This window comes from Nonomuraea antimicrobica, assembly GCF_039536965.1.
GTDB lineage: Bacteria > Actinomycetota > Actinomycetes > Streptosporangiales > Streptosporangiaceae > Nonomuraea > Nonomuraea antimicrobica.
This window is the reverse complement of record NZ_BAAAZP010000090.1, coordinates 1-211,415: the sequence shown is the minus strand read 5'-3', so window position 1 is coordinate 211,415 and position 211,415 is coordinate 1. Positions and strand designations below refer to the sequence as shown.

192 protein-coding genes, 3 tRNA genes, 3 pseudogenes and 1 riboswitch are annotated in these 211,415 nt (G+C 70.8%); of the genes and pseudogenes, 75 read left to right on the top strand and 123 right to left on the bottom strand.

Annotated elements, in window-relative coordinates:
* The 4 genes from ABD844_RS25000 to ABD844_RS24985 form a co-directional block, all read right to left on the bottom strand.
* On the bottom strand, positions 1-1,495 hold a 1,495-nt coding region (locus ABD844_RS25000), incomplete at its 3' end, for a chromosome segregation SMC family protein (protein WP_344882553.1).
* A 170-nt stretch (positions 1,496-1,665) separates the two neighbouring features.
* Complete coding sequence (locus ABD844_RS24995; protein WP_090938435.1) at positions 1,666-1,860, bottom strand: hypothetical protein; 195 nt, start codon at positions 1,858-1,860, stop codon at positions 1,666-1,668.
* Positions 1,861-2,051: 191 nt separating this feature from the next.
* The gene (locus ABD844_RS24990; protein WP_344882550.1) at positions 2,052-2,339 is read right to left on the bottom strand and encodes an acylphosphatase; all 288 of its coding nucleotides are present in this window, start codon (positions 2,337-2,339) and stop codon (positions 2,052-2,054) included.
* Positions 2,340-2,348: 9 nt separating this feature from the next.
* Positions 2,349-3,251 carry a LysR family transcriptional regulator gene (locus tag ABD844_RS24985; protein WP_344882547.1) on the bottom strand — a complete coding sequence of 301 codons (903 nt, stop codon included), beginning with the start codon at positions 3,249-3,251 and terminating at the stop codon, positions 2,349-2,351.
* 93 nt (positions 3,252-3,344) lie between these two features.
* Between ABD844_RS24985 and ABD844_RS24980 the strand changes: the two genes are divergently transcribed.
* Positions 3,345-4,520 (top strand): MFS transporter, encoded by a 1,176-nt coding sequence (locus ABD844_RS24980; RefSeq protein ID WP_344882544.1) that lies wholly within the window; start codon positions 3,345-3,347, stop codon positions 4,518-4,520.
* Here ABD844_RS24980 and mutM read toward each other — a convergent pair.
* From mutM to ABD844_RS24935, 9 genes and pseudogenes are all read right to left on the bottom strand, one after another.
* Entirely contained in the window at positions 4,468-5,313 is an 846-nt protein-coding gene (mutM, locus tag ABD844_RS24975) for a bifunctional DNA-formamidopyrimidine glycosylase/DNA-(apurinic or apyrimidinic site) lyase (protein WP_344882541.1), read from the bottom strand. The genes ABD844_RS24980 and mutM overlap by 53 nt on opposite strands.
* A gap of 159 nt (positions 5,314-5,472) precedes the next feature.
* On the bottom strand, positions 5,473-6,213 hold the full coding sequence (gene rnc / locus ABD844_RS24970) for a ribonuclease III (RefSeq protein ID WP_425568642.1): 741 nt from the start codon (positions 6,211-6,213) through the stop codon (positions 5,473-5,475).
* Positions 6,214-6,460: 247 nt separating this feature from the next.
* Positions 6,461-6,640: a 50S ribosomal protein L32 gene (gene rpmF, locus ABD844_RS24965; protein WP_033409409.1), complete on the bottom strand. Its 180-nt coding sequence runs from the start codon at positions 6,638-6,640 to the stop codon at positions 6,461-6,463.
* A gap of 1 nt (position 6,641) precedes the next feature.
* Positions 6,642-7,211, bottom strand: coding sequence for a YceD family protein (locus tag ABD844_RS24960; protein ID WP_425568641.1), 570 nt, complete (start codon positions 7,209-7,211; stop codon positions 6,642-6,644).
* 53 nt (positions 7,212-7,264) lie between these two features.
* Positions 7,265-7,741, bottom strand: coding sequence for a pantetheine-phosphate adenylyltransferase (gene coaD, locus ABD844_RS24955; protein WP_344882534.1), 477 nt, complete (start codon positions 7,739-7,741; stop codon positions 7,265-7,267).
* A 14-nt stretch (positions 7,742-7,755) separates the two neighbouring features.
* Positions 7,756-8,322, bottom strand: a complete 567-nt coding sequence (gene rsmD / locus ABD844_RS24950; RefSeq protein WP_344882532.1) for a 16S rRNA (guanine(966)-N(2))-methyltransferase RsmD — start codon at positions 8,320-8,322, stop codon at positions 7,756-7,758.
* Positions 8,323-8,653: 331 nt separating this feature from the next.
* A complete protein-coding gene (gene recG, locus ABD844_RS24945; RefSeq protein WP_344882529.1) occupies positions 8,654-10,828 on the bottom strand; it encodes an ATP-dependent DNA helicase RecG in 2,175 nt (724 codons plus the stop codon).
* A 60-nt stretch (positions 10,829-10,888) separates the two neighbouring features.
* Positions 10,889-11,533 (bottom strand): hypothetical protein, encoded by a 645-nt coding sequence (locus ABD844_RS24940; RefSeq protein ID WP_344882526.1) that lies wholly within the window; start codon positions 11,531-11,533, stop codon positions 10,889-10,891.
* A gap of 88 nt (positions 11,534-11,621) precedes the next feature.
* A pseudogene (locus tag ABD844_RS24935) lies at positions 11,622-12,260 on the bottom strand (DAK2 domain-containing protein); the annotation flags it as partial.
* A 394-nt stretch (positions 12,261-12,654) separates the two neighbouring features.
* Between ABD844_RS24935 and rpmB the strand changes: the two are divergent.
* The gene (rpmB, locus tag ABD844_RS24930; protein WP_344882523.1) at positions 12,655-12,840 is read left to right on the top strand and encodes a 50S ribosomal protein L28; all 186 of its coding nucleotides are present in this window, start codon (positions 12,655-12,657) and stop codon (positions 12,838-12,840) included.
* Positions 12,841-13,033: 193 nt separating this feature from the next.
* On the opposite strand, the gene thiD is transcribed toward rpmB, so the two are convergent.
* The 3 genes from thiD to ABD844_RS24915 all read right to left on the bottom strand — a co-directional run bounded on the left by thiD (position 13,034) and on the right by ABD844_RS24915 (position 16,559).
* A complete protein-coding gene (gene thiD / locus ABD844_RS24925; RefSeq protein WP_344882520.1) occupies positions 13,034-13,837 on the bottom strand; it encodes a bifunctional hydroxymethylpyrimidine kinase/phosphomethylpyrimidine kinase in 804 nt (267 codons plus the stop codon).
* Between the two features lie 8 nt (positions 13,838-13,845).
* Positions 13,846-15,486: a hypothetical protein gene (locus ABD844_RS24920; protein WP_344882517.1), complete on the bottom strand. Its 1,641-nt coding sequence runs from the start codon at positions 15,484-15,486 to the stop codon at positions 13,846-13,848.
* A 125-nt stretch (positions 15,487-15,611) separates the two neighbouring features.
* Positions 15,612-16,559 carry a thiamine-phosphate kinase gene (locus ABD844_RS24915; protein WP_425568644.1) on the bottom strand — a complete coding sequence of 316 codons (948 nt, stop codon included), beginning with the start codon at positions 16,557-16,559 and terminating at the stop codon, positions 15,612-15,614.
* Between the two features lie 68 nt (positions 16,560-16,627).
* Between ABD844_RS24915 and ABD844_RS24910 the strand changes: the two genes are divergently transcribed.
* Positions 16,628-16,861 (top strand): Lrp/AsnC family transcriptional regulator, encoded by a 234-nt coding sequence (locus ABD844_RS24910; RefSeq protein ID WP_106249262.1) that lies wholly within the window; start codon positions 16,628-16,630, stop codon positions 16,859-16,861.
* 13 nt (positions 16,862-16,874) lie between these two features.
* Positions 16,875-17,306 (top strand): DUF3515 family protein, encoded by a 432-nt coding sequence (locus ABD844_RS24905; protein ID WP_344882507.1) that lies wholly within the window; start codon positions 16,875-16,877, stop codon positions 17,304-17,306.
* A gap of 4 nt (positions 17,307-17,310) precedes the next feature.
* On the opposite strand, the gene ABD844_RS24900 is transcribed toward ABD844_RS24905, so the two are convergent.
* The 3 genes from ABD844_RS24900 to ABD844_RS24890 form a co-directional block, all read right to left on the bottom strand.
* The gene (locus ABD844_RS24900) at positions 17,311-18,405 is read right to left on the bottom strand and encodes a D-alanine--D-alanine ligase family protein (protein ID WP_344882504.1); all 1,095 of its coding nucleotides are present in this window, start codon (positions 18,403-18,405) and stop codon (positions 17,311-17,313) included.
* Between the two features lie 64 nt (positions 18,406-18,469).
* Positions 18,470-19,480: an NAD(P)H-dependent glycerol-3-phosphate dehydrogenase gene (locus ABD844_RS24895; RefSeq protein ID WP_344882501.1), complete on the bottom strand. Its 1,011-nt coding sequence runs from the start codon at positions 19,478-19,480 to the stop codon at positions 18,470-18,472.
* Positions 19,481-19,484: 4 nt separating this feature from the next.
* Positions 19,485-20,195 carry a lysophospholipid acyltransferase family protein gene (locus ABD844_RS24890; RefSeq protein ID WP_344882498.1) on the bottom strand — a complete coding sequence of 237 codons (711 nt, stop codon included), beginning with the start codon at positions 20,193-20,195 and terminating at the stop codon, positions 19,485-19,487.
* A gap of 80 nt (positions 20,196-20,275) precedes the next feature.
* Between ABD844_RS24890 and cofC the strand changes: the two genes are divergently transcribed.
* On the top strand, positions 20,276-20,935 hold the full coding sequence (gene cofC / locus ABD844_RS24885) for a 2-phospho-L-lactate guanylyltransferase (RefSeq protein ID WP_344882495.1): 660 nt from the start codon (positions 20,276-20,278) through the stop codon (positions 20,933-20,935).
* Positions 20,936-20,972: 37 nt separating this feature from the next.
* On the opposite strand, the gene ABD844_RS24880 is transcribed toward cofC, so the two are convergent.
* Positions 20,973-22,181 carry an MFS transporter gene (locus tag ABD844_RS24880; RefSeq protein ID WP_344882492.1) on the bottom strand — a complete coding sequence of 403 codons (1,209 nt, stop codon included), beginning with the start codon at positions 22,179-22,181 and terminating at the stop codon, positions 20,973-20,975.
* A gap of 52 nt (positions 22,182-22,233) precedes the next feature.
* Between ABD844_RS24880 and ABD844_RS24875 the strand changes: the two genes are divergently transcribed.
* Positions 22,234-22,461, top strand: a complete 228-nt coding sequence (locus ABD844_RS24875) for a hypothetical protein (RefSeq protein ID WP_344882490.1) — start codon at positions 22,234-22,236, stop codon at positions 22,459-22,461.
* 230 nt (positions 22,462-22,691) lie between these two features.
* On the opposite strand, the gene ABD844_RS24870 is transcribed toward ABD844_RS24875, so the two are convergent.
* The 4 genes from ABD844_RS24870 to leuC form a co-directional block, all read right to left on the bottom strand.
* On the bottom strand, positions 22,692-22,991 hold the full coding sequence (locus ABD844_RS24870) for an HU family DNA-binding protein (RefSeq protein WP_344882488.1): 300 nt from the start codon (positions 22,989-22,991) through the stop codon (positions 22,692-22,694).
* Between the two features lie 99 nt (positions 22,992-23,090).
* Positions 23,091-23,330 carry an SCO5555 family protein gene (locus ABD844_RS24865; RefSeq protein WP_344882485.1) on the bottom strand — a complete coding sequence of 80 codons (240 nt, stop codon included), beginning with the start codon at positions 23,328-23,330 and terminating at the stop codon, positions 23,091-23,093.
* Complete coding sequence (gene leuD / locus ABD844_RS24860) at positions 23,309-23,896, bottom strand: 3-isopropylmalate dehydratase small subunit (protein WP_344882482.1); 588 nt, start codon at positions 23,894-23,896, stop codon at positions 23,309-23,311. Before leuD ends, ABD844_RS24865 begins: the two co-directional genes overlap by 22 nt.
* Positions 23,897-23,910: 14 nt before the next feature.
* Complete coding sequence (gene leuC, locus ABD844_RS24855; RefSeq protein WP_344882479.1) at positions 23,911-25,296, bottom strand: 3-isopropylmalate dehydratase large subunit; 1,386 nt, start codon at positions 25,294-25,296, stop codon at positions 23,911-23,913.
* A gap of 62 nt (positions 25,297-25,358) precedes the next feature.
* Here leuC and ABD844_RS24850 point away from each other — a divergent pair, with 62 nt between their 5' ends.
* The 3 genes from ABD844_RS24850 (at position 25,359) to ABD844_RS24840 (ending at position 29,098) form a co-directional block, all read left to right on the top strand.
* Positions 25,359-26,075 (top strand): IclR family transcriptional regulator, encoded by a 717-nt coding sequence (locus tag ABD844_RS24850; protein WP_344882476.1) that lies wholly within the window; start codon positions 25,359-25,361, stop codon positions 26,073-26,075.
* Between the two features lie 58 nt (positions 26,076-26,133).
* Complete coding sequence (locus ABD844_RS24845) at positions 26,134-27,843, top strand: hypothetical protein (RefSeq protein ID WP_344882474.1); 1,710 nt, start codon at positions 26,134-26,136, stop codon at positions 27,841-27,843.
* A gap of 241 nt (positions 27,844-28,084) precedes the next feature.
* Complete coding sequence (locus ABD844_RS24840; protein WP_344882471.1) at positions 28,085-29,098, top strand: NAD-dependent epimerase/dehydratase family protein; 1,014 nt, start codon at positions 28,085-28,087, stop codon at positions 29,096-29,098.
* On the opposite strand, the gene ABD844_RS24835 is transcribed toward ABD844_RS24840, so the two are convergent.
* Positions 29,095-30,255, bottom strand: a complete 1,161-nt coding sequence (locus tag ABD844_RS24835) for a hypothetical protein (protein WP_344882468.1) — start codon at positions 30,253-30,255, stop codon at positions 29,095-29,097. The genes ABD844_RS24840 and ABD844_RS24835 overlap by 4 nt on opposite strands.
* A gap of 441 nt (positions 30,256-30,696) precedes the next feature.
* Here ABD844_RS24835 and ABD844_RS24830 point away from each other — a divergent pair, with 441 nt between their 5' ends.
* The 5 genes from ABD844_RS24830 (at position 30,697) to ABD844_RS24810 (ending at position 34,571) form a co-directional block, all read left to right on the top strand.
* Positions 30,697-31,023 carry a hypothetical protein gene (locus ABD844_RS24830; RefSeq protein ID WP_344882466.1) on the top strand — a complete coding sequence of 109 codons (327 nt, stop codon included), beginning with the start codon at positions 30,697-30,699 and terminating at the stop codon, positions 31,021-31,023.
* A 196-nt stretch (positions 31,024-31,219) separates the two neighbouring features.
* On the top strand, positions 31,220-31,495 hold the full coding sequence (locus ABD844_RS24825; protein WP_344882463.1) for a hypothetical protein: 276 nt from the start codon (positions 31,220-31,222) through the stop codon (positions 31,493-31,495).
* 540 nt (positions 31,496-32,035) lie between these two features.
* Positions 32,036-33,145 (top strand): radical SAM protein, encoded by a 1,110-nt coding sequence (locus ABD844_RS24820; RefSeq protein WP_344882460.1) that lies wholly within the window; start codon positions 32,036-32,038, stop codon positions 33,143-33,145.
* Between the two features lie 8 nt (positions 33,146-33,153).
* Entirely contained in the window at positions 33,154-33,777 is a 624-nt protein-coding gene (gene tmk / locus ABD844_RS24815; protein ID WP_344882457.1) for a dTMP kinase, read from the top strand.
* The gene (locus tag ABD844_RS24810; protein ID WP_344882453.1) at positions 33,774-34,571 is read left to right on the top strand and encodes an endonuclease/exonuclease/phosphatase family protein; all 798 of its coding nucleotides are present in this window, start codon (positions 33,774-33,776) and stop codon (positions 34,569-34,571) included. The genes tmk and ABD844_RS24810 overlap by 4 nt, the downstream gene beginning before the upstream one ends.
* Here the strand turns inward: ABD844_RS24810 and cyaB are convergent.
* From cyaB to ABD844_RS24785, 5 genes are all read right to left on the bottom strand, one after another.
* On the bottom strand, positions 34,568-35,122 hold the full coding sequence (gene cyaB, locus ABD844_RS24805) for a class IV adenylate cyclase (RefSeq protein ID WP_344882450.1): 555 nt from the start codon (positions 35,120-35,122) through the stop codon (positions 34,568-34,570). The genes ABD844_RS24810 and cyaB overlap by 4 nt on opposite strands.
* Positions 35,123-35,570: 448 nt before the next feature.
* Positions 35,571-35,643, bottom strand: a tRNA-Glu gene (locus ABD844_RS24800).
* Positions 35,644-35,661: 18 nt separating this feature from the next.
* Positions 35,662-35,737 (bottom strand) — tRNA-Glu (locus ABD844_RS24795).
* A gap of 378 nt (positions 35,738-36,115) precedes the next feature.
* Positions 36,116-36,814, bottom strand: a complete 699-nt coding sequence (locus ABD844_RS24790) for a response regulator (protein ID WP_425568639.1) — start codon at positions 36,812-36,814, stop codon at positions 36,116-36,118.
* A 28-nt stretch (positions 36,815-36,842) separates the two neighbouring features.
* Entirely contained in the window at positions 36,843-38,018 is a 1,176-nt protein-coding gene (locus ABD844_RS24785) for a sensor histidine kinase (protein WP_344882447.1), read from the bottom strand.
* A gap of 347 nt (positions 38,019-38,365) precedes the next feature.
* Between ABD844_RS24785 and ABD844_RS24780 the strand changes: the two genes are divergently transcribed.
* A complete protein-coding gene (locus ABD844_RS24780; RefSeq protein ID WP_344882444.1) occupies positions 38,366-39,310 on the top strand; it encodes an alpha/beta hydrolase in 945 nt (314 codons plus the stop codon).
* A gap of 37 nt (positions 39,311-39,347) precedes the next feature.
* Here the strand turns inward: ABD844_RS24780 and ABD844_RS24775 are convergent.
* Positions 39,348-39,419, bottom strand: a tRNA-Gln gene (locus tag ABD844_RS24775).
* 165 nt (positions 39,420-39,584) lie between these two features.
* Here ABD844_RS24775 and ABD844_RS24770 point away from each other — a divergent pair.
* Complete coding sequence (locus tag ABD844_RS24770) at positions 39,585-41,555, top strand: M3 family metallopeptidase (RefSeq protein WP_344882441.1); 1,971 nt, start codon at positions 39,585-39,587, stop codon at positions 41,553-41,555.
* On the opposite strand, the gene ABD844_RS24765 is transcribed toward ABD844_RS24770, so the two are convergent.
* From ABD844_RS24765 to ABD844_RS24755, 3 genes are all read right to left on the bottom strand, one after another.
* Positions 41,548-42,366 (bottom strand): NAD(P)H-binding protein, encoded by an 819-nt coding sequence (locus tag ABD844_RS24765; RefSeq protein WP_344882437.1) that lies wholly within the window; start codon positions 42,364-42,366, stop codon positions 41,548-41,550. The two genes, ABD844_RS24770 and ABD844_RS24765, sit on opposite strands and share 8 nt — an antisense overlap.
* A gap of 63 nt (positions 42,367-42,429) precedes the next feature.
* Positions 42,430-43,803: a glutamate--tRNA ligase gene (gltX, locus tag ABD844_RS24760; RefSeq protein ID WP_344882434.1), complete on the bottom strand. Its 1,374-nt coding sequence runs from the start codon at positions 43,801-43,803 to the stop codon at positions 42,430-42,432.
* Positions 43,796-44,572 (bottom strand): fumarylacetoacetate hydrolase family protein, encoded by a 777-nt coding sequence (locus tag ABD844_RS24755; protein WP_344882432.1) that lies wholly within the window; start codon positions 44,570-44,572, stop codon positions 43,796-43,798. Before ABD844_RS24755 ends, gltX begins: the two co-directional genes overlap by 8 nt.
* Before the next feature lie 260 nt (positions 44,573-44,832).
* On the opposite strand from ABD844_RS24755, the gene ABD844_RS24750 reads away from it, so the two are divergent.
* Positions 44,833-45,201: an antibiotic biosynthesis monooxygenase family protein gene (locus ABD844_RS24750; protein WP_344882430.1), complete on the top strand. Its 369-nt coding sequence runs from the start codon at positions 44,833-44,835 to the stop codon at positions 45,199-45,201.
* A gap of 15 nt (positions 45,202-45,216) precedes the next feature.
* Here ABD844_RS24750 and ABD844_RS24745 read toward each other — a convergent pair whose 3' ends face one another.
* Positions 45,217-45,813 carry an HD domain-containing protein gene (locus tag ABD844_RS24745; protein WP_344882427.1) on the bottom strand — a complete coding sequence of 199 codons (597 nt, stop codon included), beginning with the start codon at positions 45,811-45,813 and terminating at the stop codon, positions 45,217-45,219.
* Positions 45,814-45,962: 149 nt separating this feature from the next.
* Here ABD844_RS24745 and ABD844_RS24740 point away from each other — a divergent pair, with 149 nt between their 5' ends.
* Positions 45,963-47,594 (top strand): heparinase II/III family protein, encoded by a 1,632-nt coding sequence (locus tag ABD844_RS24740; RefSeq protein WP_344882423.1) that lies wholly within the window; start codon positions 45,963-45,965, stop codon positions 47,592-47,594.
* A 15-nt stretch (positions 47,595-47,609) separates the two neighbouring features.
* Here ABD844_RS24740 and cimA read toward each other — a convergent pair whose 3' ends face one another.
* Positions 47,610-49,187, bottom strand: a complete 1,578-nt coding sequence (gene cimA / locus ABD844_RS24735) for a citramalate synthase (RefSeq protein WP_344882420.1) — start codon at positions 49,185-49,187, stop codon at positions 47,610-47,612.
* A gap of 262 nt (positions 49,188-49,449) precedes the next feature.
* Entirely contained in the window at positions 49,450-50,094 is a 645-nt protein-coding gene (locus ABD844_RS24730; protein ID WP_344882417.1) for a DsbA family protein, read from the bottom strand.
* 59 nt (positions 50,095-50,153) lie between these two features.
* Between ABD844_RS24730 and ABD844_RS24725 the strand changes: the two genes are divergently transcribed.
* Entirely contained in the window at positions 50,154-50,798 is a 645-nt protein-coding gene (locus ABD844_RS24725) for an O-methyltransferase (RefSeq protein WP_344882415.1), read from the top strand.
* A gap of 84 nt (positions 50,799-50,882) precedes the next feature.
* Positions 50,883-51,422, top strand: coding sequence for a Uma2 family endonuclease (locus tag ABD844_RS24720; RefSeq protein WP_344882412.1), 540 nt, complete (start codon positions 50,883-50,885; stop codon positions 51,420-51,422).
* A gap of 57 nt (positions 51,423-51,479) precedes the next feature.
* Here the strand turns inward: ABD844_RS24720 and ABD844_RS24715 are convergent, their stop codons facing one another.
* Positions 51,480-52,577: a branched-chain amino acid aminotransferase gene (locus ABD844_RS24715; protein WP_344882409.1), complete on the bottom strand. Its 1,098-nt coding sequence runs from the start codon at positions 52,575-52,577 to the stop codon at positions 51,480-51,482.
* A 259-nt stretch (positions 52,578-52,836) separates the two neighbouring features.
* Positions 52,837-53,883: a 3-isopropylmalate dehydrogenase gene (locus ABD844_RS24710; protein WP_344882406.1), complete on the bottom strand. Its 1,047-nt coding sequence runs from the start codon at positions 53,881-53,883 to the stop codon at positions 52,837-52,839.
* Positions 53,884-53,981: 98 nt separating this feature from the next.
* Positions 53,982-54,123: riboswitch (cyclic di-AMP (ydaO/yuaA leader) on the top strand.
* Positions 54,124-54,432: 309 nt separating this feature from the next.
* Between ABD844_RS24710 and ABD844_RS24705 the strand changes: the two genes are divergently transcribed.
* The gene (locus ABD844_RS24705; protein ID WP_344882403.1) at positions 54,433-54,837 is read left to right on the top strand and encodes a C40 family peptidase; all 405 of its coding nucleotides are present in this window, start codon (positions 54,433-54,435) and stop codon (positions 54,835-54,837) included.
* A gap of 118 nt (positions 54,838-54,955) precedes the next feature.
* Here the strand turns inward: ABD844_RS24705 and ABD844_RS24700 are convergent, their stop codons facing one another.
* Complete coding sequence (locus tag ABD844_RS24700; protein ID WP_344882400.1) at positions 54,956-55,345, bottom strand: SSI family serine proteinase inhibitor; 390 nt, start codon at positions 55,343-55,345, stop codon at positions 54,956-54,958.
* 608 nt (positions 55,346-55,953) lie between these two features.
* The gene (serA, locus tag ABD844_RS24695; protein WP_344882397.1) at positions 55,954-57,543 is read right to left on the bottom strand and encodes a phosphoglycerate dehydrogenase; all 1,590 of its coding nucleotides are present in this window, start codon (positions 57,541-57,543) and stop codon (positions 55,954-55,956) included.
* A gap of 241 nt (positions 57,544-57,784) precedes the next feature.
* Here serA and ABD844_RS24690 point away from each other — a divergent pair, with 241 nt between their 5' ends.
* Both ABD844_RS24690 and ABD844_RS24685 read left to right on the top strand, forming a co-directional pair.
* On the top strand, positions 57,785-58,639 hold the full coding sequence (locus ABD844_RS24690; protein ID WP_344882394.1) for a hypothetical protein: 855 nt from the start codon (positions 57,785-57,787) through the stop codon (positions 58,637-58,639).
* A gap of 175 nt (positions 58,640-58,814) precedes the next feature.
* Positions 58,815-60,176, top strand: coding sequence for an MFS transporter (locus ABD844_RS24685; protein ID WP_344882392.1), 1,362 nt, complete (start codon positions 58,815-58,817; stop codon positions 60,174-60,176).
* On the opposite strand, the gene ABD844_RS24680 is transcribed toward ABD844_RS24685, so the two are convergent.
* Both ABD844_RS24680 and ABD844_RS24675 read right to left on the bottom strand, forming a co-directional pair.
* Positions 60,136-62,694 (bottom strand): FtsX-like permease family protein, encoded by a 2,559-nt coding sequence (locus ABD844_RS24680; RefSeq protein ID WP_344882390.1) that lies wholly within the window; start codon positions 62,692-62,694, stop codon positions 60,136-60,138. The two genes, ABD844_RS24685 and ABD844_RS24680, sit on opposite strands and share 41 nt — an antisense overlap.
* Positions 62,691-63,371: an ABC transporter ATP-binding protein gene (locus ABD844_RS24675; protein ID WP_344882388.1), complete on the bottom strand. Its 681-nt coding sequence runs from the start codon at positions 63,369-63,371 to the stop codon at positions 62,691-62,693. The genes ABD844_RS24680 and ABD844_RS24675 overlap by 4 nt, the downstream gene beginning before the upstream one ends.
* Positions 63,372-63,542: 171 nt before the next feature.
* Between ABD844_RS24675 and ABD844_RS24670 the strand changes: the two genes are divergently transcribed.
* From ABD844_RS24670 to ABD844_RS24660, 3 genes are all read left to right on the top strand, one after another.
* Positions 63,543-64,094 (top strand): FHA domain-containing protein, encoded by a 552-nt coding sequence (locus ABD844_RS24670; protein ID WP_344882386.1) that lies wholly within the window; start codon positions 63,543-63,545, stop codon positions 64,092-64,094.
* A 99-nt stretch (positions 64,095-64,193) separates the two neighbouring features.
* The gene (gene dacB, locus ABD844_RS24665; RefSeq protein WP_344882383.1) at positions 64,194-65,741 is read left to right on the top strand and encodes a D-alanyl-D-alanine carboxypeptidase/D-alanyl-D-alanine endopeptidase; all 1,548 of its coding nucleotides are present in this window, start codon (positions 64,194-64,196) and stop codon (positions 65,739-65,741) included.
* Between the two features lie 1,037 nt (positions 65,742-66,778).
* Complete coding sequence (locus ABD844_RS24660) at positions 66,779-67,618, top strand: CAP domain-containing protein (protein WP_344882380.1); 840 nt, start codon at positions 66,779-66,781, stop codon at positions 67,616-67,618.
* 105 nt (positions 67,619-67,723) lie between these two features.
* On the opposite strand, the gene ABD844_RS24655 is transcribed toward ABD844_RS24660, so the two are convergent.
* The 12 genes from ABD844_RS24655 to ABD844_RS24600 form a co-directional block, all read right to left on the bottom strand.
* Entirely contained in the window at positions 67,724-68,626 is a 903-nt protein-coding gene (locus ABD844_RS24655) for a cysteine peptidase family C39 domain-containing protein (protein ID WP_344882377.1), read from the bottom strand.
* Positions 68,627-68,738: 112 nt separating this feature from the next.
* Complete coding sequence (locus ABD844_RS24650) at positions 68,739-68,987, bottom strand: hypothetical protein (protein ID WP_344882374.1); 249 nt, start codon at positions 68,985-68,987, stop codon at positions 68,739-68,741.
* Positions 68,988-69,266: 279 nt separating this feature from the next.
* On the bottom strand, positions 69,267-70,034 hold the full coding sequence (gene map / locus ABD844_RS24645; RefSeq protein WP_344882371.1) for a type I methionyl aminopeptidase: 768 nt from the start codon (positions 70,032-70,034) through the stop codon (positions 69,267-69,269).
* An 86-nt stretch (positions 70,035-70,120) separates the two neighbouring features.
* The gene (locus tag ABD844_RS24640) at positions 70,121-71,104 is read right to left on the bottom strand and encodes an NAD(P)-dependent alcohol dehydrogenase (protein ID WP_344882368.1); all 984 of its coding nucleotides are present in this window, start codon (positions 71,102-71,104) and stop codon (positions 70,121-70,123) included.
* Positions 71,105-71,325: 221 nt separating this feature from the next.
* Entirely contained in the window at positions 71,326-71,907 is a 582-nt protein-coding gene (locus tag ABD844_RS24635; RefSeq protein WP_344882365.1) for a PadR family transcriptional regulator, read from the bottom strand.
* Between the two features lie 101 nt (positions 71,908-72,008).
* Positions 72,009-72,335, bottom strand: a complete 327-nt coding sequence (locus tag ABD844_RS24630) for a hypothetical protein (RefSeq protein WP_344882362.1) — start codon at positions 72,333-72,335, stop codon at positions 72,009-72,011.
* 15 nt (positions 72,336-72,350) lie between these two features.
* Positions 72,351-72,710, bottom strand: coding sequence for a hypothetical protein (locus ABD844_RS24625; protein ID WP_344882359.1), 360 nt, complete (start codon positions 72,708-72,710; stop codon positions 72,351-72,353).
* Positions 72,711-72,932: 222 nt separating this feature from the next.
* Positions 72,933-73,916 carry a ketol-acid reductoisomerase gene (ilvC, locus tag ABD844_RS24620; RefSeq protein ID WP_344882571.1) on the bottom strand — a complete coding sequence of 328 codons (984 nt, stop codon included), beginning with the start codon at positions 73,914-73,916 and terminating at the stop codon, positions 72,933-72,935.
* 22 nt (positions 73,917-73,938) lie between these two features.
* Complete coding sequence (gene ilvN, locus ABD844_RS24615) at positions 73,939-74,463, bottom strand: acetolactate synthase small subunit (RefSeq protein ID WP_344882356.1); 525 nt, start codon at positions 74,461-74,463, stop codon at positions 73,939-73,941.
* Positions 74,456-76,195: an acetolactate synthase large subunit gene (locus tag ABD844_RS24610; RefSeq protein ID WP_344882353.1), complete on the bottom strand. Its 1,740-nt coding sequence runs from the start codon at positions 76,193-76,195 to the stop codon at positions 74,456-74,458. The genes ilvN and ABD844_RS24610 overlap by 8 nt, the downstream gene beginning before the upstream one ends.
* A gap of 204 nt (positions 76,196-76,399) precedes the next feature.
* Complete coding sequence (locus ABD844_RS24605; protein WP_344882350.1) at positions 76,400-79,027, bottom strand: EAL domain-containing protein; 2,628 nt, start codon at positions 79,025-79,027, stop codon at positions 76,400-76,402.
* Between the two features lie 237 nt (positions 79,028-79,264).
* Positions 79,265-80,062: a 2-hydroxyacid dehydrogenase gene (locus ABD844_RS24600; protein WP_344882347.1), complete on the bottom strand. Its 798-nt coding sequence runs from the start codon at positions 80,060-80,062 to the stop codon at positions 79,265-79,267.
* A gap of 149 nt (positions 80,063-80,211) precedes the next feature.
* Between ABD844_RS24600 and ABD844_RS24595 the strand changes: the two genes are divergently transcribed.
* A complete protein-coding gene (locus ABD844_RS24595; protein WP_344882344.1) occupies positions 80,212-81,270 on the top strand; it encodes a PQQ-dependent sugar dehydrogenase in 1,059 nt (352 codons plus the stop codon).
* Positions 81,271-81,333: 63 nt separating this feature from the next.
* Here the strand turns inward: ABD844_RS24595 and ABD844_RS24590 are convergent, their stop codons facing one another.
* The 3 genes from ABD844_RS24590 to ABD844_RS24580 all read right to left on the bottom strand — a co-directional run bounded on the left by ABD844_RS24590 (position 81,334) and on the right by ABD844_RS24580 (position 85,696).
* Entirely contained in the window at positions 81,334-83,337 is a 2,004-nt protein-coding gene (locus ABD844_RS24590; RefSeq protein WP_344882341.1) for a VanW family protein, read from the bottom strand.
* A gap of 92 nt (positions 83,338-83,429) precedes the next feature.
* Entirely contained in the window at positions 83,430-84,086 is a 657-nt protein-coding gene (locus ABD844_RS24585; protein WP_344882338.1) for a response regulator, read from the bottom strand.
* Positions 84,083-85,696 carry an ATP-binding protein gene (locus ABD844_RS24580; protein ID WP_344882335.1) on the bottom strand — a complete coding sequence of 538 codons (1,614 nt, stop codon included), beginning with the start codon at positions 85,694-85,696 and terminating at the stop codon, positions 84,083-84,085. Before ABD844_RS24580 ends, ABD844_RS24585 begins: the two co-directional genes overlap by 4 nt.
* Positions 85,697-85,832: 136 nt before the next feature.
* Here ABD844_RS24580 and ABD844_RS24575 point away from each other — a divergent pair, with 136 nt between their 5' ends.
* Genes ABD844_RS24575 through ABD844_RS24565 form a run of 3 tightly spaced genes read left to right on the top strand, consistent with a single transcriptional unit; the run spans position 85,833 to position 88,796 of the window.
* On the top strand, positions 85,833-86,801 hold the full coding sequence (locus tag ABD844_RS24575; protein ID WP_344882331.1) for a Bug family tripartite tricarboxylate transporter substrate binding protein: 969 nt from the start codon (positions 85,833-85,835) through the stop codon (positions 86,799-86,801).
* Positions 86,801-87,286 (top strand): tripartite tricarboxylate transporter TctB family protein, encoded by a 486-nt coding sequence (locus ABD844_RS24570; protein ID WP_344882328.1) that lies wholly within the window; start codon positions 86,801-86,803, stop codon positions 87,284-87,286. The genes ABD844_RS24575 and ABD844_RS24570 overlap by 1 nt, the downstream gene beginning before the upstream one ends.
* A gap of 1 nt (position 87,287) precedes the next feature.
* On the top strand, positions 87,288-88,796 hold the full coding sequence (locus ABD844_RS24565; RefSeq protein ID WP_344882325.1) for a tripartite tricarboxylate transporter permease: 1,509 nt from the start codon (positions 87,288-87,290) through the stop codon (positions 88,794-88,796).
* On the opposite strand, the pseudogene ABD844_RS24560 reads toward ABD844_RS24565, so the two are convergent.
* The 7 genes and pseudogenes from ABD844_RS24560 to ABD844_RS24530 form a co-directional block, all read right to left on the bottom strand.
* Positions 88,780-89,859 (bottom strand): annotated as a pseudogene (locus tag ABD844_RS24560) (MFS transporter). The gene ABD844_RS24565 and the pseudogene ABD844_RS24560 overlap by 17 nt on opposite strands.
* A 310-nt stretch (positions 89,860-90,169) precedes the next feature.
* Positions 90,170-91,675 carry an Asp-tRNA(Asn)/Glu-tRNA(Gln) amidotransferase subunit GatB gene (gatB, locus tag ABD844_RS24555; RefSeq protein WP_344882321.1) on the bottom strand — a complete coding sequence of 502 codons (1,506 nt, stop codon included), beginning with the start codon at positions 91,673-91,675 and terminating at the stop codon, positions 90,170-90,172.
* 61 nt (positions 91,676-91,736) lie between these two features.
* Positions 91,737-93,227 carry an Asp-tRNA(Asn)/Glu-tRNA(Gln) amidotransferase subunit GatA gene (gene gatA, locus ABD844_RS24550; RefSeq protein ID WP_344882318.1) on the bottom strand — a complete coding sequence of 497 codons (1,491 nt, stop codon included), beginning with the start codon at positions 93,225-93,227 and terminating at the stop codon, positions 91,737-91,739.
* Positions 93,224-93,523 carry an Asp-tRNA(Asn)/Glu-tRNA(Gln) amidotransferase subunit GatC gene (gene gatC, locus ABD844_RS24545; protein ID WP_344882316.1) on the bottom strand — a complete coding sequence of 100 codons (300 nt, stop codon included), beginning with the start codon at positions 93,521-93,523 and terminating at the stop codon, positions 93,224-93,226. Before gatC ends, gatA begins: the two co-directional genes overlap by 4 nt.
* 116 nt (positions 93,524-93,639) lie before the next feature.
* On the bottom strand, positions 93,640-95,706 hold the full coding sequence (locus ABD844_RS24540) for a putative bifunctional diguanylate cyclase/phosphodiesterase (protein WP_344882313.1): 2,067 nt from the start codon (positions 95,704-95,706) through the stop codon (positions 93,640-93,642).
* Positions 95,707-95,899: 193 nt separating this feature from the next.
* Positions 95,900-98,089, bottom strand: a complete 2,190-nt coding sequence (ligA, locus tag ABD844_RS24535; protein ID WP_344882310.1) for an NAD-dependent DNA ligase LigA — start codon at positions 98,087-98,089, stop codon at positions 95,900-95,902.
* Between the two features lie 71 nt (positions 98,090-98,160).
* Complete coding sequence (locus ABD844_RS24530) at positions 98,161-99,153, bottom strand: methionine synthase (protein ID WP_344882307.1); 993 nt, start codon at positions 99,151-99,153, stop codon at positions 98,161-98,163.
* Between the two features lie 24 nt (positions 99,154-99,177).
* On the opposite strand from ABD844_RS24530, the gene ABD844_RS24525 reads away from it, so the two are divergent.
* Positions 99,178-99,810 (top strand): MBL fold metallo-hydrolase, encoded by a 633-nt coding sequence (locus tag ABD844_RS24525; protein WP_344882304.1) that lies wholly within the window; start codon positions 99,178-99,180, stop codon positions 99,808-99,810.
* A gap of 42 nt (positions 99,811-99,852) precedes the next feature.
* Here the strand turns inward: ABD844_RS24525 and mnmA are convergent, their stop codons facing one another.
* Positions 99,853-100,911: a tRNA 2-thiouridine(34) synthase MnmA gene (gene mnmA, locus ABD844_RS24520; RefSeq protein ID WP_344882301.1), complete on the bottom strand. Its 1,059-nt coding sequence runs from the start codon at positions 100,909-100,911 to the stop codon at positions 99,853-99,855.
* 66 nt (positions 100,912-100,977) lie between these two features.
* Between mnmA and ABD844_RS24515 the strand changes: the two genes are divergently transcribed.
* Positions 100,978-102,030 carry a DUF695 domain-containing protein gene (locus ABD844_RS24515; protein WP_344882298.1) on the top strand — a complete coding sequence of 351 codons (1,053 nt, stop codon included), beginning with the start codon at positions 100,978-100,980 and terminating at the stop codon, positions 102,028-102,030.
* Between the two features lie 30 nt (positions 102,031-102,060).
* Here ABD844_RS24515 and ABD844_RS24510 read toward each other — a convergent pair whose 3' ends face one another.
* Positions 102,061-103,179, bottom strand: coding sequence for a cysteine desulfurase family protein (locus ABD844_RS24510; RefSeq protein ID WP_344882568.1), 1,119 nt, complete (start codon positions 103,177-103,179; stop codon positions 102,061-102,063).
* A gap of 99 nt (positions 103,180-103,278) precedes the next feature.
* On the opposite strand from ABD844_RS24510, the gene ABD844_RS24505 reads away from it, so the two are divergent.
* From ABD844_RS24505 to ABD844_RS24495, 3 genes are all read left to right on the top strand, one after another.
* Positions 103,279-103,788: a TetR/AcrR family transcriptional regulator gene (locus ABD844_RS24505; protein ID WP_344882295.1), complete on the top strand. Its 510-nt coding sequence runs from the start codon at positions 103,279-103,281 to the stop codon at positions 103,786-103,788.
* Between the two features lie 278 nt (positions 103,789-104,066).
* On the top strand, positions 104,067-105,257 hold the full coding sequence (locus ABD844_RS24500) for an MFS transporter (protein ID WP_344882292.1): 1,191 nt from the start codon (positions 104,067-104,069) through the stop codon (positions 105,255-105,257).
* A gap of 12 nt (positions 105,258-105,269) precedes the next feature.
* Complete coding sequence (locus tag ABD844_RS24495; protein ID WP_344882289.1) at positions 105,270-105,767, top strand: HIT family protein; 498 nt, start codon at positions 105,270-105,272, stop codon at positions 105,765-105,767.
* A gap of 211 nt (positions 105,768-105,978) precedes the next feature.
* Here ABD844_RS24495 and ABD844_RS24490 read toward each other — a convergent pair whose 3' ends face one another.
* Positions 105,979-106,209, bottom strand: coding sequence for a DUF397 domain-containing protein (locus tag ABD844_RS24490; protein WP_344882286.1), 231 nt, complete (start codon positions 106,207-106,209; stop codon positions 105,979-105,981).
* A complete protein-coding gene (locus ABD844_RS24485) occupies positions 106,202-107,026 on the bottom strand; it encodes a helix-turn-helix domain-containing protein (protein WP_344882284.1) in 825 nt (274 codons plus the stop codon). The genes ABD844_RS24490 and ABD844_RS24485 overlap by 8 nt, the downstream gene beginning before the upstream one ends.
* Positions 107,027-107,288: 262 nt before the next feature.
* On the opposite strand from ABD844_RS24485, the gene ABD844_RS24480 reads away from it, so the two are divergent.
* Entirely contained in the window at positions 107,289-107,663 is a 375-nt protein-coding gene (locus ABD844_RS24480; RefSeq protein WP_344882280.1) for an ATP-binding protein, read from the top strand.
* A gap of 309 nt (positions 107,664-107,972) precedes the next feature.
* On the top strand, positions 107,973-108,305 hold the full coding sequence (locus ABD844_RS24475) for a hypothetical protein (protein ID WP_344882277.1): 333 nt from the start codon (positions 107,973-107,975) through the stop codon (positions 108,303-108,305).
* A gap of 186 nt (positions 108,306-108,491) precedes the next feature.
* Here the strand turns inward: ABD844_RS24475 and ABD844_RS24470 are convergent, their stop codons facing one another.
* From ABD844_RS24470 to ABD844_RS24415, 12 genes are all read right to left on the bottom strand, one after another.
* Positions 108,492-109,445 carry an electron transfer flavoprotein subunit alpha/FixB family protein gene (locus ABD844_RS24470; RefSeq protein ID WP_344882274.1) on the bottom strand — a complete coding sequence of 318 codons (954 nt, stop codon included), beginning with the start codon at positions 109,443-109,445 and terminating at the stop codon, positions 108,492-108,494.
* 18 nt (positions 109,446-109,463) lie between these two features.
* Complete coding sequence (locus ABD844_RS24465; RefSeq protein WP_344882271.1) at positions 109,464-110,243, bottom strand: electron transfer flavoprotein subunit beta/FixA family protein; 780 nt, start codon at positions 110,241-110,243, stop codon at positions 109,464-109,466.
* Positions 110,244-110,463: 220 nt separating this feature from the next.
* Positions 110,464-111,678: a serine/threonine-protein kinase gene (locus tag ABD844_RS24460; protein WP_344882268.1), complete on the bottom strand. Its 1,215-nt coding sequence runs from the start codon at positions 111,676-111,678 to the stop codon at positions 110,464-110,466.
* 35 nt (positions 111,679-111,713) lie between these two features.
* A complete protein-coding gene (locus tag ABD844_RS24455) occupies positions 111,714-113,570 on the bottom strand; it encodes a serine/threonine-protein kinase (RefSeq protein WP_344882266.1) in 1,857 nt (618 codons plus the stop codon).
* Between the two features lie 16 nt (positions 113,571-113,586).
* The gene (locus ABD844_RS24450; RefSeq protein ID WP_344882263.1) at positions 113,587-115,620 is read right to left on the bottom strand and encodes a serine/threonine-protein kinase; all 2,034 of its coding nucleotides are present in this window, start codon (positions 115,618-115,620) and stop codon (positions 113,587-113,589) included.
* Positions 115,621-115,752: 132 nt separating this feature from the next.
* Positions 115,753-116,265, bottom strand: coding sequence for a YbaK/EbsC family protein (locus ABD844_RS24445; protein WP_344882260.1), 513 nt, complete (start codon positions 116,263-116,265; stop codon positions 115,753-115,755).
* A gap of 64 nt (positions 116,266-116,329) precedes the next feature.
* Entirely contained in the window at positions 116,330-117,889 is a 1,560-nt protein-coding gene (locus ABD844_RS24440; protein ID WP_344882257.1) for a flavin monoamine oxidase family protein, read from the bottom strand.
* 7 nt (positions 117,890-117,896) lie between these two features.
* Entirely contained in the window at positions 117,897-118,739 is an 843-nt protein-coding gene (locus tag ABD844_RS24435) for a M55 family metallopeptidase (protein WP_344882254.1), read from the bottom strand.
* A 31-nt stretch (positions 118,740-118,770) separates the two neighbouring features.
* A complete protein-coding gene (locus tag ABD844_RS24430) occupies positions 118,771-119,979 on the bottom strand; it encodes a DUF6395 domain-containing protein (RefSeq protein ID WP_344882251.1) in 1,209 nt (402 codons plus the stop codon).
* Positions 119,970-120,335: a hypothetical protein gene (locus ABD844_RS24425; protein ID WP_344882248.1), complete on the bottom strand. Its 366-nt coding sequence runs from the start codon at positions 120,333-120,335 to the stop codon at positions 119,970-119,972. Before ABD844_RS24425 ends, ABD844_RS24430 begins: the two co-directional genes overlap by 10 nt.
* Positions 120,336-120,469: 134 nt before the next feature.
* Positions 120,470-121,243, bottom strand: coding sequence for an enoyl-CoA hydratase/isomerase family protein (locus ABD844_RS24420; protein ID WP_344882245.1), 774 nt, complete (start codon positions 121,241-121,243; stop codon positions 120,470-120,472).
* Positions 121,244-121,293: 50 nt separating this feature from the next.
* Positions 121,294-121,950: an endonuclease gene (locus ABD844_RS24415; protein WP_344882242.1), complete on the bottom strand. Its 657-nt coding sequence runs from the start codon at positions 121,948-121,950 to the stop codon at positions 121,294-121,296.
* Positions 121,951-122,062: 112 nt separating this feature from the next.
* On the opposite strand from ABD844_RS24415, the gene ABD844_RS24410 reads away from it, so the two are divergent.
* The gene (locus ABD844_RS24410; RefSeq protein ID WP_344882239.1) at positions 122,063-122,347 is read left to right on the top strand and encodes a Fe-S cluster assembly protein HesB; all 285 of its coding nucleotides are present in this window, start codon (positions 122,063-122,065) and stop codon (positions 122,345-122,347) included.
* Positions 122,348-122,435: 88 nt separating this feature from the next.
* Here the strand turns inward: ABD844_RS24410 and ABD844_RS24405 are convergent, their stop codons facing one another.
* From ABD844_RS24405 to ABD844_RS24390, 4 genes are all read right to left on the bottom strand, one after another.
* Positions 122,436-123,128, bottom strand: coding sequence for a rhodanese-like domain-containing protein (locus ABD844_RS24405; RefSeq protein WP_344882236.1), 693 nt, complete (start codon positions 123,126-123,128; stop codon positions 122,436-122,438).
* Positions 123,129-123,210: 82 nt separating this feature from the next.
* Positions 123,211-123,441, bottom strand: coding sequence for a hypothetical protein (locus ABD844_RS24400; protein ID WP_344882233.1), 231 nt, complete (start codon positions 123,439-123,441; stop codon positions 123,211-123,213).
* Between the two features lie 106 nt (positions 123,442-123,547).
* On the bottom strand, positions 123,548-124,168 hold the full coding sequence (locus tag ABD844_RS24395; RefSeq protein ID WP_344882231.1) for an HNH endonuclease family protein: 621 nt from the start codon (positions 124,166-124,168) through the stop codon (positions 123,548-123,550).
* Positions 124,169-124,367: 199 nt separating this feature from the next.
* Complete coding sequence (locus ABD844_RS24390; protein WP_425568643.1) at positions 124,368-125,255, bottom strand: 2-hydroxy-3-oxopropionate reductase; 888 nt, start codon at positions 125,253-125,255, stop codon at positions 124,368-124,370.
* Positions 125,256-125,370: 115 nt separating this feature from the next.
* Here ABD844_RS24390 and ABD844_RS24385 point away from each other — a divergent pair, with 115 nt between their 5' ends.
* Entirely contained in the window at positions 125,371-126,126 is a 756-nt protein-coding gene (locus tag ABD844_RS24385) for a hypothetical protein (RefSeq protein ID WP_344882226.1), read from the top strand.
* Entirely contained in the window at positions 126,119-127,291 is a 1,173-nt protein-coding gene (locus ABD844_RS24380; protein ID WP_344882224.1) for a helix-turn-helix domain-containing protein, read from the top strand. Before ABD844_RS24385 ends, ABD844_RS24380 begins: the two co-directional genes overlap by 8 nt.
* 36 nt (positions 127,292-127,327) lie before the next feature.
* On the opposite strand, the gene ABD844_RS24375 is transcribed toward ABD844_RS24380, so the two are convergent.
* Positions 127,328-128,473, bottom strand: a complete 1,146-nt coding sequence (locus ABD844_RS24375) for a serine hydrolase domain-containing protein (RefSeq protein ID WP_344882221.1) — start codon at positions 128,471-128,473, stop codon at positions 127,328-127,330.
* A 237-nt stretch (positions 128,474-128,710) separates the two neighbouring features.
* Between ABD844_RS24375 and ABD844_RS24370 the strand changes: the two genes are divergently transcribed.
* From ABD844_RS24370 to ABD844_RS24360, 3 genes are all read left to right on the top strand, one after another.
* Positions 128,711-129,424 carry a helix-turn-helix domain-containing protein gene (locus ABD844_RS24370; RefSeq protein ID WP_344882218.1) on the top strand — a complete coding sequence of 238 codons (714 nt, stop codon included), beginning with the start codon at positions 128,711-128,713 and terminating at the stop codon, positions 129,422-129,424.
* Positions 129,425-129,552: 128 nt separating this feature from the next.
* Positions 129,553-130,530, top strand: coding sequence for a zinc-binding dehydrogenase (locus tag ABD844_RS24365; RefSeq protein ID WP_344882216.1), 978 nt, complete (start codon positions 129,553-129,555; stop codon positions 130,528-130,530).
* 238 nt (positions 130,531-130,768) lie between these two features.
* Positions 130,769-132,682 (top strand): N-acetylmuramoyl-L-alanine amidase, encoded by a 1,914-nt coding sequence (locus ABD844_RS24360; protein WP_344882213.1) that lies wholly within the window; start codon positions 130,769-130,771, stop codon positions 132,680-132,682.
* On the opposite strand, the gene ABD844_RS24355 is transcribed toward ABD844_RS24360, so the two are convergent.
* Both ABD844_RS24355 and glgP read right to left on the bottom strand, forming a co-directional pair.
* Positions 132,645-133,541, bottom strand: a complete 897-nt coding sequence (locus ABD844_RS24355; protein WP_344882210.1) for a MurR/RpiR family transcriptional regulator — start codon at positions 133,539-133,541, stop codon at positions 132,645-132,647. The two genes, ABD844_RS24360 and ABD844_RS24355, sit on opposite strands and share 38 nt — an antisense overlap.
* 20 nt (positions 133,542-133,561) lie before the next feature.
* A complete protein-coding gene (gene glgP / locus ABD844_RS24350) occupies positions 133,562-136,144 on the bottom strand; it encodes an alpha-glucan family phosphorylase (protein ID WP_344882207.1) in 2,583 nt (860 codons plus the stop codon).
* A gap of 244 nt (positions 136,145-136,388) precedes the next feature.
* On the opposite strand from glgP, the gene ABD844_RS24345 reads away from it, so the two are divergent.
* The 10 genes from ABD844_RS24345 to ABD844_RS24300 all read left to right on the top strand — a co-directional run bounded on the left by ABD844_RS24345 (position 136,389) and on the right by ABD844_RS24300 (position 152,945).
* Complete coding sequence (locus ABD844_RS24345) at positions 136,389-138,485, top strand: alpha-1,4-glucan--maltose-1-phosphate maltosyltransferase (RefSeq protein WP_344882204.1); 2,097 nt, start codon at positions 136,389-136,391, stop codon at positions 138,483-138,485.
* 73 nt (positions 138,486-138,558) lie between these two features.
* Complete coding sequence (treS, locus tag ABD844_RS24340) at positions 138,559-140,259, top strand: maltose alpha-D-glucosyltransferase (protein WP_344882201.1); 1,701 nt, start codon at positions 138,559-138,561, stop codon at positions 140,257-140,259.
* Positions 140,260-140,262: 3 nt separating this feature from the next.
* Entirely contained in the window at positions 140,263-141,594 is a 1,332-nt protein-coding gene (locus ABD844_RS24335; protein WP_344882198.1) for a maltokinase N-terminal cap-like domain-containing protein, read from the top strand.
* A gap of 73 nt (positions 141,595-141,667) precedes the next feature.
* Positions 141,668-143,494, top strand: a complete 1,827-nt coding sequence (locus ABD844_RS24330) for a PQQ-binding-like beta-propeller repeat protein (protein ID WP_344882195.1) — start codon at positions 141,668-141,670, stop codon at positions 143,492-143,494.
* Between the two features lie 105 nt (positions 143,495-143,599).
* Complete coding sequence (gene glgB / locus ABD844_RS24325) at positions 143,600-145,768, top strand: 1,4-alpha-glucan branching protein GlgB (protein WP_344882192.1); 2,169 nt, start codon at positions 143,600-143,602, stop codon at positions 145,766-145,768.
* 122 nt (positions 145,769-145,890) lie between these two features.
* Positions 145,891-147,858, top strand: coding sequence for a S8 family peptidase (locus tag ABD844_RS24320; protein ID WP_344882189.1), 1,968 nt, complete (start codon positions 145,891-145,893; stop codon positions 147,856-147,858).
* A 192-nt stretch (positions 147,859-148,050) separates the two neighbouring features.
* Complete coding sequence (locus tag ABD844_RS24315; RefSeq protein WP_344882186.1) at positions 148,051-149,442, top strand: S8 family peptidase; 1,392 nt, start codon at positions 148,051-148,053, stop codon at positions 149,440-149,442.
* A 171-nt stretch (positions 149,443-149,613) separates the two neighbouring features.
* On the top strand, positions 149,614-150,969 hold the full coding sequence (locus tag ABD844_RS24310; protein WP_344882183.1) for a S8 family peptidase: 1,356 nt from the start codon (positions 149,614-149,616) through the stop codon (positions 150,967-150,969).
* Between the two features lie 141 nt (positions 150,970-151,110).
* Positions 151,111-152,268: a sensor histidine kinase gene (locus ABD844_RS24305; protein WP_344882180.1), complete on the top strand. Its 1,158-nt coding sequence runs from the start codon at positions 151,111-151,113 to the stop codon at positions 152,266-152,268.
* Positions 152,269-152,288: 20 nt separating this feature from the next.
* On the top strand, positions 152,289-152,945 hold the full coding sequence (locus tag ABD844_RS24300; RefSeq protein ID WP_344882565.1) for a response regulator: 657 nt from the start codon (positions 152,289-152,291) through the stop codon (positions 152,943-152,945).
* Here the strand turns inward: ABD844_RS24300 and ABD844_RS24295 are convergent.
* Positions 152,835-153,617, bottom strand: coding sequence for a DUF2306 domain-containing protein (locus ABD844_RS24295; RefSeq protein WP_344882177.1), 783 nt, complete (start codon positions 153,615-153,617; stop codon positions 152,835-152,837). The genes ABD844_RS24300 and ABD844_RS24295 overlap by 111 nt on opposite strands.
* 169 nt (positions 153,618-153,786) lie before the next feature.
* On the opposite strand from ABD844_RS24295, the gene ABD844_RS24290 reads away from it, so the two are divergent.
* Both ABD844_RS24290 and sppA read left to right on the top strand, forming a co-directional pair.
* The gene (locus ABD844_RS24290; RefSeq protein ID WP_344882174.1) at positions 153,787-154,773 is read left to right on the top strand and encodes an NAD(P)-dependent alcohol dehydrogenase; all 987 of its coding nucleotides are present in this window, start codon (positions 153,787-153,789) and stop codon (positions 154,771-154,773) included.
* 55 nt (positions 154,774-154,828) lie between these two features.
* Positions 154,829-156,526 carry a signal peptide peptidase SppA gene (gene sppA / locus ABD844_RS24285; RefSeq protein WP_344882171.1) on the top strand — a complete coding sequence of 566 codons (1,698 nt, stop codon included), beginning with the start codon at positions 154,829-154,831 and terminating at the stop codon, positions 156,524-156,526.
* A 21-nt stretch (positions 156,527-156,547) separates the two neighbouring features.
* Here sppA and ABD844_RS24280 read toward each other — a convergent pair whose 3' ends face one another.
* The 5 genes from ABD844_RS24280 to ABD844_RS24260 all read right to left on the bottom strand — a co-directional run bounded on the left by ABD844_RS24280 (position 156,548) and on the right by ABD844_RS24260 (position 160,533).
* The gene (locus ABD844_RS24280) at positions 156,548-157,036 is read right to left on the bottom strand and encodes a flavin reductase family protein (protein WP_344882168.1); all 489 of its coding nucleotides are present in this window, start codon (positions 157,034-157,036) and stop codon (positions 156,548-156,550) included.
* Between the two features lie 100 nt (positions 157,037-157,136).
* Positions 157,137-158,063 (bottom strand): ABC transporter substrate-binding protein, encoded by a 927-nt coding sequence (locus tag ABD844_RS24275; protein ID WP_344882165.1) that lies wholly within the window; start codon positions 158,061-158,063, stop codon positions 157,137-157,139.
* Between the two features lie 37 nt (positions 158,064-158,100).
* Positions 158,101-158,793 (bottom strand): ABC transporter permease, encoded by a 693-nt coding sequence (locus tag ABD844_RS24270; RefSeq protein WP_344882162.1) that lies wholly within the window; start codon positions 158,791-158,793, stop codon positions 158,101-158,103.
* Positions 158,790-159,470: an ABC transporter permease gene (locus tag ABD844_RS24265; protein WP_344882159.1), complete on the bottom strand. Its 681-nt coding sequence runs from the start codon at positions 159,468-159,470 to the stop codon at positions 158,790-158,792. Before ABD844_RS24265 ends, ABD844_RS24270 begins: the two co-directional genes overlap by 4 nt.
* Positions 159,463-160,533, bottom strand: coding sequence for an ABC transporter ATP-binding protein (locus ABD844_RS24260; protein ID WP_344882156.1), 1,071 nt, complete (start codon positions 160,531-160,533; stop codon positions 159,463-159,465). The genes ABD844_RS24265 and ABD844_RS24260 overlap by 8 nt, the downstream gene beginning before the upstream one ends.
* A 300-nt stretch (positions 160,534-160,833) precedes the next feature.
* Between ABD844_RS24260 and ABD844_RS24255 the strand changes: the two genes are divergently transcribed.
* Together ABD844_RS24255 and ABD844_RS24250 are read left to right on the top strand one after the other, a co-directional pair.
* The gene (locus tag ABD844_RS24255; RefSeq protein ID WP_344882153.1) at positions 160,834-162,519 is read left to right on the top strand and encodes an RNA polymerase sigma factor; all 1,686 of its coding nucleotides are present in this window, start codon (positions 160,834-160,836) and stop codon (positions 162,517-162,519) included.
* 164 nt (positions 162,520-162,683) lie between these two features.
* Complete coding sequence (locus ABD844_RS24250; RefSeq protein WP_344882150.1) at positions 162,684-163,142, top strand: carboxymuconolactone decarboxylase family protein; 459 nt, start codon at positions 162,684-162,686, stop codon at positions 163,140-163,142.
* A gap of 3 nt (positions 163,143-163,145) precedes the next feature.
* On the opposite strand, the gene ABD844_RS24245 is transcribed toward ABD844_RS24250, so the two are convergent.
* From ABD844_RS24245 to ABD844_RS24220, 6 genes are read right to left on the bottom strand one after another with little or no spacing between them, the layout of a single operon-like run.
* Positions 163,146-164,303, bottom strand: a complete 1,158-nt coding sequence (locus ABD844_RS24245; protein ID WP_344882147.1) for a lipid-transfer protein — start codon at positions 164,301-164,303, stop codon at positions 163,146-163,148.
* Complete coding sequence (locus ABD844_RS24240) at positions 164,288-164,698, bottom strand: MaoC/PaaZ C-terminal domain-containing protein (protein ID WP_344882142.1); 411 nt, start codon at positions 164,696-164,698, stop codon at positions 164,288-164,290. Before ABD844_RS24240 ends, ABD844_RS24245 begins: the two co-directional genes overlap by 16 nt.
* On the bottom strand, positions 164,695-165,660 hold the full coding sequence (locus tag ABD844_RS24235; RefSeq protein WP_344882139.1) for a bifunctional MaoC family dehydratase N-terminal/OB-fold nucleic acid binding domain-containing protein: 966 nt from the start codon (positions 165,658-165,660) through the stop codon (positions 164,695-164,697). Before ABD844_RS24235 ends, ABD844_RS24240 begins: the two co-directional genes overlap by 4 nt.
* Positions 165,657-166,811: an acyl-CoA dehydrogenase family protein gene (locus ABD844_RS24230; protein ID WP_344882136.1), complete on the bottom strand. Its 1,155-nt coding sequence runs from the start codon at positions 166,809-166,811 to the stop codon at positions 165,657-165,659. The genes ABD844_RS24235 and ABD844_RS24230 overlap by 4 nt, the downstream gene beginning before the upstream one ends.
* Positions 166,811-167,932 (bottom strand): acyl-CoA dehydrogenase family protein, encoded by a 1,122-nt coding sequence (locus ABD844_RS24225; RefSeq protein ID WP_344882133.1) that lies wholly within the window; start codon positions 167,930-167,932, stop codon positions 166,811-166,813. The genes ABD844_RS24230 and ABD844_RS24225 overlap by 1 nt, the downstream gene beginning before the upstream one ends.
* A 16-nt stretch (positions 167,933-167,948) precedes the next feature.
* Positions 167,949-169,553, bottom strand: coding sequence for an AMP-binding protein (locus ABD844_RS24220; RefSeq protein ID WP_344882129.1), 1,605 nt, complete (start codon positions 169,551-169,553; stop codon positions 167,949-167,951).
* Between the two features lie 187 nt (positions 169,554-169,740).
* On the opposite strand from ABD844_RS24220, the gene ABD844_RS24215 reads away from it, so the two are divergent.
* The 7 genes from ABD844_RS24215 (at position 169,741) to ABD844_RS24185 (ending at position 176,671) form a co-directional block, all read left to right on the top strand.
* Positions 169,741-170,391 carry a TetR family transcriptional regulator gene (locus ABD844_RS24215; RefSeq protein WP_425568633.1) on the top strand — a complete coding sequence of 217 codons (651 nt, stop codon included), beginning with the start codon at positions 169,741-169,743 and terminating at the stop codon, positions 170,389-170,391.
* 107 nt (positions 170,392-170,498) lie between these two features.
* Positions 170,499-171,440 (top strand): NADP-dependent oxidoreductase, encoded by a 942-nt coding sequence (locus ABD844_RS24210; RefSeq protein ID WP_344882559.1) that lies wholly within the window; start codon positions 170,499-170,501, stop codon positions 171,438-171,440.
* Positions 171,441-171,555: 115 nt separating this feature from the next.
* Positions 171,556-172,554: a sigma-70 family RNA polymerase sigma factor gene (locus ABD844_RS24205; protein WP_344882126.1), complete on the top strand. Its 999-nt coding sequence runs from the start codon at positions 171,556-171,558 to the stop codon at positions 172,552-172,554.
* A 42-nt stretch (positions 172,555-172,596) separates the two neighbouring features.
* Positions 172,597-173,712, top strand: a complete 1,116-nt coding sequence (locus ABD844_RS24200; RefSeq protein ID WP_344882123.1) for a steroid 3-ketoacyl-CoA thiolase — start codon at positions 172,597-172,599, stop codon at positions 173,710-173,712.
* A 58-nt stretch (positions 173,713-173,770) separates the two neighbouring features.
* Positions 173,771-174,805, top strand: a complete 1,035-nt coding sequence (locus ABD844_RS24195; protein ID WP_344882120.1) for an MBL fold metallo-hydrolase — start codon at positions 173,771-173,773, stop codon at positions 174,803-174,805.
* A 25-nt stretch (positions 174,806-174,830) separates the two neighbouring features.
* Complete coding sequence (locus ABD844_RS24190) at positions 174,831-175,511, top strand: FadR/GntR family transcriptional regulator (RefSeq protein ID WP_344882118.1); 681 nt, start codon at positions 174,831-174,833, stop codon at positions 175,509-175,511.
* Between the two features lie 212 nt (positions 175,512-175,723).
* Positions 175,724-176,671: a DNA polymerase ligase N-terminal domain-containing protein gene (locus ABD844_RS24185; protein WP_344882116.1), complete on the top strand. Its 948-nt coding sequence runs from the start codon at positions 175,724-175,726 to the stop codon at positions 176,669-176,671.
* 191 nt (positions 176,672-176,862) lie between these two features.
* Here ABD844_RS24185 and ABD844_RS24180 read toward each other — a convergent pair whose 3' ends face one another.
* From ABD844_RS24180 to ABD844_RS24150, 7 genes are all read right to left on the bottom strand, one after another.
* The gene (locus ABD844_RS24180; RefSeq protein WP_344882113.1) at positions 176,863-177,801 is read right to left on the bottom strand and encodes an aldo/keto reductase; all 939 of its coding nucleotides are present in this window, start codon (positions 177,799-177,801) and stop codon (positions 176,863-176,865) included.
* Entirely contained in the window at positions 177,801-178,790 is a 990-nt protein-coding gene (locus ABD844_RS24175) for an ABC transporter permease (RefSeq protein WP_344882110.1), read from the bottom strand. The genes ABD844_RS24180 and ABD844_RS24175 overlap by 1 nt, the downstream gene beginning before the upstream one ends.
* Positions 178,787-180,265, bottom strand: coding sequence for a sugar ABC transporter ATP-binding protein (locus ABD844_RS24170; RefSeq protein ID WP_344882107.1), 1,479 nt, complete (start codon positions 180,263-180,265; stop codon positions 178,787-178,789). Before ABD844_RS24170 ends, ABD844_RS24175 begins: the two co-directional genes overlap by 4 nt.
* Positions 180,266-181,291 carry a sugar ABC transporter substrate-binding protein gene (locus ABD844_RS24165; protein WP_344882105.1) on the bottom strand — a complete coding sequence of 342 codons (1,026 nt, stop codon included), beginning with the start codon at positions 181,289-181,291 and terminating at the stop codon, positions 180,266-180,268.
* A gap of 521 nt (positions 181,292-181,812) precedes the next feature.
* Positions 181,813-182,562: an SDR family NAD(P)-dependent oxidoreductase gene (locus ABD844_RS24160; protein WP_344882102.1), complete on the bottom strand. Its 750-nt coding sequence runs from the start codon at positions 182,560-182,562 to the stop codon at positions 181,813-181,815.
* 343 nt (positions 182,563-182,905) lie between these two features.
* Positions 182,906-184,249: an L-fuconate dehydratase gene (locus tag ABD844_RS24155; RefSeq protein WP_344882099.1), complete on the bottom strand. Its 1,344-nt coding sequence runs from the start codon at positions 184,247-184,249 to the stop codon at positions 182,906-182,908.
* 323 nt (positions 184,250-184,572) lie between these two features.
* Positions 184,573-185,418 (bottom strand): fumarylacetoacetate hydrolase family protein, encoded by an 846-nt coding sequence (locus ABD844_RS24150; protein ID WP_344882095.1) that lies wholly within the window; start codon positions 185,416-185,418, stop codon positions 184,573-184,575.
* An 871-nt stretch (positions 185,419-186,289) separates the two neighbouring features.
* Here ABD844_RS24150 and ABD844_RS24145 point away from each other — a divergent pair.
* Positions 186,290-187,474, top strand: a complete 1,185-nt coding sequence (locus ABD844_RS24145) for a cytochrome P450 (protein WP_344882092.1) — start codon at positions 186,290-186,292, stop codon at positions 187,472-187,474.
* Between the two features lie 969 nt (positions 187,475-188,443).
* On the opposite strand, the pseudogene ABD844_RS53235 reads toward ABD844_RS24145, so the two are convergent.
* Positions 188,444-188,620: pseudogene (locus ABD844_RS53235) on the bottom strand (DUF559 domain-containing protein); the annotation flags it as partial.
* Between the two features lie 539 nt (positions 188,621-189,159).
* Between ABD844_RS53235 and ABD844_RS24140 the strand changes: the two are divergent.
* Entirely contained in the window at positions 189,160-189,390 is a 231-nt protein-coding gene (locus ABD844_RS24140; protein WP_344882089.1) for a hypothetical protein, read from the top strand.
* A gap of 164 nt (positions 189,391-189,554) precedes the next feature.
* Here ABD844_RS24140 and ABD844_RS24135 read toward each other — a convergent pair whose 3' ends face one another.
* The 4 genes from ABD844_RS24135 to ABD844_RS24120 form a co-directional block, all read right to left on the bottom strand.
* Positions 189,555-189,737, bottom strand: a complete 183-nt coding sequence (locus tag ABD844_RS24135; RefSeq protein WP_344882086.1) for a hypothetical protein — start codon at positions 189,735-189,737, stop codon at positions 189,555-189,557.
* Between the two features lie 515 nt (positions 189,738-190,252).
* A complete protein-coding gene (locus tag ABD844_RS24130) occupies positions 190,253-190,663 on the bottom strand; it encodes a DUF2000 family protein (RefSeq protein WP_344882083.1) in 411 nt (136 codons plus the stop codon).
* Between the two features lie 51 nt (positions 190,664-190,714).
* A complete protein-coding gene (locus ABD844_RS24125) occupies positions 190,715-191,551 on the bottom strand; it encodes an SRPBCC family protein (protein ID WP_344882080.1) in 837 nt (278 codons plus the stop codon).
* Positions 191,544-192,122 carry a helix-turn-helix domain-containing protein gene (locus tag ABD844_RS24120; protein WP_344882077.1) on the bottom strand — a complete coding sequence of 193 codons (579 nt, stop codon included), beginning with the start codon at positions 192,120-192,122 and terminating at the stop codon, positions 191,544-191,546. The genes ABD844_RS24125 and ABD844_RS24120 overlap by 8 nt, the downstream gene beginning before the upstream one ends.
* A gap of 60 nt (positions 192,123-192,182) precedes the next feature.
* Between ABD844_RS24120 and ABD844_RS24115 the strand changes: the two genes are divergently transcribed.
* Positions 192,183-193,010, top strand: coding sequence for an AraC family transcriptional regulator (locus ABD844_RS24115; RefSeq protein WP_344882074.1), 828 nt, complete (start codon positions 192,183-192,185; stop codon positions 193,008-193,010).
* A gap of 49 nt (positions 193,011-193,059) precedes the next feature.
* Here the strand turns inward: ABD844_RS24115 and ABD844_RS24110 are convergent, their stop codons facing one another.
* A complete protein-coding gene (locus tag ABD844_RS24110; RefSeq protein ID WP_344882071.1) occupies positions 193,060-194,082 on the bottom strand; it encodes a GDP-mannose 4,6-dehydratase in 1,023 nt (340 codons plus the stop codon).
* A 251-nt stretch (positions 194,083-194,333) separates the two neighbouring features.
* On the opposite strand from ABD844_RS24110, the gene ABD844_RS24105 reads away from it, so the two are divergent.
* The 4 genes from ABD844_RS24105 to ABD844_RS24090 all read left to right on the top strand — a co-directional run bounded on the left by ABD844_RS24105 (position 194,334) and on the right by ABD844_RS24090 (position 198,515).
* Positions 194,334-195,593: a glycosyltransferase family 4 protein gene (locus ABD844_RS24105; protein WP_344882068.1), complete on the top strand. Its 1,260-nt coding sequence runs from the start codon at positions 194,334-194,336 to the stop codon at positions 195,591-195,593.
* On the top strand, positions 195,587-196,297 hold the full coding sequence (locus tag ABD844_RS24100; protein WP_344882065.1) for a class I SAM-dependent methyltransferase: 711 nt from the start codon (positions 195,587-195,589) through the stop codon (positions 196,295-196,297). The genes ABD844_RS24105 and ABD844_RS24100 overlap by 7 nt, the downstream gene beginning before the upstream one ends.
* Positions 196,294-197,349 (top strand): prenyltransferase, encoded by a 1,056-nt coding sequence (locus tag ABD844_RS24095; protein ID WP_344882062.1) that lies wholly within the window; start codon positions 196,294-196,296, stop codon positions 197,347-197,349. Before ABD844_RS24100 ends, ABD844_RS24095 begins: the two co-directional genes overlap by 4 nt.
* A 161-nt stretch (positions 197,350-197,510) precedes the next feature.
* Positions 197,511-198,515 carry a DUF1702 family protein gene (locus ABD844_RS24090; RefSeq protein WP_344882059.1) on the top strand — a complete coding sequence of 335 codons (1,005 nt, stop codon included), beginning with the start codon at positions 197,511-197,513 and terminating at the stop codon, positions 198,513-198,515.
* A gap of 32 nt (positions 198,516-198,547) precedes the next feature.
* On the opposite strand, the gene ABD844_RS24085 is transcribed toward ABD844_RS24090, so the two are convergent.
* A complete protein-coding gene (locus tag ABD844_RS24085; protein WP_344882556.1) occupies positions 198,548-199,177 on the bottom strand; it encodes a class I SAM-dependent methyltransferase in 630 nt (209 codons plus the stop codon).
* A gap of 86 nt (positions 199,178-199,263) precedes the next feature.
* Between ABD844_RS24085 and ABD844_RS24080 the strand changes: the two genes are divergently transcribed.
* Genes ABD844_RS24080 through ABD844_RS24070 form a run of 3 tightly spaced genes read left to right on the top strand, consistent with a single transcriptional unit; the run spans position 199,264 to position 201,018 of the window.
* Entirely contained in the window at positions 199,264-199,716 is a 453-nt protein-coding gene (locus tag ABD844_RS24080; RefSeq protein WP_344882056.1) for a pyridoxamine 5'-phosphate oxidase family protein, read from the top strand.
* On the top strand, positions 199,713-199,904 hold the full coding sequence (locus tag ABD844_RS24075) for a ferredoxin (protein ID WP_344882053.1): 192 nt from the start codon (positions 199,713-199,715) through the stop codon (positions 199,902-199,904). Before ABD844_RS24080 ends, ABD844_RS24075 begins: the two co-directional genes overlap by 4 nt.
* 25 nt (positions 199,905-199,929) lie before the next feature.
* Entirely contained in the window at positions 199,930-201,018 is a 1,089-nt protein-coding gene (locus ABD844_RS24070) for a Zn-dependent alcohol dehydrogenase (RefSeq protein WP_344882050.1), read from the top strand.
* A gap of 54 nt (positions 201,019-201,072) precedes the next feature.
* On the opposite strand, the gene ABD844_RS24065 is transcribed toward ABD844_RS24070, so the two are convergent.
* The 8 genes from ABD844_RS24065 to ABD844_RS24030 form a co-directional block, all read right to left on the bottom strand.
* Positions 201,073-202,077 (bottom strand): sugar phosphate isomerase/epimerase family protein, encoded by a 1,005-nt coding sequence (locus ABD844_RS24065; RefSeq protein ID WP_344882047.1) that lies wholly within the window; start codon positions 202,075-202,077, stop codon positions 201,073-201,075.
* Entirely contained in the window at positions 202,074-203,228 is a 1,155-nt protein-coding gene (locus tag ABD844_RS24060) for a Gfo/Idh/MocA family protein (protein ID WP_344882044.1), read from the bottom strand. Before ABD844_RS24060 ends, ABD844_RS24065 begins: the two co-directional genes overlap by 4 nt.
* An 11-nt stretch (positions 203,229-203,239) precedes the next feature.
* Complete coding sequence (locus ABD844_RS24055; RefSeq protein ID WP_344882041.1) at positions 203,240-204,286, bottom strand: ABC transporter substrate-binding protein; 1,047 nt, start codon at positions 204,284-204,286, stop codon at positions 203,240-203,242.
* On the bottom strand, positions 204,283-205,290 hold the full coding sequence (locus ABD844_RS24050) for an ABC transporter permease (RefSeq protein WP_344882038.1): 1,008 nt from the start codon (positions 205,288-205,290) through the stop codon (positions 204,283-204,285). Before ABD844_RS24050 ends, ABD844_RS24055 begins: the two co-directional genes overlap by 4 nt.
* Entirely contained in the window at positions 205,290-206,774 is a 1,485-nt protein-coding gene (locus ABD844_RS24045) for a sugar ABC transporter ATP-binding protein (RefSeq protein WP_344882035.1), read from the bottom strand. Before ABD844_RS24045 ends, ABD844_RS24050 begins: the two co-directional genes overlap by 1 nt.
* 25 nt (positions 206,775-206,799) lie before the next feature.
* On the bottom strand, positions 206,800-207,957 hold the full coding sequence (locus tag ABD844_RS24040; protein WP_344882032.1) for an ROK family transcriptional regulator: 1,158 nt from the start codon (positions 207,955-207,957) through the stop codon (positions 206,800-206,802).
* A gap of 180 nt (positions 207,958-208,137) precedes the next feature.
* Positions 208,138-209,010 carry an SDR family NAD(P)-dependent oxidoreductase gene (locus tag ABD844_RS24035; protein ID WP_344882029.1) on the bottom strand — a complete coding sequence of 291 codons (873 nt, stop codon included), beginning with the start codon at positions 209,008-209,010 and terminating at the stop codon, positions 208,138-208,140.
* Between the two features lie 99 nt (positions 209,011-209,109).
* A complete protein-coding gene (locus ABD844_RS24030; RefSeq protein WP_344882026.1) occupies positions 209,110-210,171 on the bottom strand; it encodes an MBL fold metallo-hydrolase in 1,062 nt (353 codons plus the stop codon).
* Positions 210,172-210,217: 46 nt separating this feature from the next.
* Between ABD844_RS24030 and ABD844_RS24025 the strand changes: the two genes are divergently transcribed.
* Positions 210,218-211,105: a glutathione S-transferase family protein gene (locus ABD844_RS24025; RefSeq protein WP_344882023.1), complete on the top strand. Its 888-nt coding sequence runs from the start codon at positions 210,218-210,220 to the stop codon at positions 211,103-211,105.
* Here the strand turns inward: ABD844_RS24025 and ABD844_RS24020 are convergent.
* A partial coding sequence (locus ABD844_RS24020) for a hypothetical protein (protein ID WP_344882018.1) occupies positions 211,011-211,415 on the bottom strand: 405 nt, incomplete at its 5' end. The two genes, ABD844_RS24025 and ABD844_RS24020, sit on opposite strands and share 95 nt — an antisense overlap.

The following is a 211,415-nucleotide window of genomic DNA, read 5'->3' as shown; positions in this document are numbered from 1 at the left end:
CGGTGGCGCGGGCCGTGCCGACGCCCGCCTTGGCGGCCCGCAGGGCGGCGTGCGGCGCGTCGAGCCCCGACGCGGCCTCCTGCGCCACCGCCCGTGCCTCGTCGGCCGCCGCCCTGGCCTCCTCGACCGTGGCCTGCGCCGTGGCCAGCTCTTCCGCCAGCGCGGGATCGACGGCCGGCTCCTCCAGCCGCTGGGTCTCAAGGTCTTCCCTGGCCCGCCGCTCGCGATCGCCCGCGCCGGCCACGGCCTGCTGGATGCGCCCGATCTCCTCCTCGGCCGCCCTGGCCCGGCTGCGTACGGAGTCGACCTGGCCGCGCAGCCTGGCCAGCCCTTCCCTGCGGTCGGCGGCGGCCCTGGCGGCCAGCGCGAGCCGCCGTTCCTCGGCGTTCAGCTCGGCCTCGGCCTCGGCCCGCCGCTCGACGGACTCCTCCAGCAGCTCCTGCGCCTGCTCCAGCTCGGCCCTGAGGATCTGCTCCCGCTCACGGACCTCGGCCGCCTCGCGTTCGAGGTCTTCCGGGTCGCGCCCGCGGCGCTCGATGGCGGCGGCGTCGAGCGCGTGCCGGTGCCGCTCGGCGGCGAGCTGTTCCAGGCCGGTGATGCGCTCGCGCAGCGAGGAGAGCCGGAAGAAGGTCTCCTGGGCGGCCGCCAGGCGGGGCTGGGTCTCGGCCTCGGCGGCCTCCAGCGCCGTCTCGCGCTGCTGCGCCTCGGCCAGCTCGGTCTCGACCTGCTGCCGCCTGGCCGTGATCGCGGCCTCGTCGGCGGCCTCGCGTTCGAGGGTGGCGCGCAGGATGCACACGTCGTCGGCCAGCAGCCGGAGCCTGGCGTCACGCAGATCGGCCTGGATGACGGCGGCCTTGCGGGCGATCTCGGCCTGCCGGCCCAGCGGCTTGAGCTGGCGGCGCAGCTCGGTGGCGAGGTCTTGGACGCGGGTCAGGTTGGCCTGCATCGCGTCGAGCTTGCGCAGCGCCTTCTCCTTGCGCTTGCGGTGCTTGAGCACGCCCGCGGCCTCTTCGATGAACGCCCGCCGGTCTTCCGGCCCCGCGTGCAGCACGGCGTCGAGCTGGCCCTGACCGACGATCACGTGCATCTCGCGGCCGATGCCCGAGTCGGACAGCAGCTCCTGGATGTCGAGCAGGCGACAGGTGTCGCCGTTGATCGCGTATTCGCTCTGCCCCGACCGGAACATCAGCCGGCTGATCGTGACCTCGGTGTAGTCGATCGGCAGCGCGCCGTCGGTGTTGTCGATGGTCAGCGTGACCTCGGCGCGGCCGAGCGGGGGCCGGTTGGCCGTGCCCGCGAAGATCACGTCTTCCATCTTGCCGCCGCGCAGCGACTTGGCGCTGTGCTCACCCATCACCCAGGCCAGGGCGTCGACGACATTGGACTTGCCGGAGCCGTTGGGACCGACCACGCAGGTGATGCCCGGCTCGAAACGCAGGGCGGTCGCGGAGGCGAAGGACTTGAATCCGCGCAGGGTCAGGGTCTTCAAATACAAGCGCGACCCCTTTCTCTCCCTGAACGGCTTCGGAAAAGACTACTGGTCCGCACTGCCCCACGTGGGCATCTAACACGGGGACCACACTTGACCAGGTCTTTTGCCATTTCAGGGCAAATAACAAGGGACGCCTCGCCGAGACGTCCCTGGGTCTTGCGCTCCGATCACTCTCAGGTGAGTGCCGGCTCGCGCTCTTGCATGCGGCTTAGCGCCTCGTCGCGGGTTTGCGCCGCAAGAGCGTCATTGGTGGCCTGAAGTCGGATGAGTTCTGCCTCCAGATCCCGGATACGCTGCTGCAGGCGGCGCATCTCCGAGACCATTCGAGGGTCAGGACCGCCGACGTGGCCGAGTAGAGCCTTCGCCATGGTAAAGGGTCCTCCACGCTGAGTGACCAGACTGGTTCGCGCACTTCTTATTCCGCGGGAGGGGTGCGCGTGGTACTTAACAAGAGTCGCACCGGCAGTGTGGGCGGTCAAGTCGAACGAACCGCTGAGCCCTACTGATGGGCACTCCCGACATACAACTATACCCTATTTGGGCCGTTTAACGAAACCGGCTACCTCTCTACAAAACCACTCAAACTACCTCGGGCTTCGCTCCAGCGTTCCACTACTCCATCCACCCTGCCCGGCGTGTCGCAACCTCTGAGCAGTTCCAGCAGTTTGACGCACGCCTCACGCGAGCCCTCCGCGACCACTTCCACGCGGCCGTCGTCGGTGTTGCGCGCCCAACCCACCAGGCCGAGCTCCAGCGCGCGGACCCGCGTCCACCAGCGGAAACCTACCCCCTGCACGCGGCCACGCACCCATGCGGTCAATCGGGCGCCGGGTTCGTCGTCAGGCATCTCCCCTCCTCACGCCACCAGGGCCCGCGCCGCGGACGCCTGGGCGACCGCGGCCTCGTCGAACGCCCTGATCGCGGCGGTCTCCCGAGCCTTCACCCAGGTCAGGCCGAGGATCGAGGCGGGCAGCCCGGCCACGGGCACGAAGCTGACGTCGGGCCGGAGGTGCTGGTCCGCCGAGGGCGTACAGAAGAGCATGCCGCCCCGGTCGAGCGCCACCTGGGTCAGGCCCTCCTGGGTCGTGGCCACCTTACCGGCCTGGGGAATCGGATGTCCGGAAGGGGTCACGGAGGGTGCTATCCGCTCGTTCCAGGCGCGCGGGGCCGGGCCGTCCAGCCCGATCAGCGGTACGGAGGCCAGCTCCTCCACCCCGATGCCCGCCCGGCCCGCCAGCGGGTGGCGTACGGAGACGCCGAGCCGATAGGAGACGTGGTTCAGGCCAGGACCGGCGGCCAGGCCGGGCTCTTCCACCGGCAGCAGCGTGAACGCGATGTCGACCAGCCCGGCCCGCAGCTTGCCGAACGGATCGGAGAGCGCGATCTCCACCAGCTCGACCGCGCAGCCGGGGTGGCGGCGCTCGAAGGCGCGTACGCTGCCCGTCACGACATCGGTCGGCGTGGCCAGGAACCCGACCCTGATCACCCCCGTCACCTCCCGGGCCGCCGCCCTGGCCCGGCGTACGGCGTCGGCCATGCCGTCATACGACGGCCGCAGGTCGGCCAGGAAACGTTCGCCGAGGGGCGTGAGGCGCACCCGCCTGCTGCTGCGTTCGAACAGCCGCCCGCCGATCCGGTCCTCCAGCGCGCGCATGAGCTGGCTCACCCGGCCCGGCGACAGGTAGAGGCGCTCGGCCGTACGCGCGAAGTGCAGCTCCTCGCTGAGCACGAGGAAGCACTCCAGCTCCCTGAACTCCATCCCCGCCTCCGGCTCGATCGCTTAGTCCACCTAAAGCAAGCCTTCGGGCTTCGTCATTGTTCCCCCAACCGGCCCGGCAAGAGGCTGGGCGCCATGACCATGACTGACGTTCCCGGCGCCGTACGGGCGCGCTGGCTCGCCGTGACCTCGGTAGCGGTGGGCACCTTCACCATCGTGACCAGCGAGATGCTGCCCGTCAGCCTCCTGACCTCGATCGCCGCCGACCTCGGCGTCTCGGCGGGCACGGCCGGGCTGACCATGTCGGCCCCTGGCCTGGTCGCCGCGGTGTCCGCGCCCCTGCTTGCGGTGACCACCCGCCGCGTCGACCGGCGCATGATCCTGATCGGGCTGATGGCGCTGCTGGCGGTGGCCAACCTGGCGGGCGCGCTCGCGCCGAACCATCCGGTGATGCTGGCCGCCAGGGTGCTGACCGGGGTGAGCATCGGCGGGTTCTGGGCCTTCGCGGCGGGCCTCGGGCCCCGCCTGGTGCCCGAGCGCTCGGTCGGGCGGGCCACGTCGATCATCCTGGCCGGGGTGTCGGTGGCGTCGGTGCTGGGGGTGCCCGCGGCGACGTTCGTGTCGTCGTTCGCGGGGTGGCGCAGCGCCTTCGCCGCCGCGGGGGTGCTGGCGCTCGCCCTGCTGGCGTTGCTGGCCACGACGCTGCCGCCGTTGAGGCCGCCGGCCGAGCCTGGCACGCCCCGGACGCCCGACAAGCGCTCCTCGTGGCTCTCAGGGCCGCTCAAGCTCGTTCTCGTGCTGACCACCCTGACCATCTCCGGCCACTTCGCGGCCTACACCTACGTGCGCCCGTTCATGGAGCAGGTCTCGCACGCCGGCGCCGCGCTCGTCGGCACCGCCCTCCTGGTGTACGGCGCCGCGGGCGTGGTGGGCAACTTCACCGCCGGCGCGCAGGCGGCCAAGAGCCCGTGGCGCACGCTGGTCGTGCAGGTCGGGCTCATGACGGTGGCCATGGCGGCGCTGGTGCTGGTCGACCTGCCGCCCCTGGTCGCGCTCGTGGTGTGGGGGCTGGGCTACGGCGGCGTCGGGGTGACCCTGCAACTGTGGATCATGCGCGCGGGCGGCGGCGAACTGGGCACGGCGCTGTTCGTCGGCGCCTTCAACGTCTCCATCGCGCTCGGCGCGTTCGTCGGGGGCCGGATCACGGACGGCGTGTCGGTCTCCGCGGTGATGTGGGCGGGAGCCGGGCTCACGCTGGTCAGCGCGGCCGTCGCTGGCATCTGGGGCAGGAGTAGGACGACCGGTTCATGAACGCCTCCCGCCTGATCGCCGTGCCGCAGCGGGAGCAGGGCAGGTCGCGGCGGCCGTACACCTCCAGCGAGCGCTCGAAGTATCCGCTCTCGCCGTTGACGTCGACGTACAGGCTGTCGAACGACGTGCCGCCCTGCTCCAGCGCCGCGCCCATGACCGTGCGTACGGCGGTGAGCAGCTCGGCGACCTTGGGCCCGGTGAGCGTCTGGGTGGCGCGGGCCCAGTGGAGCCGGGCGATCCAGAGGGCCTCGTCGGCGTAGATGTTGCCGACGCCGCTGATCAGCGACTGGTCGAGGAGGGCCCGCTTGATCTCGGTGTGCCTGGCCCTGAGCCTGCGGGTGAACTCGGCCTCGTCGAACACCGCCTCGAACGGGTCGGGCGCGATGTGCGCGATCGGCTCGGGCACGCCCGCCACCAGCGGGCTGAGCATGACGTGGCCGAACGTGCGCTGGTCGACGAAGCGCAGGTCGGGGCCGCCGTCCTCGAAGCGCAGGCGTACCCGCAGGTGCTTTTCCAACGGCGAGTCGGGGGCGACCACGAGAAGCTGGCCGCTCATCCCCAGATGGGCCAGGAGCGCCTCGTCGCCGTCCGACAGCGGGAGCCACAGGTATTTGCCGCGGCGCTCGGCGGACAGCACGGCGCGGCCCTTCAGCCGGGCGGCGAACTCGTCGGCGCCGGGCGCGTGCCGCCTGGTCGCGCGGGGGTGCAGCACCTCCGCGGCGGCGATCTCGCGCCCGACCACCCACTGCGCGAGACCACGCCTGACGACCTCGACCTCCGGCAACTCAGGCACCTGGGACCTCGCCCTCCGAACGCTGGGGAAACCTCAATCTCACCCTCCGGACAACACCCGGCACCCTGCGGCCCCTTCCCTGACCGCGTCCTTGCGGGTGCGGGCCGTCCTCGCGGGCGCGGGCCGGGGAGCGGGGGTGGACCGGGGAGCGGGGGTGGGTCAGCCCGCGGGCTGGCTCTCGCGCTGCTCGCGGCGGGCGCGGATGCGGGTCCAGGCCGCCTCGGCCGCCTGCTGCTCGGCCTCTTTCTTGCTGCGCCCGGTGCCCGAGCCGTACGACTCGCCGCCGACCCGCACCACGGCCGTGAACGACTTGGCGTGGTCGGGCCCGCTCTCCTCGACGTGGTATTCGGGCACCCCGAGCGCCTCGGAGGCGGTCAGCTCCTGCAGCGAGGTCTTCCAGTCGAGCCCGGCGCCCAGCGAGGCCGAGCGCACGATCAGCGGGTCGAACAGCAGGTGCACCACCCGGAACGCCTCGTCGAGCCCCTTGTCGACGTAGACCGCGCCGATCAGCGCCTCTAGCGTGTCGGCCAGGATGGAGGACTTGTCGCGCCCCCCGGTGCCCTCCTCGCCCCGGCCGAGCCGCAGGAACCGGCCCAGCCCCAGGCCCCTGGCCACGTCGGCCAGGGCCCGCATGTTGACCACCGCGGCACGCAGCTTCGCGAGCTGGCCCTCGGGCAGGTCGGGGTGGTTGCGGTAGAGGGTGTCGGTGACGACGAGGCCCAGCACCGAGTCGCCCAGGAACTCCAGGCGCTCGTTGGTGGGCAGGCCGCCGTTCTCGTACGCGTAGGAGCGGTGCGTCAGCGCCCGCTCGAGAATGTCGGGGTCCAGGCCGACCGACAGGACCCGCTCCAACTCGTCTTTGGCGACCTCGACGGCCACCGGCTTGGGACCTGTGCCCACGTGCTTTCCTCCTCGGACATCTTCACAAGGCGCGTCGGCTGCGCTTGATGCCCGAAAACGTGGTGGGCGTCGGGGTAACGCGTTAGCCCCGGCGTCCACCACGGCCGCGGGCCAACCACCGCCGCACGTATCTGAGACGGTAACGCCGACCGAGGCACGATCGCACCCGGTCGGCATCACGTCAACTGCTGACGGGCAGACCCGCCGTGGCCACCGCGGAGCGGCCGAGCGGGCTCCCGCCAGAGGATCAGGCGGACGGCTCGATGACCTGTCGGCGGTTGTAGGTGCCGCAGGTCGGGCACGCGATGTGCGGCTGCTTGGGCGAACGGCACTGCGGGCAGCTCACCAGGGCGACAGCAGTCGTCTTCCACTGGGAGCGACGGGCGCGGGTGTTGCTCCGCGACATCTTTCGCTTCGGGACGGCCACGTCACTTCTCCTGATCGTTATCTTTGTCGGTAATCAGACCTTGCAACGACGCCCAGCGGGCGTCGATCTTCTCGTGCCGGTGATCGCCTCCGGCCTCGGCCAGCTTGATCCCGCACTCCGTGCAGAGCCCCGCGCAGTCTTCACGGCAGACGGGGCTCAGCGGCAGTGCGAGCACCACCGCGTCGCGGAACGTCGGCTCGAGGTCGAACAGCTCACCGTCGAGCAGTGAATCCTCCTCCGAGGCGTCCTCGTCGGAGTAGAAGAACAGCTCCTGCAGGTCGACCTCGATCTCCGAGGTGACCGGGTCGAGACACCGCGCGCACTCCCCGGCGAGCGGGGCCTGCGCCGTGCCTGACACGAGCACGCCTTCCATCACTGACTCGAGCCGGAGGTCCAGCTCGACTTCGGCGTCTTTGGGGACGCCGATCATGTCGACGCCGAGGTCTGCCGGTGCCGGGACGGTCAGGCTCATCTGCCGCATCGTGCCCGGCCGCCTTCCCAGGTCATGAGTGGAGATGACCCAAGGGGAGCGGGGGTCGAGGTGCTGAGTCATCCTGCTCTCGCTAGGCATGGCGAAACAAACGCCGTCGTACAAGGCCGAAATGAAAGGATAGCAGGTCGCGCTCAGCCCCTGAGCCGCTCGATGAGCAGCTTGTGCACAAGATCAGGTACGAGACCCGAGACGTCCCCACCATACCGGGCGATCTCCTTCACCCTGGAGGAGGACAGGAACGAATATTCCGGATTGGTGGGCATGAACAGCGTCTCGACCCCCGACAGGCGGTAGTTGAGCTGAGCCATCTGCAGCTCGTAGTCGAAGTCGCTGACGACCCTGATGCCCTTGACGATGGCGGGGATGTCGTTGTTCCTGCAGAAATCGACCAGCAACCCATGGAATTTCCGCACTTTGACGTTGGGAAGCTCCTTGGTCACGGTTTGCAGCATCTCGATTCGTTCGTCCACCGTGAACAGGCTGCTTTTCTCGACGTTGATGAGGACTGCCACGGTCACCTCGTCGTACAGCCGTGCGGAGCGGCCGATGATGTCGAGATGGCCATTGGTGATGGGGTCGAACGACCCCGGGCAGACTACGCGGCGCAAGACGCCTCCCAGGTCTACGGGTTCCCAGCGGCGCGACCGTACCAAACGGACGCTTCGCCATAACGACGGACCCTCTCCTCAACGTAACCTTCCGGCCACATCAACGGCTTTCCCCTGCTTTCCCTCTCGAACGCCACCAATCCCTCATCAACCAGCCAGCCGTTGTCGCGCAGCAGTTCCAGCACCACCCGCACCTCCTCGTCGGACACCGCGTAGGGCGGGTCGGCGAAGACGATGTCGTACGCCTCGCCGGGAGGTTTCCCGAGCCACCGCTCCACCTTGTCGGCCACCACGAGGGCGCCGTCGAGGCCGAGCGACTGCACGTTGGCCTTGATCGTGCGCACCGCCCTGGGGTCGGACTCGACCAGCACCGCCTCGGCCGCCCCGCGCGACAGCGCCTCCAGGCCGATCGCGCCGGAGCCCGCGTAGAGGTCGAGGAAGCGGGCGGCGCGCAGGCCGTACAGGGAGTCGAGGGTCAAGAAGATGCCTTCTCGGGCCCTGTCGCTGGTCGGCCTCGTCCCGCGCCCGGGCGGGACCGCCAGGCGCCGCCCACCCGCTGTGCCTGCGATGATCCGCGTCATGTGACCCATTCTTCCGCATGTTCATGCAGGTCAAGAGTGGACAAGTGTCTGCCTCGACTGCGCAAGGGTGATTCACATCGGCGGTGTGGGCCCGCATGATGAGTCTGCGGCCTTCGAGGTGACCCACACGAAGGCCGACCGGCGTGATCGTGAGCCCTTCCGCACGCCGGTTCCCTCGGCACCTGACCCGAGGGTGGGCCCAGCCGGGGACGGCATTCGGGGGGAGGCCGTCCCCGCGGCTGGGTTTTTTTCTCTTTCCCGGCCCCACCGCACACGCCGTGCGGGCGTACCGAAGCCCGGCAGGGCGCACCGGCCGATCGGGCCATGCGGGTCAGGTCTTCTCCAGGTATTCGGCTCGTTCGTCGGCCACCAGCCGGTCGATCTCCGCCCGCAGGCCCGAGTGGCCGGTCAGCTCGGGGTCCTGCGCGAGGAGCGCGGCGGCCTCGTCGCGGGCGACGGCGATCACGTCTTCGTCGCGCAGCAGTTGCAGCAGCTTCAGCGAGGAGCGCTTCCCCGACTGCGCCGCCCCCAGGACGTCGCCCTCCCGCCGCTGCTCCAGGTCGACCCGCGACAGCTCGAACCCGTCGAGCGTGGCGGCCACCGCGTCGAGGCGGGCCCGCGCCGGGGTGCCCTCGGGGAAGTCGGAGACCAGCAGGCACAGACCGGGCAGGCCGCCCCGGCCCACGCGGCCCCGGAGCTGGTGGAGCTGGGAGACGCCGAAGCGGTCGGCGTCCATGATGATCATGACGGAGGAGTTGGGCACGTCGACGCCCACCTCGATGACGGTCGTGGCGACCAGCACGTCGAGCTCGCCCCGCGTGAAGGAGCGCATGATCGCGTCTTTCTCCTCCGGGGGCAGCTTGCCGTGCAGCGTGGCCACCCGCAGGTCGTGGAAGGGCCCCTGGGTCAGCAGCTCGGCCACGTCGAGGACCGCGAGCGGCGGCCGGCGCTCGTCGTCGCCGCTCGCCGCCAGATCGCCCTCGTCGCCCTCCAGGTCGCCGATGCGGGGACACACGATGTACGCCTGCCGCCCCAGCGCCACCTCCTCCCGCACCCGCTGCCAGGTGCGCTCCAGGAAGTGGGGCTTCTCGGCGGCCGGCACCACGTGGGTGGTGATCGGGGCACGCCCCGAGGGAAGCTGCGAGAGCGTCGAGACCTCGAGGTCGCCGAAGACCGTCATGGCCACCGTACGGGGAATCGGGGTCGCGGTCATGACCAGGACGTGCGGACGCCCGCCACCCCCCTTCTCGCGCAGCGCGTCGCGCTGCTCCACCCCGAACCGGTGCTGCTCGTCGACCACCACCAGCCCCAGATCGGCGAACTGGACGTGCTCCTGCAACAGCGCGTGGGTGCCCACGACGATGCCCGCGGTGCCCGAGGCCGCGTCGAGCAGCGCCACGCGACGGGCGGCGGCGCCCATCGAGCCGGTCAGCAACGTGACCGCCGTGCCCCCGAACATGCCCCCCTGCGCCAGATCGCCCAGCATGCCGCTGATCGAACGGTGGTGCTGCTGGGCCAGCACCTCGGTGGGCGCCAGCAGCGCGGCCTGCCCCCCGGCGTCGACCACCTGGAGCATGGCCCGCAGCGCCACCACCGTCTTGCCCGCGCCGACCTCACCCTGGAGCAGCCGGTGCATGGGGTGCTCGCGCGCCAGGTCGGCGGCGATCTCCTCGCCCACCTCGGCCTGCCCCTCGGTCAGCGAGAACGGCAGCCGCGCGTCGAAGTCGGCCAGCATCCCCTCGGAGCGCCTGGGCCGCGCCTTGGCCGGCCAGGCGGTGGCCGCCTGGCGCCGCTGGAGCAGCACGGCCTGCAGCACGAACGCCTCGTCGAACTTCAGCCGCTTGCGCGCCCGCCCCACGTCGGCGAAGTCTTTCGGCCGGTGGATGGCCACCAGCGCCTCACCGAGATCCTGCAGCCCGTGGCGGGCCCGCAGCGCGGCGGGCAGCGAGTCGTCGAGCGGGCCGAGCGTGTCGAGCACGACGCCGACCGCTCGCCTGATCGCCCACGGGGTGAGGTCTTTGCCCGCCGGGTAGATCGGCACCGGCGCCGCCGCGAACTCCTCGGCGCTGGCCTCGCTCTCCTCGAACAGCTCGAACTCGGGGTGGGCGAGCTGCCAGCGCGGACTCGTGCGCGCCCCGAACAGCCCCACCTTCCCGGCGAACATCCCCCGCCGCCCCGGCTTGAGCCGCGACTCGGCCATGTGGGAGCCCTTGCCGAAGAACGACAGGTAGAGCTTGTTGCCGTTGCCGTCGACGACCTCGACCTCCAGCCAGGTGCCGCCCCGGTTGCGCATGGGTTTGCGCATGAGCCTGGTCACCTCGCCGGCCACGGTGACGTGCTCGTCGACCTCCAGCGCGTCGAGCGAGGTCAGCTCGCCGCGCTCGGCGTAGCGCCGTGGATAGTGGCGCAGCAGGTCGCCGACCGTCTCCAGGCCGAGCACGCTGTGCAGCAGCTTGGCGGTCTTCGGGTCGAGCGCCTTCGTCAGAGGCTCGTCGAAACGGCTCACGGCATTAAGTTCTACCGCTTGGGGCCGACAGGAATCCTCCGACGGGGCCGGGATCGCGGGTCACTCGACGCCGATGAGGAGCGGGTAGCCGCCCTGCTCGCCGTCGTACACGATCAGGTCCACGTCAGGACGCGTACGCGCGAGGTGCTCCGCCACCCGGCCCGGCAGCCCGTCCGGCGCGTGGGCGCCCGTGACCAGCGTGACCAGTTCGCCGCCGCCCGCCACCATCCGCTCCACCACCAGGACGGCCACCTCCTCGACCGAGCCGCCGATCACCGCCACGTCGCCGTCGATCATGCCGAGCACGTCGCCGGGACGGCACACCCCGGCGCTCGTGAACGCCTGCCTGTCAGCCACCGTCACGTGCCCGTAGCGCGTGTGCCCGGCCGCGTCGGTCATCGCCACCACGTCGTCGTCGAAGCGGCGCAGCGGATCGTGCACGGCCAGCGCGGACAGTCCCTGCACGGTCGCCTCGGTGGGCAGCACGCTGACCGTGACGCCGTCCTCACGGGCGATCTCCGCCGCCGCGGCGGCGACCGAGCGTACGCCCTCGTCGTTCGGCAGCACCGCGACCTCGCTGCCCGCCTGCCTGATCGCGGCCAGCAGGGCGGGGAGCGTGGGACGGGTGCCGGGCGCGCGCCGCACCACGACCGCGCCGCACTCCTCGAACAGCGCCGCGATGCCGTCGCCCGCCGCGACGGCCACGACGCCCCGTCCCGCGCTGCCACGGTGGGTGCGGGCGGCCCGCCCTCACCCCTGCCTCGACGGCGGGCCCCGCCTCGTCCACGTGCACGTGGACGTTCCACAGGCCGTCACCGCCGATCACGACCAGCGAGTCGCCCATGGCGTCGAGCTCCTCCCGCAGCCCGGCCACGGCGCGGTCGTCGGCGTCCAGCAGGTACATCACCTCGTAGCCCGCCCCGACCTCGGTCAGCGGCGACACCCGCGCGGTGGGCCCAGGCACCTCGTAACGGCCTGCGGAGGTGCCGCTGATCACGGTGGCCAGGGTCTCCAGCACGATCGCCGCTCCGGCGCCGCCCGCGTCCACGACGCCGCTGCGGGCCAGCACCTCGAGCTGGGCGGGCGTACGCCGTAACGCGGCCCGCGCCTCCCCCGCCGCCTGCCGCGCCACCTCGGGCAGGTCCGCGTCGACCCCCTGGACCGCCCGCGCCGCCGACTCCAGCACGCTCAGCACCGTGCCCTCGACCGGCCTGGCCACCGCCTCTCTGGCCAGCACCGCCGCCCTCAGCAGCCCGGCCCGCAGGTCGGGGCCGTCCTTCAGGACCTCGGCCAGGCCGCGCAGGGCCTGGCTGACGATCACCCCCGAGTTGCCGCGCGCCCCCACCAGCGCCCCGTACGAGAGCGTCTGCCACACCACGGACGCGTCCACGTCGTCGGGCAGCGACTCGACCGCCTCGGCCGCGGACAGCATGGTCAGGTGCAGGTTGGTGCCGGTGTCGCCGTCGGCGACCGGGAACACGTTGATCGCGTCGATCTCGGTCTTGGCCTCGCCCAACGCGTCGGCGGCCAGGCGGGCCCAGCGGCGTACCGCGGGCGGGTCGAGGATCTTCATCTGCGCCCTCCGGCTTTCGTCCCCGACCCGACGGCCCCGGCCGCGCTATCCAGGTCGACCTTCCGGCCGGTCCGGATGCGCTACCGTTGTGCGAGGAGAATATCGCCGCCCGAGGCCCGGTCCAGATGTTCTGGTTCGCGCCTATCGGCGTGGATCGGATATCCTCGTGTGGCTGGCCGGTTGTCCCGGCATGCCCTCCGCCCGGTAAGCATCAGCGGACAGGGCTACATCGACTGTTTTAAGGAGCGATACCGTGGCTTCCGTCTGCGATGTCTGCCGCAAGGGGCCGACCTTCGGCAACAACGTGTCCCACTCCCACCGCCGCACCCGCCGTCGTTGGAACCCCAACATCCAGACGGTTCGCGCGGTCGTCAACGGCACGCCGAAGAAGCTGAACGTGTGCACCTCGTGCATCAAGGCGGGCAAGGTCACCCGCTAGTCCGCGTCTTTCGCACGAAGGCCCGCCTCCTGTCGAGGGAGCAGCGGGCCTTTGTCGTGCCCGGAGGACGACTCCGGTCCCGGACGTCCCTCGGGGCACGACACTCCGGCGGAGGCCCCTTCGGGGATCGCGCCGGCCGCAGTGGTGGGCGGTCGGGTGGGTCAGCGCCAGCGCAAGGCGCGGTCGGGTGAGGTCAGCGCCAGCGCCAGGCGTGGTCGACAGGGCCGATGCCGTCGCCCAGCGGGAAGCCCCGTGCGATCGCGCCCGTCACGTACTCCTTGGCCCTGGCCACCGCCTCCGGCACGTCGTCGCCCAGCGCGAGGCGGGAGGCGATGGCCGAGGCCAGCGTGCAGCCGGTGCCGTGGGTGTGCCGGTTGTCGAGGCGCTCGGCGGCGAAGCGGTACTCGCTGACGCCGTCGGTGAGCAGGTCGACCGGCGGGCCTGGCAGATGGCCGCCCTTGATCAGCGCCCACCTCGGCCCCAGCGCCAGTACGGCGTCCGCGGCCCGCCGCAGGTCGTCCTCCCCCTCGACCTTCACGGAGGTGAGCTGCTCCACCTCCCACAGGTTGGGGGTCACCACGGTGGCCACGGGCAGCAGACGGGTGCGTACGGTCTCGACCGCCTCGGGCGCGAGCAGCGGGTCACCGTGCTTGGACACCCCGACCGGGTCCACGACCAGCGGCGCCGGGTACGAGCCCAGCACCTCGGCCACCGTCTCCACCAGTACGGGCGAGGCCAGCATGCCGGTCTTCACCGCCTGCGCCCCGATGTCGCCGAGCACCGAGTCGAGCTGGGCGCGTACGGCCTCGGGCGGCAGCTCCCAGTAGCCCTGGACGCCCAGCGAGTTCTGGGCCGTCACGGCGGCGACGACGCTCATGCCGTGGACGCCCATGGCCAGCATGGTCTTCAGGTCGGCCTGGATGCCCGCGCCGCCGCCCGAGTCGGAGCCGGCGACCGTCAGCACGCGTGGAGGGGTCGATTCCGTCATGTCCCCCATCCAACCACTCAGCTAACGGCGCACTCCCCGGCGACCAGCCCGCAGTTCTGGGCCTTGGAGCCCCGGCCCGTGGCCGTGAACGAGACCTTGACGGACTCCCCGGCCGCCAGCGACGCCGGCAGGTCGAGGATCAGCAGGTCGCCGTCCTGTGTCCAGCCGGCGCCGTCCACGTCCACGACCCTGCCGTCCACCGGGACGGAGATCGTGGGAGCCTGGAGGGTCTGCGCCGAGGTGTTGGACAGCGTCATATCGGCCTTGTACGTCGTCAGCCGCTGCTGGATCGACTGCCTGACGTTGACCGAGCCACCGCCGGAGCCGAACGTCCCCGCGCTCTCGGTGGGCACGGAGCTCGCGGAAGGCTGTCCGCCGGTGTCGGTGTCGTCCAGCGTCGAGGGCTCCGGCGTCGGCGTCGGCGTCGCGGTCTCGTCGACCGGCTCCTCCGTCGGCTCCTCGGTGGGCTCGGCGGACTTCTTCTCCTTGGTCCTGCTGGGCGTCGGCGTCGGCGAGGTCGTACGGCGCGGGGCGCGGGCGTTGTAGGAGACCGTGGGCGTCGGGGTCTCGGCGGGCTCGGTCTCCGCGACCTCCTCCGTCGGCTCCTCCTCGATCGGGGGCTCGGTCTCCTCCACGACGGGGTCGGGAGCCGCCGGGGCCCGCTGGCTGCCGGTGGCCTGTACGGCCGCGCAGGTCGCGCCCTCGCACTTGCCCGACTCGCCCGCGGTGCTCATGAACTTGACGCCCGCCACGGTGCCGCCGAGCACGACGGCCACGGCGGCGACGGAGAGCAGCGCAACCCGGGCCTTGCCTGGTCCGGCGGTGGCGCCGAGCAGGTCGTCGCCGCCGCGCCCTGACCTGCGCCGGCCGCGTCGGCCACGGGGCTCGTCCGGTTCCCCCATGCCTGAGCCGTCGGACCAGTCGGATCCGAGGAAGCTCGTCTCGGTGTTGGCCCAGGCGGGGGTCATCGCGGCGGTGGGCTCGCCGGCCACCTTGACGTCGCCCGGCTCGGGCGGGCCACCGTAGGCGCCGCCGGGGCCAGGGGGAGAGTCGAACCTCGCGGTACGCCCGGCGGGGTCGTCGTCGAACGAGTCGAAGAAGGCGGTCCGGTCGGCGGGCCCGTCAAACGGCCCGTCGAACGGCCCAGGACGGTCATGCGGCTGGTCATAGCCGCCCGGCCGGTCGAAGGGGCCCGGCTGCCCGGGGCCCGGCATCCCGCCCTGTCCGCCGAACACGGCCGTCTGCCCGGGGTCACCGTACGGGCCCGCGGGAGGCTGGTCCCACTCCGGCGGACGCGCGAAGGCCCCCGTCGTCTCGAACGGCCCGGCGTCCATGGGCTCAGGAGGGGGCGGGAAGGCGCCCGCGGGACCGTCGGCGGGCGGGAACCCTCTGGCGGGGTCGCCGGCCGGAGGAAAGCCGCCGGCAGGGTCGGCAGGCAACGCGAAGGCCCCGGTGGTCTCGAACGGCTCCGACTGCTGGGCGCGCGGAGGCTGCCCGTCGGCACGCTGCGGCATGGGGGCCCACTGGCCCGTCACCTCGGGCCGGTCCGGCAACGAGGGCCAGCCCGGCGGCTCGGCCTGCTCGTCAGGACCCCAGAATGCGCTGCTGTTCCCCCGTTCGTCCCCGTCGTCGGATCCACCTGTGCCGTGGCGGCCCATGGCTGCCCTTTCTGCCGGTTACAGTGGCCGCCAATCTTCATAACACCTTTACTACGCCGCTGTCACAGCAATCCCGCTAGTGATACCCCAAAACGGGAAAATTTCACGTAAATCGGGACATCTCATCACCGAAAGTGATCCCATCCGCGACGCCCGATTTCTCGCCCATACACCAGGACGCCCTCCCCCTCGACCACCCGGCCCACGACCTGCCACGACGCCGGCAGCCGTACGTCCGGAGGGAACGTCGCCGCCAAGGCGTGATCCTCGCCACCCGACAGCACCCACTCCAGCGGATCGGCCCCCAGCTCCTTGGCCGCCGCCGCCACCGGCTCCGCCACCGTGAACGCCCGGGGATCGAGCTCGACGCGTACGCCCGCGGCCTCGGCGATGTGGCCCACGTCCTGGAGGAAGCCGTCGCTGACGTCCAGCATCGCGCTCGCGCCCAGCTCGGCCGCCAGGGGCCCCATCGCGTACGGAGGACACGGCCTGCGGTGCCCGGCCACCGCCTCCCGCAGGGCGGGCGAGTCCACCGGCACGCCCGCCTCCAGCAGGGCCCATCCGGCGGCGGCGTAACCGAGCCGGCCTGTCACCGCCACCACGTGCCCCGGCCTGGCTCCCGACCTGGTCACGGGAGCCCGCCCACCCAGGTCGCCCAGCGCGGTCACGCCGATGACGACCAGGTCGCAGCGGGTGACGTCGCCGCCCGCCACGCTCGCCCCCACGGTCGCGCACTCGTCCACGAAGCCGTCGGTCAGCTCGTCGAGCCAGGTCAGGGGCAGGTCGGCGGGGATGCCGAGCCCGACCACGATGGACGTCGGCGTCGCGCCCATGGCGGCCACGTCGGACAGGTTCTGGGCGGCGGCCTTGCGGCCCACGTCGTAGCCGCTGGACCAGTCGCGGCGGAAGTGCCTGCCCTCGATCAGCACATCCGTCGAGACCACCACACGCCCGTCGGGCGCGCTGAGCACGGCGGCGTCGTCACCCGGGCCGAGCATTACCGCCGCGCCCTGGGGCAGACGTCCGGTAATACGAGTTACCACACCGAATTCGCCGAGATCTCCGACTGTGATGACGCACCTCCTGACGCACACAGGGTACGGTGGCCCTTCGGCGTGATCGAATCGCCCGGGAGGACGTGATGGTGCAGGCCTACATCCTTATCCAGACCGAGGTCGGCAAGGCCGCCGCGGTGGCTCGCGAGATCTCCGGGATTCCCGGGGTCACTCAGGCGGAAGACGTGACGGGGCCGTACGACGTGATCGTTCGCGCGGAGGCCAACAACGTCGATGAGCTGGGCAAGCTCGTCGTGGCGCAGATTCAGGCGGTGGAGGGAATCACGCGTACCCTTACGTGTCCGATTGTCCACATCTGAAGGTAGTCGTCGTATGCGTGCCGCCGCCGTCCTGCTCGTTCTCCTAGCACTCGCCGGTTGCGGCGGCACCGTACAGGTCGAGCCTCCCGTGCCGCAGGGCGAGGCGGTCACGGCCTGTGACCGACTGGCCACGCTGCTGCCGTCGATGCTCGACGGCGACGAGCGTGGCACGACCGCGCCCGAGTCGCCGTACGTGGCCGTCTGGGGGCCGGGCACCATCGCGCTGCGCTGCGGCGTGCCCCGGCCGGTCAGGATGGCGCCCACCGACCAGCTCCAGGAGATCGGCGGAGTGGGCTGGTTCGCCGACCCCGACAGGACCACGTTGTTCACGGCCGTGACCGACACCGCCTACGTGGAGGTCACGGTCGGCGGCGAGCACGTGGCCGCCGAAGTGCTGGCCGATCTGTCGAAGCCGATCGCCCAGATCTCGGCCGCGCCCCGCTGACCGCTCACCGCAGCCCCGGCGACCGCGACAGCGCGAGCTGGATCAGCCGCTCGACCAGCGCCGGGTACGACAGCCCCGAAGCCGCCCAGAGCTGCGGCGCGACCGACAGCGAGGTGAACCCCGGCATGGTGTTGATCTCGTTGAGCACCACCTTGCCGTCGGGCGTGTAGAAGAAGTCGACCCGCGCGAGCCCCTCGCAGTCGAGCGCCTCGAACGCGCGCACGGCCATCGCGCGCAGCTCCTCGGCCGTCTCCTGCGGGATTTCGGCGGGCACGGTGAGCGACATCTGGTCGGGGTAGTACTTCGCCTCGAAGTCGAAGAACTCCTGGCCGCCCTCCACCTTCACCTCACCGGGCAGCGACGCGGCGGCGGGCTCGTCGCCCAGCGACTCCAGCACCGCGCACTCGATCTCGCGGCCCACGATCTCGGCCTCGATGATCACCTTTGGGTCGTGCCGCCTGGCCAGCTCCACCGCCTCCACCAGCTCGGCCCGGTCGTGGGCCTTGGAGATGCCCTGCGAGGAGCCCGCCCTGGCCGGCTTGACGAAGACGGGGTAGCCGAGCTCCTCGGCCTCCTTGAGCACGCGTTCGTGGTCGAGCCGCCATTCGCGCTCGCGTACGACGACGTAGCGGCCGGTCGGCAACCCCGCGGCGGCCATGACCGTCTTCATGTGGGGCTTGTCCATGCCGACGGCGCTGGCCAGCACGCCGGAGCCGACGTAACGTACGCCGGCCATCTCCAGCAGGCCCTGGATGGTGCCGTCTTCGGCGAACGGGCCGTGCATCACCGGGAACACCACGTCGACCGTGCCAAGCTCGACGGGGATGCTGCCGGGGTCGTAGGCCACCAGCGCGCTGCCGCCGGAGGGCAGGGCCAGGGCCGCGCCCGTGCTGTCGACGACCGGCAGCTCGCCGTCCTCGATGGCGTACCGCTGGTCGGAAGCGGCCAGCACCCACCTGCCGTCCTGGGCGATCCCGATGGGGATCACCTCGTACTTGCTCCTGTCGATGGCATCGAGCACGCTGCCGGCCCCCATGAGGGATACGGCGTGCTCTGAATTGCGGCCTCCGAAAAGGACGGCGACGCGTGGCTTGCTCATGGTGTCCGAATCTACCGGGGTGTCCCTGTCACAGCGAGCCGAGCACGCCGTGTTCAGGTCATTCTCACAAGCCGTAGCGCTCGGGCTTGGGCGAGCGGGACATGAGCAGCATGCCCGCCTCCGCCGGCGACATGCCGTCGTGGACGACACCGACGACGACCTCGGTGATCGGCATCTCGACGTCGTGCTTCCTGGCGAGTTCGAGCACGGACTCGCAGGACTTCACGCCCTCGGCGGTCTGCTTGGTGGCCGCGACGGCCTCGGCCAGCGTCATGCCGCGGCCCAGGTTCTCCCCGAACGTACGGTTGCGCGACAGCGGGGACACGCACGTCGCCACGAGGTCGCCCATCCCGGCCAGACCGGCGAACGTGTGCGCGTCGGCCCCCAGAGCCGCCCCCAGGCGGGAGATCTCCGCCAGCCCCCGGGTGATCAGCATGGCGCTGACGTTGTCGCCCATGCCCATGCCCGCGGAGACGCCGACGGCCAGGGCGATCACGTTCTTCACCGCGCCGCCCAGCTCGACCCCGACCACGTCGGGGTTGGTGTACGGGCGGAACCACGGCGGCAGGTGGCAGATCGCCTGCAGCCGCTCGGCCACCGACTCGTCGGCGCAGGCCACGACCGTGGCGGCGGGCTGCCGCTGGGCGATCTCCTTGGCCAGATTGGGCCCGGACACGACGGCGACCCGCTCTTCCGGCACCTCGGCCACCTCGCGGATCACCTCGCTCATCCGCTTGGTCGTGCCCAGCTCGATGCCCTTCATCAGGCTCACCAGCACGGCCTCTGACGGGATGTACGGCCGCCAGACGGCCAGGTTGGGGCGCAGGCGCTGCGAGGGCACGGCGAGCACCACGAAGTCGGCCCCGGCCAGCGCCCGCTCGGGGTCGGTCGTCGCCCGCAGCGAGGCGGGCAGCGGCACGCCCGGCAGGTAGTCGGGGTTGACGTGGTCACGGTCGATGGACTCGACCAGCTCGGCCCTGCGGCCCCACAGCGTGACCTCGTTACCGGCCTCCGCCAGGATCATCGCGAACGTGGTGCCCCACGAGCCCGTGCCGAAAACGGCTGCCTTCGTCATGCCTTCACCGTCCGGCGGGGTCGTAGGGAGTCTCCGGGGCCTTCTCGCCCCGCAGCTCGGCGAGCTGCTCGGTGACCGCCGCCATGATGTCGGCCGTCGCCTCGCGCAGCACATCGGCGTGCGACGACCTGCCCGCGTATTTGGACAGGTCGACCGGCGGGCCCACGGTCACGTGGAACGTCTTGCGCGGGAACAGCCGGGGCTTCTTCTCACCGTACGGCAGCAGCTCCTGCGCTCCCCAATGCGCCACCGGGATGACCGGCGCCCCGCTCTCCAGCGCCAGCCGGGCCGCGCCCGTCTTGCCCACCATGGGCCACAGGTCGGGGTCGCGGGTGCAGGTGCCCTCCGGGTAGAACAGGATCGCGCAGCCGTCGGCCAGCCGCTCGGCCGAGAGGCGCAGCGACCTGGCCGCCTCGTTGCTGCCGCGATCGACCGGGATCGCCAGCAGGCCGCTGATGGCCCGCCCCAGGAACGGCACCCTGAACAGCCCCGACTTCGCCAGGATCACCGGCCAGCGGCCGTTGTTGTACAGGAAGTGCGACAGCAGCACGGGATCGGTCCACGACAGGTGGTTGGTCGCGATGATCACGCCGCCGGTCTTGGGGAGGCGGTCGCCGTTGCGCCAGTCACGCTTGACCAGGAGCCGCGACAGTGGTTTCACCATGGCGACGGCAAAGGTCTCCCAGAAGCGCGATGGTCGCGTGGGGCGGCTCATGGTCTCCTCCAACACCTACGGGATCGAGCCCCAAGTCTCCCGGTTGGCCGCGCGGGATGTCGAGGCGCGATGCTTACCCTATGAGCATCCGCTGGTCCTTGGTCATTCCGGTGAAGACGCTGGTCGCGGCGAAGACTCGGCTCGCGGCCGCGACGGGGCCGCACCGTACCCGGCTGGCCGTGGCCGTGGCGTGTGACACCTTGGCCGCCGCGCTCTCCTGCCCGCCGGTCGCGCGGGTAATCGTGGTGACGGCCGACCCCGCCGCCGCCGGGCCGCTCGCCGCGCTGGGGGCCGACGTGGTGCACGACCCCGACCGAGGGCTGAACACGGCCCTGCGTACGGGGGCCGCGCACGCCGTACGTGTCGCGCCCGGCGACGCGGTGGGCGCGCTCCAGGCCGACCTGCCCGCCCTGCGGCCGGCCGAGCTGGCGCTGGCGCTGGAGGCGGCGGCCGAGTTCGACCAGTCGTTCGTGCCCGACGCGCTCGACGTCGGCACGACCTTCTACGGGGTACGGCCGGGCACGCCGTTCGCGCCCAGGTTCGGCGGGGAGTCGCGGGCCAAGCACCTCGCCGGAGGGGCCAAGGAGCTGTGCGTGCCGGGGACCGACTCGGTCAGGCGCGACGTGGACACACCCGACGACCTGCGCGCGGCCCTCGCCCTGGGCCTCGGACCGCACACGGCGGCGGTCGTCGCCGACCTCTGGCCGACCTTCGAGATCACCACGCCGCCACCAGCCTGAGCCCTCCGGCAGGGCACCCGCGTCCATCGACCCCAGGTCACCGGGCCGCCACCCGTCTGATGCCGGGGGTCGTGACGACCGCGAGGTAGGACAGGCCGAGCAGGGCCACCCCGGCGGCGAACACCCCGTACCCGCCCAGCCACTCCCCCAGCGCGCCGCCCGCCAGCCCGCCCAGCGGCATCGCCCCCCACATGAGGAAACGCATGCTGGCGTTGACCCGGCCCAGCAGGCGTTCCGGGGTGATGCGCTGGCGGTAGCTGAGCTGGGCCACGTTGAAGACCACGGCGGCGGCGCCCGCCAGGGCCGAGGCGACCGGGAAGATCAGCAGCCGCCAGCCGGGGCCCGTGGCCAGCGCGGGCAGCCCCAGGGCCAGGGTGAGCGCGGCGGAGGCGTACAGGGTGGCGCCGATCCCGAGGCTGGCCGTCAGCCTGGCCGCCAGCGGCGCGCCGCACAGAGCGCCGACGGCCGGGGCCGACAGCAGCAGGCCGTACGTCACGGCGTCCAGGCGCAGGTCCACCACGAGGTAGAGCGGGTAGCCGACGGCGCAGATCCCGAGGGCCACCCGGGTGAGCGCGCCCCCGGCGGCCACCCGGCGCAGCACCGGCTCCCGCAGCACGAACGCGACCCCCTCACGCATCTCCGCCCGCAGCCGCCCCCGGGCGGGCGGCGGCTCCGGCCGTTCCGCCGCCCGGATCCCGGACAGCAGGCGGGCCGAGGCCAGATAGCCGACCGCGTCCGCCAGCAGCGCGAACGGCGCGGTCAACGCGCTCACCAGCCAGCCGCCCAGCCCCGGCCCCGCCAGCACGGACACCTGCCGGGTGACCTCGAGCCGCCCGTTGGCCCGTTCGAGCCGGTCCTTGGGCACGATCGCGGGCATGAAGCTCATCTGCGCCACGTCGAAGAAGACGGTGCCCGCGCCCAATACCAGCGCGACGGCGTACAGGTGCGGCAGCGTGAGCAGGCCCGCCCAGGCGGCGGCCGGGACGGTGAGCAGCGCCAGGCCCCTGACCAGGTCGGACCAGACGAGGACCGGGCGGCGCGGCCACCGGTCCACCCAGGCCCCGGCGGGCAGCCCGATCAGCAGGAAGGCGGCCATCTGGGCGGCCGACAGCAGGCCGAGTTCGAAGGCGCCGGCCTCCAGGGTGAGCACGGCGGTCAGCGGCAGGGCGACGACCGTGACCTGGGTGCCGAGATGGGTGACCCCGTTCGCCCAGACGAACCGCCAGAAGTCTTCCAGCGGGCGCATGAGCTGATCGTGCGCGCTCGTCCGGCGTCGGGCAACCGCCTAAGCTGGTCGCGTGCAGGCGACGGTACGCAGTTTCGACGAGGCCACGCGTTCCGGCACGGTGTTCCTCGACGACGGGGCCGTGCTGGAGTTCGGCGCGCCCGCCTTCGACGCGGGCCCGCTTCGGCTGCTCCGCACGGGCCAGCGGGTCAATCTCGGGGTGTCCGGCGGGAAAATCGCCTACATCACGCTGTCGACTTTCCCGGTCCCGGCCTCTTTCCAGGCCGCGGAAGGTCCCTAGCCCCCGGCCTCTTTCCAGGCCGTGGCGGGCTCCTGGCCCCCGGCCTCTTTCCGGGCTGTGCTGGGCTCCCGGCCCCTGCCCTCTTTCGAGGCCGTGGCGGGCTCCTGGCCCCCGCCCTCTCTCCGTGGACGCGGGCGGGCACGGATCGTGCGGGCCCGATCCCCTTTCCCGGGCGCGGGGGCGGGAATACGGACGCCCGGGCCGATGGCCCGGGCGCTGGTCCGCTGGATTTACTTCCTCTTGCCGATTTTCTTGCCGCCCTCGTTCACCAGCTCTTTGAAATCGGAGCCGGCACGGAACTTCGGCGCCCAGCTCTCGGCGACGTTGATTTCGGCGCCGGTCGACGGGTTACGCGCCGTGCGGGCGGGCTTGTTCACCATCTCGAACGCGCCGAAGCCCGTGATCGAGACCTTGTCGCCGCCGGCCACAGCCTTCTGAATGGCGTCGACGACCGCGTTGACGGCCTCGGTGGCCGTCTTCCTGTCGCCCACCCGATCCGCGATGGCCTCGACGAGTTCTCGCTTGTTCATGAAAGTCCTGCTCCCCCAGTTACGGCTCGGGGTTCCAGCTCACGAGTTCGACGTAGAAACCCCTTACGCGCTCGAAAGTAGGCGGGATCGGCAGGGAACTCAATCACCCAGCGTATTTTCTTCATTGCGTGGCGTGTCGAAGTCGACGTCAAGAGCGGTCAGAAACGCTTCGAGACGGGCCGCCGCTCTTTCCGGATCGCGCTTGGCGAGGTCGCAGATGGCCAGATATCGGCGGGCCACGCGTTCCTTCTCGGCGGCGGGGAGCACGCGGACGCGGCGGTGCGCCTCGCGCAACCGCCGCGCCAGTTCGTCGTCTTCTAGACGGTCGTCGGCAGCCATGGCTGCCGACCATTCTCGTACGCCGCCACCGCGCCGGCGTGACGCAGGGTCAGCCCGATGTCGTCGAGCCCCTCCATGAGCCGCCAGCGGGTGTAGTCGTCGATCTCGAACGGGACGACCTCGCCGGCCCAGCGCACCTGGCGCTCGGCCAGATCGACGGTGACGTCCAGCTTCGGGTCCGCCTCGACGGCCGCCTGCAGGGCCTCGACCCGGTCGCCGGGCAGGATGACCGGCAGCAGGCCCATCTTGGTGGAGTTGTTGCGGAAGATGTCGCCGAAGCGGGCGGCGATCACGACGCGGAACCCGTACTGCTGCAGCGCCCAGACGGCGTGCTCGCGGGAGGAGCCGGTGCCGAAGTCGGGGCCGGAGACCAGGATCGAGCCGCCCTCGTAGGAGGGGTCGTTGAGGACGAACGCCGGGTCCTCGCGCCAGGCCGCGAACAGGCCCTTCTCGAAGCCGGTGCGGCTGACCTGCTTGAGCCAGACGGCCGGGATGATCTGGTCGGTGTCGACGTTGCTGCGGCGCAGCGGCACCGCCGTACCGGTGTGGGTGGTGAAGGCTTCCATCTCGGTGTCTCTCCTTAGAGGTCGGCGGGGGCGGTGAGGCGGCCGGTGACGGCGGTCGCGGCGGCGACCTGCGGCGACACCAGGTGCGTACGGCCACCCTTGCCCTGGCGGCCCTCGAAGTTGCGGTTGGAGGTGGAGGCGCTGCGCTCGCCGGGCTGGAGCGTGTCGGGGTTCATGCCCAGGCACATCGAGCAGCCCGCCTCGCGCCACTCCGCGCCGGCGGCCTTGAACACCTCGTCCAGGCCCTCCTGCTCGGCCTGCTTCTTGACCATCATCGAGCCGGGCACGATGAGCGTGCGGGTCTTGACCTGGCGGCCGCGCAGGATCTCGGCGGCCGAGCGCAGGTCCTCGATGCGGCCGTTCGTGCAGGAGCCGACGAAGACGGTGTCGACCTCGATCTCCCGCAGCGGCGTGCCGGCGGTCAGGCCCATGTAGGCGAGCGCCCGCTCGGCAGCCGAGCGCTCGACCGGGTCGGCGAAGCTGCCGGGCGCGGGCACTGACCCGCCCAGCGGCAGGCCCTGGCCCGGGTTCGTGCCCCACGTGACGTAGGGGGTCAGCGTCGCGGCGTCGATCTCCACGACCTTGTCGAACACGGCGTCGTCGTCCGTGCGCAGCGACTTCCAGTATTCGACGGCCCGGTCCCACTGCTCGCCCTCCGGGGCGTGCGGGCGGCCCTTGAGGTAGGCGAACGTGGTCTCGTCCGGGGCGATCATGCCGGCCCGCGCGCCGGCCTCGATCGACATGTTGCAGACCGTCATGCGGCCCTCCATGGAGAGCTCGCGTACGGCCTCGCCCCGGTACTCGACGATGTAGCCCTGGCCGCCACCGGTGCCGATCTTGGCGATGATGGCCAGGATCAGGTCTTTGGCCGTGACGCCGACGGGCAGCTCGCCCGAGACCTCGATGGCCATCGTCTTGGGCCGGTAGGCGGGCAGCGTCTGCGTGGCCAGCACGTGCTCGACCTCGGAGGTGCCGATGCCGAACGCGATGCCGCCGAACGCGCCGTGCGTGGAGGTGTGGGAGTCGCCGCACACGATCGTCATGCCGGGCTGGGTCAGGCCGAACTGCGGGCCGATGATGTGCACCACGCCCTGCCCGGCGTCGCCCATCGGATGGAGCCGGACGCCGAACTCGGCGGCGTTCTTGCGCAGCGTCTCGACCTGGGTCTTGGACACCGGGTCGGAGATCGGGCCGAGGACGGTCGGCACGTTGTGGTCCTCGGTGGCGATGGTGAGATCGGGCCTTCGCACCTTCCGGCCGGCGAGACGGAGCCCGTCGAACGCCTGCGGGCTGGTCACCTCGTGAATGAGGTGCAGGTCGATGTAGAGCAGGTCCGGCTCACCCTCCGCGCGACGGACTACGTGCTGCTCCCAGACCTTCTCGGCCAGTGTGCGGCCCATGATCTCCTCCTCGAGAGTCCTCCGACTTGCTTTCTCATATGTCGAGACGGCAGTATCGGTGTATGGACAACTCTAGCGGAGTCGGAGTACTCGACAAGGCAGTTCTTGTACTCAATGCCCTGGAAGCGGGACCCGCTTCACTTGCCCAGCTCGTCCAGGCCACCGGCCTGGCCCGGCCCACGGCCCACCGGCTGGCCGTCGCACTGGAGCACCACCGCATTGTGAGTCGTGACACACAGGGCCGGTTCGTGCTCGGCCCCCGGCTCGCCGAGTTGTCCACCGCGGCCGGCGAGGACCGGCTGCTCGCGGTGGCCGCCCCCGTGCTGATGCAGCTCAGGGATCTGACCGGCGAGAGCGCGCAGCTCTATCGCCGCCAGGGTGACGAACGCGTGTGCGTGGCCGCGGCCGAACGGGCCAGCGGCCTGCGTGACACGGTTCCCGTGGGGTCGGCGCTGCCCATGACGGCGGGTTCGGCGGCGCAGATCCTGCTGGCCTGGGAGGAGCCCGACCGGCTGCACCGCGGGTTGCGCGGGGCCAAGTTCACCGCCGCCACGCTGGCGTCGGTACGCAGGCGCGGCTGGGCCCACAGCGTGGGCGAACGTGAGCAGGGTGTGGCCAGCGTGTCGGCGGCGATAAGGGGCAGCGGCGGCAAAGTGATCGCGGCGGTGTCGGTCTCTGGGCCCATCGAGCGGCTGACGAGGGCGCCGGGGCGACTCCACGCGGTTCCCGTCATGGCCGCCGCCGAACGTATCACCGAGGCCATGCGACGCACGTCATGATCCGCCAAAGCAGGTATTTGGGGAGCCGACAGCCTCGTGGGCACACTAGCCTGAGTGCGTGACCGATCGCATCGAGGTAGCCGCCACTGAGCTGCGACCCCTGCTCGAAGAGTTCATCATCTGGGCGCGTGCGAACGCCCCCGGAAGCGACCCCGAGCTCGTGGGGCCCGCCGCTCTGTGGCACCGTCTCGCCTTCTCGCAGGACCTGGGCACGTGGAAGCGCGCTGACCTGCGTAACCTGCTGCTCGACCGCATGCCGAAGGTCGTGGAGGATCCCGACGCCGCCGCCGACGGGATGCTCCCGGCCGTGGACGCGTACCTGACGTTCCTCTCGCAGACCGGCCGCCTGGCCAAGGGGTCCGACTCCCTCGCCGATCTGCAGGCCGAGCTCGACGACGTCGAAGACGAGTTCGTCGATCTCATGGAGGAGCTGCTCGACGACACCGAGGGCGACGAGGAGGACGACGAGACCGGCGACCTGGGCGACTTCGAGCCGTTCGCCGACGAGCTGGCCGAGCTCGACACGATCAGGCTGCGGCCCGACTCCGAGCTGGCCGCGGCGGCCCGTCAGGTGCCGCTGATCGCCAAGGCCCGCGATCTGGCCGTGTGGGTGGGCTCCGGCCGCCGGGTGGGCGAGGACACCCTGCTCACCGACGCCGAGGTGGAGGAGGCGCTGGCGGCCGTCGGGCTGCCCAGGCCCGAGACCGAGGGCCCCACCGCCGAGGCCGTACCCCAGCTCTGGAACATCTGGAACCTGGCCGTCGACCTCGAGTTCCTGGAGCCGGGCGAGGGCGGCACGGTGGCGGTGCAGGACGACACCGCGGAGTGGCCGTTCGACGAGGACGAAGACGTGCTCGACGCGTGGATGCTCGGGCTGCACTCGGTCGACTACGGCGACCCCGAGCTGGACGACGACGACCTCACCATGGCCCTGGCCGGCCTGACGCGGGGCACGCTGGTCCGGCTGCTGCTGGCCGGCGGCTCGCGCGACCTCGGCGAGCTGACCCAGGAGCTGGCCGAGGCCGCCGCCGACCTCGACGAGCTGGGCGCCGACGCGTGGGAAGCGGCGGGCGACCCGCTGGCCCCGGCGATCGAGTGGCTGTCCGGCTACGGCATGGTCGAGGTCGACGACGGCGTCCTGCGGCTGACGCCGCTGGGCACCGAGGGCGTCATCCACCTGGTCGACGACGCCGACATCGAGGTCGACGCCCGTCCGGCGATCGAGTCGATGAGCGCCCACGAGCTGCTGGCGCTGAGCGCCGAGCTGCCGGAGGACGAGGCCGACGCCGAGTTCGCGGCCTGGATGCGGCTGCGGGAGCCGGGCAGGGCGGCCGAGGAGCTGCTGGACGCGGCGGCGGAAGACGAGAGCGATGCGCTGATCAGGGTGCAGGCGGCCAGCGTGGTCGGCACGCTGGGCGAGGCCGCCGTCCCGGCCTGGCAGGCGGCGCTCAAACAGTCCTCGCTGCGACCTTACGCCGCCACGCACCTGAGCCAGCTCGAGGTGCCGGGCGCCCCCGAGCCGACGCAGGACGACACCCACTGGCTCATCCTCGACATGTGGACGATCTCGGCGGGGCTGGGACGTTCGGAGTTCGTGAGCAGCCTGCGCGACATCGGGCCGGAGATGGTCAACGAGCTGCTCGAGGTGATCTGGAAAATCCCGCACGCCCACGTGGAGGAGCTACTCGACCTGATCTCGCAGGTGCACCCCGACAAGCAGGTGGCCAAGGCGGCCCGCCGGGCCCTGTTCAAGGCCCGCTCGGTGTGACCTTCCCCCTCGATGCGACTCTCCAGGAGGCCCTCGCCATCGGCGGGGGCCTCCGCCCGTAGTCGGCAGGGCAAGCAGGAACGCCTTCCAGGCTCCTGACGAGACAGCCTTCCCTGGTCGGGTATCGGGTTGTACGGGACGGCCGCGCCCGTTTCGCCCTGGCCCGAACACACCGGCTTCGGGGAGGCCCCCGCCACCCGCCCCTTCCCCGGCCTTGGCCTCCTGCGTCAGGATCGTGGTCATGCGACTGCTGATCCTTGGAGGTACCTGGTTCCTCGGCCGTGCCCTGGCCGAGCAGGCCCTCCAGCGCGGCCACCAGGTGGTCACGTTCACCCGCGGCAAGTCCGGCCAGGACGTGCCCGGCGTCACCGCGATCCGCGGGGACCGAACAGAGCCCCGCGACCTTGGCGACCTCGCCCAGCACGGCCCGTATGACTCGGTGATCGACACGAGCGGCATGACCCCTGACCTGGTGGAGATCTCCACGAGTGCCCTCCGCCACCAGGCGGACCACTACGTGTACGTCAGCACCGTGAACGTCTACAAGGGATGGCCCACGGAGCCGTTGACCGATGGCTCGCCAGTACGCCGCTGGTCGTGGAGCGCCCCACCCGGCGAATCCGCCGCCGACCAGTACGGCCGGGAGAAGGCCGGGTGCGAGGAGTCGGCTGTCCACATCTTCGGCACCGATCGGACGCTGTTGCTCCGGCCAGGCGTCATCATCGGCCCCCACGAGTACGTCGGGCGCATCCCGTGGTGGCTGCGCCGGATCTCCGAGGGCGGCCTGGTGCTCGCCCCCGGGCGAGCCAATTGGCCGATCCAGCCGATCGACGTGCGGGACGTCGCCGCGTACGCCCTCGACTCGGCCGAACGGCAGCTCTCAGGCTCCTGCAACTTGGCGGCCCCGATCGGATCGGCCACTTTCGGCGACCTGCTGGAAGCCTGTCGGCAGGCGACTGGCGTTCCAGCCGCGCTGGAGTGGGTATCCCATGACTTCCTCATCGAACAGGGTGTACGAGAGTGGACGGAGCTGCCGCTCTGGCGGCCCTATATCGGGACATGGCGCGTGGACTCGGCTCGCGCCCGCGCGGCGGGGCTGACTTGTCGCCCGCTCGCCGACACCGTGGCGGACACGTGGGAGTGGCTCAACCACGCTGGGCCTGCGCTCAACAACGAGCGGGCAGCCGAACTCGGGATCACGCCGGAGCGGGAGGCAGCGATCCTGGCAGCGTGGATCACGCATAAGGCCAGTTAGGAGCCGGACGGCAGTGCCCGCACGGTGGAGCCTTGGATGAACGTGACGAGATCGTCGGCCAGGGCTCGCGTCTGCCGCGTGGGCTGCGCCTTTCCGAGTTGCTTGCTGAGCGCTCTGAACCGGTGCAGCACAGGGAAAGTTCTCAGGTTGGCCGGCAGTCTCAGCACCGCCTCCAGGGTCTGCCGGGCGTTGATCATGTCCCCGAGGATCACGGACGCCGTGGCCATCTCGGTCTGGATAGTGGCCACGACTGGCGCCGACCGCTGATCAGCGGGCAGGGCGAGGGCGTCGGCCAGCGCCTGCTGGGTGTAGGCGAGGATCTGACCCGTGAGGTCCCGGACGGCCCGCGGCTCGAAGGCGTTTCCGCTCACCTGGAGCAGTTGGAGCAGGGCCGAGGAGTAGCAGCGCTGTTCTCGCACCCCGTCCCAGTCGAAAACGCCTCCGATCGTCTGCAGTTCGTCCTCGCCCTGGGCGGCAGCGCGAGCGTGAATGGCGGCGTGAATGGCCGCCACGGTCCGGTCCTTGTCACCCATGTGCGACCAAGCACGAGCCTCGATGCTGTGCACGCGCGACGCGGCGATCCCAACCGGGTTGTGCCGCGCGGCCCGGCTGATGGCGTTGACGGCGTCGCGCGGGCGGCCCGCCCAGTAGGCGCTGGTGGCCATCATGCCGCGCGCCCACACCGCGAGCGGCACGTGATCGATCGAGTTCGCATACGACCAGGCGGCCCGCGCGTGCTCGGTGGCGTGTCTGGTCTCGCCCAAGTCGATGCACGCCTCAGCGAGCAGCGAACTGGCCACTCCGGCGAGGAAGTTCAGCTCGCCGAGCTGGGCAGGCTTACGCGTCTCCCCCATCATGGTGATGACCTGGTCACGCTTGGCGACCAGCCTGGGAAACTCCTCCATCGGAGACCGCAGGAGATAGGCGCGGGCCAGTTCAACGATGTCGTCCTGAATGGTCTCCATAGCTGCCTGACCGAGTTCGCGTTCCGCGTCGCCCGCGGCTTCCCTCGACTGGTCAGCCGCATCCATCATCATTTCGTACATCCCCCTGTGGGCTTCACCGAGTGACCGAGCCGACAAGGCTGCCGCTCCGCTGCTCGCGCCGTCCGTGGTGCTGAACGGCGTGAGGAGTTCTTCCACCGGCCGGCCGAACATGGTCTCCAGGACCCGGCATGACGTCGCGTACGGCCTGCTCGCCACCTCGCCCGCCAGCCACCGCTTCCACGTGCGGGCCCCAACGCAGTGGCCGACGCACCCCAGCTTGTCTGCGGTGGCCTGGTACGCGCGATCGAACTTGCGGTAGGGGACGAGCCCTTTGGCTTCAGCGAGTCGCCTCAGCACAGTGACGCCCATGCTGCTGGCCTTCCTGCCGGACACGACGACAGCTCTTGAGGACACGGTAGGGCCGACAACAGGCGGTGAGAAGAAGTCCGGCGACGGTCGCGGCCTAGAAGTCCAGACAAGTCCGGCGAAACGCTGCGAGAAGTCCTAGATGGCCCCCGCCACCTCGTAGTGATGTCCCCACGAGCGCAGCCACGATGTACAGGCCAGCGTGTGGTTGGAGTACCGCCACCAACATCCCCTCCGGAGGCTGTCATGAAGATCCACCTGGGCTGGGAAGTCCTTCCCGGCGCCATCCAGAAGGCCGTCCAGAGCCACTGCGGCCGCGTCAACGCCGTCACGTACGCGGAGGGTCGCCGTGCGGGCCTGGCCGTGCGGATCTACGGCAGCCACGACGACGTGTTCCTGAGGGGAATCCCGCTACGAACCGCGTCAACACTCCGCTACGCGGGAGGCGGTCAAGAACATGCCCCTCGATGCGCCCGTTCCACGCCTGCTGCGGGAGGAAATCAGGGCGGACTGCGCGAGCGGGAGCAGCGGCTCGCCGACGTTGGACGCGCCTGGCTGGCCTATCTGAACTAGCCGAAATTCATGATCGTGGCGTGGCACTCATCCACATGCCGCACGCCACGCCTGGTGCGAGACGGCCTGCTGTTCAAGCCGCCGTCACGCACCCGAAGAGGGGCGCAGGCCGGGAACGGCCGACTCAGATCGGCCTTGGGACTGTCTGGCCAGCGCCCCTCACCCGCAAACCCCTTGGACAGCACACGGAGGGACCATGCTCATGAGCGCCGCCGATGCCAACGCCGACGCTGCGGGCAGGGCCGCCGTCGCGTACTGGCAACCGCAGATCCGGGACTGGCTCCTGATGTACTCCCTGAGTAAACGCGCCCTTGTCGCGTTCTACCGCGGACACTGTCCGCCGCCTGGGCTCTACGTCGAAGCCGGCCACCCAGAGGAGTTGCGGGCGAAAATGAACGCCGAGGTCCTCGCCCTGTGGTGCTCGCCTGACCGCCACGCCTGGCAGCCGGCCACCACCACCGGACCACGCTGAGCGAGGCCGACATGCCAAGCGCCTCCATCAGTCCCCCGCTGCCTGCGCCAGGTACCGCCCCTGTCGCAGGCAGCGGGTTCCAAGCTCCCGCCGTCCACACCTGCCAAGGCGGTCGGAGACGGGGGAAGACGCGCCGTGAGGCGTGTGGGGGCACATCCCCACGGCCGCCTTCCCCCACCCATGCCATCACCGCTGCGAGCGCCCACACCCACCTTCGGGCCCGCAGCGCCTCCCCGCCCCGGACGGGCCCGACCGGGGCGATGCTGTGGAGCCGGGCGCGTCCTCCGACGCCCGGCCCCACAGCCCTGACGTACCGACACCGACACATGACGGTGATCTCATGGCACTGAACGCGATCTACCTGGCCATACGCGCACAAAGCCAGGGCGTCACACGCGCCGATCAGGACAGCCCTCCACCCCCCGACCGCCCGGACACCCGGCCGAACACCCGGCAGCCACCCGCATGTACCGATCAGCCGGGCCAACAAAGAACCTGCTCCCAGCTCACGTCCCGGCAAGCCAGCCACGAGGAGGACCCGTGAAACGACTCGTCATCGACACCCACGCCACCTCTTGCTACTTCCGCACCAGTGTGGAAGACGGCCAGCGCAAGGCACTGGTACAGGTCACCGAACGATGCAACCTCCACTGCGCGCACTGCTTCGTCTCCTCCGGCAACTGGGGCGAGCACATGCGCACCGAAGACATCATCGGCAAGGTGCTGCCTCGGCTTCGCAGCGCCCACGTCGAACGGCTCACCCTTACCGGGGGCGAGCCGTTCGTCCACCCCGACATCATGGACATCTGCCGCGCCGCCACCGAGTTGGGCATGCCGGTCGGCATCTGCACCAACGCCACCCAGACCAGCGACAGGCAGATCGCGGACCTGGCCGAGCTGGGCGGCATCCACATCAACGTCAGTTTCGACGGGTTCCGGCCCGAGAGCCACGGCAAGTTCCGGGGCAGCGTCTCTTCTTTCGACGTCACGGTGGAGACCACTCGCAAGTTCGCACAGGCCGGACTGCTGCAAGGGCTGCTGTCCACCCCCAACACGCTGACCGACGCCAAGGAATTCACAGCGTTGTGCGAGTTCGCCGTCGAGACCGGCGCCCAGTACGTGCTCATGAACCCCTTGAGCCTGTTCGGCCGAGGCGTCAGAAGCGCAGGCCGCATGGCGGCGACCAACGCCAAGATGCGCGCCATCGCCGAGGTCACCAGGCGCTTCCGGGCGCGCGGCGTCGACATCGTGCACATCCGCTTCCCCAACGACGACGGCAAACCCTTGTCCGGCTGCGACGCCGGAAAGCTCATCTACGTGTTCGCGGACGGCCAGGTCGCCGTCTGCCCATACCTGGTGTTCGCCGCCCGCACCCCACAGTCGCAGCACCCGGACACCGACTTCCTCGTCGGCAACATCCTCGACGACGAGGTGGCCGGCGCGCTGGACGGCTACGACCTGGAGGGCAAGCTCCGCATGGGCGCCAACTCCACCTGCGGCCCCTGCCACATGGGCAGTTCGTGCGGGAAGGGCTGCCCGGCCGCCGTCATCAGTCGCGGGGGCCGCGTCGGCGACCTCGACGAAGAGCAATGCCCGATCGTCGACCACGAAGGGCGTCCGCTGCTCCAGATCGGCCCGCGACGCTCGTGAACGGGCCGATGGCGAGGGGCGCCCTGTTCATCGCGATCGAGGGACCGAACGGCGTCGGCAAGTCCACCGCGTCCACCCTGCTGGCCGAGCGGCTACGCGCGGGCGGCATGCGCGTGCACGTAACGAGCGAACCGTCCGACACCCCGCTGGGGCGGCTTGTCCGCACCGGCGAGGCCGGTCTGGTCGGCCGGGCGCTGGCCCTGGCCGTGGCCGCGGACCGCTACCACCACATGGACACCGAGATCGTCCCTGCGCTCATGGACGGGCTGACCGTGATCAGCGACCGCTACGTCCAGTCGTCATTGGTACTGCAGCGCATCGATGGGCTGGAGATAGAGGAGATCTGGCAATACAACGCCCACGTGCTGCGCCCGTCCCTATCCTGCTACCTGCACCACACCGCTCAAGAACTGGCGCAGCGACTGGCCCAGCGGACACGGCGGTCGCGCCTGGAGCGGGTCGGCTCCCCGCAACGGGAGCTGGACCTCTACCAGGACGCCTACCAGTTCCTGCTCGCCCGCCACTGGCCGCAGGCACTAGTCAACTGCCAGGAGGTGAGCCCGGACAGAGTGGCGGCCGAACTGGCACTGCTGGTGGCGCGGACGGCACAACGACAGGAGGGCGCCCGATGATCAGGGCGGTAACAGTCAACATCGGCGCCGCCGCGCGGGAACGCGCCGAACGGATGCTGCGCTGGCTCGCCGACCGAGACGATGATGTCGTCATGCTCACCGAGACGAGCGCGGGGCCGGGCACCGCGTGGATCCTGGAGCAGTACCGGCGGGCCGGCTACGCAGTCATCAACACGCCCGACGACGGCGACCGGGGAGCGGCGCTGATCAGCCGCATCCCGGTGACCGCGCACCAACCCGACTTCGGCCAGGTCAGCATCCCCGCCCGGGTGGCCACTGCCCGGCTGGACACTCGCCCGGCCACATGGTGGGTCAGCGTGTACGTACCCAGCCGCGATCGGTCGGCGGACAAGACCACCCGCAAGGAACTGTTCATCACCAGCCTGCTCAAAGCCATTGCGCAACTCGGCCCCGACGAGCGCGGCCACCTGGTCATCGGCGGCGACTACAACGTGATCGCCGCCGACCACCGCCCCCTCCACCCGGGATTCCTGCCGTTCGAGTTCGGAATGCTCGACACCCTGACCGCAGAGGGCTTCACGGACACCCACGCCCACATGGCGCCCGAGGCCCAGCCGTATTCCTGGATCGGCCGGACCGGCGACGGCTACCGCTACGACTACGTCCACGTCGGCTCGGAGCTGACCGGGCGCATCCGGGACTGCGCCTACCTGCACGAGACCCGTACCGAGGCGCTGACCGACCACGCGGCCGTAGAGCTGCACCTTGACCTGGAGACGGCTCGCCTGCCAGTCGAAAGCCTGGCAAGGCCCACCTCGCTGGGTCTGTTCTAGGCGGGGAGGAGCGCAGAGCGCACCAGCGAGTCGTACGTCTCTGTGGTGCGCTCCAGCGCTACCCCCAGGTCGCGGGCGAACGCGTCCAGCTCGGCCTGCACGGCTGTGCCCGACTCCGTGCCGTGCACGGTCCGCTCGATCTCCACGAAGACGCCGGCATGCTCCACCTCGTCCACGCAGACCGTCATGTCGCCGTGCATCGCGGTGCGGCGGGTCTTCACGATCCGGACGGTCGGGCTGAACCCCATCGCCACGATCGCGTGGTGCATCTGCTCTCGATCCGCGACCCACGTCTCGTGCTCCAGGCACGCCATCTCGTTGGCCTGGGGCTTCTTCACAGTGAACAGGTGCCGGCCGTCCTGGGTACGCAGCCTCGCGAACGCGCGCCCAATCTTGCTCTGCCCGTACTGCCAGCCGGGTTCGGCGTACGCCTGATCGTCCTGCCGGACCGGGGCCGACAGGTGGACTCCGTACCGCGTGAGCGCGGCCTCCAGGGCCTCCAGGTCGCTCACACGGTACTTGACCTCGATCTCCTGTGTTTCACCGGCCACGTCAGCCTCCCCAGTTCCCTGCGTGACCCGGGGAGCCTATCGGTCGGCGAGCCCAAAGGGACTCGCTTCGAGCCTTGGCGGGCTCGACCCCGCGTACGGGCACCGACGACTCATCCTCGATGAACTCCCACGAGGCCCCGACCTCCACCAACTCCGGCAGAATGGGCCGTGCCCAACCGGCTATCTGATCGTCGAAAGCCGAGCCAGCCTGCGGCCACCCGCATCTGCCGCGATTCCGCCTGATATGGCCGGTCGCACGGCGCGCTGTGTAACGTCCATCGGATCATCTTCGTTGATCACGGGGTGACGCCGCCGACTTCGCCCGTAACCCGCGCGGCACCGAGTTCGGCGAGCACGGCCTCAGTAGTCTTGCGAGACAGGGGGATCGTGGGGTCGGGAAAAGCGAAATGCTCCGGGCGGAGACGCGCCGGAGCAGGAGCTGAAGACGTAGTCCCGACCGGATTCGAACCGGCGCTACCGCCTTGAGAGGGCGGCGTCCTGGGCCACTAGACGACGGGACCTTCGTGGGCTTGTGACAGTGGTAGTCCCGACCGGATTCGAACCGGCGCTACCGCCTTGAGAGGGCGGCGTCCTGGGCCACTAGACGACGGGACCCTGTCCACAAGCTGGCTTGCCGGGTCTCCCCCGGCAACGCAGGTAACTCTACCGCACCCACAAGACCACTCCAAACCGCTTATCCGCCCACCAGACCGGCCTTGCGAGTGCGGCGCCATGACCTCCAGCCCGCGAGATCGACCACCGGAACCGGCCCGCGAGACCGGCCATGGAGCAGCCATCGAGCGGCCATGGATCAGCCCACCCGACCGGCACGGAGTGCGCTCTCCACGTCAGCGCACACCATCCCGGCCCGCCGTCCTCGATCCGCCGTCCTCCACCCGCCGTCCTCCACCCGCCACTCTCGACCCGCCGCCTCGACCCGCGCCCTCGACCTGCCGTCCTCGACCCGCGCCCTCGACCTGCCGCCGGTGGACGTCAGTCGGTGAGAAGGCCGCGGCGGTACGCCTCGCCGACGGCGGCGGCGCGGTCGCGTACGTCGAGCTTGGCGTAGATGTGCAGCAGGTGCGTCTTGACGCTGGCCTCGCTGATGAACAGCCGGGCGGCCGCCTCCTTGTTGGTGGCGCCCTCGGCCACCAGGCGCAGCACCTCCAGCTCCCGCTTGCTCAGCCGCCCCCTGGACGGCCTGCGCAGGTGCTCGGCCAGGCGGCCGGCCACGGCGGGGGCCAACACGGTCTCGCCCCGGTGGGTGGCGCGCACAGCGCGTACCAGCTCCTCAGGCGAGGCGTCTTTGAGCAGGTAGCCGCTGGCGCCCGCCTCCAGCGCGGGAAGGACGTCGGTGTCGAACGTGGTGAGCACCAGCACGCGCGGCCCGGTGCCGCGCAGCCGGCGGATGGCGCTCACGCCGTCGAGGCCGGGCATGCGCAGGTCCATCAGGACGACGTCGGGAGACAGCTCGGCGGCCAGGCGCACGGCCTCCTCCCCGTCGCCCGCCTCGCCGACGACCTCGATCCGTGGCTCGCCACCGGGCTCGCCACCGGGCTCGATGCTGGGCTCGATGCTGGGCTCGGCACCGGGCTCGATGCTGGGCTCGATGCTGGGCTCGCCGCCGAGGGCGGTGCGCAGGCCGTCGCGCACGATCGGATGGTCGTCGGCGATCAGCACCCGCAGTGACATCGTTTCCTCCCCGGTGAACGCGATCGTCTCATTCGCCGCCTCCGGCCGGAATCACGGGCACGGCGGCGGCGACCGCCGTGCCCCGGCCTGGCTCCGACTCGACCTCAAGGGTGCCGCCCACGCTCCGGGCCCGCTGCCGCATACCGTCGAGCCCGAAGCCGTCAGCGGGCTCCTGCGGCTCGAACCCGCGCCCGTCGTCACGGATGTCGAGGAGCACGAGTTCGTCCGTGTACGTCAGGGTGAGGCCCGTCCTGGCGGCGCGGGCGTGCTTGGCCACGTTGGCCAGAGCCTCCTGGGCGACGCGGAACAGGGCCGTCTCCACCTCCGCGGACAGCGCGACGGGCGTGCCGGTGACCTCCAGCCGCAGGTCGACGCCGGACACGTCGGCCCACGACCTGGCCATGTGGCCGAGGGCCTCGGGCAGCCGGGCGTCTTCGAGCGGCTCGGGCCGCAGCGCGCGTACGGATCTGCGGGCCTCGGCCAGGCCGCGCCGGGCCAGCTCGGCGGCCCGGTCGAGGTGGTGGCCGCGGGCCTGGCCGCCGGTGGCCCGCCCGGCGGAGTCGAGCTGGCCGATCAGCGCGACGAGGTCTTGCGCGAGCGTGTCGTGGATCTCCCCGGCCACGCGGTGCCGCTCGTCGAGCACGCCCGCCCGCCTGGCCTGGTCGAGGAGCCTGGCGTTCAGCTCGGCGTTCTCCTCCATGGCGGCGCGCAGACGCTCGACCAGGCGGCGGCGTCTGTCGTGCTCGCCGGAGACGTACCAGCCGGCCAGGACTAGCGGCACGGCCACCCCGGCGATCACGGTGAGCAGGCTCTCCCGCGCGCCCGGCCCCGCCTGGGAGAGCACGTTGACGAGCGCGGTGAGCGTGACTCCGGCCATGACCAGGCGGCCGGGGAGCAGGGCGATGGCCAGCGGGTAACCGATCGTGACGAACACCACGAAGACCGCGCCCTTGAGCGCCAGCGCCCAGGTCAGGGCGACGAGGACGAGGTAGTGGGCCACGACGAGCACGCGGTGGGTGTCGCGGTGGCGGTGCAGCCAGGCGACGGGCGCCAGCCATCCGGCCGCGACCACCGCCAGCAGGGGCCACGACGGGAACGGCCCCGCGGGCGTGCCCGACACCGCCGCCGCGACCGAGGAGGCCGCGAGCAGCGCGTACGCGAGCCCCGCGTAGACCCAGCGCTCACGCACCTGGAGCCGGCTCATGGGACCCACCCCGGCATGGCGCCGCTGGCGTCAACCGATCGGCGGTCGGCCGCGCGCGGCCGACCGCATCCTCGGCCCGCACGGGCACCAACCGATCGACGGATGACCGCGCCAGGTCGGCCGCACGCTGCGCCCGCACGGGCGCCAACTGATCGATGGATGACCGCGCGCGGCCGACCACAGCCTTGGCCCGCACGGGCACCAACCGATCGGCGGATGACCGCGCGCGGCCGGCCGCGGCCTTGGCCCGTGCGGGTATCGACCGATCGGTGGATGCCCGCCATCCACCGCTTCTCGGCCCGGCCGGGCGATGTGCGCCGCCCCTGACCTCGGCGAACATCGGAGACATGAACACTCCGACGCGCAGAACAGCCCTCCAGCTCGGCGCCGCGGGCGCCACCGCCGCCGCCGTCGCAGGCACCACCGCGGCCTTCGCCGGGCCCTCCAGGAAGAAGGACGTCACCACGTTCGTCAACGTCTCCGGCTCCAACGGCGTGGCCGTGACCGACCCCTTGCTCGCCCTGCGCGGCCACCGCACCGTGGGCGTGACCCTGCCGGGGCACGGCCCCGAGGAGCAGCTTCACCCCGCCTACCAGGCCCCGCAGGACCTCGCGAAGCTGGCCGCGCTGCCCTCGCCGGTGGCCGCCGTGACGCTGGACGACTATGTCGAGGCCACGGTGGACGTCGTGCGCCGCGTCTCCCGCTACGGACCGGTCATCCTGGTGGGCGGCAGCCTCGGCGGGGCGACGATCACGAAGGTGGCCGACGCGGTGCCGGACCTGATCGACCGGCTGGTCTACGACGCCGCCTTCTGCTGCACGAAGCTGCGCTCGCCCAACGACTACATGACCAGCCCCGAGGGTCAGACGAGTCTCACCCCGGGCCTGCTGAACGGCATCGTCGGCGACCCGGCCAAGATCGGCGCGGTGCGGATCAACTGGCGCACCGCCGACCCGAAGTTCCTGGCCGCGGCCAAGGCGGCCTTCATGGCGGAGGCGAGCGAGGGTGAGTTTCTCGCCATGCTGAACACGCTGCTGCCGGATGAGAGCCTCCAGGTGTCGGCTGCCGACGCCCGCGGGCGCAAGGACGCGTGGGGACGGGTGCCCAGGGTCTACATCAGGCACTCGAAGGACCGTACGATCCCGATCGCGCTGCAGGACCGGATGATCAGGGAGGCGGACGCGGCCACGCCCGCCAACAAGTTCAAGGTCTTCACGGTGGAGACGTCGCACGCGCCAACGATCAAGGCTTACCAGGAGATCTCAGAAATTCTGTACCGGCTGGCGAAATGAAAAAACGGACATCCCTCTGCGAGACATCCGCTCAATGCTGGGGTACCAGGACTCGAACCTAGACTAACTGAACCAGAATCAGTCGTGCTGCCAATTACACCATACCCCACCGCTGCGGGCCCCTTGTGGAGCGCGCTTGGCGACGTCCGAAAGAATAGCCCAGCTCGGGGGGTAAGGCCAAAACGATTCACGGGTCCGCCTCCCGCAGCCCCCGGCACGAGCCCCGCCGTGCCAAGCTGAAGGGGACAAAACACCACGTGGAGGAGCCGAAGCGTTGGCCGAGAATCCGTTCTTCGCCCCAAGCGATCTGCCGTACGAGCTGCCGCCCTTCGCGGACATCCGCGAAGAGCACTACCTGCCGGCGTTCGAGCGCGGCATGGCCGAGCAGCTCGCCGAGGTCGACACGATCGCGAGCAGCACCGAGCCGCCGACGTTCGAGAACACGATCGCCGCGCTCGAACGGTCGGGCCGGATCCTCGACCGCACGGCGACGGCCTTCTTCAGCGTCGCCGCGTCCAACACGACCGACGGCCTCATGGAGATCGAGAAGCAGATCTCCCCCCAGCTCACCCGGCACAGCGACGCCATTCGCCTCGACCGGGCGCTGTGGGCCCGCATCAAGCAGGTGAGCACGGCGGATCCCGAGGAGTCGTGGCTGCTGGAGAAGTACCGCGACGACTTCATCCGGGCCGGGGCCGACCTGTCGGAGACCGACCAGCAGCGGCTGCGCGCGCTCAACGAGGAGCTGTCGAGGCTGTCGACGGAGTTCGCGCAGAGCCTGCTGCGGGCCTCCACGGAGTCGGCCCTGGTGGTGACCGACCCCAAGGAGCTCGACGGGTTCGACGAGGCCAAGATCGAGTCGCTGCGCAAGGACGACGGCACGTACGTCCTGCCGCTGCACAACTTCACCGTCCAGCCCGGCCTGGCCCAGCTCACCGACCGCGACGTGCGCCGCCGCCTGTACGAGCTGAGCGTCGGCCGGGTCCCGGGCAACTTCGAGATCGCGGCCAGGATGGCGGCGCTGCGGGCCGAGCGGGCGGCGTTGCTCGGCTTCCCCAGCCACGCCGCGTACACGGTGGCCGACCAGACCGCCAAGACCGTCGAGGCGGTCGAGGAGATGCTCGGCCAGCTCGTCGGCCCCGCCGTGCGCAACGCCAGGAAGGAGGCCGAGGCGCTGGCGGAGCAGGCCGGGTTCCCGATCGAGCCGTGGGACTGGGCCTACTACTCCGAGAAGGTGCGCCAGGCCCGCTACGAGTACGACGGCGGCGCGATGCGCCCGTACTTCGAGCTGAACCGGGTCTTCCGCGACGGCATATTCTTCGCCGCCGCGAAGCTGTACGGCCTCACCTTCGCCGAACGCCCCGACCTGGGCGGCTACCACCCCGACGTGACCGTGTTCGAGGTGTCCGACGAGGACGGCGGCCCGCTGGGGCTGTTCGTGCTCGACCCGTACGCCCGGCCGGGCAAGCGCGGCGGCGCGTGGATGAACAACCTGGTCGACCAGTCGTTCCTGTTCGGGCTGCGGCCGGTGGTGATCAACAACCTCAACATCACCAAGCCCGCCTCCGGGCCGACGCTGCTGACGTTCGACGAGGTCGAGACGGCCTTCCACGAGTTCGGCCACGCGCTGCACGGCCTGTTCTCGCAGGTGCGCTACCCGCGCGTGTCGGGCACCAACGTGCCGCGCGACTTCGTCGAGTACCCGTCGCAGGTCAACGAGATGTGGGTGACCTGGCCCGAGGTGCTGGCCAACTACGCCAGGCACCACGAGACGGGCGAGCCGATGCCCGGCGAGCTGGTGGCGAAGCTGAAGGCGGCCGAGACGTTCAACCAGGGCTTCAGGACCGTCGAATATCTGGCCGCCACGCTGCTCGACTGGGCCTGGCACCGGCTGGCGCCCGGGGAGGTCGTGGCCGACCCCGAGGCGTTCGAGTCGGCCGCCCTGGAGGCCGCCCAGATCGCCTTCCCACTGATCCGGCCGCGCTACCGGACCAACTTCTTCGCCCACATCTTCTCCGGCGGCTACAGCGCCGGCTACTACTCCTACATCTGGAGCGAGGTGCTCGACGCGGAGAGCGTGGAGTGGTTCAAGGAGAACGGCGGGCTCACCCGGGAGAACGGCGACCACTTCCGCCGCGAGCTGCTCTCCCGCGGCGGCAGCCTCGACCCGCTGACGGCGTTTCGCAACTTCAGAGGGCGCGAGCCCGGCATCCAGCCGCTGCTCGCCCGCCGCGGCCTCATCTGAACGATCCGGCGTGCTCGGCGGCCCACTGCGCGAACGTACGCGGTGGCCGCCGGGTCACCTCCTCGATCGTGTCGGTGACCTGGTACGCGTCGTCGGGCACGTTGCCGAAGATCTCGATCCGGAACTCGATCATCTCCTCGGGCATGCCCTGGGCCCGGTAGCGCTCGCGCAGCTCGTCCACGGTCAGCTCGACGAGGGTGATCTCGCGGCCGGCCGCCTCCGCCAGGATCCGCAGCTTGGCGGGCACGTCGAGGAGTTCGGGGCCGGTGAGGCCGTAGGAGCGGCCGTGGTGGCCGTCCTCGGTGAGGGCGGTGGCGATGACGGCGCCGATGTCGGCCTCGTGCACCATGGGGGTCCTGGTGGCCGGGAACGCCTCCTCGACGACGCCCCGCGTACGCACCGGCTCGGCCCAGGCCAGGGCGTTGGCCATGAACTCGGTCGGCTGCACGTACGTCCACTCCAGGTCGCTGGAGAGCACGGCGGGCTCCAGCGTGCCCGCCGACCAGCTACTGAGCAGGGTCGCCTTGCGCGCGCCGGCCTTCCTGACGGCCTCGACGATCTCGGGGCCGTTCGCGAGCGGGGTGTAGCCGGAGTCGGCCACGTCGATGAGGTGCACGCCCGTCACGCCTTCGAGGGCGGGCCACAGGGTCTCGACCTTGCCGAGATCGCCCTGGACGACCTCGACCGCCTCGGGCAGCCGGGCCCGGCCCGGGTCACGGGTGAGCGCGCGTACGCGGTGGCCCGCCTCCAGGAGGTGGGCCACGACGTGCCTGCCTACGGAGCCCGTGGCTCCGGTCACCAAATAGGTCATGCCGCAGACGCTAGGTGCTATTGCGGCAGGAACCGTTCCTCGTTGAGGCGTGGCGCCGGGAGATCAGCCGCGCAGGCGGGTCAGGGCGGTGCGCAGGCGCTCGCGCGCCCGCTCACGCCCGAGCACCTCGATCGACTCGAACAGCGGCAGGCCGACCGTACGGCCGGTGACCGCCACCCGCACCGGGGCCTGGGCCTTGCCCAGCTTGAGCCCGTGGACCGCGCCGACCTGCTCCAGCGTCTCCTTGAGCGACTCGGGGTCCCAGCTCACGGTCTCGAGGCGATCGAGGTAGCCGCCGAGGATCTCCTCGGGGGCGTTCTTCATCGCCTTGTCCCAGGACGCCTGGTCGAAGACCGGCTCCTCCAGGAAGAGGAAGTCGACGTTCTGCCGGATCTCCGACAGCACCGCGATGCGGGTCTGGGCCAGCGCCGCGACCTTGCTGAACAGCTCACGGTCCCAGGACGGGTCGAGGTAGGGGGCGCAGCGCTCCTCGAACGTCTCCAGCGGCAGCGCGCGGATGTACTCCCCGTTGAAGGCCCGCAGCTTCTTCTCGTCGAAGAAGGCGCTGGAGGAGTTGACGTCTTCCAGCCGGAACAGCGGCATCATCTCCGACCACGGCATGATCTCGCGGTCTTCGCCAGGACCCCAGCCGAGCAGCATGAGGTAGTTGACCATGGCCTCGGCGAGGTAGCCCTCGGCCCGGTAGTCCTCCAGCGCCACCTTGTCGCGCCGCTTGGACAGCTTTTTGCGCTGCTCGTTGACGATCACCGGCAGATGGGCCCACACCGGCGACGTGGCGCCCAGGGCGGGCCAGAGCAGCATCTGCTTGGCCGCGTTGCCGAGGTGCTCCTCACCGCGTACGACGTGGGTGATGTTCTGGGTGATGTCGTCGACCGCGTTGGCCAGCACGTAGAGGGGCGAGCCGTCGGTACGCGCGATGACGAAGTCTTCCTGGGCCTCGTTGGGGAACTCCACGTTGCCCCTGATGAGGTCGGGCACCACGGTCACGCCCTCGTCGGGGGTGCGGAAGCGCACCGCGCCCGCCGTCAGCCCTCGGTCGCGGCAGTGGCCGTCGTAGCCGCGGTGCTCGGAGCCGGTGCGCGCGACCAGCGCCTCGCGCGTGCAGTCGCAGTAGTAGGCGCGGCCGTCGGCCAGCAGCTTGGCCACGGCCTCGCGGTGCTGCGGCTCGTAGGCCGACTGGAAGTAGGGGCCCTCGAAGACCTGGTTGGTGCCGTTGATGCCGATCCAGTCGAGCGCGGAGATGATGCCCTCGGTCCACTCCGGGCGGTTCCTGGACGCGTCGGTGTCCTCGATGCGCAGCACGAAGCGGCCGCCGGACTGTTCGGCCAGCGCCCAGTTGAACAGCGCCGTACGGGCGCCGCCGACGTGGAACATGCCGGTTGGGGACGGGGCGAACCTGACGCGTACGTCAGTCACGGGAGACCACCTTGTTCGTGAGTGTGCCGATGCCTTCGATGCCGACGCTGACCTCGTCGCCGATCTCCAGCGGGCCGACGCCCGCCGGCGTGCCGGTCAGGATGACGTCGCCGGGGATCAGCGTCATGACCGCGCTGACGTAGGCCACCAGCGCCGGGATGTCGTTGATGAGCTGGTTGGTGCGCCCGCTCTGCCGGATCTCGCCGTTGACCGTGGTCGTCAGCGCCAGGTCGCTCGCGTCGAGATCGGTCTGGATCCACGGCCCCAGCGGGCAGAACGTGTCGAACCCCTTGGCCCGGGTGAACTGCACGTCTTTCTTCTGCAGGTCGCGGGCGGTGACGTCGTTGGCGCACGTGTAGCCGAAGATGACGTCTTTGACCCGCTCGACCGGCACCTCGCGGCAGAGCCTACCGATCACCACGGCCAGCTCGCCCTCGAAGTCGACACGGTCGGACAGCGACGTGGGATAGGCGATGTTCTCGCCGTGGCCGATCACCGTGGTGGACGGCTTCATGAAGATGAGCGGCTCTTCCGGCACCTCGTTGCCCAGCTCGGCCGCGTGCTCGGCGTAGTTTCTGCCGATGGCGACGACCTTGCTCGGCAGCATCGGGGCCAGCAGCTTCACCTGGGACAGCGGGAACCGCTCGCCGGTGAACTGGACCTGGGCGAACGGGTGGCCGGCGATCGCGGAGACGACCTCCTCGCCCGGACCGCCCTCGACCACGCCGAACGAGACGCCTTCGCCTGTGGAGAACCTCGCTATACGCACCCGACAAGGCTATCGCCGCCGCCGGAAAGGTCCGCCCACCTTCTCCGCCCCTGCCCCGGCCAGGTCAGGAACCGTCCGTCGAGCCGGTTTCGCCGATCTTCTGCGGCCGGTGGCGGAACGCGCGCGACGCGCCAGGACGGTGGATCGGGTACCGGCGACCGCCCGCGTTAGCCTGGAGCCCTCGCCGTTCCTGAGCGCAGGTTGTTCCTGAGCACCAGGCCGTGCGCTGAGGCGCGCGCCGATGAGAGGGGTACCCGAAAGTGTCCGTCGTGAAGATCAACGTGCTCACCGTGTCCACCGAGATGCGCGAGGAGCTCGAACGGCGCTTCGCCAACCGGGCCGGGATGGTGGAGTCGGCCGACGGGTTCGAGTGGTTCGAGCTGCTGCGGCCGGTGGAGGGCACGGATCGGTACCTCGTCTACACGCGCTGGCGCAGCGAGGACGACTTCCAGAAGTGGCAGCAGGGCGAGGCGTTCCGTCGCGGCCACGCCCAGGCCGCCGCCGAGGCCGCCGCCCAGGGACACGGGCCGGGTCATGGGCAGGGCCACGGGCACGGGCAGGGGCCCGCGGCGGCTGGCTCCGAGCTGTGGACGTTCGAGGTCGCCGAGAGCACCGGCCCCAAGGCGTAGCGGCCCGCCCGCCCGTCAGCCGTCGAGCGGGTTGTGCACGATGCGGTCGACGATCCCCCCGCGTACGGCCCGCGCGGCGACGCTGGACGGCTTGCGCGCCCCCTGGTCGGCGATGCACACGCTGAACTCCTTGGCGATCTCCAGCCGCGGATGGCGCTCCAGCACCTCCTCGCGCACGCCGGCGGGGATCTCGTCGGCGCGGCGGCCCGAGATGTCCATGCCGGTCGAGATCTCGAGCAGGTGTCCCTCGGGGTCCTCGTCGAGGGGCACCGCGTCCCACATGTGCCTGACGATGACCTCGCTCGCACGCAGCCGCCGCTCGGGCGACCAGCCGGCCCCTGCGCAGAAGGCCCAGGCCACGTGCCCGCCCGCCTCCTCGAACGGCACCGCGTAGCTGTCGAACTCGGCCACCAGCCCGATGTCATGCAACATGGCCGACACGTAGAGCAGCTCGGCGTCGAAGGCGATGCCGTTGCCCTGCGCGTACACCGCGGCCCACAGGTAGGCGCGGATCGAATGGTTGAGCATCGAGGGCGTGTGGTAGCGGGCGGCCACCTCGAGCGCGCCGCGGCACGCGGGTGTGTCGGGAATCACCAGATCGTCGAATCTCACGGTCCCAGCATGTCGCGGCGGGTACGGCCACGTCACCCGGGCACGGCGGGCGCACCGGCCGGTTAACGAATCGAACACGCGGCTTGACCGCTTGATCGTTCTTCCGAAAGCATGTCCCGCCCTCAACTTTTGTCCCGGAAGGAACTGGCGTGCGCCGCCTCGCGATTCCTCTTGCCCTCATGCTCACGCTCAACGCTCTCGTGAGCCCGGCGCAGGCGGCCGACAAGGTGACCCGCACCGCGGAGTGCCAGGGCGACTGGCTGCCCGGCACGCCGACCGCCGAGGACGTCATGAAGGGCGAGATCTCGCTGGTCGGGCTGCCGGCGTACAAGCTGGGCAAGAAGATCGACTGGGACGCGAGCCCGTACCGGAACAGGTCGTGGGAGTTCGTCTTCCAGTCGCTGCGCTGGATGGGCACGCTCGTCGTCGAGTACGAGAACACCGGCGAGCAGCGCTACCTCGACCGCGCCACCGAGATCACCAAGGACTGGGTGGCCGCGAACAAGTACGGCGCCCGCGGCACCCCCTCCTACGTCTGGACGGACCACCCGGTCTCCCTGCGTACCCAGCCGCTGCTCTGCCTGAGCCGGCACGTGAACGCGAGCTGGCTCAAGGAGAGCCTGAACACGCACGCCAAGCTCCTGTCGAACCCGAAGCTGTACAAGAAGGGCCACAACCACGGCATCGACCAGGACATCGCGCTCATGGGCATCGGCTGCCGCTACGGCCGCAAAGACTGGTCGGACCTGGCCTCCAGCCGTCTGACCGGCACGGTGAAGCTGGACGTCGACTCCCAGGGCGCGCTCATGGAGCAGGCGCCCCGCTACGCCGTCTACGTCTACGGACGCCTCCAGGTCGCGATGACCAACATGAAGGCGTGCGACCGCAAGGTGCCCGGCGAGATCTCCAAGCGGGCCGAGGCCATGAAGGCTTTCGTCGCCCACTCGACCATGCCCAACGGCTACATGGTGCCCATCGGCGACGGCAGCGCCGAGACCGAGCCGAAGATGGAGACGGGCACGCCGAAGCAGGAGGTCGAGACCTACCGGGCCGGCTACGTCTTCGGGCGCACCGCCTGGGGCAAGCCGGAGTCGGCGTACTACTCGATCAGGTTCGGGCCCGGGATGAAGTTCCACGGGCACGAGGACCACCTGGGCGTCACGTACTACGCGCAGGGGCGCGACATCCTGGTGGACGCCGGGTTCCACTCCTACGAGAAGAGCTCGTACCGGTACTGGACGCTCTCGCCGGAGGCGCACAACGTGCCGACCGTGGTGGGCTCCCGCTTCCAGCCGCGTACGGCCAGCAAGCTCGTCAAGACCGACTACGGCGACGACCGCCAGGCGTTCAAGCTGACGGACAAGGCGTACGGGGTGAGCCGTACCAGGTCGGTGCTGGTGAACCACGGCGACGACCTGATGGCCGTGCTGGACTCGGCCTCGGGCGGGAAAAAGGTCCGCAACATCTGGCGCTTCGCCCCGACGCTCAAGGTGGTCTCCAACAGCGGCGGCAAGGTGGTGCTGGGCGACGGCAAGTTCAAGGTCACGCTGCTGCAGTTCTCGTCGTGCAAGCAGGTCGGCGGGCAGAAGGTGGAGCGGGGCGGCGAGGTGGGCTGGGTGTCGCCCACGTACCTGTCGAAGCAGGCCACGAACGTGGTGGTGTCCCCGGCGGCGACGTCGCTGCTGACGGTGATCGTGCCGGGGACCGACTCGCCCAAGGTGTCGTGCTCCGGCGGGAAGGTCACGGTGGACGGCGTGTCCTTCTCCGCCGGTCTGCTCTGACCGCCGCGGCGGGCGCTACGGGTACTCGCGGCCCGCGCGCAGCAGGCCGTACGTGACCGCCTGCTCCAGGGCCTGCCAGGACGCGTCGATGATGTTCTCGGCCACCCCGACCGTGGCCCACTCGTTCGTGTCGTCGGTGGAGGTGATGAGGACGCGGGTGATGGCGTCGGTGCCGTGGGCGCCTTCGAGTATGCGGACCTTGTAGTCGACCAGCTCCAGCTTGGCCAGTTCGGGATAGAGCTGCTCGAGCGCCTGGCGTACGGCCTTGTCGAGGGCGTTGACGGGGCCGTTGCCCTCGCCGGTGGCCACGATGCGCTCGCCCTTGGCGTGCAGCTTGACCGTGGCCTCGCTGACCAGCTCCCCGCCCTTCGTGCGCTCCACGATGACGCGCCAGGACTCGACCTCGAAGTGGCGCCTGCGCTCCCCCGCGACGGTGTCGCGCAGGAGCAGCTCGAACGAGGCGTCGGCGGCCTCGAACGTGAAGCCCCTGGACTCCAGGTCCTTGACCCGCGCGACCAGCGTCTTGGTGTGCTCGGGGGTCAGCTCGTAGCCCAGCTCGCGGCCCTTGAGCTCGACCGAGGCGCGGCCGGCCATGTCGGAGACGAGCATGCGCATGTCGTTGCCCACCTGGGCGGGGTCGATGTGCTGGTAGAGGTTGGGGTCGACCTTGATGGCGCTGGCGTGCAGGCCGGCCTTGTGGGTGAAGGCCGAGGTGCCGACGTAGGGGGCGTGCGAGTTGGGAGTGACGTTGGTGACCTCGGTGATCGCGTGCGCGATGCGGGTCATTTCGGCCAGGGCGTCGGGGGGCACCAGGTCGAAGCCCCGCTTGAGCTGGAGGTTCGCCACGACCGTGAAGAGGTTGGCGTTGCCGGAGCGCTCGCCGTAGCCGTTGGCGCAGCCCTGTACGTGCGTGGCCCCCGCCTTGACCGCGGCCAGGGTGTTGGCCACGGCGCAGCCCGTGTCGTCGTGGCAGTGGATGCCGACCCTGGCGCTGGTGCGTACGGCGTCGAGGACGATCTCGGCCAGCTCGTCGGGGAGCATGCCGCCGTTCGTGTCGCACAGGGCGATGACGTCGGCGCCCGCTTCCGCGGCGGTCGTCAGCACCTCCAGCGCGTAGGCTGGGTTGGACTTGTAGCCGTCGAAGAAGTGCTCGGCGTCGAGGAAGACCCGCTGTCCCTCCGCACGCAGGTGAGAGACCGTGTCGCGGATCATCGCGAGGTTCTCCTGGAGAGTCGTGCGGAGGGCCAGCTCCACGTGCCGGTCGTGGCTCTTGGCGACAAGGGTCACGACCGGCGCGCCGGATTCGCGCAAAGCGGCCACCAATGGGTCGTCGGCTGCCTTCGCACCGGCCCGGCGGGTCGCGCCGAACGCGGCGAGTTGCGCGTGCTTCAGGTCGAGCTCTGTTCGAGCGAGCCTGAAGAACTCGGTGTCCTTGGGGTTGGCGCCCGGCCAGCCCCCCTCGATGAAGCCGACGCCGAGGCCGTCCAGGTGCCGCGCGACGGCGAGCTTGTCAGCGACGGTGAGGTTGAGCCCCTCCTGCTGAGCGCCGTCACGCAGCGTCGTGTCATATACGTGGAAGCGGTCGTCGGCCATCAGTCTCTTCTTTCCGGACAGTGTTGGGAAACGTCGTCTCTGAAGCTCTGTGGAAGCGTCTGTGGAAGCGCGTCTGCTTCGGGAAAACAAAAAGACCCCTCACGGACGTGAGAGGTCTGCGCGCCGGCGGTGTCCTGAATTTCAGCCGGCGCGCCTGCCGATAATGAGCAGACCGTAGAACATGGTGAAACCCAGTCTGCCACATGGATCCACCATCCGGCACACCGGTCTCAACCCCTGGGACACCACGGGAATACTCGCGTCACACCCGCACGCCGACGCCGCCCGTGATGGCCCGTTCCAGGGCCACCGGGTCGAACGCCTCGGGGCCCAGCATCTGCCCGTCGAGCAGCACGGTCGGCGTGCCCTCCAGCGGGATCTTGGCCGTCTCGGCCAGGTGGGCCTTCGCGTACGACTGTGACGTGACGCACGCGTCCACCGAGGCCCCCACCTTCCTGGCCGTCGCGGCCAGCTCCGCGACGGTGAACCCGGAGGCCACGCCGTGCGGGGCGGGCTGCATGGCGTACAGCTCGTCCCTGAAGGCCAGCCAGTTCGCCTCGGGGACACAGCGGGCTGCCGCGGCGGCGCGGATGGAGTTGGAGCGCATGGGCTCGTCCTCGAAGATCGTCACGGCGTGGAAGACGACCTTGACCTTGCCCTCCCTGGCCAGCCGCTGGATCGTGGTGTCCACCTTGGAGTGCATGTCCTTGCAGACGGGACAGTCGAAGTCCTCGAACACGTCGAGCACGGGCGCGTCGCCGCCCAGGTCGGCCAGGATCACCGAGCCGTCGGCCTGCCGGGTCAGTTGCACCCCGTCGGACGACGCGCCCGGCTCCGAGAACGCCAGCACCCCGAGTACGGCGATCGCCACGCACGCCGCGGCGACCGCCATCAACCGCTTCATCATCAGCCCACTCTCACCTCATCGACCGCGCAGACCCTACAGGAAACGGCGACAATGCCCCCATGAAGGCATACCTCCTCGACGCCGCCGTGGCGCGCTACGTGTTCGACCACACCACCCCGCCCGACGCCCTGCTGAAGGCGCTGGAGAAGGAGACCGCCGAGGTCGCGGGCGAGAGCGCGGCCATGCAGATCTCCTCCGACCAGGGCAGATTCCTCACCATGATCACACAACTGATGGCTCCGCGGGTCGTCGTGGAGGTGGGCACGTTCACCGGATACTCGTCCGTGTGCATCGCCCGCGGGTTGTCCGGCGGGCGGCTGCACTGCTTCGACGTGAGCGAGGAGTGGACGTCGATCGCCCGCCGCTACTGGCGCGAGGCGGGCGTGGCCGACCGGGTGACGCTCACCATCGGCCCGGCGGCCGAGACCCTACCCGCCTTCGACCAGCCGATCGACCTGGCCTTCGTGGACGCCGACAAGGGCAACTACCCCGTCTACTACGAGCTGCTGATGGAGCGCCTGCGGCCGGGCGGGCTGCTGGTGGCGGACAACACGCTGCGCAGGGGCTGGGTGGCCGACCCGGCCCACGACGAGCAGACGACGGTGGAGATCCGCCGGTTCAACGACCTGGTGATGGAGGATCCCAGGGTGAGCGTGCTCATGTTGCCGGTCGCCGACGGGATGACCCTGATCAGGAAGAACTGACGGCGTTTCACCCGCACGCCCTGTGTTCACACACCCGTGCGGGCATACGCTCGGTCCTTCCCGGACAGGAAAGGACCGACAGGCATGGCCGCGCCGCTCGAAGAGCGTTTTCGTACCGTGCGGGATTTGCTGCCCGAATATCGGGTGGAAATGCTGCGAGGTCGGATCGTGGTGAACGAGTCCGGCACCTGGCAGCACAATACGGTCGTCTTCGGGATCATGCGCAGGCTCATCGGCACAGTGCTCGATCGAGGCTGGGAGATCTGGCCGAACATCACCGTCCACCTGGGCGAACACACCGACCGCTACGTGCCCGACCTCGCCGTGGTGCCGGGCTCCCCGCGTATGCGCATGGACCACGCGGTGTGCGGCGACTCGACGACGCTCATCGTGGACGTCGTTTCCACCGACAGTTCCTACGACGACTACTACGTCAAGCCGCAGGGTTTCGCGGCGGCCGGGGTGCCGCTTTATCTGGTGCTCGATCCCGCTCCCCGCGCCGCGAAACTCTTCGCCGCCCCGGAGGGCGGGAAATACGGGCGGGAAATCGTCGCCGCGGGGAACGAGTCGCTTTTCCTGCCGCAGCCGTGGGGGTTCGCCGTGCAGGTCGGCGACCTGTGGTGAGCGAACCCCCGAGGCGCGGGGGCCGGTGACCGCGGTGAGCGAGCCTCCGGCGGGTCGTTAGGCGATCTTGTGGATCCAGTTGTGGGTGTCGGGGCGGGCGCCGTACTGGATGCCGACCAGTTCCTCGCGCACCCGCATCGTCACCGGGCCGGGCGTGCCGTCGCCGATCGTCCACGAGCGGTCGGCGCCCTTGACCGAGCCCACGGGCGTCACCACGGCCGCGGTGCCGCACGCGAACACCTCCGTCAGCTCGCCCGACGCGCACCCGGCCTGCCACTCGTCCACGCTGACCAGGCGCTCCTCGGTACGCAGGCCCAGGTCGCCGGCCAGTTCGAGGATCGACTCACGGGTGATGCCGGGCAGCAGCGTGCCGGTGAGCGCGGGCGTGACGAGCTTGTCGCCGAAGACGAAGAACAGGTTCATCCCGCCCATCTCCTCGACGTAGCGGTGCTCGTGGGCGTCCAGCCAGACCACCTGGTCACAGCCGTTCGCCACGGCCTGCCGCTGCGCGACGAACGCCGCGGCGTAGTTGCCGCCGCACTTGGCGAAGCCGGTGCCGCCCGGGGCGGCCCGCGTGTACTCGGTGGACAGCCAGACGGAGACGGGCTTGATCCCCCCGGTGAAGTACGAGGCCGCCGGCGAGGCGATGACCATGTACTTGTAGCTCTTCGACGGGTAGTTGACGCCCAGCCCCGCCTGGGTGGCGATCATGAAGGGCCGCAGGTAGAGGCTGTGCCCCTCGGTCGTCGGCACCCACTCCTTGTCCGTCGAGACGAGCACTTCGAGCGACTCGACGAACGTCTCCTCCGGCAGCTCCGGCATGGCCATGCGGAGGGCCGAGCGGTTGAAGCGGGCGGCGTTCGCGTACGGACGGAACGTCACGATCGAGCCGCTGAGCTGGCGATACGCCTTCAGGCCCTCGAACAGCTCCTGCGCATAGTGGAAGACCGACGTGGCGGGGTCGAGGGAGAGCGGCCCGTAGGGCATGAGCCGGGCGTCGTGCCACCCCCGGTCCTCGGTGTAGTCGATCGAGATCATGTGATCCGTGAAGGTCTGCCCGAAACCGGGGTCCGCCAGTACCTGCTCCCGCTCGGCCGCGGTGCGAGCGTTGGCGGATAGCTGCACGTCGATGCTGAGCTTCTGAGCGATGGTCATGACGGAGGTCCTTCTCTCTGCGATCTACCGAAATCTACCGGAATCTGCCCGCTGTCTGCGGATCTATGAACCTGCGGCGGCGGGCAGCCCACCCCGGAGGGCGGTCCGTACTTCCTATTGTCTCGCTATATGGGATGACAAGCGGCCGATGGGGAGGTCGCCCGCGAAAAGCCGACGAAAGGCCGCCCGAACTGGGAACACGCAAAAGCGCCCGGCAGTCCTCCTCGGACCGCCAGGCGCGTTTCGGGGCTAGGCGGTCCTAGCCGGATACTCGCGCGGTGATGTCATCGCCGATCTCGTTGGTGGCCCGACCGGCCCGGCCGGTGGGTCGCTCGGCGAGGTCGGTGGCGACCGCCTGCTCGACCCTGGCCGCCTCGGCGTGCAGGCCGAGGTGGTCGAGGAGCATGGCGACGGACAGGACGGCCGCGGTGGGGTCGGCCTTGCCCTGGCCGGCGATGTCGGGCGCGCTGCCGTGCACCGGCTCGAACATGCTGGGCGAGGTGCGCTCGGGGTTGACGTTGCCGCTGGCCGCCAGGCCGATGCCGCCCGCGATGGCCGCGCCGAGGTCGGTGATGATGTCGCCGAACAGGTTGTCGGTGACGACCACGTCGAAGCGCTCGGGCTGGGTGACGAAGAACATCGAGGCCGCGTCGACGTGGCAGTAGTCGGTGGTGACCTCGGGGTATTCGGCGGCCACCCGGTCGACCGTGCGCTGCCACAGGTCGCCGGCGAAGGTGAGCACGTTCGTCTTGTGGACGAGGGTCAGCTTTTTGCGCGGGCGCGACCGGGCCTTCTCGAAGGCGTAACGCACCACGCGCTCGACGCCGTAGGCGGTGTTGAGCGACTCCTGGGTGGCGATCTCGTGCGGCGTGCCGCGGCGCATCGCGCCGCCGGTGCCGGCGTAGAGACCCTCGGTGCCTTCACGGACGACGACCATGTCGATGTCGCCGGGCGTGGCGCCGGCCAGCGGGGTCCGCACCCCGGGGAAGAGCTTGACCGGCCGCAGATTGACGTAGTGGTCGAACGCGAACCGCAGCCGCAGCAGCAGGTCACGCTCGAGGACGCCCGGCGGCACGCTGGGGTCGCCCACGGCGCCGAGCAGGATCGCGTCGTAGCCGCGTAGCTCGTCGAGCACCGCGTCGGGGAGGGTCTCGCCGGTGCGGTGATAGCGTGCGGCCCCCAGGTCGTAGTGCGTGGCCTCGATCTTCGTGCCCACGGCTTCCAGGACCTTGAGCCCTTCGGCGACGACCTCGGCGCCGATGCCATCCCCGGGGATGACGGCCAGGCGGATGTTACGCGACTCCATGGCGGTACCTTACCGGCTCGTCTCGTCTGACGAACACTGCATCTCATTTTCTGGACGCCCGATTTTGGGGGGTTTACGACTGCTTGACCGTTTCGTTAGTGTTTGTCGGGCCTAATCCACGCAGCCGCTGCGTGGAGCCGGGGACCCACGTGAGCCCCAGGGGCGAATCGGCACCGCCGTAGGGCTGTCTTCCAGGCCCGAGCCCGTCAGCTAACCCGGCCGGCCTCATGGAAGGACAGTGCTCTGTCTCGCATCGCCATTGTCCTGGCGGCGGGAGCCGCCGGACTCATCCTGGCCACCCCCGCAGCACAGGCCGCCACCACGGCCCAGGACGACACCGCCACTCAGGCCGACCCCGCAGCTCAGGCCGACACAGCAGCTCAGGCCCGCACGGACAACACGGACAACACGGCCAACACTGCCGACACTGCCAACACGGCCAAAGCCGACACCGACGACGACCCCACCACCCTGACCGTCACGGACACCAAGCGCATCCGGGCGCAGAGCGCGCCGAAGCCCGCCTGGAAGACGGCACTCAAGTTCGCCATGAACAGGCGCGGCATCCCGTACGTGTGGGGTGGCACCAGCGACAGCGGCTACGACTGCTCGGGACTCATGCTCAGGGCCTACGAGGCGGCCGGCATCGAACTGCCGCGCACCACCACCGAGCAGTACGCGGCGTTCTCCAGGAAGATCTCCTGGGACCAGCTCAAGCCCGGCGACCTGGTGTTCTTCAGCGACCTTGGCCACGTCGGGATGATCTCCAAGCCCGGCTACATGGTGCACTCGCCGCACTCGGGCGACGTGGTGAAGGAGGAGAAGCTCTCGGACTGGCGCAGAACCGCCTTCGTGGGCGCCGTCCGGCCGGACCCCAAGGGGGTGCGCCAATGGGCGAAGGTGGTCGAAGAGCGCACTACCCCCGCCGACGCCATCGTCACGGCCACCCTCTGACCGGCCGCCGGCGCGGAAAGCCACGGGCGGCCCCGTGCGCGGACGGGGCCGCCCGTGCTCCCTCACCCCTGGTCAGGCCCGTCGATCAGGGCCCCGGCGCGGGTGCGATCGCTCCCGGTCAGGGCACGATCGGGCTCGCGATCTTCTCCACGAAGCACGGGTTGGGGTAATGCTCGTCGAAGTGCTTGTGCTGACCGTAGAACCAGCCGTTGATCTCGACGCGGACGGGGTCGAAGATCCGCGGGCAGGGCACGTCGGGCCGGAACCTGATCCGCTCCAGGTCACCGCCGATGCGGCGGAGCCGGTCGCAGGCGGCGAACGGGTCGGGATGCGTCCCGTCGTCGGGGTGGCACGTCAGGACCCAGCGCTCGGCGGTGCCCGCGGGCAGGTTGTGCTTGACGATGTGCAGCTCGGCCGCCTGCGCGTGGGCGGGGGTGACGAACAGGGCCGCGCCGGCCAGGACGGGCAGGGCGACTGCGGCGGCGCGCCGGATCAGGGCAGCGTACATGGGGGAACCTCCACCTCGAACGGATACGAAGCGCGACGCTATCAGCACTCTACGTATCCACGAGGGAAGGTGTCGGTACCCCTGTCACCGGCCTGACGTGCGGACATGCCGCCGCGTCACCAGGAGCGGCACGGACGGGGCAGGGCCCTACCGGCTGGAGTTCTGGGGGGCGCCGCCGTTGTCGCGACGGTCCAGCGCGATCTGCACGGCCTCGGCCGCCTCGTCGTCGTGGTCTTCGGCACGGTTCCAGGCATACATTTCGTACATGTGACTCATCTCTTCTCGCGGATGCGTTCCAAAGGAGGGGAAGCCGGACTCCGGTCGCGAATCCGACCGAGCCCGATCTCGCGGTCCGGGTCACGGACCGGACGGAGGGTCTAACTGAGGGACTTACTGGCCGACACCGGCGCCGATCTCCGCGGCGAGCCGTCGACCTGCCCTAACAGGCCCCGCCGCGGCAGGTAATGAGTACAAGAACCTGGCGCATCACAGCCACAATACCTGAGGCATCTCGTTGGATGTCCTAGTATCTCGCATGATGAGACACAGAAAGGGCCGCCACCCGGGATCGGGTGACGGCCCTGACAGGACGGAAGGACAGAAGGAGGTCAGTCCTCCAGGTCCACCGATCGGCCGCTCTCGGCGCCGATCTCGGTCACGATCTGCTCGACGATGTCGGCGGGGATCGCGGAGTCGACGGTCAGCGCGATGAGCGCCTTGCCGCCCTTGACGTCCCGGGCCACCTGCATCGACGCGATGTTGATGCCGTGCTCCCCGAGCAGCCGGCCGACCACGCCGACGATGCCGGGACGGTCGGTGTAGGTGAGGAAGCACAGGTGGGCCGTCGGCTCGATCTCCATCTCGTAGCCGTTGACCTCGACGATCTTCGTGATGTGGCGAGGCCCGGAGAGCGTGCCCGACACCGAGACCGTACGCCCGTCGGCGAGCACGCCGCGCACGGTCACCACGTTGCGCCAGTCGGGGCTCTCGGAGCTGGTCACCAGCTCGACCGTGATGCCGCGGTCCTTGGCCAGCAGCGGCGCGTTGACGTAGGTGACCTGCTCCTCCACCACGTCGGCGAACACGCCCTTGAGCGCGGCCAACTCGATCACCCGTACGTCCTGGGCGGCGATCTCACCGCGCACCTCGACGTCGAGCTTGGTGGCCACCTCGCCGGCCAGCGCGGTGAAGACCCGGCCGAGCTTCTCGGCCAGCGGCAGGCCCGGCTTGACGTCCTCGGCCACGGCGCCGCCCTCGACGTTGACCGCGTCGGGCACGAACTCGCCCGCCAGCGCCAGCTTCACGCTCCGCGCGACCTGGGTGCCGGCCTTCTCCTGGGCCTCGTGCGTGGAGGCGCCCAGGTGCGGCGTGACGACGACCTGGTCCAGCTCGAACAGCGGGCTGTCGGTGCACGGCTCCTTGGAGAACACGTCCAGGCCGGCTCCCGCGACCCGGCCCTCCTTGATCGCCGCATACAGGGCGCCCTCGTCGACGATGCCGCCGCGGGCGACGTTGACGATGCGCACGCTCGGCTTGACCTGGTGCAGCTCCCTGTCGCCGATGAGCCCGACGGTCTCCTTGGACTTGGGCAGGTGCACGGTGATGAAGTCGGCCTGCTTGAGCACCTCTTCGAGAGGGAGCAGCTTGACGCCCATCTGCGCGGCGCGGGCCGGCGGCAGGTAGGGGTCGTACGCGATCAGCTCGACGCCGAACGGCGCCAGCCGCTGGGCCACGAGCTGGCCGATCTTGCCCAGGCCGAGGATGCCGATGACCTTCTCGTCCAGCTCGACGCCGGTGTACTTGGAACGCTTCCACTCGCCGTTCTTCAGTGCGGCGTGCGCCTGGGCCGTGTTGCGCGCGCTGGCCAGGATGAGGGCGATGGTCTGCTCGGCGGCGCTGGTGATGTTGGAGGTCGGCGCGTTGACGACCATGACACCGGCCTTGGTGGCCGCGTCGACGTCGACGTTGTCGAGGCCGACGCCGGCGCGGGCGACGACGCGCAGCTTGGGCGCCGCGGCGATGGCCTCGGCGTCGACCTGCGTGGCCGAGCGGACGATCAGCGCGTCCACACCGGCGAGTGCGGGCAGGAACTGGGAACGGTCTGCGCCGTCGGTGTGGCGGACCTCGAAATCAGCGCCGAGTACGGCGAGGCCAGCCTCGGACAGCTCCTCTGCGACCAGAACGACGGGCTTGTTCACTGGTGTGGATCCTTTTGGGCACGGCGGGCATGGGGGGACACGTCCACGGATCCCCCCGGCGGTCCCACAGAGTCTATCCACCGCTTGTGAACGCGTTCACGAGAGACCCACGAAGTGAGACGAGGATCGCGGTACCCACGGCGCCACAAAGTCATCCACGTAGGGTCCATCTTTGTCTTGATCGGGAGATTTATTCGCCATTAGCCTGATAAGCCGTGGCCGACTACCTATGGTTCGTCCTATGAGCATCGGGAATCCTGCGCTTGCCGACGTGCTCGCTCAGCATGGCACTCCGCACCGCCTGCTGAGCGCACTTGCCGACGGTGGGGTCCTGGTGGCAGTGCGAACAGATCGTTCCGTCGTCCTGGGCACGACCCAGGTCGGTGACCGTGTCCTGCTCGGATACACCAGCCCCGCCACCTACGCCAGGCACCGTGGCACTCATTCCCTCTCGGCGTGCGACGCCGACACCATCCTGGACATCCAGCGCGTCACCGGGGTGCGCGAGATCGTGATCGACGCGGCCGGACCAGCCGCCGCGGCCGTGCCCATCGAGGATCTGCAGCGTTTCCGCACCGCGTCGCGAACGGGGCCGACGCCCGTGCTGTCGGGGGCGGCTCCCGCCGCCTACGCCACGGGTGCCATGGCCACCGTGTCGCGCGGTGCCGCGCTGGCCCAGGTGGCGCCGCCCACCCCGGAGGCCCCCTCGCTGCCGTGGGTGCCCGCGCCCAGGCCGCACCTGTCGGGGCCCATGCAGCAGGTGGACCCGGGCTACCGGCGTTGCGCGCACCCGATCCTGCCCGCGCTGCGGCAGGCGATCGCGTACCTGCTCATGGATTTCCCGCTGGTGCACCACGTCTGGATCTCCGAGGCCCGTACGGCGTCGGGGGCCACAGGGATCATGCTGCACGTGAAGGTGCACATGTCCGCCGCCGAGGACGTCGTACGCGACCTGCACCGCCTGGTACGCGCCCGGCTGCCGCAGTTCGCCGCCTCGGGGGCGCCGATCCTCATGGCCAGGGTCGCCGACGCGCGCAGCGAACGCCGGATGATCGAGATCGGCGCGCACGTGGTGTGCGCCGACGTGAACGACTAGCCGACGTGACCGACTGCCGACGTTAGCGACTGCCGACGTGACCGACTGCCGACGTTAGTGACTGCCGACGTTGGCGACTGAGGGCGGCGACGACGACCCGGGACGGCGGCTTGGGGCAGGGCCCGCGAAAAGTGGGCCCTGCCGAACAAGCTCTCGCTCGGCTTCAATGATGGGCATGATCACACCGGCGGTGAGCGCGACCACCGTCCCGAAGGGCGTGCGCCTCGGCTATGGAGTGGGTTCGTTCTGCACGGCCACCGTCACCGCCGTGCCCGGCCTGCTCCTGCTGTTCTACATGACGAACTTCCTGGCCGTGCCCGCGTGGCTGGCGGGCGTGGTGGTGACCGCGCCCAAGGTCTGGGACCTGGTCGTCAATCCGCTGGTCGGCCGCTGGTCGGACCGGACCGTCTCGCGCTGGGGGCCGCGCCGCCCATGGATGCTGGCCGGGGCGTGCACGCTGCCGGTCGCGTTCTTCCTGGTCTTCGCGGGGCCGCCGCTGACCGGGGTGCCGGCCGCCCTGTACGTGGCGCTCTGCTTCCTGGCCACGGCGACGGCGTACGCGTTGTTCGAGGTGCCGTACAAGGCGATGCCCGGAGAGATGACGCACGACTACCACGAGCGTACGTCGCTGTTGCAGTGGCGGATGGTGTTCATCGGCGCGGCCACCGCCATCAGCGGCGTGCTCGCCCCGGCCATCGCCAACAGCGACGGCGAGCACGGCACGCTGGACAGCTACCGGCTGATGGCGCTCACCATCACGGTCATCATGCTCGTCGCCATGCTCGGCTCGTTCTTCGGCACCGCCCGCGCCCCCATGACCGGAGCTCCCGAGGCGGATCGCGGCGGGTGGCGCGAGCAGTTCGCCGCGATCAAGGGGAACTCGGCGTTCCTGTGGCTGACGGTACTGGCCTGCACGCAGATGCTGGCCGTCAGCATGATGCTGGCCGCGGCGCCCTACTTCGCGACGTACACGCTCGGCTCGTCCGGGGCCACGCAGACGCTGTTCGCCGCGCTGGTCGGCCCCATGCTGCTGACGATGCCGCTGTGGGTGCGGCTGGCCAGGCGCCTCGACAAGCGCGGCGCGATGATCCTGGCCACGGCGCTGCTCAGCGGCGGCACGACGGCCGCCATGGCCACGCCGCTGTTCGGCCCGGTGTGGGCGCACGGCACGATTCTGCTGGTGGGCGTGGGGTACGCGGGTGTACAGCTCCTGCAGTTCTCGATGCTCGCGGACGTGATCGCGGCGGACGCGGCCAAGACGGGCAAGCGGCGCGCGGGCGTGCTGACCGGCCTGTGGACGGCCATCGAGAGCGGGGTCAGCTCGTTCGGCGCGCTGATCTTCGGGGTGATCCTGTCGATCGGCGGCTTCATCGAGTCGGAGCCGAGCCGGCCGGTCCAGCAGCCGGACAGCGCGGTGACCGCGGTCCTCATCGGGCAGACCACGGTCCCTGCGCTGATCATCTTCGCGTCGGTGCTGATGACGCTCAAGTACCGGCTCAGGCCACCCGCCGGACCGGTTCCGTCCGCGTCCGAGTGAACAGCCCCGCGAGCAGGGCCGCCAGCAGCGGCAGGCCCACCACCACGGCCACGGACGCCCATGGCACCCCGACCTCCGGCCCGCCGCTCATCCCCCGTATCCCCCGCAGCGGCACGGACAGCGCGTACCCGGCGACCGCGCCGCCCGCCAGGCCCATGAAGGCCCCGAGCCCCGCGACGTAGCCGGCCTGCGCCGCCACCACCAGCCTGCGGGTCAGCGGGCGTCCGCCCACGGCCGAGAGGGTGTCGAGGTCGCGGCGCATGTCGGCGACGGCGAGCCCGGTGGCGGCGAACGTACCGCCGAGCACCAGGACCAGGGCCCCCGCCAGAGTCGCGTTCATGACGAGGAGGAGACTGGTGTAGCTGTCCTCGAAGTCGACCAGCCAGGCGCGGGCGGGGCGGGCCACCGCCTGCAGGTCCCGCTCGAAACGCCGCACGTCGGCCTGCGCGTGCGAGGCGTAGATCCGCCGCTCGGCCGTCCTCAACCCGGCCCCGGTCAACGCCGAGGCGGGCAGGACCGCACCGCCCTGGTGGGGCTGGACGCCCTGGGCCGCCACGGCGGGCACGCGGAACGTGGCCACCCTGTCGCCCTCCAGGCTATGCACGCGTACCTGGATCTCTCCGTCCCTGACCAGCCGGGAGTCGAAGGCCACGGCCTTGCCCTCGGTGAGCGCCGCCTGCGACCGCGGGTCCCGCCTGCCCTGGAACTGGGCGAGCAGCCGGGAGTCGCCGACGGCCGCCTCGTAGGAGAGCGGCCCGAAGTGCTCGCAACCGTCAGAGCACATCGTTTCTTCCCGATCGACGGTGACGACCAGGCTCCGCCCCTTGTCGTCCACGGTCTCCAGCCCGGTGACCAGGCTCACTCTAGGAAGCCTCTCCTGGGCCACCGCTCGTACGTTCGACCAGGCCCGGTCGTCGATGTCGGGGGCGTGCACGATCAACGTGTCGTCGGGGACCTCGGTCCGGTTGATGTCCAGGTACATGGCGTACACGCTGTTGTAGGCGATGCCGACGGTGATCGCGCCCATGGTGGCCGCCATGACGGCCGCCACCGCCGAGGTCGTACGGATGCCGTGGCGGGCGCCGTCGCGGACCGACAGACGCGCCGGCAGCGGCAGTCGCGCGGCCAGCCCGCCGGTACGGCGTACGACCCAGGGCGTCAGCGCGATCATCCCGAACAGCACCACCGTGGCCGAGGCCACCACCACCAGGGCGTCCCTGGTTCCCAGGGTGAGCATCGCGACCACCCCCAGCACCACGAGCACGAGCCCGAGCACGGGCCAGAGGATCTGAGCGCCCGCGCGGTCACGGATCTCGGCGGGCCGGCCGGCGAGCACCTGGGCGGGGTGCTGCCGGGCCGCCCGCACGGCCGGGGCCACTGCCGCCACCACCGCGCTGAGCAGCCCGAGCGCGGTGGTGGCCAGCACCTCGGCCCACGGCACCTCCAGGCTGCTCGTCCAATCCAGCAGCCGGGCCAGGACCTGCTCCACTGCCAGCCCTGCGCCGACGCCCAGAGCGCCTGCGGTCAAGGCCGCCACGCCACCGAGCACCAGCCCGTCGGCCAGCACGATCGTGCGCAGGTGAGCGGGCGAACCGCCCTGGGCGGCGATCGTGGCCAGCTCTCTGCCGCGCCGCCGCAACCCCACGGCGAACGCGGGCCCGGCCAGCAGGACCGTCTCCGTGACGACGAGCAGCACGCCGATGGCCGTCCAGCGCCACTGTTCTTCGGAGCGGGGGCCGAGGTCGTGTGCCTCCATGCGCGGGCCGTCGATCACGGCGCGGGAGGCCACGCGCAGGCCGGCCTGGTTCAGCCGGTGCACTTCCTCCCAGGTGACCGGGGCCGGGGTGTCGACGAGCCAGCCGGAGCCCTGCGGGTCGGTCTTGTCCGGCCGCACCGAGCCGTACAGGCCCGCCACCTCCTGGATGCCTGGCCTGGTCGGGTGCTCGACGACGCCCACCACGCGCTTCGGGGCGGCGCGGCGGGTGACCTCGATCGTGCCGCCCACGCGTACGCCCCGGTCGAGCAGCGCGGGCGTGACCACGACCTCCTGGAGCGTGGCGGGGAGCCGGCCCTCGGCGAGCGTCCTGAGACCCGTGGCGAGCGGGTCGCGCAGGTCGACCTCCAGCAGGTCCACGCGGTCGAAGCCGTCGAAGAGACGGACCTCGGTGGACCAGGCGTAGAACGGCAGCAGCCGGCCGCCGGTCAGCGCGGCGACCTCGGAGGTCGGCCACAGCCCGGCGGGCGGCGCGGCGCTCGGGCTCTGCCAGCCGAACCTGCCCGCGGGGTCCTGCGCGACCGGGAGCCGGAGCGACTGGGTGTAGACGGCCGCGTCGGCGACCGACCCGAGGCGGTGCGGCACCTCCTCGCGTGGCGACAGGTCCGTGCTGGCGACCTGCGTGAGCACAGCCGAGATGACCAGGACGGGCAGGCCGATCATCACCATGATCAGGGCGCTGCGGCCCTTGGAGCGGAGGGCGTCCCTGCGGGAGATGCGCAGGGCGGCGCGCAGCGCGCTCATCTGGCGCTCTCCAGCCGTACGGAGCCCGCCTCCGCGATCAGGCCGTCGCGCAGGTAGACCACGCGGTCGGCCCAGGCGGCGTAGCGGGGCTCGTGGGTCACCAGCAGCACGGCCGCGCCCGCGTCACCTCGGGCGCGCAGGAGTTGCAGGATCTCGTCGCCGGTGGCGGTGTCGAGCGCGCCGGTCGGCTCGTCGGCCAGCAGCAGCCGCCGCTCGCCCACCAGCGCCCTGGCGATGGCCACGCGCTGGCGCTGCCCGCCCGACAACTCCTCGGGGAGCCGGCCCGCGACCTCCGCCGCGCCCACCTCCGCCAGGACGGCCAGCGCCTCCGCGCGGGCCCGCCGGGCGCGTACGCCGTGGAGCTCCCTGGGCAGCATCACGTTCTCGGCGGCGGTCAGGGACGGGATGAGGTTCAGGTCCTGGAAGACGTACCCGACGCTGGTGCGCCTGAGCGCGGCCAGGTCCCGCACCCCGGCGAGGTCCTCGCCCTCGATCGTCACGCTGCCCGAGGTCGGCCGGTCGAGGCCGCCCGCCAGGTTGAGCAGGGTGGACTTGCCGGAGCCCGATGGGCCCATGACCGCGACCAGTTCGCCCGCCGCCACCTCCAGGCTCACGCCCCGCAGCGCGTGCGCCCGGCCGTGCTCGCGGGTGACCTCCCGCAGCTCCACCACTGTCATCGGATCTTCTCCTCGGGGACGGCCCTGCGGCCGGGCCGCGATCCGGCGTTCGGCAACGCGGGTGGCCCGATACTGATCACCATGAATACGGAGTATGCATACCGAGTATGTCTATCGCAACTGATCCGCGTATTCTGGACAGGGGCCGAGGTTCGGGCCGATACTCGCTACATGAGCTCCACGCTTCCGCCCTTTCGTGCCTCAGACGGGGAACGCGACCGCGCGATCGACGAGCTCAGGGACCGCGCCGTGGAGGGCCGGATCTCCCACGACACCTTCGTCGGCCGGGTGGACCAGGCGCTGCGCGCCCGCAACCGGGATGAGCTCGACGAACTCGTGGCCGACCTGCCGCGACGGGCGACGTTCCGGCAGCGGGTGGCCGACGCCGTCTCCTCGGTGTCGGAGTTCACCACCAAGCTCCAGTCGGCCTGGCGGCGTCCGCGGCTGCCGGGCCTCGCGCTGCCCGACGACGACCGGCTGCGTTACGTGGTGGGCCGCGGGTCGGCCTGCGACCTCGTCCTGTCCGACCTGACGGTCTCCCGGGTGCACGCCGAGCTGCGCCGCGAGGGCGACGGCGGGTGGATGCTGGTCGATCTCGGCTCGCTCAACGGCACCCGGCTCAACGGGTGGCGGCTGGTGGGGCCGGCGCGGGTGAAGTCGGGCGACGAGATCTCGTTCGGCGACTGCGGGTTCCTGGTGACATCGCAGCAGCCGTCGTCCTGACGAACCTCTCAATAGCCGATAAATACGGATATTTGCGGATTACAGGCTGACTGTGCTGATCCATGCTCTCATGCGATCCCCCAGTCACTTGGAGACCCCATGCGGCGCACCTCAGCCTCCCTCGTCGCGGGCGCGCTCGTCGCGGCCCTCGCGTGGGCGTCCGGACCCTCCAGCCCCGCCATCGCGCTCGACCCCTCCACCGGCGTGGCCGACCTGACCCAGGACCTCAACCAGATCCTCAGCGACTCGCGCCTCACCATCGCCCGCGCGGGCGTCGTGGTCAAGAGCGCCACGACCGGCGAGCAACTGTACGCCACCGACGCCGGCAAGCTCCTCATCCCCGCCTCCAACACCAAGCTGTTCACCTCGGCGGCGGCGGCGGAGACGCTCGGCCTCGACTACCGCTTCCCCACCACCGTGCTGAACACCGGCCGCAAGGCGGGCTCGGCGCTGGCCGGAGACCTGGTGCTGCGTGGCACCGGCGACCCCACCATGCTGGCCGAGGACTACGACGCGCTGGCCGCCGAGGTCGCCGCCGCGGGCATCAAGGTCGTGACCGGCAAACTGGTGGCCGACGACACGTGGTTCGACACGCAGCGGCTCGGCAACGACTGGGCCTGGGACGACGAGACCGCCTATTACGCAGCGCCGATCTCCGCCCTGACCGCCTCCCCCGACCGGGACTACGACGCCGGCTCGGTGGTCGTCGCCGTGTCGGCCGACGGGGACGCGGTCAAGGTGTCCACCACCCCCGCGACCGACTACCTGAAGATCGTCAACAAGGCCACGGTGGGCTCCGAGACCGACGTGCTCATCGAGCGGCAGCACGGCACGCGTACGGTGGTGATCACCGGCACGGTGGCGGAGCCGTACCAGGAGTGGGTGGCCGTGGACGACCCCACCGCGTACGTCTCGTCGCTGTTCCGCAAGGCGCTGGACAGGCACGGCGTCAAGGTGCTCGGCCCGACCGTCGTCGGCGCGACCCCGGCCGGCGCCAAGGAGCTGGCCGAGCACGAGTCGATGACGCTGGGCGAGCTGCTGGTGCCGTTCATGAAGCTGAGCAACAACATCCACGCCGAGATCCTCACCAAGGCCATGGGCCGCAAGGTCGCGAACCAGGGCACGTGGGCGGCCGGGCTCAAGGTCAGCACCGACTTCGCCAGGGCGAACGGCGTGCAGGTGCTCAACCTGCGGGACGGCTCGGGGCTCTCGCGGCGCGACGGGTTCTCGCCGGGCTCGATCGTGCAGCTCCTGTCGGCCGTACGCGGCAAGCCGTGGTTCCCGACCTGGTACGAGTCCCTGCCCATCGCGGGGAACGCCGACCGGTTCACCGGCGGCACGCTGCGCAGCCGCATGCGCGGCACTCCGGCGGCGGACAACGTGCACGCCAAGACGGGCTCGCTGACCGGGGTCACGTCGCTGTCCGGCTACGTCACGAGCGCCGACGGTGAGCCGCTGATCTTCTCGATCATGCTCAACCAGTACCTGTCGGCCTCGCCGAAGGACATCGAGGACAAGATCGCCGTACGCCTCGCCCAGTTCTCCCGTACGGCGGCCGCGGGCGACACCGCCCAGCTCCGCGCCACGGACGGCGCACCGAGCGGCGGCGACCTAGAGTGCTCATGGCTCAAGCCCGCCCAATGCTGACGACATAGTGTTGACGACCACATAGATGGTCAAGTGCTGACGAGACGCTGAACGGTCCAGCGGCCCCCTGACGCCCAGGGGGCTGCGACTGAGCGCTTCAGTTGGCGGATGTGCACTCGACACGGCAGCCCTCATCGGGTTGGTGACGGGCATTATCCCCACCATGGCCACCATCTGGGTGGGTATGCAGGGGGAAGAGCTCGATGAGACCGTTCTCCCGCCGGCCATATTCCTCCTGGCGATAATCCTGGGCACGGTGGGCGCGCGGCTGGCTGGGCTGTCGATTTGGGGCGCGGTCGGTCTTATCGGGGGCTCGGCGACTTGGTTGCTCATTGGTGCCCTCGCGGTGCTGGTGCCGGTGCCGGAGCTGTTCGGCCCTCTACCGGCCCTTGTCGCTCCTGTCCACGTGGTCGGTGGTGCGGTTGGTTTCGCCCTGTCGGCGTGGTCGTTCATGGTGCCCCTGCGCTGGTGGGCGGTGGCCCTGACCGTAGTCGTGCCCCTCGGATCCTGGCGCGCGGCGCAGTACAAGCCGCAGATCCTGGCCTGGTTCGAAGTCCGCGGCTTCGAGAGGTCCGGCGTGCCGCTGATCGCTCCGGCGATCCACGGTTGCCGGCTGGTCCACGTGGATCTCAATGCCGCAGGCCAGCGGGAGCCGGAACCGTCCACTTGGTTGGAGTACTGGCGGGACGCCACGCCGGATCGGGGATTCTCCGAGATCCAGGTCGGGGTACGGCGGCGCCCGGCCTGGTACTGCGCCTTCACCGCGGCAGCGATGCGCCGGGGCGCGCCAGGCGGAACACGATCAGGCTCGTCCTCCCTTGCAGGAGGACTCGCAGCCGTCGGACAGAGCTGGCGATTCCCGCCAACTGAGGCGCTCAGCCACAGGGGCCGCTATGGTTACCGGGTCCAGAGCGGCTTGTATTACGGTTCGGCCACTTGGAGCTCCAAGTTCGGCCCCCAATTTCCGGACAAAGCCGACTTCAGGCGACCAGAATGCGGGTTCGACGCATTGTCGAGCCTCAATCGGAGGACCAAAAATGCGCAGACAGCTCCAGGCGATCGCCTGCCTCGGGAGTCTCGCGGCATTCAGCTTGCCCGCGCCCGTCGCGGCCTCCAGCGAGCCGGCCGTCGCCCGACCGACCACCGCCCGCCCGACCACCACCCGCCCGACCACCACCCGTCCCACCACCGCCCAGGCGTGCCGCGTGCTCGCGCTCAAGCCGTACGTCTCCCAGGGCAAGATACGCGGCACCGTGGCCCGAGCGGGCTGCGCCGACCAGGCCCGCCTCCGCGTCCGCATCCAGGTCGCAGTGCCGGGCACCGACCAGGTCGTCAAGAGCGGCTCCAAGCTCATCGGCAACGGCCGCATCACCGCGAACGCCGACTGCACCGCCACCTCGCGCCGCTACTACGTGGTCGCCCTCGACTCGCAGGGCCGCGAGGACCAGTCGGGCTCGGCGAACCTGTCGTGCGCTCGCGCAGCCTCGAGCGCCGGCTTCGCCTCGGCCGCCGAGACGGCGGTCGTCAGGCTCACCAACGAGGCCAGGGCCAGGCAGGGCTGCCGCCCTCTCACCCACGACGCCAAGTTGCACCTCGCCGCCGAGCGCCACTCGGCCGACATGGCGCGCAACGACTACTTCTCGCACGACTCGCTCGACGGCCGCACGTTCGCCCAGCGCATCAGGGCGACCGGCTTCGTCTTCAGCCGGGCCGCCGAGAACATCGCCGAAGGCGGTCCCAGCGCCGCCGCCGTCGTCCGCCGCTGGCTCGACAGTCCCGGTCACCGGGCCAACATCATGAACTGCTCCTACACCCACATCGGGGTCGGTCACGACGCCAGGGGCCGGGTCTGGACGCAGGACTTCGCCGCCCGCTGAGGCACCACCCGCACGCTCCCCTCCGAGCGGACCCGGCCGCGCCTCCCCCCGCACACAGGACCGCGGCCGGGTCCGCACTTCTCACCTCGCCACCGGCGGGGCCGGTCAGCGGCCGAGCGCGGCGCGCAACCCGTCGTAGCCTGGGGCGAGCCGGCGCAGCCCGGCAGCCACGGCCGCGTCGTCGCCCGTGACCAGCGGATGTTGCAGCCCGCCGAGCACGCGGGCCTGCCGGGCGGCGGCGTCCGCGGCCTCCTTCAGCCCGAGGCTCTCCAAGCACGTGGCCGCGTCGGCCGCCCGCCGGGCGCCCACCCGCACGCCGAAGTGCACGAGCAACCCGCGTACCCCGTCGTCCAGTCCGCCCTCCACCAGTTCGGCCAGGCGCAACGCCGCCGCGGCACCGCCCAGGGTGCCCGGAGGCACCGGCAGATCGTCGCGGCCCGCCAGCCACCGGACGGCACCCGGCAGCGAGGCGCGCAACGCCTCCGGCACGGAGGTCTCCCGGACCCGCGCGAACCCGGTTCTCAGCACATAGGACGTGTCGAGGTAGGCCACCGCCTCCCCCCGCCAGGCGGCCAGGAACGCGGCGGCGGGCAGCGTGGCGTACGGATGGCCGTGCGGATCGTGCACCACGACGGTGCCGTCCTCCACCGCGAGCACCACCACGTAGTGGTCACCGCTCACCCCGGACAGGTACGGCAGCAGCGCCATGTCCACCGGCCCGGCCAGCGCGGGGCCGGGAGCGGCGCGCAGCCGTTCGAGTGCCTCCTCCGGCGTGCCGCCGTGAGTGCGCTCGCACCCCCAGCCGAGCAGCTCGACGGCCGCGTCTAGCCCGAGTTCGGGGTCCCAGCCGTAGGGGTCGAAGTACGGCTCCGCGCCCCCGATGAGCTGCATCCCGAACGGCGACCCCGTCAGCGTCTCGATCACCCCGGGCGCCGGGGCGGCCGGGCCGAGCATCATGGCCAGGGAGTTGGCGTAGCAGTACGGTCCTGATCCGATGTAGGCGAACATGGACCCGATGCAAGGCCATGACACGGTGTCAGAGGCAAGTCACCCGGGCGATCGGGCCCCAGAACACGGCGAAGGGGCCCGCCCTCAGGGCGGGCCCCTTAGTACGTTCTCGTCAGCCGCTCAGCACGGACTTGAGGAGCTGGTTCAGGAGGTCCAGGTCGAGGATGTCGTTGTCCTCGCCGAAGTTGTTCCACTCGCCGAAGTCCCACTCCTTCTTGTCGTCGTGCCCATGGTTCGGGCCGGGAAGGATGCGGGCCTGAGCGGACTCGGCCGTGACGCTGGGTGACGCAGCGAGCGCGGAGCCCCCGAACATGACCATCCCGCCGACGAGCCCGGCCAGGACGAGTCCTTGTCTGTACATAGTGTTTCCCCCTGATACCTCTCGACTACTCTCCGTAGCGTTCGGAGGAAGATCTGCCCCCCGCCCAAGTTCGACAAACACCCACATTTTTGCTCTTGACCTGCTTGAACACGGCGTCTGGCCAAACAGGTAACGAAGATCGTCCTACTTGACGAGTAGGTGTCAGCGGCTGAAGCCTGGAAGATCCATTCCTGACCACCTCATGACCGTGAGGTGCCCGCAAATCGCCGCCCGGTTTGCGGGTTGATGTACGAAATCGTCACCCTTTGCGAAGCGGATCTACGGCAGGGTGAGGATGACCGGGCCGTCCTCGGTGATGGCCACGGTGTGCTCGACGTGCACGCTCCTGCTCCCGTCGCCCGAGCACACCGACCAGCCGTCGGAGTCCATGTAGTAGCGATCGTGCCCGCCGGCCATCAGGCTGGGCTCGATCGCGATCACCAGCCCCGGCCGCAGCCGGATGCCGCGCCCAGGACGGGCCTCGTTGGGCACGAACGGCGACTCGTGCATGGCCCGGCCGATGCCGTGGCCGCCGAAGTCGTTCTGCATGCCGTAGCCGGCGCCGCGACCGACCGTGGACATGGCGTGCCCGATGTCACCCATCCGGCCGTCGGGCCGCGCCGCCTCGATGCCCGCCGCGAGCGTCTCCTCCGCGACCCTGATCAGCTTGAGGTCCTCGGCCCGGGGCTGCCCGACGGTGAAGCTGACGGTGCCGTCGGCGTGCCACCCGTCGACGTACGCGCCGCAGTCCACGCTGATCAGGTCACCGTCGCGCAGCCGGTACGGCGTGGGCAGCCCGTGCAGCATGACCCCGTTCACCGAGGTGCAGATCACCCCCGGGTACGGCATCGCGCCGAACGACGGGTGGTAGCCCAGGAACGACGCCCCCGCCCCTGCCTCCGCGATGACCGTCCTGGCCACCTCGTCGAGGCGCTTCAGCGACACCCCGACGGCCGCCTCCTGCCGGACCGCGGCCTGGACCGCGGCCACGACCTTCCCCGACTCCCGCATGGCGGCGATCTCGCCGGCCGTCTTGATCTCGATCACAACCCCTCCCGCATGCCGATAACTATACCGGTATTATTATCACGGTTCACGGGCCGGTCGAGCCGCCACGGCGTCCTGACGGATTCTCAGCCGGGCTGGACGGTGACGACGACCTTGCCCCTGGCGTGGCCGCGTTCGAGATAGCCGATGGCCTGGGGGACCTCCTCCAGCGGATGGACGCGGTCGATGACCGGCGTGAGGTCGCCCGCCTCGACCAGGCCCGCCAGGGTGGCGAGGTCGGCGGCGTTCTCGCGGGTGACGAAGGTGAAGAACCGGTGGCGGACGAACCACGACAGGACGTTCACCGCGATGATGCGGCCCATGGGGCCCACCCAGCGTCCGCCGGAGCCGCTGTTGGGGATGAAGGCCCCGTCGGGGGTGAGCGCGCGCCTGCAGTCGGACAGCGAGCGGTTGCCCACGTTGTCGAGGATGAGGTGGTAGCGGCGGCCGGTGCGGGTGAAGTCCGCCTTGGTGTGGTCGACGACGTGGTCCGCGCCGATCGAGCGCACCAGGTCCACGTTCGCGCTGCCGCAGACGCCGGTCACCTCGGCGCCGTACGCCTTGGCCAGTTGCACCGCGAACGTGCCGATCCCGCCGGCCGCCCCGTTGACCAGCACCCTATGACCCGCCCCGACCCGCCCCTTGTCGCGCAGGGCCTGAAGGGCGGTCAGCCCCGAGGTGGGCACGGCCGCCGCCTGCTCGTACGTCAGCCCGGCCGGTTTGGCCGACACCGGGCCGTCGGCGCGGACGGTGACGTATTCGGCGAACGAGCCCGGGGCGCAGCCGTACACCTCGTCGCCGGGCCCGAACCGCGTCACGCCCGCGCCCACGGCCTCGACCCTCCCCGCGAAGTCCGCGCCCAGCCCGTGGGCCTTCGGCCGGGTCGGCCCGGACACCGCGCGCAGGAGGTACGGGCTGCCCCGCAGCAGGTGCCAGTCGCCGGGGTTGACCGCCGCGGCGCGTACGCGGACGAGCACCTCACCGTCACCGGCCTCGGGCCTCGGCACCTCCCGCAGCTCGATGACCTCGGGCGGGCCGTAGGCGTGGTAGCGGATGGCCTTCATCGTCATGATGCCCTCTCTGACACGTGAAAGGAATTTCTGACATATGAAAACCATAGCTCTCCCCAGCCTTCGGCGAGCAGACCGTGACCGGACTCACTCCGCGGACAGGCGGCCCAGGGCTTGGGGGGTGGGTCCCGGATCTTCGCGAGCGAACACCGGACTCACTTCGCGGACAGGCGACTCAGGCTCCGGGGGTGGTTCCCTGCACGAGAAGGCCGTGGCCGGGTTCACTCCGCGGCGAGCACCCCGGCGAAGGGGTCGCCGTCCTCGCCGGCGAAGGCGTACGCGCCGCCCTCGATGCGTTCGATCAGCCCCGCCGTCCATTCCGCACCGGACTGCGCCGAGTGCACCCACAGGCGCATGATCTCCCCGATGTGCCCCAGCTCCTGCCCCTCGGTCGAGCCGGTGACCGTCTCACGCCAGCCCCGCAGGTTCGCCAGCCGCCGCCGCAGAAGGGCGACGACCTCCGCGCGCGACAGGTCCGCCATGAAACCGAGGCCCGCCGACAGCAGGTCGAGCTGGTCGTGCGTGGTCAGCGCCGCGCGCAGCAACGCGAAGTACTCGGCCGTGCCCGCCTCGGTGACCTCGTACTCGGTGCGCGGCGGGCCGCCGGCCGTGCTCGGCGCGACGTCGTACGCGTGCAGCAGCCCCTGCCTGGCCATCTGCTTCAGCGCGTGGTAGATCGAGCCCGGCTTGGTGTTGGACCACTCGTCCGCTCCCCAGAACTCCAGGTCGTTGCGCACCTGGTAGCCGTGGGCCCGGCCGTGCCGTCGTACCGCGCCCAGGACCAGCAACCGGATCGCCGACACTTGCCCACCCCACCTACTCAACTTTGACTAGCGCGCCAGAATACACCGTGGCCGGTTGCCCGCCTGCCGACGGGCCGGAGGAAAGATCGGCCGTTGCGTGGTCACTTCCGCCAACGCCAGGCGGGCCAGCAGCTCTTCTTGACGGTGACCTTCCGCCCGAAGACGCACTGGGGGCCGTTGGCGTAGTTGGCGCCGCTGTAGGTGATGTTGGATTTCACGGCGCCGTTCGCGTTCTCGAAGTTGCCGCTGTTCACCGCGCGGCCCCTGCCGAGGTAATTGCCGCTCTTCCACGAATTGCCGCTGTCCTTCGGGGATCCGGCCCGGACAGCGTGCACCGCGGCCCCGGCCGGTGCCGCCGGTATTCCGGCCGGCACCATCAGGCCGAGGCACGCCGCGGCCGTTCCGACGCTTCCCCGCAAGCCGCTCATCGCCGGTCACCGTGCCTAGGGGGATTGAGGGCCGTTCGCGAAGTTGCCGCCGTCGATGGTGTTGGAGCTGTTGATGGAACCGTTGGCGTTCGAGAAGTTACCGCTGTTGATCGGGTGTCCTTCATTGTGGTAGTTCCCGCTGTTGGTGGAGTTTCCGCTGTTGTTCGGGCCGTTGATGCACGTGACCGGGGAGTTGGGCGACGGCGAGTTGTAGGCGATCAGGCGGTTGCCGCAGAACACGCTGGGCAGCGTGCTGATCAGGGTGCCGAGGTCCGCGCCGACCAGCCGGGTGAGCAGAGAACTGCCGACGGGTGGTGTGGCGGCCGACGCGCCGCTCGGAGCCAGCAATGCGCAGCAGCCGACCGCGGTGACCACAGCAAGCCGTACGAAATTCCTCAACGCGCCCTCGCCATTCTCGCCAGATGATTCACCGAAGATAGCAGCGGGTGATGCGCGACAACGGAAAGTGACCGGCGGCGTCGGGAGAACTCAGCGCAAAAACGCAGGGCACGCGGCCGCCACGAGCCGGGGACGGGAACTGTCCACTCGGAAAAGCCGCGACGGGCGGAGGAAACCCCCGCCCGTCGCGTAACCGGATCAGCCCTTGAGCCAGCTCATCATCGGGCGCAGCTTGGCACCCGTCTTCTCGATCGCGTCCTCGGACAGCTCGGCGCGGTGGCGCTTGAACTCCTTCTGACCGCCGTCGAACTCATCGACGAGCTGCTGGGCGAAGGTGCCGTCCTGGATCTCGCCGAGGATGCGGCGCATCTCCTGGCGGGTCTCGTCGGTGATGACGCGCGGGCCGCGGGTGTAGCCGCCGTACTCGGCCGTGTCGGAGACCGACCAGTACATCTTGGAGATGCCGCCCTCGTACATGAGGTCGACGATGAGCTTCATCTCGTGCAGGCACTCGAAGTAGGCGACCTCGGGCTGGTAGCCGGCCTCGATGAGCGTGTCGAAGCCCGCCTTGATCAGCTCGGAGACGCCGCCGCACAGCACGGCCTGCTCGCCGAACAGGTCGGTCTCCGTCTCCTCCTTGAACGTGGTGCGCAGCGCGCCGGCGCGGGTGCCGCCGATGCCCTTGGCGTACGAGAGCGCCAGGTCGAGCGCCTTGCCCGAGGCGTCCTTCTCCACGGCCACGAGACACGGCACGCCGCGCCCGGCCTCGAACTGGCGGCGCACGAGGTGGCCGGGGCCCTTGGGGGCGACCATGCACACGTCGACGCCCTCGGGGGCCTCGATGAGGCCGTAGCGGATGTTCAGGCCGTGGCCGAAGAAGAGCGCGTCGCCCTCGACCAGGTTGGGAGCCACGTGCTCGGCGTACAGGTGGCGCTGGATGTGGTCGGGCGCCAGGATCATCGTGAGGTTGGCCTCTTCGACCGCCTCGGCCGGGGTGACCACGCGCAGGCCGTCGTTCTCGGCCTTCTCGCGGCTCTTGGAGCCCTCGGGCAGGCCGACGCGCACGTCCACGCCGGAGTCACGCAGGGAGAGCGCGTGGGCGTGGCCCTGGCTGCCGTACCCCAGCACGGCCACGTGGCGTCCCTGGATGATCGACAGGTCGGCCTGGTCGTCGTAGTAGATCTCGGTCACTTGCAGAAACCTTTCAGGCGGTACGGTCCAGTGCCCTGAGGGACCGGTCGGTGATGGAGCGGGCGCCGCGGCCGATGGCCACCATGCCCGATTGGACGAGTTCTTTGATCCCGAACGGCTCGAGAACCTTCACGAACGCGTCGAGCTTGTCGGGAGTGCCGGTGACCTCGATGGTCACGGCGTCGGCCGCCACGTCGACGCAGCGGGCGCGGAAGAGCTGGACGAGCTCCAGCACGTGCGAACGGCTCTCGGCGTCGGCCTTGACCTTGATCAGCGTCAGCTCGCGCTGCACGGACTGGGACGGGTCCAGCTCGACGATCTTGAGCACGTTCACCAGCTTGTTGAGCTGCTTGGTGACCTGCTCCAGCGGCAGCTCCTCGACGCTGACCACGATGGTCATGCGGGAGATGTCGTCGTGCTCGGTGGGCCCGACGGCCAGGGAGTCGATGTTGAACCCCCTGCGGCTGAACAGCGCCGACACGCGCGCAAGGACACCCGGCTTGTTCTCGACAAGCACGGACAGCGTGTGTCTACTCATCGTCGTTCTCCCACTTCGGCGCCATGTCACGGGCGATCTTGATGTCGTCGTTGCTGGTGCCCGCCGCGACCATGGGCCAGACCATGGCGTCCTGGTGGACGACGAAGTCGACCACGACGGGCACGTCGTTGATCTCCATGGCCTTCTCGATCACGGCGTCAACGTCTTCGGGACGCTCGCACCGCAGGCCCACACAACCGTAGGCTTCGGCCAGCTTGACGAAGTCCGGGATGCGGCGCGTCGTCTGCAGGTCGGTGTTGGAGTAGCGCTTGTCGTAGAAGAGCGTCTGCCACTGGCGGACCATGCCGAGGTTACCGTTGTTGATCACGGCGATCTTGACCGGCACGCCCTCCAGCGCGCACGTCGCCAGCTCCTGGTTGGTCATCTGGAAGCAGCCGTCGCCGTCGATGGCCCACACGGTGGCCTCGGGGCGGCCCATCTTCGCGCCCATCGCGGCCGGGACGGCGAAGCCCATCGTGCCCAGGCCGCCGGAGTTGATGAACGTGCCCGGCCTCTCGTAGCCGATGAACTGGGCGGCCCACATCTGGTGCTGCCCGACCCCGGCCACGTAGTAGGCGTCGGGGCCGGCGATCGCGCTCAGCCGCTCCATGACGTACTGCGGGGCCAGCGAGCCGTCCTCGAACACCTCGTAGCCCAGCGGGTAGGTCTGCTTGTAGCCGTTGAGCACGGTCCACCAGTCGGCGTAGTCGCCCTTCTGGCCGGACGCCTGGATGACGGTGATGAGGTCGCCGATGACCTCTTTGCAGTCGCCCACGATCGGCACGTCGGCGTGGCGGTTCTTGGAGATCTCCGCCGGGTCGATGTCGGCGTGCACGATCTTCGCGTGCGGCGCGAACGACGCCAGGTTTCCCGTCACCCGGTCGTCGAACCGCACGCCCAGCCCGATGATCAGGTCGGACTGCTGCAGCGCGCCGACGGCCGCGACACTGCCGTGCATGCCGGGCATCCCCATGTGCTGGGGGTGGCTGTCGGGGAACGTGCCGCGCGCCATCAGGGTGGTGATGACCGGGATGTTGGTCAGCTCGGCCAGTTGCAGCAGCTCGGCCGAGGCGCGGGCCTTGTGGACGCCGCCGCCGACGTACAGGACCGGCCGCCGGGACTCGGCGATCAGCTTGGCGGCCTCGCGGATCTGCTTGGAGTGCGGCCGGGTGACCGGGCGGTAGCCCGGGAGCTGCATGGTGGGCGGCCAACTGAACGTGGTCTCCGACTGCAGCGCGTCCTTCGAGATGTCCACCAGGACCGGCCCCGGACGGCCGGTGGAGGCGATGTGGAACGCCTCCATGATCGTACGGGCGATGTCGGCGGCATCGGTGACCAGGAAGTTGTGCTTCGTGATCGGCATGGTGATGCCGGAGATGTCGGCCTCCTGGAAGGCGTCGGTGCCGATCATCGGGGCGGCCACCTGCCCCGTGATCGCCACCATCGGCACGGAGTCCATGAACGCGTCGGCAATCGGGGTCACCAGGTTCGTGGCGCCGGGGCCGCTGGTCGCCATGCACACCCCGACCCTGCCCGTGGCCTGCGCGTAGCCCTCGGCCGCGTGCCCCGCACCCTGCTCGTGCCGTACGAGCACGTGCCGGACCTTGGTCGAGTCGTAGAGAGGATCGTAGGCCGGCAGAATGGCACCGCCCGGGATCCCGAACACTGTGTCGACTCCAACGTGCTCCAGCGCCCTGACCAGGGCCTGTGCACCTGTCATCCGTTCGGTCATCGGCTCGTTCCTTGCGTGGCTACTCGCTTAAGGACATAAAAAAGGCCCCGTCCCACCGGGCGGCGGGTCTGGGGCGGCGCGCAGGTCGTCGTGCTTCGCTATCGGCCTGCGCGCCGGCGAAGTACTACGAGAATCTCACTGCGAAGCATGACCTATACCATAGCCGCTCCGAACGCCCCGGTGCCAACTTCGTGGACACATGTCTCAAACAGTGAGACTCGTACGCATCAGCGAGTCGACTCCGCGGGCCGCCATCGGCCGCGCCACCAGGAAACCCTGCCCCCGCGTGCAGCCCATCCGCTTCAGCAGTTCGAGCTGCTCGGGACGCTCGATCCCCTCAGCAACCACGATAAGCCCCAGGTCGTGACCCAGTCGCACGATCGTGCGGGTGAGCAGGGTGAGCGTGTCGTCGTTGCCGAGCCCGGACACGAACGACGGGTCGATCTTGATCATGTCGACGGGGAGCTGCCTGAGGAACGCCAGCGAGGCGTAGCCGGTGCCGAAGTCGTCGATGGCCAGCCGCACCCCGAGCGCCCGCAGCTCGGCCAGCCGCTTGATCGTCTCTTCTGCGTCCTCGACGAGCATCTCCTCGATCACCTCCAGGGTGAGCGCGGAGGCGGGCAGCCCGCTCTCGGCCAGCGCGCCCTCCACGGACTCGACGAACCTGGGCGCCATGATCTGGCGGGCCGACAGGTTCAGCGACAGCCCGATGTCCCAGGACGAGGCCCGCCAGGCGGCCACCTCACGGCACGACTCGCGCAGGATCCACTCGCTCAGCGGCACGATCAGCCCGGTGTCCTCCGCCGGGCCGAGGAACTCCTCCGGCGGCACGAACACCGACCCGCGCCACCACCGCACCAGCGCCTCGACCGCGGTCACCCGCGACGTGGCCAGGTCGACCACCGGCTGGTACTCGATGGCGAACTGCTGCTCGATCAGCGCCCGCTGCAGGTCGGCCGCCAGCTCCAGGCGGCGCAGCACGTCGGCGTGCATCTGCGCGGCGAACACCTCCACGCGCCGCCCGCCCAGCTCTTTGGAGCGCGCCATTGCGACATCGGCGTTACGCATGAGGTCGCCGGCCGGCGTGTCCTCCTCGGTGAAGGCCACGCCCACGCTGGCGGTCAGCGCCACGTCGCGGTCGGCGACCCGGAAGGGCTCCTGCGAGACCGCGCCGAGCAGCCGCTCGGCCAGGTCGACCGCGACCTGCGCCTCGCCGCCGGTCTCCACCAGCACCGCGAACTCGTCGCCGCCCCAGCGGGCCAGGGTGTCGTCGGCGCGTACGGCCCCGCGCAGCCGGCGGGCCGCCTGGCCGAGCAGGTAGTCGCCGCTGGCGTGCCCGACCGAGTCGTTGACCGAGGTGAACCCGTCGAGATCGAGGAAGATCACCGCCACGTTGGCCGCGCCCTGGCCCGACGTGCGCCCCGCGAGCACCTCCCTGGTGCGCTCCTCGAAATAGGCGCGGTTGGGCAGGCCGGTGACGCCGTCGTGGAAGGTCAGGTGGGCGACCTGGTTGCGCAGCGCCTCCTCGTCGCTGATGTCTCTGGTCGTCACGAGCATCAGGTCGTCGCCGCCGACCTGGCGGGTGGCCACCGACTCGGTGGGGCGCCAGGTGCCGTCGGCCGCGCGTACGCGGCAGGCGATCAGGCAGGCGCCGGGCGCCGAGGGCTCCTCGTCGAGATTCAGGGCGCGCAGGGCGACCTGGATGCTCGGCACGTCTTCCGGGTGGATGTAGTCGAAGATCGAGCCGCCCACCAGCTCGTCGGCGCGGTAGCCGTACGTCGCCTGGACGCCGGCGCCGATCTCGCGGACGACGCCCTCGTAGTCGCAGGTGAACACCACGTCGCCGGTGCTCTCCGCCAGCTCCCTGAGCTGGCGCTCGCCCAGCTTGACCAGGCCGCGCAGGCGGACGTTGGCGGCCGAGACCACGAACAGGCGCACCAGCAGGAGCAGCACCACGGAGACCGAGAGCACCACGATCCCGGCGACCGGGCTCCCCGCGCGCCCGCCGGCCTGGTGGGCCAGCAGCGTGCAGGCGGCCACGGCGACCAGGGCCAGCGGTATGAGCGAGACCACGTGGCCCACGGCGGGCCGGCCCGCCTGCCTGACCCGCGGCACCCACGGAACGGCGGCCAGCAGCAGGAAGGCGACGGGCGCGAGCATCACGCTCCAGAGCTGCGGCTCGGCGCCGACCAGCCGGGCCACGGCCGATCCCAGCCCCGCCACGGTCATGGTGGCCAGCACGCCCACCCCGGCCAGGCCGAGCAGCCAGGACGTGGACCTGCTGGTGAGCACCGACGGGAGCACGGCGCACATCACCAGCAACGCGATCATCGGCGGCGCCACGGCCAGGGTGAACCCGGCCGGGTCGCCGCCGTCGGTGTAGACCTGTCGCAGGGCCACCACCCAACCGATCAGGAACAGCGAGGCGGCGCACAGGTAGGCGTCGGTGATCTGCCGTAATGCTGCCCCGACCGGGAACCTGCGGTCGGCGGCGATCAGCGCCCCGCCGGCCGTGACCACCGCGCCGAGCAGGACGAACATGTCCGCGAAGCTGACCGCGAAACCCTCGGCGAACGGCCGCAGCGTCACCCCGGCGGCCCAGATGACGGCGCCGCCGCCCATCCAGCGCGCGGCCGTGCCAGTGGGGCGATGCGCGGCCTGCTGCACCGAGGCGACCAGCAGGGAGGCGGCGGCGATCAGCGCCGCGAGCCCTCCGGCGACCGCACCGGTGATCGCGGCCGGGGCCCCTGCCGCGAGGACGGCGGCGAAGGCCACCGCGCCCGTGGCCGCCGCGGCGGCCGGCGGCACCCGTGGATCACGCCAGCGGATCACAGTCGTTGCCCATCCCGTCTCGAACTCTGCACCTGCGACCGCCGAAGCCCGGCCGATCACTCCGCCAGTGTGTGCGGTCGTGGGTGCGCGGGTGGTGACAACGCCGATGTCGTCACCGATCTGATAACCAGACAAGACCAATTACCGCCAAGAGTTTCTTGACAGTGAGTCAGGAGACCCTTGCAAACGTCACCGTACGCACCGAAGGTCACGGACCAGCCACGTTCCGGGATCCTCTCAGTACGAGTCGGAAATGACGTTGATCAGCTCTTCACCTGCGGCGTAGCGCCCGAGCTGGGCCCGGAGATAGCGCAACACACGCCGCCCGGAGGCCGGGGTGCTGCCCGCCACGTGCGGGGTGATGAGCACGCCGGGAGCGCTCCAGAGAGGGTGCCCCTCGGGCAGCGGTTCGGGCTCGGTCACGTCGAGGGCGGCGCGCAGCCTCCCGGTCTTGAGCTCCGCGAGCAGCGCGCCGGTGTCGACGATGCCGCCCCTGGCGGCGTTGACGAGCACGGCGCCGTCCTTCATCCGGGCCAGGAACGCGGCGTCCACCATCCCGGCGGTGGCGGCGGTGGCGGGCACGAGCAGCACGACGACGTCGGCCTCGGGCAGCAGGGCGGGCAACTCGGCCAGGGCGTGCACGCCGTCGCGGGCGCTTCTGGCCACGCGTACGACGTCGACCTCGAAGGGCTCCAGCCGCCTTTCGAGCGCGGCTCCGATGGACCCGTGACCCACGATGAGCACGCGCGAGTCGGCCAGCACGCCGGTGTGGTGGTAGGTCCACTCGCCTCTGCGCTGCGCGTCCACGAAGCCGGGGAACTCCCTGAGCACCGCGATCATCGCCCCGACCGCCCACTCGGCGGTGCCCGCGTCGTGCACGCCGCGGGCGTTGCACAGCACGGCGCCCTCGGGGATGTGCGGCCGGTACTGCTCCACACCCGCGGTCACGGTCTGGACCAGCCGCAGCGATCGCATACGGGCCAGGGTCCCCGGCACGTCGGGCAGGGCGGCCAGCGGCGGGATCCACACCTCCACGTCCTCCACCCCATCCGGCATCGGGGACGTGCCGTTATACACAGCACATTCAACGCCGGGCAGGTCGGACAGCACATCACCCACCGAATCGGATGGAACCCAGGTCTTCATGCCGAGAACCTTACGACCCCGAGGGAAGTATGGAACACATGAGCAAGCTCTGGACGATCATGCTGTTGGCCGCTCTCACGGCCTGTTCCGGCGGCGTCTCCCCTGGTGGCGCCGAGGTGCTTCCCACGGCGGCCGCGCCGGCCCAGGACGCGCCTGGAGAGCCGAGGGACGTGGCGACCGGGCTCTCCGTACCGTGGGGGATCGCGTTCCTGCCCGGGGGCGACGCGCTCGTGACCGAACGCGACACCGCCCGCCTCCTTCGGGTCACCCCCGCAGGACGGGTGACGGAGCTGGCGAAGATCGCCGAGGTGCGACCGGACGGCGAGGGCGGCCTGATGGGCGTAGCGGTCAAAGACCAACAAATCTTCCTTTACTACACCGCCGAACAGGACAACCGGATCGCCCGCTACCGCCTGTCAGGCAACGGCCTGACCGACGCGCGGATCATCGTCAAGGGCATCCCGAAGGGCTCCATCCACAACGGCGGCCGCCTCGCCTTCGGCCCCGACGGCCACCTGTACGCCACCACGGGCGAGACCGGCGACCCCGGCCTGGCCCAGCGGCGCGACTCGCTCGCGGGCAAGATCCTGCGCATGACCGTGGACGGCGCCCCCGCCCCCGGCAACCCGTTCGGCACCCTGGTCTACAGCTACGGCCACCGCAACGTCCAGGGCCTGGCCTGGGACCCGGCGGGCCGGCTGTACGCCTCCGAGTTCGGGGCCAACACCTACGACGAGATCAACCTGATCAAGCCGGGGGCCAACTACGGCTGGCCGGAGGCCGAGGGCCGCAGCGACGACCCCCGCTTCACCAACCCGCTCCTCACGTGGCCCACGTCGGAGGCGTCACCGTCGGGCATGGCCTACGCGGACGGCTCCCTGTGGGTGGGCGCGCTGCGCGGGGAACGGCTGTGGCAGGTGCCGCTGACGGCCGACGGCTCGGTCGGCAGGCCGGTGGCCCACTTCACCGGCCGCTACGGGCGCATCCGCGCCGTCACGACCGCTCCCGACGGGTCACTCTGGATCGCGACCAGCAACAGGGACGGCCGCGGCTCCCCCAGGAACGGCGACGACCGCATACTCTCCCTCACCCCTTGAGGCCCTCCGCGGGGCTTTCCCGGTGCCCGCGCCCACCCGGGACGACCGTCGGGAGGGGCGGGCTCAGCGGGCGGCGGTGCAGGTGAGCTGGGTTCGCGGGCTGTACTTGGTGGTCAGCTTCTTGTCCTTCTTGACCACCTTGCCGTCGTCGTGGAACACCCGGGTCACGTCGATCGTGAACCCCTGCTCCCCCGCCGTGGGCAGGCAGTCGGCCGCGGCGCTCGTCTCCTGGCCGAACGGCGTGAAGTCCCGGCGTTCCGACTCCACGTGCTCCACCTCGTCGTACCGCTTGACGCCCCACAGCACGACGGCCACCGTCGTCTCGGTGACGGTGGTCTTGATGAGCACGCCGCTGTCGGAGTCGTTGCGCCACTTGAGATCCTGGTCCGGGTACGCCAACGCCGCGTCCCGGCCCGCCGGGTAGCGCGGGTCGTAGTGGTCCGCCGGCTGGTGGTCCACGTCGTCGTAGCCGCCGAAGTAGACCGCGTTGTACATGGTGGTCGCGACCTGCGAGCCGCCGCCGCCGACGGCGTTCACCGTCCGCCCGCGGACGGTCTGCGGCGCCTCGACGTACCCGTCCTCGACCGTCGGCTCTCCGAGCACCTCGTTGAGTGAGAACGTCTCGCCCGGCCTCACGACGTGGCCGTCGAGCCGCTGAGCCATGAGCTGGATGTTCTTCACCCGGGCCTGGCAGCACTCGAACGTGGTGGTGAAGCTGCTCACCTGCTCCTTGATGCCCAGTCCCTGGATCTGCGAGGTCTCCACCTCCGGCGCGACCGCGCCGAGCTTGACGGGGACCGTGCGGGCGCCACCCGTGTCGAAGACCTTCTCGGCGTCCTTGGCCAGCAGCTTGTCGTTGACGCCCCGCCCGTCCCGCGCGGGCACCAGGACCGGCTTGCCGTCCACGATCTCGTACGTGGCGTCGCGCGGCTGCTGGGCGGCGTCCACCAGGCTGCTCTCCAGCGTGGCCAGCACCCCCTTGGCGTCGAACTCGGCCGCGAGCCCGCCGTCGCCGTCGGATTCGTAGGTCAGGTTCGCCGCGATCATGGCCGGGGAGACCTGCGCCTGCTTGCCGTCGACGGTCAGCGTCAGAGGGGCGGCCACGGCGGCCTTCGCCCTGGTCATCGCCTCGGTGACGGCCTCGGGGGTGGTGGCGGGCGTGGCGGGCTCGAGCGTGAGCGCGACCTCGCCGCCCCCGCCGAGGAAGGCGGAGCCGATCCGGCGTACGGCGTCGTCCTGGTCGAGCACCACGCCGGGCGCGGGCCGGCGGCTCTTGGGCACCAGCCCGGTGAAGGTCACCCGGCCCTCCTGCGCGGGCTTGTCCACGCTCTCCGCCAGGCTCTCGACAGTCCTGTTGAGCTGGGCGGAGTCGGTGCTGATCTTCGGTTGGAGCTCGGTCGTGCCGGTCAGGCCCTGCCAGACCTCCTCCGGGGTGGGGAAGCCGCTGGGCGCCTGCCCGATGGTGCCGACGACGTCGAGTTCGAGCCCGGCCGCGTCGGCCTGGATGGTCTCCTTCTTGCCGCCGATGTCGACCACGACGGGCTTGCTGAGCCTTTCGCCCAGCTCCGTACGCAGCTTGTCGGCCGCCTGCGTCACGGTCAGGCCGCCGATGTCCACCCCGGCCACGCGCGTGCCGCGCAGGACCGACCCGGACATGAGCACCGCCGGCACCACGTACGCCAGCACGACCAGCACCAGCACGAACACGCCGAGGCCGGGCAGCACCCGGCGCCGCCTGGGCGGCTCGGGCGTGTACGGAGAGGGGCTCTCCGGTCCGCCGAACGCGGGGGCGGGCGGGAGCGCGGGCTCTCGGTCGGCCATCGGCCACGGCTGTGCGGGCGGCGCCACCGGGGGCAGCGCGCCCTTGCCCGTCTGACCACCCTGACCGCCCTGGGCGCCCGGGCCTTGGGCCGGGCGGGGCTCCTGCCTTTCCTGCGGGCCGAAGATGTCCCGGGACACGCCCGGGGGCAGCCCTTCGATCCGCGGCCTCTTGGAGACGCCCGACGTGGGTAACGGCACCGAGGCGAACGGGTCGGTCGGTGATTCGATCGGTCCGGCGTTTCGCACGCCTCAATCTCCTCCCGGTCCGCAGCCAAGTCTCAGGCAACAGTAAGGCACGCGGATCCGCTTATGTCACGGGAAATGGCTACGGAAATGTGTCAACCTAGCCACCGGTAGCGATGTTCCGGACGACCGGCCGTGCCGTAGCGCGGCCGGTACTCGGCCTGCCCCGCCACGCACAGGTGTTCCAGATAGCGGCGGACGCTCACCCGCGACAGGCCCGTCAGCTCGGCCGCCTCGGCGGCCGACAGATCGCGGCCGGCGTCCCTGAGGGTGTCGGCGACCAGCGCGCACGTGGCCGCCGACAGCCCCTTCGGCATGGGGGCGGCGGACTTGAACGTGCCGAACAGGCGGTCCACGTCGTCCTGGCGGGCCTCGGGGCCGATCGCGGTCAGGCGCTTGCGGGTGTCGGCGTACTGCTGGAGGCGTTCGGTCAGCGCGGCGGCGGTGAACGGCTTGATGAGGTAGTTGACCGCGCCGCCGCGCATGGCCTCCTTGACGGTGGACACGTCGCGGGCGGCGCTGATCATGAGGACGTCCACGCCGTGGAGCGCCTTGAGCACCTCCAGGCCCGACATGTCGGGCAGGTAGATGTCGAGCAGCACGAGGTCGGGCCGCAGCTCGTCGGCCGCGGCCAGCGCGTCGGCGCCGTTGTGCGCGACGGAGACGACGCTGAAGCCCGGCATCCGGGCCACGTAGCCGCTGTGGATGCGGGCCACCATGAAGTCGTCGTCGACGACCAGGACGCGGATCACGGGCCCGCCTCCGCCGGGAGCAACGCCGTGAACACCGCGCCGCCGGAGGGCACCGAGGCGTCGTCGGCGGCCGGGCCGGGGCCCGAGTTGCCCACGCGTACCCAGCCGCCCCGGCGCAGGCACGCCTGCCTGGTCAGCGCCAGCCCCAGCCCGCGCGGCCCCGAATGGGCGGCCTTGGTGGTGAAGCCCTCCCTGAAGACCTCCTCCACCAGGTCGGGCGCGATGCCCGGCCCCGAGTCGCCGACGCGTACGCGCAGGCCGCCGGCGTCGGCCTGCACCGACACCTCGATCGTGCCCTCCGCGCCGTCGAGGGCGTCGATCGCGTTGGCGACCAGGTTGCCGACCACCAGCACCGCGTCCTGCGGGTCGCCGAGCAGGCCCGCGGGCACCGAGGAGTCGTCGGCAAGCACGAGCGTGGCCCCGCGCTCCGCCGCCTCGGCGGACTTGGCCAGCAGGAGAGCGGCGAGGGTCGGGTCCTGGACGTGTTCGCGCAGGTCGGTGGCGTACGTGCCGCGCGTGGTGCGGGTGATGAAGCTGACGGCCGCCTCGTGCTCGCCCAGCTCCAGCAGGCCCACGACGGTGTGCATGCGGTTGGCGAACTCGTGGGCCTGGGCCCGCAGCGCCTCGGTGGCGCTGCTGGTGTCGTCGAGCTCGCGGGCCAGGCGCACCAGCTCCGTACGGTCCCGCAGGGTGACCACCCAGCCGCGGTGCCGGCCGCGTACCCAGACGGGGGTGCGGTTGAGCACCAGCACGCGCTCGCCGTGCAGCACCACGCGGTCCTCGCCTGGGTCGGCGCCGCTGAGCACGTCGCGCATGCGCTCGGAGACCGGCATCCGCGTGAGATCCTCCCCGACGTCGCCCAGCAGTTCGCGGGCGGCGTCGTTGACCAGGGTGACCCGCCCCGACAGGTCGAGCGCGAGCACGCCCTCCTTGACGCCGTGCAGCACGCCCTCGCGCTGCTCCAGCAGCGCCGCGATCTCGCGCGGCTCCAGGCCGAACGTCTGCTTGCGCACCCGCGCGGTGATCACCGCCGCCAGCGCGAGCCCGGCCACCAGCACGGCCAGCGCGGTCCAGATCAGCGGCGGCAGGGCCTGGGAGAGCTGGCTGACGACCGTGGTCTCCAGCACGCCGACGGAGACGAGGCCGATGACGTTGCCGTATTCGTCGCGGATGGGCGTCTTGCCCCTGACCGTGGTGCCGATCGTGCCGGTCTCGGTGCCGACCCAGCTCTGGCCCGTACGCAGGACCGTGCTGCCGTCGGTGGACAGCCGCTTGCCGATCAGCGCGGTGTTGGGGTGGGCGTAGCGCTGCTGGTCGGTGTTGGCGATCACGACGTAGTCGGCGCCGGTCTCCTGCTGGACGCTCATGGCCAGCGGCTGCAGCACGCTCTCCGGGCGTTCGAGCTCGAAGGCCGCGCGCACCTGCGGCAGGCCGGCCACCGACTGGGCGATCGCCAGCGCCCGCTGCTGGTGCAGCGAGTCGAGCTGGTCGCGCGTGTGCTCGGCCCACACTCCTCCGGTGCCGCCGACGGCCAGCAGCACGATCACCATCTGGAGGACGAAGAGCTGGGTGCCGAGGGAGGCGTCACGAACCCGTCTCACCCTGCACATGGAAACAAACAGAGGTCACGGCCAGGTCGCGACCAATACGACCACTATGACGGCAACCGCGCAAAGCCTCGACGCCCACGGGAACGCACCTCACCATGCCTGTTCAACGAAGGTGAAAACCCCCCTTGGAGTGATCATGCGCTTGCGCGTACTCGCCGCTCTCGCGGCACTCTCCCTCGCCGCGCTGACGGCCTGCGGCGAGTCCGGCACCACCGCCTCCGCCTCCTCGCTGCGGATCATGGCCCCGGCCGCGCCGGGCGGCGGATGGGACCAGACCTCCCGTACGGCGGAGCAGGCGTTCAAGACGGCCGACCCGGCGCGCAAGGTCGAGGTGTTCAACGTGCCGGGCGCCGGCGGCACGATCGGCCTGGCGCAGCTCGCCGGCGAGAAGGGCAACGGCAACCTGCTGATGACCATGGGCCTGGTCATGGTGGGCGCCATCGAGCAGAACAAGTCGAAGGTGACGCTGGCCGAGACCACGCCCATCGCCAAGCTGACCGAGGAGTACGAGATCGTCGTCGTCCCGGCCGCGTCCCCGTTCAAGACGCTGGCCGACATGGTGGCGGCCTGGAAGGTCGACCCGGCGAAGGTGTCCATCTCGGGCGGTTCGGCGGGCGGCACCGACCACATCGTGGCCGGGCTGATGGCCAAGGCCGCGGGCGTCGACCCCAAGCAGGTCAACTACATCGCCCACTCGGGCGGCGGCGAGGCGCTCAACGAGCTGCTCGGCAACAAGGTCAGCGCGGGCATCTCCGGCGTGTCCGAGTTCGCCGAGCACGTCAAGTCCGGCAAGCTGCGCGCCCTGGCCGTGACGTCCGGCGAGCGGCTGCCCGGCCTCGACGCGCCCACGCTGAAGGAGGGCGGCCTGGACGTGGAGCTGTCCAACTGGCGCGGCTTCGTCGCCCCCGGCGGGCTCTCCGACGCCGACAAGAAGACGCTGACCGACCTGGTCACCAAGATGCACGACTCGCAGCCGTGGAAGGACGCGGTGGCCAAGAACGGCTGGATCGACTCCTTCCAGACCGGCCAGCAGTTCGCCGACTTCCTCGGCTCCGAGCAGACCAGGGTCAAGGGGATCATCGCCGAGATGGGGCTCGTCTCCTGATGACTCGCTGGTGGCGGCCCGAGCTCGGGCTGGCGGTCGTGGTGCTGGTGCTGGGCGTGCTCGTCGTGGTCGGGACGCTCGACGTCTCCGCGGCGGCCTCCCAGCTCGGCCTCGGGCCGCGCTTCTTTCCCATGCTGGTGGGCGGCGCGATGGTGCTCATCGGCCTGTTCTACGTCGCCGACGTCGTACGCGGCGGCCACGCCGAACCCGAGGAGAGCGAGGACGTCGACGCGGGCGCGCCCACGGACTGGCGGAGCGTCGCCCTGGTCAGCGGCATCTTCCTGGCCTTCGCGGCGCTCCTGAACGTCCTCGGCTGGATCATCGGCGCGAGCCTGCTGTTCTTCGGCCTGTCGGTGGCGCTGGGGGCCGAGCACAAGGTGCGCGCGGCCGGGGTCTCGGTGGTCATGGGCGTGGTGACGTACCTGCTGTTCGTCAAGGGCCTGGGCGTGACGCTGCCGGGCGGGCCGCTGGCGGGGGTGATCTGAGGTGACCTCCCTGCAGTTGCTGCTCGACGGCTTCGCCGCCGCGCTCACCCCGGTCAACCTCCTGTACGCGCTCATCGGCGTCACCCTCGGCACCCTCGTCGGCGTGCTGCCCGGCATCGGGCCCGCGATGACGGTGGCGCTGCTGCTGCCGATCACGTTCACGGTGCCGCCGACCAGCGCGTTCATCATGTTCGCCGGCATCTACTACGGCGGCATGTACGGTGGCTCGACCACCTCCATCCTGCTCAACACCCCCGGCGAGTCGGCGTCGATGATCACGGCGCTGGAGGGCAACCAGATGGCCCGGCGCGGCCGGGCCGCCCAGGCGCTGGCCACGGCCGCCATCGGCTCGTTCGTGGCCGGCACGATCGCCACGGCGCTCCTGGTCGTGGCGGCGCCGGCGGTGGTCAGCTTCGCGATCTCGTTCGGCCCGGAGGACTACTTCGCGCTGGCGATCCTCGCCTTCACGGCCGTGTCCTCGGTGTTGTCGCGCTCGGTCGTGCGCGGCCTGGCCTCGCTCGGCCTCGGCCTGGTGATCGGCCTGGTCGGCATCGACCAGCAGACCGGGCAGGCCCGCCTGACGCTGGGCATCCCGCAGTTGCTCGACGGCATCGACGTGGTGATCGTCGCGGTCGGCCTGTTCGCGGTGGGCGAGGCCCTCTACGTCGCCTCCCGCCTGCGCCACGGGACACCCGAGGTGGTGCCGGTCGGCCGCGCCTGGATGGGCCGCGCCGACTGGCGGCGCTCCTGGCTGCCGTGGCTGCGCGGCACCGCGCTGGGCTTCCCGTTCGGCGCGCTGCCCGGCGGCGGGGCCGAGATCCCCACCTTCCTGTCGTACGCGGCCGAGCGGCGCCTGGCCCGCGGCGTGGCCCGCGAGGAGTACGGCAAGGGCGCCATCGAGGGCGTCGCGGGCCCCGAGGCGGCCAACAACGCCGCGGCGGCCGGCACCCTGGTCCCGCTGCTCACGCTGGGCCTGCCCACGTCCGCGACGGCCGCGATCCTGCTGGCCGCCTTCCAGCAGTACGGCCTGCAGCCCGGCCCGCAGCTCTTCGACCACAACCCGGCGCTGGTGTGGGGCATGATCGCCTCGCTGTTCATCGGCAACATGATGCTGCTGGTGCTGAACCTGCCCCTGGCCCCGCTCTGGGCCCGCGTGCTGCGGATCCCACGGCCGTACCTCTACGCCGGGATCGTGCTCTTCGCCGCCCTCGGGGTCTACGCGCTGAACGGCACCGTGGTGGACCTGTTCGTCCTCTACCTGCTCGGCCTGCTCGGCTACGCCATGCGGCGCTTCGGCCTGCCCGTCGCGCCCGCGGTGATCGGCATGATCCTGGGCCCGATGGCGGAGATCCAGCTCCGGCGCGCGCTGGCCATCGGGGCGGGGGACGTGAGCGTGCTCGTCCGCAGCCCGATCGCCGCCGTCCTGCTGCTCCTGGCCGCCCTGGCGCTGCTCACGCCGCTGCTCAGGAAGCTCGCGGCGCGCAGGTCGAAGGTCACGCGGACCGGCTGACCTGCTCCCTGGACGGCCCCGCCGACGTGGCGGGGCCGTTCGCGGCCGTCCTGGGTGCGATGGCGAACCCCGCCAGGGCCATGGCCAGGGTCGCGGCGAAGACCGTCCAGTAGCCCGAGCCGGACGCCGTGAACAGCGCCCCGGTGACCGCCACCGCCCCCATGACCACGATGCCCAGCGCGATCATGGCCGAGCCGAGACGCAGGTTCGTCATCCGGCCGAAGACCTCCCTGCCCTGCAACCAGGAGGCGGCCGACCAGGTCAGCGAGCCCGTCATGAGGGCGAGCCCGGCCGTGAACGTCGACAGGCCGCGCTCATGGACGAGCATGAGCGGCACGATCACCTCGGCCGCGAAGAGCGCCCCGGCGGCCAGACCACGCAACGCCACCACCGTGGGCAGCCCTCTCGCGGCACGCAGCGTGCCGGTGGGCAGCAGTCTGGGCAGGGCCACGGCCAGCACCGCGAGGCCGGCGAGGAGGAGCGGGAGCGACTGGCTGCTGCCGTACTGCATGAGCGCCGCCCCGACGGCCGTCACGGCCGCCCAGCCGACCTTGCGTGACCGGCCAGGGGCCGGACCGGCCTGCCCGCCGTCCACCGGCTGCCCGGCCAGCCCGCGCAGCAGCACCAGCGCGCCCAGCGCGGTGAGGAACGGCACCAGCAGGAACACCCAGCGCCAGCCCAGCGTGTCGGTCACCAGGCCCACGACCACCGGGCCCACCATCGACGGCACCACCCACGCGGTCGCGAACAAGGAGAAGATCCGTGGATGCACATGCTCGGGGTAGACCCGGGCCACCACGACGTAGAGTGCCACGTTGACCAGCGCGCCGCCGAAGCCCTACAGGAACCGGCCCGCGATCAGCACCTCCATGCTCGGCGCCAGCCCCGCCACCGTCAGGCCGGCGGCGAACCCGGCCACCCCGGCCCACAGGGGCGCGCGGGGCCCGCGTACGTCCGCCCACCGGCCGCCCAGCACCGTGCCGACCACGCCCGCCGCCATCGCGCTGCTGAACGCCAGCCCGTAGAGCGGCGGTCCGCCGAGTTCGCCGGCCACGACCGGCATCGCGATCGCGACCGCCATGTACTCGAAGGCCACCAGCGACACCATCGCCACCAGGCCCGCCGTCAACGCCCTTCTCGTCACGCCGCCGCCCGCCGTGCCGCTTCTTGGCGTGCCGCCTGTCGTCATGTCGCCTGTTGTCATGCTGCTCGTCGTCATGCCGCTCGTCGTCATGCCGTGAACGCACGACGGCCGGTCGGGGCCCGCCTCCAGCCGGAGCCCGTCACGGATTCGGCCATTGGGCCTAAGACCCGAGCCCGGTCATACGAGAGGGCCCCACCGCAGCGGCGGCAGGGCCCTCATCGGCGGTGGGTCACTCGGAGACGCCGAGCTTCTCCAGGATCAGTTGCCGGGCGCGGGCCGCGTCGGCCTTGCCCTTGCTGGCCCGCATGACGCCGCCCACGAGCGCGCCCGCCGCCGCGATCTTCCCTGAGCGGACCTTCTCGGCCGCGTCGGCGTTGTCGGCCAGCACCTGGTCGATGATCGCCGACAGCTCGCCCTCGTCGTTGACGATCCGCAGCCCGCGCCGCTCGACCACCTCGTCGGGCGTGCCCTCTCCGGCCAGCACGCCTTCGAGCACCTCGCGCGCGAGCTTGTCGTTGAGCGCGCCCGAGGCCACCAGCTCGGTCACCCTGGCGATCTGCCCGGGCGTGATGGGCAGGTCGGCCAGCGGCGTGGCGGTCTCGTTGGCCCGCCGGGCCAGCTCGCCCATCCACCACTTGCGCGCGTCGGCCGCCGGGGCGCCGGCCGTGACCGTGGCCTCGACCAGGTCGATCGCGTCGGCGTTGTACATGGCCTGCATGTCGAGGTCGGACAGCCCCCACTCGGCCTGCAGCCGCTTGCGCCGGACCGACGGCAGCTCGGGCAGGGCCGCCTTCAGCTCGGCCACCCACGCCGTGTCGGGCGCGATCGGCACCAGGTCGGGCTCGGGGAAGTAGCGGTAGTCCTGCGCCTCCTCCTTGGACCGCCCGGACGTGGTGGTGCCGGTGTCCTCGTGGAAGTGGCGGGTCTCCTGGATGATCTTCCCGCCCTCGGCGAGGACGCCCGCCTGCCGCTCGATCTCGCTCCGCACGGACCGCTCGACGCTGCGCAGCGAGTTGACGTTCTTGGTCTCCGTACGGGTGCCCCACTCGGACGAGCCGCGCGGCATGAGCGAGACGTTGACGTCACACCGCAGCGAGCCCTCCTCCATGCGCACGTCGGAGACGCCCAGCGAGCGCATGATCTCGCGCAGCTCGGTGACGTAGGCCTTGGCCACCTCGGGCGCGAGCCGGTCGGTGCCCGGGATGGGCTTGGTCACGATCTCGACCAGCGGGATGCCGGCCCGGTTGTAGTCGACGATCGAGTAGTCGGCCCCCTGGATGCGCCCGGTCGCGCCGCCCACGTGGGTGGACTTGCCGGTGTCTTCCTCCAGGTGCACCCGCTCGATCCCGATGCGTACGGTCTGCCCCTCGATCTCGACGTCGAGGTAGCCGTCGAAGCAGAGCGGCTCGTCGTACTGGGAGATCTGGTAGTTCTTCGGCATGTCCGGATAGAAGTAGTTTTTCCGGGCAAAGCGGCACCACTCGGCGATCGAGCAGTTGAGCGCCAGGCCGATGCGGATCGTCGACTCGATGGCCGCCGCGTTGGCCACCGGCAGCGAACCGGGCAGCGCCAGGCAGGTGGGACAGACCTGCGTGTTGGGCGGGGCGCCGAAGGTCGTCTTGCAACCGCAGAACATCTTCGACTTGGTGCCCAGCTCGACATGCGTCTCGAGGCCGAGCACCGGCTCGAACCGCTCGAGCGCTTCGTCGTACGGCATGAGCGTACCGGCAGTCATGATGAGGTCCTTAGTTCAGATCGTTGCGTTCGCGTGAGCACGCGGCCGTCGCCTCCTCGTCCTACAGCTCGGGGGCCTTGGACAGCAGGCCACCGCCCCAGCGGCTCTCCAGGGCCTGCTCCACGGCCGCGCCGACCCGGTAGCAGCGGTCGTCGGCCAGGACCGGGGCCATGATCTGCAGACCCACCGGCAGGCCGTCTTCGTCGGCCAGGCCGCACGGCACGGAGATGGCCGCGTTGCCCGCCAGGTTGGACGGGATCGTGCACAGGTCTGCGAGGTACATCGCGACCGGGTCGTCCGCGCGCTCGCCGATCGCGAACGCCGTGGTCGGCGTGGTCGGCGACACCAGCACGTCGACCTGCTGGTAGGCGGCCTCGAACTCGCGGGAGATGACCGTGCGCACCTTTTGCGCCTGGCCGTAGTAGGCGTCGTAGTAGCCGCTCGACAGCGCGTACGTGCCCAGCATGATGCGCCGCTTGACCTCGGGACCAAACCCCGCGGCCCTGGTCAGCGCCATGACCTCTTCCGCGCTGCGGGTGCCGTCGTCGCCCGCGCGCAGGCCGTAGCGCATGGCGTCGAAGCGCGCCAGGTTGGACGAGCACTCCGAGGGCGCGATCAGGTAGTAGGCGGGCAGCGCGGTCGTGAACGACGGGCAGGAGACCTCGACGACCTTGGCCCCGAGCGACTCCAGGAGCTGGACGGCCTCGTGGTAGCGGGCCAGGACACCGGCCTGGTAGCCCTCGCCCGCGAACTCCTTGACGACGCCGATCCGCAGGCCGGCGACGTCGGGCGTCCTGGCGGCCTCGACGACCGAGGGCACGGGCGCGTCGATCGAGGTGGAGTCCATCGGGTCGTAGCCGGAGAACGCCTCGTGCAGCAGCGCCGCGTCGAGCACGTTGCGGGCGAACGGCCCCGGCGTGTCGAGCGAGCTGGCGAACGCGATCAGCCCGTAGCGGGACGAGCCCCCGTAGGTCGGCTTCATGCCCACGATCCCGGTCACCGCGGCGGGCTGCCGGATCGACCCGCCCGTGTCGGTGCCGGTGGACAGCGGCGCCTCGTACGCGGCCACGGCGGCGCTCGAACCGCCCGACGACCCGCCCGGCACCTTCGTCAGGTCCCACGGGTTGTGCGTCGTGTGGTACGCGGAGTTTTCCGTGGAGGAGCCCATGGCGAACTCGTCGAGATTCGTCTTGCCCAGGATGACCAGCCCGGCCGCGCGCAGGCGGGCCGTGACGGTCGCGTCGTAGGGCGGCCGCCAGCCTTCGAGGATCTTGGAGGCGGCGGTGGTGGGCATGTCGTGCGTGGTGAAGATGTCTTTGTGCGCGATCGGCACCCCGGCCAGCGGCCCGAGCCGCTCCCCGGCCCGGAGCCTGGCGTCGACGGCCCGCGCCTGGTCGAGCGTGGTCTCCCTGTCGACGTGCAGGAACGCCTGGACCTTCGGCTCGACCTCGGCCATCCGGTCGAGGTGCGCCTCGGCCACCTCGACGGCCGACACCTCGCCACCGGCGATCAACGAGCCCAGCTCGGCGGCGGTCTTACGGATCAAGCTCATGCCTCCTCCCCGAGGATGCGCGGTACCCGGAAACGGTCGTCCTCGACGGCGGGAGCGCCGGAGAGCGCCTGGTCAGGCGTCAGGGACTGTCGCACCTCGTCGGCACGGAAGACATTGGTCAGCGGAAGCGCGTGCGACGAAGGCGGCACGTCCTCGGCGGCGACCTCGGTCACCTTCGCGACCGCCTCGATGATGGCATCGAGCTGGGTGGCGTAGTGATCGAGCTCGTCGCCGGTGAGCGCCAGCCTGGACAACCGGGCCAGGTGTGCGACCTCGTCGCGGGTTATGGCGGACATGAGTCGTTGAACCCGTTTCGTGGATGGAGTCTTTGGACACTGCCATCCTAGGGGCCTTGACCTAGCAGGCCCGAACCATTAACTCCCCCGCAACATCCGCGAGACGTGAGCCCTCCTCAGGCGGTGCTGCTGACCTCGGGCTGGTAGCCGTACCGCACCGCCGCGCCCGGCCGGTCGCGCAGCCACACCGCCGCCTCGTCGGCCGGCATCGGCTCGCCGAACAGCCAGCCCTGCCCCACGTCGCACCCCAGCTCCGCCAGTCGCATCGCCACCTCGTCCGACTCCACTCCCTCCGCCACCGACCTCAGCCCCAGCGAGCGGACGAGGTCGACGATCGAGCGGACGATCCGGTAGTCGTCCTCCGACTCGGCGATACGGCGTACGAAGGAGGCGTCGATCTTGACCTCCGACACCGCCAGCCGCTGGAGCCGGATCAGCGAGGAGTATCCGGTGCCGAAGTCGTCGAGCGCCAGCGGGACGCCGAGCGTGGCCAGGGCCTTGATGGTGTCCTGGGTGTAGGCCTGGTCGCCGGTCAGGATGCGTTCTGTGACCTCCAGTTGGATGGCCGCCGGTGGCAGGCCGTACCTGGCCAGGCCGACCTCCAGTTGCTCGGGCAGGGCGGAGCCGAGCAGGTCGCGGGCGGAGATGTTGACCGAGATCTGCACCCGCAGCCCCGTGTGCCACCAGGCGGCGGCCTGCTCCAGGGCCTCCTCGACCACGTACGCCGTGAGCTGGCGCATCAGGTACGACTGCTCGGCCAGCGGCACGAACTCCGACGGCGGAAGCTGCCCGTGCACCGGGTGCCGCCAGCGCAGCAGCGCCTCCACCCCCTGGACGTCGCCGCTGCCCAGCCCCACCTTGGGCTGGTAGTGCAGGCGCAGCTCCCGGTTGTCGATGGCGCGGCGCAGGTCGCCGAGGAGCGTGAGGCGTTCCGGGGAGTTGCGGTCTTTGTCGGGCTGGTAGAGCTCGACGCCCGTACGCCCCTCCTTGGCCAGGTACATGGCCACGTCGGCCCGTTGCAGCAGCAGCTCGAAGTCGGGCGCGTGGTCGGGGTAGAGGGCGATGCCGACGGATCCGTCGAGGTCGAAGGTCATGCCCTCCAGGCGTACCGGCTCGGTGAGCGCCGCCCGCAGCCGGGCCGCCACCTCCCTGGCCGCGTGGGCGTCCCTGATCGAGGGCAGCAGCACCGCGAACTCGTCGCCGCCGAGCCTGGCCACGACGTCGCCCGGCCGTACGGAGTGGGTGAGCCGGTGCGCGACCAGTTGCAGCAGCCGGTCGCCCACCGGGTGGCCCATCGTGTCGTTGACCTCCTTGAACCGGTCGAGGTCGAGCAGGAACAGGCCGACCCGTTCGTCCTGGCGGACCTCGGCCAGGGCCTCCTCGGTGCTGACGATGAGCATCTTGCGGTTGGGCAGGCCGGTCAGCTCGTCGTGCAGCGCCTGGTGGTCACGGCGCATGGACAGCGTGGCGGTGAAGTAGACGGCGGCCAGCGGGGCGACGAAGAGGGGCACGAGTCCCGGCGAATGGCTCATGACCACGACGACCAGCGGGGCCAGGCCGAGCAGCCCGACGTACACGAGGCCCTGCGGGCCCACGGTGACCTTGAGCACGCGGACGATCGAGCGCCGCTCGTGCAGCGCCACCGCGCCGGTCACCAGGGCGGCCCTGCTCACGAAGTACGCGACCCCGGCCAGCACGATCGCCGGCAGGTCGCCTCCCGTGGGCACCCACGGCACGGCCGGGCTCGGCACGATCCCGAACGTCCCCAGCACCACGGCCGCCGCGGTCAGAGCGAGGGTGGACTGCGCGATGTTGAACATGACCCGATGCCACGACCTGCGCGTCACCACGCCGTTGATGGTGACGGCGACGGCCTGCATGAGCACCGCCACGGGCAGGCCGAAGTGCATCAGCACGGCGAAGGTGAACATGGTGGACGGATAGGTGCCGCCCACGATCGTCGCCGAGGACACCATCACGGGCCTGAGCTCACCCAGGATCACCAGCACCGCCAGCACCCAGAACAGGGGCCCGCGGGCCAGCTCCACCAGACCGGCGGGGTCCAGCCTGAGCATGGCCACCACCAGGGCGGTGAAGCCGATCACGGTGATGCCCGCGAGGTATCCCCACAGCGGCGTGCCGACGCGTGGTCCGGTGTCGCGGGTGTCGGTTGGGTCAGTCATCGGTAACAGAACCCCCATTAGGTCACTATGGGAGGGTACGACCTTCACCCCACTTCGCGAAACCAAGCGCGCACGTTCCGTCACTTCTCCTTTCCGACATATACCCAAAAAGCACCCTCAGTAGCAAACCATGCACGCTGCGGCCCGAAGCCTCCGCCCCTGACCGGACAGAAGGCCCCTTCCGGCGACCGGACTACTCCTCCGGCGTGACCGCCGCCGCCGCTGCCGCCTTCGGCCCCTCGTTGAGCAGGACCTCGAAACCGGCCCCGTCGAGGATCGGCACTCCTGCGGCCACCGCCTTGTCGTACTTCGACCCCGCGTTCTCCCCCGCGATCAGGAACGACGTCTTCTTGGACACCGACCCCGACACCTTCCCGCCCCTGCTGGTCAGGGCGTCGGCGGCCGAGTCGCGCGTGTAGCCCTCCAGCGTGCCCGTCACCACGAACGTCAGCCCGTCCAGGAGCTGCGGCCCCTTCTCGGGGGCGGGCTCGTCCTCCATCCGGACCCCGGCCGCGCGCCAGCGTTCGATGATCTCCCGGTGCCAGTCGACCTCGAACCACTCCCTGATCGTGGCCGCCACCCTGGGCCCGATGCCCTCGACCTCGGCCAGCTCCTCCTCCGAGGCGTTCATGACGGCGTCGATCGAGCGCAGGGCGTCGGCCAGGGCGCGGGCGGTGGGCGGGCCGATGTGCCGGATCGACAGGGCCACCAGCACCTGCGCGAGCGAGGACTGCTTGGCGCGCGGCAGTTCGTCCATGAGGCGCAGCGCGTTCTGGCTGGGCTCGCCGTTGAGGTTGGAGAAGAAGGTGACGACCTTCTGCTCGCCGGTCTTCGGGTCGATCTTGGGCAGGCCGGATTCCGCGTCGCGGACCACCGACTTGATGGGAACGAGCTGCTCCAGCGTCAGGTCGAACAGGTCGGCCTCGGTACGCACCACCGGCTGCTGCGGCGGCAGCGGCTGGGTGAGCGCGGTGGCGGCGACGTAGCCGAGCCCGTCGATGTCGAACGCGCGCCGCCCGGCCGCGAAGTAGACGCGCTCGCGGATCTGGGCGGGGCACCCGCGGGCGTTGGGGCAGCGCAGGTCGGCGTCGCCCTCCTTCTCGTACGCCAGCTCCGTGCCGCACTCGGGGCAGTGCGTCGGCATGACGAACTCCCGCTCGGAACCGTCGCGCAGCGCCGTGACGGGCCCGACGATCTCGGGGATGACCTCGCCCGCCTTGCGCAGCACCACGGTGTCACCGATGAGCACGCCCTTCTTGACCACGATGGCGGCGTTGTGCAGGGTGGCGCGCTCGACCGTCGAGCCCGCCACCACGACCGGCTCCATCACCCCGAACGGCGTGACCCGCCCGGTGCGCCCCACCCCCACCTGGATGTCGAGCAGCTTGGTGTTGACCTCTTCCGGCGGATACTTGTACGCGATCGCCCACCGCGGCGCCCGGGACGTCGAGCCCAGCTCCCGCTGTGTGCGGAAGCCGTCGATCTTCACCACGACCCCGTCGATCTCGTAGGCCGGGTCGTGCCGGTGTACGCGGTAGTACTCGATGAACTCGTTGATCTCGCCGAGCCCCGGCAGCACCTTGTAGAGGTCGCTGACCGGCAGCCCGAACTCGCGCAGCCGGTCGTAGACGTCGGACTGCGCGCGCGGCTCTGGCGCCCCCTCCCACAGGCCGATGCCGTGCACCAGCATCCGCAGCGGGCGCTGGGCCGTGACGCGCGGGTCCTTCTGCCGCAGCGTCCCCGCCGCGGAGTTGCGCGGGTTGGCGAACGGCGCCTTGCCCTGCTCGACGAGCTGCTCGTTGAGCCGCTTGAAGTCGGCGACCGGGATGTAGACCTCGCCGCGCACCTCGACCAGGCTCGGCACGTCGTGGCCCGTGAGCCGGTGGGGGACGCCCTTGATCGTGCGTACGTTGTCCGTGACGTCGTCGCCGGTGCGCCCGTCGCCGCGGGTGGCGGCGCGTTCGAGCCTGCCGTCGCGGTAGACCAGCGCGATGGCCAGGCCGTCGATCTTCAGCTCGCACAGGTAGGGGCCGGGGTCGCCCTCGGCCAGCCGCTCGGCCCTGGCCTGCCAGGCGGCCATCTCCTCGGCGCTGAAGGCGTTGTCGAGGCTCTCCATCCGGTTGAGGTGCTGGACCTTCGCGAAGTCTCCCGACACCGGCGCGCCCACCTGCTGGGTGGGCGACCTGGGCGTCTGGAGCGCCGGATGCGCCTCCTCCAGCGCGAGCAGCTCCTTGAACCACTCGTCGAACCGGGCGTCGCTCACCGTCGGCTGGTCGAGCACGTAGTAGCGCCAGCGGGCCTCCTCGACCAGCTCGCTCAGCTCGGCGTGCCGTTTGAGCGCGGTCACCGGCACGCCCCCGACCTCGGTGCCTGACTCACTCACGCAGCCTCTCCTTCCCTACGACCCCGTACGACCTGAGCAAACGCTACCGCCGAGCCCGCGCGAAGCCACGTTCAGCCGCCCGGCCGACCGTTCGCGGGATCGTCTCTGAGCACTTGGGCCGCCTTGCGGCAGGCGGCCAGCGCCGCGCGCGCGTACGCGGGCGAGGCCCCCGCCAGACCGCACGACGGGGTCAGCACCACCTGCTCCGCAAGCCGTTCTGCCGCGAACCCCAGCCGCTGCCACAGCTCCAGCGCGGGCTTGGCCACCACCCCAGGATCGGCGAGCCGGGTGTCGGTGCCCGGCACGACCCCCAGGAACAGCATTATCCCGGCCTCGAACGACTCCCCCAGCGCGTCCTCCTGCGCCCGCCGCAGCAGCGCCGCGTCCAGCGACACCCCGCGCACCCCCGCCCGGCGCAGCAGGCCGAACGGCACCCCCGGCGCGCAGCAGTGCACCACGGGACGGTCGAAGAGCCCCATCGACTCCTCCACCCGCCACTCCTCGACCGCCGCCAGCCGCCCGAACCCCGACGCCGTCGGCACCGTGCCCGCCAGCACCCCGGGCAGCCCCGGCTCGTCGAGCTGCAACACGATCTCGGTCACCCCTGGCAGCCGCCGCCGCACCTCGGCGCAGTGCTCGGCCACGCCCTGGGCGAGCGAGGCGGTCAGGTCGCGTACGGCCCCCGCGTCGGAGAGCATCTTGTCGCCGTGCCGCAGCTCGATCGCCCCTGCCAGCGTCCACGGCCCGCAGACCTGCACCTTCAGCGGCCCGGAGTAGTCGTGCCCGATCTCCTCCAGCCCGTCGAGGTCGCGCCGCAGATGGTCGACGGCCCGCTGGTGGTCGCGGCCGGGCCGGTCGGTCAGCCGCCATCCCGACGGCTGCACCTCAACGGACAGATCGACCAGCAGCGCCGCCGACCGGCCCACCAGGTCGGCCCCGACCCCCCTGGCGGGCAGCTCGGGCAGGTACGGCAATCCGGGCACCTCGCCGAACACAACTCTGATCGCCTCAAGATGGTCCTCGCCCGGATGCGAGCCGACCCCGGTGGCTTCCCACGTAGACATGGGCACAAGCGTAGGCTCTGGCGAGTGAAGCTCACGAAATACGATCACGCCTGCGTCCGCGTGGAGAAGAACGGCAAGGTCCTGGTCATCGACCCGGGCACTTTCGTACGGAGCCCGGTGCTCGACGGGGCCGACGCGGTGCTCATCACCCACGAGCACGCCGACCACGTGGACGTCGACAAGCTGAAGGCCGCCCCGCCCGGCCTGGAGATCTGGACCTGCGAGGGCGTGGCGGCGGAGCTGACCGAGGTCCCGGGCCAGGTCCAGGTGGTACGCCACGGCGACGCCTTCGAGACGGCCGGTTTCCGGGTGAAGGCGTTCGGCGAGTGGCACGCGAGGAACCACCCCGACATACCGCCTGTCCAGAACATCGGTTTCCTGGTCGACGACGAGGTCTTCTACCCGGGCGACGCGCTCACCGTGCCCGGCGTGGAGGTGCCGACGCTGCTGGTGCCGACCGGCGCTCCGTGGCTGAAGCTCGGGGAGATGGTGGAGTATCTCCGTACGATGCGTCCGGCGCGGGCGTTCTCCACCCACGACGGCCTCTACAACGAGATCGGCCTGGGCCTGGTGGACAACTGGCTGCGCATGGAGTCGGAGAAGCAGGGCGCCGACCTGCGCCGCCTCGCGGTCGGCGAGTCGGCCGTCCTCGACTGAGCCGGCCGTCCTCGACTGGCGCCGCTCGCCCCTCGGCCCGGCTCAGCGGGCCGAGACGATGGTGGCCGAGCCGATCACCGTGGCGCCGGAGTAGAGCACCGCGGCCTGACCGGCGGCCACACCCGTGGCGGGCCGGTCGAGCTCGATCGTGAGCCCGTCGGAGGTCTCCTCGAACCGGCAGGCGTAGACCTCACCGTGCGCCCTGAGCTGCACGGTCAGGTCGTCGAACCGGGACGGCCCATTCCAGACCGGACGCCCGCAGGTGATCGAGCCGACCTCCAGCGCCGTACGCGGACCGACGGTGACCGTGTTGGAGACCGGCTCGATGGACAGCACGTAGCGGGGCCTGCCGTCGGGCGCGGGACGGTCGATGCGCAGGCCCTTGCGCTGCCCCACGGTGAACCCGTGGGCGCCCTGGTGGCTGCCCACGACCGCGCCCTCCTGGTCGACGATGGGGCCCTCGGCCGCGCCCAGCCGCTCGGCCAGGAAGCCGCGGGTGTCGCCGTCGGCGATGAAGCAGATGTCGTGGCTGTCGGGCTTGTCGGCCACGGTGAGACCACGCCGGGCGGCCTCCTCGCGCACCTCGGCCTTCGTCGAGTCGCCCAGCGGGAAGATCGCGTGGCTGAGCTGCTCGCGGGTGAGCACGCCCAGCACGTAGGACTGGTCCTTGCCCGCGTCGACGCTCCTCGACAGCACGCCGTCGGCCAGCTTGGCGTGGTGGCCGGTGGCGACCGCGTCGAAGCCCAGCGCCAGCGCCCGATCGAGCACCGCGGCGAACTTGATCTTCTCGTTGCACCGCAGGCACGGGTTGGGCGTGCGGCCCGCGGCGTATTCGGACACGAAGTCTTCGACCACGTCGCGCTGGAAACGCTCGGCCATGTCCCAGATGTAGAACGGGATGCCGATCACGTCGGCGGCCCGGCGCGCGTCGCGCGAGTCCTCGATCGTGCAGCAGCCCCTGGCCCCCGTGCGGTGGGATTGGGGGTTGGCCGACAACGCGAGGTGAACACCAGTGACGTCGTGACCGGCCTCGGCGATCCGGGCGGCGGCCACGGCGGAGTCGACGCCGCCCGACATGGCGGCAAGCACACGAAGTCCCATGACCGTTCCAGCGTACTGTCCGGCGGGGTGTGCGCGACCATGCGCTCGGTCTGGAAGGATTCGGCCATGCGACTGTTCGGGCGCAAGGACGCAGACGACGGGGCCACCGGGCCTGACGAGGCCATCGCCGGATTCTGGGCGTGGTGGCAGGAGACCAGGCCGCGGCTCGACTCGCTGGTGGCCGCCGGCGAGGCGGAAGGGCTGGAGGATCTGCTGGCCCCGGCGGCGGCCGCGATCCATCCCGGGCTGGTCTGGGAGGTGGCCCCGGGCAAGGAGGCCGCGCACTCCCTGGTGGTGACCGCGGCGGGCGACGCCGAGCTGCGTTCGCTGGCGCACCGCTGGGCCAAGGCGGCGCCGCCGCCCGACCTGCTGTGGGAGTTCCGCCCGTCGCGTCAGGCCAACCCGCGGGCGACGGAGCTGACGCTCGACGTGGGCGGCCTCGAGTTCGCGCTCGACAAGCTGACGCTGGGGCTGCGCGTGCCGCGCAACCAGCCCAGGGTCGACGTGGCCGCCTACCACCCCATCTTCGCCGACCTCGACGAGGACATCCGGACGGAGGCCACGCTGCTGGCCCTCGACTGGCTGCTCGGCGAGGACGACGTGGCCCGGTGGCTGGGCGAGATCACGGCGGTCGCGTTCGAGCCGATCGACGCGGTGGCGGCGGCGCACCTGCCCGCCGTGGTCGCCGACGTGGCCTCGGGCTTCGGCGAGGAGGAGTGGGTGCTGCTGGAGGGCCAGACCGCCGGTGGCGCGTCGCTGGTCGCCACCGCGCGCTACCCGTTGCGGCCGGTGGACCATCCGATGCTCGACCAGCACATCGCGATCACGCTCCCCTACGCGCACCGCGACGAGAACGGCCTGCCCGCCGGCGACTCCCTGACCGCGCTGCGCGACTTCGAGGAACGGCTGGCCGCCCGGCTGCTCAAGCTGCGCGACGACGCGTTGCTGGCCGCGCACATGAGCACCGAGGGACACCGGGTCATCCACGTCTACGCCGACCCGACGAGCGACGCGGCGATCCACGCCAAGGAGCTGATCGTGGGCTGGGAAGAGGGCAAGCCCCGGGTAGATGTGTCGGCCGACCCCGCCTGGACGGCCGCGGCCCCGTTCCTCACCTGACCGGCGCCCGTCCTGTGGGCGTTCGTGGACCTACCCCACCCCCGCGCGGCGGGCGCGCTCGACGGCGGCCGGCAGCACCTCGATCAGCCGGTCGACGTCGTCACGCGTCGAGGTGTGCCCCAGGGTGAAGCGGAGGGAGCCGCGGGCCGCCGCCGCGTCGGCCCCCATGGCCAGCAGCACGTGCGACGGCTGCGCCACCCCCGCCGAGCAGGCCGACCCCGTCGAGCACTCCACCCCCTTGGCGTCGAGCAGCATGAGCAGCGCGTCGCCCTCGCAGCCGGGGAACGAGAAGTGGGCGTTGCCGGGCAACCGCTCGTCGGGGTGCCCGTTGAGCACCACGTCGGGCACGGCCTGGCGGACACGCCTGATGAGGTCGTCGCGCAAGGCCGCCAGGTGGAGCCCGAGTGCCTCCTGCTCGCGTACGGCGGTGCTGACGGCGGCGGCCAACCCGGCGACTGCGGGCGCGTCGAGCGTGCCGGAGCGCACGTCGCGCTCCTGCCCGCCGCCGTGCTGCACGGACACCGGCGTCAGGCCCCTGGCCAGCAGCAGCGCGCCGACCCCCATCGGGCCGCCGATCTTGTGGCCGGTCAGCGTGAGCGCGTCGGCCCCCGAGGCGGAGAACGACACGGGCAACTGCCCGACGGCCTGGACCGCGTCGGTGTGGAACGGGATGCCGTGATCGTGGGCGAGCGCGGCCAGCACGCGGACGGGCTGGACGGTGCCGACCTCGTTGTTGGCCCACATGACGCTGATCATGGCCACGTCGCCGGGGTCGCGTTCGATGGCGGCGCGCAGGGTCTCGGGGTGGACCCGGCCGTGCTCGTCGACCTCCAGCAGCTCGACCTCGGCGCCCTGGCTGTCGCCCAGCCACTGGGCCGGGTCGAGCGCGGCGTGGTGCTCCACGGAGCTGATCAGGACGCGGCGGCGCGGGCGGCGGGCCCAGTAGAGGCCCTTGATCGCCAGGTTGTCGGCCTCGGTGCCGCCCGAGGTGAAGACGACCTCGCTGGGCCGGGCGCCGAGCGCGTCGGCGATCGTCTCGCGGGACTCCTCGACCACCCTGCGCACCTGACGGCCGGCCGCGTGCAGCGAGGAGGCGTTGCCGACGCGTTTCAGTTGCTCCGTCATGGCCTCGATCGCCTCGGGCAGCATGGGGGTGGTAGCCGCATGATCAAGGTAGGCCGACGGTATGGTCACGCGTTCAGGGTATCTCGTTTGCGACTGTACCGTCCGGACGGTACAGTAATCGGCATGCGAAGGGACGAGCTTTTGGACGCGGCCGAGGATCTCCTCTGCGACCAGGGCTCGGCCGCGCTCACCCTGGCGGCCGTGGCCGACCGGGCGGGCGTGAGCAAGGGCGGGCTGCTCTACCACTACGGCTCCAAAGAGGCCCTGATCAAAGGCATGGTGGAGCGGCTGATCGAAGACTTCGACGAGCTGATGGCCGCCCAGCCAGGAGAGACCTACACCGAGCGCTATCTGGGCGCGACGCTGGCCTCCGTACGATCGGGCCGCCTGCGACGGTGGGCCGTCGTCACCGGGGCGTCGGGCAACCTCTTCCTGCTCGCGCCGCTGCGCGAGGCGATGACCCGCTGGCATCGCGAGGGCCTGAGCGACGAGCCCGACCCGCTGGCCGCGCAGATCGTCCGCCTGGCATGTGAGGGGCTCTGGGACGTGGCCAGCCACGACCCGGGGCTCAACACCGAGGGAGACCTCCAGGCCCTGGAGCACCGCCTCAGAGCACTCCTCAGCCCCGCCTGAGCCTCCCCGTCCCGACCTCCGCCCGGCTTCCCTAGGCCCGGCTTCCCCGGCCCCGATTCCCCGCCCGGCCCTTCGCCGTCCCTTCTCCCGTCCCGTTCCGTCACCGATCTGCCGCGGCCCTGACCTGGGCCGCGGCCTCCGCGTGCGCCGGACCGCCCCCTCGGGCGCGGCGCACGGGGAGGACCTCGCACGCCACGGTCTCGCCCTTCCCCCCACGGGGCTTCGCGCCCTGGCCCACAAATCCCGACTTATAACGAAATTGAATGAGGTGTGGCCTGATGACCCGCGACCTGAGGAGTGCCCGCTACGGGGCGGTCCTCACCTTCGTCCTTGCCGGCCTGATGGTGGGCACGATGACCGTGCGCATCCCCTCCCTGACCGACAAACTCGGCCTGTCCGAGGCCATGGTCGGAACGATCCTGCTGGTCTGGGGCCTGGGCGCGCTGGTGACGATGCAGTCCATGCGCCGCGTCATGGCGCGCGTGGGCAGCCGGGCGGTGTTGCGGGCAGGCGGTCCACTGACGGCGCTGAGCCTGCTCGGCGTGGCCCTCGCCCCCGACCTGACCCTGCTCCTGGTGGCCGTGGCGCTGTTCGGCATGGCCTTCGGCACCGTGGACGTCGCCATGAACGCCCAGGGCTCGGCCGTCGAGCAGGCGTACGGACGGCCCCTGATGAACGGCATGCACGCAGGCTGGTGCGTGGGCGCCATCTCGGCGGGCGCGCTGGGCAGCCTGGCGATCGCCGCCGGCCTGCCGTTCACCGCGAACGTGACGCTGGTCGCCCTGGTCTCGCTGCCGGTGATGGTGCTGCTCGGCCGTACGTACCTGCCGGAGTCCCCGGCGGTGGACGCGCGGTCGGCGGGGCGGCGCCGCCTGCCCCCGGTCGTCTACCTGCTCGGCGCGATCATGTTCTTCGCCTTCATGGTCGAGGGCACGGTCGCCGACTGGAACGGCCTGTACCTGCGCGACGAGCTGGGCGCTCCCGAGGCCCTGGCCGCGCTCGGTTACCCGGTCTTTGAGGTGGGCATGCTCGTCGCCCGGCTCACGGGTGACCGGCTGCGGGTCAGGTTCGGGGTGCGCGGGATGCTGACCGGCTCGGGGGTGGCCACGGCCGGGTTCTTCGCGGTCGTGCTGCTGGCTCCGGCGGCGCTGGTGGCGGTGTTCGCGATGTTCTTCGTCGGGCTCGGCGTGGCGACGATCTCGCCGCTCACGCTGTCGCTGGCGGGGACCGCGACCGACGCGCCGGGGCCGGCGATCGCCCAGGCGGGCGCCATGGGGTACACGGGCCTGCTGCTCGGCCCCGTGGTGATCGGCTTCCTGTCGGACGCCACCTCGCTGCGTACCGCGCTGGGGATCGGCGTGGTGCTGGGCGTGCTGATCGCGCTCGCCGCCCGCCTGCTCCCGGCCCGCGAACGGACCGCCCAGCCGAGCGACCAGCCCGCCAGAGAACCCGCCGAGGCCGCCGCCTGAGACCATCAAGAGATGGATCTTGAGCGGAACGTGCCCTTCGACATCGAGGCGTACGAGGCGCGGGTGAAGTCGCGCCCCTGCTTCATCTGCGCCGTCGTCGCCGGCGACCCCGACTACGCCCACGAGCAGATCGTCTACGAGGACGACCGGCACCTCGCCTTCCTGGCCCGCTATCCCACCATGCCCGGCTACGTGCTGGTCAGTCCGAAGCGGCACATCGAGCACGTCGTACGCGACCTCGACGAGGACGCCTACCACGCGATCATGGGCGTGGTCAGGAAGGTGGCGCTGGCCGTGGAGGCGGTGGTGCCGTCGGAGCGCACGTACGTGCTCTCGCTCGGCAGCCAGGAGGGCAACGCGCACCTGCACTGGCACGTGGCCCCGCTCCCGCCGGGCACGCCGTACCGGGAGCAGCAGTTCTACGCGCTCATGTCCGAGAACGGGCTGATCCCCTGGAGCCAGACCCAGGCCGAAGAGCTGGCCGGTCGCCTGCGGGCGGCGCTGGCCTGAGACTCCCCTGTGGATGGGGCGGGCGGCGGGTGGTCTGTCCACTCGGCGGGCTCGTATCGCCACCGACCCAGCCGCGTCCGTGGCAGCCTCCCGGCGTCATGTGTCGGTAGGGCGTACAGCACGGTAAGGGAGTCTCCCCTACGAGATGTAGGGATCGTGGGTCCGAAAGAAGGGGAGCGGCCATCCCGGCCACACCCCTTCCACGGGCAGCCTAGGAGAGGTTGAACTCGCCGCCCCTCGCTCCCTCCAGGAAGGCAAGCCATTCATCGGGCTCGAAGGCCAAGACCGGCCCCTTCCCTTCGTCCTTGGTGTCTCGAAGGAGAACACTGTCGTCCGGTCGCCGCATCACTTCGACACAGCTCCCGCCGTTCCCTCCGGATGCCTTGGCTTTGGTCCACACGCCCACGGCCAGACCGCCGGTGTCAGGACCTGTGTTACTCATAGCTCGTCATCACCTCGCGAATCGTTTCCCGACTCTTGTCCACGGGATACGCCATGCTTGAGAGGGCTTCCCACCGCACGATAAGCGCTTGTACCGTCCCGGCGCGATTCGTTACCCGCCCCTCCTCGGCGCTCTCCAGGTACGCGTGATCGGGTCCGCCGTCGAGGAGGGTGGCCACCTCGAATGCGCCAAGACAGCCGGTCGTGAGTCCTGCGGCGAGAGGCACGATCCGTACCGTGATGTACGGAGGGCGAAGGACATCAAGGATCTTGGCCAGCTGCTCCCGCATCACCTCCTTGCCCCCTACAGGACGCCGGAGGGTGCTCTCGTCGATGAGGGCCGAGTACAAGGGTGGGAGGGATCGCGCGAATACCGCTTGCCTGTGCATCCGGAACCGTACGGCCCGTGCGGTGTCGTCCTCGGTGGCTCCCGGCTCGCCGAGGAACACCTGCCGGGCGTAGCCTTCCGTCTGGAGCAAGCCCGGGATGAGCATCGGTTCCCAGGTCCGGATGGTGTGCGCGAGCATTTCGACTCTCGGCCACTCCCGGAACCATTTCGGTCCCATGGTGTTGCCGTGGATCACTTGTAGAAGCTCCATGAGCTGACCGGCCAAGCCCAGGGCCTTCTCTACCTCGCGTGTGTAATCCTCGGTCGGCTTGCGCATGAGCCGTTCGACATGCCCCACGGCGCTCTCACTGTAGGGCAGCCTGTCTGCCAGGCGCTCTTGACTCAAGCCCTGGTCCATCCGGTATTGGCGTTGACGCCTGGCGTACTCCGCCCACGCCTCCCTGCTCGGATCCTCCCCCTGTTGGGTCATGTCACACCCTTTCTCCGAGATGTCGCCCCTGGTCGATCACTCTCCGGATTGGCCTACAAACTGTAAGGAACTGTACGCCCGTTCGGGGAGGCGTGCCACGGAGACAGGAGTCCATGCTGTGAGGGCTTACAACCTCTCAGAAGGTTGTAGACCCAGTCGGAGCGTACAGCCCAGATCCGGCCTGTACGCCAAGCGTTCCCCGAGGTGAACCATGCGAGTAGCGGTGTCGGAGCGTCCGTACGCACGCATCAAGGTGTGGCTGATGAGCGAGATCGACGACCCTGCCCTGTTGCCCGGGCTGGCTCGCCGAGAGCTTGCGGGCTGGCTAGAGGATCGTCGTGCGCTCGGCGACCTCCAGCTCATCGCGTCCGAGCTGGTGAGCAACGCGGTGCTTCATGGCAGCGGCGGGTGGGTGCGGATGAGCCTGCGGCCGGTGGAACAGCGGGAACGGCGTTTCTGGCGGTTGAACGTCGTAGACCCCGGCCTGTCGGCGTCAGTGCCCATGCCGCGCATGCCAGGGCCGCACGAGCAGACGGGCAGGGGCCTGTGGGTGGTGGACGCCCTGACCAACGGGTGTTGGGAGACAAGCCTCACTCAGGTGGGCGAACGCGTCGTGTCAGCCCTGCTGCCCCGGTGAGCGCCGAGAGTACGTACGGGAGTGCGGACGGCCGAGCGTGAGCGGCTTGGCGAAAGTGGTCCCGTACGTGACCGCGCACGAGGACGAGACGATCGCGTATCGGCTCGCTTTGGCCTCTCACGCCGAGGCGACCGACGGGATCAGGCTGTCGTACACCGACGCCGTCGCTCATGACTGGATGTTCGGCGTGCTGTGGCATCGGCAGTGCCTGTCCCGCGCAGGTCGTCCGTTGTGGAAGCTGGTCAACACGGCGCGGCAGCGGCGCTGCATGCTCCGTCTACTGTGCCAGGTGTGTGTGGAGGGACAGCGGTGGACGGCGATCGGATCTGGTGGTTGCTGCCCGAGCCTCCGGGCGTGACGGGTGGAGGCAGGCAGTTCACGCACGCGCCGCCGACCTGCCGGTCGTGCATCCCGCGAGCACGCGCGTTGTGCCCGCGACTGGGTCCGGAGTCGTACGTCTACACGGCACGCGCCGGTGAGCCGTACGGGGTGGTGGCGGATGTGTACCGGCCTGCCGCCGCGCGGAAGGTGGTCGTGGTTCAGCGTGCGGTGGAGGTGCCGCTGGAGGCGTACAGGGTGTTGGAGTACGCGCTGGCCACGCAACTGCTCGTCGGGCTGGACGGGCTACAGCACGCCGAATAATGCGACGTCGGCGAGACGTCGCAGCCGGTTGGGCAGCCGCCCCGGCACCCATCGATCTCCGGCTGATCGCCGTGCTTCACTGGCGGGCACGGGCCCCCGGGCGGCGCAGCCCCACTCTCCAAGTATCTCCACGCGCCTCACGCGTGAGACGCCGGAGAACGAGGACCGCGCCTCCCCGGGCAAACCCTACTTGCGCTTCCTGACTTCCTCGGTGAGCTGCGGCACGACCTGGTGCAGGTCTCCGACCACGCCGTAGTCGGCCAGCTCGAAGATCGGGGCCTCCGGGTCCTTGTTGATGGCCACGATCGTCTTGGCCGTCTGCATGCCGGCCCGGTGCTGGATGGCCCCCGAGATCCCGGCCGCGATGTAGAGCTGCGGCGAGACCGTCTTGCCCGTCTGCCCCACCTGGAACTGGTGCGGGTACCAGCCCGCGTCGGTGGCGGCGCGGGAGGCGCCCACGGCGGCCCCCAGGGCGTCGGCGAGGCCCTCGATGATCGAGAAGTTCTCGGCCGAGCCCACGCCGCGCCCGCCGGAGACCACGATCGCGGCCTCCGTCAGCTCGGGACGGGCGCCCTTCTCCTGCTTGACGCGCTCGACGACCCGGGTGGCCTTGGCGGCGTCGGACAGGGTGACGGAAACCTGCTCCTCGGCCCCGGCGCCCGCCGCCGCCACGGGGGCGGTGGAGTTGGGGCGTACGGCGATGATCGGGGTGCCCTTGCGCACCCGCGCGTGCACGTTGACGCCGCCGCCGAAGATGGACTGGTCGGCCGTGAAGCCCTTGCCCAGGCCCACGGCGTCGGTGATGACCCCGGAGTCGATCTTGATGGCCAGGCGCCCGGCGATCTCCTTGCCCTCGGCGGTCGAGGCCACCAGGACGGCGGCGGCCGACGAGGCGGCGACGAGCTGGGCGAGCAGCTCGGCCTTGGGCGCGACCACGTGGTCGACGAGGTCGTCGGCGCCGGCGACGTAGATCTTCTCGGCGCCGTACTCGGCGAGGCGGGCCTTGGCCTCGGCCGTGATGCCGGGGCCGGCCCAGACTGCGGCGGGCGTGCCGAGGGTGCGGGCCAGGGTCAGCAGCTCGAGCGTGACCTTCTTGACCTCGCCTTCGACCTGCTCGACGAGAACGAGAATTTCCGACATATCAGTTGACCCTCGCTCTCAGATGAACTTCTTGGACGCCAGGAACTCGGCCGCCTTCGCGCCGCCGTCGCCCTCGTCCTTGACGATCGTGCCGGCCTCGCGCGGCGGGGCCGGGGCGAAGTCGACGACCTCGGACCAGGCGGCGGCCAGGCCGACCTGGGCGGCGTCGATGGAGGCGTCGCCGATGGCGAGCGTCTCGACCGGCTTCTTCTTGGCCGCCATGATGCCCTTGAACGACGGGTAGCGAGGCTCGTTGATCTTCTCGACCACGGAGACGACGGCCGGCAGTGTGGCCTCGACCCGGTCGTAGCCGTAGTCGGCCAGGCGCTGGATCCTGATGGAGGCGCCGTCGACCTCGACCTTGTTGGCCAGCGTGAGCTGCGGCGTGCCGAGCCGCTCGGCCAGCATGGCGGCCAGCATCCCGGTGCGCGCGTCGGTGGACTCGGAGCCCAGGATGACCAGGTCGAACCCGATCTTCTTGAGCACCTGCGCCATCGCGTACGAGGTGGACAGAGCGTCGGAGCCGTGCAGCGCGTCGTCGCTGAGGTGGACGGCCTTGTCGGCGCCCATGGCCAGCGCCTTGCGGATGGTCTCGCCGGCCTTCGCGGGGCCCATGGTGAGGACGGTCACCTCGCCACCATGGGCTTCCTTGAGCTTCAGTGCCTCTTCGACCGCGTACTCGTCAAGCTCGTTGACCACGCCGTCGGCGGCGTCCCGGTCGAGCGTGTTGTCATCGGACCGCAGCTTGCGCTCGGTCGCCGTGTCGGGGACCTGCTTCACGCAGACGACGATGTTCATGGCCGGTGGCCGACCTCCCGTAGTTCGCGTGCGCCCCCGCCTCGTTGCGTGGGCGCCGAATCCATCTGTACAGACTGCCAGGTGCCCGCAGGACATCCGGCAGAGGGTCTGCGGTGGTTTCGCCGTCATGTTACCCGCCGGTAGCTTCCGGGCAAACCAGCCGAGGGTGTGATCCGCGCGTCAATCGCCCTCCACCATACCGAACTTTATTCGGTACGCTTCACGCGGACACGAGGAACACGATCCCGACCACCAGAGCCGTACCCGCGAACAGGGCCAGCGTGAACGTGCTGAACACCGCCGCCAGCCCGAACGCCAGCCCGACCGACCCCGCCACGCTGACCAGGTCGGCGATCACGCGCCCACGCCGGTGGGGCCTCCGCGAGAACAGCGCCACCCCCGCGTCGGACACCCAGCCCAGCGCGTACGCCGCCAACAGGAACAACGACACCTCAGGCAACGGCTCCCTGGCGGCGGCCGCCAGCAACGACACGAACAGCCCCGACCCGATCAGCCAGCGCCGCCGCACCTTCTCCCGGTGCCTGGCCCTGGACTCCTCCACCGAACGCCCGTGCCGCTCCTTGCCCGGCTGCCACTCCCTGGTGCTCAGGTCGTCGGCGGCCGAACGCGGGCGTACGACGGGAGCCGCCGTGCGCGGCGCGTGCGAGACGGGCGCCACGCCCAGCCTGGCGCAGATCCGGTCGGCCGTGGGCCGCGCGGCCGGGTCGGTGGCCAGGCACTCGCGTAACAGCGGCTCCAGCCACTCGGGCACACCCTCCAGGTCGGGCGGATGGTGCACGACCCGGTAGGCGATCGCGGAGGCGGGCCCCTGCCCGTACGGCTGCCGCCCGGTGGCCGCGTACGCCAGCGTCGCCCCGAACGAGAACACGTCGGCCTCCATGCCCGCCGCCCGCCCCTCCAGCACCTCGGGAGCCAGGTAGCCCGGCGTGCCCACCACGGCTCCGGAGGCCGTGACCGAGAGCGAGTCGAGCGCGCTGGCGATGCCGAAGTCGATGACGACCGGCGCGCCCTCGGTCATCATCACGTTGGCGGGCTTGAGATCGCGGTGCACCACGCCCGACTCGTGCATGGCGAGCAGCGCGTCGGCCAGCCCGGACGCCAGCTGCCGCAGGTCGGAGACGGGCACGGGCACAGCGCTGAGCGGGCGGCCCTGCACGTAGCGCGTCACGAGGTAGGGCTTGTCGCCCTCCAGCGAGGCGTCCAGCACCTCCGCCACGTGCGGCCCGCCGACCATGCGCATGGTCTCGACCTCGCGCGCCAGCCGGGACAGCGCCACGCCGTCGGCCGCGACGTGCGGGTGCAGCACCTTGACCGCCACCGTGCGGCCCTCAGGGTCGAGCGCCAGGTGCACCGCGCCGAATCCGCCGGACCCGAGACGGGAGAGAAGCTCGTACGGGCCGAGGCGCTCGCTCATACTCCATCTCTCCCCCCGAGGGACAGCACGAACACTCAGGACCAGGGATTCAGGAACCCCAACCCCAGACCGTCAAGCAGACTGCCGATCAGCCCGACGATCAGGCCGACCGTGCTCTGCCTGGCGTCGCTGGCCAAGTCGTTGATCACCGACTGCGGGGCCCGCCACGGCGACCACACCGGATCCTGCCCCAGCGCGAACATGACCGCGAACAGCGCCGCCGTGCCCACCAGCACGACCGCCACCAGCGCCGCGCCAGGGCTGCGCAACACGCCGGTCAGCGTACGGGTGACCGCCCTGCGGGGCGGGCCGCCGCCGGGCAGCACGAACAGGCCGGCCGCGAAGGCGCCCGACGCGAAAGCCGCCGCCTCGTTGACGCCCATCCCACCGGCCCAGTAGAGGACGCCCCAGACGCAGATCCCGAACAGCAGCGCCAGCGGCACGTGCACCACCGTCACCAGCGCGGACTTCACCAGCGCCCACGGCGTGCCGACCAGGGCCAGCAGTGGATCGGCCGCGCTGCTCCCGCGCACCTGCCGCCGTTGGACCAGATCGCCGAAGAGGTATTCGCCGATGCGCAGCACCAGCGCGAGCGCCACGGCCACGGCGCCCACCATGACCGGCATCATGACGGTCCCGGCCACCAGCGTGACCAGCAGGAGCAGGCCCACGACCTGGCTGCCGAACAGGAATTTCCGCCGCTCAGCCGGCGGGGTGTACTGCGGCGGCGGGGTGTAGGGCCTGACCTGCGACGGCGCGGTCTCCGGGGCCGCGGCCCGCGGGGGCGCGGCCTGTGCGGGTGCGGGGTAACCGGCCACCCGCTGGTCGGGGCGCGGCATGGGCGGCCTGGCCGACATCGGCGCGGGGACGTACGGCGGAGGCCGCTCCTCCCTGCGCGGCGCGGCGGGCAGGTCTTCGCGCCGCGTCGGCGTCGGGGAGGGCCCCGGGGAAGGCGGCGTGGAAGGCGGCGGCGCGGCCTGGCGGTAGTCGACCGGCGGCAGCAGGTCGGAGAACGTGTCCATGGTGCGGGTGCGGTCGCCCAGCCGCTTGGTGCCGGTCGGCCCGTCGGGTGGCGCCTCGTGGAACGTCGTCACCGACGGGTCGAGCGCCCTGGCCATCCGCAGCAGCTCGTGCGCGTCGGGCCGGGCCTCCGGATCGACCTGGAGCGCCCGGCTGAGCCAGCCGCGCAGCCACGCGGGCGCCTTGTCGAGCTGCGCCCGCCCCTCCATGATGTTGAAGCAGACCGCCTCGAACGTCCCCGTGCCGAACGGCGGCACACCGGCCACGGCGAAGAACACCGTCGAGGCCAGCGCGTGCACGTCGGCCGCCTGGGTGATCTCCGAGTCGCGGATGATCTCGGGCGCCAGATAGCCCGGCGTGCCGACGAACATGCCCGTCTGCGTCAGCCTGGTGGCGTTCACCAGGTGGGCGATACCGAAGTCGATGACCAGGGGCTCACCGTCGACCAGCATGACGTTGGACGGCTTGAAGTCGCGGTGGATCACGTCGGCGGCGTGGATGGCCACCAGCGCCTGGCAGAGCCCCTGGGCGAGCCTGATCAGCTCACGCGCCTCCAGCGCGCCGTCGGCCAGCACGGTGTCCTCCAGCGTGCGGCCCGGCGCGAAGCGGGTGACCACGTACGGCTGCCCGCCGACCAGCTCGGCGTCGATCACCTCGGCGACGAAGGAGCTGCGCACCCGGCGCATGGTCTCGACCTCGCGGGTGAGCCGGTCGCGCGCCTTGAGGTCGGCGGCCACGTGGGGGTGCAGCACCTTGATGGCGACCTCGCGCCCCTCGTCGTCGAGACCCAGGTGGACGACCCCCATGCCGCCCTCGCCGATCTTCCTGACCAGGCGGTAAGGGCCGAGGCGTTCTGGTGCTTGCGTGCTCATCGCCGCCTTCCCCGCGTCATCCCCCGGAATTCCCCCCTAGCTGGTCGAGCTCTGTGGTCACTGGTCCGACGTTCAGCGGAGTCCATACGGCCCCCCTTGGCTTGTCCCCGAACGTGCTGGAGAAGGCGAGGATCAGCGAGAGCCCGGCAGCCGCCGCGAGCACTCCCGCCATCACCATCGCCGCTGTTCTCGAGGGTACGAGCGATGAGAGCGTTCTGCGCATCTGTTTGCCAGGACCCTCCACTCCAGGGCCCGCGCAGACGGTCCACAGAGCGATCGCGGCGCCCCACGCCAAGGCGTTGGCGGAGGCCATCCCGGCCACCACGGTGAGCAGCAGGGTCACCGGCAGCCCGAGGATGAGCGCGTAGAGCACCAGCGCCAGCGTGATGCCCGCCGACTTGGCCAGCGCGGCCGGGTGGGCGAACACCCTGACCACGTCGAGGGCCGCCGCCCCCGCCGCCCTGCGGCCCGTGAGCTGCGGCTGGGCCAGGTCGGCCGCGCGCAGCAGGATCGCGGCCGGGACCGCCGCGATCGCCACGAGCACCGGCGCCAGCACGGCCGCCGCGATCATCAGGACCAGCAGCATGGCGCCGGCCACGCCGTACGCCCTGGAACGCTGCAGCACCTTGCCCGGCGCCACGCTCGGGATGTACGGCTCCCGCTTGGTCGCCGGGTCGAGCTGCGGGTATTGCGGCTGGGCCGGGATGTAGGGGGGCGGCTGCACCGGGATCGGGTTGGGCCGGCCGTAGTCGGGCAGGTCGGGACGCCCCGCGTGGCCGTGCGCCATGTGGGACGGCGGCGTGTTGGGATGGGGCGCGTTCGGCTGCGGTGTGCCGGGTGGTGTGCCGGGGCGTGTGCCAGGTGGTGTGTTGGGCGCCGTGCTGGGCCTGCGGTAGTCGGGCGAGTCAGGGCGCACCCGCCGGGTGGGCACGTCGGTCTCGCCCGGCGGCGGGGCCGGCGGGCCGCTGCCGCCGGTCTGCGGCGGGTAGGCACTCGCCTCGCGCTGGATCTGCCGCAGCTCCTCCGGCGACACCCGACGCGTCGGCCACGGGTCGGGCTGGTTGGGCAGGAGCGAGACGTATTGCTGGTCGGGCGGCGGTGTGCCGGGCTGGTCGTGCCCTTCGAGCAGCCGCCTGGGCGTCACCGGCGGCGTGGAGATCTCGTAGGACGGCCGGTCGGTGACCGGGGTCGGCAGCGGGACCTGCGGGCCGCCGGGACGCGGCGCCGTGGAGATCTCGTCGGGCCGGCCGCTCGGCGCCGGGGCGGCGAGCATGCGGGCGGCCTGCTCGGCCAGCTCGGCGGCCTTGGGCCGCTTGCTCGGGTTGCGCTGGAAGGCCGCCTTGAGCAGCGGCTGCAACTCGGCGGGGGCCGCGCTGATGTCGGCCTTGCCCGCCGTGATGTTGTAGAAGATCATCTCCAGCGTGCCCTTGCCGAAGGGCGGCTGGCCGGTGCCCGCGTACAGCAGCGTGCCCGCCCACGCGTGGATGTCGACCTCGGGACCCGCCTCCTGCCCCTCGATGATCTCGGGGGCGAGGTAGCCGGGCGTGCCGATGAACATGCCGGTCTGCGTCAGCCGCGTCGCGTCGACCGCCTGGGCGATGCCGAAGTCGATCAGGACGGGCTCGCCGTCGAGGATCAGCACGTTGCCCGGCTTGAGGTCGCGGTGGATCACGCCCACCGAGTGCACGACGGCCAGCGCGGCGGCCACCCCGTGCGCGATCCTCACCAGGTCGGGCAGGCCGAGCGGCCCGTCGTCCTTGACGATCTCGTCGAGCGCGCGGCCGGGCACGTACTGGGTGACGATGTAGGGGCGATGACCGGTGACGTCGGCGTCGAGCACCTCGGCGATGTATTTGCTGCGCACCCTGCGCATGGTCTCGACCTCGCGCGAAAGCCGCCGCCTGGCGACCTCGTCACCGGCGACCTCAGCGCGCAGGACCTTGACCGCCACCTGCCGCCCCTGGGGGTCGACAGCGAGGTGGACAACGCCCATCCCGCCTTCACCGAGCCGCTTGAGCAGCCGGTAAGGGCCTAGTCGGTCATCGTTCATGGCATGAAGCACCATACCGGCTTAATCCCCGCCCACGAGATGAACCATGAGGCCACATTCCCACTCGTACAACGTCCAGAACGGGCTCATCGGTTTCCCATCCAACGGTCTCGAAACGGCTTCAGTTTTCCCTCAGCCGGCCAGGGAGAGCACCTCTGCTCTCTTCAGGCCGGCCAGCGCGGCGCCGGAGACGGCGAGCTTCGACCTGCGCACGCCGCTGCCGATCACCACCCTCGGATGCCCGGCGACATGGGTGTCCACCAGCAGCGGCCACTCCTCGGGCAGGCCGAGCGGGGTGATGCCGCCGTATTCCATGCCCGTGAGCTCGACCGCGTCGGCCATCGGCGCGAAGCTCGCCTTGCGGGCGTCGAGGTGCCTGCGCACCACGCCGTTGACGTCGACCCGCATCGTCGCGAGCACCATGCAGGCGGCGTAGCGCGTCTCGCCGCCCCGCTTGGCCGCCACGACGACGCAGTTGGCGGACTCGTCGAGGGTGACGGCGTATCGCTCGCAGAACGCCGCCGTGTCGGCCAGATCGGGATCGATCTCGGCCACCTCGACCCCCTCCATGTCCGGTACGGCCCGCGCCACCGGATCGGCCAGCAGGTCGATCCGCTCGGTCGCGGGCACCCAGTGCAACGTCATCCCAACTCCTCGATCGCTTCTCCCACGAGCCTATTGCGGCTGTGGGAGCAGCGGGACGGCGTCGTCACGGGGACTGCAGCACACGCTGGTGCAACTGCGTGACGGCGCCACGTGCGGACTCCATGGCCCCCGCCTGCCAGGCGATCAGATGGGTGAGCCAGTCGCCCGCGAAGTAAACCCTTCCGGCGGGGCGTTGCAGAAGAGTGAAGGACGAATCAAAAGCGGGCCAGCGCACCCAGCCTCCCTGGATGTGCTCCTGGCGCTCCCAGGCGATCGAGACGCTGGAGAGCACGTTCTGGCGGTACTTCTCGCCGTGGATCTTCTTGCCCTGGGTGAGCGCCCTGCGCCGCCGGTCCTCCGGGGTGAGCGCCCCGTAGAGCTCGGCCTCGTGTTCGGTGTTGTAGTAGCCGACGAGCAGGCCGCGCTCCGAGTGGTAGCCGTGCGACGGGTACCAGATGTGGGTGATGTCCAGGTCGGTCTCGGTGGCGCCGCCGTAGATGCGGTCCTCCAGCTCCCACCAGCGGCGGCCGTACTCCAGGCCGATCTTGCCGGCGGCGATCGGGACGGGGGTCGCGAGCGCGGCGCTGATCTGGGGGCCGAGGTTGTGCGGGATCTTGGCGAGGAGGTGGGGCGGGAGGGCGGCGACGCAGTAGTCGGCCTTGACGGAGCCGCCGGTGTGGACGACCTCGACGCCGTCGTCCAGAGTCGTGATCTTGGTGACCTTGGCGCCCGTCCTGATCCGGTCCTGGCCCACGGCCTCCTGGAGCCTGGTGACGATGGCGTCCATGCCGCCGACCGGCTGGAACATGGGGGTGGCCTGCTCGTAGCCGAAGTCGTTGGTGATGGCGCGGCCGGTGCCGGCGGCGAGGACCTGGTGGAGGGTGCCGGGTGCGGGGATGGGGGTGCCGGCGTCTAAGGCCGGAAATTTCGTGAAACCGCGTCTGTCGGATCCCTCGTAGTCGAGCTTCGGGCCGAGGTCGCCGAACCTCCTGAGGAACTCCAGCAGCCCGTCCCTGTCGTCCTTGGTGAGGGTCTTGTCGAGTGCGCCGAGGTCGGTGGCCTTGGCCAGGAGTTCGGCGACGTATCCGTACATGTCGGCTCGGGCCGTGCGGGCCCGCGTCGTCCGGCCGTTGGTGTGCACGTACGCGGCGGCGTTGTTGTTGACGAAGGTCTCGATGGGGATGCCCAGCTCGCGGCAGTAGTCGAGGGTGACCATCCAGGGCGCGATGCGGGCGGGGCCGGCGTTGAAGTAGCCGCCCTCGCCCAGGGTCACCTGCTGGGCGGGGCCGTTCAGCTCGGTCAGGCGGTCGCCGCCGCGCAGGGTGAGGTTCCGGCCGCCGGCCCGCTGCCCGGCCTCCAGGAGCGTGCAGTCGTAGCCGGCCTTGCCCAGCTCGTACGCGGCGGTCAGCCCCGCCACGCCCGCGCCCAGGATCACCACCTTGGCCGAACCCTTGCCGCGCAGGGTGAAGTCGCCCTGGCGGGGGGCGGTGAACTCCTTGCTCTGGGCGGAGGGGGCCAGGCCGAGTGCGCCCATGGCGGCGTACATGGCGCCCGCCCCGCCCGCCGCCCCGATCCCGACGAGCAGACCCCGCCGGGTCAGCGCCGCGCCCTTGCCATCGCCCACAGGGGCCTCACCCATAGGGGCCGCTGCCACAGGCGATCTGCCCGCCGATGGTGGCGAAGATGCCGAACAGGGCCATGATCTGGGTGAAGTCTCCGGTCGTGAACTCGGTCTGACGCGGGCCCACCGCCGTCACGCCCGGGATCAGCGACACGGCGGCGGCGATGGCGGTCGAGTTCCACTCCACCCCCAACGTGTACGGCGCCTCCACCGAGTACGGCGTGAAGTCTGTCAACCGGTCCAGCGCCCGCCGCGTGGCCTCACGGATGCGGGCCTGGGCGACGACCGGCGGCAGCAGCTCGGCCGAGAACTTGTCGATGCCCTTCTTCACCGCCACCGTCTCGACGTCCCCGAGCAGCTCGCGAGCCTCCTCGCCGACGGCCTCGTCCCCGGTCACCAGGACCACGGGCACCCCGTGGAACCCGGCGCACGCCGCGACCAGCCGGGTCTCCCCGCACAGCTCGCCGTTGAGGTAGACGTTCTGGATCTCCTTGCCCATCCAGGTGTGGTTGAGCACGCCGTGCGGCACGCCGGCGCGGGCGTGGTAGCCGACGAAGCAGGCCGCCTGGAAGGTCGCGTCCAGCCCCTGCGCCATGCGCTGCGCCTTGCCCGGACCCCTGATCAGGCTGGCCCGGGGGTCGAGCAGGTCGATCCTGAGGTTCTTGGTGGACCCGTGGGCGTCGTTGACCAGCACGCTCGTCGCCCCGGACGCGAAGGCGCCCTCGATGGCGGCGTTCGCGTCGGCGGTCATCAGCTCGCACCCGCGCTCGTAGCCGCGCTTGCCGGCGTGCATCTCCTCGGGGTCCGTCAGACCCGTCACGCCCTCCATGTCCACCGACAGATAGACCTTCACGCCGCCGCTCCGTTCCTCACCCGACCGTCCATCAGATGCCCCACGATTCCACGCGGCGCACCTCGGAGTCGGACATCAACCCGACGTCGGCCTCGACGAACGCCGCCGCCTGCGCGCGCCACCGCTCGGGGATCTCGCCGAGGGCGGGCGGGTAGCAGTGCTCCAGCCAGCCCGTCGCCTCCTCCGAGACGTCGAAGTGGTCGAGCGCCGGGGCGAACAGCGTGTTCTCGATCCCGGGGACGCGGGCCAGCCCGTACTGGATCATCTCCTGGCCGCCGAACGGCGGCTTCTTGAGGTACTTGCGGGCGGCGGGACGGTCGGCAGTCAGCGGCGTGTCGAGGGGGCGGCGCTCCACGGCGGCCTGGATCAGCTCCTTGTACAGGCACTTGGCGCAGGTACGGCACGGACCGCCGGTGCCGCGCAGGCACCAGCGGACCTGGTCCCTGAGGTCGGAGCCGAGGGCGAGCCGCATGGTGACGGCCTCGCTCACCCCGCCGACGGGCAGCACGATGTGCACCCCTGCCGCCGCGAACAGGCGGCCCCACCTGCCGTGCGGGGCCCACATGGGGTTGTCGGGGGTGAAGCGCCACAGGTACCGGCCGCCGCCCAGCCAGCGGGAGCCCAGCTCGTAACCGAAGCCCAGGCCGCCCAGGTCGAGCCGGTCGGCCAGGAGCAGCGCGCCCGCGGCCACCGCGTGGTGCTCGGGGTAGCCGGGGCGGGGCTCGGCGAGCGTGTACTCCAGGTCGGAGGTGACCGTGGTCAGCTCGCGGCCGGTGCTCGCGGCCAGCTTGGCCAGCACGTCGGAGCGGTAGTGGGGCCAGCGGTTCGGTACGCGCGGGTGCGCGACCCGGCGGAAGTGCACGAAGGGGGCGTCAGGGTAGATCGTGGCCGCCGCGACCGAGTCGGCGCCGCCGCTGTAGGAGATCGCGAGCCCGGCCCCTGGGCGGCGGGGCTCGGCGCCCAGCGGGCCCGCCTCCACGCCCCAGCCGTCGTGCAGGGCCCGCGCCAGCTCCGCCGAGACCGCCCGGTCGAACGTGATCCGCCTCCTGGTCCACGGCGCCACGATCGTCCAGGCGGCCACGGCGTACAGGTCGGGGTGGGCGTCGTCCGGGACCCCGCCGATCGAGCAGGAGTTGATGGCCAGCCTGATCGGGTGCTCGTCGGAGGCCCTGCCGGTGATCTCGTCTTCCGGGTCCAGGCGGAAGCTCAGGTCGCCGCCGCCGGTCCAGGTCACGCGCACGGCTGCTCCTCGGAACTGCCCCGGCGGTCGGCGCGCAGCTCGTCGATGGCCTGCCAGACGAGGATCTCGTTCTGCAGCACGCCGTCCAGGGCCTTGGCCGTCTCCTGGGCGAGCCGGTGGGTGTCGTCGAGCTTCGCCTTCTCCGCCCCGTCAGGCCGGGGGGCGGCCGCCGGGGGACGGGCCTTGCGCAGGCGTTCCACCTCGCTCTGGAGGGTCGCCATCTCCCGTCTCAGGGTCTGGACCTCCCAGAGCGCGTCCCTGATGTCCTGGCGGTGATCTCTGATCGAGATGTAGCGAGAGTCGAACCACGTGCGCACGGCCTTTCTGAGCCGGGCAGGGACCAGGACGCGCATCATGAAACGTCACCATAGTGGCAAACCCATCTCGGTAAGGACGGCCCTACCGAATGTGTTTGACCTCGCGTCGCGATCGCGGGATCCCCGCCCACGACGGGGATTCCGCGACGCGTGCCCTGACGTGGGCGTCGGGGCTAGTGACCGGTGAACTTGGGCTTGGACCTCTCGGCGAACGCCCGCATGCCCACCCGGGCGTCGTCGGTGGCGAACAGGCCGGAGAACGCCAGGCGCTCGATCTCCAGACCCCTGTCGAGATCGGTCTCCAGACCCTGGTCCACGGCCTGCTTGGCGGCCCGCAGCGCGACCGTCGCGCCGCCGACGAAGGTGGCGGCCCATTCGAGGGCGGCGGTGTACACCTGCTCGTCGGGCACCACCCGGTCCACCAGGCCGATCGCGAGAGCCTCGGCGGCCGGGACGTGGCGGCCGGTGAAGATCAGGTCTTTGGCGCGGGCCGGGCCGATAAGGCGCGGCAGGCGCTGGGTGCCGCCCGCGCCGGGGATGAGGCCGAGCAGCACCTCCGGCTGGCCGAGCTTGGCCGACTCGCCCGCGACCCGGAAGTCGGCGCTGAGCGCCAGCTCGCAGCCGCCGCCCAGGGCGTAGCCGGTGATGGCGGCGATGACCGGCTTGCCGATCCTGGCCACCGCGGTCAGACAGCCCTGCAGCAGGCGCGAGTGGACGGCCATGTCGGCGTACGACATCTCGGCCATCTCCTTGATGTCCGCCCCGGCGGCGAACACGCGCTCCCCTCCGTACAGGATCACCGCCTGGACCTGCGGATCGCCGTCCACGATGGCGGCCGCTTCCGCGATCTCCCGCTGGACCTGCCCGCTGATGGCGTTCATCTTCGGACGGTCAAGACGGATCGTGGCGATCTGGTCGGCCACCTCGACGCTCACAAACTCACCCATGTGCCCGAACCTAACAGTCCGCCCGGCTCTCCCCCGGCCCCGCGCCGCGATCAGCGGGTCGCGGCGGACCTGACCTCGTCCACGGACTCCTCGCTGTGCGAGACCCGGATGAGTGCGGCCGACAGGCGGGCCAGCTCGTCCCCGGAGTGGGCCAGCTTCGCCAGCCGACCGGCCTGGCGGGGCAGACCCAGCCGGCCCGCGCCGTCCAGCACCCGCTGGTCGAAGTACGGCGCGACCTGCGGCCAGACGGCCTGGACCTCGCGCAGGAAGATGTCGGCCCCGGTCGGCCCGATGCCGGGGAACTTCATCAGCAGCGCGGCGATCCGCCGCCCGTCGCCCTCGGCCTCGTCGCGCAGCCGGCGCAGGTCGCCCTGCCAGCGGTCGAGGATCAGCTCGGCGCCCTCGCCGAGCATCGTGGAGGTGCGCTCGTCGTAGCGGCGGTAGTGGCCGCGGATCAGTGCGTTCACCCGGTCCTGCCAGCTCGCCTCCCGCATGGCCCTGGGTGTGCCGTACCCGGCGGCGAACAGCTCCCTGGCCGCCGCGACCGCGATCTCCGCCGAGATGCGCGCGCTGAGCAGCTTGGCCAGGACGAGGAGCTGGTACAGCGGCTTCGGCCGGTCGGCGAGCCTGATGCCCGCCTCCCTCGCGTACGTACGGCCGTACCGGTCGAGCAGGACGTCCAGTACGGCCCCGTCGGTCTTTCCCATGTCTCCCGTGCTACCCGCGACCCGTGCGCGCATGTGTTTGGGCCCCGGGCCGCGGGGGAGTCGGAGCTTGCCGAGGACCCGGTTCCGGGGGCAGTGGGTTAGGGGGCAGGTCGTGCTGACATTGACCGACAACGCGGTCGCCGCCATCCGTGACCTCATGGTCGGGGAGGACGTACCTGCCGAGGCGGGCCTGCGCATCTCCCCGAAGGCCGACGAGGCGGGAACGCTGGAGGTCGCGCTGGCCCGTACGCCGCAGGCCAATGACCAGGTGGTCGAGAGGGAGGATGTGCGCGTCTTCGTGGCCGAGGACGCGGTGCGGATCCTGGACGACAAGTCGCTGGACGCCCGGCCGGGCTCGCGGGGGCGGCAGACGTTCCACCTCGACCGGCGCGCCTGACGTCGGCGCCGTCCACGTGGGCGCCTTCCAGGTGGGCGCCCTTCCAGGTGGGCGCTCGCGAGGCCGGGACACGTGCTGCCGACGTGCGTCAGCCCTGGTCGGAGTCGCTCTCCGGGGGGCGCGCGTCGCCGAGGCAGAACAGCCCCACCAGCCTGCCCTCCGGCTGGGTGACCACGACGTGGTCCACCTTGGCCCGGTCCATGCGCTGGACCAGCGGCTCGACCTCCTCGCTCGGGCGTACGGTGGTGGCCCCGAGTCGCATGGCGTGCTCGGCGGTGTCGTCGAGGTCGGCGCCCTTCAGCTCGCGCGAGCCGATGACGCCCTGGACGACGTCGTCCTCGTCCACCACGACGGCGAGCCCGGCGGGGTCGGCCACGATGCGCTCGGTGAGCGCGCCCAGCGGGTCGTCCAGCACGGCGGTCACCGGGTCGCGCCGTACGCTCTTGGACACCAGGGCGGCGTGGCCGTCGTACGGCAGGTCGGCCGACAGCCAGTCCATCTTGCCCACCGCGTAGTCGTACACCTCGCCGAAGCCCAGCCGGTCCAGGCGGTGGGCGGCGCGCGGGCTGAGGTCGCACAGCCAGTCGTGGCAGTAGACGATGATCGGCCGCCCGGCGTCCAGCGTGGTCGTGGCCGCCCGGTCGAGGCGGCTCAGCGGCACGTTGACGGCCTGCGGCAGGTGCGCCCAGGTGTACTCCCGCTCCGGCAGCACCTCGACGAGCTGCGCCTGCCGGGTGGCGAGCAGGTCCTGGACGGTCTCGCGATCGATGATGTGCGTCACGACCTCCCCCTACCCCGAGACGGGGCACGCAGCGGAGCGGCGAAACGAGGGCGGCCCCGGTGTCTCCGGGGCCGCCCGGGGGTCAGGTGACCGTCTGGAAGCCGATCAGGCCGCCCGGCATGCCCTGCCGTACGGCCCGCACGATCTCCTGGTGGAGGCGCGGCCCGGGATCGGGGACCCGCTCCAGAGGGCTGCCCTCGACCTCGTACCACTCGTCGGCGTCCAGGTACTGGATGCGGACCGTCACCCGGTCGCCCGCCACCTCCGTCCGCACGGTCACCTCGCCGGTGATGACGCCGACCTCCACCGTCATCACCCCACCGGGACCGGCGACGACGTTGCTTTCATAGCATTCGGTTTTCATGGCTGCCGGCTTTCGGTCTCGAGGGTGTCCTGACTTCAGTACGTTCCGTGCACGGTCACGTACCCTCAGGTGTGTAGCAGGTCGTCAGCATCTCCGCGAGCGCTTCCCGCTCGGGCTCTGTGACGCTGAGCTCGTAGCGCGACTTGATGTCGATCCAGGCCCGGCTGTAGGTGCACCAGTAGCTGCGCAGCGGCGGACGCCACTGGTCGGGTGACTGGTCGCCCTTCGACCTGTTCGAGGCGGCCGAGACCGCGATGAGCTGCGGTCCGTCGAGGTCGTTGGCGAACTGCCTGCGGCGGGCGTCGGTCCAGGTGTTCGCGCCCGAGCGCCAGGCCTGGGCCAGCGGCACCATGTGGTCGATGTCGAGTGCGGAGGCGCTGGTGAAGTCCCTGCCGTCGTACTCGCTGTGCCAGGTGCCGGAAATGGCGCGGCAGTTCTCGTCCTGCTTGACGTCCGCGCCGTCGCGGGCGAGCACGACCTCGCGGGTGTCGCAGCCGTCGCCCTGCTGCGACCAGTGCGGGAAGCGGGCGCGGCTGTAGCCGGCCATCGACCGGGGTGTGGCGACGTCGAGCTGCCCGAGCTGCACGAACGCGGCCGGGGGCAGGAGGGCGGGTGGGAGTTCGGTGGGAGAGGCGGCGTTCGCGCCGGCCGCCGGAGCCAGGGCCAGAACGGCCACGGTTACGGCGGTCGCCGCACGCGAAGGCCATGATCGCAATGAGAACATGGCCCACGACTAGCAGCGCTGATTACTATGAGTAATCGTGGACGCGGCCGCCTGTCGCTTGGAGTGACGGAATTGGGGCTCCCTTGGGTTTAGGCGGTGCCCGAGAGGTGTTTCGACGGTTTCAGGTGACGCCCGAGGGACACCCGACGGTTCAGGCGTCGCCCGAGAGGCGCTCGACGACGCGTAGCAGCGCCGAGTGGTCGAGCGCGCCGTCGCCGACCGCGTTCGCCGAGGCCACGAGCTGGGCCACCAGCGCGCCGAGCGGCAGCACGACCCCGGCCTCGCGGGCCGCCGAGGTGACGATGCTCAGGTCCTTGTGGTGCAGGTCGATGCGGAAGCCGGGCGGGAAGGAGCGCTCGACCATGTTGGCGCCCTTCTGGGCCAGCACCGCCGAGCCCGCCAGGCCGCCGCCGAGCACCTGGAGCGCCGCCTCCAGATCCACCCCGTACGCCCGCAGGAACACCACCGCCTCGGCCAGCGCCCCGATGTTCACCGCGACGACGAGTTGGTTGGCGGCCTTGACGGTCTGGCCCGCGCCGCTCGGCCCGACGTGCACGACGGTCCTGCCGACCGCGTCGAGGATCGGCCGGGCCGTCTCGAAGGCGTCGGCCTCGCCGCCCACCATGATGGACAGGGTCGCGTTCCTGGCGCCCGGCTCACCGCCCGAGACGGGGGCGTCGAGGTGGCGCAGGCCCCGGCGGGCCGCCTCCGCCGCCAGCTCGCGCGTGACGTCCGGGCGGATGGAGGAGAAGTCGATGATCAGCGTGCCGGGCGCGGCGTGGGCGAACACGCCGTCCTCCCCCGCCAGCACCTCACGCACGTCGGGCGAGTCGGGCAGCATGAGCGCGACGACCTCGGCGCCCGTCGCGGCGTCGGCGATCGACTCCGCCACCCGGCCTCCGGCCGCCGCCAGCGGCCTGGCCTTTTCCTGCGTGCGGTTGTAGCCGGCCACGGTGTGCCCGGCCCTGACCAGGTGCACGGCCATGGGGCTGCCCATGATGCCGAGGCCGATGAAGGCGATGGCGGTCACGTCGGCGATCCTTCCGGGTCGGGAGCGATGGCGGTCACGTCGCAGGTTACGGGAGTGGCGTGGCGGCAACATGAAGCCGTGGCGGGTCTATGATGTTGGAAAGTAAAGCGCCGGGAGGTCGGGCATGCGGGTGTCGCAGTGGGCTCACGACACGTTCGGGCAGCGGGTGCCACTCATCAGAGCGGGCGTCGCGGAGGCTCTGTCGGTGGCGCTGGAAAACGCCCTCGACGCGCAGAAGGTGGCCCAGACCGACCATCTGCACCCGTTCGGGTTCACGCTCATGTCCCGCAAGTTCGAGGCGCTGGCCGAGGCGTTCGAGGACATGGGCGACGTCCGCGTCGTCAAGCCCGGCGGCTCCCAGCACGAGCTGGTGGTGCTCGACGGCAAGCTGCTGTTCCCGTTCCGCTACGCCAAGGACCGGTCGGTGAGCGTGATGAGCGCCCGCATCGGCGACGGGCGGCCGTCGGCGCTGGTGCAGGCGCTGTTCAACCGGTTCGGCCCCGAGCCGCGGATGCGGCAGCTCGCGCTGCACGACGTCGCGCCGCACGCCGTGCCGGTGGCCGAGGCGCTGGGCGAGCTGCCGGAGGACACGCGGCTGGTGCTGATCGCGTACGCGTGCAACGCCCACGCCGGGCTGCTCGACGCCTGGTGGGGCGAGGCCGAGCTGCTCGACCGGCTCGGCAGCCTGCGCTGGCACCACTGCGAGCAGATCCCGCTGACCCAGGAGGCCGGGGCGCCCGCCCGGGGCGACAGCGCGGCGGCGTTCGACCAGGGCGTGCTGCCCGCGCCCGAGCTCAACCCGCGCACCGGCGCCGCCCGCCGCACCCCGCCGAGCGCCGAGCCCACCCCGCTCCGGCGGGGAACCGCCCGCGGTGCGTGACTCCGGCACGGGCGACCGGCCCCCGCGTGGCCCCCGACCGGGTGGGCTGACGCCGCAGGCGGTGGCCGACGCCTTCGACGCCACCCGCCTCACCCAGGCCCGCCACCTGGCCGCCCTCACCAAGAAGGAGGTCGCCGAGCACCTCGGCGTCTCCCCCGCGGCGGTCGGCCAGTACGAGTCCGGGGTCACCCGCCCGCGCCCCGACCTGGTCCCCCATCTGGCCGAGGTGCTGTCGGTGCCGATGGCGTTCTTCCTGCCGGGCCGCCCGCACGGCAAGCTCGACGGGTCCATGGCCCATTTCCGCAGCCTGCGCTCCACCCGCGCCTACCAGCGCGCCAAGGCCGTGGCCTTCGTCGAACAGGTGTGGGAGCTGACCTACGCCCTGGAGAAACGCGTCCAGCTCCCGCCCGTCGACCTCCCCGGGTTCGCGGGCGGCGAGATGCACTCCGACCTGCCCCGCGACCCGGCGGGCGCGGCCCGCGCCCTGCGCGCCCACTGGGGGCTGGGCACCGGCCCGCTCAGCCACCTGGTGCGCCGCATGGAGTCACACGGCATCGTCGTCGCCTTCCCCCGCCACGACCCCGACGCGGTGACCGTCGACGCCTTCTCCACCTCCAGCCTGCCCCGGCCGATCGTGGTGCTGACGCCCAACCGGTTCGACGACATCTACCGCCACCGCTTCACCGCCGCCCACGAGCTGGGCCACCTCGTCCTCCACGGCGACACCGCCGCGGGCGACACCCAGCAGGAGCGCGAGGCCGACGCCTTCGCCGCCGAGTTCCTCACGCCCCGCGACAGCATCCTGCCCCAGCTCCCCCTCCGCGCCGACCTGCGCCGGCTGGCGGAGCTGCGGCAGACGTGGGGGGTGTCGGTCGACTCGCTGCTCTACCGGTGTCGGGAGACGGGGCTGCTGTCCGACTCGGCCGCCGGTCGCGCCTACCAGCGCCTCAACGCCCTGCGCGACCAGCCGGGCTTCACCAACGAGCCCGTCTCCGGCTACCCCGGCGAACAACCGGTGCTGCTGGCCCACGCCTTCGACCTGGCCACCCGGGAGAGCGGGCTGAGCGCCGCCACCCTGGCCGGGGAGCTGGCGTGGCCGATCGCCCGCGTACGCGAGCTGATCGGCCTGCCCGACCAGCGCCCCTCGCTGAGGCTCGTCCCCTGACGGCGAGCCACCGCGGGCGAGCGAGCGCCGCTTCGGTCACCGCGCGGGGCAGAACTCAGCCGCCAGCGCCGCGTTGAAGGTGGCGAGGGGGTTGTCCCAGTCGCCGTTGACGTTGCTGACCAGCAGGTGCCGGCCGTCGCGGCTGCCCATCGCGTACGTCCACGAGCCGTTGATCGCGCCGCCGCCGCCCCAGACGGTCACCCCGCAGGCCAGCTTCTGCCAGAAGATGCCCAGGCCGTAGGTGGTGTCGGGGAGCCAGCCCCCGCCCTCGGTGGAGACGCCGGTGAGCAGTTCCCGCTGCTGCGCGGGCGGGAGCAGCCTGCCCCCGAGCAGCGCGCCCATGAACCGGTGCAGGTCGCCGGCCGTGGAGACCACGCCGCCCGCGGCCCAGGCGCCGGAGACGTTCATCTCGGTGACGTCGTGGACCTCGGCGTCGGGGTCGGGGAGCATGAGCTTGGAGTAGTGGCGGCTGTGCGGGCCGCGTAGCCGGGTCTCGTCGTCGCCGGGCACGTACGTCCCGGTCAGGCCAAGGGGGCGGGCGATACGCCGAGCCACCTCCTGGGCGTAGGTGTGGCCGGTGACCTTCTCGATGATCATCCCAGCGAGCACGAAGTTGGTGTTGGAGTAGCCCCAGCCCTCACCCGGCTCGAAGACCGGCGGGTGGGCCATGGCGATCTCCACCAGGTCCTCGCGGCGAACGCGGTCGAAGCGGTGCTCCAGGAAGCCGGGGCCGACGTACGTGGACACCAGCTTCTCGTCGAGGCTGTAGTTGAAGATCCCGCTGGTCTGGTTGAGCAACTGCCGCACGGTGATCCTGTCGCCGCCGCGCACCATGCCCGGGAGCCGGCTTTCCACGGTGTCGTCGAGGTCCAGCCTGCCCTCGGCGTCGAGTTGCAGCACCACGGTCGAGGTGAACGCCTTGCTGAGGCTGCCGATCCTGAACCGGTCGCGCGAGGTGCGTTCGCGGCCGGTCCCGGTGTCGGCGACGCCGGCCGTACCGAACCAGCGGGTACGCCCGTCGCGCACCTCGGCGAGGATGCCCGGCACGCCGCCGCCGGCGACGGCCCGGTCGAGCACCTGCTGCAGCTCGGGCCGCTCGGTGGCGGCGGCGCTGGTGGCGGCGGCGGGCACGAGCGTCCCTGCGAGGAGCAGGCACAGTGCGGTCCGAAGGGTCTTGTTCATTCTCAGGGCTCCTGATTCGCGATAGTACGTGTTCAGACAGCTCCAAAAGCTACGTTGCGTTTAATATCTCGTCAATCCATCTAGAGTCGTATCTCCGAGTACCCACAGGTCATAGTCGGTGAAGATTGCAACGATCCTAGCACTGAATGCAACCCCTCTCCCTGCCACCTGTTGCAACGAGCTGGCCGCGAACGCAATACTGGCCAGGCACGATCGGACGACGGGAGGCGAACGCGCATGGGAGACCGGCTCACCCAGCAGGACCGCCGGCAGATAGCGGAGGGCCTGTCGGAAGGACTCGGCTATGCCGAGATCGCCCGGCGTCTCGGCCGGCCGACCTCCACGGTCAGCCGGGAGGTCCTGCGCAACGGCGGCCAGCAGGACTACCGGGCCGACCGCGCCCAGCAGGCGGCCAGGCAACGGGCCCGCCGCCGCAGGACGCCCACGCCGCAGGCCCGCCGGGCGCCCACGGCGGGCCACGGGCGCGATCCAGGGGCGGTGCGGGCGTTCGAGGAGCGGATCACGCAGACCCTGGTCCAGACGGGGTTGCCGCGCATGATGGCCAGGGTCCTCACGTGCCTGTCCACCACCGACACCGGCACACTCACCGCCAAGGAGCTGTCCGAACGCCTGCAGGTCAGCCCCGCCTCGATCTCCACCGCGATCTCCTACCTGGAGGAGCAGGAGCTGGTCAGGCGCGAGCGCGACACCCGGCGGCGGCGCGACCGGTACGTCGTGGACGAGTGGATCTGGTACCGGTCGTTCCTGGCCAGCGCGCAGCGCAACGCGATGCTGGCCGAGACCGCCCTCGACGGCGCCCGGATCTTCGGGCCCGCCACGCCCGTCGGCCTGCGCATGGAGACCGTGGCCCGCTTCCTCCAGCACACCAACGAGGACATGCTCCAGGCCGCGGAACGCTGGCGGCACCTGTTCACCCGGCCACCCTCCTGATGGGGGTCTCGCCGCTGGAACCCCTGGCCGTCCCCGACCTCGCCAGGGCCGCCGGTTGACCTCAAGCAAACTTGAGGATGCAGGCTCGGAGGAACGAAACCGACGTCGTCCAATCCGGGAGACCTGTCATGCGCGCTGTGGTCCTGCACTCCTTCGGCCCTGCGGAGAACCTCGTCCACGAGAGCGTCCCCGATCCCGAGCCCGGCCCCGGCCAGGTGCGGATCGCCGTCAAGGCGGCCGGGGTGCACCTGATCGAGACGGCGCTGCGGGCCGGCCTGTCCAGCGGCTACATGCCGCCGCTGCCCGAGCTGCCGACGATCTTCGGCGGCGAGGTGGCCGGCCGCGTGGACGCCACCGGCCCCGGCGTGGACCCCGGCTGGATCGGCCTGGACGTGGTGACCTCTGGCGGTCAGCCGGGCGGGTACGCGGAGCTGGCCGTGGCCGACGTGGCGGCCGTGCACCGGCTGCCCGACGGGCTGAGCCACGAGGCGGCCGTGGCGATGATCGTCACCGGGCGCACCGCGCTGGAGTTCCTCGACGTGGCCGCGCTGTCGGCCGCTGACGTCGTCCTGGTGACCTCGGCGGCGGGCGGGATCGGCCGGCTGGTCGTCCAGTACGCCCGCCGCCTGGGCGCCAGGGTGATCGGCGCGGCGGGCGGCCCCGCCAAGGTGGCGGCCGTGCGCGAGCTGGGCGCCGACCTCGCCGTGGACTACGACGAGCCCTCCTGGGCGGAGGCGGTCGCCGACCGGCTCGGCGGCAGGAAGGTGACGGCCGTGCTCGACGGGGTGGGCGGCGACAAGGCACGCGCGGCGGTGGGGCTGCTGGCCGACGGCGGCCGGTACGTCACCATCGGCAACGCCTCGAAGCAGGACTTCGCGCCCGATCCCCGCCTGGTCGAGGAGCGCGGCCTGACCGTGACCAACGCCTTGCTGCTCCTGATCGGCCGGCCGGAGCAACGCCCCGCGTACGAGGCCAGGGCGCTGGCGGCGGCGGCCGAGGGCACGCTGGTGCCGGCCGTGCAGGCGTTCCCGCTGTCCGAGGCCGCCGCCGCGCACGCCGCGCTGGAGTCACGGCGGACGACGGGCAAGGTCGTCCTGGTGCCGTAGCCGCACAGAGCGAGCGGCCCAGAAGCGAGCGACACAGAGGCGAGCCGCCCGGACGTCAAGCCGAGCCCAAGAGCCGCCGGTACGCGGTCCACGGCGGGGCAGATCCCGGCTCCGGGCGACCGCCCGGCCTGACGGAGTGTCAACGGCCGAAAATTATCTTCGTAAAGATCTCGCCCGCGAAGGAAGATGTTGAGACGCTGAACTGCACGATGCGCCCCCCAGCCCCGAGGAGTGGTTCATGCGCAGACTATTGGCGATCTCGCTCGTCGCCCTGCTGCCGTTAAGCAATGTGAGCGCCGCTCAGGCCCAGCAGCCCGCCGACCGGCAGCAGGCGTTCGCCGCCGCGGCCGAGGAGTTCCAGGTTCCCGAGAGCGTGCTGCTGGGCGTCTCCTACCTGGAGTCGCGCTGGGAGGCCCACGCGGGCCTGCCCTCCAGCGACGCCGGTTTCGGGCCCATGCACCTGACCGACGCCGCCGCCTTCACCACCTCCAACCACCACGGGGAGGGCGAGGAGGACGCCCGCGGCGACGACAGCCGCCCCCTGGCCCCGCCCGCCGAACAACCGGCCCCCGCCGAGATCCCGGCCTCGCTGCGCACCATGGAGCGGGCCGCCGCGCTGACCGGCGAGAGCCACGAGCGGCTGCGTACGGACGACGCCGCCAACATCCGCGGCGGCGCCGCGCTGCTGGCCGACTACCAGAAGGCGCTCGGTGCGCCCCTCTCCGACGACCCCGGCCAGTGGTACGGCGCGGTCGCCAGATACTCGGGCGCCGAGGAGTCGGGAGCGGCCAGGTTCTTCGCCGACGAGGTCTTCTCGCTCATCGAGGAGGGCGCCGCGCGCACGACCGACGACGGGCAGCGGGTCACCCTGCCCGCCGTGCCCGGCCTGGAGAAGATCGAGAAGTGGCTGGAGCGGCTCGGCCTGCGGCAGACCCGGCCCGACGGCGTGGAGTGCCCCGCCTCGATCTCGTGCGAGTGGATCCCGGCCGCCTACCAGCAGCTCCCTGACGACGACTACGGTCACTACGACCTGGCCGACCGGCCGAAGAGCCAGAAGGTCGACTACATCATCATCCACGACATGGAGGGCTACTTCCTGCCCTCCATCCGGCTCAACCAGGACCCCAACTACGGCGCGAGCTGGCACTACTCCGTCCGCTCCGCCGACGGCCACATCGCCCAGCACATCAAGACCAAGGACGTCGCCTGGCAGGCCGGCAACTGGTACATCAACGCCAAGTCGGTCGGCATCGAGCACGAAGGGTTCCTGGCCGAGGGCGGCGCCTGGTACACCGAGGCGATGTACCGCTCCTCCGCCCGCCTGGTCCGCTACCTGGCGCTCAAGCACGGTGTGCCGCTCGACCGCGCCCACATCCTGGGCCACGACAACGTGCCGGGCACCCTGCCGACGACCGTGCGCGGCATGCACGAGGACCCGGGGCCGTTCTGGGACTGGGCGCACTACTTCCAGCTCATGGGGGCGCCGCTGCACCCGTTCGGGGGGCCGCGCTCCGGGTCCGTCATGATCAAGCCGGACTTCGCCACCAACAAGCCCTACTTCTACGGCTGCGACCGCAAGAACCCCGAGGCCGCCTGCCCGCCGCTGCCCGCCGGCACGGTCTGGCTGCGTACCGAGCCGCGGCAGGACGCGCCGCTGGTCAAGGACATCGGCAAGCACCCGACGGGCGAGTCGCTCTACAGCGTGTACGACCACAGCGCCCGCGCGAGCACCGGCCAGCGCTTCGCCGTGGCCGAGCGGCAGGGCGACTGGACGGCCATCTGGTACCTGGGACAGAAGGCGTGGTTCCACAACCCGGCCGACGCCCCGACCGCGGTGCCGTCGATGGGGCTCGTGGTCACGCCGAAGGCGGGCAAGGCCACGGTCCCGGTGTACGGCAGGGCGTACCCGGAGCAGGAGGCGTACCCGGCCGGGGTCCCGTACCAGGCGGTGACGCCGCTGCAGTACACGTTCTCGGCGGGCGAGAAGTACACGCTCGCGGGACCCGCGGCCACGGAGTACTACCGCGCGGTCACCTTCAACCTGGAGGACCACCAGGTCGTCCGGGGCAGGACGAAGTACCTGGAGATCCAGTTCGGGCACCGCGTGATGTTCGTCAAGGCTGACGACGTGCAGGTGACGTTCTCCGGGTGAACTCCTTGACGGCCCGCCTGGTGCTCGCGAGCGCCTCCTGAGAGGAGTCGAACGTGCGCTGGGCGACGCCGACGAACAGGCAGTCGACCACGAGGAGCTGGCTGATGCGGCTGGCCAGGGCGCCGGGACGGAACTCCGTCTCGCGCCCGGCCGAGATCAGCACGTGTTCGGCCAGCTCCGCGATCGTGGAACGGGGGTTGTTGGTGATCGCCACCGTGGTGGCGCCGGCCTCTTTGGCCCGGCTCAGCGGCTCGATCACGTCGGGCGTCTCGCCCGAGGTGCTGATGCCGATGGCGACGTCGCCCCGCCTCAGCAGCACCGCGCTGGTCAACGCCAGGTGGGCGTCCTGGAAGGCGTGGCTCGACAGCCCGATGCGCAGCAGCTTCTGTGCGACGTCCTCCGCCACCAGGCCCGAGGCGCTCACACCGTAGGCGTCGACGCGCCTGGCCCCGACGATGGCGTCGACCACCAGCCCGAGCCGCTCGGAGGTGAGCTGGGCCACGGTGTCGTTGATCGCCTCGGACTCGGCCCTGGCCACCTTCTGGATGACCTCCGACAGGGGGTCGTCGGGGGCGAGGTCGCCGGGCACCAGCCGGTCGGGCTGCGCGGCGGCTGCGGCTAAGGCCAGCCTGAGCTGCGGGTAACCGGCGAAGCCGAGCAGCCGCGCCGTGCGTACGATCGTGGCCTCGCTGGTGCCGGAGGCGGCCGAAAGCTCCGTGATCGTGCTCCTGGCCACCGTCGCGGGGTCTTCCAGGATGAGGCGGGCGACGGTCTGGGCGGCAGGCGTCAGCGAGGGCAGCACACCGCGAACCGTGGCCACCAGAGTGTCGGCCCGCAGGCCGTTCAGGCTGTCGTCCACCCCCTGATTATGCCGCTTGTTTAGCGCAATGTTCCGTTCGTCATACCCGCGGGCTCCTCGGGCACGGTGATCAGCCCCAGCTCCGCCGGGGTGGCCAGCAGCGGGTGGTACGGCACGACGCGAACGGTGTAGCCGAACGCCCCCGTACGGTCGAGCGGCACCACGCCCGTGTAGTGGGCCCGCCCGTCGTCGTCCACCGACCCCGCCGACAGCGTCGTGTACGCCGGGTGCACCAGCTCGTCGTGCGGCCCGACCTTGCCGTAGGCGGCCTGCACCAGCACGTCGCCCGGTTCGAGGTCGCCGAGCGCGATCGTGGCGTGCAGCTCCACGGTCGAGCCGACCTCGGGGGTGTCGTCCACGCCGGACGCCTCGGCGTGCTCGACCCGCACCCCGGGCCAGGCCCTGGTCACCCGCACCCGCCAGGCGGCGAACGCCTTGGCCGGGGCGTGGGAGTCGGCCGACAGCGCGCGGGCGGCGGCGGCGGCCGGGTTGTACAGGTCGATCACGTAGTCGCGCAGCATGCGCCCGGCCAGCACCTTCGGGCCGAGCGAGGTGAGCGTGTGCTTGACCATCTCCATCCAGCGCCGCGGCAGGCCGTCGGGGCCGCGGTCGTAGAAGCGGTCGGACACCTCGTGCTCGATCAGGTCGTAGAGGGCGGCGGCCTCCAGCACGTCGCGCCGGTCGGTGTCGGCGACGCCGTCGGCGGTGGGGATGGCCCAGCCGTTGGTGCCGTCGTACCACTCGTCCCACCAGCCGTCGCGGATGGACAGGTTGAGCCCGCCGTTGAGCGCGGACTTCATCCCCGACGTGCCGGAGGCCTCCAGCGGGCGCAGCGGGTTGTTCAGCCAGACGTCGCAGCCCTGGACCATGAGCCGGCCGAGCGCCATGTCGTAGTCGGGCAGGAACACGATCCGGTGGCGGACCTTCGCCAGGTCGGCGAACTTGACGATCTGCTGGATCAGCTTCTTGCCGCCCTCGTCGGCGGGGTGCGCCTTGCCCGCGATCACGATCTGCACGGGCTTGTCGGGGTCGAGCAGCAGCTCGGTCAGCCGCCTGGGGTCGCGCAGCATGAGCGTGAGCCGCTTGTACGACGGCACCCGGCGGGCGAACCCGATCGTCAGCACGTCGGGGTCGAGCGCGTCGTCGATCCAGCCCAGCTCTGCGTCTGAGGCCCCGCGCGCGCGCCACGACCGGCGCAGCCGCACCCTGGCCCCCTCGACCAGCCGCCGGCGCAGCTCGCCGCGGATCTTCCAGATGTCGGCGTCGGAGATCTTCTGGATGGACTCCCAGCCGCGCGCCCGTTCCAGCAGCGAGGGCACCTCGCGCCCGGCCAGCTCCATCAGCTCCCTGCCCACCCAGGTGGGCGCGTGCACGCCGTTGGTGATCGACCCGATGGGGACGTCGTCGACGTCGAAGCCTGGCCAGAGATCCTTGAACATCTCGCGGCTGACCTGTCCGTGCAGCTCGGACACGCCGTTGACGCGCTGGGCCAGGCGCATGCCCATGACGGCCATGTTGAAGCGGCCGGGGTCGGCCTCCGCGCCCAGGGCGAGGATGCGCTCCACGGGCACGGTCGGCCACGCGCCCGCCCCGCCGAAGTGCCGCTCGATCATGTCGACGGGGAAGCGGTCGATGCCCGCGGGGACGGGGGTGTGCGTGGTGAACACCGTGCCCGCCCGCACCGCCTCCAACGCCTCGTCGAACGACAGCCGCGCCTCGGTCAGCTCGCGGATGCGTTCGAGGCCGAGGAACCCCGCGTGGCCCTCGTTGGTGTGGAAGACCTCGGGGTCGGCGTGCCCGGTGATCTTGCAGTAGGCCCGGATCGCGCGTACGCCGCCCACGCCGAGCAGCAGCTCCTGCATGAGCCGGTGGTCGGTGCCGCCGCCGTAGAGCCGGTCGGTGACGTCGCGGGCCGCGAGGTCGTTGTCGGCCACGTCGGAGTCGAGCAGCAGCAGCGGCACCCGCCCGACCTGGGCCACCCAGACCTGGGCGTGCAGCACGCGGTCGTCGGGGAGGGACAGGCGGATCTTGACCGGGACGCCCTCGGCGTCCTTGAGCAGGCTCAGCGGCAGCCCGCCCGCGTCGAGCGAGGGATAGTGCTCGAGCTGCCAGCCCTCTGGCGAAAGCGACTGAGTGAAGTAGCCGTGCCGGTAGAGCAGCCCCACCGCGAGGATGGGCACGCCCAGGTCGCTGGCGGCCTTGAGGTGGTCGCCGGCCAGGATGCCGAGGCCGCCGGAGTACTGCGGCAGCGCAGCGGCGATGCCGTATTCGGGCGAGAAGTAGGCGATGGCCCGCGCGCCGTCGGGCAGCGTCTGGTACCAGCGCGGGGAGGTCATGTATTCGCGCAGGTCATCAGCGGCGTCGGCGAGGCGGCGCAGGAACCGGCGGTCGGCCGCCAGCTCGCTCAGCCGCGCGGGGGTGACGGCGCCCAGCAGGGCCACGGGGTCGTGCCCGACCTGCTCCCAGAGATCGCCGTCGACCTCCGCGAAGAGGTCGATCGTCTCCGGGTGCCAGGACCAGCGGAGATTGTGCACGAGCTCGCCGAGGGCGGCCAGCTCCGCGGGCAGGACGGTGCGGACGGTAAACCGGCGGATAGCTCTCACGTTTCTGCACCCTACGGGCTAGGAGGGACCTCTGAGTCCTTCACCCTCTCCAAGCCGCTTCAAACCCCTTCCGGGAACAAGCATGAAGATGGACTATTGGGGCAACTTTCCAGGTTGTTGGACCTTCCCGCAGACACTCTCGGGAGGTCTATCCGCTGCTGTCCACAATTTACATGCAAGGATCGTTCCTGCCAGGGAAAGCCTCCGGCGGCACCGGGAGTGCCGCCGCAAACCCTTGAATGCGATGATCGGACGAATTCCCATCACGGACATCTCCCCCGTCGTCGACTGCGGGCAATGGCCCGCCAAGGCGGTCGCCGGCGAGACCTTCCAGGTCTCGGCGACCGTGTTCAGAGAGGGCCACGACTCCGTGGCCGCGGGTGTGGTGCTCACCGCGCCCGACGGGCAGCGCGGGCGCCTGAGACCGATGCGCGAGCTGTCCCCCGGCACCGACCGCTGGGGTGTCGACGTGAGCCTGCCGGCCGAGGGCGACTGGCAGTTCCGGGTGGAGGCGTGGAGCGACCCGATCGGCACCTGGCTGCACGACGCCGAGATCAAGATCCCCCGCGGCATGGACGTCGACCTCATGTGCGAGGAGGGCGCCCGGCTCTTCGAGCGGGCGGCCAAGGCCGTACGCCCCGCCGACTGCCCCGACGACCACCCCGTACGCAACGGCCCCGCGAACGCCTCCAGGAACGGGCACGGCAAGCAGAGCGGCAACGGCGACAGCGCGTGCGGCCACCGTGCCGCGCTGCTGTCGGTCTCGGCCACACTGCGTGACGAGGACCTCGACCCGCGGGCCCGGCTGTCGATCGTCCAGCTCCCCGAGACCGCCGCGCTGCTGGGCGCGCACCCGTTCCGCGAGCTGGTGACCAGGTCCAAGTCGTTCAGGATCCGGGTGGACCGGCGCAGGGCGCTGTACGGCTCCTGGTACGAGTTCTTCCCGCGCTCGGAAGGCGCGGTGGTGAACGAGCTGGGCATCTCCAAGTCCGGAAATTTCCAGACCGCCGGCAAACGGCTGCCCGCCATCGCCAAGATGGGCTTCGACGTCGTCTACCTGCCGCCCGTCCATCCGATCGGCACCACCTACCGCAAGGGGCGCAACAACACGCTCAGCCCCGAGCCCGACGAGCCCGGCTCGCCGTGGGCGATCGGCTCGGAGGACGGCGGCCACGACGCGATCCACCCCGACCTGGGCACGATCGACGACTTCGACGAGTTCGTCGGCCGCACCAGGGAGCTGGGCATGGAGATCGCGCTCGACTTCGCCCTGCAGTGCTCCCCCGACCACCCGTGGGTGCAGGAACACCCCGAATGGTTCACGATCAGGGCCGACGGGTCGATCGCGTACGCCGAGAACCCGCCCAAGAAATACCAGGACATCTACCCGATCAACTTCGACAAGGACCCCGAGGGCATCTACGCCGAGGTCAGGCGGGTGCTGCGGCACTGGATGGCCCACGGGGTGCGCATCTTCCGGGTGGACAACCCGCACACCAAGCCGGTGGCGTTCTGGGAGCGGCTGCTGGCCGACATCCACGAGACGGACCCCGACGTGATCTTCCTGGCGGAGGCGTTCACCCGGCCGGCGATGATGCGCACGCTCGCCAAGACGGGCTTCCACCAGTCGTACACGTACTACACCTGGAAGAACTCCAAGCAGGACGTGGAGAGCTATCTCACCGAGCTGGCCCACGAGACCTCGTCCTACCTGCGGCCGAACCTGTTCGTGAACACGCCGGACATCCTGCACGAGTACCTCCAGCACGGCGGGGTGCCCGGGTTCAAGATCAGGGCGGTGCTGGCGGCGCTGGCCTCACCCACCTGGGGCGTCTATTCCGGGTACGAACTCCTCGAAAACGTGCCAGTGCGCCCAGGAAGCGAGGAATATCTCGACAGTGAAAAATATCAGTACAAACCGCGCGATTGGGCCGCGGCCGAACGCGAAGGATGGAGCCTGGCCCCCTTCATCACCAATCTGAATTTGTTCCGAAGAGCACATCCGGCACTGCAAGAATTGCGTAATCTACGGTTCCACAGGGTCGACCACCCGGACCTGGTCTGTTTCTCGAAACGACTCCCGGGCGCCTATGACCCGGCCACACGACGGCACGGGCTGGGCGACGTCGTGCTGGCGGTCATCAACCTGGATCCACACCACACCCACGAGGCCACCGTAGATCTGGACCTGCCCGCCCTCGGTCTCGACTGGAACGCCGAGTTCGTGGTCGACGACGAGCTGTCGGGCGAGTCGTATCGCTGGCGGCAGAGCAACTACGTACGCCTCGACCCCCACATCCAGCCTGCCCACATTCTCACCGTACGAGCCGCGCCACGGTAGAAACTGAACTCAAGCGGGGAGTCTTCGACGTGTGTGAAAGCGCCTCCCTCACGAGCCGTCCACGGAGCGGCTCATGAGCTCCACACCCATTCCCAACACCTTTGACGAGGAAAAGCCGCGCGATCCCTACTGGTACAAGCGGGCGGTTTTCTACGAGGTCCTGATCAGAGGTTTCGCCGACTCCAACGGAGACGGCACCGGCGACATCAAGGGTCTCATCAGCAGACTCGACTACCTCCAATGGCTGGGCGTCGACTGCCTCTGGCTGCTGCCGCTGTACAACTCGCCGCTGCGGGACGGCGGCTACGACATCTCGGACTTCATGAAGATCCTCCCGGAGTTCGGCGACCTCGGGGACTTCGTGAAGCTGGTCGAGGAGGCGCACAAACGTGGCATGCGGGTCGTCGCCGACCTCGTCATGAACCACACCAGCGACGCCCACCCGTGGTTCCAGGCGTCCAGGCACGACCCCGAGGGGCCGTACGGGGACTTCTACGTCTGGTCGTCCACGGATGAGAAGTACCAGGACGCCCGGATCATCTTCATCGACACCGAGACGTCCAACTGGACCTACGACCCGGTACGCGGCCAGTACTACTGGCACCGCTTCTTCCACCACCAGCCGGACCTCAACTACGAGAACCCGGCCGTGCAGGAGGCGATGCTGGAGGTGCTGCGGTTCTGGCTGGACCTGGGCATCGACGGGTTCCGGCTGGACGCGGTGCCGTACCTCTTCGAGGAAGAGGGCACCAACTGCGAGAACCTGCCGGAGACCCACCAATACCTCAAGCGGGTCCGCGCCGAGGTGGACCGGCTCTACCCGGACCGGGTGCTGCTCGCCGAGGCGAACCAGTGGCCGTCGGACGTGGTGGCGTACTTCGGCGATCCGGTCGGCGGCGGGGACGAGTGCCACATGGCCTTCCACTTCCCGCTGATGCCCAGGATCTTCATGGCCGTCCGCAGGGAGTCGCGCTACCCCATCTCCGAGATCCTGGCGCAGACGCCGAAGATCCCTGAGCACTGCCAGTGGGGAATCTTCCTCCGCAACCACGACGAGCTCACGCTCGAAATGGTCACGGACGAAGAACGCGACTACATGTACACCGAGTACGCCAAAGACCCGCGCATGCGGGCGAATGTCGGCATCCGCCGCCGCCTGGCGCCCCTGCTGGAGAACGACCGCAACCAGATCGAGCTGTTCACCGCCCTGCTCCTGTCGCTGCCCGGCTCCCCCGTGCTCTACTACGGCGACGAGATCGGCATGGGCGACAACATCTGGCTCGGCGACCGCGACGGCGTGCGCACGCCCATGCAGTGGGACCCCGACCGCAACGCCGGCTTCTCCGACTGCGACCCCGGGCGGCTCTACCTGCCGGTCATCATGGACCCGATCTACGGCTACCAGGGCACCAACGTCGAGGCCCAGCAGAAGAACGCCGGCTCGCTGTTGCACTGGACCCGGCGCATGATCGAGATCCGCAAGCGCCACCCGGTCTTCGGGCTGGGCGGTTACGCCGAGCTCAACTCCTCCAACCCCAGCGTGCTGGCGTTCGTCCGAGAGCTGGGCGACGACCGGATGCTCTGCGTGAACAACCTGTCACGCTTCCCGCAGCCGGTCGAGCTGGATCTGCGGAGATTCGTCGGCGTGTCCCCGGTGGAGACGATGGGGGGCGTACCATTCCCGGCAATTGGCGAACTTCCGTATCTTTTGACGCTTCCTGGGCATGGGTTCTATTGGTTCACGCTCCCGCCGGCCGTCACCCAGGAGGAGTAGGACGTGCTTGACGAGCTCCTTGCCGCATGGATCAGCCGCCAGCGATGGTTCGGCGGCAAGGGGCGCCCGATCGACAGCCTGTCGATCGACTCGGACGTCGAGCTGACGCCCGGACTGAGACACCTGATCGTGGCCGTCTGGCAGGAGGGCTCGCGCGACCGCTACCAGGTCCTGCTGGGCGAGCGCACCGAGCTGCCCGACCGGCTGACCCACGCCCTCATCGGCACCGTCGGCGACACCTTCCTCTACGACGCCGCGCACGACTCCGACCGCACGGACTGGCTCCTGGAGGGCATGGCCCGCGACGAGACCCACAACGGTCTGCGCATGCGCCACGTGCCCGGCGTCATCGTCGACACCTCGCCGCGCAGCCTCGTGCTGGGGGCCGAGCAGTCCAACACCTCGCTGGTGTACGGGGACGCCTACATCTGCAAGCTCTTCCGCCGGCTCATCCCCGGCGTCAACCCCGAGCTGGAGGTCGTCACCGCGCTGGCGGCCAGGGACGCGCCGCACATCGCGCAGCCGTACGGGTGGATCGAGACCGACCTCGACGGCACCGACACCACGCTCGCGATCCTTCAGGAGTTCCTGACCCCCGCCAACGACGGCTGGGGCCTGGCCCTGGCCAGCGTGCGCGACCTGTACGCCTCGCTGCCCGAGATCACGGCGGCCGAGGCGGGCGGGGACTTCGCGGCCGAGTCGCTGCGGCTGGGCGGCGCCACCGCCCGCGTGCACCGCGAGCTGGCCGCCGCCTTCCCCACCGACGTCGTGGCGATCCACGAGGTCAAGCTCATGGCCGAGGGTTTCCGGCGGCGGCTGGGCCGGGCCGTGGGCGAGGTGCCCGAGCTGCGGCAGCACGTGAGCGCCATCGAGAACGCCTACTACCGGGTGGAGCTGCTCACCGACGAGGTGCCCGTGCAACGGGTTCACGGCGACTACCACCTGGGCCAGGTCATGCGGACGTCGACGGACTGGGTGGTGCTCGACTTCGAGGGCGAGCCGGGCCAGCCGCTGGCCGAGCGCCGGGCCCTGTACTCGCCGCTGCGGGACGTGGCGGGGATGATGCGCTCGTTCGACTACGCGGCCCGCCACCTGCTGGCCGACCGGCCCGAGGCCGAGACGCTGGAGCCCCGTGCCCAGGAGTGGGCCGACCGCAACCGGGCCGCGTTCCTCGACGGGTACACCAGGAACGGGGGCGTGATCACGCCGGCGGACGCGGCGCTGCTGCGGGCGTTCGAGCTGTCCAAGGCGGTCTACGAGGTCGTCTACGAGGCCCGCAACCGGCCCACCTGGCTGTCCATCCCCCTGGCCGCCTTCCGCCCCCGCACCACCTAGCCACCCGCCCAGCCGCTCGCCGACTGCGGCATTTGACGACAACTCACACCATCGCTGGTTATGCTCCGCTCACATGATTCATCGGGGCGGGACGTGGGGCTGGCTCGGAGGCGGGCTCGCGCTGGGCGGCGCGGGTTTGACCGGGTGGGGCTACCTGTTGTGGCGATCGGGAGCCGTGGAGTCCAGGCCCTCGGGCGTGGCCACGACGATGACCGTGGTGATGGCGCTGGTGCTCGTCGCGTTCGCGTCCGCGCACGTCGCCGTGGCGCGCAGGATCGCGGCGGCCCGCGCGCTCACCGGCTGGCAGCAGGAGACCGAGCTGTCCGCCGCGCGGCAGCGGGCCGGGGACGTCCGGGGCCTGGCGTGGACGAGCACGGCGGCGGCGGGCGTCCTGGTGATCCTGGGCTGGCGCAGGCTGTCGGAGGCGATCGGGACCGGCTACCCCGAGTTCCGTGACTTCGCCTTCTCCTCGGGCGCGGCGATCATGGTGATCGGCCTGGTCCTGTACGCCACCATGACCCCCGACGTGACCTCCCGCCCACCGGCCGGGGCGATCGCACGGGCGGCGGCGGGCGTGGCGGCGTCGGGGACGGCGATGGCCGCGGTGTACGCCGTGCCGTCCGTACCCCTCATCACGTGGGACGAGTCCGTCACGGCACGCGGAGCCGCTCGGGCCGCGCCGACGCCCCAGACGGTGAGCAGGGTGGGCTGGCGGTGGAACTCCCCCGACGCCCGTCCCTGGGAAGGCGTGATCGTGACCACGGGCGGCCTCGTCGTCCGGCTCACCGACGGGGTCGTCGCGCTGGACGCCGCGACCGGCCGCGAGCGGTGGCGTTACCGCAGGCCCGGCGCCCGCTCGTCGGACCTGCGGGTGTCACCCGACGGCCGTACGGTGACCGTCACGCTCAGGCCCGGGGAGGAGGCGGCGGACCGGGCCGACCGCCTGGCGGTGCTGGACGCGGCCACCGGCCGGCTGCGCTCCCTCATCGCCGACCCGTGGGGGGACGTGGACTACCGGCTGTCCTCGGACATGTGGCGGGCCGACTTCGTCCTGGGCGACGAGAGCGCCGTCACGTGGGCGGCGGACGGGCGGCTCACCGGCTGGGACCTGCACACCTTGCGCCCGCGCTGGCGCAGGACCGCGCAGGAGGACTGCGTGGCGGCCACGGGCCCGGAGGACGCCGTCCGGCCCGTCATGCTCGGCGACGTGGTGGTGACTCTCGCCCGCTGCGGTCCCGGCGCGTCGGGGGCGGGCGGCAGCGGGGCCCGGGTCCAGGTGCTCGGCCTCGACCCGCGTACCGGGGCCGAAGTGTGGCGGCACGGGCTGCCGGGGGTGAGCGCGTCTGGGCCGGCCGTCACGCCGTCCAGGGACGGGCGGGCCCTGTGGGTGACGTGGCCGGAGGAGGGCGAGACCGCCGGGGTGATCCTGTCCCAGGACGGACGGGTCGTCGCGGACGGCGACCACGCCACGGCCGACGACACGTTCTTCACCAGCAGGGGATACCTCGCCGACGGCCCTCCCGAGACCGGCACAGCGACCGGCACAGGGCAGGTGGCGGACACGGGGCTGGTGGCGGACGCGGAGCTGGTGGCGGACGGCGGGCGGGCGAGCGGCGGGTGGAGGTCGTTCCCCGACGGGCGGGAGGGCTTGCCGCCCGCCCTGCCCGCGCAGAGCCGCGACTGGGCCGTCTCCCGGCTCCCGCTGGAGCGGGCCCTCGTGACGGCCCAGGAGGTCGCGACGGTCCAGGTCACCCCCTGGGACGGCGGCCCGGCGGCACGCGTCCCGCTGGGCTTCGCCGCGCCGGAGAGCTCCGAGACCGCGTCAACGGCGCTGACCCCCGCACCCGGAGCGATCGTGGCGACGACCACTCACGACACAATGGTCGTGGGTCTCGTATAAACCCAAGAACATGCCCAGTTTTTCGCACATCCCGTGATTGTCCCGGTGAAAGCGGGCAGTGCCTGAGATGGACGTCATCGATGAGGCAGGGTTGGGAGCATGCCGATGAGGACAGAGCTCGACCGCCTGGCGGGCGGCGCGCACCATGATCCGCACTCCGTGCTCGGAGCACACCCCGTTGCGGGCGGGGTGGTCTTCCGCACGCTGCGCCCGCTGGCCGAACGGGTGCGCGTCGTGCTCGATGACGGCTCTGCCCACGACATGAAGCACCAGGCCCACGGGGTCTTCGAGGTGACCGTCCCTGGGCTGGACAAGGTGCCCTCTTACACGCTGAGCATCGAGTACGCCGGGGCGCAGCCGTACGAGACGCGCGACCCGTACCGGCACTGGCCCACGCTGGGCGAGGTGGACCTGCACCTCATCGGCGAGGGGCGGCACGAGCGGCTGTGGGAGGCGCTCGGCGCCCGGGTGATGGTGCACGAGGACGTGCACGGCACCGCGTTCTCCGTCTGGGCTCCCAACGCGCGCGGCGTCAGGGTCGTCGGCGACTTCAACCACTGGGACGGCACCGCCTACCCCATGCGGTCGCTGGGCCGGTCGGGGGTGTGGGAGCTGTTCGTGCCGGGGCTGGGTGCGGGCCAGCGGTACAAGTACCAGGTGCTGGGCGCCGACGGGAGGTGGCGGGACAAGGCCGACCCGATGGCCAGGCGTACCGAGGTGCCGCCGCTGACGGCCTCGGTGATCGACAAGTCCGACTACTCCTGGCAGGACGACGCCTGGACGGTCGAGCAGCGCGAGCGGCAGCCGCTGACCGGGCCGATGAGCATCTACGAGGTGCACCTGGGCTCGTGGCGGCCTGGCCTGTCGTACGTGGAGCTGGCCGACCAGCTCTCCGAGTACGTCGCCGACCTGGGCTTCACCCACGTGGAGCTGCTGCCGATCGCCGAGCACCCGTTCGGCGGCTCGTGGGGTTACCAGGTGACCTCCTACTACGCGCCGACGGCCAGGTTCGGCACGCCCGACGAGTTCCGCCACTTCGTGGACCGCATGCACCAGAGCGGCATCGGCGTGCTGCTCGACTGGGTGCCGGCCCACTTCCCGATGGACGACTGGGCGCTGGCCCGCTTCGACGGCACGCCGCTCTACGAGCACGCCGACCCGGCCAGGGGCGAGCACCCCGACTGGGGCACGTACGTCTTCGACTTCGGCCGCAAGGAGGTGCGCAACTTCCTGGTCGCCAACGCGCTCTACTGGCTGAGGGAGTTCCACATCGACGGGCTGCGGGTGGACGCGGTGGCCTCGATGCTCTACCTCGACTACTCGCGGCGCGAAGGCGAGTGGACGCCCAACGTGTACGGGGGCAGGGAGAACCTCGACGCGGTCGAGTTCCTCAAGGAGATGAACTCGCTCTGCTACCGGGAGGCGCCCGGCATCTCGACCGTGGCGGAGGAGTCGACGGCGTGGCCGGGGGTCTCGCGCCCGGTGCACCTCGGAGGGCTCGGCTTCGGGTTCAAGTGGAACATGGGCTGGATGCACGACACGCTGGAGTACCTGCGGCACGAGCCGATCTTCCGCCAGTACCACCACCACCGGATGACGTTCTCGCTGCTGTACGCCTACTCCGAGAACTACGTGCTGCCGATGTCCCACGACGAGGTCGTGCACGGCAAGGGCTCGCTGCTGGGCAAGATGCCGGGCGACGAGTGGCAGCGGTTCGCGCAGCTCCGGGCGTTGCTGGCGTTCATGTGGGCGCATCCGGGCAAGCAGTTGCTGTTCATGGGCGGCGAGTTCGGCCAGGGCTCGGAGTGGTCGGAGAGCCGGGGGCTCGACTGGTGGGTGCTGGAGTTCGACGGCCACCAGGGCGTGCAGCGGCTGGTCCGCGACCTGAACCGGATCTACCGCGAGACCCCCGCCCTGTGGGAGCAGGATTCCCGGCCCGAGGGCTTCCGGTGGATCGACGCCGACGACGCCTCCGGGAACACGTTCTCGTTCGTCCGTTATGCGAACGACGGGTCGGCGGTGGCGTGCGTGGTGAACTTCAGCGGCGGGCCGCACGAGAACTACCGGCTCGGGCTCCCGTACGCCGGGCAGTGGTCGGAGGTGGTCAACACCGACGCCTACGACTACTGGGGCAGCGGCGTGGGCAACATGGGGGCGGTCGAGGCCGGGGACGAGCCGTGGCACGGGCTGCCGTACTCGGGGACGCTGCGGGTCCCGCCGCTCGGCGCGGTCTGGCTCACGCATCCCGGCTCACGTACGACGGCAGCCGGCTGAACGATTGAGGTGCACCTGCTGAAAGTTCGGTGAGAAAGCGGCTGGAGGGCCTGTGCCAGCCGGGCAAATCACCCTAAACTCCGAGATCATCTCCCCTCGGAGGACTTGTGCGATTCCGCCCTATGATCGTGACCACGATCGCGCTGGCCCTGCTGCCGTTATCGGGTTCGGCCTACGCGGACAACCCCATGCCGGTGCCCACCCCGGGCGTTTCGCAGACTCCACCGGCACAACCGGCGACGGAGAACACCCCTGCGGAGGAGAGCCCGGCCACCGACCAGGACCCCGCGGAGACCCCGACCGCTGAGCAGCCCAAGGACCCCGAGGACAAGGTCGAGGACGGGTTGGGCGTCGACGGCGGCACCGAGCGGGCCATCGTCGAGCTGGCCGATCCCGCGCAGAGCGCCCCGGTGGCCCACGAGGCGGCGTCCGAGAGCGTGGACGTGGTGCTGCAACCGCAGAGTCAGTCGTTCATCGTCGTCGAGGGCACCGCGGACGAGCTGGCCAAACTGGCTGAAGACCCCCGGGTCTCCTCGATCCGCCGCGACCGCACGTACACGCCGACGGAGGTCGCCCCGAACCTCACGCTGATCGGCGCCGACCAGGCGCACGCCGGGAACTTCACCGGCGCCGGCCAGGCCGTGGCCGTGCTGGACACCGGCATCGACCCCGACCACCCCTGGTTCCAGGGCCGCATCCTGGCCCAGGCGTGCTTCTCCGCCACGGAGGACGCCGGAGTCAGGTCGCTCTGCCCGAACGGCCAGACGGAGCAGACCGACGGCAACGCCGCGGACGCCACCTGGGAGCGGTGCTGGCTCGGTGGCACGAACCTGTGCGACCACGGCTCCCACGTCGCGGGCATCGCGGCCGGGACCGGAGGCGTGGCGCCGGGCGCGGGCGTCGTGGCGGTGCAGGTGTTCAGCCGGATCGACGACGAGGACGTCTGCGGCGCGCAGGCGTGCCTGCTGGCGTACGAGTCGTCGCTGCTGCAGGCCCTGAACTACGTGCTGAACCTGAACCAGCCGGTCGCGGCGGTGAACATGAGCCTGGGCAGCGACCTCTACGAGTCCGACTGCGACGGCTACGAGGAGGGCAGACTCTTCAAGGAGAAGATCGACGCCCTGCTGACCAAGGGCATCGCGACCGTCGCGGCGGCGGGGAACGAGTCGTTCGTGGGCACCTCGCACCCGGCCTGCGTCTCCTCCGCGGTGGCCGTCGGGGCGAACGACAACTCCGACCGCATCGCGGACTTCTCGAACATCGGGTCGTCGCTGGACCTGTTCGCGCCGGGCGTGGACATCACGTCGGCGGTCCCGGACAACACCGAGGCCGTCTACAGCGGCACCTCGATGGCGACGCCGCACGTGGCGGGCGCGCTGGCGCTGATGAAGTCGGCCAAGCCGCAGACCTCGATGCAGGACCTGATCAACGCGCTGAAGGCGGCCGGCCGCCCGTACGTGTACGACCTCGGCGGCACGCAGGTCACCACGCCGCGCCTGGACGTGGCGGCGGCCCTGAACGGCTCGGCCCCGCAGCCGCCCATCACGCAGGACCCGCCCGACTGGCCCGGCTTCCCCGACCCCACGGTGCCCGACCCGACGGACGGCAGCGGCCCGATCCCCGAGCCGGTCGACCCGCCCACGACGGACACCAGCCCGGTCCCGCTGCCGACGGTCACGGTGACCGTGACGGTGACGCAGTCACCGGCGGTCGCGGCGACGGTGTGCAAGCGGGGCACGACGGCCAAGAAGCTGACGACCAAGCAGTGGGCCGTGGAGATCCACCGCAACAGCGGGACGATCCAGGACGCCACGCTCACCTGCTACCTGAAGCTGATCAGCAAGTCGAGCAAGGTGTTCCCCGAGCTGACGAAGGCGTCGTCGCTGGGCAAGGCGTACCGGGTGCTGAAGGACACCAAGGCCGGCAAGCCCAAGCTGGACAGCGCGCTGCTGACGGCCTGGCTGAACTGGGCGCACGGCACCAGCGGCACCAAGACGCTGACGGCCGCCGAGAAGGTGCGGCTGAGCAGCAAGCCGTCCGCGTCGGCACTGAAGAAGGCGGCCACCAACGTCCTCAAAACCGTCAAATAGCTGATAGAGGAGAAGGCCGGTCATATACGACCGGTCTTCTCCCTTTCCTCGCTCTAATCCAAAAAAGCCTCCAACGTTTCTCTGGGTTACATACGTCACTGACATCACAGTTGTCACAGGCGGGGAGGTAAGCGGCTGTACGCAGCCGGGAGCCGGAGCGCTTCACGGCTCCAGCCTCCGGGAGGGAAACAAGTGAGGCTACGGTCTCTTCTGGCCGGCGTCACCACGCTGGCCGTGACATCATCCGTGCTCTCCATGGCACCGGCGCTCAGCGCCGACACCATCGACAGCAGCGACCCGATCATCAGCCCGGCGCTCGTCGCCGAACTCCAGGCCAAGAACCGGGTCCGCTCGATCATCCAGCTCAAACCGGGCCAGAGCGTCCGGGCGGTGGCCGGGGACATCGAACTGGCCTCCGAGGGCAGCCGCGTTCTGGAGGCGGCGCAGTCGCCCCACTTCTTCGTCGCCGAGGTGGACAAGCCGACGCTGGCCAAGCTCAGGAGCGACGTCCGCGTCCAGTCCGTCTACAAGGACGAGCTGAGCATGTCCTTTCTCGACGTCAGCACCGCCCTGATCCGCTCCGACCGGGCGAACCAGGCGGGCTGGAACGGCACCGGCACCACGATCGCCGTGCTCGACACCGGCATCGACCGCGACCACCCGTTCTTCGCCGGCCGGATCGTGGACGAGGCGTGCTTCTCCTCCTCCGACGCCGACGACGGCACCGTCTCGCTCTGCCCGAACAACCAGCCCAGCCAGACGGGCCTCGGCTCGGCCGACGCGGAGACCGCGCAGTGCCTCGTCAACGGCCAGAACGCCTGCTCCCACGGCACCCACGTGGCGGGCATCGCGGCGGGCAAGCTGGCCGCCGGGGCACCGGCCAACGGCGTGGCCCCCGACGCGCGCCTGTTGCCGATCCAGGTGTTCAGCCGCGTGGACAACCCGCTGACCTGCTCGTACGGCGGCAACCAGACGCCGTGCTTCCTCAGCTACACCTCCGACCAGAAGCTGGCGCTGGCGTACGTGGCGCAGGTGGCCAAGACGCACAACGTGGCGTCGGTGAACATGAGCCTGGGCGGCGGGCGGCCGTTCGCGCAGGCGTGCGACACCGACCCGGCCGCGGCGGCGCTCAAGCCGGAGTTCGACACGCTGGTGGGCCTGGGGGTGGCCCCGGTGGTCGCGGCCGGCAACAACGGCCTCCCCGGCGGGGTCGTGTCACCGGCGTGCGTCTCCACGGCCGTCACGGTCGGCGCCACGAACGACTCCGACGGGGTGGCCCCCTTCAGCAACCGGGGCCCGCTGCTCGACCTGTTCTCGCCGGGGGTGGGCATCAGGTCCGCGGTGCCGGACGACGCGTACGGGGAGAAGAGCGGCACGTCGATGTCGGCGCCGCACGTCGCGGGGGCGTTCGCGCTGATGCGGCAGGCGTTCCCGGCGTCCACGGTCGCGCAGAACCTGCAACGGCTGCGCGACACCGGCACGCCGGTCCAGTTCGACTCCTCGGGGACGCCCATGATCACGCCCAGGATCGACGTCGAACGCGCCACGACGGGGGCCCGCCCGGCGGCCGACCCGCGCGCCTGACCTCGGAGCAGTGGAAGGAGGGCCGGGAGATCCGGCCCTCCTTCGCTTTCCCCAGAAACCATGCCGAACCAGAACAAGAACCGATAACGGAACCCACCCCCCTCTCTGACATCACTTGTCCGATTACTACACTCCTAGCGACAAACGCCCCCCGAACCCCCGGAGGAACAGTTGAGACTCTCGTCTCTGCTGGCCGGCGCCATCGCGTTAGCCGCCGCCTCGGCAGCGCTGGTGGCCACACCCGCCCTCGCCGATCCCGAGTCCAAGATCGACCCCGCGATCACGGTGAGCGGCGAGCACCGGGCCATCGTGCGCGTACGCCTGCCCGCCCAGGTGAAGTCCGTGCTGTCCAGCGCGGAGGCGATCGCGCGGGACAAGAGCAACGTGCGCGCGGAGCCCCCCGCCGAGGTCGCCGGCGAGCTGGACTTCTTCGTCTACCGAGGCACCCGCGCCGAGCTGGAGCAGATCGCCGCGCAGGCGGACGTGGTCTCCATCCGCAAGGACAAGCTCAACGAGTCCACGCTCGTGGAGAGCGTCCCGCTGATCGGCGGCGACAGGGCCCACCGCGCCGGCTTCACCGGCAAGGGCACGGCCGTGGCGATCCTGGACTCCGGCATCGACAACGACCACCCGGCCTTCGGCGACCGCATCGTGGCGCAGGCGTGCTTCTCGGCCGCCGACCCGGCCGACGGTTCGAGCCCGCTCTGCCCGAACGGCAGCCAGTTCCAGATCGGCGACGGCGCGGCGAACGCGGAGACGGCGGCCTGCATGACGGGCGCCCCGCAGCCGCAGTACGGCCTGTGCTACCACGGCACGCACGTGGCGGGCATCGCGGCCGGGCAGCGGACGGCGGAGTTCGCGGCCAACGGGGTCGCGCCCAAGGCCAAGATCGTGCCGGTGCAGGTGTTCAGCCGCTTCGACAACTCGCCGTACTGCGCCGGCCGCCCGGTCTGCATCCTGGCCTACGACTCCTCGATCCTGACCGGCATGGCCTACGCCGACCTGCTGGCCGACCAGTACGACATCGCCTCGGTGAACCTGAGCCTGGGCGGGGGCCGCTACGACACGGCCTGCGACGAGGGCGACGGGGCCGACTTCAAGGCCGAGGTGGACAAGCTCCTGGCCAAGGGCACCGCGACGGTGGTGGCCTCGGGCAACAACGGCTTCGACGCGGCGCTCTCCTGGCCCGCGTGCGTCTCGAACACGGTCGCGGTGGGCGCCACGGACAAGCAGGACGCGGTGGCGGCGTTCTCGAACCGGGGGCCGCTGCTGGACGTCTACGCGCCGGGCGTGGCGATCACGGGGGCGATCGCGGGCAACACGTACGCGACGCTGAACGGCACCTCCATGGCCGCCCCGCACGTCACGGGCGCGTTCGCGCTGCTGCGCCAGAAGCGCAAGCACGCCACCGTGGACCAGCTCCTGGCGGCGCTGCGGCGGACGGGCAAGCCGATCACGTACACGAGCGCGGGCGCCGAGGTCACCACGCCCCGCATCGACGTCTGGTCGGCCCTGCGCGCCCGCTAGCCCCCAGAACGGCTCCACCAGCTCGATCGGCCCACCCGGAGGGACCTCCGGGTGGGCCGCGGTGCTTCGGCCCTCCCTTGCGGGGCGGATTGTGTGGCTTCGAGGCGGTCGGAGCGGTGGCCGCTCTCGTACGATGATGGCGTGCAGGGCCTTCTCCGCTCGTTGTGGACCGAGCCCCGCCCTCCGCAGCCCCCGCGGCGGGCCTGGCGGGACTGGGCGCTGGTGGGGCTGTTCGTCCTCGCCATCACGCTGGAAGGGACCCTGCGGACCGACCTCCAGTGGCGGCCGGTGTCGGTGGGCTTCGCCCTGGTCATGCTCCCCGCGCTGCTGTGGCGCCGGAGGAGCCCGCTGCTCGCCCTCGCGATCCCCATCGTCGCGAGCGGCGCGATCCAGCTCCTGGCCGGAGCCGACCCGTCCGAGCTGGCCTCGACGACCTACCGGCTGATCCTGTTCTACTCCCTGACGCGCTGGGCCTCCGGGCGGGAGGTCGTCGCCGGGCTGGCGCTGATCTGCGGTTCGGTGCCGACCGCCGCAGTGTCCGGGCACCTCGGGGGGGCCGACATCGTCGGGGCGTTCGCCGTCGTGTTCGCGGCCGTCGCCCTTGGCGGCGCCTTCCGCTACCGGGCCAGGGCGCGGATGCGGGAGCTCGACCAGGTCAAGCTGCTCGAACGCGAGCAACTGGCCCGCGACCTGCACGACACCGTGGCCCACCACGTGTCGGCGATGGCGATCAGGGCGCAGGCGGGCATCGCCACCGCGGCGGCGAACCCCGGCGCCGCCGCCGACGCCGCCGTCGACGCACTGCGGGTGATCGAGGCCGAGGCGTCCCGCACCCTCGCCGAGATGCGGACGATGGTGCGCGTGCTGCGCAGGGACGAGTCGTCGGCGCCCGAGCTGGCCCCGCACCCCCGCCTCGACGACCTCAGGAGACTCGCCGGCCGACCGCGGGTGGGACCCTCGGTGGAGGTCGAGATCGAGGGCGAGGTCGACGATCTCGCGCCGTCCGTGGGGACGGCGCTCTACCGCATCGCCCAGGAGTCGGTCACCAACGCCCGCCGGCACGCCAGGCACGCCACGCGGATCGAGGTCAGCGTGGCGGCCGACGACGCGTCCGTGCGCCTGCGGGTGACCGACGACGGCGACAGCACCGCGGGCCGTCCGGTCGCGGCCTCCGGTTACGGGCTGCTCGGCATGATCGAACGTGCCGGGCTGCTCGGCGGCACCTGCGAGGCCGGCCCCAACCCCGGTCGCGGCTGGACCGTGACCGCCGTACTGCCTCGGACGGGAGCAGCCACGTGATCGCGAACGACAGCGGCCCCGTGCCCATCAGGGTGATCGTCGCCGACGACCAGGAGATCGCGCGCACCGGGCTGCGGATGATCCTCGACGCGCAGCCCGGCATCGAGGTCGTCGCCGAGGCCGGTGACGGGCTGCGGGCCGTCGAGCTGGCCCGGCGGCTGCGGCCCGACGTGTGCCTGTTCGACATCCGCATGCCCCACTGCGACGGCATCGAGGCCACCGCCCGCCTGGCCGGGCCCGAGGTGGCCGACCCCATGGCCGTCGTCGTCATCACCACGTTCGACCTGGACGAGTACGTCTACTCCGCCCTCAGGGCCGGCGCCCGCGGCTTCCTGCTCAAGGACGCCGGCCCCGACCTGCTCTCCCAGGCCGTCCGCGCCGCCGCGAACGGCGACGCGCTCATCGCCCCCAGCGTCACGGCCCGGCTGCTGGCGACGTTCGCGGGCACCGGCCCGGCAGCGCCCCGCGTGCAGCCGATCGAGCCGCTCACCGAGCGCGAGGAGGAGATCCTGCTCACCGTGGCGCGGGGGCGTACCAACAACGAGATCGCCGACGAGCTGTACATCTCACTGAGCACGGTCAAGAGCCACGTCGCGAGCCTGATGACCAAGCTCGGCGTCCGCAACCGGGTCGAGATCGCCATGTGGGCCTACGAGACGAAACGGGTGCCGCGCTGACCGGCGGCGGCGTCCCCGGCGGATCACCCACTCGGCCACCGCCACGTTGATCGCCCAGCCCGCGCCCATGAGCAGCGCCCGGGTGAACGCGTCGGGCGGGCCGTAGGCGGCGAACCACACGCCCTGGGTCAGCGCCTGCGTGCCGGCGCCGAGCCCGATCGCGTACGCGCGGATCATCCAGGCGCGGTGGCGGCGTATGTCGCGGCGGCGGACGGCGGCGAGGCCGAGCACGACGAAGGCGAACATGGCCGACCCGAACACCAGCCGGAACACCGCCGCCAGACCCTCGTCCCCGGGCGGGATGTCGGAGAAGAGCGTCATCCACACCCCCGACAGCGCCGCCGCGAGCCCGCACCCGGCCACGACCCGACCGGCCGCGCGGTGCCAACCCAGTCTGCGCCGCCGGAGCCGGGGCGAGAACTGGAACGCCCCGACGAGGCTGTAGACGGTGGCGGTCACGATGTGGACCGCTATCGGGACGGGAGCGGCGGCGAACCGGGCATCGGCCGCCGCCGCACCGTCCAGCCCTGCCAGCTCGGTGAGGCGGACGGCGCCGGCCAGCACGGGGACGAACGCGAGCGCGATCAGCCCCGTGGGCACGAGCCATCCGGCGCGGTCCCGCCGCCTCCCAGTTGGAGGAGCGGTAGTGGTCTTGGCGTCGTCGTTGCGCATGCCCCGATGGTGACTGCGACGGGCGTCGCGGCTCATCGCCCTGACGGTCCGATCCGGATGAGCCGATCGGCCGTCGAAAGGTCGTACTTTCGGCCGTTGAGCCCTTGCCCGGGTCGCCACACACTCGTGCCTGTCAACGCAACGAACCCAGGCACACGAGGAGATCACGATGAAGGCGTTCGTCCTACGGCACTACGGCCCGCCCGACGCGCTCCAGCTCACCGACGTCCCCAAGCCGGTTCCCGGCCCCCGCGAGGCCCTGGTGCGGGTGCGCGCCACCTCCGTCCAGCCCTGGGACTGGCACCTCATGCGCGGCGAGCCCTACGTCTCCCGGCTCATGCCCGGGGGCCTCGGGCTGCGCAAGCCGAAGACCCCCATCCTGGGCGCGGACGTGGCCGGGGTGGTGGAGGCGGTCGGGTCCGAGGTGGCGGACTTCGCGCCGGGCGACGAGGTGTTCGCGATGCCCAAGGGCGGCGGCTTCGCCGAGTACGTGTGCGTCCCGGAGAGCGAGCTGGCGCCGAAGCCGGAGTCGCTGTCGTTCGAGGAGGCGGCGGCGGTGCCGCTGGCGGCCGGGACGGCGCTGATCGGCGTACGCGACGCGGGGCGGGTCGAGCCCGGGCAGCGGGTGCTGGTCAACGGGGCCTCGGGCGGGGTGGGGACGTTCGTGGTGCAGCTCGCCAAGGCGTACGGGGCGCACGTCACCGGGGTGTGCAGCGGCAGGAACGCCGACCTGGTGCGGTCGCTGGGCGCGGACGAGATCATCGACTACACGAAGGAGGACTTCACCCGCGGCGGGGAGCGGTACGACGTGCTCTTCTACCTCGCGGGCAACCGTTCGTTCGCGCAGTGCCGCAAGGTGCTGACCCGCAAAGGGGTCTGCGTGCTGATCGGCGGGGCGGCCGGGCGGTGGCTGCAACCGGCGGGGCTGATGTTCGCGATGGTGGCGGCGTCGGCGTTCGTCTCCCAGAAGGCGGTGCTCGCCGACGTGATCCGGTGCACGGAGAACCGGCGGAACCTGATCGAGCTGACCGACCTCATCGAGGACGGCATGGTCCGGCCCGTGATCGGCCGCGGCTACAAGTTCGAGGAGCTGCGGGCGGCGGTCCGCTACCAGGAGGAGGGCCACGCGGCGGGGAAGGTCGTCGTCACGCTGTGAGCCCGGCCGAATTCCGCGAACGCATTTGGAAAATGTGTCGCTTAGGGTGACACGTATGGACGCAGGCAAGGCGATCTACGAAACCGTCGGCAGGCTTCGCCAGCGGCGCACGGGCCCGCTGGTGCTGGAGCTCGATCTCACGGAGGGCCTCACCGAGGGCCCGCCCGCGGATCCGCTCGCCGCGGTGCTGTCCATGCGCAAGACGCGCCTGGCCGACGTCCTGTCCGGGCTCAAGCGGGCCAGGCAGGACCCCAGGGTCAAGGCGCTCGTCGTGAAGATCGGCGGTCACCCGCTGGGGCTGGCCATGGTGCAGGAGCTGCGCCAGGCCGTGATCCGCTTCCGGGCCTCGGGCAAGCTCACCATCGCGTTCGCCGAGACGTTCGGCGAGTTCGGCGGCGGCACCGTCCCCTACTACCTGGCCAGCGCCTTCGAGAAGCTCTACCTGCAGCCCAGCGGCGACGTCGGGCTGACCGGGGTGGCGCTGGAGCAGCGCTTCGTGAAGGGCGCGCTGACCAAGCTGGGCGTCGGCTACGAGGCGGGTCAGCGCCACGAGTACAAGACCGCCGTGAACACCTTCACCCAGGACCACATGACCGGCCCGCACCGCGAGTCCACGGGGCGCATCGTCGAGTCGGTCACCGAGACCCTCGTCGCCGGCATCGCCGACGGCCGCAGGCTGGATCCCGGCAAGGTGCGCGAGCTGATCGACCGCGGCCCGTTCACCGCCGCCGAGGCGCGGGAGGCGGGGCTGGTCGACGAGTTGGCCTACCGCGACGAGGTGTACGACGTGGTCATGCGGGCGGCGGGCGACGACGCCCACCTGCTGTACGTCTCCCGCTACGCCAGGGGCGCCGCCGTCCGCAAACTGCCGCAGCCGATGGCCCACGGGGTCGCGCTCGTCCACGGCCACGGCATGATCAAGAGTGGTCGCAGCGGCCGCAGCCCGCTCGGCGGAGGCGGCGCGATGGGCTCCGACACGATCAGCGCCGCGCTCCGCGCCGCCCGGAGAGACGAGCACGTCAAGGCCGTGGTGTTCCGGGTCGACAGCCCCGGCGGCTCCTACGTGGCCAGCGACACCGTCTGGCGCGAGGTGACGCTGACCCGCAAGGTCAAGCCGGTGATCGTGTCCATGGGCGACGTGGCGGCCTCCGGCGGCTACTTCGTCGCGATGGCCGCCGACGTGATCATGGCCCAGCCGGGCACGCTGACCGGCTCGATCGGCGTCTACGGCGGCAAGCCCGTCTTCGCCGAGCTGCTGGAGAAGCTCGGCATCACCTCGGAAATGGTGGCGGAGGGCGCCAACGCCGGCATGTTCTCCACCTCTCGCGCCTTCTCCCCTGAGCAGTGGGAGCGGGTGAACTCCTGGCTCGACCGCATCTACGACGACTTCGTGAGCAAGGTCGCCAAGAGTCGCGGCCTCAGCCGCGAACGCGCCCACGAACTCGCCCGCGGCCGCGTCTGGACCGGCGCCGACGCGCACGCCCACGGGCTGGTCGACGAGCTGGGCGGGCTGGAGGACGCCCTGGCCCTGGCCAGGAAGCGGGCCGGGCTGGCCGACGACGCGCCCGTACGCGTCTATCCCCGGCTCAACCCGCTCGAACGGCTGCGCGGGCCGGAGTCCAGCGAGGACAAGTCGGCCGCGCTGGCCAGGATCCGGCTGGACGCGTGGGGGCCGCTGGCCCGGCTGTCGGCCGAGCTGGGCCTGCCCGCGGCCGGCCCGCTCATCCTGCCCGCCTGGTACACCATCCGCTGAGCCCGCCATGAGTGCGGCGGGTCAGGAGATCACCGTCGAGCGGTAGCGTCCGCGCAGGCGCACGAGGGGCTGATGCGCGGGGTCCACATAGTCGACGGCCAGGACGGCGGCGACGAAGAGCGTGTGGTCTCCGGCCGGCACCACCTGGACGGTCTCGGCCTCGATCGCCGCCACGCCGCCCTCGACCACCAGGGCGTCCGTACGCGGCCCCCGGTGGTGGGGGATGCCGGCGACCAGCAGGCGGGCGCTCGGGCGGCCGGCGGTGGCGAAGCGGCTGGCGATCGCCGCCTGCCCCGACGACAGCAGGGAGGCGGCCCAGCGGTCCTGCCTGAGCAGCACCTCGTTGAGGTAGCCGCTACTGGCCAGGCTCACGAGCACCAGCGGAGGCTCCAGGGAGACGGACATCAGGGCCGACACCGTCGTGCCGAGGTCGTCGCGGCCGTCGCGAGCGGTGATGACGGCCACCCCGGCCGCCAACTGGGCCATCGCCTCCGTGAACAGCTCACTCACCGCGCCACCACCTCCGAGGCCAACCCTAGGACCCTGGGACGGAGACGACGGCCGACGAGGGCCTCCCGGGGGAAGGAGGCCCTCGTCCGCGCGGCGCCGGTCAGGCCAGGCCGTTGGTGGTCAGCCATTCCTTGGCCACGGTGGCGGGCTCGTCCTTGTTGACGGAGATCTTCTGCATCATCTCCAGCAGGGACTGCGTGGTCAGCTTCGCCGAGATGCCGTTCAGGGTCGTCCTGATGGTGTCGTCGGCGGATGCCTTGTGCAGGAGCGGGGTCACGTTCTGGGCGGGGAAGATGTTCTTGGGGTCCTCGAGCGGGACGAGGTTGTTCGACGTCATCTTCGGGTCCGTGGAGAAGACGTTGCCGACCTGGATCGTCCCGTCCTTGATGGCGTCGGACGTGGTGGGCCCGGTGGGCTTCCACTCCTTGAACACCAGGCCGTAGACCTCGTTGAACTGCGCCTCCCACCGGTCCTTGAACTCGGGGGGACCGCCGACGACCATGTCCTTGGCCACCTTGGCGAGGTCCTCGATGGAGTTCAGCGACTGCTTGGTCTGGGTGTCCTTGGAGATCGAGAGGGTGTCCTTGTCCTCGGCCGGCGAGGAGTCGAGCACCTCCAGCTCGGGCGGCAGCTTCTCCTTCAGCGCCGCGTCGACCTCGTCGGTGGTCGCGGCGGTGGCCTTGTTGTCGATGAAGGCGAGCAGGTTGCCGTTGTATTCGGGCACGATCGTCAAGCCGCCGCTCTTGACCTGGTCGTAGACGACCTCGCGGCTGCCGATGCGCGGCTTCTCCTCCACCTGGACGCCCTTGGCCTCCAGCGCCTGGGCGTAGATCGAGGCCAGCAGCACGCTCTCGTCGAAGTCGAAGGAGCCGATCACGGCTTTGCCGCCGGAGGCCGAGGCCGAGCCGGAGGGGGCCAGGTTCGCGTTGTCGAGTGGGTTGCCCCCGGTGCCGCCGCCACCACCACAGGCGGACAGCGCGAGCATCGCCGAGAGGAGCATCCCCGCGATGCCGTACTTGCGTCTCATCTTGTTTTCCCTTCTAACCGGGAGGTAATACAGGAGACTACCGAATCTTCAGCCGTTGGCTCACCCCGGGAGAGACCACCGCTCTCTGGGCAAGCGCAAACAGGACCTGCACAACCAGTGCAAACAGCACAATGAGTACAGAACCCCCAACGACGCTCGCGTAATCCTTCGTCGCGAAACCGTCGATGACGTAACGGCCGAGACCGCCGAGACCGGTGTAGGCGGCGACCGTGGTCGTGGCCACGACCTGGATGGCCGACAGGCGGCAACCCAGCAGGATCAGCGGCAGCGCGACCGGCACCAGCACCCGCCCGAGCACCTGCCCGCCGCGCAGCCCCATCCCGTACGCCGCGTCACGCAGCTCGGGATCGACCCCTCTGACGCCCTCGAACGTGTTGACCAGGATCGGCGGCACGGACAACAGCACCAGCGGGATGATCACCGGCCAGATCGAGGCCGTGCCCAGCAACAGCACGAACATCACCAGCAGCCCCAGCGTGGGCAGCGCCCTGGCCAGGTTCGCGGAGATGACGACGAGCACGCCGCCCCGCCCGGTGTGCCCGATCAGCAGGCCCAGCGGCACCGCGATCAGCACGGCCAGCAGCAGCGCCAGCGCCGAGAACTCCAGGTGCTCCAGCAGGCGGGCGGGGATGCCGTCGGTGCCCGACCAGTTGTCGCCGGTGCCGAAGAACTCGACGAGCCAGCCGAAGAACGCGGTCAGCCAGCTCATGACGCCGTCCCCTTCCGTGCGCGCACCCAGGGGGTGAGCAGCCGCTGCGCCAACACCAGCAGGCCGTCGGCGACCAGCGCGAGCACCACCACGAGCACGATCCCGACGATCACCGGCGGCATGAACGGGTTCTGGTACGCCCGCGTGAACAGCCCCCCGAGCCCGCCCTGCCCGATCAGCGCGCCCACGCTGACCAGGCTGATGCTGGAGACCGCGACCACCCGCAGCCCGGCCAGCACGACCGGCGCCGCGATCGGCAGCTCGACCTGGAGCAGCCGGCGCAGCGGGGTGAAGCCCATCGCCACGGCCGACTGGCGTACGTGGTCGGGCACCGAGTTCAGCCCGTCGACCACGGCCGGGATCAGCACGGCCATGCCGTAGAAGGTCAGCGGGATGATGACCGTGGTCTGCGACAGCCCGGTCACCGAGATCAGCAGCATGAAGACCGGCAGCGACGGCAGGGCGTACACGATGTTCATCAGGCCGGTGGTGGGCTGGTAGAGCCAGCGCCAGCGGACGGAGGCCAGCCCCAGCGGCAGGGCCAGGACCAGCGCCAGCAGGATCGGCACGAGCGACATCGTGAGGTGGTCGGTCAGCAGGTTCCTGATGCTGTCGGCCCGGCCGGTGTCCCAGTTGCGCCCGATCCACTCCCAGATGGAAGGAGGGCCGTCACCCATCTGCGGCCTCCGCCAGCGCCTGGTCGAGTGCGTCCTTGGTGGCCACGCCGACGACCTTGCCGTCGCCGTCCACGGCCACCGCGCAGCCGGACGGCGACAGCAGCGCCGCGTCCAGGGCGGCGCGCATGCTGTCGCGGCCGTGCACGTAGGCCCCGTACGGCTCCAGCTCGCCCGAGCGCCGCCCCGACCGCCAGCCGACCGGCCTGCCGTCTCCGGTCACGACCAGCAGCCACGGCTCGGACGTCCCGGCGCCGGCGTCAGGGCCGACGTCATCGGCGACGGTCAGATCGGTACGCAGCCGCAGCCCCTCGGTCGAGATGAACTGCAGCCGCCTGATCCCCCGGTCGTGCCCCAGGAATTCGCGCACGAAGTCGTCGGCCGGCTCGGCCAGCAGCGTCTTGGGGTCGGCGAGCTGGGCCAGCTTGCCGCCGACCCGCAGCACGGCCACCCGGTCGCCGAGCTTGATGGCCTCGTCGATGTCGTGGGTGACGAAGACGATGGTCTTGTTCAGCTCGCTCTGGAGCCTGAGCAACTCGTCCTGGAGGCTCGTGCGCACGATGGGGTCGACGGCGCTGAACGGCTCGTCCATGAGCAGCACGGGCGGGTCGGCGGCCAACGCCCTGGCCACGCCGACGCGCTGCTGCTGGCCGCCGGAGAGCTGGAAGGGGTAGCGCTGGGCGAGCGCCGGGTCGAGACCGACGCGCTCCAGCAGCTCCATGGCCCTGGCGCGGGCCTTCTTCTTGTCCCAGCCGAGCAGGTAGGGCACGGTGGCGATGTTGTCGACGATCTTCCGGTGGGGGAAGAGCCCGGCCTGCTGGATGACGTAGCCGATGCCGCGCCTCAACGTCGGGGGGTCGATGTCCTGCACCGGCTCTCCGTCGAGGAGGATCCTCCCCTCGGAGACGTCGATCATGCGGTTGATCATCCGCAGGGACGTCGTCTTCCCGCATCCGGACGGGCCGACGAACACGGTGATCTCACCGGTGGGCGCCTCAAGACTGAGGTGGTCCACGGCCACCGTTCCGTCTGGATAGCGTTTGGTGACAGAGTCGAATGTGATCACGCGCGAACTCTCGCTTAGGGCTTCGGAGGCAGCGCCGCGACCCCCTGCCACGACCGCCGCATGATCTGGTGGACCCACAGACTACGGCGACACGAAGGCCCATGTCGTCCCGGGATTCCCTTAAACGCTTCACTTGACGCATTAGGCAATGTAGGAGTTTCGGATGAAATCCGCATCTGGTAGTGCGCCAGACCAGGAGGAGTTGGCATGATTGCCCTCACGATTCCTGACGCTTCAGCTCACAACTCCTGACGCCCTCCCTCACCTCAGCGTCCGCACCCAGCAAGAGGATCCGGCCCCGTGTCCCTGCCGCTCACCGATCAGCGCCAGCGCGCCGAACTGATCGCAGAGCTCTACGACCTCCATGCCACCGGGCTGTTCGCGTACTGCGCTGACCAGCTCGGCGACCTCGGCTCGGCGTCCGACGTCCTGGTGTCCGTACTCACCGGCGTACCGGCCGCCGCGCCGCCCCGTGCCGCTCTCTACGCCCTGGCCCGCCGCGAGGTCCACCGGCGGGACATCCTCTACTCGCCCCCCGCCGTCGACCCGCTCATCGACCCGGCCACGTCGCTCGTCGAGCGTTCCCTCCGCGAGCTGCGTCCCCACCAGCGTGAAGTGCTGGTGTTGTGCGCGGTGTGCGGGCTGAGCAAGGCCGAGCTGGCGTGGGTGCTCGACGTGGCCCCCGACACCGCGCAGGAGCTGGCGGTGGGGGCGGGACACCGGTTCAGGCAGTCGCTGGGGGCGGCGCTGGCCTCGACCGGGCTCCGCGTGCCCAAGCCGGTGGCCGACATCTACGGCGCGCTGGGGGTGGCGCCGCTGCGCGACGTGCTCGGCCGCCTGCCCTGGCCGCAGCCGCCGGGGGCGCTGCGCATCCAGTTCGCGGGCTCCCGTACGGCGGCGCCCGCGCCGCTGTTCGTCAAGCCGCGCTGGCCCAGCCCGCCGGTCTGGCCGCAGCCGCTGGCCGAGGCCGATCCGGCGAGCAGCACGATGATCTTCCCCGCCGAGCTGCTGACGCCCCCGTCGCCGTCGCGGGTGTCCGAGCATGAGGCGACCACGGCCCCGATGCCCAAGCTGCGCGACCCGCTCTCGCCGCCGGGAGACATGCTGGGTCCTGGGGTGCGGTTACGCGACCCGCTCGGGTCGACGCGGGCCTTCCGCAAGCCCCTCGACGTACGCGACCCGCTCGGCCTCGGTGAGCGCCTCTCGCCGGCGGCCAGGCCGGGTCCCCCGCCCGAGGAGCGGCCGTTCTTCCTGGCGGCGCCCGAGGCGACGGCGGCCGAGCCGTTCGCGACGGGTGACGTGATCCTGCCGAAGGACGCGCCCGACCCGTACATGACGGGCGACGTCCTCGTCCACGGGGGTCCCACCCGCCCGGCCGCCGAGCCGCGCCGCCCCGAGCGGCCCCGGCCGCCGTCCCTCCAGCCCCAGCCCACGCCGGAGGAGTTCCGCCGCCTGCCACCCGCACCGACGGGCCCGGCAAGAACGAGCACGACACAAACGAACACCGCACAGGCAGACACCGCACAGGCAGACACCGCACAGGCAGACACCGCACAGGCGAACACCGCGCAAATGGACGCGGTGGGCACGCGGGCGGAGGAGCCGGTGCGCGAGCAGACGGCCCCGCTGTTCCAGCCCCGCTCCAAGCCCGGCGCCGAGCCGGTGTACCGACTGGGCACGAAACCAGGCCCGGCATCGGGCACGAACCCGGACACGAACCCGGACACGGTGCCGAGCCCGAAGACCAGGACCGGATCCAGGACCGGATCCAGAAGCGGCGCCGAGCCTGACTCGTCGCCGCTGGCCCCACGCCCGGTGCGCGCCCGCCCCAAGCCCAGGCGCCGCCCGGACAGCGGCCGCCCCCCGAAGGTGCGCCGCCGCAAGGACCGCCACTACGACTGGGTGTGGGAGCTGGTCGGGTTCCTGCTGTGCGTGGCGATCGCGATGATCGTGTTCTTCTCCATGCCGATCTTCGGCCAGCCCTGACGCACAGCCCTGACGCGCAGTCCTGACCCGCGCACCGATCCGTTGCCGCGGCTTTCCGGGAAAGCTGTCACGTTTTTCCGTCGGCCCGAGTCATTCCCGTGATGAGTGACATCAGATCGGGCCGACGCGACGCCGTCGGTCCCGGGACTGCCTTGGAGGCGACGATGGAAGCACGTATGGGACAGCCGGCCGCCGTACTGCCGGGAGCGATGCGGGCCCTGCACGCGCTGGGCGGGAGCATCGAGGACAGCGGGCTGGACAAGCGGGTGCGCGACCTGGTCGCCCTGCGCGCGAGCCAGATCAACGGGTGCAGCGTCTGCCTGGACATGCACGCGCGCGACATGAAGAACGGCGGCGAGAGCGACGAGCGGATCTGGTCGTTGGCGGGCTGGCGCGACGCCCCCTACTTCACCGACCCCGAACGCGCCGCGCTCGCCCTCACCGAGGCCGCCACACGGTTGAGCGACCGTCCTGACGCCGTGTCCGACGAGGTGTGGCGCGCGGCGGCCGGTCACTTCAGCGAGACCGAGCTGGCCGCGCTGGTCATGAGCATCGGCCTGATCAACCTGTGGAACCGCCTGAACGCCACCACCCACCAGGTGGCGGGCGCCTGGACCGGCTGAGCCTCAGCCCGCCGACAGGATGAGGCCGCTCGTCGGCACGCCGGTGCCCGCCGTCACGAGGACGTTCCTGACATTCGGCACCTGGTTCACCGCCGTGCCCCTGACCTGACGTACGGCCTCCGCGATGCCGTTCATGCCATGGATGTACGCCTCCCCGAGCTGCCCCCCGTGCGGGTTGACCGGGAGGCGTCCGTCCAGTTCAATGCCCTCGTCCCGCAGGAAGCCCGGCGCCTCGCCGCGCCCGCAGAACCCCAGCTCCTCAAGCTGGGCCAGGACGAACGGGGTGAAGTGGTCGTACAGGATGGCCGTCTGGATGTCGGCGGGCGACAGCCCCGACGTCTCCCAGAGGCGGCGGGCGACCACCGACATCTCCGGCAGCCCGGTCAGGTCATCGCGGTAGTAGCTGGTCATCATCATCTGGTCCGCGCCCGCGCCCTGGGCCGCGCCCGTGATCAGCGCCGGGGATCTGCGCAGGTCACGGGCGCGCTCTGCAGAGGTCACGACCAGGGCCACGGCCCCGTCGCTCTCCTGGCAGCAGTCGAGCAGGTGCAGCGGCTCCACGATCCACCGGGACGCCTGGTGCTCCTCCAGCGTGATGGGCCGCCCGTGGAACCAGGCGGCCGGGTTGGTCGCCGCGTGCCTGCGCATGGCCACCGCCACACGGCCGAAGTCCTCGGAGGTGGCGCCGTACACGTGCATGTAGCGGCGGGCGAACATGGCCACCCAGGCCGCCGGCGTCATCAGCCCGTACGGCACGTGCCAGCTCATCTCCAGGCCCTGCGAGGTGGGCTGGGCCGTCAGGTCCGCGTTGGGGCGGCCGAAGCGGCGGCCGGAGCGTTCGTTGAAGGCCCGGTAGCAGACCACCGTGCGGGCTGCGCCGGTGGCCACGGCCATGGCCGCGTGGACGACGGTGCCGCAGGCCGCGCCGCCGCCGTACTCGACGCGGGAGAAGAAGGTCAGCTCGCCGATCCCGGTCTCCCTGGCGACGGCGATCTCCTGGTTGGTGTCCTGGGTGTAGGTGACCAGGCCGTCCACGTCGGCGGGCGACAGGCCCGCGTCGTCGAGCGCCGCCAGCACGGCCTCGGCGGCCAGGCGCAGCTCCGAGCGTCCCGATTCCTTGCTGAACTCCGTGGCGCCGATGCCCGCTATGGCCGCACGCACTGATCCTCCCCCTGGACGAAGGTGACGGTTGCGGTGGCGTGGTCGCCCAGGCTCACCCGGCCGCGTACCTCGACCGTGAGCCGGTCGCCCCGCGCGCCTGGGTCGTGGGACACGACCGTGCCGCTGAAGGTGAGGCGGTCTCCGGCGTACGCGGGCACGCCCAGCTTGACGTTGATGCTCTTGATGACGGCCCGCGGCCCCGCCCAGTCGGTGACGTAGCGCTCGACCAGGCCCATGGTGGTCAGGATGTTGAGGAAGATGTCCTTCGAGCCCTGGGCGCGGGCGAGCGCCGTGTCGTGGTGCACGGGCGTGAAGTCCATGGTGGCCAGGGCCGTGGAGACGACCACCGTGGGAGTGAGGTCGACCGCCAGCTCCGGCAGCGCGGCCCCGATCACGCCGGCTCCCACATGGGGAGGACGAGCTGCGCGTCCATGGCCCGATACGTCACCCGCAACCGCATGCCGATCTCCACTTCCCCCACGGGACACCCGACGACGTTGCCCACCATCCGTACGCCCTCCGGCAGCTCCACCACCCCCACCACGAACGGGACCTCGCGCCCCGGCACCGGCGGATGGTGGTGCACGACGTAGCTGAAGAGCGTGCCCAGACCGCTCGCGACCGTGTGCCCACGGTCGGCCGAACGGCAGCGCGGGCACAGCGGGCCGGGCGGATGCCGCAGCTCGCCGCAGTCGGCGCACGCCTGGATCCGCAGTTCGCCCTGCTTGACGCCGTCCCAGAAGAAGGCCGTGTCCTGGTTGACGGCCGGCCGCAGCGGGTACGGCGGCAGCGCCTCGGCCCGCTCCGGCGGCCGGAACTTCAGCACCCGGAAGAGCATCTCGGCGACGGGCTCCCCGTCGCCGGCGTACCAGGTGATGGTCCAGGTGGCGAAGTAGCCCACGCCCAGCGCCGTACGCTTCGGGCCGGCCAGGTCGGTGAACCGGGTGGCAGGGGTGAGAAGCTCCCCGACCCGTACGTAGCGGTGGTAGGTCTGCTCGCAGTTCGTCGCCACCACGCCCGTGTAGCCGTGCCGGTCGAGCGCGGCCATCAGCTCGTCCACCGGCGAGCGGTCCTTGCCTCCCGGCACGCGCATGGTCCACACCTGGGCCATCGCGGGCGGGGCCAGGCCCTGGTCGAGGTAGGCGGGGTTCGTGTCGCCCATGGCGGACAGCCAGTGCCTGATCATGGGGACGTTCACCGGGTCGGCCGCAGGGGCGCCGCGCACCTCGCCGAGCGCCACCTGCTTGGCGGCCAGCTCACGCAGCTCCTCGTCGGGCACACCGTTGGGCACAGCGTTGGGCACAGCGCCGGGCACGGGCTTGGGCACGGCGTTCGGTGCGGCGTCGTGGCCGGTCATCGCGGCGGCCTCGGGAGGCCCAGGCCCAGCATGGCGATCAGCTCGCGCTGCACCTCGTTCACCCCACCGCCGAACGTCAGCACCACGGCCCCCTTCACCCCGTGGTCCACGCGTTCGAGCAGCTCGGCCGTCTCCGGGTCGGACGGGTCGCCGTACCTGGCCAGGACGTCGCCGACGATCCTGCCGACCTCCTGCATGCGTTCCGAGCCGTAGATCTTGGTGGCCGACGCGTCGGGGGCGCCCAGCCAGCCGAGGTCCATGTTGGCCGCGACCTGCCAGTTGAGCAGCTCGTTCGTACGGAAGGCGGTCCACACCAGGGCCAGCGCCCGCCGTACGTCGGGGTCGGCGTCCAGGCCCGTACGGCGGGCCCAGGCGCGGAAGCGGTCGTAGGTCTGGCCGAGGTTGCCGGCCGGGCCGAGGGTGACACGCTCGTGGTTGAGCTGGTTGACGATCAGGTCCCAGCCCCGGTGCACCTCGCCGACCACCAGGTCCACCGGGACGCGGACGTCGGAGTAGTAGGTGGCGTTGGTGTGGTGGCGGCCGTCCATGGTCACGATCGGGGTCCACGAGAAGCCGGGGTCGTCCGTGGGGACGATCATCATGGTGATGCCCTTGTGCTTCTTGGCCGTGGGGTCGGTGCGGGCGGCGAGCCAGATGTACTGGGCGTAGTGGGCGCCGCTGGTGAAGATCTTCTGGCCGTTGACGACGTAGTGGTCGCCGTCGAGCACCGCCGTGGTATGCAGTGAGGCCAGGTCGGTGCCCGCCTCCGGTTCGCTGTAGCCGATGGCGAAGTGGCACTCTCCGGCCAGGATGCTCGGCAGGAAGCGGTTCTTCTGCTCCTCGGTGCCGTACTGCATGAGCGTGGGCCCGACCGTCTGCACCGTGATGATCGGGTACGGCACTCCCGCGCGGGCGATCTCGTTGGCGAAGATCTGCTGCTCCAGTGGGCCGTAGCCGGCTCCGCCGTACTCCTTGGGCCAGCCCAGGCCGAGCTTGCCGTCGCGCCCGAGCCGGCGGCAGTGCTCCATGTACGCCTCGCCGAACGGGTCCCCGGCGATCTTCGCGCGGTCCTCGGCGGTCAGGCAGCCCAGGAAGTACTCGCGCAGTTCGTCGCGGAGCCTGCGCTGCTCGGAGGTCAGGTCGATGAGCATCAGACGAACGCTCCGATCAGGTCGAGCTGGGCGCCGGCGCCGCCGAGCAGGTGGGACAGGTGCTTGGCCTGGGCGAAGTAGCGGTGCAGCGGGTAGGTCACGTCGAGCCCGAGGCCGCCGTGCAGGTGCTGGCAGGTGTGGAGGGCCTGGACCGCCCCGCCCACGTGGTACGCGGCCAGCGCCAGGTCCTCCTCGACCGGCAGGTCCTCGCCGAGCCGCCAGGCCGCCGACCACATGGCCACGTCGAGCGCCCGGCCGGCGATGTAGACGTCGGCGATCTGCATCGTGACCGCCTGGAACTCGGCCAGCGCGCGCCCGAACTGCTTGCGTTGCCTGATGTAGGCGGTGGTCAGCTCCAGGGCCCCGGCCAGCACGCCGGCGGCCTGGGCGGCGACGGCGGCCGTGAACACGTGCCGGGCGTCGGCCACTGCCTCGGGCCCCGCGACGTGCTCGGCCCGGGTGCCGTCGAGCACGATCGTGCCCGCCGGCTCACCCGTGGAGGTGAACTCGGCGGTCGCGGTCGGGGAATCCAGGAGGAACAGCCCCTCGTCGGCGGTCACCAGCACCGCCGCCCCGGGGTACGGCACCGACACCTTGCGCCCGTCCAGCACCCACCCGCCCACGGGGGCGGGCGAGGCCGAGGGCGCGGAGCCTGCCGGGGGTGCGGAGCCTGCCGAGGGCGCGGAGCCTGCCGGTGCCGGAGGCGTGGCTCCGGCTGGGACGGGAGGCGTGGCTCCGGCCGGGGCCATGGGCGTGAGGGACAGGTCGCCCGCCGGACGGGCGGTGGTCGCGGGCGGGTGCGCCAGGGCGTGACCCGGCTCGCGCAGCGCGAGCGTGACCCGGCCCGCGCAACGCCGCTGCTGGTCAGGGCTGCCGTGGCGGGCCAGGACGAGCGTGCCCGCCAGCGTCGGCAACGCCGGGACCGCGGCCGCCCGCGCCCCCACCTCCCGCAGCACCACGGCCATCTCCACCGGCCCGAGCCCGGCGCCGCCCGCCTCCTCCGGCACGCACACGCCCATCAGCCCGGCCTGCCAGAGCCGTTCCTCGTCCCCGTCCCGGTCCAGGACGTCGGCCGCCAGTTTCTTCAGATCCTGCTGGGTTTCGTCCAGGTTGAAATCCACTGCGTCTCCCAATCCACTACGTCTCCAAGAGGTGATGCCTGCCGTGCCGTACGAACTCCTCCTCGATGCCCTTGGCGTCCGCGTCGGTCAGCGGCCGCAGCCCGCCGGGGGCACGCCACCAGACCGGGTCCGCCGTACGCCACGCCTCGCGGGCGAGGTGCCGCTTGACGACCTTGTGCGAGGGCGTCTGCGGAAGCTCACGGGCGAGGCGGACGTAGCGCGGCAGGGACTTGGCGCCCAGATCGCGGCGGGCGGCCAGGAAGGCCGTGAACGCCGCCGGGTCGAAGTCGCCCTCCAGCACGAGCGCCGCCATCACCTGGTCACCTGCCGCCGCGTCCGGCACCGGGTACACCGCCGCCTCCACCACCCCGCCAAACTCCCGCAGCGCGGCCTCGATGGGCGCGACCGCCAGGTTCTCGCCGTCCACGCGCAGCCGTTCGGTGCCCCGGCCGGCGAAGTACACGTGGCCGTCCTGGTCCGCGTAGGCCAGGTCGCCGGACCAGAACGCGCCGTCCCTGATCCGCTCGGCGTCCGCCTCCGGGTCGTTGTAGTAGCCGTCGAACAGCCCCAGCCCGGCCGTGTTGACCAGCTCGCCGACGGCCTCGTCCGGGTTGAGCAGGCGGCCGTCCTCGATGCGGGCGGGCGGGCAGGGCCGTCCGGTGAAGGGGTCGAGGATCCGTACGCCGTCGGGCAGGCGTCCGAGGCAGCCGGGCGGCGCCGACGGGTCGGGCGTGAACGAGATGGCGGTCTCCGTGGAGCCGAAGGCGTCGATGACCCGGCACCCGTACCGCTGCCCGAATCTCCTGGTCGCCGCCGCGCTGCCCTCGTTCCCGAACGCGATCCTGAGCGGGTTGTCTGCGTCGTCCGGTCGTTCGGGGGTGGCCAGGGCGTAGGACAGGGCCTTGCCGACGTAGTGGAGGTACGTCGCGCCGTACCGTCTGAGGTCGGGCAGCAGGCCGGAGGCCGAGAACCGGCGCCTGAGCGCCAGCGCCGCTCCCGACGCCACGGCCGGGGCGTAGGCGGCCATGAGGGCGCCCGAGTGGAACAGCGGCATCGAGCAGTAGACGACGTCGCCGGGAGTGAGCAGGGCCGCCAGGCTGAGCCCGGGGACGGCGAGCTTGCGCTGCGTGATCCGGACGGCGCGCGGGCGTCCCGAGGTGCCCGAGGTGAAGATCAGCATCACCAGGTCGCCGGGGGCGGGCGCGTCCCCGAACACCCGCTCCCGGGTGCGGAACAGGTCATGCCCCAGAGGCAGGTGCGGCACACCGAGGGGTGCGGCGACCTCCCTGGCCAGGGCGCCGAAGGGGGCGTCGGCGAGGACGAGGTCCACGTCGGTGGCGCGGGCGTCGCGGATCAGCTCGTCGACCGGGCGCGTCGGGTTGAGCGCGACGACCACGTGCCCGGCCACGGCCGCTCCCCCGATGAGGACGAGCAGGCCGGGGACGTTCTCGCTGAGCACCCCGACGTGCCTGGCCGCTCCTCGTGCGGACAGCCACGCCCCGGCGGCCAGGCAGGCGGCGACGTGCTCGCGCCACGTCCACACCTCGTCCTCGAACATGAGCCCAGGTCGATCGTCCTCGGCCCGTGCGATCAGCAGGGAGGCGAGCGTGTCCGCGGTCATCGCTACTCCAGCAAGCGCTAGGTAAGCCGACTCGCAAACTAGAACAGATTCTAATATCTGTCCAGAGGTCATCCCTGCCAATAATGAGTGTTATATGCGTGTAACGCCGGAGACATGGGCCAATACAGCTCGTTTGTGACCCGCGAGTAACAAGCCCTGTAATCGAGAAATCAGATAACGTGTTCTCATGCGTTCCACGCACGCGTCAGTCGCCGCGCCCCTCAGCGACCCCGAGGGGACCATGGAGAGCCACCCCGCGCCGAGCGGGCACAGCGTCCGTACGCGTAGCCAGCACCAACGCCGCAAGCGCATCGTCCAGGCCGCCGCGGCGCTGGCCTCGCGCGGCGGGGTCGAGGCCATGCAGATGCGCACAGTGGCCGAGCGCGCGGGCGTGGCGCTCGGCACGCTCTACCGATACTTCCCCTCCAAGATGGATCTCGTCGTAGCCGTGGTGGGTGAGGAGATCGATCTGCTGGAGAGCAGCATCGAGCGCCGTCCACCGGGGGCCGCCACGCCGTCCAGCCGGGCCGTCGACGTGCTGATGCGGGCCACCCGGGGGCTGATGCGCGAGCCCGAGCTGGCCGACGCGCTCATCCGGTCGTTGATCATGGCCGAGGTGCAGACACCGTTCGGCGACCGCATGACGGGGCTGCTGCTGCGGGTCTCGGCCGACGGGCTGACGCTGGAGGAGGCCGGCGAGGAGCAGATCGACCTCGCGGGGTCGCTGGCGAGCGTGTGGGTGCAGGAGCTGCTGGAGATGCTGCGGGGGCGGCGCACCTATGACCAGATCCAGCGACGCATCGAGACGGCCGCCACGCGACTGTTCGCCGACATCTGACCCCTCGCCGCACCGCGGCAAAGGACGCGTGGCCCGATCCTTGCCCATCCTGACCTCCGGACCACTCGCGAAAGGGCTGCCGGGCCAGCAGGCTGGGGCCCATGAAGATGAAGGCGATCAGTCAGGACACGCTCGGCGGCCCTGAGGTGCTCAAGGTGGTCGAGGTGGACCGGCCGGTGCCGGGCCCGACCGAGGTGCTGGTGCGGGTGGAGGCGGCGGGCCTCAACCCGACCGACTGGAAGACACGGGCCAGCGGCGGGATCCTGCGGATGCCACCGCCGTTCGTGCTGGGGTGGGAGGTCTCGGGGGTGGTCGAGGGCTCCGGCGTCGGGCAGGCGCTGCACCGGCCGGGCGACGAGGTGTTCGGCCTGCTGCGTTACCCGCAGGGGCATGGCGCCTTCGCCGAGTACGTGACCGCGCCGTCGCGGCACTTCGTCCGCAAGCCCGCGAGCGTCGACCACGTGCACGCGGCGGCCGTTCCGCTCGCCGGGCTGACCGCATGGCAGGCGCTGGTGGACGTCGCCCAACTGGAGCCTGGCCACCGGGTGCTGATCCATGCCGCGGCCGGCGGGGTCGGGCACCTGGCGGTGCAGATCGCCAAAGCCCGTGGCGCGTACGTGATCGGCACGGCCAGCGCGGCCAAGCACGACTTCCTGCGCGGGCTGGGCGCCGACGAGCTGGTGGACTACCGCGAACAGGACTTCGCCGAGGTCGTACGGGACGTGGACGTGGTGCTCGACGCCATCGGCGGCGACTACGGTCAGCGCTCGCTGCGTACGATGCGCGCGGGCGGCACGATCATCTCGCTGGCCCTCAGCCTGCTCGATCCCGGCCTGCACGACAGGGCGGCGGCGCTGGGCATCCGCTCGGAGGCCATCCTGGTCGAGCCCGACCAGGCCGCGTTGCGGGCGCTCGCGGCGCTGGTGGAGGCGGGCAGGCTGCGGCCGGAGATCGCCGCCGTCCTGCCGCTGGCCGAGGCGGCCAAGGCGCACGAGCTGGGCGAGACCAACCGGACGACCGGCAAGATCGTGCTGACCGTGCCCCACTGAGCACCGCCGACGTGGCGGCCGGCCGGGCCGCCCGGGTAAAGGGAGATGCACTAATTGACCGCGTGGTGGTAAAGAATTCGTCGAACTGTCGGTGGCGGCGTCTATACAAGGGGGTATGACCGACAAGCCGACAAATGAGGACTTCCTCCGGCTGGCTGATCCGATGCGGCGCGAACTGCTGGCGCACTGCTACCGCATGATGGGGTCCGTGCACGACGCCGAGGACCTCGTGCAGGAGACGTATCTACGCGCGTGGAAGGCGTACGACGGGTTCGAGGGCCGCTCGTCCCTGCGTACGTGGCTCTACCGCATCGCCACCACCACCTGCCTGACCGCGCTCGACAGCCGGTCCAGGCGCCCGCTGCCGACCGGGCTCGGCGCCCCGAGCCTGGAGGCGACCGCTCCCCTGGTGTCGGACGACGAGGTGCCGTGGCTCCAACCGGTGCCCGACGCGCTGGCGGGGGTGAGCGCCGGCGACGACCCGGCCTCGATCGTGGCCTCGCGCGAGAGCATCCGGCTCGCGCTGATCGCCGCACTGCAACACCTGCCGCCCCGGCAGCGCGCGGTGCTGATCCTGCGTGACGTGCTCAAGTGGAAGGCCGCCGAGGTGGCGGAGGCGGTCGGCACCTCCACCGCCGCGGTCAACAGCATCCTCCAGCGGGCCCGCGCCCAGCTCAACGAGGTCTCGCCCAGCCTCGACGACCCGGTGGAGCCGCTGTCGCAGGGGCAGCGGGCGATGCTCGACCGCTACGTCGCCGCGTTCGAGGACTACGACGTGGACGCGCTGGTCGACCTGTTCACCAAGGACGCGATCTGGGAGATGCCGCCGTTCGTCGGCTGGTACCAGGGTCCGGAGACGATCGCCGAGCTGACCAGGACGCAGTGCCCGGCCGAGCGCGCCGGCGATCTCAAGCTGATTCCGGTGGCCGCCAACGGGCAGCCGGCCTTCGCCGTCTACCACCGCCGCGACGGCGTGTACCACGAGTTCGCGATCATGGTGCTGACCTTTTCCGGCGATCGGATCAGCCACGTCGGGATGTTCTTCGAGGAGAAGCTGTTCGGCGTCTTCGACCTGCCCGCGACTTTGGCGAGCGAGGCTTCCACGGCAAAGTAGAACGCGTTACAGTCGCGCCAGAGCATCGTTCTGGAGGCGACCGTGGGCGTACCAGTGATTGTCGAGGCCGTACGCACTCCGATAGGGAAGCGGGCGGGATGGCTGTCGGGGCTCAAACCGCAACAGGTTCTGGCCGGCGCGCTCAACGGCCTGGTCGAGCGGTCGGGCATCGATCCGGCGATCGTGGAGCAGGTGTTCGCCGGATGCGTGACCCAGGCGGGCGAGCAGGGCGGACACATCGGCCGCTACGCCTGGCTCTACGCCGGGCTGCCGTACCAGAGCGGGGTCACCACGGTCGACTCCCAGTGCGGTTCCTCCCAGCAGGCCGTGCACCTGGCGGCGGCGCTGATCGGGGCGGGCGCCATCGAGGTGGGCATCGGCTGCGGGGTCGAGGTCATGAGCCGGGCGCCGCTGGGCAGCAACGTACGGCCCGCCCGGCCCAGGCCGGAAGACTGGAGCATCGACCTGCCCGACCAGTTCACCGCCGCCGAGCGGATCGCCCGGCGGCGCGGGCTGACGCGCGAGCGACTCGACTGGTTCGGGGCGCGCTCGCAGCGGCTGGCGGGCAAGGCGTGGGCCGACGGACGGTTCGAGCGGGAGATCGTGCCCGTCGGCGGCGTACGCAGGGACCAGGGCTTGCGCGAGACCACCGTCGACGGCCTGGCCCGGCTCAAACCCGTGGTCGAGGACGGCCTGCACACCGCCGGCACCTCCTCGCAGATCTCCGACGGCGCGGCGGCCGTGCTGGTGATGAGCGAGGAGGCGGCGCGGCGGCACGGGCTGCGGCCCCGCGCTCGGATCCGCGCGCAGGCGCTGGTCGGGGCCGAGCCGTACTACCACCTGGACGGGCCGGTCGAGGCCACGGCCAGGGTGCTGGCGGCGGCGGGCATGACGATCGGCGATCTCGATCGGTTCGAGGTGAACGAGGCGTTCGCCGCGGTCGTCCTGTCCTGGGCGGGCGTGCACGAGCCCGACCTCGACCGGGTCAACGTCAACGGCGGTGCGATCGCGCTCGGCCACCCGGTGGGGGCCACGGGCGCGCGGCTGATCACCACGGCGCTGCACGAGCTGGAGCGGTCGGACTCGGCGACCGCGCTGGTCACGATGTGCGCCGGTGGGGCGCTGGCCACGGCCACGGTTCTGGAACGGGTCGGCTGAGCGGGTATCCGCTCGCCGGTCCACGCGGAATGACGTACTCGGTTCGATCGGGGGGCACATGAAGAGCAGGCGCAGGCCGTACGCGGAGCAGCGGCCGCAGGACCTCGGCGGCGGGGTGTGGAGCGTGCCGGTGCCGATACCGGGCAGCCCGCTGGGGTACACGCTCGTCTACGCCGTCGAGTCGCCCAAAGGCCCCGTACTGGTCGACGCCGGCTGGAACCACCCCGACGCGTGGGAGGCGCTCAGCGGCGGCCTGGCGGCGCTCGGCCTGGACGTGAACGCGGTGCGCGGGGTGGTCGTCACCCACTTCCACCCCGACCACGCCGGGCTGGCCGGGCAGGTGAAGGAGGCGTCCGGCGCCTGGATCGCCATGCATGAAGACGATGCCGCGCTGGTCAGGCTCATGACCGAGTACGTGGCCACCGGCCACGACGACTTCCATGCCGACATGCTCCGGCGGGCCGGGGCCGACCCGGGCGAGGCCAGGCAGGCCATGGGCGAGCGGCCCACCCCGCCCGCGCAGCCCGACCGTGAGCTGCGTGACGGCGACCTGGTGGACCTGCCGGGCCGCAAGCTGCGGGCCGTGCACACCCCCGGCCACACGCCGGGCCACATCTGCCTGCACCTGGAGGACGCCGACCGGATCTTCACCGGTGACCACGTCCTGCCCGACATCACCCCGCACGTCGGCATCTATCCGTACGACCGTGACGACGTCGATCCCCTGAGCGACTTCCTGGACTCGCTGGACCGCGTGAGCGACCTCAGCTCTCTCAACGGCCCTCTCGACGCCCTGCCCGCCCATGAGTGGATATTTCCTGATGTGGCCGCACGCGCCGCCGAGATCCGCCACCATCACGAGGAGAAGCTCGAACGGCTGCGCGCCCTGCTCACCCGGCGACCGCAGCCACTGACCATCTGGGAGGTCGCCGCGATGATGACGTGGAACAGGCCGTGGGACGACTTGCCCCCGACCCTGCGGGGCATGGCGGCCGGCGAGGCCGCGGCACACCTGCGCACCCTGGAGGCCCGGGGCGCGATCCGCCGGGTCGCCGGGGTCGATCCCGTCCGCTTCCAGGCTCTAGACTCCTAGACATCCGATGTCTAGGGGGAAGAGCGTGGCGGTCACCGACGCGGCCATCGACAAGATCAAAGAAATGATCGTCTCGGGGGAGCTGACCCCGGGCGACCGCCTGCCGAAGGAGGCCGACCTCGCCGAGCGGCTCGGCCTGTCACGCAACTCGTTGCGCGAGGCCGTGCGCGCGCTGTCGCTGATCAACGTGCTCGACGTACGCCAGGGCGACGGCACCTACGTCACCAGCCTGGAGCCCCACCTCCTGCTCGACACCATGTCGTTCGTGCTCGACCTGCACCGCGACGACACGGTGATCCAGTTCTTCGAGGTCCGGCGCATCCTCGAACCGGCCGCCACGGCGATGGCGACCGAGCTGATGACCGAGGCCGACATCGCGGAGCTGCGGGTGATCCTCGATTCGCTGCCCGAGCGGCCCACGGTCGAGGAGCTGGTGGCCAACGACCTGCAGTTCCACCACCGGATCGCGCAGGGCTCGGGCAACAGCGTGCTGTGCTCGTTCATCGAGAGCCTGTCGGGTCCGACCACGCGGGCCCGGATCTGGCGGGGGCTCACCCAGGAGGGCGCGATGGACAAGACGCGCGAACAGCACACCGCGATCTACGAGGCCATCGCCGCCCGCCAGGCCGACGTGGCCCGCTCGTGGGCGACCGTCCACGTGGCGGGCGTGGAGGCGTGGCTGCGCCGAGCCCTGGAGCTCGACTGACGCAAGGCACGCGACCGCGCACCCCGCGACTCCGGCCGAAGGGCGGCGCGGGCACACGTCGGAGGACTCCGGTACCTTCGGGCACGCGGTGAAGGAGGGCCGGCGGCCGATGGACATCGCCCCAAGGACTGGGCCCGATGGACAGGGCCCGATGGACAGGGCCCGCGTCTGGTCGCCGATCGGGGAGGACCGCAGCGGGTAGGACGGGTGTTGTGTCCGACAAACTCAGCAGATATCGGAGCAAACGCGACCCCGGACGTACCCCTGAGCCCATCCCCGAGACAGCCGCCGCCTCCCCCGGCGGGAACGCGTTCGTCATCCAGGAGCACCACGCCCGCTCCCTGCACTGGGACCTGCGGCTGGAACGCGACGGCGTGCTGGTCTCCTGGGCCGTCCCCAAGGGCCTGCCCGCCGACCCCGGCACCAACCACCTGGCGGTGCAGACCGAGGACCACCCGATGGAGTACCTCACCTTCCACGGCGAGATCCCGCAGGGCGAGTACGGCGGCGGCACCATGACCGTCTGGGACACCGGCACCTACGACACCGAGAAGTGGTCGGACCGCGAGGTCAAGTTCGTGCTGCGCGGTGAGCGGGCCGCGGGCCGGTTCGTGCTGTTCAGGACGCGGGACAAGAACTGGATGATCCACCGGATGGGCTCGGCCGTCCGCGACCCGTTCCCGTCCGTGGAGCCCATGCTGCCCACCGCGCGCGCCAGGCCCCCCAAGGACGCCGCCGCCTACGCCTTCGAGTTCGCCTGGGGCGGGCGCCGCCTCCTCGTCCCCATCGACGGGGGACGCACGGACGCCGCCCGCGAGCACCCGTGGCTGCGCGGGCTGGCCGAGTCGTTCGGCAGCCGCTCGGCCGTGCTGGACGGGGAGGTGGCCACCCTCGGCGGCACCGAACTCCTCGTCTTCTACGACCTCCTGTACGACAACGGGCGATCGCTGGTCGCCGAACCGTACACGGCCCGGCGGGCGGCCCTGGAGGCGCTCGGTCTGACAGGCGCCCACTGGCAGACGGCCCCGTCGTGGCCAGGGGAGGCGGGGCCGGTGCTGCGGGCGGCGCGGGAGCAGGGGTTGCCGGGGGTGGTGGCCAAGCGGCTGGACTCGGCGTACGCACCGGGGCCGTCGAAGTCGTGGCTGCTCATCCCCACCTGACCAGGGCGACACCTCCCCGACCACGACCGCTCACCCCCGCCCGGACAGCAGGCGCGCCTCCCTGACCGTGGCTGCTCTCCTCGAACCCCGGCCGGTCCTCCCTCCGGCGGCAGGGGCTCCTCCCCTGCTGCGTCCCTTCCTCCTCCGGCCCCGGGCGTTCATCTCGCCGCCTTGCCCGGCGGTGGATCCCGTTACGCCTTCTCCGGCAGGAGCCCTTCCGCCCGCAGGTCCTCCCAGAGGGAGTCGGGCACCGGGCGGGACCACACGGCGGCGTTCTCCACGACCTCCTGCGGCGTACGTGCCCCCAGGACGATCGTGGCCACCGCCGGGTGGCGCAGCGGGAAGGCCATGGCCGCCTGGGGCAGCGTGACGCCGTGGCGCTCGCACACGGCGGCGATCCTGGCGGCCCGGTCCACGAGCGACGCCGGGGCGGGCTGGTAGTTGTAAGTGCCCGACGGCTCGTGCGTGGCCAGGATGCCGCTGTTGAAGACGCCCGCCGCCAGCACCCTGACCCCGCGCCGTACGCACTCCTCCAGGAGCGGCAGGCCCGACTGGTCGAGCAGAGTGTAGCGGCCCGCGAGCATGACGATGTCGATGTCGGTCTCCTGGACGAAGCGCAGCGGAGTCTGCCACTGGTTCATGCCGACGCCGATCGCGTGCACCCGCCCCTCGGCCCTCAACTCGGCCAGGGCCGGGTACGCCTCCGAGATCGCCTGGTCCACGTGCTCATCGGGATCGTGGATGAGGGCGACGTGCACAGCCGGGAGGCCGAGGCGGGCCAGCGACTCGTCGAGCGACGTACGGACGCCGTCACCCGAGAAGTCCCACACCCGCTCCAGGTCCCCAGGAACGTCGAAGCCCTGGTCGTCGCGCTCGCCACCGGACGCCTTGGGCCGCAGCAGCCGCCCGACCTTCGTGGACAGCACGTAGCCGGAGCGACCGGCCAGGGCCGCGCCCACGCGCCGCTCCGACAGGCCGAGCCCGTAGTGGGGCGCGGTGTCGTACAGGCGGACCCCGCTCTCCCAGGCGGCGTCGAGCGTGGCGCGGGCCTGCTCGTCGGTGACCGCGTCGTACAGGTTGCCGATCGGGGCGCCGCCGAAGCCGTGCCGGGGCAGGTCGATCCGTTCCATCAATCTTGTGCCTTTCCGCCCGCGATCCGGCTGATCATCAGGGCGACGAGAATGATCGAACCGTAGATGACGGGCTGCCAGAAGCCCGATACGCCGATCAGGGTGAGGATGTTCTGCACCAGGCCGATCACCAGCACGCCGGTGAGCGCGCCGAGGATCGTGCCCTTGCCGCCGTCCATGCTGACGCCGCCGATGACGGCCGCCGCGAACACCATGAAGATCCAGCCGACGCCCTGGTTGTTGCCGATGGCTCCGAGGCGTCCGGTCTCCAGGATGCCGGCCAGCGCCGCCAGCGTACCGCCCAGGATGAAGACGCCGTACAGCACCCGGTCCACCCGGATGCCGGCGGCGCGGGCGGCGTCGAGGTTGCCGCCGATGGCGTAGAGCGCGCGGCCGAGCCGCAGGTAGCCGAGCCCGAAGATGCCCGCCGCGAACAGCAGACCGGCGATCCAGACGGCCGCGGGCAGGCCCAGCCACATGGCGCTGCCCAGGTACAGGATCGAGTCGGGGAGCTGGAACAACGTCTTGCCCTCGGTCGGCCCCTGCAGGAGGCCGTGCACGATGATCAGCATCGCCAGCGTCACGATGAACGCCGAGAGCTGGAACCTGATGATCAGAAAGCCGTTGAACGCCCCGATCGCCGCCCCGACGAGCAGGGCCAGCGGGATCACCAGCGTCCCCGGCAGCCCGATGCCTAACCCGCCCGCCGTGACCGGGACCACCAGCATCACCGCGATGGCCGGGGCGGTGCCGACCGTGGACTCCAGTGACAGGTCGAACTTGCCGGCGATCAGGATCATCGCCTCGGCCAGTACGAGCAGCGAGATCGCGGCCTGCTGCTGGAGCACGTTCGTCAGGTTGCCCGCGGTCAGGAACGTCGGGTCCAGGAACGCGCCCACGACGAGCAGGAGCACGATCACCGGTACGAGCGTCAGGTCACGGAACCTGGCCAGCCGCGCCCGGGGGGCCGGCGCCGTCAATGTGGTCAATCTTCTATGCCTTCCATCACGGCCACGAGCTCGTGGTCGGTCCAGCCACGCGGCACGTCCTTGACGACCCGGCCGTGGAACATCACCAGCACCCGATCGCAGATCCGCAGGTCGTCGAGCTCGTCGGAGACCACCACGGCCCCGGCGCCGCGTTCGACCGCGTCCTCGACGGCGCCGAGGAGCGCCTGCTTGGCCTTGACGTCGACGCCCGCGGTCGGGTTGATCACCACGAGCACGGTCGGGTCGTCCACCAGCGCGCGGGCGAACACCACCTTCTGCGCATTGCCCCCCGACAGGTCTCCGACCGGCTGGTCGGGCCCTTCCGTCTTGATGTCGAGGGATTCGATCATCTCCTCCGCCTTGGCACGCCGCCTGGACGGAGAGACCACGCCGAACCGGCCGAGCTTGCGTGCGATCGGGAACGTGGCGTTCTCCCCGACCGAGAGCAGCGGGACGAAACCCTCGTGGTGGCGGTCTTCAGGGACGAACCCGAGCCCGGCCCGCATCGCCGCGGGCACGTCGCCGGGCCTGACCCGGGCGCCGTTGACCGCGACCGTGCCGGTGTCGGCCCTGCGCAGCCCGACCAGGGTCTCGGCCAGGCCGACCTTGCCGCTGCTCGCGGAGCCGGCTAGGCCGACGACCTCGCCCGACCTGACGGAGAGGTCGACGTCGGTGTAGCGGCCCGCCAGCGTGAGGCCCGTGCCCTCCAGCACCAGCCGGTCGCCGGGCGTGCGCACGCGCGATTCGTACGCGGCCGTGGCCTCGCCCGTCATCGCGGCCACCAGTTCGTCGTGCGGGAGGTCGGCGACCGCCCTGGTCGTGACGTGCCGGGCGTCGCGGAAGACCGTGACGGTCTGGCAGATCTGGTAGACCTCGTCGAGGTGGTGGGAGATGTACATCATGGTGACGCCCTGCTCGCGCAGCGACCGCATGCGCGCGAACAGCCGCTCGATGGCCGGGCCGTCGAGGCGGGCGGTCGGCTCGTCGAGGATGATGAACCGGGCCCCGAACGACAGCGCGCGGGCGATCTCCACGAGCTGGCGCTGCTCGACGCTCAGGTCACCGGCCAGCGCCTGCGCGTCCACGTCCACCTCGTACGTGTCGAGCAGTTCACGCGCCCTGGCCCGCAGCGCCCGCCAGTTGATCCGGCCCTTGTCGGACTGGCGGTTGAGGAACAGGTTCTCGGCGACCGTCAGCGCCGGGATGATCGTGGACTTCTGGTAGACGCAGGCGACGCGCTGCCGCCAGGCGTCGCGGTCGGCGAGGGCGGGTGCGGCCTCTCCCGAGAACCGCACCTCGCCCGCGTCGGGCCGCTGGAGCCCGGTGAGGATCGACACCAGGGTGGACTTCCCCGCGCCGTTCCTGCCGACGAGCGCGTGGGTCTCGCCTTCCGCGATCGCGATCTCCGCGCCGTTCAGCGCGGTGGTCGGACCGAAGCGCTTGACGACATTTCGGGCTTCAACGTGAATGCTCATCTACTTGACCTGGTTGCCCCAGAGAGCCTGGTCGTCCACGTTCTCCTTGGTCACGAGCGGCGCGGGGAGCTGGTCCTCCAGGCCGTTCGGGAGCTGGATGATCGTGCTGCCGTGGTCGGTCGGGCCCGGCTTGAACGTCTTGCCCTCGGCCGCGGCCTTGGCGTAGTACAGGGCGTACTTGGCGTACAGGTCGGCCGGCTGCGACACCGTGGCGTCGATGTCACCCTTGCGGATCGCCTCGAACTCCTGCGGGATGCCGTCGTTCGAGACCACGAAGACGTGCTTCGGATCGGTGGGCGGGACCAGCAGGCCCTTCTGCTTGAGCACCTGCAACGTGGGGGCGAGGTGCACGCCGCCCGCGTGCATGTAGACGCCCTTGACGTCGGGGTTCTGCTCCAGGCGGGTCTGCAGCATGGACGCCGCCTTGCTGCCCTCCCACTCGGTCGGCTCGCTGAACACCGTGATCCCCGGGAACTTGGTCTGCATGCACTCCAGGAACGCCTCCGACCTGTCACGGCCGTTGATCGAGCTGAGCGCGCCCTGGAGCTGCACGACCTTGCCCTTGCCGCCGAGCTTCTCGCCGAGGAACTCGCACGCCTTGGTGCCGTACGCGCGGTTGTCGGCGCGTACGACCATGTAGACCTTGCCCTTGTCCGGCCGGGTGTCGACGGTGACGACGGGGATCTTCTTGTTCTCCAGTTGCTGGAGCGTGTTGGCTATGGCGCCGGTGTCCTGCGGGGCCATGACGATGACCTTGGCGCCCTGGCCGATCAACGCCTGCACGTTGTTGACCAGTTTGGCCACGTCGTTCTGCGAGTTGGTGGCGGGCATGAGCTCCACCTTGAGCTCGCCGGCCATCTGCGGGACGTACTTGATGTAGGAGTTCCAGAAATCGGAGTCGGCGCGGGGATGATCGATGCCGACCTTCCCGCCGCCGCCTCCTCCTGCCGCCGTCGTGGTACCCGAGCCACACGCGGTGACAACCGTGAAGAGGGCCGCTGCCGCGACCGCCCGTCCGAACTTCATTTGGGGGGTTACCTTCCTTTTTCGGTTGGCGCAAACCTCAACCGGCCAAGCCCGAAACCTGTCCGCTCCGATACCCGATCGGCCCGATCCCTGCCCGGCCCGATACCCGATCGACCCGATCCCTGCCCGACCCGATACCCGATCGACCCGATCCCTGATCAGCCCAATCACTGCCCGGCCCAATCACTGCCCGGCCCAATCACTGCCCGGCCCAATCACTGCCCGGCCCAATCACTGACCAGTCCAATCACTGCCCGACCCGATCCCCGATCGGCCCGATGCCGTCCGACTCGATCCCGTTGGGCCCAACGCCAGGTTGGACACCAGCAGGCCGGTCGGGCATCAGCGGGACGATCGGACACCAGCCGAGCCAGACCGACCCCAGCGATCGAGCCAGACCGAGCCCAACGGGACGATCAAGCTCAACCGGCCCGATCGGGCTCAACCAACCCGGTCAGCTCGACAAACCCGATCGGGATCCAGCAGCAGGCCAGGTCCGGCCGGGGCCAGGCCGGTCCGGCTCACTTGGCCGGTCTGAGCCGGAGTCCTTGCATACCGCCGTCTACTGCGATCGCCGTCCCGGTGGTCGAGCCGGCCTCCGGGCCGGCGAGGTAGGCGATCGCCGCCGCCACCTCCTCCGCACTGACCAGGCGGCCCATCGGCTGCCTCGCGTTGAGCGCCGCCCGCTCCGCCTCGGGGTCGTCGGCCGCGTCCAGCAGCCTGGCGACCCACGGGGTGTCGGCGGTGCCCGGATTGACGCAGTTGACGCGGATGCCCTCGCGGATGTGGTCCGCGGCCATGGCGAGCGTCAGCGACAACACCGCACCCTTGGTAGCGCTGTAGAGCGCCCGCTGCGGCAGCCCGGCGGTGGCCGCGATCGAGCAGGTGTTCACGATCGCGGCGTGCTCGGACTCCCTCAGGTACGGCAACGCCGCCCGCGACACCCGGACCATGCCGAGCACGTTGACGTCGAACACCCGATGCCATTCGCTGTCCGGGTTGTCCTCGATGGTGCCCTGCGCACCGATACCGGCGTTGTTCACCAGCACGTCGATGCCGCCCAGCCGCTCGGCCGCCTCGGCCACCGCGGCACGTACCTGCGCGTCGTCGGTGACGTCGGCCTTGATCCCGATGAAGGGCTCGCCGGGCGGGTTGAGGTCGAGACAGGCAACCGTCATGCCGCGTGCGGCGAGCGCGGTGGCCGCGGCCAGCCCGATCCCTGAGCCTCCACCGGTGACGACCGCCTTCAGACTCGTACGTTCCTCGCTCATCCGCTACCCTCCAGAACCTGCCTGTCAACGAACCGACTGCTCACGAGCACGACCTCCAACTCCCGCCCATCGCACGACCCACCGCCCGGACACAGCGGCTCCGGCCCCATCGCAGGACCCACCGCCCGAGCACAGCACCTTTGGCCCCATCGCAGGACCCACCGCCCGGACACAGCACCTTTGGCCCCATCGCACGACCCACCGCCCGAGCACAGCGCCTCCGGCTCTCGCCCGCCACGGAGCCTCCCGCTCCCGCGTACGGCCTCCCGCCGACGCCCACCACGGGACACACCACTCAGGCGCACGGCCTCGGGCGGCCCAGGACCGGCCTGGGATCGGCTGATCATTCGCTCGCCCTCCAGACCTCTCCGCCGGGGAAGGCATGGGCGGCGATCGATTCCGGACGCATTTCCGCGCTGAACCCCGGCGCGGACGGTGCCACGTACCGCCCGTCACGGATGACGACCGGGTCGACGAAGTGCTCGTGGAGGTGGTCGACGTACTCGATCACGCGGCCGTCCATCGTCCCGGTCACCGCCACATAATCGAACATCGACAAGTGCTGCACCAGTTCGCACAGCCCGACGCCGCCCGCGTGCGGGCACACCGGCACGCCGAACTTGGCCGCCAGCAACAGGATCGCCAGGTTCTCGTTGACGCCGCCGACGCGGGCGGAGTCGATCTGCACGAAGGAGACGGCCTCGGCCTGCAGGAGTTGCTTGAACACGATGCGGTTCTGGACGTGTTCGCCGGTCGCCACCGGGATGGGGTGGATGCCCCTGGCGATGGTGGCATGGCCGAGCACGTCGTCCGGGCTGGTGGGCTCCTCGACCCAGTGCGGCCGGAACTCGCGCAGCGCGTTGATCCACTCGATCCCGGAGCCGACGTCCCAGCGCTGGTTGGCGTCGATCGCGATCGGGAAGTCGTCCCCGCACACCTCGCGCGCCACCCTGAACCGCCGCCGGTCGTCCTCGAGGTCGGCGCCGACTTTGAGCTTGATCTGCCCGAACCCCTGCTCGATGGCCTCCTTGCAGAGCCGCCGCAACTTCTCGTCGTCGTAGCCGAGCCAGCCGGGGGAGGTCGTGTAGGCCGGGTAGCCGATCTCCTTCAGCCGCCCGGCTCGCTCGGCCTTGCCGCTCTCCTGCCGCTTCAGGATCTGCAGGGCCTCGTCCTTGGTGAGCGCGTCGCTCAGGTACCGGAAGTCGATGAGCTCGACGATCTCCTCGGGCGACATGTCCGACAGCAACCGCCACAACGGCTTGCCCGCGCGCTTGGCCTTCAGATCCCACAGAGCGTTGACCACGGCGGAGATCGCCATGTGCATGACGCCCTTCTCCGGCCCCAGCCAGCGCAACTGCGAGTCGTTGACCATGGCCTTGTAGAGGGTGCCGAGATCCTCGACCGTCTTGCCGATCACGTACGGTTCGAGCGCGCTGATGGCCGTCGTCTGGATGTCGTTGCCACGCCCGATCGTGAACGCGAAGCCGTGCCCCTCATACCCGTCATCGGTCTTGAGCACCACGTACGCGGCCGAGTAGTCGGGGTCCGGATTCATCGCGTCGGAGCCGTCGAGCTCCCGCGAGGTCGGGAACCGCACGTCATGCGTCTCCATCCCGACAATCCGGTACGCCACCGCGCCGTTCACCGGAGCCGCCGCACCCGCGCCCATGACACCGCCCGCACCCACAGACCCAGCCTCACTCCGCCCCACCACCGAACCCGTCTCGCCCGGCCCCGCCACCGGGCCAGCGTCACCAAGCTCAGCCACCGGGCCAGCGTCACCAAGCTCGGCCGCCGAGCCGGCGCCACCGCGCCCGGCCACTGAATCGGCACCACCGTGCCCGGCTGCCGCCCCAGCATCACCCCGCCCGGCTACCCAACCGGCGTCACCACCAGCCACCCAACCGGCGTCACCACCACCGGCCACCGGACCAGCGTCACCACTACTGGCCACCGAACCGGCATCATCACGACCGGCCGCCGGGCCGGTGTCGCCGTGTCCCGTCGCCGTCATGCCTGCCCCACCGTCTGCCGCTGCCGCCCCAGCCCTTCGATCTCCAGCTCCACCACGTCACCGGCCCGCAGGTACGGCTGCCCCGGTATCCCCATGGCCACCCCGGCCGGGGTGCCGGTGTTGATCACATCGCCGGGCTCCAGCACCATGAACTGGCTCAGGTACCGCACGACCTCCGCGACATCAAAGATCATGTTCTTGGTGTCACCGTTCTGACGCAGCTCACCGTTCACCCACAGGCGCATGGCCAGACTCTGCGGGTCGCCCACTTCGTCGGTCGTCACCAGCCACGGACCGATCGGGTTGAACGTCTCGCACGACTTGCCCTTGTCCCACTGCCCACCGCGTTCGAGCTGGAACTCGCGCTCGGAGACGTCGTTGGAGATCGCGTACCCGGCGATCACGCCGAACGCCTCCTCCCGGCTGCCGAGGTAGCGGGCCTCCTGCCCGATCACGATGGCCAGCTCCACCTCCCAGTCGGTCTTCACACTGCCCCGAGGCACGAGCACCTCGTCGTACGGGCCGACCACGGTGTTGCTCGCCTTCATGAACACGACGGGCTCGGCAGGCACTGCTGCACCGGACTCGGCGGCGTGATCGCTGAAGTTCAGACCGATGCAAACGATCTTCCCCGGACGCGCGATCGGAGCGCCGATCCGCAGCCCTTCGGCCTCGACAACGGGCAGGGAACCGCGCCCGAGCGCGTCACGAACGCGCGCCACTCCCCCGGAGGCGAGGAAAGCCCCGTCGATCTCAGGCTCTCCGATGTCGCGCAGGTTACCGGCGTCGTCCATGACCACCGGTCGCTCCTGACCGACGGGTCCTACTCGCAGCAGCTTCACACCGCATCCTTCTCATATACATCGGATGTCTTGTCTCTCGATGCTCGTGCCGTGAGGCGGAGCATGTCAAGGGTGCCGTGACGGATACATCCGATCCGTGACCTCGAAAGACACCTCGACGCCGATCCGCCACCTGTGAACCCACTTAACCGTCCCGACGACTCCGTCCACACTCCTGAAAGCACATCCTCGAAAACATCGGACGACACCCAGACGAAACCTGACCACCAACCAGCCCCGCCCACCCGGAGCCGACCAGGCACCCCCACACCGAGCTAGCCACGTAAGGACCCACCGAGAATGCGCGCAACCCAACGCGAGACGCCCGCCACACGAGCCCGAGCAAAGCCCACAACGCGAGAGCACACACCCCCCACGACACCACCCCCGAGTCCTGACCGAGAACGACAAGAGCCCAAGCACCCAGCCGAGAGAACGAACACAGCCAGGACAACGCGCGATGCAAGGAGCGCACGGCACAGGACCCGGCCCGGTATCCGAGCAGCCGACTGGGAGAGCGGACACAGAGGAGCCGGCAGGCACAGGAGACGGCAGACACACATGAGACGACGGACGCACACGGGAAACGACGGCTACGCACGGGAAACGGCGAACGCACACGAGATGGCGAACGGACACGGGAAACGGCGGACGCACACGGGACGGCGGACGCACGCGGGAAACGGCAGATACGCGAACGGGAAGCGGCGGACATACGCGGAAGACCCGGGACATACAGGAGAGACGGTGAGACCTATGCGGGAGACGAAGGTCAGGGTGCCGGAGACCTGTCCTTGACGACCGTACAGTCACGTAATAGAACACGTTTCAACAGCAGCTAACCAAGCGTTAGATCAAGGGGTGACTCCGGGTGCATATCGACCTCGTCGACAGGGACCTATACGCGACCGCTGGACCACCCCACGACCAGCTAGCCTGGCTGCGCACGAACTCCCCCGTCCACTGGCACGAGGGCGAGCCCGGGTTCTGGGCCGTGACCCGCTACGAGGATGTCGTGCACGTCTCGCGGCACTCCGAGCTCTTCTCCTCCCACCGTAGGCTCGCCCTCTTCGACGAAATGGCCGAAGACCAGGTCGCGCTGCAACGCCACATGATGCTCAACCAGGACCCGCCGGAGCACACCAGGCGACGCTCCCTGGTCAACCGAGGCTTCACCCCACGTACGATCAGCGCACTCGAAGATCACATCCGTGGCATCTGCGACGACCTCCTCGACAAACTGACCGGCGAGATCGACTTCGTCACCGAAGTCGCCGCGCCCCTGCCTCTCTACGTGATCTGCGAACTGCTCGGGGCCCCGGTGTCCGACCGCGACAAGTTGTTCAACTGGTCGAACCGCATGATCGGCGCCCAGGACCCCGACTACGCCGCGAACCCGGAAGAGGGCTCGGGCGCCGCCATGGAGGTCTACGCCTACGCCAACCAGCTCGCCGCCAAGCGCAAGGCCAACCCCAAGAACGACATCGTCACCAAACTCCTCCAGCCGGACGAGCACGGCCAAACGCTCGACGAGAACGAGTTCGACCTCTTCGTCCTCCTTCTGGTGGTAGCCGGCAACGAGACCACCCGCAACGCGGCCTCAGGCGGCATGCTCGCCCTCTTCGAGCACCCCGACCAGTGGAACCGCCTCGTCGCCGACCCCACCCTGGCGAAGACGGCGGCAGACGAGATCGTCCGCTGGGTCTCACCCGTGAACCTCTTCCGCCGCACTTCCACGACCGACCAGGTGCTGGGCGGGCAGGAGATCAAGGCGAACGACAAGGTCGTGGTCTTCTACGCCTCCGCCAACCGCGACGTCTCCGTCTTCCCTGACGCCGAGGTCTTCGACATCGGCCGCGACCCCAACCCCCACATCGGCTTCGGCGGCGGCGGTCCGCACTTCTGCCTCGGCAACCACCTGGCCAAGCTGGAGCTCAGGATCCTGTTCGAGCAACTGGCGCGCCGCTACCCACGCCTCCAGCAGACAGGTGACGCCCGACGACTGCGCTCGAACTTCATCAACGGCATCAAAGAACTGCCCGTCACCATCGGCTGACGTGAGTGAGCGGAGCCCAACCCGGCACCGACGCCGCACAGCGCATCCAGCCACACCAACCTGGGCACGTCCGCGCCGACCACAGACAGAGCGGACGCGGACAGAGCGGACGCGGACAGAGCGGACGCGGACAGAGCGGACGCGGACAGAGCGGACGCGGACAGAGCGGACGCGGACAGAGCGGACGCGGACAGAGCGGACGCGGGGGTCACAGGCGGCACAGCGACCGCAGGAGCATGGCGACGACCGATCACTGCCACCGGCCTGCCATGTGTCCGCATGTCTCGGCCCGCTGCCGCCCACTGCCGCCCACGACTGCCCACGACTGCCCACGACTGCCCACGACTGCCCACGACTGACAACGCGCTCGCAGGACGATGAATTCGCGAAGCGCACAGGCGCATGCTTCCGGAACATCCGAGCGCGCGCCTCCCGAAGATTTGCGAACACACGCCTCCCGAACGTTACGTGCACGCGTCTCCCGAACGGGACGGGCGTACGTCTCCTGAACTGGACGTGGGCGCGCCTCGAACGGGACGGGAGCACGTCTCCCGAACGGGACGTGCGCGTGCCTGCCGAACGGGACGGGCGTGCGTCTCCCGAAGATATGGGCGCGCGCTTCGTTAATGGAGCTGACGCTGGGACCGATGCCGCCCAGATTCCCGGCCCCAGCCTCCAAAGGGCTGGAGGCGAGACCAGATCGCCCATTGTGCTGAGACTTACCTGCGAGAGTCGGCTCTCGTCGCGCGTGGAGGCCAGGGTTGCGCCACACGACAGTGGTGAGGCCGTGCGGTGGTGCTGCAGGGGGCACGACGGTATGCGGGCTGCGGCAGGGACAGGTCGGGCTCCAGAGCAGGTGAGGGGTAATCGGAAGCGGGACCTGCGGCGGGCCGCGCGTATGCGGGAGAGGATCCGGATCGTACGCTGCGGACCCGGTTGCCAGCCGCGCTCGATCAGGGCGTTTGCCACGTGGTGGAGGAGGTCGGCGATCTGGGCGGGGATGACGTCTCTCCGAACGGCGATCACGCGCCAGCCTCGCCGCCGTAGCTCGTCCCGGCGGTCCGCGTCGCGCTGCTGGTCGGGCATGGAGGTGTGATGTTCCCGTCCGTCATATTCCACCGCGACCTTGAACTCCTCCCAGCCCATGTCGAGGTACGCGAACCGGTCGGCTCCCAGCTCCACCCTGATCTGGGTGGTGGGTCTGGGGAGGCCGCCGTCCACGAGGATGACCCTGAGCCAGCTCTCCCTGGGTGAGGCGGCCCCGCTGTCGGCGAGGCTGAGGGTGTCGCGCAGGCTCCAGGTGTTGAACGGGCGGCGCCACAGAGCTTCGAGGTCGACGCCCCTGCGGGCGAACTGGTCGAGGGCTGCGACGGCGTCCATGCGCGGGAGCCATCGGGCGCAGTCGAGGGCTGTGCGGGCCATGGTGGTGATGCGGACGCCCCGGTGATCGGTGACGTCCTCGTCGGGAAGGGCGGTCGGCCACACGTAGGTGACGCAGTCGGGGAACGCGAGGTGGCCGGGGGCGATCACCTCGACGGGCCAATCGGCCTCAGGGGTGGGGAGAACCTGGAGGCCCCAGATGTGAGCCGCCGTCTGACGGCAGGCGACCGCCTGCGGGACGGCAGCGGTCACGCGGCGGGCCCGCTCGACCAGGGATGGAGGCAAGGCCGAGGGATGGCCACCGGGTGACTGCTGAGGTCCGGGCCTGGATGGGCGTTGTGATGATGGGGTTGGTGGTGATGGTGGATTCGGTGACGCCGGAATCGGTGACGCCGGAATCGGTGACGCCGGAATCGGTGACGCCGGAATCGGTGACGGTGGAGTCGGTGACGGTGGAGTCGGTGACGGTGGAGTCGGTGACGGTGGGCGTGCTGCCGTGCCAGTCGGTGGCGTTCGTGCCGAGACCGTGCCGGTAGGAGGCGTTCGCGGTGAAACCGTGCCCGTCGGCGGCGTTCGCAAGGCCGTGCCGGGCTGCGGCGTTCGCGGTGAGACCGTGCCGGCCGGGGGCGTTCGCGGTGAGATCGGGTCGGTTGGTGGCAGGGCGGGTCCTGGCCGGGGAACTGCGCCGCTGGACGGTATGTCAGTGGGCGGTGGTGGCGTGGTGCAGGCGAGGGACCGGGCGGGAGCCGGTGGTGGTGGTGGTGGTGGGGCGGTGCGCGTAGAGGGTGGATCCGGCGTCGGTGGTGGAGTGGTGGTAGTGCGGGAAGCGGGTGGGTCGGTGGGCCCTGGCGGGAGGGTGGGGGGCGAAGGCTGGGGCGGGCATTGGGGGTCGGACGCGGCTGCCGGGGTGGTGCTCAGGGAGGGGGGTGTTGGGAGCGAGTGGTTCATGGCCGTAAGGATCCTGAGGTTGGGCAGGACGCGGGTGAGCCGAACGGGGTTCTGTGGACAACGGTCAGGCCCCGTCCCTGAAGTGTGGGCAGCCTGAGCAGCAGGTGACGGAGATTTCTTTGGCAGAGGCTCCGCCTGGCGACGAAGTCGGAGGTGGCGTCGAAGGCATGTCGGGCCGTAGATGTGCGGGGTGAGGCTGTGCGGCCATGGTCCGTTCCGGCGGCGCCGCGCAGGAGATGGGCGGGTCGGTCCGTGCGGAGGCGGGCAGCACCGCGCAGGGGCGGTCCGTGCGGGAGCGGGCGGTGCCGCGAGGGGATGGGCGGGCCAGTTCGTGCGGGGATGGCGGCGGCGATCCGTCCGGCGCAGGCGGTGCCGTGCGACGTACGTACGGGATGGGCGGTGTTGTGCGGCACCCGTGCGGGATGGGCGAGGTGGGCTGTCGCAGGGTGGTCAGGGGTGGAGGCGCAGGCCCTTGAGGACCTTGTCGGCCGCGTTCTTCCCCCCATGTACGGCCACCCCCACCAGCCCCATCTCCTCAGCCCCCACCGCCCGCACCGCAGCCCGGTTGTCCTCGTCGTTCCCCGTCTTGAACATCTCCTCGATGTAGACGGCCACGTCCATCCCCCGCCCCACGGCCTTCTCCCGAACGACCCGCAACGCCTCCAGGTCACCCTCATAGATGACCACGGGCTGTCCGAACATCGGCAGGTACGTGTTCCCCGACCCGTCCCCGTACGGCTCCCCCATGACGGACGGCACCCCACCCGCCACGGCACTGGCGAGGAAGGCGGTGACGTTGAGGCGTTGCCATGCGGCCAGATCCGACCGGACCACGATGCCGATCTTGGTGTCGAAACGCATGGCGACCAGCCTCCCCGCCCCGCCCCCGCCAGGTCTTGAACGCTCGTGCGCCTACGCCACGACGACCGGCTTCCAGTCGGGCACCTCGTGGTAGCGCCGCAGCTCCGCGACGCCCGACAGGAATCCGCCCCACGCCGCGTACGGAGGCCGCGACTCGTCGAAACCGCTCTGGACCAAGGTCAGCCGCGTCTTCCCACCGGACCCCTCCAGCTCCCAGGTGCCGACGCCCGGGCCGCCCCAGCCCACGGCGAACTTGCGGTCGGGCACGAGCTCCAGCACCTTCGCCGGGTCGGGGTTGTTGTCCAGGCCGCCCATCGCGAAGCGCCCGCCCACGAACGGCTCGATCTCGATCGGGTAGCCGAACCACTTCGTCACCGCCTCGGAGTCGGTGATCGACTTGAACACCTCCGACGGCGACGCCTCGATCTCGACCGTGACGCTCAGGTCCGTCGAGGTGAAGTCCTGCATGGGCGTCAGCACGCGGCCCTCCAGGTGCTCGGCCAGGATGGTCAGCACCTGGCACCAGTACGTCTGCAGCACTCCCCGGATGCTCTTGCCCGTGATGACGTCCTGGAAGTCGAAGTGCGTCTGCGACAGGGTCACGAGCGTCACGTCGTCGCCCTCCGGCGCCAGCGCGATCTCGGTGGTCGTCTCCTCACCGTCGAGCAGCCAGGCGAAGCGCACCGAACGCTCGTCGGCGTGCAGCAGGCGCTGGTGGGGCGCGTCACCCTCCGGCGTCGTACGCCCCCAGAAGCCGAAACGGTCGGGCAGCTCCACCTCGACGTGCTCGGCCAGCCAGATCCGCATGCTCTCGGGGTCGGTCAGGGCCTGGCGCACCTGCTTGAGCGGCGCGGGGATGCGGGCATGGATGATCAGGGGCTCAGTCATGGTCTTGCTCTCCTCTGGGCTCTTGCTCGGTCTTGGGGTAGCAGGCGACGGCCAGCTTGAAGGCGTCGCCCTGGTCCCCTCCGTAACGGGTGAACAGGTCCTGCAGCATGGTCTGCAGCTCGTTCAGGAACTCCTGGCGGTTCTCCGGACGCACGTGGATCTCCCCGGACAGTCCGATCGACGGCAGCTCGGGCGCTGTCCTGTCGAGCGCCGCGATGTCGGCCTGGACCTCCTCCATGAGGTCGAGGAGGTAGCCGAGGCTCAGCTCGTCGCGTGCCCGGCGCAGCCCGATGCGGCCCACCAGGCGCGGCGACAGCCAGTACGACCGCGCGCCGGCCTGGTAGATGCCCTCGCTGATGCCGCGCACCTTGCGCTCGGCCACGAGGTCCACCAGCCCGGCCTCCACCAGCCGCTTGACGTGGTAGTAGACCCGCTGCGGAGTCTGGCCGAGTCGTTCGGCCACCTCCGAGCACGTACGTGGTTCGGCCAGTTGCCGCAGCACTTCCACGCGCTGCGGCTTGAGCAGGGCCTCGGCCTGCTCGATCTCTTCGAGGTACAGGACGTCTCTCATCGCAAAAACAATCCTTTACGTAAAAATCCTCTTTGTCAATACGGCGGCCACAATGAAGGGATGGCGCATGACTGGACCAGCTACTGGCGGTCGCCCGACCGGCCGCTGGAGGCCATGTACGCCCACTTCGAGCGGCACGTCTACCACCGGCACAGCCACGAGACGTACTCCTTCGGCGTCACGGAGACCGGCGCGCAGTCGTTCACCTGCCGGGGCTCGGGGCACACCAGCGCGGCGGGCATGGTGATGGCCTTCAACCCGGACGACCCCCACGACGGCCACGCCACCGACCCGCGCGGCTTCACCTACCGGATCGTCCACATCGGCCCCGAGCTGGTCGCCGACGCCCTGAGAGACGCGTCAGGCCGGCCTGCCGGGCTGCCGCTCTTCACGGACCCGGTGGTGGCCGACCCGGCACTCGCGGGCGCCCTGCGGGCGCTGCACACCGCGCTCCTCGACGGCCGCACCACCGCCCTGCGCCGCGACGAGCTGCTCACCGCCACCGTCGCGAGCATCGTACGGCGGGCGGCCGCGTCCCCGATCATGAGGGCGGACGAGGGTTCCGGGCCTGAGACGGTGGCCGGACGGGTGAGGGAGCTCCTCCACGACCACCTCACGGACGACGTGACCGTCGACGACCTCGCCCGCGAGACCGGGACCAGCCGGTACGCCGTCTACCGCGCCTTCCACGCCGCGTACGGCCTGCCGCCCAGCGACTACCAGCGCCAGCTCCGCCTCAGAGCGGCCCGCGCGCTCATCGCCTCCGGCAGCCCCATCGCGGAGGCGGCCGTCCGGGCGGGCTTCGCCGACCAGAGCCATCTGACCCGCTGGTTCACCCGTTACTTCGGCCTGACGCCCGGCGCCTACCGCCGCGCGACCCGGCCATGAACGTCACAGCGGAGCCGGACACGGCAGGCGCAAGAGAGGGCGAGGGAGGTCAGGGCCAGGAGTCGTCGTCGTGGGGGTCGCCGCCGTCGGTGAGCAGCCGCAGGTCCGACTCGACCATCATGGCCACCAGCTCGTCGAACGACACCCGTGGCTCCCACCCGAGCTGCGCCCGCGCCTTCTTCGGGTCGGCGCACAGCAGGTCCACCTCGGCCGGCCGGTGCAGGGCCGTGTCGGTCACCACGTACCGCTCCCAGTCGAGGCCCGCCGCGCTGAAGGCGGCCGCCACCAGCTCCCTGACCGACTTCATCCGCCCGGTGCCGATCACGTAGTCCTCGGGGGCGGCGGCCCGCAGCATCAGGTGCATGGCCTTGACGTAGTCGCCCGCGAACCCCCAGTCGCGCCGCGCCTCCAGGTTCCCCAGCCGCAGCTCCGTGGCCAGCCCCAGCTTGATCCGGGCCACCCCGAGCGAGACCTTCCTGGTGACGAACTCGGCCCCGCGGCGCGGCGACTCGTGGTTGAACAGGATCCCGGACACCGCGAACATCCCGTACGACTCACGGTAGTTCTGCGTCAGGAAGTGCCCGTACGCCTTGGCCACCCCGTACGGCGAGCGGGGGTGGAAGGCGGTGCGCTCGGTCTGGGGCGTCTCGCTGACCTGTCCGAACATCTCGGACGACGAAGCCTGATAAAAGCGGATCTGTCCGGCCGAGTCCCCGCCCCGTGACACGCCCGAGCACACACGGATGGCCTCGAGCATCCGCAGGACGCCCATCCCGGTCACCTCGGCCGTGAGCTCGGCCTGCTCCCACGACATGGGCACGAACGAGATAGCCCCCAAGTTGTACACCTCGTCCGGCTGGACCCGCTCCACAGCCGAGATCAGCGACCCCTGGTCCAGCAGGTCACCGCGGACCACCCGGACGTCCGTCAGCAGCTTGCGCATGCGGGACACGCGCGGGTTCGCCTGCCCGCGGGCCAGCCCCCACACCTCGTACCCCTGCTCAAGGAGGTGCTCCGCCAAGTAGGAACCGTCCTGGCCGGTGATGCCGGTGATCAGAGCGCGCCTGGCCAAGGGGTCCTCCAACTTTCGCCTACCCCATCCCTTTGGGACGGGAATGTACAGCTAAGCAGTGCGGTGAGGCACCAAGCCGCATAGAACACGTTCCACCGAACCACGCTCGGTCACGGCAACGTCGCAGTTCGCACGACCTATAGCGGTCATTGTGAACAATTCCAGCCGACCTACCGAATGGTAGCCTTCTCGGACTAAGGTCATCTTTCACGGTACACGCCCGGCTCAGGGCCCTACCGGCGGAGAAAGGGGTGTCCGTGCGGGATCGTGCGCTGCGGATCGCGCTTCTGTCCTACCGCAGCAAGCCCACCTGTGGTGGCCAGGGTGTCTATCTCCGCCATCTCAGCCGCGAGCTGGTCGCGCTCGGGCACCACGTCGAGGTGTTCTCCGGCCAGCCCTATCCCGAGCTGGACGAGGGCGTCATCCTGCGGGAGGTGCCCAGCCTCGACCTCTACCGCGACGAGGACCCGTTCAGAACGCCCAAGCTGCACGAATACCGCGACTGGATCGACTGGTTAGAGGTCGGCACCATGTGGACCGCCGGCTTCCCCGAGCCGCTGACGTTCACGCTGCGGGCCCACCGCGAGCTGAAGAAGCGGGTCGGCGACTTCGACGTCGTGCAGGACAACCAGACCCTCGGCTACGGCCTGCTCGGCATCCAGAAGCTCTTCCCCGTGGTCGGCACCATCCACCACCCGATCAGCGTGGACCGGCGCATCGAACTGGAGGCCGCCGAGGGCGGGAAGAGGCTGAGCCTGCGCCGCTGGTACGGCTTCGTGAAGATGCAGTCCAGGGTCGCGCCCCGGCTGAGCCCGATCCTCACCGTCAGCGAGTCGTCGCTGGCCGACATCCACCGCGACTTCAACGTCCCCCAGGCCAACCTGCGGCTGATCCCGCTCGGCGTGGACACCCGCTACTTCCACCCGCGCCCGGACAAGCCGCGGCGCAAGGGCTCGATCGTGGCCGTGGCCAGCGCCGACTCGCCGATGAAGGGCGTGGCGACGCTGCTGCGCGCGGTGGCGAAGCTGGCCACCGAGCGCGACGTGCACCTCACCGTCGTCAGCAGGCCCACGCCCGGCGGCCCGACCGAGCAGCTCGTTCAGGAGCTGTCTCTGCAGGACCGGGTGCGCTTCGTGCACGGCATCTCCGACGACGAGCTGGGCGAGCTGATCGCCACCTCGGAGATCTCGGTCGTGCCCTCGCTCTACGAGGGGTTCTCGCTGCCGGCCGTCGAGCACATGGCCTGCGGCACGCCGCTGGTCGCCAGCCGTACCGGGGCGCTGCCCGAGGTCGTCGGCGACGCGGCCGTACAGGTGCCGCCGGGCGACCCGGAGGAGCTGGCCGCGGTGCTGCGCCGCCTGCACGACTCGCCCGAGGAGCGCGAGCGGGTGGGGCGGGCCGGATACGACCGCGTCATGGAGCGCTACACCTGGCACGTCGTGGCCAAGCGGACCGTCGACGCCTACCACGAGGCCATCGAGAACCGCAAGAGGAGAGGCAACCAGTGCTGACGGTGGACTTCGCCCGCCTTCCCGTGGGACCCGGCGTACGCGTGCTCGACCTGGGCTGCGGCGGCGGGCGGCACGCCTTCGAGGTGCTGCGCCGCGGGGCGGACGTGACCGCGTTCGACATGGACCAGTCGGAGCTGGACGGCGTGGCGGGCATGTTCGCGGCGATGGACAAGGCGGGCGAGGTGCCGGCCGGGGCCAACGCCCAGACCGTCCAGGGCACGGCGCTGGACATGCCATTCGAGGACGGCGCCTTCGACCGCGTCATCGCGGCCGAGGTGCTGGAGCACATCCCCGACGACATGACCGCCATGCGCGAGATCTTCCGTGTGCTCAGGCCGGGCGGCACGGCCGCCGTCACCGTGCCGAGCTTCCTGCCCGAGCGGATCTGCTGGGCGCTGGACGAGGACTACCACACCGCTCCCGGCGGCCACGTACGCATCTACACGCTGGCCGAGCTGTCGGCCAAGCTGAAGTCCACCGGCTTCGAGATCGGCCCGCACCACCACGCCCACGGCCTGCACGCCCCCTACTGGTGGATCAAGTGCGCCGTCGGCGTCAACAACGACGAGCACCCTCTCGCGAAGGCGTACCACGAGCTGCTGGTCTGGGACATCATGAAGCGCCCGGCCGCCACCAGGATCGCCGAGACGCTGCTCAACCCGCTCATCGGAAAGAGCGTGGTGCTCTACGTCAGGAAGCCATGATCTCCCGCGCGGAGGTCGTGCGGACGGCCGAGAGCATCGCGGCGATCCAGCAGGACGACGGCGGCGTGCCCTGGCCGGAAGGACACGTCGACGCGTGGAACCACGTCGAGTGCCTGATGGCGATGTCCGTGGCGGGGCTCACCGAGCCGGTACGCCGCGGCTACGCCTGGCTGGCCCGCCACCAGCGCCCCGACGGCTCCTGGCCGATGAAGCTGGTCGGCGACGTGCCCACCGAGCCGGGCGGCGAGAGCAACCACGCCGCCTACGCCGCCGTCGGCCTCTGGCACCACCACCTCGTCACCGGCGACCGCGGCTTCACCGAGGAGAGCTGGCCGATGGTCAAGGCGGCGCTCGACTACGTGTCGGGGTTGCAGACCGAGCGGGGCGAGGTCGTCTGGGAGCGCGACGCGCACGGCAGAGCCGCCACGTACGCGCTGCTCACGGGGTGCTCCTCCATCCACCACGGGTTACGCTGCGGCGTGCTGCTCGCCGAGCGGCTGAAGGACCCGCAGCCGCACTGGGAGCTGGCCGCCGACCGGCTGGCGCACGTGCTGGCTGCCCATCCCGAGGCGTTCGCGGACAAGAGCCGCTTCTCGATGGACTGGTACTACCCGGTGCTGGGCGGCGCGGTGCGCGGGCGGCGGGCGTACGAGTTGCTGGAGCGCGAGTGGGCCACGTTCGTGGTGCCGGGGCTGGGCATCCGGTGCGTCTCCGACGAGCCGTGGGTCACGGGGGCCGAGACGTGCGAGCTGGTGCTGGCGCTCGACGCGCTGGGTGACGGGGAGCGGGCGCGGGCGCTGTTCGCCGACGTGCAGCATCTGCGGCACGCGGACGGCTCGTACTGGACCGGGTGGCAGTTCGCCAACCGCAGGCACTTCCCGCACGAGCGCTCCGGCTACACCGCGGCCGCCGTGGTCCTGGCAGCCGACGCGCTGCTCGGGCTCTCGCCGGGGTCCGGGCTGTTCCGCGACATCGAGGGCGGCTCGGTGTCCGATCCCGAGGTGTGCGGGTGCGCCGCCGTACGCGTGCCACCGGTCGAAGACAGTCCCTGAAGAGTGCGGCGCTGAGCTCGGGCACAAGGGCTTTTGCCGGTTCTTTGCCGGGGAAATCCGGTGCGCCGCCGATGGACGCCGCAATGGGGTTACTAGCTTCGTGTCTGGCCGTACGAGGCGTCTTCGGGGGAAGCGTGGGCGACACGGGCACAACATCGTTCTTGGACCAGGTCGGGACCGAGCCGACAACCGAGCCGACATCTGCATCGGCAACTGAGCCGGAGCTGTCGCGGGCCGAAGGGCTGCGGAGGTTCCTGACCAAGGATCCACTGGAATCGGACCTGGGCCGGCGCAGGTTCCGGCTCAGAGGCGGCGCGGCCCGCACGGTCTTCACGAACGCCGAGCGATCGTACGTCTTCGGCTACAACGCGGTGATGTCGCGAGAAGTCGAGAAGGTCGAGGAGATCCGGGAAGAGCAGCGGCCCTTCGGCTACGAGGGAGCCGCGGCCGCCTGCACCGTGCTCGACCTGCTCACCCTGACTCGGGGCCGGCGCCTTCACGAGCTACTTGCCGGCCCCGCCCAGCATCACCGCCACGCCGCCTACCTGGGCGCCGGCCGCGGCTACGCGCTGCTGCGGCTGCGCCCGGTGTGGGGCGCGCGGCGGGCCCATCCGCTGCTGCGCTGGCTGGCCGTGGACGGGTTCGGCTTCCAGTGGAGCCTGACCAGGGCCGACCGCATGGTGGGCCAGCGGACGATGCCCGACCTGTTCACCCGGGCGCACTGCGCGGTGTTCGACCAGGGGTTGGGGCGGCTGCTGTGGTACCACGACGGCGCCGCGCCCGACGACGTGGCCGCGCGCATCGGCGGCTATCCGGCGGTGCGGCGGGCCGACCTGTGGAGCGGGGTCGGGTTCGCGGCCACGTACACGGGCGGAGCCGAGCCCGAGGAGCTGTGGTGGCTGACCGAGCACGCGGCGGCCGACGGGTTCCGGGCGTACCTGGCGCAGGGGTGTGCGTTCGCGGCGGCCGCGCGGCTGCGGTCGGGCGCGCTGCCGGACCACGGGACGCGGGCCGTGGCGATCCTGGCGGGGACCGAGCCCGACGAGGCGGCCTCCTGGACGGACCAGGCGCTCATCGCGCTCGGCCACGAGGCGCACACGCACGACGACTTCCAGACCTGGCAGTCGCACATCCGCCGCTCCTGGACCCGCCGCCACCGGTACTGAGCGACAAGAACGCGGGCGCGTCGGCCGGAACGTCAGATTCCCGGTCCGACGCGCTCCAGCACCCGCAGCGAGCCCGTCACGGCGACCTCGCCGAACGCGCCCGACGCCAGCGCCCGCTGGTAGACCCGGTACGGCGCCTGCCCGCCGTCGGCCGGATCGGGGTAGATGTCGTGGAAGACCAGCGCCCCGCCCGTCACGACGTGCGGCGCCCAGCCCTCGTAGTCGCTGGTCACCGGCTCCTCGGAGTGGCCTCCGTCGATGAACAGCAGGCCGAGCGGCGTGTTCCAGAGGGCCGCGACCTGCTCGGACCGCCCGACGACCGCGATCACCTCCTCCTCCAGCCCGGCCGCCGCGATCGTGGACCTGAACGTCGGCAGCGAGTCCATCCTCCCGAACCGGGGGTCCACCAGTGTCGGGTCGTGGTGGGCCCAGCCCGGCTGGATCTCCTCGGAGCCGCGGTGGTGGTCGACCGTGACGACCACGGACCCGCTCTGCCTGGCCCCCGCGCCGAGGTAGATGGCCGACTTGCCGCAGTAGGTGCCGATCTCGCAGATGGGGCCGAGCTTGCCGTACCGGCAGGCCGTGTCGAACAGGGCCAGCCCCTCTTGTGGCGGCATGAAGCCCTTGGCGCGTTCTGCCGCGTACAGCAGCTCTGACGGCATTGTCATAGGGATGCACCCTAGCCGAACCGAACAACATTCCAGCGGACTCTTGCAGGCCCGTTCTGCAACCTGTTCTACTTGGCAGCGTGAATCAGCGCGCGCGCATCGCCATGCCGGACGACGAAGTCACCGCGTTCCTCGAAGGCTCACGCAAGCTGCAACTGGCCACCGTCAACCAGGACGGCACACCGCACCTGGTGACCATGTTCTACGGCCTCGACGAGGGGCGCGTGGCCTTCTGGACCTACGGCAAGGCGCAGAAGGCCCGCAACCTGGCCCGCGACCCCCGGGTGAGCTGCCTGATCGAGACCGGCGAGAACTACGACGAGCTGCGCGGCGTCCTGCTCTACGGCACCGCCCGGCGGGTGGACGACCGCGACCGCGTGATGGCCGTCGGCATGCTGATCGCCCGCAGGATGACTCCGGGCGTGCCGGACGAGCTGCTGCGCCCGTACGTGGAGAAGACCGGCCTCAAGCGGATCGCGTACGTCGTCGAGCGCACGAAAGTGGTCTCATGGGACCACAGGAGGCTCACATGAAGGTGAAGGTAGACGAGCTGGTCTGCGAAGCCAACGCCGTGTGCATGGGGCTCGCGCCGGAGGTGTTCGAGGTGGACGACGACGACCAGCTCCACATCCTGCTGCCAGAACCACCCCCCGACCTGCGGGACCGCGTCCGCCACGCGGTCAGGTCCTGCCCGAAAGCCGCTCTGTCCCTCGAGGAATAGCCCCCAGGCACGAGGAGGAACCCCCATGCGCGCCGCGATCCTGCACGCCGTAGGCAACGACAAGCTCGACATCCGCGACGACGTCACGCTGGCCCCCGTCGGGCCGGGCGACGTACGGGTGCGGATCAGGGCCACGGGCGTCTGCCACTCGGACCTGTCGGCCATGTCCGGTGTGCTGCCCCAGCCCGTGCCGCTCGTCCCCGGCCACGAGGGCGCGGGCGAGGTGGTCGAGGTGGGCGAGCACGTCAGCTCGGTCAAGCCGGGCGACCACGTGGTCATCAGTTGGCGCCCGGCCTGCCAGGAGTGCGAGCTGTGCGTGGGCGGCCAGCCGTACCTGTGCATGAAGTACGTCATCGAGTCCTTCAGCAAGGGCAACTTCCGGCTGGGCGGCGACGACGCGACGGTGTTCGGGATGGCCGGGTGCGGCACCTGGGCGGAGGAGATCATCGTGCCCTGGCAGGGCGCGATCAAGGTCGACGACGACCTGCCGTGGGAGGCGGCGGCCCTGATCGGCTGCGGCATCACGACCGGCGTCGGCGCCGCCGTCAACACCGCGAAGGTGCGCCCAGGCGCCACCGTCGCGGTGATCGGCTGCGGCGGCGTCGGCCTGTCGGTCATCCAGGGCGCCCGCGTCTCCGGCGCCAGGACGATCCTCGCCGTCGACCCCCTGGAGTCCAAGCACGAGCTGGCCAGGAAGGTCGGGGCCACGCACGCGGTCACGCCCGAGCAGGTCCCCGAGGCGCTGAACGAGCTGACCGGCGGCAGCGGCTTCGACTACGGCTTCGAGGTGGTCGGCAAGTCGGCCACCATCCAGAGCGCCTGGCAGATCACCAGGGCCGGCGGCGACGTCATCGTGGTCGGGGCGGGCGCGATGGACGACATGGTGTCGATCTCCGCCTTCAGCCTGTTGTTCGAGGGCAAGAACCTGCTGTCCAGCCTGTACGGCGAGGCCGACGTGCGGCACGACTTCCCGTACTTCGCCAAGCTGCACAAGACGGGCCTGCTGGACCTGGAGTCGATGATCAGCGCCCGCATCCGCCTGGGCGACCTGAACGACGCGGTCGAGGCCCTGCGCGGCGGCGAGGTCCTGCGCCAGATCGTCGTCATGGACTGACCGGCGGAGGGGTCCTCCCCGCGGAGGGGAGGACCCGATCCGTCCGAGGCCCCCCTACGTGGTCGAGAAGGCCGCGTCGAAGGCCGTGGCCGGCGGGGTGATGGAGTTGAGGCGGCGGATGTACCCCAGCGCCTCCTTGGCCCCGTCGAGCCGGTCCATGCCCGCGTCCTCCCACTCGATCGAGATCGGCCCCTCGTAGCCGATCGCGTTCAGGGCGCGGAAGCAGTCTTCCCACGGCACGTCGCCGCGCCCGGTCGAGACGAAGTCCCAGCCCCTGCGCAGGTCGGCCCACGGCAGGTGCGACGACAGGCGGCCCTTGCGGCCGTCGCCGACGCGCATCCGCGTGTCCTTGCAGTCGACGTGGTAGATGCGGTCCTTGAAGTCGAGGATGAACCCCACCGGGTCGAGGTCCTGCCACACCATGTGGGAGGGGTCCCAGTTCAGGCCGAACGCGGGCCGGTGGCCGATGGCCTCCAGCGTGCGCACGGTGGTGTGGTAGTCGTAGGCGATCTCGCTCGGGTGCACCTCGTGCGCGAACCGCACGCCCACCTCGTCGAAGACGTCGAGGATCGGGTTCCAGCGGTCGGCGAAGTCCTGGTAGCCGGCCTCCACCATCGAGGCGGGCACCGGCGGGAACATGGCCACCGTGTGCCAGATCGACGACCCCGTGAAGCCCACCACGGTGTCCACGCCCAGCAGCGCGGCGGCGCGGGCGGTGTTCTTCAGGTCCTCGGCCGCCGCCTGGCGCACCGACTCGGGGTCGCCGTGGCCCCAGATGCGGGCGGGCAGGATCGCCTTGTGCCGCTCGTCGATGGGGTGGTCGCAGACCGCCTGGCCGACGAGGTGGTTGGAGATCGTCCACACCTTCAGGCCGTGCTTGTCGAGCTGGGCGCGCTTCTGCTCCACGTACGACGGGTCGGCCACGGCCTGGGCCACGTCGAAGTGGTCACCGGAGCAGGCGATCTCCAGCCCGTCGTAGCCCCATTCGGCCGCCAGCCGGCACACCTCGTCGAAGGGCAGGTCGGCCCACTGCCCGGTGAACAGCGTGACTGGTCTCATCGATCCTCCACATCCGTGTAACGGCTGCCCTCAGCCGCGCTGCGCTCGACCGCCTCCAGCACCCGCTGCACCCGCAGCCCGTCGGCGAACGACGGCGTGGGGTCGGCCCCGGTGGCGACCGCTTCCAGGAAGTCCTTGATCTCGTGGGTGAAGGTGTGCTCGTAGCCGAGGCCGTGGCCGGGCGGCCACCAGGCGCCGACGTACGGGTGGTCGGGCTCGGTCACCAGGATGCGCTCGAAGCCGCCGCCGTTCGCGCTGAACCACAGCTCGTTCATGGCCTCGAAGTCGAAGGCCAGGCTGCCGAGCGAGCCGTTGATCTCGATGCGCATCGCGTTCTTGCGCCCGTTGGCGAAGCGCGTGGCCTCGAACGAGGCCAGCCCGCCACCCGACAGCCGCCCGATGAACAGGGCCGCGTCGTCCACGGTGACCGTGCCCCGGGCGGCGGAGCCGGTCGCGCCCAGCCCCGCCGACTCCGCCGCCAGCGGGCGCTCCTTGATGAACGTCTCCGTCAGCGCCGACACGCCCACCACGCGCTGCCCGGTGATGAACTGGGCGGCGTCGACGATGTGCGAGCCGATGTCGCCGAGCGCGCCCGCCCCGGCCTTGTCCTTCTGCAGCCGCCAGACCAGCGGGAACTCGGGGTCGACGATCCAGTCCTGCAGGTAGGCGGCGCGTACGTGCCTGACCTCGCCGATCCGTCCCTCCTCGACGTACCGGCGGGCGAGCGCGACCGCGGGCACCCGCCGGTAGTTGAAGGCCACCATGCTCCTGCCCGGCGCCGCGGCCGCCGCCGCCACCATGGCCTCGGCCTCGGCGACGCTGTTGGCCAGCGGCTTCTCGCAGAGCACGTGCTTGCCGGCCTCCAGCGCCGCGATGGCGATCTCGGCGTGGGAGTCGCCCGGCGTGCAGATGTCGACGATCTGCACGTCGTCGCGCTTGACCAGCTCTCTCCAGTCCGTCTCGATGCCGGCCCAGCCGAGCTGCGCTGCCGCCGCCTCGGTGCGCTCCTTCGACCGGCCCGCGAGCACCGCCATGCGCGGTGTCAGCGGCAGGTCGAAGAAGGCTCCCACGCTTCGCCAGGCCTGGGAGTGGACGCGGCCCATGAAGGCGTAGCCGACCATCCCCACGCCGATGGTGGTCTTGTCTGACATGCAACCCCCGATCAGGATTCGAAGCCGAGCGCCAGATACTTCTCGACGTTCTCCTTGGTAATGGTCTCGGACGCGAGCGTGAGGGACTGGGGAACCTGGTTCTCCACCAGATCACTCATGCCCTTTCCCTGTGCTATCAGACGTGCGAGTTTGATCGCCGAGGAGGCCATCGTCGGGCTGTAGGTGACCGTGGCCTGCAGCACCGACGAGCCCGACTGGATCTCCCGCATCGCGTTCAGCGAGCCGGCCCCGCCGACCATGATGAACTCGTTGCGCCCGGCCTCCTTGATCGCGGCCAGCACGCCGACGCCCTGGTCGTCGTCGTGGTTCCAGAGCGCGTCGATCTTCTTGTGCGCCTGCAGCAGCGACGTGGCCACCTGGTTGCCGGTCTCGACCGTGAACTTGGCGTCCTGCTTGGCCGTGACGCTGAACCCGTACGTCTTCAGCGCGTCGGCGAAGCCCTTGCTGCGGTCCTGGGTCAGCGGCAGCGTGGCGATGCCCTGGATCTCGACGATCACGGGGTTCGTCACGCCCTTGCCCTTGAGCTGCTCGCCGACGAAGTGGCCGGCGGCCACGCCCATGCCGTAGTTGTCGCCGCCGATCCACGACCGGTAGGCGAGCTTGTCGGGGAAGATGCGGTCGAGGTTGATGACCGGGATGCCGGCCTCGGTGGCCTGCAGGGCGACCTGGTTGAGCTGCTGGCCGTCGTTGGGCAGGATCACCAGGGCGTTCACCTTGGCCGCGATCAGCGACTCGACCGCGGAGATCTGCTGGTTGATGTCGTTGGTGGGCTCGACGGGCTTGAACTCGATGTCGGTGTACTGCTTCGCGGTGGCCTCGGCGTTCTTGGCGATGGCCGCGATCCAGCCGTGGTCGGCGGCCGGCGCGGAGAAGCCGATCACCACCTTGGTGCCCGGCTGGTCGTTGCCGCTGGCAGCCGGGGCGGGCGCGGGGGCGGCGCTCGAGGGCGCGGCGGCGGGCTCGTTGCTGGTGCAGCCCGCCGCTAACAGTACGGCTCCGCCGACCAGGAATCCCCTGCGCGCGACGTTGTCACTCATGGTGATCTCTCCTTCAGGTTCCGCCGCTGGAGAAGGACGGCGACGACGATGATCAGGCCCTTGGCGATCAGTTGGTCGCTGGTGTTGAGCCCGTTGAGAATGAAGAGGTTGGTGATCAAGGTGAGGATCAGCAGGCCCAGGATCGAGCCCATGATCGTGCCCCGCCCCCCGGTGAGGAGCGTGCCGCCGATGATCACGGCGGCGATGGCGTCCAGCTCGTACAGGTCGCCGTGGGTGGACGAGCCCGTCGTCGTACGCGCCATGATGAGGATGGCGGCGATGCCGCAGCACAGCCCCGACAGCGCGTAGAGCAGCATCGTGTGCCTGCGCACGTTGATCCCGGCCAGCCGGGCCGCCTCGAGGTTGCCGCCCACGGCGTACGTGCGCCGCCCGAACGTCGTGCGGTTGAGCAGCACCCACCCCAGCACCACCACCAGGGCGAAGATGTAGACCAGCACCGGGATGCCGAGCACGCGGGTGGTCGACAGGTCCACCAGCGCCGAGTTGTCGGTCTGGACGAGCTGCGTCTTGCGGTCGGACATGCGCTGCGCCAGGCCCCGGGCGGCCACCAGCATCGCGAGCGTGGCGATGAACGGCACCAGCCGCCCGTACGCGATCAGTAACCCGTTGACCAGCCCCGCCCCCGTGCCGACGAGGATCGCGCAGATCGCCATCACCACGGGCCCGTACGACTGTGTGGCCAGTGTCGTCGCCCAGACCGAGGCCAGCGCCATGACCGCGCCCACCGACAGGTCGATGCCGCCGCCGATGATGACGAACGTGGCCCCGACCGTGATCACGCCGATCGTGGCGGCCAGCGACAGGATGCTGGCCAGGTTGGAGGCGGTCGCGAAGTTCTCCGGCCGGGTGACCAGCCCGACGACGACCAGCAGGGCCAGCGCGCCGAACAGGCCGAGATGTCGCAGCTCTCCGACCCCGCGGATGGACGGCAGCGTCGGCGTCGCCGTCTTCCCCACGGGCCGGTCGGTTGTGGGCTCGCTCATCACGCCGCCCTCCCATTCATGATCATGTCCAGTACGCGGTGCTCGTCGAGCCCGGCGGCCTCGCCCTCGTGGATGACCACCCCTTCGCGCAGCACCAGCACCCGATCGGCCAGGCCGAGCACCTCGGGCACCTCGCTGGAGACCAGCAGCACGCCGATGCCCTGTTCGGCCAGGTCGTGGATCACCGCGTACAGCTCGGCCCTGGCGCCCACGTCCACGCCCCGGGTCGGCTCGTCGAGCAGGAGCAGCTTGCGCCCGCCGATGAGCCAGCGAGCGAGCACGGCCTTCTGCTGGTTGCCGCCCGACAGGGTCCTGATCGGGCGTTCGGGGTCGGGTGGCCGGATGTCGAGCATCTCCGACAGGCGCTTGGCCTCGGCCCGCTCCCGTTTGCGGTCGATCCAGCCGAACCTGGCGAACTCCGGCAGGCTCCCCAGCGTGATGTTGGCGGTGACGCTCTGGTCGAGGAGCAGGGCCTGGGCCTTGCGTTCCTCGGGGGCCAGGCCCATGCCGCGCTTGACCGTGCTGACGACGCCGCGGCGCACCGGGCGGCCGTCGAGCAGGACCCGGCCGGAGGCGGGACGGGCGCCGTACACGGCTTCGAGGATCTCCGAGCGGCCCGAGCCGACGAGCCCGGCCAGCCCGACGATCTCGCCCGCCCGTACGGAGAACGACACATCCCTGAACACGCCGGGAGAGCTGAGGCCCTCGACGCGGAGCACCTCATCCCCCAGGGTGCGCCTGCCCCTGGGCGGGAAGACGTACTCGACGTTGCGGCCGGTCATGAGGGAGACGATCTGCGTGGTCGGCGTGTCGCGGGCGGGCAGTCCGACGGCCACCGTGCGGCCGTCCTTCAGCACCGTGACCCGGTCGCCGATCTCGCGGATCTCCTCCAGCCGGTGGGAGATGTAGACCACGGCCACGCCCTGGGCGGTCAGCTCGCGGATGATGCGGAACAGGTTGGCCACCTCGTCGTGGGCGAGGGCGGCCGACGGCTCGTCCATGATGATGAGGCGGGCGTCGTGGGAGAGCGCGCGGGCCATCGAGACGACCTGCTTGGCGGCCGGTGGCAGCCGCCCGACCTCCGTCGACGGGCGGATCTCGGCGTGACCGAGCCGTTCGAGCACCTCGCGGGCCGCGCGCCGGCCCGCGGCCCGGTTCACGAAGCCCAGGCGGGCGTGCTCGTGGCCGAGGAAGATGTTCTCGGCCACGGAGAGCCCGTCGACCAGGTCGAGTTCCTGGTAGATGGTGGCGAAGCCGAGCTTGATGGCGTCGATGGGGCTGCCGGGGCGCACTTCCGCGCCGTTGAAGAGGATCGTGCCCTCGTCCGGCTGGTGGACTCCGGCCAGCACCTTGATCAAGGTGGACTTGCCGGCGCCGTTCTGGCCGAGCAGGCAGTGCACTTCGCCCGCCCGTACGTCCAGGTCGACTCCGTCCAGCGCGCGCACACCGGGGAACTGCTTGACGATGCCCTTCATGACCAGCATCGGGAGGTCCCTTTCAGGCGTTCTATCAGGCGTTGACGATGCGGTTGATGTTGTCCGGTGACAGGTAATGCTCGATGGCGAGGATTCCGGCGCCGAGCGCGGCGGCGTTGATGCCCGTACGGCTCGGCGTGATCGACAGATGGTTCGTGGCCAGCGGGAGCGACCTGCGGTAGACCGTCTCCCTGATCCCGGCCAGGAGATGCTCGTGCACCCGCGACAGCGCGCCGCCGATGACGATGACCTCGGGGTTGAAGAAGTTGACCAGGCTGGCCAGCACCTCGCCGATGAGCCGGCCGGCCTCTCTGACCAGCCGCAGCGCCTGGGTGTTGCCCGACTGGACGAGCGCCACCACGTCGCCGCCCGACTCTGCGGGCAGGCCCAGCTCGGTCAGCCGCCGCGCGATGGCGGCGCCGCCGGCCACGGCCTCCAGGCAGGCGCTGTTGCCGCACCGGCAGCCGGCGTCGTCGTGGCCGCTGACCCGGATGTGGCCGATGTCGCCGGCCGAGCCCTGGGCGCCCCTGTGCAGCTTGCCCTCGGCCATGATCCCGCAGCCGATGCCGGTGCCGACCTTGACGAACAGCAGGTGGCTCGTGCCCGCGTAGGCGTTGCGGTGCTCGCCCAGCGCCATCACGTTGACGTCGTTGTCCACCAGGACCTCGACGCCCTCGAAGTAGTCGGGGACGGGGTAGTCGTTCCAGCCGGGCATGATCGGCGGGTTGTTCGGCCGGCCCGTGGCGAACTCCACCGGCCCCGGCACCCCGATGCCGAGCGCGCGCAGTGCCTTGCGGGGGCGTCCCGCCTGGCCGAGGAGGTGGTCGAGGCGCTGGTCGACGTGGGCGAGCACGTTGTCGGGCCCCTCGCCGATGTGCAGCGCGTCTTCGCACTCGGCCAGCACGTTGCCCGAGATGTCCATCAGGGACATCCGGCAGTGCGTGGCGCCCAGGTCAACGCCCGCGAAGGCGTGTTTCTCGGTGTGCAGGCGGAGCTGGCGGGGAGGGCGGCCGCCGGTGGACTCGCCACTCTCGGTCTCTTCCACCAGGCCGCGCTCGATCAGCGCGTCCACCCGCTGGGAGATGGTGGATCTGGCCAGGCCGGTGAGCCTCGCCAGATCGGAACGGGTCGTCGCGGAGCCCGCGCTGATCAACGTCAGCACGTCGCCGGCGGAGCCCGGCTGGGGGGTCATGTCGCGACAATATGATCACCTATGCGGCAAATCAAGAGTGAGGATCGACCAAACTCCCCTGACTTTCGCCGAAGATCGAACAAAGCATGTTTGTAAAGGTCCGAACGGGCTGAGTCCGCCGCCCCCACCGCCGACACGCGACGCCCTGCGGCGGGAACGGCCGGACCTTCGGGTACGGGCTCAGAGCATCGCCTTCATCGAGTCGCCGGCCGTCAGCACGTAAGGCTGCTCGGCCATCACCGACTCCCAGTTGGCCGCGATCGCCTCCGGCGTGAGGTCGTCGGTCTTCCAGCCCGGCCCCTCCGCCACGAACACGCGGGCCACCCGGCCGCCGCCGACGCTGAAGACCTCGCCGCTGACCTCGCACGACTCGTGCACGAGATAGGCCACCAGCGCGCTGACCCGCTCGGGCGCGAACTTGGCCTCGAACTCGGCCGGCAGCAGCGCCTCCGTCATCCGGGTCCAGGCGATGGGCGCGATCGCGTTGGCCTTGATGCCGTTGCGCGCGCCCTCGATCCCGATCGTCTTGGTCAGGCCCACCAGGCCCATCTTGGCGGTGGAGTAGTTCGCCTGGCCGAAGTTGCCGAACAGGCCGGCCGGGCTGGAGGTGTTGACCACGCGCCCGTAGCCGGCGGCCTTCATCAGCGGGTAGGCGGCCTGGCTCACCAGGTACGAGCCGCGTACGTGCACGGCCAGCACCGCGTCGAACTCCTCCACCGTCATCTTGCCGAACGACCTGTCGCGCAGGATGCCCGCGTTGTTGACCACGATGTCGACCTGGCCGTACGCGTCGACGGCCGCCTGCACGATGGCCCTGGCGCCCTCGGGCGTCGCCACGTTGTCGGTGCTGGCCACGGCCTGGCCGCCGTTCTCGGCGATGAGGGCGGCCACCTCGGCGGCGGGCCCGGCCGAGGCGCCGGTGCCGTCGAGCGCGCCCCCGAGGTCGTTGACGACGACCTTGGCGCCGCGCTCGGCCAGGAGGAGCGCATGCGACCTCCCGAGGCCGTGCCCGGCCCCCGTGACGATCGCGACCCTGTCATCGAACCGGAGCATCGAACCTCCCGCACAGGAGAACAACATTCTGTTACGAGTAACGATAACCGCCCGGGTTCCCCCGGAGGGAGACAACTGGCCGCCCCGTCCCCTCGGCCGTCAGGGGGCGTGCCACAGCTCGGGTTCCCCCGCCTGCCTGACCACGCGGCCCTTGGCCGCCAGCCACACCAGATGGGCCAGCGTCTCGTTGTTGGCCGAGCGCCGCATGAACGGCGGGATCGTCTCCCAGGGCCGCGACCACGTCAGCCGGGTGGCCACCTCCCAGCACGCCACGCCGCCCCCGGCCGCGCCCACGACCCGCTCGATCTCGGCCAGGCGCGCGTCATGGTGCGCCATCACGGCGTCCACCCGCTCGGCCAGCTCCAGGAACCGGTACTCGTGCGCCGGCAGCACCTCGTCCACCTCCAGCTTGCGCACGGCAGCCAGCGAGTCGAGGTAGTCGGCCAGCGGGTTCGGCCCCGACTGGGGGTGCACGGCCACGATGGGCGTGATCCTGGCCAGCACGTGGTCTCCGGAGAACAGCACCCTGCGCGAGGGCGAGACGAAGCACAGGTGCCCCGGCGAGTGGCCGGGCGTCCAGACGGCCCGCAGGTCCCAGCCGGGCAGGCCGAGGTCGTCGCCGTCCTCCACCAGCCGGTCCGGACGGGCCATCGAGACCACGTGCCGGATCATCATGGAGGCCCCGGCCAGCTCGTCCAGCGTCAGCTCGGGGACCCCGCAGCGGCGCAGCAGCGCGCGTTCCCGCCGGACGAGGGTGTCGACGACCTCGTCGTCGTAGCGTTCGCGCAGCAGGCGGGCGTCGGCGGGGTGCAGCGCGATCCAGGCGCCCGACGCCTCACGGACGCGCCCGGCGAGCCCGTAGTGGTCGGGGTGGATGTGGGTGACCAGCACGCCCTTGACGTCGGTGATCGCGTATCCGGCCACGCCCAGTCCGGCCACGAGCGCGTCGTACGCCTCGTCGGTGTTCCATCCGGCGTCGACGATCGCCACGCCGCCGGGCAGTTCGAGGACGTAGACCAGCACGTACCGGAGGGGGTTGACCGGGATCGGCACGGGGACGGACCACAGCCCCGGGCGTACCCGCTCGACTTCGGGGATCGTCCCACCGACCCACGCCTCTCGCTGCGCCGCGTTCGAGGGGGTCACCGCAAATTTCGCCACAGTCCCGAATATAGTTCTGCATCCGAATCATGTTCTACTAGGGGTCATGAAGCTGAGCCGCGAGATCTCAGATGATGGCCGCTTCGTCCGGCAGCCGAACCGCTTCACCGAACGGCTCGGCCCTCCCGAGCCCGGCCGCTACCGGCTCTACGCCTCCTACGCCTGCCCGTGGGCACAGCGGGTGCTGATCGTCCGCAGGCTCCTCGGCCTGGAAGACCTGCTGGACGTCACGATCGTCGACCCCATCCGCGACGAGAAGGGCTGGCGGGTGCCAGGAGGCGACCCGGAATACCTGTCGGAGCTCTACCACGCCACCGACCCCGGCTACGCGGGCCGCTACACCGTCCCCTGCGTCTGGGACACCAGGGACAAGCGGATCGTCACCAACGACTTCCCGCAGATCACCCTCGATCTGGAGACGTCGTGGGGCACCTCACCCAACCTCTACCCGGAACGCCTGCGGCCCGACGTCGACATCATGAACGACCGCCTCTACCACGGCCTCAACAACGCGGTCTACGAGGCCGGCTTCTCCCGTGACCAGCAGGTGTACGAGGAGGCGGTGGCGCGGGTGTTCACCACCCTCGACTTCCTGGAGGTGCGCCTGGCCGAGTCGGAGTACCTCTTCGACACCCTCACCGACAGTGATGTGCGCCTCTACACGACCCTGGCCAGATTCGACTCCGTCTACTACGGCCACTTCAAGTGCTCGGTCAGGCGGCTGACGGACTATCCGGCGCTGTGGGCGTACGCGCGCCGGCTGTACGCCATCCCGGCCTTCCACGAGACCACCGACTTCGACCAGATCAAGCGTCATTACTACATCACCCAGACCCACATCAACCCGAGCCGGATCGTGCCGGTAGGACCCGAGCTGGACTGGGGTCCACGGCCACCGGCATCCGCACGAACAGCAGCGCCGACGACACCATGACCACCGCGGCGGCGCCCCACGCGGCGGCGAGGCCCGCCTGCGTGGCCAGGGTGCCGAGCGTCAGGTTGGCCAGGATCCCGCCCGACTGCAGCGAGAGCGAGCCCGTCGAGGTGACCGTGGTCCGCTCGGTGGCGCCGACCGCCTCGTGCGTCATCTCCAGGCACAGCACCCCCGTCACCGCGGTGCCCACGAAGAGCGCGATGTAGGCGAGCCCGGCGCTGACCATCCCGGGCGGGCCGGCCAGCCCCGCCGTGGCGGCCAGCGCGGCCACGGAGAGCGCGGTCAGGACCGTCCCGGCGATCGCGCCCCC

Bases quoted from the DNA above. Each gene is read 5' to 3' on its own strand.
- ilvN (WP_344882356.1), bottom strand. From the start codon at position 74,463: ATGAGTAGACACACGCTGTCCGTGCTTGTCGAGAACAAGCCGGGTGTC.
- ABD844_RS24850 (WP_344882476.1), top strand. From the start codon at position 25,359: ATGGACAACTCTAGCGGAGTCGGAGTACTCGACAAGGCAGTTCTTGTA.
- ABD844_RS24680 (WP_344882390.1), bottom strand. From the start codon at position 62,694: ATGAGCGCGCTGCGCGCCGCCCTGCGCATCTCCCGCAGGGACGCCCTC.
- ABD844_RS24060 (WP_344882044.1), bottom strand. From the start codon at position 203,228: ATGTCAGACAAGACCACCATCGGCGTGGGGATGGTCGGCTACGCCTTC.
- glgB (WP_344882192.1), top strand. From the start codon at position 143,600: ATGAGGACAGAGCTCGACCGCCTGGCGGGCGGCGCGCACCATGATCCG.
- ABD844_RS24780 (WP_344882444.1), top strand. From the start codon at position 38,366: ATGAACACTCCGACGCGCAGAACAGCCCTCCAGCTCGGCGCCGCGGGC.
- ABD844_RS24415 (WP_344882242.1), bottom strand. From the start codon at position 121,950: ATGGGAAAGACCGACGGGGCCGTACTGGACGTCCTGCTCGACCGGTAC.
- ABD844_RS24720 (WP_344882412.1), top strand. From the start codon at position 50,883: ATGGCCGCGCCGCTCGAAGAGCGTTTTCGTACCGTGCGGGATTTGCTG.
- ABD844_RS24085 (WP_344882556.1), bottom strand. From the start codon at position 199,177: ATGCCGTCAGAGCTGCTGTACGCGGCAGAACGCGCCAAGGGCTTCATG.
- ABD844_RS24120 (WP_344882077.1), bottom strand. From the start codon at position 192,122: ATGAGAGACGTCCTGTACCTCGAAGAGATCGAGCAGGCCGAGGCCCTG.
- ABD844_RS24205 (WP_344882126.1), top strand. From the start codon at position 171,556: ATGACCGACAAGCCGACAAATGAGGACTTCCTCCGGCTGGCTGATCCG.
- ABD844_RS24210 (WP_344882559.1), top strand. From the start codon at position 170,499: ATGAAGGCGATCAGTCAGGACACGCTCGGCGGCCCTGAGGTGCTCAAG.
- ABD844_RS24400 (WP_344882233.1), bottom strand. From the start codon at position 123,441: ATGACGGTGGAGGTCGGCGTCATCACCGGCGAGGTGACCGTGCGGACG.
- ABD844_RS24180 (WP_344882113.1), bottom strand. From the start codon at position 177,801: ATGGAACGGATCGACCTGCCCCGGCACGGCTTCGGCGGCGCCCCGATC.
- ABD844_RS24425 (WP_344882248.1), bottom strand. From the start codon at position 120,335: ATGATGCGCGTCCTGGTCCCTGCCCGGCTCAGAAAGGCCGTGCGCACG.
- ABD844_RS24420 (WP_344882245.1), bottom strand. From the start codon at position 121,243: ATGGGTGAGTTTGTGAGCGTCGAGGTGGCCGACCAGATCGCCACGATC.
- ABD844_RS24115 (WP_344882074.1), top strand. From the start codon at position 192,183: ATGGCGCATGACTGGACCAGCTACTGGCGGTCGCCCGACCGGCCGCTG.
- ABD844_RS24880 (WP_344882492.1), bottom strand. From the start codon at position 22,181: ATGCGCCCGCTGGAAGACTTCTGGCGGTTCGTCTGGGCGAACGGGGTC.
- ABD844_RS24270 (WP_344882162.1), bottom strand. From the start codon at position 158,793: ATGAGCTGGCTGACCGCGTTCTTCGGCTGGCTCGTCGAGTTCTTCGGC.
- ABD844_RS24825 (WP_344882463.1), top strand. From the start codon at position 31,220: ATGCTCATGAGCGCCGCCGATGCCAACGCCGACGCTGCGGGCAGGGCC.
- ABD844_RS24495 (WP_344882289.1), top strand. From the start codon at position 105,270: ATGGATCTTGAGCGGAACGTGCCCTTCGACATCGAGGCGTACGAGGCG.
- gatC (WP_344882316.1), bottom strand. From the start codon at position 93,523: ATGTCCGCCATAACCCGCGACGAGGTCGCACACCTGGCCCGGTTGTCC.
- ABD844_RS24470 (WP_344882274.1), bottom strand. From the start codon at position 109,445: ATGTCGGAAATTCTCGTTCTCGTCGAGCAGGTCGAAGGCGAGGTCAAG.
- ABD844_RS24540 (WP_344882313.1), bottom strand. From the start codon at position 95,706: ATGACTGACCCAACCGACACCCGCGACACCGGACCACGCGTCGGCACG.
- ABD844_RS24725 (WP_344882415.1), top strand. From the start codon at position 50,154: ATGAAGGCATACCTCCTCGACGCCGCCGTGGCGCGCTACGTGTTCGAC.
- ABD844_RS24910 (WP_106249262.1), top strand. From the start codon at position 16,628: ATGGTGCAGGCCTACATCCTTATCCAGACCGAGGTCGGCAAGGCCGCC.
- ABD844_RS24065 (WP_344882047.1), bottom strand. From the start codon at position 202,077: ATGAGACCAGTCACGCTGTTCACCGGGCAGTGGGCCGACCTGCCCTTC.
- ABD844_RS24655 (WP_344882377.1), bottom strand. From the start codon at position 68,626: ATGTTCGCCTACATCGGATCAGGACCGTACTGCTACGCCAACTCCCTG.
- ABD844_RS24375 (WP_344882221.1), bottom strand. From the start codon at position 128,473: ATGAACAAGACCCTTCGGACCGCACTGTGCCTGCTCCTCGCAGGGACG.
- ABD844_RS24730 (WP_344882417.1), bottom strand. From the start codon at position 50,094: ATGATGAAGCGGTTGATGGCGGTCGCCGCGGCGTGCGTGGCGATCGCC.
- ABD844_RS24320 (WP_344882189.1), top strand. From the start codon at position 145,891: ATGATCGTGACCACGATCGCGCTGGCCCTGCTGCCGTTATCGGGTTCG.
- ABD844_RS24220 (WP_344882129.1), bottom strand. From the start codon at position 169,553: ATGACCGCGGACACGCTCGCCTCCCTGCTGATCGCACGGGCCGAGGAC.
- ABD844_RS24960 (WP_425568641.1), bottom strand. From the start codon at position 7,211: ATGCCTAGCGAGAGCAGGATGACTCAGCACCTCGACCCCCGCTCCCCT.
- rsmD (WP_344882532.1), bottom strand. From the start codon at position 8,322: ATGACGCGGATCATCGCAGGCACAGCGGGTGGGCGGCGCCTGGCGGTC.
- ABD844_RS24640 (WP_344882368.1), bottom strand. From the start codon at position 71,104: ATGACGATGAAGGCCATCCGCTACCACGCCTACGGCCCGCCCGAGGTC.
- ABD844_RS24865 (WP_344882485.1), bottom strand. From the start codon at position 23,330: ATGGCTGCCGACGACCGTCTAGAAGACGACGAACTGGCGCGGCGGTTG.
- ABD844_RS24840 (WP_344882471.1), top strand. From the start codon at position 28,085: ATGCGACTGCTGATCCTTGGAGGTACCTGGTTCCTCGGCCGTGCCCTG.
- ABD844_RS24025 (WP_344882023.1), top strand. From the start codon at position 210,218: ATGAAGCTGAGCCGCGAGATCTCAGATGATGGCCGCTTCGTCCGGCAG.
- ABD844_RS24295 (WP_344882177.1), bottom strand. From the start codon at position 153,617: ATGCGCAACGACGACGCCAAGACCACTACCGCTCCTCCAACTGGGAGG.
- gatB (WP_344882321.1), bottom strand. From the start codon at position 91,675: ATGACTGCCGGTACGCTCATGCCGTACGACGAAGCGCTCGAGCGGTTC.
- ABD844_RS24530 (WP_344882307.1), bottom strand. From the start codon at position 99,153: ATGTCTACGTGGGAAGCCACCGGGGTCGGCTCGCATCCGGGCGAGGAC.
- ABD844_RS24135 (WP_344882086.1), bottom strand. From the start codon at position 189,737: ATGCCCGCCCCAGCCTTCGCCCCCCACCCTCCCGCCAGGGCCCACCGA.
- treS (WP_344882201.1), top strand. From the start codon at position 138,559: ATGAGCTCCACACCCATTCCCAACACCTTTGACGAGGAAAAGCCGCGC.
- ABD844_RS24790 (WP_425568639.1), bottom strand. From the start codon at position 36,814: ATGTCACTGCGGGTGCTGATCGCCGACGACCATCCGATCGTGCGCGAC.
- ABD844_RS24710 (WP_344882406.1), bottom strand. From the start codon at position 53,883: ATGGAGTCGCGTAACATCCGCCTGGCCGTCATCCCCGGGGATGGCATC.
- ABD844_RS24690 (WP_344882394.1), top strand. From the start codon at position 57,785: ATGAGCATCGGGAATCCTGCGCTTGCCGACGTGCTCGCTCAGCATGGC.
- thiD (WP_344882520.1), bottom strand. From the start codon at position 13,837: ATGGGGGACATGACGGAATCGACCCCTCCACGCGTGCTGACGGTCGCC.
- ABD844_RS24165 (WP_344882105.1), bottom strand. From the start codon at position 181,291: ATGAAGTTCGGACGGGCGGTCGCGGCAGCGGCCCTCTTCACGGTTGTC.
- leuD (WP_344882482.1), bottom strand. From the start codon at position 23,896: ATGGAAGCCTTCACCACCCACACCGGTACGGCGGTGCCGCTGCGCCGC.
- ABD844_RS24275 (WP_344882165.1), bottom strand. From the start codon at position 158,063: ATGAGACGCAAGTACGGCATCGCGGGGATGCTCCTCTCGGCGATGCTC.
- ABD844_RS24445 (WP_344882260.1), bottom strand. From the start codon at position 116,265: ATGACGTTGCACTGGGTGCCCGCGACCGAGCGGATCGACCTGCTGGCC.
- ABD844_RS24360 (WP_344882213.1), top strand. From the start codon at position 130,769: ATGCGCAGACTATTGGCGATCTCGCTCGTCGCCCTGCTGCCGTTAAGC.
- ABD844_RS24895 (WP_344882501.1), bottom strand. From the start codon at position 19,480: ATGACGAAGGCAGCCGTTTTCGGCACGGGCTCGTGGGGCACCACGTTC.
- ABD844_RS24580 (WP_344882335.1), bottom strand. From the start codon at position 85,696: ATGTGCAGGGTGAGACGGGTTCGTGACGCCTCCCTCGGCACCCAGCTC.
- ABD844_RS24345 (WP_344882204.1), top strand. From the start codon at position 136,389: ATGATCGGACGAATTCCCATCACGGACATCTCCCCCGTCGTCGACTGC.
- ABD844_RS24610 (WP_344882353.1), bottom strand. From the start codon at position 76,195: ATGACCGAACGGATGACAGGTGCACAGGCCCTGGTCAGGGCGCTGGAG.
- ABD844_RS24595 (WP_344882344.1), top strand. From the start codon at position 80,212: ATGAGCAAGCTCTGGACGATCATGCTGTTGGCCGCTCTCACGGCCTGT.
- cimA (WP_344882420.1), bottom strand. From the start codon at position 49,187: ATGGCCGACGACCGCTTCCACGTATATGACACGACGCTGCGTGACGGC.
- ABD844_RS24480 (WP_344882280.1), top strand. From the start codon at position 107,289: ATGAGCGAGATCGACGACCCTGCCCTGTTGCCCGGGCTGGCTCGCCGA.
- cofC (WP_344882495.1), top strand. From the start codon at position 20,276: ATGAGCATCCGCTGGTCCTTGGTCATTCCGGTGAAGACGCTGGTCGCG.
- ABD844_RS24515 (WP_344882298.1), top strand. From the start codon at position 100,978: ATGCGACTGTTCGGGCGCAAGGACGCAGACGACGGGGCCACCGGGCCT.
- ABD844_RS24810 (WP_344882453.1), top strand. From the start codon at position 33,774: ATGATCAGGGCGGTAACAGTCAACATCGGCGCCGCCGCGCGGGAACGC.
- ABD844_RS24705 (WP_344882403.1), top strand. From the start codon at position 54,433: ATGAACAGGCGCGGCATCCCGTACGTGTGGGGTGGCACCAGCGACAGC.
- ABD844_RS24125 (WP_344882080.1), bottom strand. From the start codon at position 191,551: ATGACTGAGCCCCTGATCATCCATGCCCGCATCCCCGCGCCGCTCAAG.
- ABD844_RS24990 (WP_344882550.1), bottom strand. From the start codon at position 2,339: ATGCCTGACGACGAACCCGGCGCCCGATTGACCGCATGGGTGCGTGGC.
- ABD844_RS24835 (WP_344882468.1), bottom strand. From the start codon at position 30,255: ATGTTCGGCCGGCCGGTGGAAGAACTCCTCACGCCGTTCAGCACCACG.
- ABD844_RS24055 (WP_344882041.1), bottom strand. From the start codon at position 204,286: ATGAGTGACAACGTCGCGCGCAGGGGATTCCTGGTCGGCGGAGCCGTA.
- ABD844_RS24075 (WP_344882053.1), top strand. From the start codon at position 199,713: ATGAAGGTGAAGGTAGACGAGCTGGTCTGCGAAGCCAACGCCGTGTGC.
- ABD844_RS24985 (WP_344882547.1), bottom strand. From the start codon at position 3,251: ATGGAGTTCAGGGAGCTGGAGTGCTTCCTCGTGCTCAGCGAGGAGCTG.
- ABD844_RS24040 (WP_344882032.1), bottom strand. From the start codon at position 207,957: ATGACCCCCCAGCCGGGCTCCGCCGGCGACGTGCTGACGTTGATCAGC.
- ABD844_RS24980 (WP_344882544.1), top strand. From the start codon at position 3,345: ATGACCATGACTGACGTTCCCGGCGCCGTACGGGCGCGCTGGCTCGCC.
- ABD844_RS24630 (WP_344882362.1), bottom strand. From the start codon at position 72,335: ATGAGCGGCTTGCGGGGAAGCGTCGGAACGGCCGCGGCGTGCCTCGGC.
- dacB (WP_344882383.1), top strand. From the start codon at position 64,194: ATGCGGCGCACCTCAGCCTCCCTCGTCGCGGGCGCGCTCGTCGCGGCC.
- ABD844_RS24905 (WP_344882507.1), top strand. From the start codon at position 16,875: ATGCGTGCCGCCGCCGTCCTGCTCGTTCTCCTAGCACTCGCCGGTTGC.
- ABD844_RS24070 (WP_344882050.1), top strand. From the start codon at position 199,930: ATGCGCGCCGCGATCCTGCACGCCGTAGGCAACGACAAGCTCGACATC.
- ABD844_RS24485 (WP_344882284.1), bottom strand. From the start codon at position 107,026: ATGACCCAACAGGGGGAGGATCCGAGCAGGGAGGCGTGGGCGGAGTAC.
- ABD844_RS24330 (WP_344882195.1), top strand. From the start codon at position 141,668: ATGATTCATCGGGGCGGGACGTGGGGCTGGCTCGGAGGCGGGCTCGCG.
- ABD844_RS24130 (WP_344882083.1), bottom strand. From the start codon at position 190,663: ATGCGTTTCGACACCAAGATCGGCATCGTGGTCCGGTCGGATCTGGCC.
- leuC (WP_344882479.1), bottom strand. From the start codon at position 25,296: ATGGGCCGCACACTGGCCGAGAAGGTCTGGGAGCAGCACGTAGTCCGT.
- gatA (WP_344882318.1), bottom strand. From the start codon at position 93,227: ATGAGCTTGATCCGTAAGACCGCCGCCGAGCTGGGCTCGTTGATCGCC.
- ABD844_RS24490 (WP_344882286.1), bottom strand. From the start codon at position 106,209: ATGAGTAACACAGGTCCTGACACCGGCGGTCTGGCCGTGGGCGTGTGG.
- ABD844_RS24215 (WP_425568633.1), top strand. From the start codon at position 169,741: ATGCGTTCCACGCACGCGTCAGTCGCCGCGCCCCTCAGCGACCCCGAG.
- ABD844_RS24715 (WP_344882409.1), bottom strand. From the start codon at position 52,577: ATGACCATCGCTCAGAAGCTCAGCATCGACGTGCAGCTATCCGCCAAC.
- ABD844_RS24095 (WP_344882062.1), top strand. From the start codon at position 196,294: ATGATCTCCCGCGCGGAGGTCGTGCGGACGGCCGAGAGCATCGCGGCG.
- sppA (WP_344882171.1), top strand. From the start codon at position 154,829: ATGGACGCAGGCAAGGCGATCTACGAAACCGTCGGCAGGCTTCGCCAG.
- ABD844_RS24510 (WP_344882568.1), bottom strand. From the start codon at position 103,179: ATGCTGCCCGAGGCGATCGAGGCCATGACGGAGCAACTGAAACGCGTC.
- ABD844_RS24265 (WP_344882159.1), bottom strand. From the start codon at position 159,470: ATGGGTGACGGCCCTCCTTCCATCTGGGAGTGGATCGGGCGCAACTGG.
- ABD844_RS24890 (WP_344882498.1), bottom strand. From the start codon at position 20,195: ATGAGCCGCCCCACGCGACCATCGCGCTTCTGGGAGACCTTTGCCGTC.
- ABD844_RS24900 (WP_344882504.1), bottom strand. From the start codon at position 18,405: ATGAGCAAGCCACGCGTCGCCGTCCTTTTCGGAGGCCGCAATTCAGAG.
- ABD844_RS24370 (WP_344882218.1), top strand. From the start codon at position 128,711: ATGGGAGACCGGCTCACCCAGCAGGACCGCCGGCAGATAGCGGAGGGC.
- mnmA (WP_344882301.1), bottom strand. From the start codon at position 100,911: ATGGGACTTCGTGTGCTTGCCGCCATGTCGGGCGGCGTCGACTCCGCC.
- ABD844_RS24570 (WP_344882328.1), top strand. From the start codon at position 86,801: ATGACTCGCTGGTGGCGGCCCGAGCTCGGGCTGGCGGTCGTGGTGCTG.
- ABD844_RS24675 (WP_344882388.1), bottom strand. From the start codon at position 63,371: ATGACAGTGGTGGAGCTGCGGGAGGTCACCCGCGAGCACGGCCGGGCG.
- ABD844_RS24170 (WP_344882107.1), bottom strand. From the start codon at position 180,265: ATGAGCATTCACGTTGAAGCCCGAAATGTCGTCAAGCGCTTCGGTCCG.
- ABD844_RS24045 (WP_344882035.1), bottom strand. From the start codon at position 206,774: ATGCTGGTCATGAAGGGCATCGTCAAGCAGTTCCCCGGTGTGCGCGCG.
- ABD844_RS24250 (WP_344882150.1), top strand. From the start codon at position 162,684: ATGGAAGCACGTATGGGACAGCCGGCCGCCGTACTGCCGGGAGCGATG.
- ABD844_RS24450 (WP_344882263.1), bottom strand. From the start codon at position 115,620: ATGAACGATGACCGACTAGGCCCTTACCGGCTGCTCAAGCGGCTCGGT.
- ABD844_RS24685 (WP_344882392.1), top strand. From the start codon at position 58,815: ATGATCACACCGGCGGTGAGCGCGACCACCGTCCCGAAGGGCGTGCGC.
- ABD844_RS24830 (WP_344882466.1), top strand. From the start codon at position 30,697: ATGAAGATCCACCTGGGCTGGGAAGTCCTTCCCGGCGCCATCCAGAAG.
- ABD844_RS24660 (WP_344882380.1), top strand. From the start codon at position 66,779: ATGCGCAGACAGCTCCAGGCGATCGCCTGCCTCGGGAGTCTCGCGGCA.
- ABD844_RS24575 (WP_344882331.1), top strand. From the start codon at position 85,833: ATGCGCTTGCGCGTACTCGCCGCTCTCGCGGCACTCTCCCTCGCCGCG.
- tmk (WP_344882457.1), top strand. From the start codon at position 33,154: ATGGCGAGGGGCGCCCTGTTCATCGCGATCGAGGGACCGAACGGCGTC.
- ABD844_RS24505 (WP_344882295.1), top strand. From the start codon at position 103,279: ATGCGAAGGGACGAGCTTTTGGACGCGGCCGAGGATCTCCTCTGCGAC.
- ABD844_RS24650 (WP_344882374.1), bottom strand. From the start codon at position 68,987: ATGTACAGACAAGGACTCGTCCTGGCCGGGCTCGTCGGCGGGATGGTC.
- ABD844_RS24235 (WP_344882139.1), bottom strand. From the start codon at position 165,660: ATGACCGGCCACGACGCCGCACCGAACGCCGTGCCCAAGCCCGTGCCC.
- ABD844_RS24035 (WP_344882029.1), bottom strand. From the start codon at position 209,010: ATGCTCCGGTTCGATGACAGGGTCGCGATCGTCACGGGGGCCGGGCAC.
- ABD844_RS24465 (WP_344882271.1), bottom strand. From the start codon at position 110,243: ATGAACATCGTCGTCTGCGTGAAGCAGGTCCCCGACACGGCGACCGAG.
- ABD844_RS24385 (WP_344882226.1), top strand. From the start codon at position 125,371: ATGCGGGTGTCGCAGTGGGCTCACGACACGTTCGGGCAGCGGGTGCCA.
- ABD844_RS24460 (WP_344882268.1), bottom strand. From the start codon at position 111,678: ATGAGCGAGCGCCTCGGCCCGTACGAGCTTCTCTCCCGTCTCGGGTCC.
- ABD844_RS24670 (WP_344882386.1), top strand. From the start codon at position 63,543: ATGAGCTCCACGCTTCCGCCCTTTCGTGCCTCAGACGGGGAACGCGAC.
- ABD844_RS24700 (WP_344882400.1), bottom strand. From the start codon at position 55,345: ATGTACGCTGCCCTGATCCGGCGCGCCGCCGCAGTCGCCCTGCCCGTC.
- ABD844_RS24500 (WP_344882292.1), top strand. From the start codon at position 104,067: ATGACCCGCGACCTGAGGAGTGCCCGCTACGGGGCGGTCCTCACCTTC.
- ABD844_RS24870 (WP_344882488.1), bottom strand. From the start codon at position 22,991: ATGAACAAGCGAGAACTCGTCGAGGCCATCGCGGATCGGGTGGGCGAC.
- ABD844_RS24195 (WP_344882120.1), top strand. From the start codon at position 173,771: ATGAAGAGCAGGCGCAGGCCGTACGCGGAGCAGCGGCCGCAGGACCTC.
- ABD844_RS24785 (WP_344882447.1), bottom strand. From the start codon at position 38,018: ATGAGCCGGCTCCAGGTGCGTGAGCGCTGGGTCTACGCGGGGCTCGCG.
- ABD844_RS24455 (WP_344882266.1), bottom strand. From the start codon at position 113,570: ATGAGCACGCAAGCACCAGAACGCCTCGGCCCTTACCGCCTGGTCAGG.
- ABD844_RS24290 (WP_344882174.1), top strand. From the start codon at position 153,787: ATGAAGGCGTTCGTCCTACGGCACTACGGCCCGCCCGACGCGCTCCAG.
- ABD844_RS24230 (WP_344882136.1), bottom strand. From the start codon at position 166,811: ATGCTCATCGACCTGACCTCCGAGCAGCGCAGGCTCCGCGACGAACTG.
- ABD844_RS24765 (WP_344882437.1), bottom strand. From the start codon at position 42,366: ATGACCTATTTGGTGACCGGAGCCACGGGCTCCGTAGGCAGGCACGTC.
- ABD844_RS24160 (WP_344882102.1), bottom strand. From the start codon at position 182,562: ATGAGCGAGGAACGTACGAGTCTGAAGGCGGTCGTCACCGGTGGAGGC.
- ABD844_RS24050 (WP_344882038.1), bottom strand. From the start codon at position 205,290: ATGAGCGAGCCCACAACCGACCGGCCCGTGGGGAAGACGGCGACGCCG.
- ABD844_RS24365 (WP_344882216.1), top strand. From the start codon at position 129,553: ATGCGCGCTGTGGTCCTGCACTCCTTCGGCCCTGCGGAGAACCTCGTC.
- ABD844_RS24995 (WP_090938435.1), bottom strand. From the start codon at position 1,860: ATGGCGAAGGCTCTACTCGGCCACGTCGGCGGTCCTGACCCTCGAATG.
- ABD844_RS24920 (WP_344882517.1), bottom strand. From the start codon at position 15,486: ATGGGCCGCCACGGCACAGGTGGATCCGACGACGGGGACGAACGGGGG.